210 protein-coding genes (1 of these 210 cut by a window edge) are annotated in these 230,686 nt (G+C 54.8%); 127 read left to right on the top strand and 83 right to left on the bottom strand.

Annotated elements, in window-relative coordinates; all coding sequences use genetic code 11:
* A protein-coding gene (locus OSH04_RS01055) for a universal stress protein (protein WP_009457090.1) crosses the window boundary here: on the bottom strand, positions 1-165 show its start. The gene continues 297 nt to the left of window position 1, outside the view; the window shows 165 of its 462 coding nt (coding positions 1-165); it begins with the start codon at positions 163-165; its stop codon lies off the left edge, out of view.
* 193 nt (positions 166-358) lie between these two features.
* Here OSH04_RS01055 and OSH04_RS01050 point away from each other — a divergent pair, with 193 nt between their 5' ends.
* From OSH04_RS01050 to OSH04_RS01000, 11 genes are all read left to right on the top strand, one after another.
* Positions 359-1,540 carry an acetyl-CoA C-acyltransferase family protein gene (locus tag OSH04_RS01050; protein ID WP_266107782.1) on the top strand — a complete coding sequence of 394 codons (1,182 nt, stop codon included), beginning with the start codon at positions 359-361 and terminating at the stop codon, positions 1,538-1,540.
* A 258-nt stretch (positions 1,541-1,798) separates the two neighbouring features.
* Positions 1,799-2,971 (top strand): beta-ketothiolase BktB, encoded by a 1,173-nt coding sequence (gene bktB / locus OSH04_RS01045; RefSeq protein ID WP_266107781.1) that lies wholly within the window; start codon positions 1,799-1,801, stop codon positions 2,969-2,971.
* Positions 2,972-3,157: 186 nt separating this feature from the next.
* Positions 3,158-3,919 (top strand): class I SAM-dependent methyltransferase, encoded by a 762-nt coding sequence (locus tag OSH04_RS01040; protein WP_035271766.1) that lies wholly within the window; start codon positions 3,158-3,160, stop codon positions 3,917-3,919.
* Positions 3,920-4,017: 98 nt separating this feature from the next.
* Positions 4,018-4,986 (top strand): ABC transporter substrate-binding protein, encoded by a 969-nt coding sequence (locus OSH04_RS01035; RefSeq protein WP_009457081.1) that lies wholly within the window; start codon positions 4,018-4,020, stop codon positions 4,984-4,986.
* A 79-nt stretch (positions 4,987-5,065) separates the two neighbouring features.
* Entirely contained in the window at positions 5,066-5,962 is an 897-nt protein-coding gene (locus OSH04_RS01030) for an ABC transporter permease (protein ID WP_009457079.1), read from the top strand.
* A complete protein-coding gene (locus tag OSH04_RS01025; protein WP_009457077.1) occupies positions 5,962-6,756 on the top strand; it encodes an ABC transporter ATP-binding protein in 795 nt (264 codons plus the stop codon). Before OSH04_RS01030 ends, OSH04_RS01025 begins: the two co-directional genes overlap by 1 nt.
* A 307-nt stretch (positions 6,757-7,063) precedes the next feature.
* Entirely contained in the window at positions 7,064-8,302 is a 1,239-nt protein-coding gene (locus tag OSH04_RS01020) for an efflux RND transporter periplasmic adaptor subunit (RefSeq protein WP_035271764.1), read from the top strand.
* Positions 8,303-8,307: 5 nt separating this feature from the next.
* Positions 8,308-11,502, top strand: coding sequence for an efflux RND transporter permease subunit (locus OSH04_RS01015; protein ID WP_266107780.1), 3,195 nt, complete (start codon positions 8,308-8,310; stop codon positions 11,500-11,502).
* Positions 11,502-12,965, top strand: a complete 1,464-nt coding sequence (locus OSH04_RS01010; RefSeq protein ID WP_266107779.1) for an efflux transporter outer membrane subunit — start codon at positions 11,502-11,504, stop codon at positions 12,963-12,965. Before OSH04_RS01015 ends, OSH04_RS01010 begins: the two co-directional genes overlap by 1 nt.
* Before the next feature lie 55 nt (positions 12,966-13,020).
* Positions 13,021-13,758: a pyridoxine 5'-phosphate synthase gene (gene pdxJ / locus OSH04_RS01005; RefSeq protein ID WP_009457072.1), complete on the top strand. Its 738-nt coding sequence runs from the start codon at positions 13,021-13,023 to the stop codon at positions 13,756-13,758.
* A 50-nt stretch (positions 13,759-13,808) separates the two neighbouring features.
* Positions 13,809-14,378, top strand: coding sequence for a nitroreductase family protein (locus tag OSH04_RS01000; protein WP_266107778.1), 570 nt, complete (start codon positions 13,809-13,811; stop codon positions 14,376-14,378).
* A 196-nt stretch (positions 14,379-14,574) separates the two neighbouring features.
* On the opposite strand, the gene OSH04_RS00995 is transcribed toward OSH04_RS01000, so the two are convergent.
* On the bottom strand, positions 14,575-15,036 hold the full coding sequence (locus OSH04_RS00995) for a MerR family transcriptional regulator (RefSeq protein WP_266107777.1): 462 nt from the start codon (positions 15,034-15,036) through the stop codon (positions 14,575-14,577).
* Positions 15,037-15,164: 128 nt separating this feature from the next.
* On the opposite strand from OSH04_RS00995, the gene OSH04_RS00990 reads away from it, so the two are divergent.
* The gene (locus OSH04_RS00990; RefSeq protein ID WP_266107776.1) at positions 15,165-16,550 is read left to right on the top strand and encodes a dihydrolipoyl dehydrogenase; all 1,386 of its coding nucleotides are present in this window, start codon (positions 15,165-15,167) and stop codon (positions 16,548-16,550) included.
* Positions 16,551-16,680: 130 nt separating this feature from the next.
* On the opposite strand, the gene OSH04_RS00985 is transcribed toward OSH04_RS00990, so the two are convergent.
* Positions 16,681-17,037 carry an ArsR/SmtB family transcription factor gene (locus tag OSH04_RS00985; RefSeq protein WP_266107775.1) on the bottom strand — a complete coding sequence of 119 codons (357 nt, stop codon included), beginning with the start codon at positions 17,035-17,037 and terminating at the stop codon, positions 16,681-16,683.
* A 204-nt stretch (positions 17,038-17,241) separates the two neighbouring features.
* Between OSH04_RS00985 and fusA the strand changes: the two genes are divergently transcribed.
* Positions 17,242-19,359: an elongation factor G gene (gene fusA, locus OSH04_RS00980; protein WP_254001887.1), complete on the top strand. Its 2,118-nt coding sequence runs from the start codon at positions 17,242-17,244 to the stop codon at positions 19,357-19,359.
* A 129-nt stretch (positions 19,360-19,488) separates the two neighbouring features.
* On the opposite strand, the gene OSH04_RS00975 is transcribed toward fusA, so the two are convergent.
* From OSH04_RS00975 to OSH04_RS00955, 5 genes are read right to left on the bottom strand one after another with little or no spacing between them, the layout of a single operon-like run.
* Positions 19,489-20,100: an SCO family protein gene (locus OSH04_RS00975; RefSeq protein ID WP_266107774.1), complete on the bottom strand. Its 612-nt coding sequence runs from the start codon at positions 20,098-20,100 to the stop codon at positions 19,489-19,491.
* Between the two features lie 15 nt (positions 20,101-20,115).
* The gene (locus OSH04_RS00970) at positions 20,116-22,188 is read right to left on the bottom strand and encodes a M3 family metallopeptidase (protein ID WP_266107773.1); all 2,073 of its coding nucleotides are present in this window, start codon (positions 22,186-22,188) and stop codon (positions 20,116-20,118) included.
* A gap of 15 nt (positions 22,189-22,203) precedes the next feature.
* A complete protein-coding gene (gene folD / locus OSH04_RS00965; RefSeq protein ID WP_026483301.1) occupies positions 22,204-23,067 on the bottom strand; it encodes a bifunctional methylenetetrahydrofolate dehydrogenase/methenyltetrahydrofolate cyclohydrolase FolD in 864 nt (287 codons plus the stop codon).
* Positions 23,068-23,691 carry a response regulator transcription factor gene (locus tag OSH04_RS00960; protein ID WP_042480818.1) on the bottom strand — a complete coding sequence of 208 codons (624 nt, stop codon included), beginning with the start codon at positions 23,689-23,691 and terminating at the stop codon, positions 23,068-23,070. It lies immediately after the preceding gene.
* Positions 23,688-25,445 (bottom strand): PAS domain-containing sensor histidine kinase, encoded by a 1,758-nt coding sequence (locus OSH04_RS00955; protein ID WP_035271741.1) that lies wholly within the window; start codon positions 25,443-25,445, stop codon positions 23,688-23,690. Before OSH04_RS00955 ends, OSH04_RS00960 begins: the two co-directional genes overlap by 4 nt.
* 267 nt (positions 25,446-25,712) lie before the next feature.
* Here OSH04_RS00955 and aceE point away from each other — a divergent pair, with 267 nt between their 5' ends.
* The 8 genes from aceE to OSH04_RS00915 all read left to right on the top strand — a co-directional run bounded on the left by aceE (position 25,713) and on the right by OSH04_RS00915 (position 37,762).
* On the top strand, positions 25,713-28,421 hold the full coding sequence (gene aceE / locus OSH04_RS00950) for a pyruvate dehydrogenase (acetyl-transferring), homodimeric type (RefSeq protein WP_035271739.1): 2,709 nt from the start codon (positions 25,713-25,715) through the stop codon (positions 28,419-28,421).
* An 11-nt stretch (positions 28,422-28,432) separates the two neighbouring features.
* Positions 28,433-30,133: a dihydrolipoyllysine-residue acetyltransferase gene (aceF, locus tag OSH04_RS00945; RefSeq protein WP_115633737.1), complete on the top strand. Its 1,701-nt coding sequence runs from the start codon at positions 28,433-28,435 to the stop codon at positions 30,131-30,133.
* A 9-nt stretch (positions 30,134-30,142) separates the two neighbouring features.
* Positions 30,143-31,921 (top strand): dihydrolipoyl dehydrogenase, encoded by a 1,779-nt coding sequence (gene lpdA / locus OSH04_RS00940; protein ID WP_009457034.1) that lies wholly within the window; start codon positions 30,143-30,145, stop codon positions 31,919-31,921.
* Positions 31,922-32,013: 92 nt separating this feature from the next.
* A complete protein-coding gene (gene folC / locus OSH04_RS00935) occupies positions 32,014-33,405 on the top strand; it encodes a bifunctional tetrahydrofolate synthase/dihydrofolate synthase (protein WP_088450091.1) in 1,392 nt (463 codons plus the stop codon).
* A 38-nt stretch (positions 33,406-33,443) separates the two neighbouring features.
* Complete coding sequence (locus tag OSH04_RS00930; RefSeq protein WP_035271734.1) at positions 33,444-34,289, top strand: SPOR domain-containing protein; 846 nt, start codon at positions 33,444-33,446, stop codon at positions 34,287-34,289.
* Entirely contained in the window at positions 34,286-34,774 is a 489-nt protein-coding gene (locus tag OSH04_RS00925; RefSeq protein ID WP_009457028.1) for a CvpA family protein, read from the top strand. The genes OSH04_RS00930 and OSH04_RS00925 overlap by 4 nt, the downstream gene beginning before the upstream one ends.
* 23 nt (positions 34,775-34,797) lie before the next feature.
* Positions 34,798-36,282: an amidophosphoribosyltransferase gene (gene purF / locus OSH04_RS00920; protein ID WP_009457026.1), complete on the top strand. Its 1,485-nt coding sequence runs from the start codon at positions 34,798-34,800 to the stop codon at positions 36,280-36,282.
* Positions 36,283-36,544: 262 nt separating this feature from the next.
* The gene (locus OSH04_RS00915; RefSeq protein ID WP_266107772.1) at positions 36,545-37,762 is read left to right on the top strand and encodes a serine hydrolase domain-containing protein; all 1,218 of its coding nucleotides are present in this window, start codon (positions 36,545-36,547) and stop codon (positions 37,760-37,762) included.
* A gap of 66 nt (positions 37,763-37,828) precedes the next feature.
* Here OSH04_RS00915 and OSH04_RS00910 read toward each other — a convergent pair whose 3' ends face one another.
* Genes OSH04_RS00910 through map form a run of 4 tightly spaced genes read right to left on the bottom strand, consistent with a single transcriptional unit; the run spans position 37,829 to position 42,433 of the window.
* On the bottom strand, positions 37,829-38,329 hold the full coding sequence (locus tag OSH04_RS00910) for a disulfide bond formation protein B (RefSeq protein WP_052159392.1): 501 nt from the start codon (positions 38,327-38,329) through the stop codon (positions 37,829-37,831).
* Positions 38,330-38,333: 4 nt separating this feature from the next.
* A complete protein-coding gene (locus OSH04_RS00905) occupies positions 38,334-39,047 on the bottom strand; it encodes a MarC family protein (RefSeq protein WP_035271732.1) in 714 nt (237 codons plus the stop codon).
* Positions 39,047-41,626 carry a [protein-PII] uridylyltransferase gene (locus OSH04_RS00900; protein WP_266107771.1) on the bottom strand — a complete coding sequence of 860 codons (2,580 nt, stop codon included), beginning with the start codon at positions 41,624-41,626 and terminating at the stop codon, positions 39,047-39,049. The genes OSH04_RS00905 and OSH04_RS00900 overlap by 1 nt, the downstream gene beginning before the upstream one ends.
* Positions 41,627-41,629: 3 nt before the next feature.
* Positions 41,630-42,433 carry a type I methionyl aminopeptidase gene (map, locus tag OSH04_RS00895; protein ID WP_009457018.1) on the bottom strand — a complete coding sequence of 268 codons (804 nt, stop codon included), beginning with the start codon at positions 42,431-42,433 and terminating at the stop codon, positions 41,630-41,632.
* A gap of 645 nt (positions 42,434-43,078) precedes the next feature.
* Here map and rpsB point away from each other — a divergent pair.
* The 17 genes from rpsB to OSH04_RS00810 all read left to right on the top strand — a co-directional run bounded on the left by rpsB (position 43,079) and on the right by OSH04_RS00810 (position 60,215).
* Positions 43,079-43,828 carry a 30S ribosomal protein S2 gene (gene rpsB / locus OSH04_RS00890; RefSeq protein WP_266107770.1) on the top strand — a complete coding sequence of 250 codons (750 nt, stop codon included), beginning with the start codon at positions 43,079-43,081 and terminating at the stop codon, positions 43,826-43,828.
* Between the two features lie 111 nt (positions 43,829-43,939).
* On the top strand, positions 43,940-44,818 hold the full coding sequence (tsf, locus tag OSH04_RS00885; protein ID WP_009457016.1) for a translation elongation factor Ts: 879 nt from the start codon (positions 43,940-43,942) through the stop codon (positions 44,816-44,818).
* 93 nt (positions 44,819-44,911) lie between these two features.
* A complete protein-coding gene (gene pyrH / locus OSH04_RS00880; RefSeq protein WP_003799741.1) occupies positions 44,912-45,628 on the top strand; it encodes a UMP kinase in 717 nt (238 codons plus the stop codon).
* Between the two features lie 19 nt (positions 45,629-45,647).
* Positions 45,648-46,208, top strand: a complete 561-nt coding sequence (gene frr, locus OSH04_RS00875; protein ID WP_009457015.1) for a ribosome recycling factor — start codon at positions 45,648-45,650, stop codon at positions 46,206-46,208.
* A 25-nt stretch (positions 46,209-46,233) separates the two neighbouring features.
* Positions 46,234-46,998: a polyprenyl diphosphate synthase gene (gene uppS / locus OSH04_RS00870; protein WP_115634039.1), complete on the top strand. Its 765-nt coding sequence runs from the start codon at positions 46,234-46,236 to the stop codon at positions 46,996-46,998.
* 13 nt (positions 46,999-47,011) lie between these two features.
* Positions 47,012-47,866, top strand: coding sequence for a phosphatidate cytidylyltransferase (locus OSH04_RS00865; protein WP_035271728.1), 855 nt, complete (start codon positions 47,012-47,014; stop codon positions 47,864-47,866).
* A 40-nt stretch (positions 47,867-47,906) separates the two neighbouring features.
* Positions 47,907-49,109, top strand: coding sequence for a 1-deoxy-D-xylulose-5-phosphate reductoisomerase (locus tag OSH04_RS00860; protein WP_083053483.1), 1,203 nt, complete (start codon positions 47,907-47,909; stop codon positions 49,107-49,109).
* 11 nt (positions 49,110-49,120) lie between these two features.
* The gene (gene rseP / locus OSH04_RS00855) at positions 49,121-50,443 is read left to right on the top strand and encodes an RIP metalloprotease RseP (RefSeq protein ID WP_115633732.1); all 1,323 of its coding nucleotides are present in this window, start codon (positions 49,121-49,123) and stop codon (positions 50,441-50,443) included.
* Between the two features lie 52 nt (positions 50,444-50,495).
* Positions 50,496-52,838, top strand: a complete 2,343-nt coding sequence (bamA, locus tag OSH04_RS00850; RefSeq protein WP_254001880.1) for an outer membrane protein assembly factor BamA — start codon at positions 50,496-50,498, stop codon at positions 52,836-52,838.
* A 61-nt stretch (positions 52,839-52,899) separates the two neighbouring features.
* Entirely contained in the window at positions 52,900-53,454 is a 555-nt protein-coding gene (locus tag OSH04_RS00845) for an OmpH family outer membrane protein (RefSeq protein ID WP_003799754.1), read from the top strand.
* Positions 53,455-53,460: 6 nt separating this feature from the next.
* The gene (gene lpxD, locus OSH04_RS00840; protein WP_266107769.1) at positions 53,461-54,594 is read left to right on the top strand and encodes a UDP-3-O-(3-hydroxymyristoyl)glucosamine N-acyltransferase; all 1,134 of its coding nucleotides are present in this window, start codon (positions 53,461-53,463) and stop codon (positions 54,592-54,594) included.
* Between the two features lie 12 nt (positions 54,595-54,606).
* Positions 54,607-55,062: a 3-hydroxyacyl-ACP dehydratase FabZ gene (gene fabZ / locus OSH04_RS00835; protein WP_003799758.1), complete on the top strand. Its 456-nt coding sequence runs from the start codon at positions 54,607-54,609 to the stop codon at positions 55,060-55,062.
* 3 nt (positions 55,063-55,065) lie between these two features.
* Positions 55,066-55,854 (top strand): acyl-ACP--UDP-N-acetylglucosamine O-acyltransferase, encoded by a 789-nt coding sequence (gene lpxA, locus OSH04_RS00830; protein ID WP_021446558.1) that lies wholly within the window; start codon positions 55,066-55,068, stop codon positions 55,852-55,854.
* Positions 55,855-55,931: 77 nt separating this feature from the next.
* Positions 55,932-57,113: a lipid-A-disaccharide synthase gene (gene lpxB, locus OSH04_RS00825; protein ID WP_266108046.1), complete on the top strand. Its 1,182-nt coding sequence runs from the start codon at positions 55,932-55,934 to the stop codon at positions 57,111-57,113.
* Positions 57,110-57,715, top strand: coding sequence for a ribonuclease HII (gene rnhB, locus OSH04_RS00820; RefSeq protein WP_035271720.1), 606 nt, complete (start codon positions 57,110-57,112; stop codon positions 57,713-57,715). Before lpxB ends, rnhB begins: the two co-directional genes overlap by 4 nt.
* A 10-nt stretch (positions 57,716-57,725) precedes the next feature.
* Complete coding sequence (locus OSH04_RS00815) at positions 57,726-58,508, top strand: TrmH family RNA methyltransferase (RefSeq protein ID WP_266107768.1); 783 nt, start codon at positions 57,726-57,728, stop codon at positions 58,506-58,508.
* Between the two features lie 258 nt (positions 58,509-58,766).
* On the top strand, positions 58,767-60,215 hold the full coding sequence (locus OSH04_RS00810; RefSeq protein WP_203144564.1) for an amidase: 1,449 nt from the start codon (positions 58,767-58,769) through the stop codon (positions 60,213-60,215).
* A 188-nt stretch (positions 60,216-60,403) separates the two neighbouring features.
* Here the strand turns inward: OSH04_RS00810 and ppsR are convergent, their stop codons facing one another.
* Positions 60,404-61,237 (bottom strand): posphoenolpyruvate synthetase regulatory kinase/phosphorylase PpsR, encoded by an 834-nt coding sequence (gene ppsR / locus OSH04_RS00805; protein ID WP_035271714.1) that lies wholly within the window; start codon positions 61,235-61,237, stop codon positions 60,404-60,406.
* A gap of 169 nt (positions 61,238-61,406) precedes the next feature.
* Here ppsR and ppsA point away from each other — a divergent pair, with 169 nt between their 5' ends.
* The gene (gene ppsA / locus OSH04_RS00800; protein WP_021446560.1) at positions 61,407-63,773 is read left to right on the top strand and encodes a phosphoenolpyruvate synthase; all 2,367 of its coding nucleotides are present in this window, start codon (positions 61,407-61,409) and stop codon (positions 63,771-63,773) included.
* Between the two features lie 490 nt (positions 63,774-64,263).
* Here ppsA and OSH04_RS00795 read toward each other — a convergent pair whose 3' ends face one another.
* Positions 64,264-64,905, bottom strand: coding sequence for a TetR/AcrR family transcriptional regulator (locus OSH04_RS00795; RefSeq protein WP_226349376.1), 642 nt, complete (start codon positions 64,903-64,905; stop codon positions 64,264-64,266).
* A gap of 341 nt (positions 64,906-65,246) precedes the next feature.
* On the opposite strand from OSH04_RS00795, the gene OSH04_RS00790 reads away from it, so the two are divergent.
* On the top strand, positions 65,247-66,557 hold the full coding sequence (locus OSH04_RS00790) for an NAD(P)/FAD-dependent oxidoreductase (protein WP_266107767.1): 1,311 nt from the start codon (positions 65,247-65,249) through the stop codon (positions 66,555-66,557).
* Positions 66,558-66,589: 32 nt separating this feature from the next.
* Here OSH04_RS00790 and smpB read toward each other — a convergent pair whose 3' ends face one another.
* Positions 66,590-67,054, bottom strand: a complete 465-nt coding sequence (smpB, locus tag OSH04_RS00785) for an SsrA-binding protein SmpB (RefSeq protein WP_266107766.1) — start codon at positions 67,052-67,054, stop codon at positions 66,590-66,592.
* Between the two features lie 59 nt (positions 67,055-67,113).
* Here smpB and OSH04_RS00780 point away from each other — a divergent pair, with 59 nt between their 5' ends.
* The 5 genes from OSH04_RS00780 (at position 67,114) to mmsB (ending at position 71,271) form a co-directional block, all read left to right on the top strand.
* Positions 67,114-67,548 carry a type II toxin-antitoxin system RatA family toxin gene (locus OSH04_RS00780; RefSeq protein WP_009454121.1) on the top strand — a complete coding sequence of 145 codons (435 nt, stop codon included), beginning with the start codon at positions 67,114-67,116 and terminating at the stop codon, positions 67,546-67,548.
* Positions 67,541-67,894 (top strand): RnfH family protein, encoded by a 354-nt coding sequence (locus tag OSH04_RS00775; protein WP_266107765.1) that lies wholly within the window; start codon positions 67,541-67,543, stop codon positions 67,892-67,894. Before OSH04_RS00780 ends, OSH04_RS00775 begins: the two co-directional genes overlap by 8 nt.
* A 149-nt stretch (positions 67,895-68,043) precedes the next feature.
* The gene (locus tag OSH04_RS00770) at positions 68,044-69,192 is read left to right on the top strand and encodes an acyl-CoA dehydrogenase family protein (RefSeq protein WP_021446562.1); all 1,149 of its coding nucleotides are present in this window, start codon (positions 68,044-68,046) and stop codon (positions 69,190-69,192) included.
* The gene (locus tag OSH04_RS00765) at positions 69,189-70,316 is read left to right on the top strand and encodes an enoyl-CoA hydratase/isomerase family protein (RefSeq protein ID WP_266107764.1); all 1,128 of its coding nucleotides are present in this window, start codon (positions 69,189-69,191) and stop codon (positions 70,314-70,316) included. Before OSH04_RS00770 ends, OSH04_RS00765 begins: the two co-directional genes overlap by 4 nt.
* 58 nt (positions 70,317-70,374) lie before the next feature.
* The gene (mmsB, locus tag OSH04_RS00760; protein ID WP_266107763.1) at positions 70,375-71,271 is read left to right on the top strand and encodes a 3-hydroxyisobutyrate dehydrogenase; all 897 of its coding nucleotides are present in this window, start codon (positions 70,375-70,377) and stop codon (positions 71,269-71,271) included.
* Here the strand turns inward: mmsB and ygfZ are convergent.
* On the bottom strand, positions 71,246-72,163 hold the full coding sequence (gene ygfZ, locus OSH04_RS00755; protein WP_266107762.1) for a CAF17-like 4Fe-4S cluster assembly/insertion protein YgfZ: 918 nt from the start codon (positions 72,161-72,163) through the stop codon (positions 71,246-71,248). The two genes, mmsB and ygfZ, sit on opposite strands and share 26 nt — an antisense overlap.
* Positions 72,164-72,365: 202 nt before the next feature.
* Here ygfZ and mltG point away from each other — a divergent pair, with 202 nt between their 5' ends.
* The gene (gene mltG / locus OSH04_RS00750; RefSeq protein WP_060185099.1) at positions 72,366-73,373 is read left to right on the top strand and encodes an endolytic transglycosylase MltG; all 1,008 of its coding nucleotides are present in this window, start codon (positions 72,366-72,368) and stop codon (positions 73,371-73,373) included.
* Between the two features lie 88 nt (positions 73,374-73,461).
* On the opposite strand, the gene OSH04_RS00745 is transcribed toward mltG, so the two are convergent.
* Positions 73,462-74,271, bottom strand: coding sequence for a deoxynucleotide monophosphate kinase family protein (locus OSH04_RS00745; RefSeq protein ID WP_035271701.1), 810 nt, complete (start codon positions 74,269-74,271; stop codon positions 73,462-73,464).
* A 136-nt stretch (positions 74,272-74,407) separates the two neighbouring features.
* On the opposite strand from OSH04_RS00745, the gene holB reads away from it, so the two are divergent.
* From holB to OSH04_RS00730, 3 genes are all read left to right on the top strand, one after another.
* Entirely contained in the window at positions 74,408-75,457 is a 1,050-nt protein-coding gene (holB, locus tag OSH04_RS00740) for a DNA polymerase III subunit delta' (protein WP_266107761.1), read from the top strand.
* Positions 75,458-75,474: 17 nt separating this feature from the next.
* A complete protein-coding gene (locus OSH04_RS00735) occupies positions 75,475-76,245 on the top strand; it encodes a TatD family hydrolase (protein WP_035271697.1) in 771 nt (256 codons plus the stop codon).
* A 349-nt stretch (positions 76,246-76,594) separates the two neighbouring features.
* Positions 76,595-77,491, top strand: a complete 897-nt coding sequence (locus OSH04_RS00730) for an ankyrin repeat domain-containing protein (RefSeq protein ID WP_266107760.1) — start codon at positions 76,595-76,597, stop codon at positions 77,489-77,491.
* A gap of 163 nt (positions 77,492-77,654) precedes the next feature.
* Here the strand turns inward: OSH04_RS00730 and OSH04_RS00725 are convergent, their stop codons facing one another.
* The 3 genes from OSH04_RS00725 to OSH04_RS00710 form a co-directional block, all read right to left on the bottom strand.
* Positions 77,655-78,494, bottom strand: a complete 840-nt coding sequence (locus tag OSH04_RS00725; RefSeq protein WP_080748047.1) for a DUF2789 family protein — start codon at positions 78,492-78,494, stop codon at positions 77,655-77,657.
* Between the two features lie 167 nt (positions 78,495-78,661).
* Positions 78,662-79,453 carry an RsiV family protein gene (locus tag OSH04_RS00715; protein WP_035271694.1) on the bottom strand — a complete coding sequence of 264 codons (792 nt, stop codon included), beginning with the start codon at positions 79,451-79,453 and terminating at the stop codon, positions 78,662-78,664.
* Between the two features lie 12 nt (positions 79,454-79,465).
* Positions 79,466-80,164 carry a glutathione S-transferase N-terminal domain-containing protein gene (locus tag OSH04_RS00710; RefSeq protein ID WP_266107759.1) on the bottom strand — a complete coding sequence of 233 codons (699 nt, stop codon included), beginning with the start codon at positions 80,162-80,164 and terminating at the stop codon, positions 79,466-79,468.
* Positions 80,165-80,286: 122 nt separating this feature from the next.
* Here OSH04_RS00710 and arsC point away from each other — a divergent pair, with 122 nt between their 5' ends.
* A complete protein-coding gene (gene arsC, locus OSH04_RS00705; protein WP_266107758.1) occupies positions 80,287-80,631 on the top strand; it encodes an arsenate reductase (glutaredoxin) in 345 nt (114 codons plus the stop codon).
* 31 nt (positions 80,632-80,662) lie between these two features.
* Here arsC and OSH04_RS00700 read toward each other — a convergent pair whose 3' ends face one another.
* Genes OSH04_RS00700 through OSH04_RS00690 form a run of 3 tightly spaced genes read right to left on the bottom strand, consistent with a single transcriptional unit; the run spans position 80,663 to position 82,418 of the window.
* The gene (locus tag OSH04_RS00700) at positions 80,663-81,235 is read right to left on the bottom strand and encodes a YceI family protein (protein WP_009454094.1); all 573 of its coding nucleotides are present in this window, start codon (positions 81,233-81,235) and stop codon (positions 80,663-80,665) included.
* A 53-nt stretch (positions 81,236-81,288) separates the two neighbouring features.
* Positions 81,289-81,852, bottom strand: a complete 564-nt coding sequence (locus tag OSH04_RS00695) for a YceI family protein (protein WP_266107757.1) — start codon at positions 81,850-81,852, stop codon at positions 81,289-81,291.
* Positions 81,849-82,418 carry a cytochrome b gene (locus OSH04_RS00690; RefSeq protein WP_060185093.1) on the bottom strand — a complete coding sequence of 190 codons (570 nt, stop codon included), beginning with the start codon at positions 82,416-82,418 and terminating at the stop codon, positions 81,849-81,851. Before OSH04_RS00690 ends, OSH04_RS00695 begins: the two co-directional genes overlap by 4 nt.
* Positions 82,419-82,633: 215 nt before the next feature.
* On the opposite strand from OSH04_RS00690, the gene OSH04_RS00685 reads away from it, so the two are divergent.
* Positions 82,634-83,218 carry a hypothetical protein gene (locus OSH04_RS00685; protein ID WP_035271683.1) on the top strand — a complete coding sequence of 195 codons (585 nt, stop codon included), beginning with the start codon at positions 82,634-82,636 and terminating at the stop codon, positions 83,216-83,218.
* Between the two features lie 156 nt (positions 83,219-83,374).
* Here OSH04_RS00685 and OSH04_RS00680 read toward each other — a convergent pair whose 3' ends face one another.
* Positions 83,375-83,740, bottom strand: coding sequence for an SH3 domain-containing protein (locus OSH04_RS00680; RefSeq protein ID WP_060185091.1), 366 nt, complete (start codon positions 83,738-83,740; stop codon positions 83,375-83,377).
* A 180-nt stretch (positions 83,741-83,920) separates the two neighbouring features.
* Between OSH04_RS00680 and OSH04_RS00675 the strand changes: the two genes are divergently transcribed.
* Positions 83,921-85,045 (top strand): site-specific integrase, encoded by a 1,125-nt coding sequence (locus OSH04_RS00675; RefSeq protein WP_266107756.1) that lies wholly within the window; start codon positions 83,921-83,923, stop codon positions 85,043-85,045.
* Between the two features lie 73 nt (positions 85,046-85,118).
* A complete protein-coding gene (locus tag OSH04_RS00670; protein WP_035271679.1) occupies positions 85,119-85,580 on the top strand; it encodes a GNAT family N-acetyltransferase in 462 nt (153 codons plus the stop codon).
* 154 nt (positions 85,581-85,734) lie between these two features.
* On the opposite strand, the gene OSH04_RS00665 is transcribed toward OSH04_RS00670, so the two are convergent.
* On the bottom strand, positions 85,735-87,846 hold the full coding sequence (locus tag OSH04_RS00665; RefSeq protein WP_266107755.1) for a hypothetical protein: 2,112 nt from the start codon (positions 87,844-87,846) through the stop codon (positions 85,735-85,737).
* Between the two features lie 11 nt (positions 87,847-87,857).
* Positions 87,858-88,298: an aegerolysin family protein gene (locus OSH04_RS00660; protein WP_052159390.1), complete on the bottom strand. Its 441-nt coding sequence runs from the start codon at positions 88,296-88,298 to the stop codon at positions 87,858-87,860.
* A 490-nt stretch (positions 88,299-88,788) separates the two neighbouring features.
* Here OSH04_RS00660 and OSH04_RS00655 point away from each other — a divergent pair, with 490 nt between their 5' ends.
* The 17 genes from OSH04_RS00655 (at position 88,789) to OSH04_RS00575 (ending at position 107,377) form a co-directional block, all read left to right on the top strand.
* Positions 88,789-88,968 carry an N-acetyltransferase gene (locus OSH04_RS00655; protein WP_256868576.1) on the top strand — a complete coding sequence of 60 codons (180 nt, stop codon included), beginning with the start codon at positions 88,789-88,791 and terminating at the stop codon, positions 88,966-88,968.
* 290 nt (positions 88,969-89,258) lie between these two features.
* The gene (locus OSH04_RS00650) at positions 89,259-90,020 is read left to right on the top strand and encodes a glucose 1-dehydrogenase (RefSeq protein WP_035271677.1); all 762 of its coding nucleotides are present in this window, start codon (positions 89,259-89,261) and stop codon (positions 90,018-90,020) included.
* A gap of 159 nt (positions 90,021-90,179) precedes the next feature.
* A complete protein-coding gene (locus tag OSH04_RS00645) occupies positions 90,180-91,124 on the top strand; it encodes a ParA family protein (protein ID WP_266107754.1) in 945 nt (314 codons plus the stop codon).
* A gap of 8 nt (positions 91,125-91,132) precedes the next feature.
* The gene (locus tag OSH04_RS00640; protein ID WP_266107753.1) at positions 91,133-92,866 is read left to right on the top strand and encodes a ParB family protein; all 1,734 of its coding nucleotides are present in this window, start codon (positions 91,133-91,135) and stop codon (positions 92,864-92,866) included.
* The gene (locus OSH04_RS00635; RefSeq protein ID WP_003799847.1) at positions 92,863-93,468 is read left to right on the top strand and encodes an STY4526/YPO1902 family pathogenicity island replication protein; all 606 of its coding nucleotides are present in this window, start codon (positions 92,863-92,865) and stop codon (positions 93,466-93,468) included. Before OSH04_RS00640 ends, OSH04_RS00635 begins: the two co-directional genes overlap by 4 nt.
* Before the next feature lie 6 nt (positions 93,469-93,474).
* Positions 93,475-94,071, top strand: a complete 597-nt coding sequence (locus OSH04_RS00630; protein WP_266107752.1) for a hypothetical protein — start codon at positions 93,475-93,477, stop codon at positions 94,069-94,071.
* 7 nt (positions 94,072-94,078) lie between these two features.
* A complete protein-coding gene (locus tag OSH04_RS00625; RefSeq protein WP_266107751.1) occupies positions 94,079-95,713 on the top strand; it encodes a hypothetical protein in 1,635 nt (544 codons plus the stop codon).
* Positions 95,714-95,897: 184 nt separating this feature from the next.
* Positions 95,898-96,287, top strand: coding sequence for a hypothetical protein (locus tag OSH04_RS00620; protein WP_266107750.1), 390 nt, complete (start codon positions 95,898-95,900; stop codon positions 96,285-96,287).
* A 47-nt stretch (positions 96,288-96,334) separates the two neighbouring features.
* Positions 96,335-97,249, top strand: coding sequence for a PFL_4669 family integrating conjugative element protein (locus tag OSH04_RS00615; RefSeq protein WP_266107749.1), 915 nt, complete (start codon positions 96,335-96,337; stop codon positions 97,247-97,249).
* Between the two features lie 12 nt (positions 97,250-97,261).
* Positions 97,262-97,453, top strand: coding sequence for a hypothetical protein (locus OSH04_RS00610; RefSeq protein WP_266107748.1), 192 nt, complete (start codon positions 97,262-97,264; stop codon positions 97,451-97,453).
* Between the two features lie 31 nt (positions 97,454-97,484).
* On the top strand, positions 97,485-97,979 hold the full coding sequence (locus OSH04_RS00605) for a hypothetical protein (protein ID WP_266107747.1): 495 nt from the start codon (positions 97,485-97,487) through the stop codon (positions 97,977-97,979).
* A gap of 66 nt (positions 97,980-98,045) precedes the next feature.
* A complete protein-coding gene (locus tag OSH04_RS00600; protein ID WP_266107746.1) occupies positions 98,046-98,483 on the top strand; it encodes a single-stranded DNA-binding protein in 438 nt (145 codons plus the stop codon).
* Between the two features lie 188 nt (positions 98,484-98,671).
* On the top strand, positions 98,672-100,546 hold the full coding sequence (locus OSH04_RS00595; RefSeq protein WP_266107745.1) for a DEAD/DEAH box helicase: 1,875 nt from the start codon (positions 98,672-98,674) through the stop codon (positions 100,544-100,546).
* Between the two features lie 120 nt (positions 100,547-100,666).
* A complete protein-coding gene (locus OSH04_RS00590) occupies positions 100,667-101,422 on the top strand; it encodes a hypothetical protein (RefSeq protein WP_266107744.1) in 756 nt (251 codons plus the stop codon).
* A gap of 248 nt (positions 101,423-101,670) precedes the next feature.
* Positions 101,671-103,008 (top strand): SH3 domain-containing protein, encoded by a 1,338-nt coding sequence (locus tag OSH04_RS00585; RefSeq protein ID WP_266107743.1) that lies wholly within the window; start codon positions 101,671-101,673, stop codon positions 103,006-103,008.
* 328 nt (positions 103,009-103,336) lie between these two features.
* Positions 103,337-104,068 (top strand): hypothetical protein, encoded by a 732-nt coding sequence (locus OSH04_RS00580; protein WP_266107742.1) that lies wholly within the window; start codon positions 103,337-103,339, stop codon positions 104,066-104,068.
* A gap of 18 nt (positions 104,069-104,086) precedes the next feature.
* Positions 104,087-107,377 (top strand): DEAD/DEAH box helicase, encoded by a 3,291-nt coding sequence (locus OSH04_RS00575; protein ID WP_266107741.1) that lies wholly within the window; start codon positions 104,087-104,089, stop codon positions 107,375-107,377.
* 627 nt (positions 107,378-108,004) lie between these two features.
* On the opposite strand, the gene OSH04_RS00570 is transcribed toward OSH04_RS00575, so the two are convergent.
* A complete protein-coding gene (locus OSH04_RS00570) occupies positions 108,005-108,550 on the bottom strand; it encodes a hypothetical protein (protein WP_266107740.1) in 546 nt (181 codons plus the stop codon).
* A 527-nt stretch (positions 108,551-109,077) separates the two neighbouring features.
* Between OSH04_RS00570 and OSH04_RS00565 the strand changes: the two genes are divergently transcribed.
* From OSH04_RS00565 to OSH04_RS00510, 12 genes are all read left to right on the top strand, one after another.
* Positions 109,078-109,776, top strand: a complete 699-nt coding sequence (locus tag OSH04_RS00565; RefSeq protein ID WP_266107739.1) for a DUF3577 domain-containing protein — start codon at positions 109,078-109,080, stop codon at positions 109,774-109,776.
* Between the two features lie 410 nt (positions 109,777-110,186).
* The gene (locus OSH04_RS00560) at positions 110,187-110,786 is read left to right on the top strand and encodes a DUF3275 family protein (RefSeq protein WP_266107738.1); all 600 of its coding nucleotides are present in this window, start codon (positions 110,187-110,189) and stop codon (positions 110,784-110,786) included.
* 530 nt (positions 110,787-111,316) lie between these two features.
* A complete protein-coding gene (locus tag OSH04_RS00555; RefSeq protein WP_003799870.1) occupies positions 111,317-111,592 on the top strand; it encodes a hypothetical protein in 276 nt (91 codons plus the stop codon).
* Positions 111,593-111,670: 78 nt separating this feature from the next.
* Positions 111,671-111,979, top strand: coding sequence for a hypothetical protein (locus OSH04_RS00550; protein WP_026484857.1), 309 nt, complete (start codon positions 111,671-111,673; stop codon positions 111,977-111,979).
* A gap of 189 nt (positions 111,980-112,168) precedes the next feature.
* Positions 112,169-112,504: a hypothetical protein gene (locus OSH04_RS00545; RefSeq protein WP_266107737.1), complete on the top strand. Its 336-nt coding sequence runs from the start codon at positions 112,169-112,171 to the stop codon at positions 112,502-112,504.
* 108 nt (positions 112,505-112,612) lie between these two features.
* Complete coding sequence (locus OSH04_RS00540; RefSeq protein ID WP_080584943.1) at positions 112,613-112,918, top strand: hypothetical protein; 306 nt, start codon at positions 112,613-112,615, stop codon at positions 112,916-112,918.
* 1 nt (position 112,919) lies between these two features.
* On the top strand, positions 112,920-114,035 hold the full coding sequence (locus OSH04_RS00535; RefSeq protein ID WP_266107736.1) for a DUF6094 domain-containing protein: 1,116 nt from the start codon (positions 112,920-112,922) through the stop codon (positions 114,033-114,035).
* A 280-nt stretch (positions 114,036-114,315) separates the two neighbouring features.
* Positions 114,316-114,873, top strand: a complete 558-nt coding sequence (gene radC / locus OSH04_RS00530) for a RadC family protein (protein ID WP_266107735.1) — start codon at positions 114,316-114,318, stop codon at positions 114,871-114,873.
* Between the two features lie 109 nt (positions 114,874-114,982).
* On the top strand, positions 114,983-115,324 hold the full coding sequence (locus OSH04_RS00525; RefSeq protein ID WP_045929860.1) for a hypothetical protein: 342 nt from the start codon (positions 114,983-114,985) through the stop codon (positions 115,322-115,324).
* Positions 115,325-115,405: 81 nt separating this feature from the next.
* Entirely contained in the window at positions 115,406-116,032 is a 627-nt protein-coding gene (locus tag OSH04_RS00520; RefSeq protein ID WP_266107734.1) for a hypothetical protein, read from the top strand.
* A gap of 110 nt (positions 116,033-116,142) precedes the next feature.
* Positions 116,143-118,440, top strand: coding sequence for a DEAD/DEAH box helicase (locus OSH04_RS00515; protein ID WP_266107733.1), 2,298 nt, complete (start codon positions 116,143-116,145; stop codon positions 118,438-118,440).
* Between the two features lie 166 nt (positions 118,441-118,606).
* Complete coding sequence (locus OSH04_RS00510; protein WP_266107732.1) at positions 118,607-119,002, top strand: hypothetical protein; 396 nt, start codon at positions 118,607-118,609, stop codon at positions 119,000-119,002.
* 247 nt (positions 119,003-119,249) lie between these two features.
* On the opposite strand, the gene OSH04_RS00505 is transcribed toward OSH04_RS00510, so the two are convergent.
* Both OSH04_RS00505 and OSH04_RS00500 read right to left on the bottom strand, forming a co-directional pair.
* Positions 119,250-120,320 carry a UvrD-helicase domain-containing protein gene (locus OSH04_RS00505; protein ID WP_266107731.1) on the bottom strand — a complete coding sequence of 357 codons (1,071 nt, stop codon included), beginning with the start codon at positions 120,318-120,320 and terminating at the stop codon, positions 119,250-119,252.
* Positions 120,313-121,914, bottom strand: a complete 1,602-nt coding sequence (locus OSH04_RS00500) for an ATP-dependent nuclease (RefSeq protein WP_266107730.1) — start codon at positions 121,912-121,914, stop codon at positions 120,313-120,315. The genes OSH04_RS00505 and OSH04_RS00500 overlap by 8 nt, the downstream gene beginning before the upstream one ends.
* Positions 121,915-122,336: 422 nt before the next feature.
* Here OSH04_RS00500 and OSH04_RS00495 point away from each other — a divergent pair, with 422 nt between their 5' ends.
* From OSH04_RS00495 to OSH04_RS00485, 3 genes are read left to right on the top strand one after another with little or no spacing between them, the layout of a single operon-like run.
* Entirely contained in the window at positions 122,337-123,428 is a 1,092-nt protein-coding gene (locus OSH04_RS00495; protein WP_266107729.1) for an ABC-three component system protein, read from the top strand.
* Positions 123,425-123,934 carry an ABC-three component system middle component 2 gene (locus tag OSH04_RS00490; protein ID WP_266107728.1) on the top strand — a complete coding sequence of 170 codons (510 nt, stop codon included), beginning with the start codon at positions 123,425-123,427 and terminating at the stop codon, positions 123,932-123,934. The genes OSH04_RS00495 and OSH04_RS00490 overlap by 4 nt, the downstream gene beginning before the upstream one ends.
* Entirely contained in the window at positions 123,931-125,769 is a 1,839-nt protein-coding gene (locus OSH04_RS00485; RefSeq protein ID WP_266107727.1) for an AAA family ATPase, read from the top strand. Before OSH04_RS00490 ends, OSH04_RS00485 begins: the two co-directional genes overlap by 4 nt.
* A gap of 461 nt (positions 125,770-126,230) precedes the next feature.
* Here the strand turns inward: OSH04_RS00485 and OSH04_RS00480 are convergent, their stop codons facing one another.
* The 8 genes from OSH04_RS00480 to OSH04_RS00445 form a co-directional block, all read right to left on the bottom strand.
* Complete coding sequence (locus OSH04_RS00480; RefSeq protein ID WP_266107726.1) at positions 126,231-126,551, bottom strand: H-NS histone family protein; 321 nt, start codon at positions 126,549-126,551, stop codon at positions 126,231-126,233.
* 103 nt (positions 126,552-126,654) lie between these two features.
* Entirely contained in the window at positions 126,655-127,548 is an 894-nt protein-coding gene (locus tag OSH04_RS00475) for a hypothetical protein (protein ID WP_266107725.1), read from the bottom strand.
* A gap of 11 nt (positions 127,549-127,559) precedes the next feature.
* Complete coding sequence (locus tag OSH04_RS00470; RefSeq protein ID WP_149721195.1) at positions 127,560-128,159, bottom strand: hypothetical protein; 600 nt, start codon at positions 128,157-128,159, stop codon at positions 127,560-127,562.
* Positions 128,160-128,171: 12 nt separating this feature from the next.
* Positions 128,172-128,930, bottom strand: coding sequence for a DsbC family protein (locus OSH04_RS00465; protein ID WP_266107724.1), 759 nt, complete (start codon positions 128,928-128,930; stop codon positions 128,172-128,174).
* A 21-nt stretch (positions 128,931-128,951) separates the two neighbouring features.
* Positions 128,952-129,440, bottom strand: a complete 489-nt coding sequence (locus OSH04_RS00460; protein WP_222668007.1) for a PH domain-containing protein — start codon at positions 129,438-129,440, stop codon at positions 128,952-128,954.
* A gap of 92 nt (positions 129,441-129,532) precedes the next feature.
* Entirely contained in the window at positions 129,533-130,339 is an 807-nt protein-coding gene (locus OSH04_RS00455) for a SprT-like domain-containing protein (RefSeq protein ID WP_266107723.1), read from the bottom strand.
* A 137-nt stretch (positions 130,340-130,476) separates the two neighbouring features.
* Positions 130,477-130,767: a DUF1330 domain-containing protein gene (locus OSH04_RS00450; RefSeq protein WP_266107722.1), complete on the bottom strand. Its 291-nt coding sequence runs from the start codon at positions 130,765-130,767 to the stop codon at positions 130,477-130,479.
* A gap of 86 nt (positions 130,768-130,853) precedes the next feature.
* Positions 130,854-131,276: a hypothetical protein gene (locus OSH04_RS00445; RefSeq protein ID WP_266107721.1), complete on the bottom strand. Its 423-nt coding sequence runs from the start codon at positions 131,274-131,276 to the stop codon at positions 130,854-130,856.
* A gap of 110 nt (positions 131,277-131,386) precedes the next feature.
* On the opposite strand from OSH04_RS00445, the gene OSH04_RS00440 reads away from it, so the two are divergent.
* The 3 genes from OSH04_RS00440 (at position 131,387) to OSH04_RS00430 (ending at position 132,541) form a co-directional block, all read left to right on the top strand.
* Entirely contained in the window at positions 131,387-131,839 is a 453-nt protein-coding gene (locus OSH04_RS00440) for an antitoxin PaaA2 family protein (RefSeq protein WP_266107720.1), read from the top strand.
* On the top strand, positions 131,836-132,144 hold the full coding sequence (locus OSH04_RS00435) for a type II toxin-antitoxin system RelE/ParE family toxin (protein ID WP_266107719.1): 309 nt from the start codon (positions 131,836-131,838) through the stop codon (positions 132,142-132,144). Before OSH04_RS00440 ends, OSH04_RS00435 begins: the two co-directional genes overlap by 4 nt.
* A gap of 169 nt (positions 132,145-132,313) precedes the next feature.
* On the top strand, positions 132,314-132,541 hold the full coding sequence (locus OSH04_RS00430; protein WP_266107718.1) for a hypothetical protein: 228 nt from the start codon (positions 132,314-132,316) through the stop codon (positions 132,539-132,541).
* A 73-nt stretch (positions 132,542-132,614) separates the two neighbouring features.
* Here OSH04_RS00430 and OSH04_RS00425 read toward each other — a convergent pair whose 3' ends face one another.
* From OSH04_RS00425 to OSH04_RS00410, 4 genes are read right to left on the bottom strand one after another with little or no spacing between them, the layout of a single operon-like run.
* Positions 132,615-134,243 carry a conjugal transfer protein TraG N-terminal domain-containing protein gene (locus OSH04_RS00425; protein WP_266107717.1) on the bottom strand — a complete coding sequence of 543 codons (1,629 nt, stop codon included), beginning with the start codon at positions 134,241-134,243 and terminating at the stop codon, positions 132,615-132,617.
* Between the two features lie 14 nt (positions 134,244-134,257).
* Positions 134,258-134,659 carry a hypothetical protein gene (locus OSH04_RS00420; protein ID WP_222668020.1) on the bottom strand — a complete coding sequence of 134 codons (402 nt, stop codon included), beginning with the start codon at positions 134,657-134,659 and terminating at the stop codon, positions 134,258-134,260.
* The gene (locus OSH04_RS00415) at positions 134,656-136,047 is read right to left on the bottom strand and encodes an integrating conjugative element protein (protein ID WP_266107716.1); all 1,392 of its coding nucleotides are present in this window, start codon (positions 136,045-136,047) and stop codon (positions 134,656-134,658) included. Before OSH04_RS00415 ends, OSH04_RS00420 begins: the two co-directional genes overlap by 4 nt.
* A 19-nt stretch (positions 136,048-136,066) precedes the next feature.
* Entirely contained in the window at positions 136,067-136,348 is a 282-nt protein-coding gene (locus tag OSH04_RS00410; protein WP_266108045.1) for a TraU family protein, read from the bottom strand.
* A 169-nt stretch (positions 136,349-136,517) separates the two neighbouring features.
* Between OSH04_RS00410 and pap the strand changes: the two genes are divergently transcribed.
* Complete coding sequence (gene pap / locus OSH04_RS00405; RefSeq protein ID WP_266107715.1) at positions 136,518-138,047, top strand: polyphosphate:AMP phosphotransferase; 1,530 nt, start codon at positions 136,518-136,520, stop codon at positions 138,045-138,047.
* 74 nt (positions 138,048-138,121) lie between these two features.
* Here the strand turns inward: pap and OSH04_RS00400 are convergent, their stop codons facing one another.
* From OSH04_RS00400 to OSH04_RS00385, 4 genes are all read right to left on the bottom strand, one after another.
* On the bottom strand, positions 138,122-138,580 hold the full coding sequence (locus tag OSH04_RS00400; protein ID WP_035271590.1) for a hypothetical protein: 459 nt from the start codon (positions 138,578-138,580) through the stop codon (positions 138,122-138,124).
* A gap of 17 nt (positions 138,581-138,597) precedes the next feature.
* On the bottom strand, positions 138,598-139,800 hold the full coding sequence (gene purT / locus OSH04_RS00395) for a formate-dependent phosphoribosylglycinamide formyltransferase (protein WP_060185305.1): 1,203 nt from the start codon (positions 139,798-139,800) through the stop codon (positions 138,598-138,600).
* A 150-nt stretch (positions 139,801-139,950) separates the two neighbouring features.
* On the bottom strand, positions 139,951-141,540 hold the full coding sequence (locus OSH04_RS00390; protein WP_266107714.1) for a multicopper oxidase family protein: 1,590 nt from the start codon (positions 141,538-141,540) through the stop codon (positions 139,951-139,953).
* 582 nt (positions 141,541-142,122) lie between these two features.
* A complete protein-coding gene (locus OSH04_RS00385) occupies positions 142,123-143,190 on the bottom strand; it encodes a DNA-binding protein (protein ID WP_266107713.1) in 1,068 nt (355 codons plus the stop codon).
* Between the two features lie 189 nt (positions 143,191-143,379).
* Here OSH04_RS00385 and OSH04_RS00380 point away from each other — a divergent pair, with 189 nt between their 5' ends.
* From OSH04_RS00380 to OSH04_RS00360, 5 genes are all read left to right on the top strand, one after another.
* Positions 143,380-144,579, top strand: a complete 1,200-nt coding sequence (locus OSH04_RS00380; protein ID WP_266107712.1) for a tyrosine-type recombinase/integrase — start codon at positions 143,380-143,382, stop codon at positions 144,577-144,579.
* A 147-nt stretch (positions 144,580-144,726) separates the two neighbouring features.
* Entirely contained in the window at positions 144,727-145,659 is a 933-nt protein-coding gene (locus tag OSH04_RS00375; RefSeq protein ID WP_266107711.1) for a LysR family transcriptional regulator, read from the top strand.
* 103 nt (positions 145,660-145,762) lie between these two features.
* A complete protein-coding gene (locus OSH04_RS00370) occupies positions 145,763-146,434 on the top strand; it encodes a DsbA family oxidoreductase (RefSeq protein WP_266107710.1) in 672 nt (223 codons plus the stop codon).
* Between the two features lie 103 nt (positions 146,435-146,537).
* Positions 146,538-147,506, top strand: a complete 969-nt coding sequence (locus OSH04_RS00365) for a cyclase family protein (protein ID WP_371477525.1) — start codon at positions 146,538-146,540, stop codon at positions 147,504-147,506.
* A gap of 170 nt (positions 147,507-147,676) precedes the next feature.
* Positions 147,677-148,117 carry a YtoQ family protein gene (locus OSH04_RS00360; RefSeq protein ID WP_060185080.1) on the top strand — a complete coding sequence of 147 codons (441 nt, stop codon included), beginning with the start codon at positions 147,677-147,679 and terminating at the stop codon, positions 148,115-148,117.
* Positions 148,118-148,265: 148 nt separating this feature from the next.
* Here the strand turns inward: OSH04_RS00360 and OSH04_RS00355 are convergent, their stop codons facing one another.
* Positions 148,266-150,674 carry a heavy metal translocating P-type ATPase gene (locus OSH04_RS00355; RefSeq protein WP_455423625.1) on the bottom strand — a complete coding sequence of 803 codons (2,409 nt, stop codon included), beginning with the start codon at positions 150,672-150,674 and terminating at the stop codon, positions 148,266-148,268.
* On the opposite strand from OSH04_RS00355, the gene OSH04_RS00350 reads away from it, so the two are divergent.
* The gene (locus OSH04_RS00350) at positions 150,673-150,852 is read left to right on the top strand and encodes a hypothetical protein (RefSeq protein ID WP_021446589.1); all 180 of its coding nucleotides are present in this window, start codon (positions 150,673-150,675) and stop codon (positions 150,850-150,852) included. The two genes, OSH04_RS00355 and OSH04_RS00350, sit on opposite strands and share 2 nt — an antisense overlap.
* 15 nt (positions 150,853-150,867) lie before the next feature.
* On the opposite strand, the gene OSH04_RS00345 is transcribed toward OSH04_RS00350, so the two are convergent.
* Positions 150,868-151,185 (bottom strand): DUF4148 domain-containing protein, encoded by a 318-nt coding sequence (locus tag OSH04_RS00345; protein WP_026482562.1) that lies wholly within the window; start codon positions 151,183-151,185, stop codon positions 150,868-150,870.
* A 139-nt stretch (positions 151,186-151,324) separates the two neighbouring features.
* Between OSH04_RS00345 and OSH04_RS00340 the strand changes: the two genes are divergently transcribed.
* The 8 genes from OSH04_RS00340 to OSH04_RS00305 all read left to right on the top strand — a co-directional run bounded on the left by OSH04_RS00340 (position 151,325) and on the right by OSH04_RS00305 (position 159,742).
* Positions 151,325-152,278: a LysR family transcriptional regulator gene (locus OSH04_RS00340; RefSeq protein ID WP_026482563.1), complete on the top strand. Its 954-nt coding sequence runs from the start codon at positions 151,325-151,327 to the stop codon at positions 152,276-152,278.
* Positions 152,279-152,381: 103 nt separating this feature from the next.
* Positions 152,382-153,056 carry an ankyrin repeat domain-containing protein gene (locus OSH04_RS00335; protein ID WP_081055306.1) on the top strand — a complete coding sequence of 225 codons (675 nt, stop codon included), beginning with the start codon at positions 152,382-152,384 and terminating at the stop codon, positions 153,054-153,056.
* A gap of 54 nt (positions 153,057-153,110) precedes the next feature.
* Positions 153,111-154,328, top strand: coding sequence for a cyanate transporter (locus OSH04_RS00330; RefSeq protein ID WP_266107708.1), 1,218 nt, complete (start codon positions 153,111-153,113; stop codon positions 154,326-154,328).
* A gap of 157 nt (positions 154,329-154,485) precedes the next feature.
* On the top strand, positions 154,486-156,009 hold the full coding sequence (locus OSH04_RS00325) for an FAD-dependent monooxygenase (RefSeq protein ID WP_081055305.1): 1,524 nt from the start codon (positions 154,486-154,488) through the stop codon (positions 156,007-156,009).
* Positions 156,002-157,480 (top strand): aldehyde dehydrogenase family protein, encoded by a 1,479-nt coding sequence (locus tag OSH04_RS00320; RefSeq protein WP_266107707.1) that lies wholly within the window; start codon positions 156,002-156,004, stop codon positions 157,478-157,480. The genes OSH04_RS00325 and OSH04_RS00320 overlap by 8 nt, the downstream gene beginning before the upstream one ends.
* The gene (locus OSH04_RS00315) at positions 157,458-157,859 is read left to right on the top strand and encodes a RidA family protein (RefSeq protein ID WP_035271572.1); all 402 of its coding nucleotides are present in this window, start codon (positions 157,458-157,460) and stop codon (positions 157,857-157,859) included. The genes OSH04_RS00320 and OSH04_RS00315 overlap by 23 nt, the downstream gene beginning before the upstream one ends.
* Positions 157,860-157,933: 74 nt before the next feature.
* Complete coding sequence (locus tag OSH04_RS00310) at positions 157,934-158,707, top strand: aldolase (protein WP_035271570.1); 774 nt, start codon at positions 157,934-157,936, stop codon at positions 158,705-158,707.
* Between the two features lie 147 nt (positions 158,708-158,854).
* The gene (locus OSH04_RS00305; RefSeq protein WP_060185075.1) at positions 158,855-159,742 is read left to right on the top strand and encodes an AraC family transcriptional regulator; all 888 of its coding nucleotides are present in this window, start codon (positions 158,855-158,857) and stop codon (positions 159,740-159,742) included.
* Positions 159,743-159,789: 47 nt separating this feature from the next.
* On the opposite strand, the gene OSH04_RS00300 is transcribed toward OSH04_RS00305, so the two are convergent.
* Complete coding sequence (locus OSH04_RS00300) at positions 159,790-160,128, bottom strand: c-type cytochrome (protein ID WP_052159378.1); 339 nt, start codon at positions 160,126-160,128, stop codon at positions 159,790-159,792.
* 250 nt (positions 160,129-160,378) lie between these two features.
* On the opposite strand from OSH04_RS00300, the gene OSH04_RS00295 reads away from it, so the two are divergent.
* A complete protein-coding gene (locus OSH04_RS00295) occupies positions 160,379-160,804 on the top strand; it encodes a universal stress protein (protein WP_026482567.1) in 426 nt (141 codons plus the stop codon).
* Positions 160,805-160,979: 175 nt separating this feature from the next.
* Positions 160,980-161,768, top strand: coding sequence for a class I SAM-dependent methyltransferase (locus OSH04_RS00290; RefSeq protein WP_083053520.1), 789 nt, complete (start codon positions 160,980-160,982; stop codon positions 161,766-161,768).
* A gap of 4 nt (positions 161,769-161,772) precedes the next feature.
* Here the strand turns inward: OSH04_RS00290 and OSH04_RS00285 are convergent, their stop codons facing one another.
* The 5 genes from OSH04_RS00285 to OSH04_RS00265 form a co-directional block, all read right to left on the bottom strand.
* Entirely contained in the window at positions 161,773-162,954 is a 1,182-nt protein-coding gene (locus OSH04_RS00285) for a PQQ-dependent sugar dehydrogenase (RefSeq protein WP_266107706.1), read from the bottom strand.
* A 128-nt stretch (positions 162,955-163,082) separates the two neighbouring features.
* Positions 163,083-164,480 carry a class II fumarate hydratase gene (fumC, locus tag OSH04_RS00280; protein WP_026482570.1) on the bottom strand — a complete coding sequence of 466 codons (1,398 nt, stop codon included), beginning with the start codon at positions 164,478-164,480 and terminating at the stop codon, positions 163,083-163,085.
* Positions 164,481-164,530: 50 nt separating this feature from the next.
* The gene (locus OSH04_RS00275; protein ID WP_060185072.1) at positions 164,531-165,574 is read right to left on the bottom strand and encodes a type I glyceraldehyde-3-phosphate dehydrogenase; all 1,044 of its coding nucleotides are present in this window, start codon (positions 165,572-165,574) and stop codon (positions 164,531-164,533) included.
* Positions 165,575-165,587: 13 nt separating this feature from the next.
* On the bottom strand, positions 165,588-166,376 hold the full coding sequence (locus tag OSH04_RS00270; RefSeq protein WP_266107705.1) for an SDR family oxidoreductase: 789 nt from the start codon (positions 166,374-166,376) through the stop codon (positions 165,588-165,590).
* A gap of 3 nt (positions 166,377-166,379) precedes the next feature.
* Positions 166,380-167,351, bottom strand: coding sequence for a D-2-hydroxyacid dehydrogenase (locus tag OSH04_RS00265; protein ID WP_247966809.1), 972 nt, complete (start codon positions 167,349-167,351; stop codon positions 166,380-166,382).
* 154 nt (positions 167,352-167,505) lie between these two features.
* Between OSH04_RS00265 and OSH04_RS00260 the strand changes: the two genes are divergently transcribed.
* Entirely contained in the window at positions 167,506-169,416 is a 1,911-nt protein-coding gene (locus OSH04_RS00260; RefSeq protein WP_009453968.1) for a S9 family peptidase, read from the top strand.
* Between the two features lie 60 nt (positions 169,417-169,476).
* Positions 169,477-170,091 (top strand): glutathione S-transferase family protein, encoded by a 615-nt coding sequence (locus tag OSH04_RS00255; RefSeq protein ID WP_266107704.1) that lies wholly within the window; start codon positions 169,477-169,479, stop codon positions 170,089-170,091.
* 246 nt (positions 170,092-170,337) lie between these two features.
* On the opposite strand, the gene OSH04_RS00250 is transcribed toward OSH04_RS00255, so the two are convergent.
* From OSH04_RS00250 to proC, 6 genes are all read right to left on the bottom strand, one after another.
* Positions 170,338-171,039, bottom strand: coding sequence for an ABC transporter ATP-binding protein (locus tag OSH04_RS00250; protein WP_009453966.1), 702 nt, complete (start codon positions 171,037-171,039; stop codon positions 170,338-170,340).
* Positions 171,040-171,804, bottom strand: a complete 765-nt coding sequence (livG, locus tag OSH04_RS00245; RefSeq protein WP_035271558.1) for a high-affinity branched-chain amino acid ABC transporter ATP-binding protein LivG — start codon at positions 171,802-171,804, stop codon at positions 171,040-171,042. It lies immediately after the preceding gene.
* Positions 171,801-173,024 carry a high-affinity branched-chain amino acid ABC transporter permease LivM gene (gene livM, locus OSH04_RS00240; RefSeq protein WP_226348658.1) on the bottom strand — a complete coding sequence of 408 codons (1,224 nt, stop codon included), beginning with the start codon at positions 173,022-173,024 and terminating at the stop codon, positions 171,801-171,803. Before livM ends, livG begins: the two co-directional genes overlap by 4 nt.
* Positions 173,024-173,953 carry a high-affinity branched-chain amino acid ABC transporter permease LivH gene (gene livH / locus OSH04_RS00235; RefSeq protein WP_266107703.1) on the bottom strand — a complete coding sequence of 310 codons (930 nt, stop codon included), beginning with the start codon at positions 173,951-173,953 and terminating at the stop codon, positions 173,024-173,026. The genes livM and livH overlap by 1 nt, the downstream gene beginning before the upstream one ends.
* 104 nt (positions 173,954-174,057) lie before the next feature.
* Entirely contained in the window at positions 174,058-175,179 is a 1,122-nt protein-coding gene (locus OSH04_RS00230) for a high-affinity branched-chain amino acid ABC transporter substrate-binding protein (protein WP_035271556.1), read from the bottom strand.
* Positions 175,180-175,513: 334 nt separating this feature from the next.
* On the bottom strand, positions 175,514-176,365 hold the full coding sequence (gene proC, locus OSH04_RS00225; protein WP_266107702.1) for a pyrroline-5-carboxylate reductase: 852 nt from the start codon (positions 176,363-176,365) through the stop codon (positions 175,514-175,516).
* 166 nt (positions 176,366-176,531) lie between these two features.
* On the opposite strand from proC, the gene ugpB reads away from it, so the two are divergent.
* The 4 genes from ugpB to OSH04_RS00205 all read left to right on the top strand — a co-directional run bounded on the left by ugpB (position 176,532) and on the right by OSH04_RS00205 (position 180,875).
* On the top strand, positions 176,532-177,839 hold the full coding sequence (gene ugpB, locus OSH04_RS00220) for a sn-glycerol-3-phosphate ABC transporter substrate-binding protein UgpB (protein WP_009453953.1): 1,308 nt from the start codon (positions 176,532-176,534) through the stop codon (positions 177,837-177,839).
* A gap of 181 nt (positions 177,840-178,020) precedes the next feature.
* A complete protein-coding gene (ugpA, locus tag OSH04_RS00215; protein WP_009453951.1) occupies positions 178,021-178,905 on the top strand; it encodes a sn-glycerol-3-phosphate ABC transporter permease UgpA in 885 nt (294 codons plus the stop codon).
* Positions 178,906-178,926: 21 nt separating this feature from the next.
* Positions 178,927-179,769 carry a sn-glycerol-3-phosphate ABC transporter permease UgpE gene (gene ugpE, locus OSH04_RS00210; RefSeq protein ID WP_021446597.1) on the top strand — a complete coding sequence of 281 codons (843 nt, stop codon included), beginning with the start codon at positions 178,927-178,929 and terminating at the stop codon, positions 179,767-179,769.
* Between the two features lie 20 nt (positions 179,770-179,789).
* Entirely contained in the window at positions 179,790-180,875 is a 1,086-nt protein-coding gene (locus OSH04_RS00205) for a sn-glycerol-3-phosphate import ATP-binding protein UgpC (RefSeq protein ID WP_266107701.1), read from the top strand.
* 88 nt (positions 180,876-180,963) lie between these two features.
* On the opposite strand, the gene OSH04_RS00200 is transcribed toward OSH04_RS00205, so the two are convergent.
* The 6 genes from OSH04_RS00200 to OSH04_RS00175 form a co-directional block, all read right to left on the bottom strand.
* Positions 180,964-182,088, bottom strand: a complete 1,125-nt coding sequence (locus tag OSH04_RS00200; RefSeq protein ID WP_026482583.1) for a branched-chain amino acid ABC transporter substrate-binding protein — start codon at positions 182,086-182,088, stop codon at positions 180,964-180,966.
* 156 nt (positions 182,089-182,244) lie between these two features.
* Positions 182,245-182,712, bottom strand: coding sequence for a Dps family protein (locus OSH04_RS00195; RefSeq protein ID WP_026482584.1), 468 nt, complete (start codon positions 182,710-182,712; stop codon positions 182,245-182,247).
* Between the two features lie 392 nt (positions 182,713-183,104).
* Positions 183,105-184,070, bottom strand: a complete 966-nt coding sequence (locus OSH04_RS00190; RefSeq protein WP_009453943.1) for a LysR substrate-binding domain-containing protein — start codon at positions 184,068-184,070, stop codon at positions 183,105-183,107.
* A gap of 37 nt (positions 184,071-184,107) precedes the next feature.
* Positions 184,108-186,189, bottom strand: coding sequence for an ATP-dependent DNA helicase RecG (recG, locus tag OSH04_RS00185; protein WP_060185065.1), 2,082 nt, complete (start codon positions 186,187-186,189; stop codon positions 184,108-184,110).
* Between the two features lie 12 nt (positions 186,190-186,201).
* Positions 186,202-186,588 (bottom strand): Rid family detoxifying hydrolase, encoded by a 387-nt coding sequence (locus OSH04_RS00180; protein WP_026482586.1) that lies wholly within the window; start codon positions 186,586-186,588, stop codon positions 186,202-186,204.
* Between the two features lie 73 nt (positions 186,589-186,661).
* On the bottom strand, positions 186,662-187,438 hold the full coding sequence (locus tag OSH04_RS00175; protein WP_042480593.1) for a ferredoxin--NADP reductase: 777 nt from the start codon (positions 187,436-187,438) through the stop codon (positions 186,662-186,664).
* A 308-nt stretch (positions 187,439-187,746) separates the two neighbouring features.
* Between OSH04_RS00175 and OSH04_RS00170 the strand changes: the two genes are divergently transcribed.
* The 3 genes from OSH04_RS00170 (at position 187,747) to OSH04_RS00160 (ending at position 191,328) form a co-directional block, all read left to right on the top strand.
* On the top strand, positions 187,747-188,790 hold the full coding sequence (locus OSH04_RS00170) for a Fe(3+) ABC transporter substrate-binding protein (protein WP_026482587.1): 1,044 nt from the start codon (positions 187,747-187,749) through the stop codon (positions 188,788-188,790).
* Positions 188,791-188,884: 94 nt separating this feature from the next.
* Complete coding sequence (locus tag OSH04_RS00165) at positions 188,885-190,549, top strand: ABC transporter permease (RefSeq protein WP_088452868.1); 1,665 nt, start codon at positions 188,885-188,887, stop codon at positions 190,547-190,549.
* Positions 190,546-191,328 (top strand): ABC transporter ATP-binding protein, encoded by a 783-nt coding sequence (locus tag OSH04_RS00160; RefSeq protein WP_035271544.1) that lies wholly within the window; start codon positions 190,546-190,548, stop codon positions 191,326-191,328. The genes OSH04_RS00165 and OSH04_RS00160 overlap by 4 nt, the downstream gene beginning before the upstream one ends.
* A 95-nt stretch (positions 191,329-191,423) precedes the next feature.
* On the opposite strand, the gene OSH04_RS00155 is transcribed toward OSH04_RS00160, so the two are convergent.
* Both OSH04_RS00155 and OSH04_RS00150 read right to left on the bottom strand, forming a co-directional pair.
* Positions 191,424-192,185 carry a MauE/DoxX family redox-associated membrane protein gene (locus OSH04_RS00155; RefSeq protein ID WP_266107700.1) on the bottom strand — a complete coding sequence of 254 codons (762 nt, stop codon included), beginning with the start codon at positions 192,183-192,185 and terminating at the stop codon, positions 191,424-191,426.
* Between the two features lie 126 nt (positions 192,186-192,311).
* Positions 192,312-193,505 (bottom strand): MFS transporter, encoded by a 1,194-nt coding sequence (locus OSH04_RS00150; protein ID WP_266107699.1) that lies wholly within the window; start codon positions 193,503-193,505, stop codon positions 192,312-192,314.
* A gap of 102 nt (positions 193,506-193,607) precedes the next feature.
* On the opposite strand from OSH04_RS00150, the gene OSH04_RS00145 reads away from it, so the two are divergent.
* Entirely contained in the window at positions 193,608-194,537 is a 930-nt protein-coding gene (locus tag OSH04_RS00145) for a LysR family transcriptional regulator (protein ID WP_239054254.1), read from the top strand.
* A gap of 56 nt (positions 194,538-194,593) precedes the next feature.
* Here the strand turns inward: OSH04_RS00145 and OSH04_RS00140 are convergent, their stop codons facing one another.
* From OSH04_RS00140 to OSH04_RS00110, 7 genes are all read right to left on the bottom strand, one after another.
* Complete coding sequence (locus tag OSH04_RS00140) at positions 194,594-195,052, bottom strand: GNAT family N-acetyltransferase (RefSeq protein WP_247966815.1); 459 nt, start codon at positions 195,050-195,052, stop codon at positions 194,594-194,596.
* 123 nt (positions 195,053-195,175) lie between these two features.
* Complete coding sequence (glnA, locus tag OSH04_RS00135; protein ID WP_021446603.1) at positions 195,176-196,588, bottom strand: type I glutamate--ammonia ligase; 1,413 nt, start codon at positions 196,586-196,588, stop codon at positions 195,176-195,178.
* A gap of 227 nt (positions 196,589-196,815) precedes the next feature.
* Positions 196,816-198,030: a radical SAM family heme chaperone HemW gene (gene hemW, locus OSH04_RS00130; protein ID WP_060185057.1), complete on the bottom strand. Its 1,215-nt coding sequence runs from the start codon at positions 198,028-198,030 to the stop codon at positions 196,816-196,818.
* 4 nt (positions 198,031-198,034) lie between these two features.
* On the bottom strand, positions 198,035-198,646 hold the full coding sequence (rdgB, locus tag OSH04_RS00125; RefSeq protein WP_009453909.1) for an RdgB/HAM1 family non-canonical purine NTP pyrophosphatase: 612 nt from the start codon (positions 198,644-198,646) through the stop codon (positions 198,035-198,037).
* A 153-nt stretch (positions 198,647-198,799) separates the two neighbouring features.
* Positions 198,800-199,537 carry a ribonuclease PH gene (rph, locus tag OSH04_RS00120; RefSeq protein WP_026482596.1) on the bottom strand — a complete coding sequence of 246 codons (738 nt, stop codon included), beginning with the start codon at positions 199,535-199,537 and terminating at the stop codon, positions 198,800-198,802.
* Positions 199,538-199,566: 29 nt separating this feature from the next.
* The gene (locus OSH04_RS00115) at positions 199,567-202,188 is read right to left on the bottom strand and encodes an AAA family ATPase (protein WP_266107698.1); all 2,622 of its coding nucleotides are present in this window, start codon (positions 202,186-202,188) and stop codon (positions 199,567-199,569) included.
* Positions 202,178-203,296, bottom strand: a complete 1,119-nt coding sequence (locus OSH04_RS00110; protein WP_083053531.1) for a metallophosphoesterase family protein — start codon at positions 203,294-203,296, stop codon at positions 202,178-202,180. Before OSH04_RS00110 ends, OSH04_RS00115 begins: the two co-directional genes overlap by 11 nt.
* Before the next feature lie 147 nt (positions 203,297-203,443).
* Between OSH04_RS00110 and OSH04_RS00105 the strand changes: the two genes are divergently transcribed.
* Together OSH04_RS00105 and nudC are read left to right on the top strand one after the other, a co-directional pair.
* A complete protein-coding gene (locus OSH04_RS00105) occupies positions 203,444-204,376 on the top strand; it encodes a YicC/YloC family endoribonuclease (RefSeq protein WP_035271528.1) in 933 nt (310 codons plus the stop codon).
* 608 nt (positions 204,377-204,984) lie between these two features.
* Positions 204,985-205,746, top strand: coding sequence for an NAD(+) diphosphatase (nudC, locus tag OSH04_RS00100; protein WP_266107697.1), 762 nt, complete (start codon positions 204,985-204,987; stop codon positions 205,744-205,746).
* 8 nt (positions 205,747-205,754) lie between these two features.
* On the opposite strand, the gene OSH04_RS00095 is transcribed toward nudC, so the two are convergent.
* The 6 genes from OSH04_RS00095 to OSH04_RS00070 all read right to left on the bottom strand — a co-directional run bounded on the left by OSH04_RS00095 (position 205,755) and on the right by OSH04_RS00070 (position 211,840).
* Positions 205,755-206,210, bottom strand: coding sequence for a MarR family winged helix-turn-helix transcriptional regulator (locus tag OSH04_RS00095; protein ID WP_009453901.1), 456 nt, complete (start codon positions 206,208-206,210; stop codon positions 205,755-205,757).
* 71 nt (positions 206,211-206,281) lie between these two features.
* Positions 206,282-207,439: an FAD-dependent oxidoreductase gene (locus OSH04_RS00090; RefSeq protein ID WP_266107696.1), complete on the bottom strand. Its 1,158-nt coding sequence runs from the start codon at positions 207,437-207,439 to the stop codon at positions 206,282-206,284.
* A 10-nt stretch (positions 207,440-207,449) separates the two neighbouring features.
* Positions 207,450-208,442, bottom strand: a complete 993-nt coding sequence (locus OSH04_RS00085; RefSeq protein ID WP_254003188.1) for a VOC family protein — start codon at positions 208,440-208,442, stop codon at positions 207,450-207,452.
* On the bottom strand, positions 208,439-209,302 hold the full coding sequence (locus OSH04_RS00080) for an alpha/beta hydrolase (RefSeq protein WP_083053536.1): 864 nt from the start codon (positions 209,300-209,302) through the stop codon (positions 208,439-208,441). Before OSH04_RS00080 ends, OSH04_RS00085 begins: the two co-directional genes overlap by 4 nt.
* A 4-nt stretch (positions 209,303-209,306) precedes the next feature.
* On the bottom strand, positions 209,307-210,545 hold the full coding sequence (locus tag OSH04_RS00075) for an MFS transporter (protein ID WP_035273719.1): 1,239 nt from the start codon (positions 210,543-210,545) through the stop codon (positions 209,307-209,309).
* Between the two features lie 170 nt (positions 210,546-210,715).
* Positions 210,716-211,840 (bottom strand): MFS transporter, encoded by a 1,125-nt coding sequence (locus OSH04_RS00070; protein WP_266107695.1) that lies wholly within the window; start codon positions 211,838-211,840, stop codon positions 210,716-210,718.
* Positions 211,841-211,938: 98 nt separating this feature from the next.
* On the opposite strand from OSH04_RS00070, the gene OSH04_RS00065 reads away from it, so the two are divergent.
* The 4 genes from OSH04_RS00065 to OSH04_RS00050 all read left to right on the top strand — a co-directional run bounded on the left by OSH04_RS00065 (position 211,939) and on the right by OSH04_RS00050 (position 216,921).
* Entirely contained in the window at positions 211,939-212,706 is a 768-nt protein-coding gene (locus OSH04_RS00065) for an AraC family transcriptional regulator (RefSeq protein WP_035273725.1), read from the top strand.
* Between the two features lie 83 nt (positions 212,707-212,789).
* The gene (locus OSH04_RS00060; RefSeq protein ID WP_266107694.1) at positions 212,790-214,106 is read left to right on the top strand and encodes a M20 metallopeptidase family protein; all 1,317 of its coding nucleotides are present in this window, start codon (positions 212,790-212,792) and stop codon (positions 214,104-214,106) included.
* Positions 214,107-214,436: 330 nt separating this feature from the next.
* Positions 214,437-215,762: a M20 metallopeptidase family protein gene (locus tag OSH04_RS00055; protein ID WP_266107693.1), complete on the top strand. Its 1,326-nt coding sequence runs from the start codon at positions 214,437-214,439 to the stop codon at positions 215,760-215,762.
* A 52-nt stretch (positions 215,763-215,814) separates the two neighbouring features.
* Positions 215,815-216,921 (top strand): methyltransferase, encoded by a 1,107-nt coding sequence (locus OSH04_RS00050; protein WP_266107692.1) that lies wholly within the window; start codon positions 215,815-215,817, stop codon positions 216,919-216,921.
* A gap of 72 nt (positions 216,922-216,993) precedes the next feature.
* Here the strand turns inward: OSH04_RS00050 and OSH04_RS00045 are convergent, their stop codons facing one another.
* From OSH04_RS00045 to OSH04_RS00035, 3 genes are all read right to left on the bottom strand, one after another.
* Positions 216,994-217,443: an Hsp20/alpha crystallin family protein gene (locus OSH04_RS00045; RefSeq protein WP_035273170.1), complete on the bottom strand. Its 450-nt coding sequence runs from the start codon at positions 217,441-217,443 to the stop codon at positions 216,994-216,996.
* 191 nt (positions 217,444-217,634) lie between these two features.
* On the bottom strand, positions 217,635-219,167 hold the full coding sequence (locus OSH04_RS00040) for a nucleobase:cation symporter-2 family protein (protein ID WP_060185047.1): 1,533 nt from the start codon (positions 219,165-219,167) through the stop codon (positions 217,635-217,637).
* 55 nt (positions 219,168-219,222) lie between these two features.
* Complete coding sequence (locus OSH04_RS00035; RefSeq protein WP_266107691.1) at positions 219,223-220,599, bottom strand: 8-oxoguanine deaminase; 1,377 nt, start codon at positions 220,597-220,599, stop codon at positions 219,223-219,225.
* A 453-nt stretch (positions 220,600-221,052) separates the two neighbouring features.
* Between OSH04_RS00035 and fmdA the strand changes: the two genes are divergently transcribed.
* From fmdA to OSH04_RS00005, 6 genes are all read left to right on the top strand, one after another.
* Positions 221,053-222,252: a formamidase gene (fmdA, locus tag OSH04_RS00030; protein ID WP_021446607.1), complete on the top strand. Its 1,200-nt coding sequence runs from the start codon at positions 221,053-221,055 to the stop codon at positions 222,250-222,252.
* Between the two features lie 57 nt (positions 222,253-222,309).
* Entirely contained in the window at positions 222,310-222,597 is a 288-nt protein-coding gene (locus OSH04_RS00025) for an FmdB family zinc ribbon protein (RefSeq protein WP_009453884.1), read from the top strand.
* Between the two features lie 241 nt (positions 222,598-222,838).
* Positions 222,839-225,085, top strand: a complete 2,247-nt coding sequence (locus OSH04_RS00020) for a TonB-dependent siderophore receptor (RefSeq protein ID WP_277614408.1) — start codon at positions 222,839-222,841, stop codon at positions 225,083-225,085.
* Positions 225,086-225,293: 208 nt separating this feature from the next.
* A complete protein-coding gene (gene dsrO / locus OSH04_RS00015; protein ID WP_035273177.1) occupies positions 225,294-226,052 on the top strand; it encodes a sulfate reduction electron transfer complex DsrMKJOP subunit DsrO in 759 nt (252 codons plus the stop codon).
* 9 nt (positions 226,053-226,061) lie between these two features.
* The gene (gene nrfD, locus OSH04_RS00010) at positions 226,062-227,093 is read left to right on the top strand and encodes an NrfD/PsrC family molybdoenzyme membrane anchor subunit (RefSeq protein WP_203144647.1); all 1,032 of its coding nucleotides are present in this window, start codon (positions 226,062-226,064) and stop codon (positions 227,091-227,093) included.
* Between the two features lie 37 nt (positions 227,094-227,130).
* Positions 227,131-230,256 carry a tetrathionate reductase subunit A gene (locus tag OSH04_RS00005; protein ID WP_266107690.1) on the top strand — a complete coding sequence of 1,042 codons (3,126 nt, stop codon included), beginning with the start codon at positions 227,131-227,133 and terminating at the stop codon, positions 230,254-230,256.
* The last annotated feature ends 430 nt before the right edge of the window (positions 230,257-230,686 follow it).

The following is a 230,686-nucleotide window of genomic DNA, read 5'->3' as shown; positions in this document are numbered from 1 at the left end:
CTGGTCGATAATGGGGCCGCCCTCCAGGTAGCTTTGGCGATAGCGCGGAATGACGCGCAGGGCCAGCAATTTGGCGCCGCTGGTCTTGGCCAGATTCAGGGCATGGGTGACAGCGTGGGCGGACAGTTCTGAGCCGTCGGTACATACCAGGATACGCTCGTACATGAGGGGGAATCCTATAAAAAGGGTTATCAAGAACGTGTCTTGTGGGTAAGGTATCAAACCATACTGCGAATTACGGTCTTTGTGTCTGCTTTATGGTTTTCCATGGCAGCCGTGTATATTCGAGTGGACGTTTTTGTCAGCTTGGCTTTTTTATGCTGGTCATCATATCCCAATGGGATTGAGGGAGATTCATATGAAAGAAGTGGTTGTAGTCCAGGCATGCCGTACCGCGATTGGTGATTTTGGTGGGGGACTGAAGAATGTGTCGCCAATCGAAATGGGAGCCACGGTATTGCGCGCGGTACTGGACAGAAGTGGCGTATCGGCGGCAGACGTTCAGCATGTAGTGATGGGGCAGGTTATTCAAACCGAGCCACGCGATATGTACTTGTCGCGTGTGGCTTCGGTGCAGGCGGGCGTGGGCCACGGAGCACCGGCCATGAACGTCAACCGTTTGTGCGGTTCTGGTCTGCAAGCCATTGTGTCGGCCGCGCAGGGCATTCTGGTCGGTGATGCCAAGGTGGCTTTGGCAGGCGGAGCAGAAAGCATGAGCCGTGCGCCCTATATGTCCAGTGCTCATCGCTGGGGCGCTCGCATGGGGGACTCGGTCATGATGGATATGATGACTGGTGCACTGACGGATCCTTTTGATCGCGTTCATATGGGCATTACGGCCGAAAATGTGGCCCGCCAATACGGCGTGACCCGAGCCGATCAGGACGAGCTGGCATTGGAATCGCACCAGCGTGCCCGTCGCGCGATCGAGCAGGGCTATTTTAAAGAGCAGATCGTGCCCATTATCCAGAAAAGCCGTAAGGGCGAGATCGTGTTTGATCAGGACGAGCACGTACGTCTGGACGCCACGATGGAAAACTTTACCGGCCTGAAACCTGTGTTCATGCCTGAAGGCGGCAGTGTTACGGCAGGTAATGCCTCGGGCCTGAATGACGGTGCAGCCGCTGTCTTGCTGATGTGCGCGGAAGAAGCTCGCCAGCGTGGGCTGAAGCCCTTGGCCAAGCTGGTGTCCTGGGGGCATGCCGGGGTGGATCCCAGCATTATGGGTATTGGGCCAGTGCCAGCCAGCCGTCTGGCACTGGAGCGCGCCGGTTTGAGCGTGTCGGATCTGGATGTGATCGAGTCCAACGAAGCTTTTGCCGCCCAAGCGTGCGCAGTTGTGCGTGAGCTGGGTCTGGATCCGGCACGTGTGAATCCCAATGGTAGTGGTATCAGCCTGGGCCACCCTATTGGCGCGACCGGCGCCGCTATTACAGTCAAGGCCTTGCATGAACTGCAGCGTGTCCAAGGTCGTTACGCGCTGGTCACCATGTGTATTGGTGGTGGGCAGGGGATTGCGGCGATTTTCGAGCGTCCTTGAACCTTGCTGATTATTTCTCTTTAAGCTTCGTTTAAAGCGCAGGAAAGCCGGAAGTGCTACGAGTCACTTTCCGGCTTTTTTTCGGCATATACAAGTAAATCTTATAAAAACGCCGACTTGATTATTTGTTTTTGTAGTGGACCCTCGTATCCAGCCAATTGCATTGAATTGTTTTAAAAGTAATGCATGGCTTGGGTGACTGAGCATGAAGCCCTTGTTTTTTCTCATCGGAATAAAACGGAATAAAAGGAGATTCATATGCAAGAAGTCGTTCTGGTTCAGGCTTGTCGAACCGCCTTTGGTAATTTTGGTGGCTCGTTACGGAATGTGCCCCCCATTGAGATGGGGGCGGCGGTCATGCAGGAAGTGTTGGGCAGAAGTGGAGTATCTGCCTCGGAGGTGGAGCAGGTAGTGATGGGGCAGGTGGTGCTGACCGAGCCCCAGGATGTCTATGTGGCGCGCGCAGCCTCCATGAAAGCAGGAGTGGCTCATGAGGCGGTTGCCATGAATGTGAACCGCTTATGTGCATCCGGTTTGCAGGCCATTATTTCGGCAGCGCAAGCGATTGTATTGGGTGAGGCTCGGGTGGCCTTGGCCGGCGGTGTTGAAAGTACCAGTCGAATGCCTTATCTGGCGCCAAGCCAGCGCTGGGGGAGTCGCATGGGCAGTGTGGTCTTGGTAGATGTCTTGTCGGAGATTTTCATCAGTCCTTTGACTCGGGAGCATGTGGGGGTGACGGGGGAGAATGTCGCCAGAAAATACGGTGTGTCCCGCTGTGAGCAAGATCAGTTGGCCCTGGAGTCGCACCGTAGAGCGGCTCGTGCCATTGAAAATGGGTACTTTAAGGAGCAGATCGTCCCGCTGGCGGCCCACGATGGGAGCATCTTCGAGCAGGATGAGCATGTTCGGCATGATGGCAGTCTGGAGCAGCTTGCCGCCTTGAAGCCTGTTTTCCAGAGCGACGGGGGGACGGTGACGGCCGGTAATATCTTGGGTCTGGCGGATGCGGCGGCGGTGGTGCTGATGATGGAAGAGGGGCAGGCACGCCGTCAAGGCTTGAAGCCCCTGGGCAAGCTGCGCTCATGGGCGCATGCGGGCGTGGACCCTCAATTTGCGGGAATGGGGCCGGTGCCATCGACTCGCTTGGCGCTCAAGCGGGCGGGACTGACGGTAGCCGATATTGATGTGATCGAGTCCAATGAGGCCTTTGCAGCACAGGTGTGCGCCGTTGCCAAAGAATTGGATTTTGATCCGGAGCGAGTCAATCCAAATGGCGGCAGCATTAGCATGGGGCATCCTTTGGGGGCGACAGGAGCGGCACTGGTAGTCAAGGCCTTGCATGAGTTGCAGCGCATCCAGGGGCGGTATGCTCTGGTCACCATGTGTCATGGTGGTAGCGAGGGAGTAGCCATGATTATCGAACGTCAGTGAGCCGTTCCCCATCAAGTGATCGCTGTTATGATGGCGCCTTGCTAAAAAACGCCGGAAGTGGCGCAATGCCGCCTTCCGGCGCTGTTTTCTCTGTCGTCAGGCCATATCCAGGTTCAGGATTATGTGGGGTGCCACGTTGCTCCCGTGTGAGCCGGGCCGCCTGACTGCTTTGCAAGGAAGAGTTTCATGGCTGGTGAGCAGGGGGACGATAGTCCTACGTTGTCGGAAAGCGAAGGGATCCGTTATCTGCACTTTGGAACGGAGTGGATTCAAGGTGCAATGCGTATTCGCAAGCCCGCTGAATTGGTCTTGGCCTACACACAACAAATGATGGCCTGGCTGCTATTTATGGAAGACCCCAAACCCGAGCACAAACTGGCTATTCTGGGGCTGGGGGCGGGTTCCCTGCTGCGTTTCTGCCTGAAGCAGACCAGCAGTCAGGTACAGACGGTGGAGTGGAATCCGTCGGTGATTGGCATGTGCAATGCTTTCTTCCGGCTGCCGCGCAGCCCACGGTCTCTGATTGATCAGGCTGACGCCGGTGTCTGGGTACAGGATAGCGATCAGCACAGTCAGTATCGCGCCTTGATGGTGGACTTGTACGACGCGCATGCCGAAGGCCCGGTACGTGACAGTCTGGAGTTCTATCAGGATTGCCGCGCGGTTCTGGATGATGAAGGCATCATGACGGTGAATCTTTTTGGTGCCCATCCCAGCTTCAAACATAATATTGACAACATTCGTGAAGCCTTTAATGGCAAAGTATTGCTCTTGCCTGAAATGGACGAGGGCAATCAGGTGGTTCTGGCCTTCAAAGGCAGCACACTGGAGATGACAGCCGGAGAGCTGCTGAGTCGGGCCGAACAAGTGCAGGCCGATTATGGTTTGCCGGCTACACGTTGGGCCAGGGAACTGCTCTCGTTCCGTCGCCAGATGCAGGACCAGTAGGGGAGCGGGGCAGGGATTACCTGAAGGGTCAAAGTCCTGTCGTTCGCGTTAGACTAAACACCTAAAATTTTCGTTTTTTTGCATCTAAGGAGTATTGGATGAAACTGATCAGATCGGTGCATCAGGTGGCGGCCGCTTTGGCTTGTGTAGGATTGATGTCGGGCGCTGCAGTTCATGCGCAATCTGTATCGGTATCGTCGATTGTGGAACATCCGGCTCTGGACGCCATTAAGGATGGAGTACACAAAGCGCTGACCGATGCTGGCTATAACGAAGCCTCCGGCTTCAAATGGCAGTTTCAGACCGCCCAGGGCAACCCTGCGATTGCGGCTCAGATCGCTCGTAAGTTCGTCGGTGACAAGGCTGACGTGATTGTGGCCATTTCCACTCCTTCGGCGCAGGCCGTGGTGTCGGCAACCAAGACTATCCCTGTGGTGTACTCGGCCGTGACCGATCCTGTGGTGGCACACCTGGTGCCCAGCATGGCACCGTCGGGCACCAACGTGACAGGCGTGTCCGATGCGCTGGCACTGGAAGCCCAGGTGGATCTGATCAAGAAAGTCGTGCCTGATGCCAAGCGCGTGGGTATGGTTTACAACCCTGGCGAAGCCAACTCCGCCGTGGTCGTTAAAGAAATGAAAGAATTGCTGCCCAAGCACGGCATGACGCTGGTGGAAGCCACCGCGCCTCGTACCGTGGACGTGGGGGCGGCTGCTCGTAGCCTGGTGGGCAAGGTCGATGTGATATACACCAATACCGACAATAACGTGGTGTCGGCCTACGAGTCCCTGGTAAAGGTGGGCGTGGACGCCAAAGTGCCTTTGATCGCTTCGGACACCGACAGTGTGGCCCGTGGTGCTATCGCAGCTCTGGGCGTGAACTACTACAACCTGGGTCTGCAGACCGGTCAACAGGTGATCCGTATTCTGAAGGGTGAAAAACCCGGTGATATGGCTTCTGAAACCAGCAGCAATCTGGAACTGTATGTCAATCCGGGCGCTGCCAAGCGCCAAGGCGTTTCGCTTAACGAGGACTTCGTGAAGTCCGCAACAAAAATCGTCGAATAAGCCTGATTTGACTGCTTCTTGCAGGTGGGTTGCCACAAGCTGCCCGCCTGTTTCTTTTGTATCCTAGACGTCCAACAATATGTCTATTTATTCAATGTGGGGGGCCCTGGAGATTGGTCTGATTTTCGGACTGGTTGCTCTGGGTGTTCTGATTTCTTTTCGCATCCTGCGATTTCCTGACCTGACGGTCGATGGTAGTTTTCCTTTGGGTGGGGCGGTTGCCGCCATCCTGATCAGCCAGGGCAATGATCCTTTCCTGGCGACTGTAGTGGCCACTTTTGCTGGTGCCATTGCCGGCACGATTACTGGCTGGTTGAACGTACGCCTGAAAATCATGGATCTGCTGGCCAGTATTCTGATGATGATCGCCTTGTATTCCATCAACCTGCGCATCATGGGCCGTCCCAATGTGCCCCTGATCATGGAGCCGACGGTCTTCACGATTCTGCAGCCCGAATCCATCGCTGACTATATTGCTCGTCCCTTGATGCTGATTGGGTTGGTAATCATTGCCAAACTGGCGCTGGATTGGTTCTTCGGTACGCAAACTGGCCTGGCCATGCGCGCTACCGGCGCCAATGCGCGTATGGCCCGTGCTCAAGGTGTGGCAACTGGCAATATGCTTTTGCTGGGCATGGCTATTTCCAATGCCTTGGTGGCCTTGGCCGGTGCCTTGTTTGCGCAATCGCAGGGTGGGGCGGATATCTCCATGGGCATCGGGACCATCGTGATTGGTCTGGCTGCCGTGATTGTGGGTGAAAGCATCTTGCCCGCACGCAAACTGTTCTACGCCACCTTGGCCGTGGTGCTGGGTGCGATTCTGTACCGCTTCTTTATTGCTTTGGCTCTGAATGCCGATGTGATCGGCCTGAAAGCGCAGGACTTGAACCTGGTCACCGCTTTGCTGGTTACCGTGGCACTGGTGATTCCATTGCTCAAGAAAAAGCGTGCTCGTAAACAGAAGGGGGCCCAGTAATGTTAGAAGCAAAAGATCTGTCCCTGACATTTAATCCGGGTACGCCCATTGAAACCCGTGCCTTGCGCGGTTTGTCCCTGACCATTCCCGAAGGGCAGTTCGTGACCGTGATCGGTTCCAACGGTGCGGGCAAGTCTACTTTTCTGAATGCGATCTCGGGCGACCAGTCTGTTGATGATGGCCAAATCATGATCGACAAGGTAGACGTGACTCGCCGCCCGGTCTGGGAGCGAGCCAATTGGGTAGCACGTGTGTTTCAGGATCCGATGGCCGGTACCTGTGAAGATCTGACCATTGAAGAAAATATGGCGCTGGCCACCTGCCGTGGCAGCCGCCGTGGGCTGAGCCGTGCCGTGCGTCACTCCATGCGCGCTGAATTTGCAGAGCGTCTGGAAACCTTGGGTCTGGGTCTGGAAAACCGTCTGACAGACCGCATCGGTTTGTTGTCCGGTGGCCAACGTCAGGCCGTCAGCCTGTTGATGGCGGCCTTGCGGCCTTCCAAGATCTTGCTGCTGGACGAGCATACGGCGGCGCTGGACCCGCGTACGGCTGACTTTGTTTTGCAACTGACCAATCGTATTGTGCGTGAAGGTGGCCTGACCACCATGATGGTCACGCACAGTATGCGTCAGGCTCTGGATGTGGGTGATCGTACGGTCATGTTGCACCAGGGCAAGGTGGTTCTGGATGTCAGTGGTGAACAGCGTCAAGGCCTGGATGTGCGAGATCTGCTGGAGATGTTCGAGCGGGTTCGGGGTGAGACTTTAGCCGACGATAGTTTATTGCTAGGTTAGAAAGCACTATCCCGGATTTGGAAAACCGCGTGAACTCTAGGGGTTAAACGCGGTTTTTTTATATTCAAAAAACCCTAGGTATATGATAATACGTGTTCTTTTGGCATAGGCAGACAGCGGAGCGGGTGCAAGGGGGTAGCTGGCTAATCGTAGTCGCCAAATAATGGCAGGATCGAAATGAGTCTCATCGCAAATTTTCCTGTTTGATTTGCGCTTTTTCGACATATACTTGCTGCTTGTCCAAACCATACAATCCAGTCAGTTTAAGCGTTAAACTCCCATGCAACGCTTAGCTCAGGAGTTCTTCATGTCATTTCAAAGCTTGTTGGGTCGGCAGACTTTTCGTATTGCTGCCTTCTCTTCCTTGGTTCTGCTCGCCGCTTGCGGCAACAAAGAGCCTCAAGCTCCGGCCGGCGGGATGAAGGTCCCGGTCAGTGTGATTACCGTCCAACCGACTTCTACCGAGTTGTTCTCCGAGCTGCCTGGACGAGTCGAAGCAATTAAAGATGCACAAATCCGCGCCCGTGTTTCCGGGATTGTGGAAGAGATCAACTTTGAGCAGGGCGCTGATGTCAAACAAGACCAGCTCTTGTTTACCATTGACCCGGCTCCGTACCGTGCAGTTCGTAATCAAGCTGCAGCCCAGCTGAAAAACGCCCAGGCTGACGCACAAAGTGCCAAGCAATTGGCGCAGCGTTACGAGCGTCTGATCAAGGAAAATGCGGTTTCCCGCCAGGATTACGACAACGCCAAGGCCCGCGCCATGCAGGCCGATGCCGCCATTGCCGCTGCACAGGCGACCCTGGACAGCGCCAATATTGATCTGGGCTACACCAAGATTGTGTCGCCCGTGTCGGGCCGTATCGGCAAGTCCCTGGTTACCGAAGGTGCTCTGGTTTCTGCCGCCAACGCCACCCATATGGCCACCGTGCAGCAACTGGACCGTGTCTATATAGATGTGACGCGTTCCACCGCTGAGCTGACGCAACTGCGTCGTGCCATGGCTGCTGGTACGTTGAAGTCGGCTGGTGAAGGCCAGGCCAAAGCCAAGGCCGTGCTGGAAGATGGCTCCCTGTACGATCAAGATGGCGTTTTGCTGTTTAGCGGTGTCAGCGTGGATCCTTCCACTTCGCAAGTAACCTTGCGTGCCGTGTTCCCGAACCCTGACGAAATCCTCTTGCCCGGTATGTACGTACGCGTTCGTCTGGAACAAGGTGTGATTCCGGATGCCTTGCTGGTGCCCGCGCAGGCTGTTCAGTACACCGCGGATGGTGCCTCTAATCTTTACATAGTTCGTGAAGACAAGGCTCAGTCTGTACCGGTTGTACTGGGGGCTGAGAACGATGGTCAGTACGTGGTGAACAAAGGCTTGCAAGCCGGCGATCAGATCATTGTCGAAGGCTTCCAGAAAATCCGCCCCGGTGCCCCCGTCCAGGCGATTCCTTGGAAGGGCAACAAACCCGATGCAGCACCTGCTCCTGACGCGGCCCCCGCACAGGAACCGGCCGCCGCTGCTGAGCCAAACGAAGCCAAGTCTAGCGAGTAAGCGACATGCCTCAGTTTTTTATTGAAAGGCCCATTTTTGCATGGGTCGTTGCCTTGGCGATCACGCTATTTGGCTTATTGGCTTTGCCCAATTTGCCAGTAGCGCAGTATCCCGATGTGGCACCCCCTTCGGTCACCATTCGGGCGACCTATCCAGGCGCAACGGCGGAAGACGTCGCCAGCACGGTAGCCAGTGTGATCGAAGATCAGTTGAACGGTGCCAAAGGCCTGCTGTATTACGAGTCCGTCAGTGACTCCTACGGCTCGACCGAAATCACCGCTACTTTCCGTCCTGGCACCAATCCTGACATGGCTCAGGTGGACGTCCAGAACCGGGTCAGCAACATTACCGCGTCCTTGCCGACGGCAGTTATGGAGCAAGGTCTGCATGTCGAACAGTCCAGTACCGGTTTTCTGCTGGTGGCTACCCTGTCGTCGACAGACGGCAGCATGGACCAGACTGCTTTAGCTGATTACATCGAGCGCAATATCAAGAACACGATTTCTCGTGTTCCTGGCGTGGCTCGATTCCAGCTATTTGCTTCGGGTCGGGCAATGCGCGTTTGGTTGGATCCTGCCAAGTTAGTGGGCTTCCAGATGAGCCCCTCAGACGTTACTACGGCGATTCGTCAGCAGAACATGCTGGTGTCGGCTGGTATTTTGGGCGGCCCTCCTAATCCGGACAGTCAACGAGTAGCTGCGCCTATTACGGTGAATGGTCAACTGCAAACGGTCGAAGAGTTTGAAAATATCATTCTGCGCTCGCAGTCTGATGGTTCGACCGTGCGCATTAAAGATGTCGCGCGTGTGGAAGTGGGGGCAGATAACTATCAGTTTGGCGCTCGTCTGAATAGTAAGCCTACGGCCGCTTTTGCTATTTCCTTATTGCCTGAGGCTAACGCCTTGGATACCGCAGCGGCTATTAAGGTCGAAATGGAAAAACTGTCGGAGTTTTTCCCCCAAAACGTACGTTACGATATTCCTTACGACACTTCGCCCTACGTGGATAAGTCCATTACACAGGTGGTGTACACCTTGCTGGAAGCCATGGTGCTGGTATTTATCGTGATGTACGTGTTTCTGCAGAACGTACGCTATACGGTAATTCCCGCATTGGTAGTGCCAGTGGCGATTTTGGGTGCGTTCGCGGTAATGCAGGTGTTAGGCATGTCTGTGAACGTGCTCACCATGTTTGCGATGGTGTTAGCCATTGGTATTTTGGTGGACGACGCGATCGTGGTGGTGGAGAACGTCGAACGTATCATGGTCGAGGAGGGGATCTCTCCTAAGGAAGCCACCAAGAAAGCTATGCCGCAGATTAGTGGCGCTATTGTCGGTATTACCTTGGTGTTGTCGGCGGTTTTCCTGCCCTTGGCATTTATGTCTGGCTCGGTGGGTGTGATCTACCGGCAGTTCTCGGTTGCCATGGCGGTGTCAATTGGCTTTTCCGGGCTTTTGGCATTGACATTTACTCCTGCCTTGTGCGCAACCTTGCTTAAACCGATTCCAAAGGGTCATCACGAAACCAAGCGCGGTTTCTTTGGCTGGTTTAATCGTGTTTTTACCAGCACCACCAACGGCTACGAGAGCTTTATCGGTAAGACTCTGCGTCGTGGTGGCCGGATGATGTTCATCTACCTGATCATGGTGCTGGTGTTGGGCTTCCTGTACATGCGCATGCCGACCGCGTTTTTGCCCGAAGAAGATCAGGGCTACGTGATTGCTAACATCGAGCTGCCAGCCGGTTCGACGGCCAACCGTACAATTGAAACCATCTCCGCGGTAGAGAACTACTTCAAGGAGCAGCCTCAGGTTGAAAATATCATTGCCGTTCAGGGCTTCAGCTTTAACGGTAGTGGTTTGAACTCGGCTATTGCCTTTGTGCCCTTGAAAGACTTCAACGAACGTAAAGGCAAGGAAAACTCGGCTCAAGCCATTTCAGGCAAGGCCATGGGCCAATTGCTGTTCGGTCTGCCTGATTCCATGGTGATTGCGATCGTGCCGCCCGCTATCTCTGCTCTGGGTAACTCCTCGGGTATTGATATGCGGTTGGAGGACCGTTCTGGCATGGGGCACGACGCTTTGATGGCAGCCGCCGACCAACTATTGAGTTTGGCCAAGCAAAGTCCTGTGTTTGACCCGCAAAGCGTGCGTATCACTGGCTTAGGACCTGGCAAGCAGATCCGTCTGGAAATTGATCGTGAAAAAGCGGCTGCTTTGGGTGTCAACTTCAATGAGGCATCTGCCTTGATTGCTGGCTCTTTAGGTTCGTCCTTTGTGGGCAAATTCACTAACCAAGGTCGTGTACAGAGTGTTTGGGTGCAAGCCGATGCGCCATATCGCATGACTATTGATGATGTGCTCAAGCTCAATGCTCGCAACAGCGAAGGCAAGATGGTCCCGCTTTCGGCTTTTGTCACTCAGACGACAGAGCAGGGGCCGGTACAGATTGTGCGCTATAACAGTTACGAATCCGTCCGCATCAGTGGTGGTCCTGCTCCTGGCTATACCTCGGGTCAAGCCATGGAGGAAATGGAAAATCTGATGAAGCAATTGCCCAATGGATTAGGGGTGGACTGGACTGGCTTGTCTTATCAAGAGCGTCAGGCTGCTGGTCAGTCAGGTATCTTGCTGAGCTTGGCTGTACTGGTTGTGTTCATGATCCTGGCCGCCTTGTATGAAAGCTGGGCTATCCCGCTATCAGTGATGCTGGCTGTGCCGTTGGGCATGTTGGGCTCAGTGCTGCTGGTCTCTGGTTTGGGAATGCCTAATGACGTGTATTTCCAGGTCAGTATCGTGACGGTGATCGGTCTATCAGCAAAGAACGCAATTCTGATCGTTGAGTTTGCCAAAGATGCTTACGCACGTGGTGCAACCTTGGTTGACGCAACGTTGGAGGCCGCCCGCTTACGTTTCCGGCCGATTTTGATGACTTCGTTCGCCTTTGTGTTGGGTGTGGCTCCTCTAGCTGTGTCTACAGGTGCTGGGGCGGCAGGTCAAAATGCCGTGGGTTTGGGTGTGCTAGGGGGCATGATCGCGGCCACACCTCTCTCGGTTCTTTTGGTGCCGACCTTCTTTGTCGTGATCCTTAAGCTCTTTAAAACCAAACCTCGTCTGTTTGGCGAAGCCGCCCGATTGCACGAGGAAGAACAGGCCAAACAAGCTGCACAGCCGGCCGGTTCGCAAGGAGGACAGCACTGATGTCTAGCATGTTTTTACGTAGCCCCTTGGTGCTGGCCGTGGCGTTTGCCTTGTCGGCTTGCTCCTTGGCACCGAAGTACGAGCGTCCTGATTCTCCCGTGCCCGCACAATTCCCTCTGGCCCAGCAGGGCCAGGCGGATGCGGCACAGGCTGCTGATCTGGGCTGGCGTGAATTCTTTACGGATCCGCGTCTGCATGCCCTGATCGAGCAGGCTCTGGAGAATAACCGCGATCTGCGTATTGCCACCCAGCGCATCGAGGAAGCTCGCGCGCAATACGGCGTGGCACGCAGTGACCAGTTGCCCAGCATTGGTGTGCAGGCGGCCGAGCAGGCCACCCACACACCGGCTGGACTGCGTCCAGGTGGCCCAACTTCGGCCCCCGTAACCCGTACGTTCCAGGCCGGTGTCGGTATCACTGCTTTCGAGCTGGACTTCTTTGGTCGAGTGCGTGATCTGGCTCGTGCTGCTCAAGAACAGTACTTTGCCACCGAGCAGGCCCAACGTACCGCCCATATCGCCCTGGTGGCGGGCACCGCCGAAGCCTACTTCAAGGTGCGTACGGCCGAAGAACTGCATGCTTTGATGAGCAATACCTTGCGCAGCCGTCAAGAGACATTGCGCCTGGTGCAGTCTTCTTACGATGCCGGTACGGTGTCGGCGCTGGACCTGAACCAGGCCAAGGTGCAATACAACACCGTGCGTTCCGATATGCAGGCTGTCGAGCGTGATCGTCAGCGTGCACTCAATGCCTTGCAGGTCTTGTTGGGCGGTGAAATACCGGCTGACTTGCCAGCAGGCTTGCCCTTTACCCGTGCTCAGCTGATGCCTAGCTTGCCTGTAGGGTTGTCGGCAGAATTGCTGGAGCGTCGTCCTGACATTCTGGCCGCCGAGCACGTCTTGCGTGGTTCCAACTACAGCATCGGGGCAGCACGCGCTGCTTTCTTCCCGCGTCTGAGCCTGACCGGTCTGCTGGGCTTCATGAGCCCCGAGCTGGGTGGTCTGTTCAGTTCGGGTAACCGTTACTGGCAATTCCAGCCGCAAATTACCATGCCGCTGCTCTCGGGCAGTACCTGGGCCAATCTGGATCTGGCCGAGGCTCGTCGTGACATTGCGATCAGCCAGTATGAAAAAACCATTCAGGAAGCCTTCCGCGAAGTGGCTGATGCTCTGGCGGGCGAAGCCACCTACGGTCAGCAGATCGACGCCTTGCAAGAGGTTGATCAGGCTGCCAGCGAAAGCTTGCGTCTGGCCAAGCTGCGTTACGAAGTGGGTATAGACAGCTTCCTGCAGGTGCAAACGGCGGAAGTCAGCCTGTACGGTACGCGTCAAGCCTATATTCAGACTGGCTTGGCATCCCTGATGAACCGGGTCGAGTTGTACAAGGCTTTGGGTGGCGGCTGGACAGCTGAAACCGTCAAGCCTGAAACAAAGACCCAGGCCACTGGGACAGCACCGGAGTAAACAGGCGATAATACGTCTGGTCATTCATCCCTGAAACTACGGAGGTCCTTGGGGAATGTTAGAACTGGGCGTCAATATCGATCATGTGGCGACGCTGCGCCAGCAGCGTCTGACCACATACCCTGATCCAATTCAGGCCGCTTTGCGAGCAGAAGAAGCCGGAGCGGACCTGATCACCTTACATCTGCGTGAAGACCGGCGTCATATTCAGGATGCCGACGTCGAGGCCCTGCGCCCCGTACTGCGTACCCGGATGAATCTGGAATGCGCCATCACCACCGAAATGCTGGACATTGCCTGCCGTATCAAACCGGACGATGTCTGCCTGGTTCCTGAACACCGTGCTGAACTGACGACCGAAGGTGGTCTGGATGTGGTCGGTCATCTGGACCAGGTCAAGGCTGCTGTGCAGCAATTGCAGGCTGCTGGCATTCGTGTCTCGCTGTTCATTGATGCCGACCCGGCGCAAATCCGAGCCGCCAGTGACGTGGGTGCCACTGTGATCGAACTGCACACTGGCACCTATGCGGATGCTCAAACGCCCGAGCAGGCCGCCAGCGAACTGGAGCGTATCCGTGCCGGTATTGCTCAAGGTGTGTCGCAAGGTCTGCGTGTGAATGCGGGTCATGGCCTGCACTACGGCAACGTACAAGCGATTGCCGCCTTGCCGGGGCTGACGGAGCTTAATATTGGTCACGCCATTGTTGCCCAGGCTGTCTTTGACGGTTGGGAAAAAGCCGTGCGCGACATGAAAGCCCTGCTGGTGCAAGCGGGCGCTCCTGCTCAAGCCTGACTGAGCCCTGCCATCTGGGCAGGGCACTCTTAACTGATTCTGGAAGCACTATGAGTACCATTGATTCCCTATTGTCCCGCCGCTCCGTCAAGCTGGTGCAAGGCCCCGGGCCGAACGAGCAAGAGCTGGACCTGATTTTGCGCGCTGCCATGGTCGCTCCTGACCATGGCCGTTTGCAGCCATGGCGCTTTTGCCTGATCCGCGGTGAAAACGTGCAGGCTCTGGGCGAACTGGCCATTGCCGCCAATGAGCGCGCCGGTAATCCCTTGACCGAGCAGAAAGCTGCCAGCGTCCGCGCCTGGCTGGCCAAAGTGCCCATGCTGATTGCTGTAGCCAGCCACATCGATCATGGTGAAGAAAAAATCCCTGAACTGGAGCGTGTTCTGGCAACGGGCGCAGCCGTCAGCAATATGCTGCATGCGGCTCACCAGTTGGGCTTTGGCGCTTTCTGGAGCACTGGCCTGGGCACCTATGGTGAAGAAGTTCCGGAAGCCCTGGGCTTCGATTCCCTGGATTACCAATTCCTGGGTTTTGTGTCGGTGGGTACGCCTATTCACAATCTGGGTCCTGCCCAGCGTCCCGAACCACAAAAGTTTGTGACGGAGTGGCAGTCTGCTTAAATTTGCGGGTAGCCTGCGCGAGCCAAGTTCGCGATTGTGAAGAAAAAGCCTGAGTTCGTCATTGAACTCAGGCTTTTTTGTCTTCTCCTGCTCAGTAAGTGATGCAGGCTGGAGGAGCAGTGGGAGGCGTTGGCTTCCTGTCCTGTTCCCCGCTCCCTTGTCTTGGTTCCTGCCTGTCTAAACCCGCTCTCAGGTCCTAAAGCTTGGCTGTATTGCTTTTCTGATGGGCAGGTTTATGCGATTGAGCCTTGGTCGAGCCATCTGTATGACAGCATGCTCCCTCCAAACCATCCAGAATCGGACAATCTGGATGTTGGTCCCCCTGGCATTGTTCAGCCAGCACACGCAGCTTGGCGGCCATGTCCAGCAGCAGGGCCGCGCGGCTTTCCAGATCCTTGATATGAGCCTGGGCCAGTTGCTTGACCTCGCTGCTGGGACGTTGCTGGTCGCGCCACAGGCTGGTCAGTTGCTGAATGTCCGCCAGATTGAAACCCAGGTCCTTGGCGCGAACAATAAAGTGCAAGGTATCCAGGTCCTGATCCTGGTAGACGCGGTAGCCATTGGGGGCACGGTCACTATTCAAGAGTCCCAGATCTTCATAGTGCCGGATCATTTTGGGTGTCAGGCCGGTTACGCGGGCCGCTTCACTAATCAGCATGGGCTTTCCTCGGGCAGTGCAAGGGGACTGCGTTATGATTGAAAGAGTCAATTCTGCACATTGTAGAACGGGTGGTCGGGCAGGTCATCAGGCCCCTGATTGCCTTAGTATGGACTCAAGGAGCGGTTATGAAAGAAATTCAGTGTGATGTTGCCGTGATTGGAGCGGGGACAGCAGGCATGACAGCGTATCGTACGGCCAAACGCGCCGGTAAACGAACGCTGATGATTGAATCAGGCCCCTATGGCACCATGTGCGCACGTGTTGGCTGCATGCCATCCAAATTGCTGATCGCAGCAGCGGACGCTGCCCATCATGCCCGCCATACCGCTCCTTTCGGTGTTCACGTAGACGGCAATATCCGCATTGAAGGCAAAGAGGTCATGGATCGCGTGCGTCGCGAGCGGGATCGCTTTGTGCAATTTGTGGTGGACGATGTGGAAGGCTTTGATGCCGAAGACAAAGTGCGTGGTCATGCCCGCTTTGTGTCCGAGCATGTGCTGGAAGTGGATGACCATACCCGTATCACCGCAGGGCACGTGATTATCGCCACTGGCTCTACACCCGTGCGCCCCAAGGAGCTGGAGCCGCTGGAGGCTTTGCTGATCAATAACGAGGATGTTTTTGACTGGACGGATTTGCCGGAAAGCGTGCTGGTTGTCGGTACGGGCGTGATTGGCCTGGAGTTGGGTCAGGCGCTGGCGCGTGTGGGCGTGAAGGTGTCCATTATCAACCGCAGCCAGAGCCTGGCTGGGCTTTCGGATCCCGAAGTGCGTGAAGCCGGACGAGCGATTTTCAATCAGGAACTGAACATTCGCGCTGACGTAACCGTGTTGGGCAGCGAAGTCGTCAATGGCAAGGCGCGCGTGCGCTTGCAGGTGGATGGCAAGGAACTGGTCGAGGATTACGACTACGTTCTCGGTGCCGCAGGCCGCAGACCACAGTTGGATAATTTGGGGCTGGACAATACCCCTGCACAGTGGGATAGCAAAGGACGAGTAGTGTATGACCCTGCCAGCCTGCAGCTGAAAGGCACTTCTATTTATCTGGCCGGTGATGTGAACCAGCGTGCGCCTATCTTGCACGAGGCAGCGGATGATGGTCGTCTGGCCGCTTTGCAGGCCGTCAGCAATGGCCAGGACAAGCCCATGGCGCGTCGTGCGCGCATGGCAGTGATGTTCACGGATCCACAGGTGGCCGTGGTTGGCACGCCCTTTAAATCCCTGCCAGAAGGCGCGGTGACAGGGAGTGTGAACTTCGGCAATCAGGGCCGTGCTCGCGTGATGCTGGTCAACCGTGGCTTGCTGCATGTGTATGCGGATAAGGAAGGCAAGTTCCTGGGAGCCGAGATGGTCGGGCCTCAAGCCGAACATATCGCCCATTTGTTGGCCTGGTCCTTGCAGATGGGGCTGACCCTGGATCAGATGCTGGCCATGCCGTTCTACCACCCCGTATTGGAAGAGGGCTTGCGTACGGCGCTGCGCGGTGCTCAATCAGCTTTGCGCGGCAAGTAAGCCCGTTTGAACGGGTCTGATTCCGTGCTTGGGTTCTTGTCCCGAGAATCCTGATCCTGTCTGTGAACTGCCCGCCAAAAGTTGGACATTGATCCGACCTTTGGCGGGCAGTTTGATTTTCAGGGTGCTTTTAGTATTTAGCGGCGTTTTGTAGATGCTGCGCGGTGGTCGCCTCGGTTACCGGGTCATTTTCCAGAGCGCCCAGCAAGGAATGCAGCAGGCCGGGAAAGCGGTCCTCCAGATCGTCCTTGCGCAGCGACAGCAGGTTCTCTCGTCCAGAAGGTCGCTGCCAGATTACGCCGCTATCACGCAGGACGCGCCAGTGATGCGTCATGGTGGATTTGGTTTGGCCTTGCAGTAGCGAGCCACAGGCGCGTTCGCCTTCAGAGGCCAAAGCACGCACAACGGCCAGACGCAAGGGATTGCCCAGGGCAGTCAGTACATTTTCCAAGCGAATCTGTGCGCGCTCGGGATGATTGGGAAGCATATCGAGTCCTGTCATTATTCGTCGCGGTGATTGTACCTGTGTCCACGTACCGTTTTCGCGCTGTGGTGTGGATGCACGACGCGTGGAAAAAATCTTGTTAATGGTACGATTGTAGGCGTACTATCTGATTGTTATCAACCACTGAAACAACAGGAGCCCAGGTGCCTTGCATTGCAAGGCAGGACGACTCCAAGGACAATCATCATGGCTCGCCATACACCCATCACTCGCTATCGGAACATTGGTATCTCGGCGCATATTGACGCTGGCAAAACCACCACGACCGAGCGCATTCTTTTCTACACCGGCGTCAGTCACAAGCTGGGGGAAGTGCATGACGGGGCGGCCACTATGGACTGGATGAGCCAGGAGCAGGAGCGTGGTATCACCATTACCTCGGCGGCCACCACCTGCTTTTGGCGAGGCATGGATGGCTCGCTGCCCGAGCACCGCATCAATATCATCGACACCCCCGGCCACGTGGATTTCACCATCGAGGTTGAACGCTCCATGCGCGTGCTGGACGGCGCGGTCATGGTGTATGACGCGGTCGGTGGGGTACAGCCGCAATCTGAAACGGTTTGGCGTCAGGCCAACAAGTACAAGGTTCCGCGCCTGGCCTTCGTCAACAAGATGGACCGCGTCGGGGCGGATTTCTTTCGCGTACGTCAGATGATGATGGACCGCCTCAAGGCCAATCCCGTGCCTGTGGTGATTCCTATGGGGGCTGAAGATGGCTTCAAGGGCGTGATCGACCTGCGTTTGATGAAAGCGATTGTGTGGGACGAGGCCTCTCAGGGCATGAAGTTCAGTTTTGAGGACATCCCTGCGGATTTGCTCGCTGCGGCCAGGCAATGGCGCGAGCGTATGCTGGAAGCGGCGGCCGAAGCCAATGAAGAGCTGATGAATCAGTACCTGGAAACGGGTGATCTGAGCGTGGCCCAGATTACGTTGGGCCTGCGCTTGCGCACTATTGCTGGGGAGATTCAGCCCATGCTGTGTGGCTCGGCCTTCAAGAACAAGGGTGTGCAACGCATGCTGGATGCGGTGGTGGAACTGCTGCCTTCTCCCGTAGATGTGCCTGCAGTGCAAGGCGTGGACGAGGCTGGCGAAATCGTCACTCGCCAATCTGACGACAATGAGAAGTTCTCGGCATTGGCCTTCAAGCTGATGACGGACCCGTATGTCGGCCAGTTAACCTTTGTGCGTGTGTATTCCGGTGTGCTGGCCAAGGGCGATAGCGTCTATATTCCCGGCCGTGGCAAGAAAGAGCGTATTGGCCGGATTGTGCAGATGCATGCCAATGACAGGCATGAAGTCGATGAACTGCACGCCGGTGATATTGCCGCCTGCGTTGGCCTGAAAGAGGTCAGCACAGGGGAAACCTTGTGTGATCCTTCGGCCATTATCACCCTGGAGCGCATGGAGTTTCCCGAGCCGGTGATTCGTCAGGCTGTGGAGCCCAAGACCAAATCCGATCAGGAAAAGATGGGGATTGCGCTCTCGCGCCTGGCTTCTGAAGATCCGTCCTTCCGTGTCAGCACGGACGAGGAGTCGGGCCAGACGATTATTGGCGGTATGGGCGAGCTGCATCTGGAGATCATTGTGGATCGCATGAAGCGCGAGTTCGGCGTGGAAGCGAATGTGGGCAAACCACAAGTGGCCTACCGCGAAACCATCAGCAAGACCGTGCGCGATGTCGAAGGCAAGTTTGTGCGTCAATCTGGCGGTAAAGGACAGTACGGCCATGTGGTCTTCACTCTGGAGCCGCAAGAGGCGGGCAAGGGCTTTGAGTTTGTCGACGCCATCAAGGGCGGGGTGGTTCCGCGTGAATACATTCCGGCGGTGGAAAAAGGCGTGCTGGAGGCCCTGAACAGTGGTGTGCTGGCGGGCTATCCCGTGGTGGATGTGAAAGTGACACTGACCTTCGGTTCTTACCACGACGTGGACTCGTCCGAGCAAGCCTTCAAGATGGCGGCGATCTTTGGTTTCAAGGAAGCGGCCAAACAGGCGTCACCCGTGATCCTGGAGCCCATGATGGCGGTGGAAGTGGAAACGCCTGAGGACTATGCTGGCAATGTGATGGGGGATCTGTCCAGCCGTCGTGGCATGGTGCAGGGTATGGATGACATGGTGGGAGCGGGCAAGCTGATCAAGGCGGAAGTGCCTTTGTCCGAGATGTTTGGCTATGCCACTACGCTGCGTTCCATGTCCCAGGGCCGTGCAACGTACAGCATGGAGTTCAAACGCTACGCGGAAGTGCCCAAGTCCATGGTGCAGGATCTGGTGGCTGAACGTCAGAGCACACGACACGGAGGCTGATACCAAAGGGGGCGGGTGTTCCTGTGTCTAACCAGGCACGGGAACACCCGCCCCGATGCTTTGCCTGTTGTTGTGTTGAGGGCGCTGTTGGCCAGTCTGATCTGAGGTTTGATTCAGGGCCAAGCTCGTTTAGTTCAGCAGACTGCGTACTCCATCCGCCAGAACCTGCACCGACTCGGTGTCCGGTGCCAGATATCGCGCTCTGCCTTGCTGATCGAAGATATATACGCCACGGCTGTGCGAGACCTCGTAGTTTTCGGGTGCTTTGGGATCGGGTTTTTCAATCTGGAAGGCCACTCGGTAACGACGGGCCAGATCGGCAATCTGCTTTTCAGAGCCTGTCAGGCCGGTGGTGTGCTTGCCATCAAAGGCGGCCACATAACGGGCCAGGGAGTCGGGCGTATCGCGGTGGGGGTCAACACTGACAAAGAGGATGCGCACCTGCTCGGCATCGTTCCCCAGCTCTTCCATGACCAGGCCCAGCTGGGCCAAGGTGGTAGGGCAAATATCCGGACAACTGGCATAGCCAAAAAACATCATGACGACTTTATCCTTGAAGTCATCCTGGGTGACGGTTTTGGGGCCAGCGGCTTGCAGGGAAAAACGCAGATCGGGCAGAAAGCCACGTACGGGATGCAGATTGGCAGCGGCAGCGCTGCCTAGCAGGAACAAGCCCAGCGCCAGTGTCAGGCCAAACTGTTTAAACAAGACAAGAATGGACTTTACTGGGCTGGGTGTCATGGACGTCCTCTGGGTTTAAGCAGGCTCTGGAGTGAGCCCGCTGTGACGGAGCAGGGCGGTAATGGAAGGATCGCGGCCACGGAATGCACGGAAGGAGTCGGCAGCCGGGCGTTCGCCCCCTACGGACAGAATCTCGCGCCAGAAGCGATGGCCCGTATTGCTGTCGAGGGTATCACGTGCCCCATCCGAGTGGGTATAGGCTTTTTCCTCAAAGGCCGAGTAGGCGTCGGCGGACAGGACTTCAGCCCATTTGTAGCTGTAGTAACCCGCGCCGTAGCCACCCGCAAACAAGTGCGAGAACTGATGCGGGAAACGGTGCCACTCAGGCGGGAACAGCACGGCGACTTCCTGGCGAACCTGATCCAGAATCTCCATGACGGCTTCAATGCTCAGGCCGCTGTCACGCGAGTGGATCAGCATGTCAAATAGGGAGAACTCCAGCTGGCGCACCATTTGCATGCCGCTTTGGAAGTTGCGGGCCAGATTGAGCTTGTTGTAGAGCGCACGGGGCAGGTGCTCGCCGGTTTCCACGTGGGCCGTCAGCATTTGCACCACAGGCCATTCCCAGCAGAAATTTTCCATGAACTGCGAAGGCAATTCGATGGCGTCCCATTCCACGGCGGAGAAGGCCGAGGCGGCTGGATCATCCACACGCGAGAGCAGAGTGTGCAGGGCGTGGCCGGACTCGTGGAACAGGGTGATCACATCGTCATGCGTGAGCAGGGCGGGGCGACCGGGCTGGGGTTCGGCAAAGTTGCATACCAGGTAGGCAATAGGCAGGCACAGCTGTTCACCCAGACGGCGACGGCTGCGTTCGCTATCGACCCAGGCACCGCCTTGCTTGCCTTGGCGGGCGTGCAGGTCCATGTACAGATAACCCAGAACTTTGCCGTCGGAAGCCATGACTTCAAAGGGGCGTACGGCAGGATGCCAGGCAGGCACGTCAGCGGCGCGCAGTGTCACGTCAAACAGGCGCTGAATGACTTTGAACAGGCCGTTCAGAACGGCGGGTTCCGTGAAGTACTGTTTGATCTCGTCTTCCGAGTAGGCGTAGCGCTGTTCACGCAGGCGTTCAGCGCTGAACGGCACATCCCAGGCTTGCAGGGTCTCCAGGCCCAGCTCCTTTTTGGCGAAGGCTTGCAGCTCGTCCAGGTCCTGGCGGGCGTAAGGGCGAGCCTTGGCAGCCAGATCGCGCAAGAAGCTCATCACCTGTTCCGGGGTGTCGGCCATGCGGGTTTCCAGACGCATATGGGCGTAGCTGGCAAAACCGAGCAGGCTGGCTTCCTGGGCGCGCAGGTCCAGCAGCGTTTCAATGGCCTGGGAGTTATCAAATTGGGCATCGCCTTGATCGGAGGCAATGGTGGTATAGGCCCGGTACATCAACTCGCGCAAGGTCTGGTTGCGTGCGTATTGCATGACAGGCAGGTAGCAAGGCATTTTCAGCGTCAGACGCCAGCCTTGCTGATCGTTTTCCTGAGCAGCGCGTTGAGCAGCGGCCAGCACATCGTCCGGGATGCCGTCCAGCTCGGCCTGGTCAGTGACCAGGTAATGCCACTGATCAATGGCATCCAGCACGTGCTCGGAGAATTGCTGCGAAGTCTGTGCCAGCTCTTCGGAAATACGGGCGTAGTCTTCACGCGCCTGACCCTCCAGTTGCACGCCGCTCAGGCGGAAATCGCGCAGGGCAAGGGTAATGATGCGTTGGCGCTGGGGCGTCAGGGTGGCAAAGGCCGGGCTGTCGGCCAGCGCCTGATAACGCAGGAACAAAGGACGGTTCAAGCCCACCCAGGTCGAGAACTCGCTCATGCGCGGCAGGCATTGGTTGTACACCGTGCGCAGTTCGGGCGTATTGATGACCGAGTTCAGGTGACCGGCCACCGACCAGGCGCGATACAAGGTTTCGGTGGCGTCGGTGATGGGCTCGACGATGTTGTCCCAACTGGGTTCGCTAGCGTCGTTGGAGACTGTGTCTACGGCTTGGCGGGCCAAGGCCAGCAGTTGGTCCACCGCCTGCTCGATGTGCTCGGGCTGGATGGCGGGATAGTCAATAAGGCTGTCGATAGGAACCAGTAAGGGATTTGTCGTCATAAACCGTTGATTAAATTAAAGACTGATGTTGGCCGAACGTTCGGCCGCTTCCAAGGTGTTGACCAGCAGCATGGCAATGGTCATGGGGCCGACGCCGCCGGGTACGGGCGTAATGGCCGAGGCCACTTCGCTGGCACTGGCAAAGTCCACGTCGCCGCACAGCTTGCCGTCTGCACCGCGGTTGATACCCACGTCGATCACGACGGCACCGGGCTTGACCATATCGCCGGTAATGATGCCTGGGCGGCCTACGGCAGCGACCAGCACATCGGCACGGCGTGTCTGGGCGGCCAGATCGCGCGTTTTGGAGTTACAGAGGGTGACGGTAGCGCCCGCAGCCAGCAAGAGCATGGCCATGGGTTTGCCCACGATATTGCTGGCGCCCACGACGACGGCTTCTGCACCGCGCAGTGCCACGTTTTCGGATTCCAGCATTTTCATGACGCCGTAGGGCGTGCAGGGGGCAAATAGCGGCTTGCCCGTCATGAGCATGCCGGCATTGCTGACGTGGAAACCATCCACGTCCTTGTGCGGTGCAATGGTTTCAATCACCTTGTGCTCGTCCAGATGGGCGGGCAGGGGCAACTGAACCAGAATGCCGTGCACCGAGCTGTCCTGATTCAAGCGAGTGATCAGGGCCAGCAGCTTGGTTTCGGTGGTGTCGGCAGGCAGACGGATGATTTCGGATTTCAGGCCGGCGGCTTCGCATGCCAGGCCCTTGTTGCGTACATAAACCTGGGAGGCCGGATCTTCACCGACCAGTACCACGGTCAAACCGGCTTGAATGCCGTGGGTTTGTTTCAGCTTGGCAACGCGTTCTGCAACGTCCGCCTTGATGGCGGTGGACAGCTTTTTTCCATCAATAATGCGAGCACTCATTTACGCATCCTCGGACTTGGTGAGGGCGATTTTCATGAGGTCGGCAACCGTAGTGACTTCCAGTTTTTCCATGATATTGGCGCGATGCGCTTCGACAGTTTTAATGCTGATGTTCAAGTCCCCAGCAATCTGCTTGTTCAGGCGACCGGCAACAATGCGTTCCAGCACTTGCTGTTCGCGCGCTGTCAGGCGGCCCAGGACTTCTTGTTGATCTTTTTGCGCCTGCGCTTGCGAGGCACGAGCCGTAGCCTGTTCGATCATGCGGCTGACAATAGTGCGCAGATCGGCTTCGTTAAAGGGTTTTTCCAGAAAGTCGATAGCGCCTTTCTTCATGGTGCTCACAGCCATGGGCACGTCACCGTGGCCGGTAATGAACACAATCGGGATGTTCGACTTGCGAGCGATCAGGGCTTCCTGCAGCTCCAGGCCGCTCATGCCGGGCATGCGCACGTCCACAATCAGGACGGCCACCTGGGCCGGGTCGTAGGCGCCCAGAAACTCTTCGCCCGATGCAAAGCAGCGGACCCGATAGCCGTTAGCTTCCAGGAGCCAGCGCAAGGAGTCCCGTACGGCTTCGTCGTCATCGACTACGTAAATGGTGCATGGCATTTGCGGGCTGGTCATTCGGGTATCTCCAGTTTGTTATCAAGGGTGTCCGTTACATCCGGTGCCGCACAAGGTAGACTGAAACGGAAAATCGTTCCACCCTCTGGATTGCCGACAGCCCACAGGCGGCCGTGATGCGATTCAATAATTGTGCGACAGATATTCAGGCCCATCCCAAGGCCTTCGGACTTGGTACTGTAAAACGGTTCAAAGAGGCGCTCCGGATCTTTCAAGCCATGACCGCGATCGATGACGGCCATCTCCAAAAGCGATTCTTGTTGGGTAATCACCAATTGAAGCACATGATGCTCGCTGTGTTCCATGGCTTCGATCCCATTTTTGAGCAGATTCAATAATACCTGTTCTATGAGAATGGGGTCGGCAATGACGTCAGGAACGGGGTCCGGAATGCTCAATTCAATCTCGATCTGGCGCTTGCGGGCGTCGATTTCGGCAAAGCCGACGGCATTTTCCACAATACGCATGACCTTGACGCGGACGCGGCGCGGTTCGCTACGTTTCACGAATTCACGAATACGGCTGATGATCTTGCCCGCGCGCTCGGCTTGCTGGGCCGCTTTTTCCAGCGCGGCCAGCAGGGTTTCAGGCTGGTAGCGACCAGATTTCAGCATGGCAACTGCGCCCATGCTGTAGTTATTGATGGCCGTCAGCGGCTGGTTCAATTCGTGCGCCAGCGAGGAAGCCATTTCGCCCATGGTGGTCAGGCGGCTGGTCAACTGCACCTTTTCTTGCTGAATGCGCGAGGCTTCTTCGTGCTTGCGGCGGTCGGTAATATCGCGCGCCACTTGCAGACGTACACGGCGGCCGTCTGTCCAGGCCAGCATGCGGTGATGAACTTCGAACCAGCGGGCCGCCGATTCGGAGTAGATCTCTACGGTTTCATCCGTAAAGCGACCCAGGCGGCCACCCAGCAATTCAGCGTGACCATTGGATTGGGCGCCAAAGAAGCGACGATAGGTGCGGTTGGCAAACAGCAGTTCCAGACCGTCCGATGTATCGGCCACCACGGAAATGGCATCATCCAGACCTTCCAGTACCGTCATGAAGCGTTCATGCGCGGCGGTCAGGGCTTCGCGAATACGCTTGGGTTCGGTAATGTCCGTCATGGAAGTCATCCAGCCGATCTGCTCTCCATTAGGGGCACGCAAGGGCGAGACATACATACGGGCCGTAAAGCGCGAGCCATCGCGGCGCTGAGCCTCCACTTCCAGACCACTGCTGGGCGTGCGGCCGGACAGCAAAAGATCCAGGGTTTCCTGGTGCTGTTGATGACGACCGGGTAACCAGTAAGGGAAAGGGGCGGTACGACCGACCAGATCGGCCTCGTTCCAGCCAATCATTCTGCAAAAAGCCGGATTCACATAAGCGATGCGGCCCTGCATGTCAAACACGCGCATCCCCGTGGACATGGAGTTTTCCATGGCACGCCGGAAACCCGTCTCGGCGGTTTGTGCTGCCTCGGCATGGGTGCGGAAGCGGGTATAGCGCCACAGGGCCAGCAAGCTGACCACAATCACCAGGGACAGGGCCAAAATCACCATCATCAGGCGTTGCTGGCGCGTTTCCTGATCGATGGTCACAAACATGACGCTATCGTTTTGCAAACGCTGCAGCCACAGGAATACCCCCATGACACAGAGGTAGAGAAACAGCACGACAACCGGTGTCAGCCAATAGAATCCACGCCGATTCTGCTTGGCCTGATCATAGAAGGTTGAAGGGATCAGAGACTTTTTGGGATGAGTAGCCATAACAGCAAGAAAAGAAGTATGGCTGGATTGTAATGTAGGGCTATTTTTTTTAGTGATATTTCGTATTATGAAAACACATACCATAAAATGAAATTTTGCTTGAGCGTTTCTGTGTTCTTTCCTAGAATGGTTTGGTGCAGGCGTACCCCGCCTTGAACGCTCACAGTCCGCAAAACCCGCTTCGGTCAGGATCGCTTTACTTCTTATTAGATGGGCGGCTCAGCGTCGAGCAAGACCGGACTACTACCACATATATGGAGACACTATATGTCCTCAACCCAAGACAATAGTTCGGCTCAGGTCAGTCAAGACCAAGCCCTAGAAACAAAAGAGTGGCTTGACGCCCTGGAAGCGGTGGTGGACCGTGAAGGCCCGGCCCGTGCTCATGATCTGATCGAAAAGCTGATCGATCTGGCCCGTCGCTCCGGTGCTCACATCCCGTTCTCGCCCAACACGGCTTACGAGAACACGATTCCTCCGGGTCTGGAACCTGCCCACCCTGGCAACCTGGTGCTCGAAGAGCGCATCCGTTCCTACATTCGCTGGAACGCCATGGCCATGGTGGTGCGCGCCAACCGCGAAACCCCTCCTGATGGTGGTGGTCTGGGCGGTCACATTGCCTCCTTTGCGTCGCTGGCCACCATGATTGGTTGCGGTCAGAACCACTTCTGGCACGCTGAAACCGAAGATCGCGGCGGCGACATGGTGTTCTTCCAGGGCCATTCCTCGCCCGGTATTTACGCCCGCGCCTTTATGGAAGGCCGTATCTCCGAAGATCAGCTGAACAACTTCCGTCAGGAAGTCGATGGCAAAGGCTTGCCATCCTACCCGCATCCCAAGTTGATGCCCGAATTCTGGCAGTTCCCCACCGTGTCCATGGGTCTGGGCCCATTGATGGCGATCTACCAGGCTCGTTTCCTGAAGTACCTGCATGCCCGTGGCATTGCTGATACCAGCGGCCGTAAAGTCTGGGTATTCCTGGGCGACGGCGAGATGGACGAACCCGAATCCCTGGGCGCCATCGGTCTGGCTGCACGTGAAAAACTGGACAACCTGATTTTCATCGTGAACTGTAACTTGCAGCGTCTGGACGGTCCTGTGCGCGGTAACGGCAAAATCATCCAGGAACTGGAAGGTACCTTCCGTGGTGCAGGCTGGAACGTGCTGAAACTGATCTGGGGCGGTTACTGGGATCCATTGCTGGCCCGTGACAAGGAAGGCATCCTGCGCAAGGTCATGGAAGAAACCGTGGACGGCGAATACCAGGCCTACAAGGCCAACGACGGTGCCTACGTTCGCGAGCACTTCTTTGGCAAGCACCCCAAGCTGCTGGAAATGGTCAGCCGCATGAGCGACGAGGACATCTGGCGTCTGAACCGTGGCGGTCACGATCCTCACAAGGTGTACGCTGCGTTTGACGCTGCCACCAAGCACGAAGGTCAGCCTACCGTTATTCTGGCCAAGACCATCAAGGGCTACGGCATGGGCCACGTGGGCCAGGCCAAGAACCCATCGCACCAACAAAAGAGCCTGGATCTGGACGCCGTGCGCGAATTCCGCGACCGTTTCAACATCCCGGTTCCTGATGACAAACTGGAAGAGCTGCCTTACTTCAAGCCAGCTGATGACTCTCCAGAAATGCAATACCTGCACGCCCGCCGTCAGGCATTGGGCGGCTACTTGCCCAAGCGTCGCACCAAGGCCGATGAACAGCTGACCGTGCCGACTCTGGACGCATTCAAGCCCATGCTGGAAGCCACTGCCGAAGGCCGTGAGATTTCCACGACGCAAGCGTTTGTGCGCTTTTTCAACACCTTGCTGCGTGATAAACAAGTCGGTCCTCGTGCCGTACCTATCCTGGCTGACGAATCCCGTACCTTTGGTATGGAAGGTCTGTTCCGTCAGATCGGTATTTACGCACCGGAAGGCCAGAAGTACACCCCGGTCGATAAAGACCAGGTCATGTACTACCGCGAAACGGCCAATGGTCAGTTGTTGCAGGAAGGTATTAACGAACAGGGTGCTTTCAGCTCCTGGATTGCGGCGGCCACGTCGTACTCCAACAGCAACCGCATCATGATTCCGTTCTTCATTTATTACTCCATGTTCGGCTTCCAGCGCTTTGGCGATCTGGCCTGGGCAGCGGGTGACATGAAGGCACGCGGTTTCGTGCTGGGCGGCACTGCCGGTCGGACCACCTTGAACGGTGAGGGTTTGCAGCACGAAGATGGCCACAGCCATATTCAGTCCTCGCTGATTCCTAACTGCGTATCCTACGACCCCACCTTCGCTCACGAAGTGGCTGTCATCATGCAGCATGGTTTGAAGCGCATGGTTCAGGACCAGGAAGACGTGTACTACTACGTCACCCTGATGAACGAGAACTACGCTCAGCCCGGTCTGGTCGAAGGCGACGAAGACGGTATCCTGCGCGGTATGTACAAGTTCAAGTCCGTTGCCAAGGACAGCAAGCTGCGCGTTCAGTTGATGGGTTCGGGCACGATTTTGCGCGAAGTGATCGCAGCACAAGAATTGCTGGAAAAAGACTGGGGCATTGGCTCCGACGTTTGGAGCGTGACCAGCTTTACCGAACTGCGTCGTGATGGTCTGGATTGTGAGCGCGCTGCGCTGCTGAATCCTGAAGGCAAGGATCTGCCCGTGCCTTACGTGACGACTCAACTGGCTAAAACGGATGGTCCTATCGTGGTCTCCACCGACTACGTCAAGGCCTTTGGCGACCAGATTCGTCCGTTCGTGCCTAAGGATCGCACCTTCAAAGTGTTGGGCACCGATGGTTTTGGCCGCTCCGACTACCGCTTCAAGCTGCGCGAGCACTTTGAGGTTGATCGTCACTTCGTGGTGCTGGCTGCTCTGCGCGCGCTGGCTGAAGACGGCAAGATTCCGTTCAGCAAAGCGTCCGAGGCGATTGCCAAATACGGCATCAATCCTTCCAAGGCCAACCCGCAGCACGCATAAGGGACTGAACCATGAGCAATATCATTCAAGTCAAAATCCCGGATATCGGTGCTGACGACGCTGTCGAAGTGATCGAAATCCTGGTCAAGGAAGGCGAGACCATTGAGGTCGAGCAAAGTCTGATTACTGTGGAGTCCGACAAGGCCTCCATGGAAATCCCCTCGTCCGATGCTGGCGTGGTCAAGTCGATCAAGGTCAAGCTGGGCGACAAGGTTAAGGAAGGCAGTCTGGTTCTGGAACTGGAAGCCGCCGAAGGCGCGCAGGCCGCGCCTGCCGCTGAGCCTGCCAAGGCCGAAGCTGCTCCCGCTCCTAAAGCTGAAGCTGCGCCCGCAGCGGCTCCTGCCGCCGCCGCGGCAGCCCCGGCCGGTGGTGAACAGCAAGTTACCGTCCAAGTGCCTGACATTGGCGACGCCCGCGATGTGGACGTTATCGAAATCATGGTGCAAGTGGGTGACACCATCGAAGTGGACCAAAGCCTGATCACCGTGGAATCGGACAAGGCTTCCATGGAAGTGCCGTCTTCCCACGCCGGTGTGGTGACGGCCATCAAAGTGAAACTGGGTGACAAGGTCAGCCAGGGTAGTGACATTCTGGAACTGACAGTGCAAGGAGCTGCTGCAGCCCCTGCACCCGCCAAGGCCGAGGCCGCTCCCGCTCCTAAAGCTGAACCTGCTCCCGCAGCAGCGGCCGCTCCTGCTGCCAGCTCCTCGGTGGTGGTCGGTGCTGGTGCGCCGGCTCCAGAGCGTGTTTCGCCCACTGCCGCTTTTGCGGAAACCGAAGGCTCCTTGCGCAATCTGCCGCATGCCTCGCCTAGCGTACGCAAGTTCGCTCGCGAGCTGGGTGTGGATCTGACCAAGGTTCATGGCTCGGGCGATAAAGGCCGTATTACGGCTGACGATGTGCGTGGCTTTGTGAAGCAAGTCATGGCGGGCGGCGCTGCTCCGGTTATTGCTGCCGGTACCGCTGCTCAAGTCGGTGGTCTGGATGTGTTGGCCTGGCCCAAGGTCGATTTTGCCAAGTTTGGCCCAGTCGAAACGCAGGCCCTGTCGCGCATCAAGAAGATTTCCGGTGCCAACCTGCATCGCAACTGGGTCATGATTCCTCATGTCACCAATAACGATGTGGCTGACATCACCTCTTTGGAAGCCCTGCGTAAAGAGCTGAACGAGGAATACAAGAAGTCCGGCGCTCGCGTCACCATGCTGGCTTTCGTCATCAAGGCTGCCGTGGCTGCCCTGAAGAAATTCCCCGAGTTCAACGCTTCGCTGGACGGCGACAATCTGGTGCTCAAGCAGTACTACCACATTGGTTTTGCAGCTGACACGCCTAACGGTCTGGTTGTGCCGGTTATCCGTGATGCCGACAAGAAAGGCATTCTGGACATCGCTCGCGAAACGGGCGAACTGGCTGCCGCTGCCCGTGATGGCAAGCTGAGTGCCGCTCAGATGCAAGGCGGTTGCTTCACCATTTCCTCGCTGGGCGGTATTGGCGGTACGGACTTCACACCCATTATCAATGCGCCAGAAGTGGCCATTCTGGGTCTGTCGCGTTCCTCCATGCAGCCAGTCTGGAATGGCAAGGAATTCGAGCCACGTCTGATGCTGCCTCTGTCCCTGTCCTACGACCACCGCGTTATCGATGGTGCCGCCGCCGCCCGTTTCAATGCCTTCCTGGCAACGATGCTGGCCGACTTCCGTCGCATCGCACTGTAAGGAGTTGTCATGAGTCTGATTGATCTGACGGTCCCGGATATCGGCGACTCCGGTGAAGTAGATGTCATCGAAGTGCTGGTGCAAGTCGGCGATACGGTCGAGGTCGAGCAAAGCCTGATCACCGTGGAGTCCGACAAGGCCTCCATGGAAATCCCTGCCGCTCAGGCAGGGGTGATCAAGGAGTTGCTGGTCAAAGTGGGTGACAAAGTCTCCCAGGGTTCGGCCATTGCCAAGATTGAAGCGTCGGAGAGCCAAGCCGCTCCCGCTGCAGCACCCGCTAAACAAGAAGAAGCGCCTAAAGCAGCGGCGGCTCCGGCCGCTGCCGCTCCGGCTGCGGCACCTGCTCCGCAGGCGGCCAGCCATCAGGGCGGCGCGGATGATTCCGTGGATGTGGTCGTTCTGGGCGCGGGCCCAGGCGGTTACAACGCGGCCTTCCGTGCGGCTGACCTGGGCCTGAAAGTGGCTCTGGTCGAGCGCTACAGCACTTTGGGTGGCGTGTGTTTGAACGTGGGTTGTATTCCTTCCAAGGCCTTGCTGCATACCGTAGCGGTCTACGAGGAAGCCAAGTCCCTGGCAACACACGGCATCAAGTTCGGTGAAGCGCAAATCGATATCGACGCGCTGCGCGATTACAAGAACAAGGTGATCGGCAAGTTGACCGGTGGCCTGGCTGGTATGGCCAAGGGCCGCAAGGTGCAGGTTGTGGTCGGTAACGGCCAATTCCTGGACCCCAACCACATCGAAGTGACCGCCAACGACGGCACCAAGAAAGTGATCAAGTTCGGCTCGGCCATTATTGCGGCCGGTAGCCAGTCGGTAAAACTGCCATTCCTGCCTGACGATCCACGCGTGGTGGACTCCACCGGCGCGCTGGAACTGAAGTCTGTGCCCAAGCGCATGCTGATCGTGGGTGGTGGCATCATCGGTCTGGAAATGGGTACGGTGTACTCGGCTCTGGGTGCCCGCCTGGACGTGGTGGAAATGCAGACCGGCCTGATGCCGGGCGCAGATCGCGACGTGGTCAAGGTGTGGGAGAAGATGAACAAGCACCGCTTTGATCACATGATGCTGGAAACCAGCACTGTGGCCGCCGAAGCGCGCGAAGATGGCATCTGGGTGACTTTCGAAGGCAAGAATGCTCCGGCCGAGCCGCAGCGTTACGACCTGGTTCTGCAAGCCGTGGGCCGTTCGCCCAATGGCAAGAAGATCGGTGCCGAGAAGGCCGGTGTGCAGGTGACAGATCGTGGCTTCATCCCGGTTGACAAGCAACAGCGCACCAACGTGCCGCACATCTATGCGATTGGCGACATCGTGGGTCAGCCCATGCTGGCACATAAGGCCGAGCACGAAGCGCACGTGGCTGCTGAAGTCATCGCTGGCGAGAAGTCTTTCTTTGATGCCCGCGTGATTCCTTCGGTGGCTTACACCGATCCGGAAATCGCCTGGGTGGGTCTGACAGAAGATCAGGCCAAGAAAGACGGCATCAAGGTCGAGAAGGGCGTGTTCCCCTGGGCTGCATCTGGTCGCGCGATTGCGAACAACCGTGATGAAGGCTTTACCAAGGTTCTGTTCGATGCTGAAACCCACCGTATCGTGGGTGGCGGTATCGTCGGTACCAATGCGGGCGAGCTGATTGGTGAGCTGGTTCTGGCTATCGAAATGGGTGTGGACCCGGTCGATCTGGCTAAATCCATCCATCCGCACCCCACCTTGTGCGAGTCGGTCAGCAAGGCTGCTGCCGTCGCAGAAGGGACGTGCACGGACTTGCCTCCAACGCGTCGCAAGTAATACCAGTATTCGCCTGATAGTTAAGGCGTATTGGATCACGGCAGGTGCTATCATCAGCGCCTGCCGTTTTTATTTTGTAATTGGTGTTGTCCATGACTCATCCTGTTCTGAAAGCCGACTCCTCGCTGAGTGACTGGCTGTCCTATCTGGAAACTTTGCATCCTTCGGCCATTGATCTGGGCCTGGGCCGGATTCGCGAGGTTGCCCAACGTCTGAACATCAAACTGGATTCTGTCGTCATTACGGTGGGGGGCACCAACGGCAAAGGCTCGACCTGCGCCATGCTGGAAGCGATTTTGCTGGCCGCCGCGTACAAGGTAGGCGTGTACGCCTCTCCGCATCTGGTGCGCTATAACGAACGCATTCGCTTGAATGGCGAGATGGCCGAAGATGCGCAGATCACGGCGCAATTTGCCCGTATCAACGAAGCTCGTGGCGATCTGACGCTGACTTATTTTGAATTTTCCACGCTGGCTGCCTTGTTGCTGTTCCAGGAGCAGCGTGTTGATGTCGCGGTGCTGGAAGTGGGCCTGGGTGGTCGCCTCGATGCCGTCAACATCATTGATGCGGACTGTTCCATCATTACCAGCATTGATATCGACCATGCTGAGTACCTGGGCAATACCCGTGAACAGGTGGCCTGGGAGAAAGCCCATATTTTCCGTGCCGATCGTCCTGCGATCTGTGCCGATCCCGTGCCGCCACAGACCATGCTGGATTACGCCCAGGAAATTGGTGCCCAATTGTGGCTGTTTGGCAAAGATTTCAACTATTCCGGCGACCGTCAGCAATGGGCTTACGGTGGCCGCAATCAGCGCCGCGCTGCCCTGGCTTACCCGGCCTTGCGTGGAGCGAATCAGCTGCTGAATGCTTCTGCGGCATTAGCTGCGCTGGAGTCGCTGCACCCACGTTTGGCTGTGCCTGCGCAAGCTGTACGTGCCGGCTTGCTGCGTGCTCACATGCCGGGCCGCTTCCAGATTCAACCTGGCCAGCCTTGTGTGATTTTTGACGTGGCTCACAACCCCCATGCGGCGGCTGCCTTGGCGCAGAACCTGGACAATATGCCGCCTTACCCCAAGACGATTGCCGTCGTGGGTATGTACAAGGACAAGGATGTGGACGGCGTGATCGCCCGCATGGCTACCCGTATCGACCACTGGATGTGTGCCAGTCTGGAAGGTCCACGCAGCATGTCGGGTGAAGAATTGGCCAATCATGTACGCGCGGTTCTGGCCAGTGGTCAGACGCCTGATGATGTGTTGGCACCCGAGGCCGAATCCGGCTCGCATCGCCCAGGTGTTCGGCCGGTTGCCCGCGCTTCGGTCAGTAAAGCGTCAGCGGTCGTATCCAGTTACAACAGTCCTCAGCTCGCTTACGAGGCGGCGTTAAAAGAGGCCAGTGACAATGATAGAATTGTCGTGTTTGGCTCGTTTGCGACAGTAGGACCAATACTTGAAGCCGCAAACGACCGTTCATCTTCCTGAATATCAGTAAGACTGCTTATTTCATAGGTCTAGGGCTCATGGGTTTATTTTCACGTAACGATACTTCCTCATCGTCGGGTCGCCGCGGCAGTGCTTCCAGCGATTCACAATTATCGGAACTGCGTGGACGGGCTCGCCGCCGTCTGATCGGTGCGCTGGCTCTGGTTCTGGCCGTCGTCGTGCTGGTGCCCATGCTGACCGCCGACAAGACCCCACCTGAGCCCGAGCAGTCTTTGGCCCTGGGTCCCATCGGTCAGACAACGGGGCAGGGCACAGTGCAGACTCGTCCCGGCGAGCTGGTGGTGCAAGAAGGCACGCCTGCTCCTGTCATCGAACAACCTGACGAGCCGCTGGTCACTGATCCTTCCACCAGTACCGACGGTGGTCTGGCCGTGGTCAATCCCGGTCTGGAAACCGATCCTGCTCCTGTCACGACACCTAGCACTCCCGCTGCGCCGCCGCCTGTGACCACACGTCCAGAGACGCCCAAGCCGGTTGAGAAGCCCAAGCCAGTCGAAAAACCCAAGCCAAGCCCAGCGCCTGCACAAAATGGCCGTACCGATGACGGCTCCTACGCGCTGGCCCTGCTGGAAGGCCGTGTCCCGAGTAAACCAGCCCCTGCTGCTGCCGCTAAACCGGCTACGCAACAAGGCAACTTCATTTTGCAGATTGTCGCCTATTCCAACCAGAACGATGCCCAGTCGCGTCGTGATCAGCTGGTATCGGCCGGTGTGACCAATGCCTATGTAGAGACGGCACAAAGCGGTGGCAAGCCAACCTATCGTTTGCGTGTGGGCCCATTCCCCACTCGTGAAGCGGCTCAGGCAGCCCAGGCCCGCTTGCGCTCGCTCGGTTACGAGAACAGTTTTATCTCGGCTAAGTGAGCAGCTTCGACTATATCGTCCTTGGAATTGTGGGTGTGTCAGGCCTTCTGGGCCTGATACGGGGATTGATCAAGGAAGTTCTTTCGCTCAGCGCCTATTTGCTGGCCTTCATGGCCGCAATCTGGTGGGGGCCACGCACATCAGGCTGGATACAAGTCTGGGTAGAAAACGGCTTATTACGTACGGCTTTGGCCTACGGAGCCGTTTTTTTTATGGTCTTGCTACTGGTGGGCCTGTTGAACATGCTGTTAGCCAGCTTGATCGAGCAAACGGGTTTGACGCCCGCCGATCATGGCTTGGGCGGCCTGTTCGGGCTGGCTCGCGGGGTGCTGCTGGTGCTGATTCTGGTCATCCTGGCCGGGCATACCGATTTACCTAAGGAACCGTGGTGGGAGCAGGCCAAGCTGGCCGAGCCTGCGATCCGCGCGGTGCAGTCGATTAAGGCCATGCTGCCGCCGTCTCTGGCAGAATGGCTGCCTTATTGAGAACACACTAACGGGAACCAATCATGTGTGGAGTTGTAGGGGTTGTTGCGCGCAGCCCTGTAAATCAGTTGATCTATGACAGTTTGCTCTTGCTGCAGCACCGCGGGCAGGATGCAGCGGGGCTGGCGACCTGGCACGACCAGTTCTTCAGCATGCACAAGGCATTTGGCCTGGTGCGGGACGTATTCCGTACCCGCAACATGCGCTCCTTGCCGGGCAATAGCGGTATTGGCCACGTGCGTTACCCCACGGCGGGCTCCAGCCAGAGCGTGGAGGAGGCGCAGCCGTTTTACGTCAACGCCCCCTTTGGTCTGAGCTTTGTGCACAACGGCAATCTGACCAATTGGCGTGAGCTGCGTGAAGAACTGTTCACCATTGATCGTCGCCACATCAACACCAACTCGGATTCCGAGGTTCTGCTGAATGTGTATGCCCACGAGTTGCAACGCGCTGCCACGGGTCCTGAGCTGACTCAGGACGAAGTGTTTGAGGCCGTCGCTGCTGTGCACCGCCGTGCGCGTGGGGCTTATGCGGTAGTCTCGCAAATCGCCAATTTCGGTCTGGTAGCTTTCCGTGATCCGAACGGGATTCGTCCTTTGTGCTTGGGTCGTAATGTGACGCCCAAGGGTGAAGAATGGATGATTGCTTCCGAGTCCGTTGCCTTGACCGGTTGCGGCTTCGAGCTGGTCCGCGACGTTGAGCCCGGCGAGGCCATCATTGTGGATCTGGACGGTAATCTCAGCAGCCGCCAGTGCGCCGAGAACCCGCGCCTGAATCCCTGTGTCTTTGAGTACGTGTACTTCGCCCGCCCCGATTCCACTGTTGATGGTGTGTCGGTTTACGACGCCCGTTTGCTAATGGGTGAGTACTTGGCCGAGAACGTCGCCAAGAACCTGCGTCTGGCCGATATCGATGTGGTCATGCCTATCCCTGACTCGGCCCGTCCTTCGGCCATGCAGTTGGCAGCACATTTGAACCTGAACTACCGCGAAGGCTTCATCAAGAACCGCTACGTGGGCCGCACCTTTATCATGCCCGGTCAGGAAGTGCGCAAGAAGTCGGTGCGTCAGAAACTGAGTGCTATTCCCATGGAATTCCGTGGCAAGAACGTGCTGCTGGTGGATGACTCTATCGTGCGTGGCACAACGAGCCGTCAGATTGTGGATATGGCCCGTGCCGCGGGTGCGAACAAGGTGTTCTTTGCTTCGGCAGCACCACCGGTCCGCTTTCCGAACGTGTACGGCATCGACATGCCTACGGTTTCCGAGCTGATCGCCACAGGTCGTGATGTGGATCAGGTTGCCAAGGAAATTGGTGTGGATGGTCTGGTTTATCAAGACCTGCACGATCTGGAACAATCCCTGCGTGACTTGAACCCACGCTTTGCCGGCTTTGAGTCCTCCTGCTTTAGCGGCGAGTACGTGACAGGGGATGTGGACGAGGCTTATCTGAATCTGTTGGCAGAAGGCCGCAAAAATGGTCGTGAAGTGCCTGACGTAACGGACTGATAACTTGATCTTGTGCTCGATTGGAAAAACCCGCTTTTATAGCGGGTTTTTTTTGAATTTATGATTGCTGGGTGGTTTTGGATATTTTATTTTCAGGCTTTAATTATTAGTCTCTTATATAAATTAAACCTATTATTTTTTAATTTTTGATGATTTTATAATCTACGGATTAATTTCATATTATTTAATAATCAGCTTATATTTTTCTTTGTTTCTTTCGATAAATCATGCGCCTTGGTGCGCATTCTATCTGGAATCAAAGATGAAAAACCCAAGCAAAGATATGGAATCTGATCAGGTATTAACTGATCCTGATCCCACAGAGCAGATTCCTGTCAGTATTCAATCTGGTATCGACTTTCCTGCCTTGCATCATTTGCTGGAGCAGGCCCTGGAGCAAAACCGGGTGATGGGTGCCGTGGTGCTGGTCGCTTACCAAGGTGAACTGATATTTCGTTTTAGTGGTGGCTGGGCGAATAAGGAGCTGGCTCAAGCCATGCATGAAGATACGGTCTTCAGTTTGGGCTCCTTGAGCAAGACAATCAGTTCCTGGCTGGCCTTGCGTTTGATTGAGCGGGGACTGCTTTCTTTGAAAGATAGAATCACGCGCTATCTTCCCCATTTCGGTCCCAGTTTCAATTCTATTTGCCCGCCTATTTCCATTCATCAATTGCTCACTCACACATCGGGGCTTAGTTATCGTTTTATTGATGGTGAGGAGAGTGCCTACGCTCAGGCTCAGGTCAGTGATGGGCTGGATGATCCAGAACTGAGCTGGCAAGAGAATTTTCGACGTATTTGCTCCGTACCACTACGTTTTGCACCGGGTACAGGCTGGCGTTACTCCTTGGGAGTGGATGTAGTGGGGCAGGCTTTGCAAATTGCTTCGGGACGGGGCTTGTCGGAGTTACTGGAGGACAGCATTAGTCGTCCCTTGGGCTTGAGACATTGTTCCTTTTACAAGCGCGATGATTTTCAGATGGCCGTGCCGTATCGAAATCATGAGGCTTGCTTGACGCGGGTGGATGGTGCGTTGGATCTGGGTATCGGCGTGCTGCGGTTTGATGAGCAGAGCCTGTCACAGCGCTCCAGGCCGATCTATGCGGGGGCATCCATGCTTGGGTCCGGGGCAGATTTGATGCGCATACTTCTGGCTTTGCGAAATGGGAGTTTGCTTTCCAAGCCGTATTGCGAAGCGCTGTTTACCGATCATGTGCCATATTCTGCCAAATGCATGTGGCCAAATTGGGGCTATACCTACGGGGCCGCCATTTCACGACAGCTGCCTGAGCGGACCATGCCGATGTCTGCTGGGAGCTTGCAGTGGGTCGGTGCATTCGGGCAGAAGTGGATGTTTGATCGACAGCAGGACCTCATCATTGTCAGCATGACCAATACCGCTCCAGAGGGCCTGTTTGGTGCATTTCCGGATCAGGTTCGTGACGCTGTTTATACCGATTTGGGTTTGATGCCTGATTGAGCAGGGTGGAACAAAAAAGCCCTGCTGGAAGGCAGGGCTTTATGGCTGTAGTGGCTGCCCAGGCGCTTAGGCCCCTCGTCGCTTGAACAGCGTCAGCAACAAACCCAGGCCCAGGATCACAAATAGCGCCAAGCTCCAGTAAGCGTATTCAATCCCCAGCAAAGGTTGGCGTGCATCCATGCAGGAGGCATAAATACCAAATAGCCAAGGCAAGCCGCTTTCCAGGCCGGACTGGGTAATGAAGCGATCGGCAAAGGTCTGGTCGCAGCTGAATAGGTGCTGCGCGACCGATACCTGATACCAGGCAGCCAGAATGCCACCTACTGAGGTAGCCAGACCCAGCAAGCTGGCAATGGTTGAACTGCGCTGATGCCCCAGTTGGCGCAACACACCAGCAACCAGGCTGAACACGCCCAACACAATGAAAATCAGGCGTTGCAGGACGCACCAGGCGCAAGGCGGGATGCTGAATACATGCTGGGAAAGCAGTGCAATGCCTACGCCGGAAAAGGCGAGCAGGGCGATCAGATAGTAGGGTGCAGCGGACTGGCGGGAGGATGCGGCCATGGTATCAAGAGGAACTTAAAGAATGAAAGGTAGATGCTTCGTGCAGCAAACCCAGGAAAAGTTCATGGAAACCGGCCCAGGTAATCTGCACGCCCAGGCATAAGAGAATAAAGGCGGACAGGCGCATCACGACAGCCGTGCCATTTTTACCCAGTTTGTACAGGAATTGCGATGCAAAACGTAAGGCCAGAAACACGATAAAACTGGCCGCAGCAATAGCAGGCAGCGCGCCAGCCAGCTTGCTCATGGTGCCGGTGACCGAGTTGTCATGCAAGGTCGCCCCTACCGTCAGTGCCGCAGACAAGGAGCCGGGGCCGCAGAGCATGGGGAAGGTCAGGGGGTAGAAGGCTTTGGAGCGGATCTGTTCCCAGGAGTAGGACTCGGCCATGTTCTGCGCATGGGCTGCGTCAAAGTCCGAGGCGTTGATCAGGCGCCAGGCTGTGGCAATCACCAGCAGGCCCCCGCCAATTCGGATGATGGGCAGGGAAATGCCAAAGAAATTCAGCACGATATTGCCCGCGACCATGGCAATGGCCAGCATGATGAAAATATTGATGGCAACTTTCTTGGCCAGGCGAGCGCGATCAGGCACGCTGGCGCCTTCGGTCAGGGTCAGAAAGATGGGGGCGGCCGCAGGCGGGTTCAGCATGGGCAAGAGTGTTGCCAACGCAAACAGGAAGCTGCGGCTGACATCAGCAAATACGGAGGAGAGTTCCATTAAGACGGGGTGGCTTGTTGAGAGAGGGCTAAACGTACATCGCGCTCCAGGCGCAATTGATTACGGTTCTGTTCCAGTGCGGCACCGCTCAGGATGAAGACGTCTTCCACGCGATCGCCCAGGGTCATGACTTTGGCCGAGCGCAGTCGCACGTCGTGGTGCTCGAATACTTGGGCGAGACTGTACAACAAACCGCGCCGGTCTGTGGCACTTAGCGTCAAAATCCAGTCCTGCCCTTGCTCTTCCTGACGCAGATCCACGGTGGGCTGAATGGGAAAGACTCGAGCCCGGCGGGAGCGGATGTCGCGGTAGTGGTCGTGCGGGGGCTCGCTAGGGAGCAGGTCTTGCTGGAGTGCCTGGCATAACTCGGTTTCGATCAGCAAAGGGTCGCGCCGCAGGGCGTGGTCGTAGGCGGGCAGCATGACGATGAAACTGTCCAGCGCCCAGCCGTGGCGAGTCGTGTAAATGCGAGCGTCCTGAATGCTGACGGCCTGGCTGTCAAAGTAGCGGCAGATACGTAAGAACAGGCCGCTGGCGTCTTGGGTGTAGACCAGCACCTGCAGGGCGTCGGATTGGCCGGCAGGGCGTATGCGTACGATGGGTGTCAGGCTGTGGGACTGGTGGTAGAGCTGGATGGTATGCCAGGCGATTTCACTGGCGTCGTGGCGCAGGAAATAGGGCTTGTCCAGCCATTGCCAGAAGTCCTCGCGGGCTTCATCCAGTAGGCCAGCCAGACGAATTTCGCCAGCGGCGTCACGCTTGCGTTGATCCAGTACGGACACGCCATCCTTGGCCTGCCGTCCTAAAGCTGCCAGTGACAGCTTGTACAGGTCTTCCAGCAGCTTGCCTTTCCAGGAGTTCCATACCGTTGGGCTGGTGGCCCGAATGTCGGCGACAGTCAGCAGGTACAGGGCAGTCAGGCGGCGTTCCGTACCTACGGTTTGCAGGAACTGGAAAATGACATTCGGGTCGCTCAAATCGCGTTTCTGAGCCACTTGCGACATGGTCAGGTGCTCGCGCACCAAAAACACCACCAGCTCTGCGTCCACCGGCATCAAGCCGTGATCCTGACAGAATGCCAAGGCGTCCTGCGCACCCAGCTCGGAGTGATTGCCGCCACGTCCTTTGGCAATGTCGTGAAAGAGGGCGGCGATATACAGCAGCCAGTGGCGATCAAAACCGCTCATCAGCTGATTGGCCATGGACAGCTCTTCGCTGTGCTCGGCCATGGTGAAGCGGCGTAGGTTGCGTATAACCTTTAGCGTGTGCTCGTCCACAGTGTAAGCGTGGAACAGGTCGTGCTGCATTTGTCCGACGACGCGTCGAAAGACTGGCAAATAGCGCGGCAGCAGGTTCAGCAGATTCATCAGCCGCAAGGTATGCACGATGCCTTTGTTCTGCTGCAGAATTTCCAGAAACAGACGTCGATTCCGGGGCTCGGCTCGGAACTTGGCATCGATCAGGCGGCGGGCATGCCAGAGGGCTCGCAAGGTATCGGCTTTCAGGCCACGCAGATTGGGCTGTTGCTGCAAATGCAGCATGGCCACAAAAATCAAAGAGGGGTCTTGCTCGAAGCCATCAGGCTGACGCAGTTCCAGCTGTCCATGATGAATCTGGAAGTGGCTGTCCAGAATCAGCGGTTCCTGATCGGTTTGCGGGAACAGGTGTTCCTCGATGCTGCGCATCAGGATCAGATTGAGCTGGCTGACAATCTTGGCGGCCCAGTAGTAACGCTGCATCAGCAGTTCGCTGGCGCGTCGGGTGGCCGTGGGTTGAAAACCGTAAATGTCAGCCAGACGTGGTTGCAGGTCAAACAGCAGTCTGTCTTCGGCGCGGCCGGTCAGTAGATGAAGCTCAATGCGCAGACGCTTGAAGGCTTCTTCCACGCGTTGCAGAGCTTTCAGCTCGGATTGCGTCAGTAGTTCGGATTGCGCGACATCCACCCAACTGCGACCCAAACCGGCTGCCCGTGCCATCCAGAGCAGCACCTGCAGGTCGCGCAAGGCGCCAGGAGACTCTTTGCAATTGGGTTCCAGGGAGTAGGGGGTGTCTTGCAGATGCGCATGACGCTGCTGCTGTTCGGCCTGTTTGGCCAGGAAGAAAGCCTGCGGGTCCATCTGGCTTTGCAGTTGCTGTTGGGCGTGGCGTAGCAGCAATCGGGAACCCGCCAGCCAGCGGCTTTCCAGCAAGGCGGTTTCGGTGGTGATGTCCTGGCTGGCTTGTTCCAGGCATTGGGTGGGCGTGGCCACATTATGGCTGGGAGCCAGACCTATATCCCACAAGGCGGCGACCAGTGCCTGAATCCGGTCTATATCCTCTGCATTGGGCTCGCGCTGCAACAGGATCAGCAAGTCCACATCCGAATGCGGATACAGCTCCCCGCGACCATACCCCCCCAAGGCCGCCAGGCTGGCTTGGCGGGGCAGGGGATAACGGACCAGAAGTTCACGCAGACCTTGGTCGCAAAGCTGGCACAGGCTTGTGAGCAGGCGATCGCAATGCAGGTCTTGCCTGAAGCGCTCGTAGGCCCTAGCCCGGCGGCAAGCAATTCTGTCGCGAAGCTGGGCCAGGAAAGACATGGTTCAGGCCTTGTTGATAATGGCTGGAGGGGCAGGCATGCCGGGCGAGACGGTCAGCACTTCGTAGCCGGTATCGGTTACCAGCACCGCGTGCTCCCATTGGGCCGACAGGCTGTGGTCGCGGGTCACCACGGTCCATTGGTCAGCCAGCGTGCGCAGTTCGCGACGACCGGCGTTGATCATGGGCTCGATGGTGAAAATCATGCCGGGTTCCAGTTTTACGCCGGTGCCGGGTTTGCCGTAGTGCAGCACTTGCGGATCCTGGTGAAACTTCTGGCCCACACCATGGCCGCAGTATTCGCGCACAACGGAAAAACCTTGTTTTTCAGCGTGTTGCTGAATGGCGTGGCCGACATCACCCAGGGTGGCGCCGGGTTTGACTTGATCAATACCCAGCCACATGCATTCGTAGGTGGTTTCAGTCAGGCGGCGGGCCAGGATGCTGGGCTCGCCCACGTAGTACATACGGCTGGTGTCGCCAAACCAGCCGTCTTGAATAATGGTGACGTCCATATTCAGAATGTCGCCATTTTTCAACACTTTGTCGCCGGGGATGCCGTGACAGATAACGTGGTTGACGGAGGTACAAATAGAGCCTGGAAAGGGTGGGTAGCCAGGAGGCGCGTAGCCTACGGTGGCAGATTTGACCCCCAGTTCATTGATGCGCTCCATGCACAGGCGATCCAGTTCGCCGGTCGTGACACCTGCTTTGACAAAGGGAGTCAGGTAATCAAGGATGGATGCCGCGGTCTGGCAAGCAGCGCGCATTTTTTCGAGATCAGTGGGGTCTGTGACGAGAATACTCATAGCAACTTGAACAGGTCTATTGAAAAATAGTAGAATTATAGGCTTTTGTGAATTTTGCAGTTACGCGCCGTCCCGTTTGGGGTGATCTGGCGGCTTCCAAGCAAGGCGGTGTCAGGCAGCGCAAGACGCTGTTTACCGCATTAAATCTAGGTTCTCCTGGGTTGGCCGGCTTTTCTCAGGCTTTCTGAATCTTCAGAACTGATGAGTCAAGCAAGGGGTCAGGACAGTCTGCTCCAAGATTGAAAAAAACGCCTCAGGGCGCTGCGAGCCAGCAAAAACACGCAAAATTCACAACGAATACAGGGTCAGCACGATCACAAGCGTTGCAAAAGCAACATGGGCAGCAGCCCGGTTCTTGTTCAAGTGATGCTGACCAAGCAATCCTCTAGGATACACCTGCGAACAGTGCCCTGTATGCAGGCGGTAGCCAGAAAAGTTTCAGGCTCGGGCCCGGATGGCAGATATCTTGTCTGCCTGCAGGCGTGAGTCCGTTGCAGTGCAGGCGTTCGCTCATGTTGGGCAACGTTTTTATGTTTTAAGTTGTAAATCGCGTGACTGTCCGTCTCGGGGTGTCTGGAATGCAGCACAGGCTGCGGCCCTTACCGGATACCGGGCAGTTACAAGACCAAACCCTTGGAGAACTTTATGTCTTTAATGCGTGAAATGCTGGAAGCTGGTGTGCACTTTGGCCACCAAACCCGTTACTGGAACCCCAAGATGGCTCCGTTCATCTTCGGTCAGCGTAACAACATCCACATCATCAACCTGGAAAAAACGGTTGTTCAGTACGAAGAAGCAACCAAATTCGTGCGTCAACTGGCTGCCCGTGGTGGCAACGTGCTGTTCGTAGGCACCAAGCGCGCTGCTCGCGAACTGGTGGCTGCTGAGGCCGAACGTTGCGGCATGCCTTACGTCGACAGCCGCTGGTTGGGTGGCATGATGACTAACTTCAAAACGGTCAAGACTTCCATCAAGCGTCTGAAGGAAATGGAAGCTCAGATGGCTGAAGGCCGTCTGGAAACCATGAGCAAGAAAGAAGCCTTGATGTTCGAACGCGAACTGGAAAAGCTGCACAAGGCCATCGGCGGTATCAAGGACATGAACAACCTGCCTGACGCCCTGTTCGTGATCGACGTTGGCTACCACAAGATTGCCGTGGCTGAAGCCCGCACTCTGGGTATCCCCGTGGTGGCCGTGGTTGATACCAACCACTCGCCAGAAGGTCTGGATTACGTGATCCCTGGTAACGATGACTCGGCCAAGGCTATCGCTCTGTACGCCCGTGGCATGGCTGACGCCGTGCTGGCTGGCCGCGAACAGAACCTGAATGGTCTGGTTGAAGAAATCGCCGCTGACGAAGAGTTCGTCGAAGTTCAGGCTGACACCCAGGAGTAACAGGCTCACCGCTGTCTGCCAGACACCATCAGTTGTCATGGCAGACAGCTACAGTGACCCTTCGTATCGCCCCGGCTTGCCGGGGCATGTTCTACAGAATTGGAGAAAACCGTGGCTCAAATCACCGCATCGATGGTTAAAGAATTGCGCGAGAAAACCGACGCGCCCATGATGGAATGCAAAAAAGCACTGACCGAAGCCGACGGCGATATGGCACGTGCTGAAGAAATCTTGCGCGTGAAGCTGGGCAGCAAGGCTAGCAAAGCAGCTACCCGCGTTACCGCTGAAGGCCTGGTTTCTGTTTACATCGCTGACGATGCCAAGACCGGCTCCGTAGTTGAAGTTAACTGCGAAACCGACTTTGTTGCCAAGAACGATGACTTCATCGGCTTTATCAACGACGTCGCCCAACTGGTCGCCAAGAACAACCCGGCAGATCTGGCCGCTTTGGCTGAACTGCCACTGGCCGACAGCAATGTCGAGACCGTGCGCGCTGCTCTGGTTGGCAAAATTGGTGAAAACATCTCGATCCGTCGCTTCCAGCGCTACGAAACAGCCGGCCAACTGGCCAGCTACGTTCACGGTGGCAAGATCGGCGTATTGGTTGATTTCGCCGGTGGCGACGAAGAAGTGGGTAAAGACCTGGCCATGCACATCGCCGCGACTCGTCCTAAAGCAATGGACGCTTCGGGTGTTGACGCTGCCGAGATCGAAGCCGAGCGCTCCGTGGCTGCTCAGAAAGCCGCTGAATCCGGCAAACCTGCTGACATCGTCACCAAAATGGTTGACGGCGCTGTTGCCAAGTTCCTGAAAGAAGTGACTCTGCTGAGCCAGCCTTTCGTCAAGAACGACAAGCAAAGCGTGCAGCAAATGCTGGACGAGAAAAAAGCATCGATCGCTGGCTTTACCCTGTACGTTGTGGGTGAAGGCATTGAGAAGCGTGTTGAAGATTTCGCCGCTGAGGTAGCTGCTGCTGCCGGCCAAGCCTAATCTAGCTTGTTTTTTCAGGGCAGGCACCGTAGTGGCGGTGCCTGCCCTGCTGCTTTACACTCTCTTCTGTCTTCGTCACTTGGAATCCCACCCATGACTACCCCTCATTACAAACGTGTTCTGTTGAAGCTCTCCGGCGAAGCGCTGATGGGCGAGGACTCGTTCGGTATTAATCGCAGCACAATCATTCGCATGACGGAGGAGATCGCCCAGGTTGCCCAGTTGGGGGTACAGCTGGCTATCGTGATTGGCGGGGGCAATATCTTTCGCGGCATCGCTCCAGGTGCCCAGGGCATGGATCGTGCGACAGCCGACTACATGGGCATGATGGCTACCGTCATGAATGCGCTGGCCTTGCAAGATGCCTTGAAGCACCGTGGCCTGGATGCCCGTGTGCAATCTGCCCTGAATATTGAGCAGGTCGTAGAGCCTTACATTCGTCCCAAGGCACTGCGTTACCTGGAAGAAAACAAAGTTGTTATTTTTGCAGCCGGTACGGGCAACCCGTTCTTTACTACCGATACGGCAGCAGCCTTGCGCGGCGCCGAAGTGGGTGCGGAAATCGTACTGAAAGCGACCAAAGTCGACGGCATCTACAGTGCCGATCCCAATAAAGATCCAGGTGCGACGCGTTACTCGCGTATCAGCTTTGATGAGGCTATCGTACGCCGTCTGGAAGTGATGGACGCGACCGCCTTTGCCTTGTGTCGCGATCAGAAACTGCCGATTAAAGTGTTCTCCATCAACAAGCCCGGCGCCTTGACGCGCGCGGTCTCTGGTGAAGATGAAGGCACCCTGGTTCACGTTTAAAGTTATAGGAATTTAGTCCATGAGTCTTTCCGAGATTAAAGCATCGACCGACAGCCGGATGGGTAAGTCCCTCGAGTCTCTCAAGACAGGCCTGGCCAAAATTCGCACTGGCCGTGCTACTGCAGGCTTGCTCGATCACATTCAGGTTGAGTACTACGGCTCCATGGTGCCGGTCAGCCAGGTGGGCAACATCACGGTGGTGGATGCTCGCACGCTGAACGTGCAAGTGTGGGAAAAGCATATGGCTGGCCCGATTGAAAAAGCCATTCGTGATAACGAGCTGGGTCTGAACCCCATCTCGATGGGCGAGAGCATTCGTGTGCCCATGCCTGCGCTGACCGAAGAGCGCCGTCGCGATCTGGCCAAAGTGGTGCGTGGCGAAGGCGAAGATGCCAAGGTCGCCATTCGCAACCTGCGTCGTGACGCCAATGACACGCTCAAAAAGCAAGTCAAGGACAAGGAAATCTCCGAGGACGACGAGCGTCGCGCCCAGGACGAAATCCAGAAGCTGACCGACAAGTATGTGGCTGAAGTCGACAAGCTGATCGCCCAGAAAGAAGCCGAGATCATGACGGTCTAACGGCTTTTGCACAGGTGGCTAGGTGATTTCTTTCAGTTCTACCCAAACTATTCCGGAACACGGTCAGGTTCCTGGCCACCTGGCGATTGTCATGGACGGCAATGGACGATGGGCAACCCGTCGTCTTTTGCCACGCACGGCAGGGCACTTGCGTGGTGTGCAAACCGTCCGGCGTATTGTCGAGGCCTGTGGCGAGCTCGGCGTGCGTTATTTGACCCTGTTTGCGTTCAGCTCCGAGAACTGGCGACGCCCTCCTGAAGAGGTGTCCCTGTTGATGGGGCTGTTCGTCAAGATGCTGCAAAAAGAAGTGGCAACACTGAAAAAAAACGGCGTCCGACTTCATATTATTGGTGAGCTATCCGCATTTAGCGAAGAATTGCGCGGGCTGATTGCCGACGCAGAAGAACAAACGCGTGATAACGACACCTTGCATTTGACGATTGCCGCCAATTACGGTGGTCGTTGGGATATTTTGCAGGCGACCCGAAAGGCCTTGGTTGCCAATCCCCATTTGGTCGATCATCCCGAACAACTGGATGAGGCCATGTTCAGTCCCTATTTGGCGATGTCTTACGCCCCCGAACCGGATTTGTTCATCCGCACGGGCGGAGAGCGCCGCATTTCCAATTTTTTGATCTGGCAGATGGCCTATACCGAACTGTACTTTACAGACGCGTACTGGCCGGATTTTGACCGGACGCAGCTGGAGCAGGCCTTCGAGTGGTATCGTGGGCGCGAGCGGCGCTTTGGGCGCACCAGTGCCCAGGTGCAGGGTAGCCCCGCGCCTTGACGGAGCCTTATCTATGTTGAAACAACGAGTCATCACCGCCCTGATCCTGCTGGTCATTCTGGGCGCGGCCATGCTTGCCCCCGTGCGCTGGCCATTGCTGGCTATTTTTGTCCTGATGAGTACGCTGGCTTGCTGGGAATGGGAGCGCCTGAGCCTGTCCCAGGAGCAGCAGCGTTGGGCCTGGCCCCTGGCCTTGCTCAACGGTGCCTTGATGCTGTGGCTAAGCGTGCACTGGTATCACACCGGCCCGCAAGGGCAGGCGGCTGATTTGGTCTACCGTGGTCTGGTGCCCCTGATGGCGGCCTTGTGGGTCGTAGGCGCTACCGGGCTGGTACTGCAAGGTCAGGCCACACAGCGTGCACAAGGCGTCTTGCTCAGCGTGATGGGTGTGCTCGCTCCTTTGGTCGCCTGGGCCAGCCTATATCTGTTTCTGCATACACAGGGCATTGTTTACGTGCTCTCCTTGCTGGTCCTGATCTGGGTGGCAGACATCGCTGCTTACTTCGCTGGACGTGCCTTCGGTAAAGCCAAACTGGCCCCGCGTGTCAGTCCGGGCAAGACCTGGGCTGGAGCGCTCGGTGGTATGGTTGCCGCTGCTGCATGGATGTTGATCAGCGCAAATTGGGCCGGCAGTTTCGGCGCCGACGTGCTGCAGCGCTGGGGCTGGGTGGCCACGGCTGCTTTGGGTGTTGCTCTGGCGGCCCTCTCTATCGTGGGTGATTTGTTTGAGTCCCTGCTCAAGCGCCGTGCCGCTGTTAAAGATTCCAGTCAATTATTGCCCGGCCATGGTGGGGTGTACGACCGTATCGACGCCTTGCTGCCGGTTGCTCCCGTGGCCTTGTTGCTAAGTGGGGCGTGGCTCTTTTAGTCCTGCGTGGATTCAAAGTGTTTGCGTCAAGGAAGAACTCATGAGTTTCCAGCATGTTTGTGTGTTAGGAGCCACTGGCTCTATTGGTATCAGCACACTGGATGTGATTGCTCGTCATCCCGATCGGATGGCGGTTTATGCCGTGAGCGGCCACACTCGTATGGAGCTGTTGGCCGAGCAAGCTCGTGACAGCGCAGCCCGTGTTGTCCTCGTGCCGGATGAAGCCGCGCGTAGCCGCTTTCTGGCCGCGTGGCAGGGCGGTGCCTTGCCAGAGATTCGGGTAGGTGCTCAGGCGCTGGCCGACACGGCTGCCGATCCGCAAGTCACTACCGTCATGGCCGCGATTATCGGCGCCGCAGGTTTGCCCTCGGCCCTGGCCGCTGCACGTGCCGGCAAGCGTGTGCTGCTGGCTAATAAAGAAGCGCTGGTTGCTGCGGGTCGTATCTTCATGCAAGCCGTGCAAGAGGGTGGGGCGCAGTTGATGCCCATTGACTCTGAGCACAGCGCCATCTATCAGTGCCTGGCGGGTGAGCTGCCGCCGGAACCTGGTCAGCCAGTTGCGGCTCTGCGCCGTCTTTTGGTAACCGCTTCCGGCGGACCTTTCCGCTCGCGCAATCTGTCCGAGCTGGAGGGAGTGACACCCGAGCAGGCCTGCGCGCATCCTAACTGGAGCATGGGCCGCAAAATTTCGGTGGACTCGGCCACCATGCTGAATAAAGGTCTGGAAGTCATCGAGGCGCATTGGCTGTTTTCAGTGCCTGTTGACCAGATTGATGTGGTGGTGCATCCGCAAAGCGTGATTCACTCCATGGTCGAGTACATAGACGGTTCCGTCATGGCGCAATTGGGTCAGCCTGACATGCGTACGGCGATTGCCTACGGTCTGGGCTTTCCGGAGCGTTTGTATAGCGGCGTAGGCTTGCTGGATCTGGCCACAATGGGACGTCTGGATTTTGAGCAGCCTGATTTTCTGCGTTTCCCCTGTCTGCGACTGGCCTATGATGCCTTGCGCAGCAGTCAGGCCGCCTGCGTGACCTTGAATGCCGCCAATGAAATCGCCGTAGACCGCTTCCTGGAACGGCAGATTGGCTATACTCAGATTCCGGCTGTGATCGAGCATTGCCTGGACAAGCTCAATGGTCGTGCCAGCCAGGCCTTGGATGCTCTGGACGGGGTCTTGGAGCTCGATAGCGAAACCCGTTCGCTGGCGCTGGATTACTGCCGAAGCTCTGCGCGTATTTAACAGGACTTAACATGCTCTTTACCGTGCTGGCTTTCTTGGTAGCGTTGGGCGTGCTGGTGACCTTTCACGAGCTGGGTCACTACTGGGTGGCCCGTCGTTGCGGGGTGCGGGTAGAGCGGTTTTCGATTGGTTTTGGCAAGGTGCTGTACCGCCGTTTTGACAAGAATGGTACCGAATGGGCCGTCTCGGCCTTGCCCTTGGGCGGCTACGTCGCCATGCAAAATGACCCGCCTGCTCATGCCACGCAGGCGCAGATCGACGAATCTTTCAACCATAAACCCCTGCGACAACGCGCCGCGATTGTGCTGGCCGGCCCGATGGCCAACCTGATTCTGGCCGTGGTGATCTATGCCTTTGTGGGTTTGTTGGGTACTCAAGAACCTATTGCGCAAATTGGCCCCGTTCCAGAAGGGACACCCGCCGCACAAGCTGGTTTCGAGGCTGGAGATCGCCTGATCTCTGTCGATGGCAAGCCGGTGGACTCCTGGTTGCAGGCGCGTTGGGCCTTTATGGACGCCTTGTCCTCGGGCGGTGAGCTGGAAGTGGGCGTCAAGGACACGCTTGGACAGGAACAAAATCGTTACTTGAGATTACCGGCGGGCGAGATTTTGCCAGACGGGCAGGACTTGATGGCCCAGGCAGGATTGGTACTGCGTCCGGCGCGATCCATCGTCCAAGAGGTGTTTAAAGATACGGCAGCCGAACAGGCAGGCCTGCGGGAGGATGACCTTATTGTCCGGCTGGATGATTTGATCGAGCCCGATATCACGGCTTTCGTTCAAAAGGTGCAACAATCCGCAGGCAAGACACTGGAGCTTGACGTGCTGCGGGACGGCGAAATTCAACGCCTGCTCCTCACTCCTGAAGGTGATGCCAATGCGCAGGGGCGTATCGGTGCAAAAGTGGCTATGGATATGCCCATGACACTGGTGCGTTATGGGCCGATCGAGAGCGTGGAACGCGGATTTACCCGTACCGGGCAGACCTTCTGGTTCTCTTTGAAGATGATCGGGCGCATGATTACGGGGGAAGTCTCTGTACGTAATGTCAGCGGGCCGGTTACTATTGCGGATTATGCGGGCCAGACAGCACGTATTGGCTTGATCGCCTACCTGAATTTCCTGGCCCTGATCAGTATTAGCATCGGTTTACTGAATTTGTTACCCGTACCTATGTTGGACGGGGGGCATCTACTGTACTATGCCATCGAAGCTGTGCGCGGCAAGCCCGCTTCGGAGCGTATGATGCTTATCGGTCAGCGCCTGGGCCTGGCCTTGTTGGCCCTGCTGATGAGTATTGCTTTTTTTAATGACATCACCCGCCTTTTCAGTTGAGGGCGGGTGGCATACAATTTCCAACCATTTGACCGACCAAGGATTGTCCAGGATGTCGTTTAGCCGGAAACCTACTTTTGCGTTGCGTGTTCTGCCCGTATTGGTGGCAAGTCTGCTTGCTCCCGCCTTGGCGAATGCATTTGCACCGTTTGTCGTGCGCGATATTCAAGTCAACGGCATCCAGCGGGTCGACCCCGGCGCCGTGTTCTCGTCCCTGCCTGTCAAGGTCGGTGAGTCCTTCTCGGAAGAGCAGGCCGCAGACGCGATTCAGCGTTTGTACGCCACGGGCTTTTTCAGCGACGTGCAAATTGACACCAGCACCAACGTGCTGATCGTCAACGTCAAAGAGCGTCCAACCATCGCGTCGGTGTCCTTTAATGGCATGCGCGAGTTCGATGCGAAGAATATTACCAACTCCCTGGCTCAGGTAGGCTTTGGAGAAGGCCGGGTTTTTGACCGTTCCATGCTGGAACGGGCCGAATTCGAGCTGAAACAACAATACTTGTCCAAGGGCAAGTACGGTGTGGAAATCACACCTATCATCACGCCTTTGCCACGTAACCGCGTCGGTGTCAGCTTTGACATTTTTGAAGGCGGTCTGGCCAAGATCAAGGAAATCCGCATCGTCGGTACGGAAGCCGTCTCGCAAGGTGACTTGCTCGATCAGATGGAGTTGACGACTTCGGGCATGATGACCTGGTACACCGGTACCGATAAATACTCCCGCGAGAAGCTGGAAGGCGATATGGAGCGCATCCGCTCCTACTACCTGAACCGCGGCTTTCTGGAGTACTCCGCCGAGGCACCTCAGGTTTCGATTTCCCCGGACCGCAAAGATATTTTCATCACCTTGACCATCCACGAAGGCCAGCCTTACAAGCTGAGCAGTGTCAAGCTGGCGGGTGATCTGCTGGGTCTGGAGGACAAGATCCAGCCTCTGGTCCAGCAGAAAGAAGGCGAGGTCTTCTCCTCGGACAAAACCAGCGCCACTGTGAAATCGATTACCGAGTACTTGGGCGGCCTGGGTTATGCGTTTGCCAATGCCAACCCGAATCCGGTTCTGGATCGCGAAAATCACACAGCTGACTTGACCTTCTACGTCGATCCCGGTCGTCGCGTGTATGTGCGTCGTATCGAGGTAGGCGGAAACGTCCGTACTCGTGATGAAGTGGTACGCCGTGAAATGCGTCAGCAAGAAGCGGCCTGGTATGACTCGGACGCCATCAAGTTCTCGCGTGACCGTATTGACCGTCTGGGCTACTTCAATGAAGTGGACGTGAACACCAAACCTGTGCCCGGTTCGCCTGACCAGGTCGACGTAAACGTGGACGTGAAAGAAAAGCCCACCGGCTTGGTTAACCTGGGTATTGGTTACGGCTCCACTGACAAGTTGATGTTGTCGGCAGGTATCAGCCAGGACAACATCTTCGGTAGTGGTAATAGTCTGTCCTTGCAGGTCAATACCAGTAAGGTGAACCGTGCGGCGGTGATCAGCCACACCAATCCTTTCTGGACTGGCGACGGCATCAGCAAAACCACCTCGATTTACTACCGTCGTACCACGCCTTACCAGTCCAATGATGGTTGGGGTGATTACCAGAACACGGCAATTGGTGCCGGCTTGAACTTCGGTGTGCCAATCTCCGAGTACGACCGTGTGTTCATGGGCGTGAACTTCGAGCACAACAAGCTCTCTCGCCTCAGCCCCCAGTACACGCCACGTGCCTACCAGGATTACGTGAATGAGTACGGTGAAGGCACAAATACCTTTATTTTCAACCTGGGTTGGTCTAAGGACACCCGTGACAGCGCAATTGCTCCCAACAAGGGCAGCTTGACCAGCCTGTCGGCGGATATGGGGACGATGGACCTGCGCTACTACATGCTGCGCGCCAGCCACCAGCATTACATTCCCTTGGGCCGTGCCTACACGCTGGCTCTGAATGGTGCCATTGATTATGGTCGCAGCATCGGTGGCAAGAGCTTCCCGGTTATCAAGAACGTCTATGCCGGTGGTATCGGTTCGGTACGTGGCTATGAAGGCGCGTCCTTGGGTGGTCGCGATACCTTGACGGGTGACTACCTGGGTGGTTCGCGTCGAATGATCGCCAACGCCCAGCTGTACCTGCCATTCCCCGGTGCCTCACGTGACCGCACGTTGCGTTGGTTCGTCTTTGCCGATGCCGGCAAAGTGGACAACACCAGCGGTGGTTGCCCAATGGGTCGCCCTGATCGTCTGTCGGAAGACCCATGCGGTTGGAAGTACGCTGCTGGTCTGGGCTTGTCGTGGGAATCCCCACTCGGTCCTCTGCAGTTGTCCTACGGTCGCGCCTTGCGCGCCAAGGAAGGTGACGACAAACAAGCCTTCCAGTTCCAGATTGGTACCGCTTTCTGATGTTCGTGTTTAGTGGCACAATTGCACTATTCTGCAGCCTAATTAGCAAGGTAGATTTTTCATGAAGTCAAACATCGCATTAAAACTTACAAACATCGCCCGCAGCTTGTCGCGTGGCAATAAAGCGCTCGTTCTGGCTGCCGCGCTGGGTGTCGGCGCCATGACCGCTGCACCTGTTGTTCAGGCACAGACCAAAATCGGTTTTGTCAGCACAGAGCGTATCTTGCGTGATTCCAAGCCCGCCAAAGCTGCCCAGACCAAAATCGAAGCAGAATTCAAGCGTCGCGACGAAGAACTGGAGCGCATGGCCAACAACCTGCGTTCGCAAGCTCAGAAGTTCGACAAGGACGCTCCTGTGCTGTCCGAGTCCGACCGTGTGAAGCGTCAGCGTCAGCTGGCTGATCTGGATTCCGATTTGCAGCGCAAGCGTCGCGAATTCCAGGAAGACTTCAACCGTCGCCGCAACGAAGAGTTCTCGGCCATTGTTGAGCAGGCTGATGCCGCCATCAAGCGTATTGCTGACTCCCAAGGCTACGACCTGATCATTCAGGACGCCGTTACGGTTAGCCCACGTGTGGACATCACCGAGGAAGTTCTGAAAGCACTGGGCGGTTGATGCACTATGCCGGTATTGCTGAACGTTGATCAGGCTGTACAGCTGTCTGAACTCATAGACGCCATCAACAAGACCGGACTGGATTGCAAGCTGCCAGAAGGCATTAAAGAGCCTATGCCCCGGATTCGGGGCCTAGGCTCTTTGCTTTCTGCGGGCCCGGAGGAAATCAGCTTTCTGTCCAATCCCAAGATGCAGGATCTGCTGGAGCAGACCTCTGCTGCGGTGGTGATTCTGACGCCACAAGCCTATGAAAGTCTGGGCTTTGCACCGTCCTTTATCCCGGTTTTGTGCTCGCAACCTTATCTGATGTACGCGCTGCTGGCGCAACGTTTTGATCAGGTACGCATGGCGGATTTGCCCCAGGGCATTCATCCCAGTGCGGTGATTGATGCCAGCGCTGAGTTGGGCGAAGGTGTGTCGGTCGGGCCATTCTGTGTGATCGAGGCCGGTGTCAAGATCGGACGGGGCACCCGTTTGGGCGCGCATTGCGTAATTGGCGCAGGCTCCACCTTGGGTCAGGACTGCTTGCTGCACGCACGCGTCACTCTTTACCATCAGGTGCATATTGGCGCACGCGCCATTCTGCATTCGGGTGTGGTGCTGGGCGCGGACGGTTTTGGTTTCGCACCGGATCCCGTGAAAGGAAAGGGAGCGTGGGCCAAGATCGCGCAGATCGGTCATGTACGTATTGGTGACGACGTTGAAATCGGTGCCAATACCACGGTGGACCGTGGCGCACTGGACGACACGGTGCTGGCCAACGGCGTCAAGCTGGATAACCAGATCATGATCGGTCATAACGTGCAGGTCGGTGAACATACCGCCATGGCGGCGTGTGTGGGGGTGGCCGGCTCTACCCAAATTGGGGCACGTTGTACGATTGCCGGGGCAGCCATGCTCTCGGGACACCTGGTTCTGGGGGATGACGTGCACGTCTCTGGCGGTACGGCTGTTACCTCCAACATCAGCCAGCCCGGACGTTATACCGGGGTTTATCCCTTTGCAGGACACCAGGACTGGCAGAAAAATGCTGCCGTATTGGGACAATTGAGCGGTTTGCGCCGTCGCCTGCGTTCTTTGGAACGTCAGCAGGCGGATGGGGCAAATGAATCATCTGAACATATCAATAAACAAAAATAAGCAGGACAGGACATGGAACTCGACATTCGACAAATTATGGATCGCCTTCCTCATCGTTACCCGATGCTGCTGGTCGATCGCGTCTTGGAACTGGTGCCCGGCAAGAGCATCGTCGCCATTAAAAACGTGTCGATGAATGAACCCTTTTTTACAGGTCACTTTCCGCACATGCCGGTGATGCCTGGGGTCTTGATCATTGAAGCCATGGCTCAGGCAGCCGCACTGTTCTCTTTTACCGATCCCGAGGATCCGTACGCCAAAGTGGACAACAAGCTGGCCTATTACCTGGTCGGTGTGGATGGCGCGCGTTTCCGCAAGCCCGTGATGCCAGGCGATCAGTTGCGTCTGGAAGTGACGGCTGACCGCATCAGCCGCGCTTTGTGCAAGTACACAGGCCGCGCCCTGGTCGATGGCCAAGTGGTTGCCGAAGCCAAAATTATGTGTGCTATCCGTCAATTGGAAGAATAGTTTATGCGTATTCATGAAACGGCCATCATCGAAGCAGGCGCTCAGCTTGCAGATGATGTCGAGGTCGGGCCTTACAGCATTATCGGGCCCAATGTCACGATAGGGGCGGGCACCAAAGTGGGCCCTCACTGCGTGATAGATGGCGTGACCACGATTGGTCGCAACAACCATTTCTACCGTTTCTGCTCCATCGGGGGCATGCCGCAGGACAAGAAGTACGCTGGAGAACCGACTCGTCTGGAAATCGGCGATGGCAATATGGTTCGTGAATACGTCACCATCAACACCGGCACGGTGCAGGATGTGGGCGTGACCCGTGTTGGCAATGACAACTGGATCATGGCTTACACCCACATTGCTCACGATTGCCAGATTGGCAATCACACGATTATTGCCAATAGCGTCCAGTTGGGCGGCCACGTACATATTGGCGATTGGGCCATTCTGGGCGGTTTGACTGCCGTGCACCAGTTCGGTCGTATCGGTGCGCACAGCATGATTGGTGGTACCAGTTCGGTGCGTCAGGATATTCCTCCTTACGTCATCGGTGCAGGCGATCCTTTCCGTCCTGTCGGTGTCAATAGTGAAGGCTTGGGCCGTCGCAACTTTTCGGCTGAAGCGATTTCGGCGGTGAAGGAAAGTTACAAGCTGCTGTATCGTCGCAAGCTGACGGTGGAGCAGGCGGTAGAGCAAATGCAAGCCTTGCAGGAAACGCAGCCTGACTGCCGTGCCGCGGTTCAGGTCATGATCGACTTCTTGAATGACTCCAGCCGGGGTATTTGCCGACCATGAGCAGCGCCTCCAGCCCATTAGCGGCACGTTCAGACGGGTCGGGGCAAACAGGGGCCAAGCGGGATCTGCGTATAGGAATGGTGTCCGGGGAGCCGTCTGGCGATTTGCTGGCGGCTCGCATCATTCAAGGGCTGCGCCAGGGCAATCCTGGCGTTCAGGTAGAAGGCATAGGTGGCCCCGAGATGGCCGCCCAGCAATTCCACCAATACTATCCCATGGACGCCTTGACGGTATTTGGTTACGTCGAGGCGCTCAAACGTATTCCGGGTCTGGTCTCCACCTATTTGGGTATGCGCAATCAATGGTTGCGGCAACGTCCCGATGTGTTTGTGGGCATTGACGCCCCGGACTTCAATCTGCGCCTGGAGCATCGTTTGCGTCAGGCTGGTGTGTCTACGGTGCACTTTGTGGGGCCCTCGATCTGGGCCTGGCGCTACGAGCGTATCCACAAAATCCGCGAAGCGGTTTCCCATATGCTGGTGCTGTTTCCTTTCGAGACGGAGATCTATGAAAAGGAAGGCATTCCGGTGACCTATGTGGGCCATCCTTTGGCAGCGAATATCCCTTTGCAGCCGGACAAGGCCGACGCTCGTCGTCGCCTGGGTTTGCCCGAGACGGGTCGTATTCTGGGCGTGTTGCCTGGCAGCCGCTCCTCCGAGGTCAAGATGCTGTCGCCGCGCTTCTTGCAGGCCGTACAGATTTTGCAGGACCAGGACCCGGATCTGATGATTCTGGTGCCCATGGTCAATCCCAAGCGCCGTCAGGAATTTGAAGAGGCTCTGGTTCAGCATCCTATCCGTAACTTGCACATTATTGATGCCAACACAGCGGGTATTCGTCAGCCGGATTCGGAAGGAGTGGTCCGTCCACCCGCCTGGACGGTGATGGAGGCCAGTGACGCGGTGCTGGTGGCCAGCGGTACCGCCAGCCTGGAAACGGCCTTGTACAAGCGTCCTATGGTTATTTCGTATGTGCTCAGCCCCATGATGGAGCGCATCATACGTTGGAAGTCCGGCCAGGACAGGCCGTATGTGCCTTGGGTGGGCTTGCCTAATGTGCTGGCTCGCGATTTTGTCGTGCCCGAGCTGCTGCAAGAAGATGCCGAACCTCAGAAGCTGGCGCAGGAGTGCTGGAAAGCCTTGAGCGATCAGGAGTATGTGGCTCATATCGAGCAGGTCTTTACCGAGATGCATTTAACCTTGCGTCGGGATACCCCCGCCTTGGCGGCCGAGGTCATTTTGAATATGGCGCGTGCATGAAGCAGCTGGATTTATTAGTCAGTGATGTCTCGGCAGGTTTGGTGGCGGGGCTGGATGAAGCAGGGCGTGGTCCCTTGGCCGGTCCCGTTTTTGCCGCTGCCGTTATTCTGGACCCGAACAATCCCATTGAAGGCCTGAACGACTCCAAGAAGCTGACCGCCAAGCGACGTGAAGCCCTGGCTGTGTTGATCAAGGAAAGAGCCTTAGCCTGGGAAATTGCCAGCGCTAGTGTGGCAGAAATTGATGACATCAATATCTTGCACGCGGCCATGTTGGCGATGCAACGAGCCTGTAATGGCCTGAGCGTCAAACCCGAACAAGCCTTGGTGGATGGCAATCGCATTCCAGGCGGCCTGTGTTGCCCCGCAGAAGCCATCATCAAGGGTGACGCCAGCCATGCCGCCATTGCGGCCGCATCGATTTTGGCCAAAACAGCGCGGGATGCGGTCTGCCTGGAATTGCACCGAGACTATCCCGAATACGGTTTCGATCAGCATAAAGGCTACGGGACGGCCTTGCATTTGGATCGTTTGTCCCAGCACGGGCCTTGTCCCGAGCATCGTCGAAGTTTCGCGCCGGTACGCGCATCTTTAGTTAGGTAAGTTCAAGACAATGAGGCTGATTGAATCCAAAGATAATGCGCTGTTCAAACGAGTACAGCGCTTGGCTCACGATAAACGTGAGCTGGACGGGGGCGATCAACTGATTTGGTTGGAAGGCATTCATCTGTGCCAAATGTGGCTGGAACGCCGCGGCTTGCCGGAACTGGCTGTTTTCGAGATGGACCGCCACTCCGACGAGTTGCTGGAGCTGGCGCGTTTCTTGCCAGGCCATAGCAGCGTCACCTTCAATGCGACTTTGATGAATGCAGTCTCCCAGGTCGGCCAGGGGCAGGGCATAGGCTTTATTGTCCGCGTGCCTCGTGGACAGACTTGGACGGCTCCCACGAAACGCGCCATCTTGCTGGATCAGGTGCAAGATCCGGGCAATGTAGGCACGGTACTGCGCACTGCCGTGGCGGTGGGCCTGGAAGCGGTGTATCTGACACCGGGCTGTGCCAGCGTCTGGTCGCAGAAAGTGCTGCGTAGTGCGCAGGGCGCTCATTTCTCCATTCAAATCCATGAGCAGGTCGATGGCGTAGCATTGCTTGAACAAGCGGCCTTGCCGGTGCTGGTGACCTCTCTGGGCCCGGATACCCAGGATCTGTACGAATCCAGCCTGCCAGACCAAGGGATTTGGGTTTTTGGTAATGAGGGCCAAGGTGTCTGCCCGGCCTTGCTGGCCAAGGCGAATCAACGCTTGTTCATTCCCCAGGCGCCCGGTGTTGAGTCCTTGAACGTGGCCATTGCCACCGCACTGTGCCTGTACGAGCAACGTCGTCAGCATAGCCGCTAGTTCCAGCGGCTTTATTGCACAGCATCACGCAGAGTTAGCCTGTATGCGCTAATTTTGTCTTGATCTAGCACTTGTCTCTATTTGTAAAATCAAGTAAATCATCTAGTAAGGCGCCTTCTTATCGGTACGCTAACACTGAGTGCCTGGCGCAGTAGGCGCTTGTCTGCTAGCGGCTCGTGCAGAGTCGTCTTTCCCTCCCTTTATCGCTGCATCGTTGTATCCGGCTGGATTCCTAATCTTTTTCAGATGAGGTCAACAATGAAACTTAGCGAATACGCGACCTATGATGCCCTGGCTCTGGCTGAGCTGGTCGCCAAGAAACAAATCAGTGTTCAAGAATTAAGCCAAGTTGGCAAAAAAGCCGTCGACACCTTGAACAGTAAAATCAATGCGGTTGTAGAGAGCTGGGACGGGGAAGTTGATCCCCATGCCGACCGGGACTCCGTACTCTACGGTGTCCCGTTTTTGATTAAAGATTTGGCGATCACCATGAAGGGCAAGCGCTACGAGTTGGGCAGCAAGCTGGCGCAAGATATGGTGATGGATGCAGACAGCACCTTGATGAGCCTCTACAAGGAGGCGGGACTGGTCACCCTGGGGCGAACGACCACCTCGGAGTTCGCCATCAGTACTACGACGGAAGCGCGCTGCGTAGGCCCTACGCTGAACCCCTGGAACCCGGCTTTTAATGCTGGCGGCTCTACAGGAGGTTCGGCCGCTGCAGTGGCGGCAGGTATGGTGCCAGTGGCGCATGCAACTGACGGCGGTGGCTCTATTCGTGTCCCTGCAGCAGTGAACGGCCTGTTTGGTTTGAAGCCCACTCGGGGGCGCGTCTCCAGCGGCCCTCAGCAAGATGAAGTGTGGAGTGGTCTGCTGGCCCACCTGGGTGTCAGCCGCAGTGTGCGAGACAGTGCGGCCTTGCTGGATGCGATTAGTCGTCCCGGTATCGGCGAGCCCTATTACACCGCAGCGCCCCCGCAGAGCTTTTTATCGGCCGTCAAGAAGAATCCGGGTTCCTTGCGTATCGGCTTGATGATGGACCCACCCAGCGGCGATAAAACCCAATCTGCCATAGCAGCCAAGGCGATTGATATGGCCTCGGTGTTGGAGTCCTTGGGCCATCAGGTGGAGCCCCTGGTGTTTGACTCCGGCGTCAGTTGGGAGGCTTTTGTGCACGCCAATGCTCAGTTCTGGAACGTGAATACGGCTGCATGGATAGACAGCATTGCCGCGGCGACAGGACGCCCGGTGAACGAGGAGTATCTGGAACAGGCCACGCTGGCGGCCTACGCCTACGGCAAGAAGATTAGCGGGATTGATATTCTGGGGGCAATTGCCGTGCGCAATACAGTCTCACGGAATTTAGGGGCGTATTTCCAGAAGTACGATGTGCTGATGACACCCACCGTACCTACGCTGCCCATGAAGGTGGGCGAGTACAACAAGGTACAGGATCAGGTGGATGGCCTGGGCTGGATTGCCCATGTCTTCCGGCAAGCGCCTTTTGCTGCTTTGGCCAATATCAGCGGTTCGCCCTCCATGTCCGTGCCTGCTGGGCAGGATGTGGCCACCTCTTTACCCATAGGGATGATGTTTACAGCCGGCTATGGCCAGGAATGCCTTTTGTTCGGGCTGGCTGGGCAATTGGAGCAAGCCTTGCCTTGGGCCGATCAGCACCCGCAGGTTTGGGTGGGCAAGCTGGACTAAGAGGGGGCAACAATAGTGGATGCAAACCGGTATAGGCAAACCGACACCCGTAGAGGCGCAAGCGGATGCGCAGCAGACCTGATACCGTACCCGCGGCAAACAAAAAGGCCTGAGCCAGGTATCACACCGGGTTCAGGCCTTGATGTTGAGGCTGTCCGAATACGCCCGAAGGGGTAGGGGTTCAATCCTTAGTAGGAGCGGCGGTCCAAACCGACATCATCCAGAATCTTGGTGGAGATTTCCTCAATGGATTTGGTGGTGGTGGACAGCCAAGGGATGCCTTCCATACGCATCAGGCGCTCGGCCTCGGCCACTTCCATGCGGCACTGTTCGATGGTGGCGTATTTGCTACCCGGACGGCGTTCATTACGCACTTCGGACAGACGGTCTGGATGAATGGACAGGCCAAAAATCTTTTTCCGGTAAGGAGCCAGCGTGGCGGGCAGGGTACCGCGCTGGAAGTCTTCGGGAATAATGGGGTAGTTGGCGGCCTTGACGGCATACTGCATTGCCAAGTACAAGCTGGTAGGCGTTTTTCCGCAGCGGGACACACCCACCAGAATCACGTCGGCTTGTTCCAGACCATTCACGTACTGACCATCGTCGTGCGCCAGACTGAAGTTGATGGCCTCGATGCGGCTGTTGTAGCGCTTGGACATGCCACCGGAGTGCGAACGGCCCACGGAACGGCTGGATTTCACCCCCAGGGCGCGTTCAATGTGTCGTACAAAGGCACCAAACAAGTCCAGGAAGGTGCAATTGGCTGCGCCAATGATGTGCGCCATCTTGGGGTCAACCAGGGTGCTGAAGACCAGAGGCTGCTGGCCCTGTTCCTGCGCGCATTGGTTAATGCGATCAGCGACAGACTGGGCTTTCTCGATGGTATCGATGAAGGGGATCCGGATGGCCTGAAATTCGAATTGAGCGAATTGCGACAGGACGGAGTTGCTGAAAGTTTCGGCGGTAATGCCCGTGCTGTCGGAAACGACAAAGACGGTACGCTCAATAGGAGAAGAAGACATGGAATAAGTCGTGCACAATGCTCGGGAAACGGTACAATTTGCAAGATTACCATTTACCGCTCGAATCGGGGGATGGAAAGGCAGGTTTGCTTAGGACAGATCACACAGACAGCGCTGCTGGGATCACTGCCTTAAGCAAACACGCTTTTTTTTCTATTCAAGGTGACTTATGTCTTACGTAATTGGTTTCGACAAGCTCCGCATGACGGACGTCGACACAGTGGGCGGTAAAAACGCTTCGCTGGGTGAAATGATCAGCCAGCTGGCTGATGCCGGTGTGCGCGTGCCAGGTGGTTTTGCCACAACAGCCGAAGCATTCCGCGTTTTCCTGAAAAACAAGGATCTGGACAAGCGCATTCAGCAGCGTCTGGACGCGCTGGACGCCGACGACGTGCGTGAACTGGCTGCTGCCGGTGCCGAAATCCGTCAGTGGATCATCGACACTCCGTTCCCAGCCGAGTTTGAACAAGCCGTACGTGACGCGTTTGCTGAGCTGGACGCCGATGGCAAAGGTTCCTTTGCCGTGCGTTCTTCCGCAACCGCCGAAGACTTGCCTGACGCTTCCTTTGCCGGTCAGCAAGAAACCTACCTGAACGTGGTGGGCATTGACGAGGTGCTGAGCAAGATTCACCACGTGTTTGCTTCCCTGTACAACGACCGCGCTATTTCCTACCGCGTGCACAAGGGCTACGCCCACGCTGAAGTGGCTCTGTCCGCTGGTATCCAGCGTATGGTGCGCTCCGACAAGGGCAGCGCCGGCGTGATGTTCACCCTGGACACCGAGTCGGGCTTCAAGGACGTGGTGTTCCTGACCTCCTCCTACGGCCTGGGCGAAACCGTGGTGCAAGGTTCGGTCAATCCGGACGAGTTCTACGTTTACAAGCCAACGCTGGCTTCCGGTCACTACCCCATCATCAGCCGCCGTATCGGCTCCAAGCTGATCAAGATGGAATTTGACGAAGGTCGTACCACCGATCACGCTGTACGTACCGTGGACGTGCCTGTGTCCGAGCGCAATCGTTACTCCCTGAGCGACGAAGAAGTGATCGAACTGGCTCGCTACGCCACCATTATTGAAAAACACTACCAGCGTCCCATGGACATTGAGTGGGGTCGTGATGGTATCGACGGCAAGATCTACATTCTGCAAGCCCGTCCTGAGACGGTTAAGTCCCAGCAAGGCAGCAACGATGTGCAAGAGCGTTACCGCCTGAAAGCCACCGGCGACGTGTTGGTTACAGGCCGCGCGATTGGCCAGAAGATCGGTTCGGGCAAAGTCCGTATTGTGGCGGATGCCTCCGAGATGGATCTGGTCAAACCCGGCGACGTGCTGGTGACCGACATGACGGACCCTAACTGGGAACCCATCATGAAGCTGGCTTCGGCTATTGTCACCAACCGTGGCGGCCGTACCTGCCACGCGGCGATTATTGCTCGCGAACTGGGCATCCCTGCTGTGGTCGGTTGCAACAACGCCACAGACGTGCTGAAAGAAGGCCAGGAAGTGACGGTATCGTGTGCTGAGGGCGACGAAGGCCGTATTTACGACGGTCTGCTGGAAACCGAGATCGAAGAAGTCAGCTGGGGCCAAATGCCCGAGATCGGCCTGAAAGTCATGATGAACGTGGGTAACCCACAGCTGGCTTTCGACTTCTCGCAAATCCCGAACGATGGTGTTGGTCTGGCTCGTCTGGAATTCATCATCAACAACAACATCGCGATTCACCCCAAAGCCGTTCTGGACTACCCCAATGTGGATAGCGACCTGAAAAAGGCGGTGGAATCGGCGGCTCGTGGCTACGCCAGCCCACGTGCTTTCTTCGTGGAAAAACTGGCTGAAGGTATTGCGACTCTGGCCGCTTCCTTCTATCCCAAGCCCGTCATTGTGCGTTTGTCGGACTTCAAGTCCAACGAATACCGCAAACTGGTGGGTGGTTCGCGTTACGAGCCCGAGGAAGAGAACCCAATGCTGGGCTTCCGCGGTGTGGCTCGCTACCTGTCCGAAGACTTCGCAGAATGCTTCAAGATGGAATGCGAAGCCCTGAAGAAAGTGCGCGACGAAATGGGTCTGACCAACGTCGAAATCATGGTGCCATTCGTGCGTACCCTGGGTCAGGCAGAGCGTGTGGTTGAGCTGCTGGCTTCCCACGGTCTGGCTCGTGGCGAAAACGGCCTGCGCCTGATCATGATGTGCGAAGTGCCTTCCAACGCTATTTTGGCTGAGAAGTTCCTGCAGTACTTTGACGGCTTCTCCATCGGTTCCAACGACATGACTCAGCTGACCCTGGGTCTGGATCGTGACTCCGGTATGGAACTGTTGGCTGCTGACTTCGACGAGCGCGACGAAGCCGTGAAGTTCATGTTGAGCCGTGCCATCAAGGCATGTCTGGCACAAAACAAGTACGTCGGTATTTGTGGCCAAGGCCCTAGCGACCACCCCGATCTGGCCAAGTGGCTGAGCGAAGAAGGCATTATTTCGCTGTCGCTGAACCCTGACACGGTTGTGGACACCTGGCAGCGTCTGGCCAAGGCCTAAGACTAAGACCTAAGCCACTGCCAGGGAAATGTCTCTGGCAGTACGCTGGTCAAGCCAGTCAAAACTCAACACCCCGACATGGAGCTTCCATGTCGGGGTGTTGTCGTTTTCGGGCGCATCTTTTGCCTGCGCTTCTGTTCTTGCTCTTGCCCGTGCTCAGGCGATTTCGTTTTGTGGTTCTTTTAGCCTGATAGTGCGTCTATGTTGCCGTATTGGCAGGCTGGAGTCGGTGTGCGAGCTTGTACAGGTATCGCCGAGTGCTCGTGGTGTAGGGCAGGGAGAAGCACAGGTTCAATCCTGACGACCGGCACCGATCAGGGGCAGGGCGCTGGTGAAAGGTAGTGATGGGGAAAAGGGAATCGTCGTCACCGCCCTGGATCGGGCGGCATGGATTCAGATTGTCTTGAAGGGTTCGCTGTCAGCTGTAGAGCATAAAAGCCGGGAACCGTAGGGAGATGGCAATCAGCGGTTGCCGCCGATTGATACAGCCTTAGTTTGCTGTGTCGTTTTGATAAACGTGCAAGAACATATCCAGAATATGTTCGGTTTCGCTTTGAATGTGTTCTTCGCTCCAGGGTTCCATAGCACCCATTAGCAGGAGAATAATTTCGCCTTCGCTCAGGCAGCGGAAGTGTTCCACCATCAATGCCGGGTCCAGCTTGCGCAAGGTCCCGCGTTCGATGTGGCGAGCAAAAAAGCACTTTACGCCGTCCCAGATCTGGTCATCCAGCATCTCCATGAAACGCTTGCCGATATCACTGTGGCCACCTACAGAGACGACGATACGTAACAGCTGGGCGGTTTGCTTGGAGTAAAGATTGCGCAGCATGGGCAGCAAAAAGCGCTTCAGTTCTTCGCGAATATCGCCTTCGCAGTCCAGCTTGGTCAAGACCTGTTCGGTAAATTCCTGGGCGCCTGTCAGCAGGACAGCCAGCAAGAGGTCTTCTTTGGAGGGGAAGTAGTTGTAGAGTGTGCCCTTGGAGCCGCCTGCCAATGCAGCGATTTGGGACATGGATGTGGCCTCAAAACCATTCTCGCGAAAAACCTCGGAAGCCACTTCCAGGATTTTGTCGCGGCGTTCGCGCCCTTTTCGAGTCGCGCGTTGGGATTTTCGGGGAACATCGTCGTGCATAATGGCAGGCAAAAAATAAGTGAATAGGACAAAGTCAGCATCATACCGTATCAATAGCTGCTGTGCTGCTGCTCTATTTCGATCGTTAAGGGCAAGCAAGATCAAACCCCTTGATTTTACGACATGCACTGCTGCTGGACCTATTTGTTTGCGCCGGTCTTTGATCTAAGGCCTATTAAAGCGCAAAAGAGCCACATATTCGGGTGGTAGCACAGGCCGGCGCTACTGGGCGCGCCTGGCGGCGTCTACAGATCGCTATAGTCCTTATCTGTTTTGATTTAAAGTATAAGGCGGCGGTTCTGATACTCTCTTTGCTCAAGACAAGTCCCAAGGAGTTCTGGATGTCTACTACGCAGTCGTATCAAGTGGTGATCGTGGGGGGCGGGGCAGGTGGCCTGGAGCTGGCTGCCAAGTTAGGACGTCAGTTCGGGCGTCAGCATATCTTTCTGGTCGACAAAGACAGTGACCATATCTGGAAACCGTCCTTGCACGAGGTTGCCGCCGGCACCTTGGATATTCACCGCGAAGGGCTGTCATATTTCATGCTGGCACGAGACTGTGGTTTCACCTTTATTCAAGGTGAAATGACCGGTATAGATCGCGAGCAGCGCAGCATTACGCTGGCCCCTGTCCTGGGGCCCGATCATGAAGAAGTCTTTCCGGAACGCAGCCTGTCCTATGGCACCCTGGTGATGGCCGTGGGTAGCAAATCCAATTTTTTCAATACGCCTGGCACCCATGAATACGCGCTGGCTTTGGACTCGACCCATCAGGCAGAGCGTTTTCGTTTGAAATTGCTCAATGAACTGATCAGTGTGACACGCCGCGCGCAGCGTGAACCGGGGGCACCGCTGTACATCAATATTGTCGGGGGCGGGGCGACGGGGGTGGAACTGGCTGCCGAGTTGCTGGAAGCCCGTGCTGATTTAAGCATTTACAGCATTCCGGGCAGCAGTTCGGACCGCGAAGTGCGCATTACCTTGCTGGAAGGCGCCGATCGCATTCTGTCTGCTCTGCCGCCCAAGCTGTCCGCTACCGCTCAAAGTCTGCTGGAGCAGCGTGGCGTAGCGGTACGGACCTCGGTGCGGGTCAGCCGTCTGGCGGCGGACCACATCGAGGATGCGAACGGTGGTCAATATCCCAACGATTTGTGCGTTTGGGCGGCGGGGATTGAAGCCCCTCCCTTTTTGGGCCAGTTGGGTTTGCCCGTCAACCGCATCAATCAGCTGGTGCTGGATTCCTGTCTGTCCACACCCGATCCCTATATCTGGGCCTTGGGCGACTGCGCACAAGTGCCCTGGGACAAGGAAGGTCAGTTCTTGCCTGCACGTGCCCAGGTCGCGCACCAGCAAGCCAGTTACTTGCGCAAACGTCTGGCCGCTCGCATCCAGGGCAAGCCTGTGGATGAAGCACCCTTTGTCTATAAGGATTACGGCTCGCTGGTTTCCGTGGGCCACAGCCGTGGGGTAGGGAGCCTGATGGGGGTCTTGTCCGGCAAGAGCTGGTTTGTGGAAGGTTTGCTGGCTCGCATCATGTACATGAGTCTGCACCTGATGCACCACATGGCGATTTTAGGGGTTGCGCGAACGGCAACCTTGGCTTTGGGCCGCTTGCTCAGCAAACGGGCCGCCCCTCGTGTTAAATTACATTGAGATTTGGAACAAAACGGGCTTTTTAGCCCGTTTTATTCATTCGTCTTACGGCGGGTGTCGTGTTTCATCAAGCGTTCTTGTTCGCGCTTCCAGTCTTTGTCGCGGGAAACATCACGTTTATCGTGCAGTTTTTTACCGCGTCCCAGACCTAAGTCCAGCTTGATACGACCTTTCTTGTAGTGGAGGTTCAGGGGAACCAGGGCGTAACCACGTTGTTCAACCTTGCCGATCAGCTTGCTGATTTCTTCGGCTTTGAGCAGCAGTTTACGTGTACGAGTGGCATCGGGCCGGATATGAGTGGACGCTGTCGGCAAAGCGCTGACGTGCATCCCTAAAATAAACAGCTCGCCCTCGCGTACGATGACATAGCTTTCTTTGAGCTGAACATGCCCAGCTCGGATCGCCTTGACCTCCCAACCCTCCAAGACCAGACCGGCCTCAAAGCGCTCTTCGATAAAATATTCGTGGGTAGCCTTGCGATTATCAACAATACTCATGAATTAATTGCCAACCATAGATTGTAAAATCAGAACATTCTATCTATTAACCAGACCTGATGCATACAGTAAAACGCTCCGTCCTCCTTCCTTATAGCTGCGAACAGATGTTTGACCTGGTTGCAGAGGTGGAAAAATACCCTGAATTCATGCCGTGGTGTGGTGGCGCCAGTGTCAACCAGCGTGACGAAAAGGGGATGGAAGCCTCGGTTACCATCAGCATTGCGGGTATTCGTCAAACCTTCACCACACGTAACGAACACGATTATCCCAATCGGATTGTCTTGCGCCTGGTCAAAGGGCCCTTCTCGGCCTTGACGGGGGATTGGCAGTTTACTCCTTTGGGCGAAGACGGTTGCAAGATCGTCTTCACCATGGAGTACGAGTTCTCCAGTCGCGCGCTGGAAATGGTGGTCGGTCCCATCTTTAACCGCGTTGCCAACAGCTTTATCGATTCCTTCACCCGCCGTGCCCAAGAGGTCTACGGTGACTGAATTATCCGTCAGCGTGATTGTCGCTACCCAGGCGCAGGTCTGGAAAGCCGCCCTGCGTTTGCCTGCGGGCAGTTGTGTACGTGATGCCCTGTTAAAAGCTGGCATTGCTGAAGGCCTGCGTGAATGCGGCTTGCCGCCGCTGGACGATGCACAGGGCCTGGACGGGCTGCACGTTGGTGTCTACGGCCAGCGCTGCCAGCTGGACCAACTCTTGCAGGATCAGGACCGGGTAGAAGTCTATCGCGAGCTGGTCTTTGACCCCATGGATTCCCGCCGTCGCCGTTATGCACACAAGCTGGCTGCCCGCGCTGCCGCCAGACCCCGGCGCAAACCCGCCCGCGCCTAGTTCGTCTGCGTCTGATCATCAGGCCGCTACTTTCAGCTAGACTGTCGCCTCCCGCCTTGCACTGCCCTCTATGAAACGGCTGATTGTCATCAGCACGACAACTAAAGGGGGCGGCACGCATTATGGTGGGTAAAAATAAGGAGACAGACATGATACTGACAGACGATCAGAACGCTTTTGCGCAAGCGGCTCGCGAGTTTGCACAAGGGGAACTGGCACCGCATGCGGCACGTTGGGATGAGGAACAGATTTTCCCGATCGAGGCGTTCCGTAAAGCCGGCGAGTTGGGTTTTTGCGGCTTGTATGCCCCGGAATCCATCGGCGGCCTGGGCCTGGGGCGTCTGGAGTCCAGCCTGGTGTTCGAAGAAATGGCGGCAGTTGATCCCTCGACCACCGCGTTTCTGACTATCCACAATATGGTTACCTGGATGGTCGGCACCTGGGGTACGGACGAAGTCAAATCCCAATGGGGCGAGCTGCTGAGCAGCGGCCAGAAACTAGGCTCTTACTGTTTGACCGAACCGGGTGCAGGCTCGGATGCCGCATCGCTGCGGACACGTGCCGAGCGTGATGGCGACGACTACCTGATCAGCGGCAGCAAAGCCTTTATTTCCGGTGCCGGGGACACGGACTTGTTGGTGGTTATGGCTCGTACCGGAGGGGATGGCGCAAAGGGGATTTCCGCTTTTGCCGTACCTGCCGATGCCGCCGGTATCACTTACGGTCGTAAAGAATTGAAGATGGGCTGGAATAGTCAGTCCACACGGGGCATTACCTTTGAGCGCGTACGCGTTCCTGCCTCGGCCATGCTGGGCCAGGAGGGCGAGGGCTTCAAACTGGCCATGAAGGGCCTGGACGGTGGGCGCATCAATATTGCCTGCTGCTCGGTAGGAGCCGCCCAGGGTGCTTATGATGCTGCCCGTCAATATATGCAGGAGCGCCGCCAGTTCGGCAAGCATCTGGACCAGTTCCAGGCTCTGCAATTCAAGTTGTCCGATATTCTGACCAGCGTGGTTGCCGCCCGCCAAATGGTGCGCCTGGCCGCTTCGCACCTGGACGCCGGTAGCAGTCAGGCCAGCACCTACTGCGCCATGGCAAAGCGTATGGCCACGGATCTGGGTTTTCAGGCCTGCGTGGATGCACAACAGCTCTTTGGCGGTTATGGTTACCTGAAGGATTATCCTGTTGAGCGACTGGTGCGCGATACTCGGGTGCACCAGATTCTGGAAGGCACAAACGAGATCATGCGTGTCATCATTGCACGACAAATCATAGATCTTGGAGCTGATATTCGATGACGGATTCTGTTTTGTTTGATCGCCTGCCCGGCCAGAACGGAAAGGCGATTGGTATTGCTACGCTGAACCGCCCTCAAGCCCTGAATGGGCTGAATTTGGAGATGTGCCAGCTGCTGTTCAAGCAGTTTCAGGAATGGGCGCAGGATTCCAGTATTGCCATGATCGTGTTGCATGGTGCCGGCGAAAAGGCCCTGTGTGCCGGGGGCGATCTGCATTCGCTGTATGCCTCCATGCAAAAGAACCAGGGTGGTTCGGCCTGGGATAACGAGTACGCCCGCGAATTCTTCGATGTGGAATACCGCCTGGATTATCTGATCCACACCTTCCCAAAACCTGTTCTGTGCTGGGGTGACGGGATTGTAATGGGTGGGGGCGTGGGCTTGTTCAACGGCGCCAGCCATCGTGTGGTGACCGATACCACGCGTTTTGCCATGCCCGAGATCTCCATTGGCCTGTTCCCCGATGTGGGTGGCACCTGGATGCTGTCACATCTGCCTGCGGGTATCGGCCATTTCCTGGCACTGAGCGGCGCGCAAATCAACGCCTCGGATTGCTTGTTCCTGGGCTTGGCCGATGCCTACTTGCCACGGGTGCATTTCGATGCCTTGCTCAAGGCCTTGCAAGCCACGACCTGGTCTGATGAACGCGCCGCTTGTGACAGCAGCCTGCATCAGGTCCTGCGTAGTCTGGCAGAGGGCGCTCGCCCCGATACCGGCCCGCTGGAGCAAAACTACGCCATGCTGCGTGATGTCTGCGCCAGTCGCGAGTTTGAACGCATTACACAGGCTCTGCAGCAGTGGCAGGACAGTGCCGACCCCTGGCTGTCCCGTGCCGCACAGACCTTCGCCAAAGGTGCTCCAGGTTCGGCTCGTTTGTCCTTTGAACTGCTGGAGCGTGTACACCACCTGTCTTTGGCTGATGTCTTCCGCTTGGAATACATTGTGTCTCTGCAGTGTGGCGTACAGGGTGACTTCCAGGAAGGCATACGTGCACTGCTGATTGATAAAGACAAACAGCCACGCTGGAATCCGGCCTCGCTGGAACAGGCTGATGCCCGCTGGGTGGAACGCTTTTTTGTTCCCGTCTGGCCTGCAGAAACGACTCATCCCTTGGTTGACCTGTGATCCAGGCAGACCGCTGCGGCGCCTGACGGCGCCGTTTTCATAATGACGAGGAGACAAAATGAGTAACACGATTGCATTTATCGGGCTGGGCCATATGGGCAAACCCATGGCGCTGAATCTGCTCAAAGCCGGCCATAGCCTGAAGGTCTTTGACCTGAATGCAGAGGCCATGAAGGAGCTGCAGGCAGCGGGGGCGCAAGTGGGCGAGTCGGCGGTGCAGATCGCCAAAGACGCGCAGATGGTCTTTACCATGCTGCCTGCTGGCCGCCACGTTCGTCAGGTTTACGAGGGCGAGAACGGCTTGTTGCAGGCCGTGGCCCCCGGCACAGTGCTGGTCGATTGCAGCACGATTGATGCTCAAACCAGCCAGGATCTGGCCGCCAAGGCAGCCAAGCTGGGCTTGTTGATGCTGGATGCACCTGTCTCCGGTGGTACGGGTGGCGCCATTGCCGGTACCTTGACCTTTATGGTTGGGGGCGAGGATCCGGCGCTGGAAAAGGCGCGTCCTTATCTGGATGCCATGGGCAAGAACATTTTCCACGCCGGTAAAGCCGGTGCGGGTCAGGTCGCCAAGATTTGCAACAATATGCTCTTGGGAATTTTGATGGCGGGTACCGCTGAAGCCTTGGCTCTGGGCGTTGCCCACGGTCTGGACCCTGCTGTGCTGTCGTCCATCATGGCGCGCAGCTCCGGCCGTAACTGGGCGACCGAACTGTACAACCCCTGGCCGGGCGTCATGCCGGATGTACCGGCTTCGCGTGATTATCAGGGTGGGTTTGCAACAGGTTTGATGCTGAAAGATCTGGGTTTGGCGGCCGATGCAGCCGTGAGCCAAAACAGTGCGACACCGTTAGGCGAACTGGCACGTAATCTGTTCGCCTTGCATGCCGCACAGGGTCAGAATGCCGGGCTGGATTTCTCCAGCATTCTTAATTTGTACCGTCAGAAGAGCTAAGTTCTGGCAGAGCGTAGGGCAGGGGCTGCAATTCCAGCGCCTGTCCTTGCTCCAGTTGAAACTGGCCTTGTTCCAGGTCCGCCAGTACCACTTCCATCAAGACATACAGACGCTGCTGCTCGGCTTGCCAGGCGCGGTTGATAATGCGCGCAGCCGCAACCGGCTCTGCACCTTGAGAGACCAGGAACACATCGGCGGCTTCTTGCACCTGTGGTGCCGTGTCCAGAATGGCGCTGCGGGCGGCCATCATGCGGCGCTTGATCGTGCCTCGATAGTGGCTGCGTGCCACCACTTCCTGGCCGGGGTAGCAGCCTTTCTTGAAGTTGATGCCGTCGATCAGGTCCAGGTTCAGAGTCTGGGGAATGAACAGATCTTGCGTGTCGGCGCTGATCCAGGGCAAGCCCGCCAAAATATCCGCCGTTTCCCAACGGCCCTCAGAAGCCTGAGCGTTCGTGTCCTGCTGGGGAGAAATCCGCCAGTAGCGATTCAAGCCATCCAGCTCGCCGGGGGCTTGGATTAAGGTGTCGTCACCATCGCGCTGCAAATTCCAGACCGCTTGGGCAGCGGATTGATCTGCCACACCGTAAACCTGCAACTCGGCCAGACTGATCGTCACTTTGCTGCGCAGCACGAACATGCGCAGGCGCTTGATCAGGGCCTCGCTCAGGTCACGGCGCACCAGGGCATAGACGGTCTCGTCCTGTTCGCGCCACAAGACCATGGTCGCCAAACTGCGACCTTTGGCGGTGCAATAGGCCGCGATGCAGGCGCGGTCGGCTGCCAGATGCTCCAAATCATTGCTGACTTGAGCATGGAGAAAGGACACGGCATCGGCTCCCTGAAACTGGAGGACGCACAAATCAGGCAGGGCGAAAGAGGAGGGGGCTGGCATTCCGGTCATGGCTGAGCGAAAAAATAAATTTAAACATCAATGATACCGTGTGTGAGGCCGGTTTCAGGGGCATATCCCCGCTGGGATCAGGGCATGAGCTGGATAGCGCAATCCGGTAGCGCGGGTCTGTCCCGGTTTCTGTGTTTGACTGTGACACATATTCAGGAATATGCAGCCTTATTCTGATTACAATAGCGCTCGCATGAAAAAAACTGTCAAGATCTTCTCTGCCCTGTTGGGCCTTCTGGTGGTCGTCGCCTGTGTGATAGCGGGTGGCGCCTGGTATTGGGCCAAGAAGCAGCCCGTGACGATGAGTGCTGAACGCATCGACTATGTGGTGCCTGCAGGCTCAGGCCCCCGTGCGATTGCACGCAGCATGCAGCAGGCCGGGATCGATATTCAGGAAGATGCTTTTGTCTGGATGGCGCGTCTCTCTGGCCTGGATACCTCCTTGCAAGCGGGGGCTTACGAGGCCGTGCGTGGTGATACGCCATGGATGGTGATGGAGCGCATGTCCAGCGGCAATATGCTGCAAACCCGCCTGACCATTCCTGAAGGCTGGACCTATCAACGCATTCGCGAGACGTTGGCGAGCAATCCCCAGGTTCGCCAAACCTTGAGTGATATCAGTGATGCAGACTTGCTGCAGCGTTTTGGCTTGGATGCTGTACATCCTGAAGGTCTGTTCTATCCCGATACCTACGTTTTTGTACCGGGTACGGCAGATGTGGATATCCTGCGGCGCGGGTTTCAGGCTCAGCAGGAACTGCTGGAACAGCTATGGGCGGACCGGGACGCGGATTTGCCCTTGAAGACGCCATACGAGGCCTTGATCATGGCCTCTATCGTGGAGCGTGAGACAGGCCACAGTCAGGATCGAGCGCGTGTAGCCGGGGTGTTCATGAACCGTTTGCGCGTAGGCATGCCATTGCAGACAGACCCGACTGTTATTTACGGCATGGGTTCAGCCTATGACGGCCGTATTCGCAAGCGCGATTTGACGACGGACACCCCCTGGAACACGTACACGCGCAATGGATTGCCTCCCACGCCGATAGCCAGTCCTGGCAAGGCTTCCTTGATGGCGACTTTGCATCCCGAAAAGCATAATTTCTATTATTTTGTATCGCGTGGCGATGGAACCAGCGAGTTCTCGACGAATCTGGCTGCACATAACCGAGCCGTCGCCAAATATATTCTGAAACGCTAAACCATTCAGGCCCTATCAGGGGCCTGAATGTTTTTTGGGGGCGGTTTGGTGACACTTGTATGGCTGAGCGCTATCCAAGGCCAGGGAGTCAAAGCTTCAAGCCGTGCCGTTGCGTGAAGCCCGTCCACAAATCATGGACCTTGCTGGCCAGTTCTTCCAAGCCTGCGTCATTGCGAATCAGATAGTCCTGGGGGGCGCGTTCTACACCCCATTCGGAAGAGTGCTGGCTGATCACTGGATTGCCAGGGCGTTCGATATGCCAGATCTCTCCACCATGTTCACGGATGAAATTGGCCTCGTTTTCGTAACGAATGTCTTTAATCAGCAGACAACGGGCCTGACTCATATCAGGAAGCTGGTGGCTGGGCAGGAACAGGGGCAAGGTTTGGCGACGCTGCTCGTAATCCGGGTATTCGGCCAGAACCTGATTGCGTAGATGTTCGGCCGCCTGACGCGGACTCAAACCCCAAAAGGCATCCACATGATCCGCCCGCTCATCATCCAGGTGCTCAGGCACCATGCCGTAAATCGCGGCCAGAGCCAGCGCCCAGACCGAGTAGTCCTGAATGCTCCTGGCAAGGGGGGAGCCCGGTCCAAACTCCAGCACATGTTGGGCGCGGCGTAGCCAATGATCGGGATCGCGCTGGCGCATCCAGTCTGTTCCCAGTAGCTGGAAACACTGTCTGGGGGAGCGCTGCCACAGGGCAATAGGCACTTCTTTCAGGCTGTCGTCAGTCCAGGCTTGAGCCGGACTTAGACCAAACAGCACTTCACAGCCCATTTTCACGGGGTCGGCCAAGGCATAGGCGGCCAATAAAGGGTTTTGTGCCAGTAGTAGATTGGCGACGGTATCTTTGCCTGAACGCGCTTTGGCGGCCAGCCCGATCAATAAGCTCACTTCATCATCCTTGGTAGTGGAGCAGGCATTTTACCGGTTCATATTACAATGTGCGCTGAGCTGTTCAAGCGGGGGCGATTGCCTGGTCTTTCCTGCGTGAATCAGGCCTTTTGATGTGCAACCTTGAGGCAATACGGTGTCTGATAGTTTGACTTTTCTACCTTGGCAAATCGCGACCGCCGAAAATTGGCTGGGCAATCAGGAGCGTTTTGCCCATGCCTGGCTGATCCACGGTCTGCCGGGCATCGGCAAGACGCAATTCGCCCGCGCGGCCGCCGCCAGTTTATTGTGCGACCAGCCGGTGCAGGGTCTGGCTTGTGGCCACTGTCAGGCCTGTCAGTGGGTGCGGGGGGGAAATCACCCGGACTTGCGCCTGCTGCGCCCGGATGCGGTTGCGCTGGAAGAGCAGGGGCCAGACACCCAGGAAGGGGACTTGGCCAAAGAGTCGGCTGCCCGCAAAAATCCTTCCCGGGAAATCCGGGTGGAGCAATTACGGCAGTTGCAGCACTGGTTCAATACGGCCACTCATAGAGGCGGGTGGCGAGTGGCGGTGCTCTATCCGGCTCAGGCTCTGAATCTGGTATCGGCCAATGCCTTGCTGAAGGTGCTGGAAGAACCTGCGGACCGCACGGTTTTTCTGCTGGTAGCCGATGCGCCAGATCGGCTGTTGCCTACACTGGTATCGCGTTGCCGCCGTTTGCCTTTGCCCGCACCTGATGCTCAGCAATCGGTGCAATGGCTGGAGCAACAAGGGGTGGATCAAGCCTCGGACTGGTTGGCTGCCTGGGGTGGTGCCCCACTAAAAGCGTTAAGCGCCAGCCAGGATATGAATGCGCCGTGCCCCGATTGGTTAAGCGTCTGGATGGATGGGGTATTGAAAGCAGGCCGTGAGGCGGATTTGTCCTTGGCCGATACGCTGGAAAAACTGCCTGCTCAAGAGTGGATTGACCATTGGCAACGCTTGTTTGTCGATATTCAGCTGGGTGGTTTTGCCCAACCGGCGCGTTACTATCCTTCCCTGCAAAAGCGCATTGATGCCTTGGCAGCCCAATCCAACACCACAGCGGTGACGGAAGCTCTGACGTGGCTGGTGCAGCAAAAGCGGCTGGGGAATCATCCGCTCAATGCTAAATTGTTTATTCATCATGCCTTGGACCGTTTGCACCAGGCATGTCGTCGTGTTTAAAAAAGTACCGTCTAATCATGTTTGTTGATTCGCATTGCCATCTTAATTTCCCTGAACTTGCTGAAAATCTGGACGACATCCTGGACAAGATGCGCCAGAACCAGGTGGGCTGTGCGCTGGTGGTCAGCGTGGATATGGACGACTGGCCCGGTTTGATGGAGCTGGTGCGTCCCCACGGCCATTTGTTTGCCTCGGTTGGCGTGCATCCGGATTATGAGAAAGTCACCGAGCCTACCGTCCAGGAGCTGATCAAACATGCTCAAGATCCCAAAGTGGTGGCTATTGGCGAAACGGGTCTGGACTATTACCGTTTGCAAGAGCCCCTGGATTGGCAGCGTGAGCGTTTCCGCACCCACATCCGCGCCAGTCGCGAGTCGGGCCTGCCTTTGATCATCCATACTCGCTCGGCCAGTGAGGACACCATTGCCATCATGCGTGAAGAGCAGGCGCAGATTGCCGGGGGCGTGATGCACTGTTTCACTGAAACCTGGGAAGTGGCACAAGCGGCCTTGGATCTGAATTTCTACATTTCCTTCTCCGGGATTGTGACCTTCAAGAACGCTACCCAGCTGCAGGATGTGGCGCAACGCGTGCCGCTGGATCGTCTGCTGATCGAAACGGACTCGCCGTTTTTGGCTCCTGTGCCATATCGAGGCAAAACCAATAATCCTTCCTTGGTCATTCATGTGGCTGAGAAGATTGCGGAGCTTCGTGGGATATCGGTAAAGGAAGTTGAAGAGGCTAGCGCAGAGAATTTCTTCAAATTATTCAGTAAGGTACAGCTTTAAGTTAATCTGGTTTAGAGGTTCTGGTAAGGCTTTTGTGACTGTTTGAGCCAATATTCAGGATCTTGCACAAGGGCGGTTTAAAGTTGATTTAAAACTTTAAGAAGATGATTTAACTATTTGATTTTAAGCGTAAAAATAGAATTTTATGGTATTTTCTCCGTCTTTCGGGCTTGGTTGGGATTCACTTAGAATATTCAATTTTTGTTAGTAATCAAAGATTTATTGATTATTCTTAAACCTGTTTATAGTTAAATGCTTCCTGCTTGTATAGAGAGAAGCAATTTCTGAAGCGGCATCTATCTGTATTTTCATAACCTGATAAAGCACTTTATGAAAAGGATTTAACAACATGATTTTTAAAAGAAAAATACCCAATAAAACCATCCTTTCCGTGGTGCTTCCTTTGGCTTTTCTGCTGTCAGCCCCTGTGTCGGCGCAGGAACCGGAGCTTGAGAGCCGAAATTGGTATTTGGCGCTGGAAAATGACCGACCCAACATCATCGAGCAGGAGTTCATCAAGGGGGCGAACCCCAACGCAGTCGATTCCAAGGGCAATCCTTCCTTGATGCTGGCGATCCGCAACAAGTCCTGGAAAGTGGTGGACACTTTGCTGGCTAACCGTCAAACCAATGTGAACATCGAGAACGATGCCCGCGAAACTCCCATGATGTATCTGGCCCTGATGGGGGAGACCGCTCGTTTGCGTGATCTGCAAGCACGAGGGGGGCAGGTGAATCGGGTGGGCTGGTCACCTTTGCACTATGCCGCTTCCAAAGGACATGAAGAGACGGTGCGCTATCTGCTGTCTCAGAAAGCGATTGTGAATGCACCTGCACCAGACGGAACCAGCCCCTTGATGATGGCGGCTTTGTCGGGCAAACGGGCGGTGGTGGATGTGCTATTGGCGGCCGGAGCGGATCCGAGTATGCAAAATGCCCAAGGTTTGAGTCCGGCAGACTGGGCGCGTTCAGCCAATCATGAACAATTGGCCAGTTATCTGGATCAAGCTGTCGCTCGTAAAGCGGCCGCTGCACCAGCCGCAGCGGGGACTTACTCCGGTGGAGCGGTACAGACTTATGGTGTGCCAGAGCGGGTAGAGCAGCCTGATTTGAATCGGGTGCAAACGGTGACGGTAGAGCCCGAGCCGGCTCCTGCAGCAGACAGTTCCAGTTCGAAACCTGCTTCGTCCAGCAGTACCAGTCGCTATTTTGACCTGGATCGTTTCGACAAGCCTGTACAGCCTTAAGTCTGGGGGCAGGATGTAAAAAGGAGCCTTGAGGGCTCCTTTTTTGTTATGGCAATAATCGGGAATGGTTGTAGTGATACTGACGTCCTGCACTGCGTTCGCAGCTGTGGTGACTCAGTATTTCTACAGGCAGGAAACCAAAACCCTTTTTATCCATTGCCGCTTAATTGCCCTTTTCTTGCGCCTTGGCCATATGGGAGGCATGCACAAAGGTCTGGAAACCTTGCAGGTAGTTGCTGAGCATTTTCTGGATATTCTCATCTTGCAGTTTGCCTTCCGCATCAAAGGAATTCTGCGCACGAGACACCAGCAACGAGCCGCCGCTGTACAGGGACACACCCAGCATTTTCAGCGTAGGTAACCAGGCTGCCTGGGAAGAGATCGTGCCAAAGCCCCCCATGGAAGCGCCAATCAGCCCGGTGATACGGCCCGAGAAGATGGCTTTCATGTCTGTGCGAGACAGCCAGTCGATTCCGTTCTTGAATACGCCGGGTACGCCATTGTTGTATTCCGGGGTAACCAGCAAGAGAGCATCGGCGTTCAGGATCTTTTCTTTCAAGGCCAGTACGGCTTCTGGAATGCCGTCCTTGCTTTCGAGATCGCCGTCATACAGGGGGATGCCGTGTAGGGTGGCGACTTCAATCTCCATGCCTTGGGGAGCCAGGGCTTGAGCGGCGTGTGCCAAAGCGGTGTTGAAGGAGCTTTGGCGCAGGCTGCCTGATAAAGCCAGAACGCGGCAAGGGCCGGACAGATTCACCACGCCAGTCGTTTGACGCAGGGCCTCGCTTAACTGGTCAATGATCTGGATCCATTCCGGGGAATCCTGGAGTCGTTTTTCCCGAATGAACTCGGCTTGAGACTCGTTCCAGAAGGGAGCGTCAGCCAGCAGCACGTCATTAGGCAAAGGGCGGTGTTTTTCCAGAAAGCTGGCAATCGCCTCGGGGGTGTTGGGCAGACCCAGTTGAGCAAACAGGTCGTGAAAGCGGAACAAGTTATCAGACATGGTGGTAGGGGAGCTTGGAAGAGGGGATGATCGGACGCTAAGGGTGGGCGCGGCTCCAGCATGTATGGCTAAAGGTTCCGGGCTTTGAGTAGCGTACAAAAAAATACTGTTTTTATTAACAGGCAGCCTGATATAGGCTGCCTGTCTATTTACGGTGACCCAAACGCTTAATTGGCGGGCAGGTAGTCAGGACGCAGAATGCCACGCAGTTCCGAGTAGGGCAGCAGTAGCTCTGGCTGACCGAAGGAATACGGGGCGACCTCGTACGGGTTGTACTTCACCAGCAAGCCCTGATCGGTCAGAGCAATGTTCTGGGCGGGCTGGAAGGGCCACATTCTGTCCCAACCGGCTCGGTCTTCACGTGCCTCACTCAGGCTGGAAACCCAGTTGTTGTGGGCCTGGCGTACCAGTTCCTGGAAAGGCTTGATCTTGCCGGGGGCAATAATGCGGTCCAGAGGCAAAGCGGTCTTCAGGCGATTGTCCCAGTTGATGAACTGGGTTGCTGTAATGCCGTGAGCCGCACCTGTCATGTAGATGCCCGAGCTTAGCTCTACGACCGTCAGATCCCGGTTCCGGTAGCGCGTACGGGCGGATAAATGCACTTCGTCACGATTATTGGCGGTAGCCCAGTAGTAGTTCTCGAATTCCTTCAAACCGCGATAGCCAGGATGGCGCTCAGAGATAACCGTCATATGAGCCAGGCTTTCATCGACCAGCTTGGTCAGCTCGGCGTTGCCGGGGAAAATCAGAGATTTCACTTCCAGGCGCGGGCATTCACCGGTACAGCCTGGCTTGACGTGCTTGTAGTCCAAGGGCTGGGTAAAAACGCCATCTTTTTCAGTCTGATCCTGGGTTTGCGTTGGAATCAGGGAGATATTGCTGGGCGTGCTGGAGCACGCAGACAGAGCCATGGCTGTCAGGCCAATAAGCAGCAGCTGATAGGGGCGCTGTAAGGTCATGGGATCGTAGTCCTATCGGATGGTTTTGGAATCTTGGCCAAAGAGGATTTGACGGGCCTTGTCGTCATGGACGGGCGAGCCGGGGTTGATCTGTTCGACCAAGGCATAGGCACGCTCAGTTGCGGGACGCGCGCCAATACGCTCAAACCAACGCTTCAGATGCGGGAAGTCGTCCAGATTCTGGCTTTGACGCTGGTGGGAGACAATCCAGGGGTAGCTGGCCATATCGGCAATGGAGTAGTCCCCAGCAATAAAGTCGCGCTGCTCCAGATGTTTGTTCAGCACGCCGTAGAGACGGCCAGTCTCACGCACATAGCGGTCGATGGCGTACTCGATTTTGACGGGGGCATAGACATTGAAATGGTGGTTCTGGCCTGCCATGGGGCCCAGGCCACCCATTTGCCAGTACAGCCACTGTAAGGTTTCGGTACGCACTCGCAAATCGGTCGACAGGAACTGGCCGGTTTTTTCTGCCAGATATTGCAGAATGGCGCCGGACTCGAACAGGGAGATAGGTTCGCCACCGTCTTGCGGAGCCTGGTCCACAATGGCGGGAATGCGATTATTGGGGGCGATACGCAGGAATTCAGGTTTGAATTGATCGCCTTGGCCAATATTGATGGGGTGGATGGTGTAAGGCAGACCGGACTCTTCCAGAAACATCGTGACTTTATGTCCGTTGGGAGTGGTCCAGTAATACAGGTCGATCATGTGTTCTCCTGGCTAAGTGAAGACGCTGGCCTGTCTGCAGCAAGCTACCCAGATGACGTATCCGGCGGCGCTGGGCTACTATTGTTCGCCTGAATACGGTTTATAGGAAGTCAAAGACTGTCATGAGCAAAATCTATCATAATCCGCGCTGCAGCACTTCGCGTAATGCCCTGGCCATGATGCGTGAAAAAGGTCTGGAACCCGAGATCATCGAGTACCTGAAAACACCCTTGTCGCGCAGCGAACTCAAAACTCTGATTGCGGCAACGGGCTTGACGGTACGCGAGGCCATGCGCAGCAAAGAGGCTGTTTACAGCGAGCTGAACCTGGGCAATCCCGATCTGAGCGACGAGGACTTGCTGACAGCGATTGAAGCCCATCCCATTTTGTTGAACCGTCCTATCGTGGTGACAGAAAAAGGGACGCGTCTGGCGCGTCCCCTGGAAGTGGTTCAGGAAATCCTTTAAACAGACTTCCTGAGTAGCGAGTGCTTCGCTATTACTGGGCAATGGCTTCCAGCGCAATACGGATAGTGACTTCATCACCGACGTAAGGCACGTTGGCGGCCATGCCAAACTCGCTACGCTTGATCTCGATCTTGCCGTCCGCGCCCAGGGCGGGTTTGTTCATCATGGGGTGCTTGGGCATGGTCAGGAAGGACTCAATGGTCATGGTCACGGGCTTGGTAATGCCCTTGATGGTCAGATCGCCCTTGGCGGACACAGGCTTGTCACCGTCGAACTGAATGTCCTTGGACACAAAAGTTGCTTCGGGGAACTGCTCGGTGTCGAAGTGATCCTTGCCCTGGATGTGTTCGTTGAACAGGGGAAAGCCGGTGCTGACCGAACGGGTGTCGACTTTCATGTCGATACTGCCGGTCTTGGCTTCCTGGTCCAGGGTAACGGTGCCTTGTGCTTTGTCAAAGCGCTGGCTTTGCGTGCTCAGGCCCAAGTGCTTGTAGCTGAAGTGCACGAAGGTGTGGCTGGGTTCAACCTGATAGGTCACCGGCGCTGCCTGAGCGGCAAAAGCAAACAGAAAACTGGCGGACAGGGCAATCACTGGCTTGATCATGAGGGTGTAATCCTTGTTGTGCAGGGAGAGGGAGGGGGCGCTGATGCGTCTGCTTACTTGGCATCAATCTTGAAGTTGACGGTGATCTCGTTGGCCACGATGTCGTAGCTGGACCAGGAGCCTTCACCGATAGAAAAATCGCCACGCTTGATTTCAAAGGCACCGCTAAAAGTGGCTTTGTCGCCTTCGGGAGCCATGGTCGCCATGACAGTGACGGGTTGCTCACGGCCTTTGATCTGCAGCGTGCCTTGCACTTCATATTGCTGGTCGCTGACAGCGCGGAAACTCTTGGAGCTGAAAACGGCCTGGGGATGCGCGTCAATATCGAACCAGCGCACGTCTTGCAATTCATCATCGGCTTCTTCTGAGCCGGTATCAACGCTATCCAGGGCGACCTTCAAGACCACCTTGGACTGATCCAGGGCGTCGGGGTTGAAGTTCAGTTCGCCTTCAAATTTACGGAACTGACCATCCAGCTTCACGCCCATCTGGGAATACTGAAAGCCGATTTCGCTATTTTGGGTGTCCAGAGCCTGGTAGTTTTTGGCGTTGGCCGACAGGCTGGTGCCCAGGCCCAGAGAGCCGATCAGCAGGGACACGAAGACAGATTTTTTCATGATTTGGCTTTGCCTAAAGTAAAGGTGATGCGGCCAAGCAAGCCGTCACGGTCTATGAACTGATGCTTCAAGGCCGCCAGAACATGCAGGCTGACCATGGCAATCAGGGCGTAATTCAAAAAGATGTGGACTTGGACCAGCAACTCGCCCAAAGGTTTATCTTTGGAAACCAGATCGGGCAGGGGGATCACGCCAAACCACACTGTCTGAAAGCCTTTGGCAGAACTCATCAGCCAGCCTGTCAGGGGAATACCAATCATCAGCAGGTATAAAGCGGCATGACCACAGTGGGCCAGAGCCCGGCTGAAAGCAGACATGCCAGGGGGTAGAGCAGGGGGGCGGTTGAACAAACGCCAGAGCAGGCGCAGGATCACCAGTACCAGCAGGGAAATACCGGCCCATTTGTGCCAGGAATAGACTTGCAGTTTCAAAGGGGACAGGGGCAAGGTTTTCATGGTGTAGCCCACGGTCACCAAGGCGGTCAGGGCCAGTGCCATCAGCCAATGCAAGATGCGTGCGACTCGGGTGTAGCGTTGGCGATTCACTGGAACAGGGGTGATGCTCATTGATAATGCCTTTCATTTACGAAGCCAAGAAACTTTAACCTGTTTGTAAGCATCGTAAAAGACCAGATTTTGCAATGCAGTAATGCAATATTGGGGGGTATTGGTCGTGCATCTCTTGCAAGATGACTATTTTCTTGCAGCGTGTGACAAGGCTTTCAGGGTGGGGTGGGGGCGGGCTAAACTCCTTTTTTCAGCTCGCACGCAAGGAAGTCTCTATGTGGAAAACAGCGTTGGTCGTCGTGGTAGCCGGTTTGTTGGCAGGATGCCAGGACTCGAAAAAGGCCAATGAGGAAAATTTCAGCACGGCAATCCAGAGCTATCTGGATACGCGAGACGGCTTGTGTGTAGGAGTGCCTGGACGTGTGTATCCCTATCAGGCCGAGCACGATTCCCCCTTGATTGTGGAAGATCGAGCTCGTCTGGCTGCCTTGGCCAAGGTAGGTTTGTTGCGTCAGGTAGGAAAGGAAGAGGCACCGCGCTACGAGCTGGATGCCAATGCAGACACCTATTTGCGTCGTTCCAGCTCCGAACAGTCGCAGGGCGAGCATGATGCATTTTGTACGGGCCGCCTGGTTCTGGACCGTATCAACTACTTTACCGAACCGGCCAGCGCAGGCGGGTTTACCGTCAGTCAGGTGAGTTATGTCTATCATCTGGCCGATGCGGCGGGCTGGATCAAAGATAGCGCGGTTCAGGATACCTACGAGGATCTGCGCGCGTTGACGGCCCAGGAAGTCGAGGGGCAGGCACGAATGATTCTGACCAATAAGGGCTGGGTTCATCAGAATCTGTACAGATAGCCCGGTTCAATAGTGCAGCTTTTCATGATTGAGAGCTTGGGACGCAAGCAGCGAACTGTGCTTGGCAAGTAGCCGTAACGATGCGGCCGTTGTCACTTGTATGGATGCCAAGCGTTGCCCTGGTGCTGCTGTTGCTGCCAGTCTCGCTGCCAGCAATCAGGTTTCAGCAAGCAGGGGAGAGAGGTGGCTGACAGGAACCCAGCCCAGGGCGCCATCCTGGGGGCGCTGGCACCAGCACCAGCCATTCAGGATTTTCTCTCCTTGAACCCGATCGCCTTCATCCACATTCATTTCCAGCGCGCTGTAGTCTTGCAGGGCGCGACCGGTCCCAGCATCGGGCAGGCGCTCGATAATTTGTTCGGGCACCCATCCTCCAGGGTGTTCCTGAGTAGAGCAGTAAATCCAGTTATCCCAGTCTTCCGGGCCTTGATACCGTTCCCCAACTACAAGAAAGTCGCCTTTTTTCAGGACTAAGGGATTTGGATACTCAGAGCGATGTGGGGTGGTGACCAGGTACTTCATCGTGGCGTAGCTCGCAAAGGTTGTCAGGCTGTAGCATTGTACGCATTAGCATGAGACGAACATGCTTTCCAAGAACCTTCCAGTTTCTCCTTTATTCGCTTCCCCTTAGCGCTGCGTCAGCCCTTGCCATACAGACTGATTCCCCAATAAAATGCAATTAACGGAAAAGATGGGTGCGAAATGAAAAAACGGTCTACAAGAGAAGAAGGGCAGTTTGATCTGCCTATTTTAGGCTCGCAGGCCGCCGACATTTCGGCGGAGGCCTTGTTTGATACCTGGTTGCAGCATCAACGCCCACCCATGGCACCCAGCACGCAGCGGGTGTATCGCACCTTGTGGCGGCGCTTCTTGCAGGCACTTCAGGATCATAAAAAGCAGTACACCCAGATCAAGCCTGTGGATATACGGAACTTTTTGAGCAATCTGGACGAAGTGCGCCGCCCGCAGCGTGAACGCTATCAACAAGTAATCGCCCGTGCTTATGAAGAACTATGTCGCCAGGATGGACGCTCCGAAAATCCTGCACTGGCCCCCGCTATCAACGACCCCTTCAAGGAAAGCTGGCGCCAGGCCCCTGACAACCAGGCCACCCAATTTCTTTCTGTAGATCAATGCTCTGCCACCATCAAGGCATTGCAAAATCGATGGCGTGTCCTGGAGTTGGCCAGTGATATGACCATTGCCGCCCGTTGGCGTGAATATCGAGATATGACGATTGTGGCTGTGATGCTGGGCACAGGCTTGCGGCCGGTGGAGTTGGGGCAGTTGCACCCTTCAGCTATCGGAGTGGCCCAACGCAGGGCCGACCCGGTGGAGTCGGACGAAGCAGATGAGGAGCACACCACGCAATGGCGCGATGGAACTATCCTGCTGAAATTGACTGGAGCGGCCAAGCGCGAGGTCGTAGCCCCCATCTGGTGCGAAACCATATTGCGTAGCTGGCTGATTTTCAGTGGTGCAGAGGACGCTTCAGCTTGGGCCAAGGACAGCCGCGTTTTCCCCGGCTCTCGTCAAATCAGCGCTGCCCGACCCCAGGCACAAATGAATCCGGCCACGCTGGCTCGCATTGTCAGCAAATGGGGCATCAAGCAGATGGATCTGTTGATGACGCCTCAGCGTCTGCGCAATACCTTTGGGGCGGGTTTGATCGAACGAGGTTTTTCCTTGCCTGAGATCGAAGAAATTATGGGTTATGCCCCCGGCGCAGCCAGTGCCTGGCGCCTTCAGGCGTCCTGGCTAGCATGGCTGGAAGCGCAAAAGACTCCGGCCGATCCCGCAATTACCGAGAATACGCAATCGGAATGAAGGGCTAGTCACGGTTTCGTCAGCTCCGGGAGGCATAATTTCAGATCCATTTCGCTTTATTAAGGAGTTTGAAGTGACGTCGACACCTGTTTTTCGTCGTGCTGTGGCAGCGGATCTGGAGGCCATCGTAGCCATGTTGGCCGACGATATTTTGGGCCAGAAACGGGAAAACACCAGCCTGCCTTTGGCTCAGTCCTATCTGGACGCTTTTGAGGCGATAGAAGCGGACCCCAATCAGTATCTGGCCGTTGTAGAGCTGGATGGCACGGTTGTGGGCACTTTGCAGATCACGTATATGCCAGGCCTGTCGCACCAGGGCGCGTGGCGCGGGGAGATTGAGTCTGTACGTATTGCCAGCGCTGCCCGTGGTACGGGTTTGGGGCGCTTGATGATTCAGTGGGCCATCGAACAATGCCGTGCACGCAATTGTCACCTTGTGCAGCTTACCTCGGATATGGCTCGTATCGATGCACATCGGTTTTATGAGCAACTGGGTTTCACGGCCAGCCACAAGGGTTTCAAGATGACGCTGTAGGATTCTTGCTTCAGGATGGATCTGGGCCAAGAGCGGTCATAGAACAAGAACTATAAGCACCGCATTAATGGAAAAGCTCCCCAGACATGATTGATGCCTGAAGAGCCTTTCATGGGAGAGACTGTTAAGGGGATTGCCTGAGTTTCAGGCCAAGTTATCCAAATATACTGTTGATTTTCTCAACGGTTCCGATATAGGTAGTGCTTATTTTTCTCAGAGTGTAGGGAACGGTATAAGTCCAATCCTTAGACCAGGAATCGCTGCTTAAGGTGCAAATGTTGAGATTGCCCAATTCTTTTTCCAAGGCGGCAAATTGATCTTGTAGAGATTGGCTTGACGCAAGACTCCGGCCCTGGCCTTGCCCCCGCCATTGAACTCCCTTGGCGGCAGAGTATGGAATAGGTATCAACCTGACACTGTCGTTAGTCAGAATCCCTTTGTCTTTATCAGCCGTTAGCTTCATTGCCATTTCGCCGCCTTTGGTGAAAATCATTTTTTCAGGCAAGGCTTTACGCAATAGCATCAGGGACGGCCCGAAGGCATAAATATCACCATTCGTATCAATGAATGGGAGCATTTTTATGAACGAGCTAAACGCAGTCGGATTGTTGCTCCCATAGCTGCAATAAGCAGCCTTGTAGGTCACCTCGGGATACGGTATCGGCTTAACGTCGATAATTTCACTGCTCACTGATTGATCCCCAATGAGCAGGCCCAGACCAAGCTCCGCATTACGCAAGAAACCAATTTCGTTCCAGGCGGTATAAATCTTCTTGGCTTCATCGCTTAAGGAGTTGAATGCGATTTCCACCGCATCGTCACTCTCTACGTTGTCGCTCAATACACCCTGTGCAATTTTGAACGAATCGGCTACTTGAGACGCTGAATTAAGATGGCAGAAATCCAGCTTGATATTGCAAGCGTTAAAGGTATTGTAAATAGTGTTCAAGGTGGACAAATCTTGCATCATGCAACGAATTTTCAGGATGTACTCGGCCACTTCAGCATCGTTGATTTCGTTCATGTATCCCATCGACATCCATGGGAAAATATCTGACCAGTTTGCTATCCAGGCGCCTAGAACGGCGTAGTCTGAGCTTGAATCCAAACTGCTTGCTCTGACCCCTTGAAGCGAGATGTTCTTCTTCCTTCTGGAGACGCTTCCTTCTGCTAACACGTCCAATGAGTTTTCCTGTACTTTGGAGGCCAGGTCGTTTAAGCCATCAATATTGTTCTTGTCCCGAACAGTTGATTTGAATTCTTCAAACGTTAAATTCGGGTTCGTTTTTTTGGCTTCTTCATATCCGGACGCGAGCGAGAAGTCTTCAGAATCGCCCAGTTTCTTAATGGTATCCAGCTTTTCCGTTACCTCTTCATTTTTTTCCGGTTTGAGAAAATCAGGGATTTTGGGAGGAGGGCTTACCGAACTTTGCATTGGCGCTTTATCCAGCAGGCTAATTCCTGAAATCTCGGCAAAGGATTTGTTGGCAACAACATCAAACCAGGAATTTACCTGGCTTTCAACGCAACCTCCACTGGCGAGTGCCTTGCACGATACCTCAACTTCAGAGCTTTGATCTTTTTGAGAGCCATTATAGGTTTGCGCTATGGATACGGAACTTCCTATCCCTGAATAGCTGAATTCAGCCGTTTCTCCATACTTCCAGCTGTCTTCTGATTTTTTGCTCGTCATCTCCGTAGAAACAGAGCCCATGCCACCCCAGATGGCTCCTACGACCAGGCCGTCTCCGTAAGATGAAATGAAGTTCTGTAGAGATTTAACCCATTCTTTCATGAGCTCGTCTTTTTCTGTAGAGGATCCAGTGCAGTCACGGGCAGCAATGAATTTCTCTAAAACTTTTAATGAAAGATTTTTAGGTCCGGCGCTTAATGAATTTAATACATCTTCCACTGTCAGGTTGTCGAAGTCTATATATTCGATTCCCGAGATCATGGAAATATTGTAGGAGACTTTTATGGATTTGTACTCCGAAGCAGTCGCATTGCTGACGGATACAGCAACTGCTGACGTAAACTTGGCGATCCCCGAGGGGCCATAGGCTCCTGAAAAGCCAATGGTCCCCTCGTTCAAGGAGTCCGTATAGACATATTGGCTTTTACCACTCATACCCATTTCAATTTCTTTTTGGGTAATCATTCTGGTAATTGGACTTATCAGAACCGAAGGTTTGAAATCATTCCCAAGAACAGTAGATCCAACTGTGATTCCCAGTAATGGGTTGATGGATTTAGCTTCTATGCCCATGATTTTCTTCCTTAGGATTTTTTTACGACAGTAATGAAGATATTGCCTGTTGCGCCACTTGGGCTACCGCCACCTTTTTTACTCACTGTGTAGTTTTCTTTATCCTTTACGGTGAGTTCATCGCTGTTGGACCCACTCCAGGGGCAATCCCAGTAATATTCAAAAACTAATTTATCACCGTCGTACAGGGAGAAACCTCCTTCAGTTCCTGACGAGGCGTTCTCGCGTCCGCAGGAGGCAATGGTGTATGAGTCTTCGTCTTTGATAATGGTGCCATTAATTTGGCTGGGAGTTATTTCCTTGTCTTTATCTCCTGGTACATGGAACTTTCCCCACTTCAGATAAGCTCCTTCTACTTTGAAGTTTGAGTTAACAACGAATATGGTAATTTCTATCCATTGTGCATAAGCCCGAACCTTGCTTTCTTCAGTTGCAATATCTTTAGCAGTCATGGTTAAGTCCTCAGCTTGTTAATTAAGTTGCGCCTAACTACATTGTTTTGCACTTATGTGCAAGCAGAGAATAGCAGTTGAATTGTTTTAATACAATTTAATTTAAATAAAAAAATAGCTGATTTTCTATCTCCTTTATTATTTGCAACCTAACTTAAATTAATATCGTAATTACGATGTTTTTATATGAATGAATTGCCTGAATTTTTCTTGATTAGTACGAAAACTGTTTTCTGCCCCTTTAGTCATGGTGTTGGCCCAATGCAGGTCCGACCTGGTTGAATGGGACAAAGTAGTGAAGAGCACGTCACGCATTGGTGCGATCGGACCAAGCAGCTGAGCAAGCCATCGTAGCCATGCTGGCCGACGATAATCTGGGCGAGAAGCTGGTGAACATCGGCCTGCCTTTGGCCCAGTCCTCTCTGGAAGCCTTTGCGGCGATAGAGGTAACCACAATCAGTATCTGGCGGTTGTTGAGCTTGATGGTGCGGTGGCAGATGCTTTGCAGATCACGTATATGCCAGATTTGTCGCACCCGGAGGAGGGGTGTGGAGAGATTGAGTCTGTGCATATTGTCAGCGCAGCTCGTGGTAGGCAATTGGCCCGCTTGATGATTCAGTGGACTATCGAACAATGCCGTGTGCGCGCAAGTGCCACCTTGTGCAGCTAAGCTCGGATACGGCTCGTATCAATGCCAAGCTGGCTATTTCTTTGGTCAATTTGCCGTCCTTCAAACTCAAAGGGCATTTGCCGATAGGCAACCCTGTACTGAATCCGGCGCTTGGAATCACAAACTCGAATACTTTCATGAAGACTAGACCGGCTTTGCCCCTGGCATCTTGCAGCATAAAGGTCGGGATTGCCTCGATCGTTATGCATTCTGGAAAAATGAACAGCGAGCCCTGAGCTTGGTTTTTAGCCTTATGATGCTTTCTCAAACTGTATGGTGGAGATAGGCAGATGGGTGTAGCGTCAAATTATCCAGTCATATTGATTACCGGCGGGAGTCGAGGGATAGGTGCTGCGACGGCGCGTCTGGCGGCGAAGCAGGGCTATAACGTTGTTCTTAGCTATGTCGCCAGTGAATCTGATGCCTTGTCAGTGGTCGCTGAAGTAGAGGCGACAGGTCGTCAAGCTGTTGCTTTCAAGGCGGATTGCGCGGACCCGGAGCAGATTACTCAGCTCTTTGAGCAGGTTGACCAAAGGTTTGGGCGGATTGATGTTTTGGTAAATAACGCAGGCGTGTTGTTTCAGCAGTCTCGTCTGGAAGATCTCAGCTTCGAGCGTATACAACACACTTTTGCGGTCAACACGATTGGTCCCATGCTTTGTGCGCAACAGGCGGCCAAACGCATGGCTTATCGCCATGGTGGGAAAGGCGGTTCTGTCATCAATGTTTCCTCTATAGCGGCCAAGCTTGGTAGTCCAAACGAATATGTGGATTACGCCGCTTCGAAAGGAGCTCTGGAGACTTTCACAACGGGTTTCGCTAAAGAGGTGGCCCGAGAAGGGATTCGTGTTAATTGTGTTCGGCCTGGGCATATTTATACCGAGATGCATGCCAGTGGCGGCGAGCCAGACCGTGTAGACCGATTAAAGGACAGCATCCCGATGGGCCGTGGTGGCCAAGCAGAGGAAGTGGCGCGTGCAATTTTATGGCTAGCCAGCTCTGAGGCGTCCTTTATCACGGGAACATTCCTGGATGCGAGCGGTGGCAAGTAGCCATTGAGGGTGACGAGGTTTTGGGCCTTGAAATACGATGTTCTGGATAATTATAAAAATCGCATAATGTCGCTTTATGTTAAGCCCACCTGTTTATTAGTATTTTTTATACAGTAATTTAAGCAGAAAACTCGTTGCTTTTTCAACGAGGTTTTTAAAATGCTTACGTTCACAACTGTCGCCACTAAGGGTGGTGTTGGCAAAACCACTTTAACTGCCAATTTAGGTGGATTGCTTGCTGATTTCGGATATCGCGTTCTTTTAATTGATGCGGATATTCAGCCATCTCTGACTCGCTATTACAAACTGGCTCATCAAGCCCCTTATGGCTTAACGCAAATGGTGATGTCGGGAGCACTCACCACGGACTGCATTAGTCACGTCGAGTTTCCTCCTGCTGAATTTGAGAGTGATCGTTCAAGTTTGAATGTGCAGGGCGGTTTCTTGCATATTGTGTGCTCCGACACTCAGCGCGATGACAGCCCCCTTCAAATCTGGTTGTCCAATCAGCTTGATCGCCTGGTACGTATTCGGATGGCCCTGAGTAACCCGGATATCCGTGCTCAGTACGACGTCTGCATCATCGATACCCAAGGGGCAGTAGGCCACCTACAAGACGCCGCCGTCAATGCGGCGGATGTGCTTCTCGCTCCTGTAGCCCCCGATGTTCTGTCGGCCCGTGAGTTTGTTGACGGTACGATCAAGCTTGTGGCCCGCCACGAATCTGCCTCCAACCTGGGCTACAAAGTGCCCGCCATTCAGTGCGTGATTAACCGTAGCGAGAACACGGTTGATAGCCGCACTATGTCCAGCCTAATCCGCAATCAGTTCATTGAAATGAGCGGGCGTGTGACCGTGCTGGCCACCCAGATTCCCCAAGCGGTCGCCTACAAAAAAGCCGCTACTGCTCAAGTCCCTGCTCACTGGGTTGATCCGGTCAGAGCGGGCGATCACATGCACAGTTTGCTGTGGGAATTAATCCCCAACCTGAGCAATAAATTCACTCCCAATCACCGCAATGAGTTAGCTCCCGCGCTAGCGGCATTGCATGTCCCTATCTCCGCGTCAGACGAGCCAGACAGCCCGCTCACGGCTAATTCGTAGAGCGTGCCATGTCTAAAACTCCGGAATTGCTGACCGCTAGTCAGCGTGCCGCGCAGTTGCGCATGAACGCTGAGTTGAGCTCAACACTAAGAGAGACAAGTCCCGTGTCCTCAAAAAAATCGAATTACGAAGATATCGCCAAACGTTCCCTGATGGGCACGCCGCCACCGCTGAACGCCATGGGTGCGATGACGCCCATGGATGTGGTCGATGGCAGCATTTCAAATTTAGCGGTTACCGATATTGATCGGTACGAATTTGACCCGCGTACCGAAATCAACCCACTCTATGACGAGATCAAGGCGTCGATTCGGGCCAATGGGATCCTGAACCATATTAGCGTTACCAGGCGTCCTGGTCAGCCGCGTTATATGGTCTACGGTGGCGGGAATACACGGCTGCGTATTGCGAAAGAGCTGTACGAAGAGGGTGACCAACGCTTTGCGCGGCTGACGGTCATCGTCAAGGTCTGGAAAGGGGACGCGCCGACCATTGCGGCGCACCTGGCTGAAAACGAGCAGCGTGGCGAGATTTCGTTTTGGGAGAAAGCTCAGGGAGTGCTGTCGTTTAAGGAGCATTTCGAGAAAGAATCGGGCAAATCGCTTTCAACCACGGAATTGAACCGGGAGTTGCGCCAGGCCAGCGGCCTGAATTTCGGCATGAGCATGCTGCAAAACTTCCTTTTTGCGGTTGAGTATCTGGCCCCGATCGGGCGCTGGCTACAAACGCGTGATGTGAACCTGCTATTGAAACCGCAGATCTCGCAGTGGCTAAAACTAGCTGACAAGTTCAGCCAGCAAGCAGTTGCTGAAACTGCGCTACAGACAATCCTGCACAAGTACGCCGCTGTGATGAGTCAACAATCTGTCACGGCAGATCAGAGTGCTCAGCAGGTTTTAGACGTCTCGCAGTTGCTTGATGAGGTTAACGCAGCCATCGCTGACACCTTGGGTGTAGCCCCTGAGAAACTGCTGGCCATGGCCCAGGCTCTAGAGGCGAACCCGCGCCTGGAGGTTGAGACCCTGAAGCTGATCGAAGCCACTCCTACGGCGCCAGTGGACCCCAAGCCGTTAGCAATTCAACCACCTACTCAGCCTCCACTCGGTCGAATGTTGGCCAGTGTGCCTACGCCTAAGAGTAAGCCTGACAGTTCTGGCGGTGCCTTTTTGCCAGCTTCCCCATCGGTCTCCCAGAACGTGGTCTTGAGCGGAGAGGGGGAAGGGTTCGATCCACAGCCGATATTTACGGTGTTAGGCGAGTTTCAGAGCCTGATCGACATGTCGGATGTGCTTTTTAAAAGCGATCAGCCACACCACATCTTTGGCTTTTACCTGGACTTTCCTTCACAAGGTATTGGGTATGTCGATGGGATTGAGCTGGAACCAGAATTGGTTATTTACCGCAGAGCCTTGTGGAAGATCCTGGTCAGCCTCACCGGTCAGCTTGATCGTCGATTTACGCAGCTCATTCCACACGAAGCCGATGGCTTCACCATTGCGTGGAAACAGCTTTGGGAGCAGGGCGAGGAACAGTTTCAGGAAGGAGCACAGGAATTACTGGGCGAGGCATTTGACCATGTCTCGCTCCAAACCGTGAGCCTGGTATTGCGGCATGAGCAATTGGGGCCGTTGGTCACGCGTCTTCTCTCAGAAATGGAACGGGTTCGGGCCCGTTACCCAGAGCGTCAACTGGACGGATTTGTGCCCTTGTTCATGCCGGCTGTGACGGAGGAGATTTCATGAACAAAATTCCCATTCAATGTCCTGTTCTACGGCGCATGTTGCTGGCCCACATTATTGAGCAAATCGATGGCGGGCACATGGACTCTCTACTGCGTGCGGGCTACTCACCTGAGTTTCTCGATGATTTGCGTTACCGAACCACTCGGGACATCACGAATCTGGCCAACTCTCCGCAGGAAATGTGGTTCTCACTGTCTGAACAAGTCATCAGCAAGGGGTTACATCTGCTCGATATGCGGCGTGAGCACGCCAAGTTACGCGAATACTTTGTGATTCATGGCGCTTCGCGTCGGATGGTGTGTGCGTATTTCAAGCTGTCCCACGAGGAGTATCGGGACTTGCGCGCACAGCTCAGGCCGGGAGGGGAGCCGGGCGGCCGTACGGCCCTGCCTCCAGTCGCTGTGCGTGATGCTATCCATCGAGCCTGGTTCGATATTCAGCAATCGATGTCTGAGCAACCCTGCCGAGACCGAATCTACGCCTTACACCAACAGTTTCCTGAGCTGCGAATCAGTGTCCTCCAGCAAACCATTGTCGAGTTTGCTGAAGATGATGAGCTTGGTTTGGAAATAAAACCGACGACACCACCACTGCAAGGATAAAGCCACATGGACGAAATTATGACTATGCCAAGCACTTCTACAACTGCGCCGCATCCTTCGACTCTGCCTCCGTCAGAACGTGATTGTGATGGCCAGACACAGGGCGGATGGGCCTTACCGTCCTCTCATGCCGATGGCTCCCAGAACAGTAAAGAAGCGCCAAGGGAAGACTTTTTAGCGCAGGCGGCGCTGTTGAATTTGATGGGGCAAACGCCAATCAGCTTCCATCGCCTATATGTCGATATCACGGGCAATGTCATCACGGGATTATGGCTTTCTTCTGCGCTGGAACGCGTTGCTCAAGCCAAGCCCGAGGAGTTCCAGGATGATGATTATGTGTTTCGCCTATCGGCGACTCAATGTCATCAGGTCACCGGGATTACTGCCTCTCAGCAGCGGACATGCCGACGCGACTTGATTGCACTGGGCATGTTAAGTGAACAGTCGGGGCCAGGACGTGTGCCGGAATACCGCTTGCATCTGAATGTTGTTGCGGATGCCATTCTCCAAGCATCTGCTTCATTGGCTAACTCGCTCGAAGAGGTTCATCAACAACAAGGCTCATCGTCGTCACAACCCGTTCTTTCCAAGCGCTACGGATGAGATGGCTATGGGTGCCGCATTAAACACCGATACAACGACGGCGTCTCTAATTGATGAGGCTATGCAGTTGCTCACCAGCCAAGGGTTTGTGCAGTACTACCCCAACCTGGCTGAAACGCTGGGTAATTTCAAAGCTGCTTTGTTTTTGGGGCACGCGCTCTATTGGGCTCGGCATACTGCCGTTCACTATAAAAATCGTGACGGCTGGTTCTTTCTGACGGCAAAACAGTGTACGCAAGCAACGGGATTAAGTACCCGAGAGCAGGAGAGTGCTCGTCTCTTACTTGTTCAACACTCGCTGATCCAAGAAAAGCTGGCTGGTAGACCGGCCAAGCTCCATTACCGTATCAACCTGGATCGTCTCGCTTCTTGCCTGGGGATCTCGGTTGTTGATCAGAAAGCAAACTGGGCGCAGCTCGCCCCATTGCTGAAACGCTACGTGAGCTTCTATCGGCCCCTGGCGGATATCGCGGGCAATGTGGCCTCTGGCTTGTACCTCTCGTATCTGCTGATTCAGCAACGGCATGTTCTCACTTACAGCCGAAGCATTGAAGGTGAGTTCACGTTGTCTCAACAGGCGATTCGTAACGCTCTATGCTTGACCAGCAAAACACAACGCAATGCCCGTGATCGCCTGAAACAGATGGGTTTACTCCAGGAAGCAGGCAATCGCATACGCATTAACCTGCTGGCTTTATGCCCTTTGTTGCACGGTCAGGAGCAGTATCCGCTTAAGTCTGAGTCTACCGATCAGCCCGCCATTGCTGATGCACCGAAACTGACATCGGTATCCAAACCTGTCCCTGTGAATGGGCAGAAGCCTGCGTCATCCCGATCAAGCAAATTATTTGGAGCTGGCGCACAGTCACAACGGCCGCTGTTTGATTTGGATAGTGCTGGCGCAGCACGGGCGAACGCAACCGTCCAGCACGCGTTGCGTGACCCTGCCCGCATGAATCCTGGGCGTCTCTTTGCTCAGACCTCAGTGAGTCCTGGCGCAGCTTGTGGACAACTCACTAAAGCAAGCGACCTCACAACTCGCCCAGCTGCCCAAAACGCGAAACTTGATGCCCAAACCGCAAAACTAACTTGCCCAAAACGCGAAACTAAGCTGCCCAAACCGCGAAACAACAATACAACAATATCTCTTCAAACAACTACAAGACCCGCCATCACCACGGCGTCTGCAGGGGATAAGTCCCAGGCACTGGCCGAGATAGCGGGTTGTCGTCGTGATGATTTGAATTTTCAAAACGACGAGGTTGATATCAGCTTACCCAGTGTGCTTGGCAAGCAATGGCATGAGGCTGTGCGCAAGGTGCTGTCCATTGCCAAGCCAGAGCATCGTCAGAGTTTGCTTGATGAGTTGGAAGGTCAGTTGCGCAATCCAGGCAAGCAAATCACGAATCCTCCAGGCTATTTGCATTCGCTGCGTGTCGGCTTGGAATCCGGTCGTGTGCAACTGGCATATGCGCAAAGCATTGCGAGCCAGCGTGAACAAAATCGACATGCTCAAGATGCCGTCCAAGAGCACATCAAGGCTCTCAATACAAACCTGACGACAACTCTGCCTCCAATGACGAAAGAGGAGGCCTTTGCTCAGTTGCGTCAGCAGGTGCAGACCATGAGGAAGCTGCCATGACGGCCTGGTTTACCCGTGCTTCATTCGGTAACGCGTATTGCGTTAATCCCCAACGGTTGGGAGGTAGCGCATTTTGCGTCAATCCCCACCCGGTGGGAGGTGACGCGTTTTGCGTCAATACCCAACGGTTGGGAGGTAACGCATATTGCGTCAATTCTCAAAACAGATTCAGGAGATCGTCTCTATGACTAATGAACAATTGTTTGTCCATCTTTTACATAGGCTACGCAAATACAGTGATGCGCTGGTCCTGCATGTAATCCTCCAGGACCACGGAGACAAACGGCAGGTAAAAACCTCGGCAGTCAAGATGGCTCTGGATTCATTACGCGGCCAAATTCAGCGTTGGCAAGTGCAACGCTCTTTGGAACGACTGGAGTCCTTGGGGCTAATAAATGTCATGCCTCAGCCTAACTATCGAACCTTGGTGACTGTCAACGAAGAGGCGCTGGTGGCCTTTCTTAACCAGGAGAGCTTAAGCAACATGTTGCCTGGGTTCCGTGCCAACACGTTTCCGTTTCTGGATGCTGTCAACGCAACAGCGCTGGCAGATTTCAAGGGGTCGACGATCTGATGATGTCCGTCACCTTCTATTCATTTTCCTCTTCTCAGTGACTACCTATGCCTACTTCGACTGATAAGCACCTACGACTCAAATCTAGTGACAAGCCCGCTGTCGTTCCCGCACCCAAGTCTCTTATTGGGTTCTCTACGGAGGAGAAATCCCCCTTCACCGATGGATACTCGATCACTGGTGAGGAAGCCTTGCTGGCCGCGTATATGGCAGGGCCGATGCGTGAGGATGATCCACTTTATGAGCGGTATATCGAACTGGAAGATCGTAAAGATCAACTGGCACGTATGCAGGCCAAGTTCCAGACGCGCAAGGGTTCGGACCCTGACGTCAAACCAGCCGAGTTCTTCGCTATGGATGACTTGGGCTCTCTGGTCGATTCGGAAGACGATCTGATGACCCTGCATACCAAGGAGGCATTCAGGCTGTTTATGGGGCGTGTTCGTGAGCCTGGCTCGGATGTGGCCCCTATCGTAGGTGGTCGTCGTGTCGCCAGTTCTTTGCGCAGCTTATGGCTGTTGACGGGTAATGACAATCCCTATGCCGATTGGTCTTTGCTGCGTCATGAACAATCCATGGAAGAAGTGAATGAGCGGCTGCAAGAGGAGATCAAGGCTGCCGAGACTTTGCTGTCCAGCCAGCAGCAACGTGGGTTGAGTTATTCCGTGTTGAAGTCTGCTCAACCGCAGTCTTTGCAGCTAGGGTTCCGATCCCCCTACGGATACAGCATCAGTCGCTTGATTGTTGATTACGACTACTTCATCCGTTTGCAAAAGACCCTGGGTCGCAAAACGCTCTTAAGCGACCAGCAGATGCGTCGCTCAATCACGGAAATGACACGCTTTATCCGTCGCGTGTTCAATGAAGTTGCCAGGTTCTCACGTTGGCTCATGCAGCCAGACATCAATGCGCTGTCCCGACTGGACTTCATTACGGAGCATGCTTCAGAAGAAGGTAAGTAGCGTGTGGAGTTCGTGCGCGAAGTATTCGGCATGGTGCCTGCCGATGTGTTTACCGCCAAGCTGCAACCACGCCATTCTCGGCGACGGTACACATTAACTGAGAAGGAAAGGGGCCTGTTGCAGTCAGTAGGTGTGCAACTGTCCGAAGCTGAAGCACAGCGCGAAGCCAATCAGTTTCAAGATGCCGATTCGGATTTGGTGTGAAGGAAGGATTTTGTGAAGAAAGGGCGAAAGGATGACGAAGCTAACTCGAAGTCTACGTGTCAATGTGGTTGAGTGGGCAAGAAAGACCTTGGAGAACGAAACGTGTCAGAGCGTGATTGACACAAAGCCCTTTACGGGTAGGGGCACCGCCCAGTCGCTGCGCCACCATCTCATGCAAGTTGACCAGGTTGAAGCAGATATGGTCGCTCTCTGTGCTGCCACAAAGAAAGTGGCTGGCTATTTCATGTATCTGGCCGAGCACCGTCGTAAAGCGGACGGCTATATGGCGCTGCGTTGGCGAGAGATTGGCACAAGAAAGCATCTGTCATGGGAAGAGGCACACGCAAGATATTCAGTCTTACCTACCGTGCTGCGGCAGTGGTACGAACACGCCAATGCCCAAGCTCAAGAATTCAATTCACAACACCTCAAATTACGCGGATTCGTACGTGAGCTGAAGTTACTGAGTCAGCAACGCAAAGTCCCCACTTTTGCCAGGCCAATTCCGAGCAGAAGTGGGACCTGATCCAGTTAATGCAGGGCGGTCTGACCATACGGTCAAGTCGATTGTTTTTCACCGAAAGGAGTTGATATGCAGAACTTGTTTATTGGTAAGGGCAACCTGGGCGACTCACCCACCTTGAAACGTATACCTCGTAAGAACAATTCGGGCGAAGAGTTTAGTGTGTGCAGTATGCGTGTGTACTTTGGGCGCTATGGGGTGGACCAGGCCTCCGGCGAAGTTGGGCAGATTGGGGGCTTCTGGCGTGAGGTTGAGATCTACGGCAGCAAGGCCGAGGCGTGCGCACAGTTTTTGCGCAAGGGAGCTCGCGTGCTGGTCATCGGTGAGGAGCGGGATTTCTTTGCCAAAGATGAGACCACGAATGCCGAGGTACAAGTGATCAAGATCGTTGCTGAGGATGTAGCCCTGCAGCTCACTCGCATTGAGTCGATCACCTACAAACAAGCAAACCGGCCTACGGCAGCTCGTGATCAAGACATTCCATCGGATGAGGATGTTCCAGCGTAATCGACAAGATAGGGGCAATGTTCATAGATATGGAGGTGTTATGAAAGTAAGGTGCTGCCGTTGAATATTGTCCCAATCTCGCTTAAGGCCCCTGAGTTACTTATTCAAGCTGTTTTTGATGGGCGCAGGCTTGGGCTACAACTGTTCAATATTTCAGGAATGGCCGCCCGGTTGTCTAAAGCTGGGGCATGGTGGTGTCCTGGACGGCGGATGTGGTATTGGAGCAGGGCAGTGCTGACCATGCCTTAGCTTGGTTGCAGGCGCTCTATCTGCGTGAGCATGTTGATTTTGACGGGGCTGCTGCGCTATTAAAGGCGGCTATAAGGGCCCCCGAGCCTGATTACTTTACCCAACTGCTCGACGTCCAAATTTTTGCGCTGGCCAGATGCGAGCTCAACCATGGCCAACATGCCATCAGCTTTTCTTACGATGCGCTGTGCGTGCGTGCCATGCGCGCGCTACAGGGGAGATTTCATAAGCCCGCTGCGGCGTGGCAAGTACGCGGTGACGTAGTTCACATTCAGCATGTGCTCCGTCACCTAGCAGGCGTGGCGGCTGAGTTTTCGTTCGTGCATGAGCAGCCCGTCGTACTCGAAGAGCTGGTATCACCAAGCGCGGACGAATCGCCCATCCAGGTGCCTGCTGCGACTCCTGAGCAAGGGGAAAGCGGCCCCGCCCAAGATGTGGATGGAGCGGTTTTTTTGTCTGCCGACCTGGAGCAAAGCAACGCGGTCGACATCGATGAAGCTGTGCTGGCTGCGATCGCTGTGGGCGCAGGTTTACGGGACTATCAAGTCGATGGTGTCCGTCACCTAGCAGGTCAGACAGGAGCGTGCTTGGGCGACGATATGGGCCTGGGTAAGACCCGCCAGACAGTTGTGGGTGCTCGCCTGGCAGCAGGGCAGGGAAGAGTGCTGATTGTCTGTCCCGCCTCTCTGCGTATCAACTGGGAGCGTGAGATCCATGCCGTGTACCCCGACGCTATCGTCGGCTTTGCAGGGGATGACCGGATCTCGACGTTATACGGCTGTCAGTGGGTCATTGCGAACTACGAACGATTGGGTGGCCTAGTGCGAGAGGTCGAGCTTGAGTTCGGGGCCATGGCTATTGATGAAGCGCATTATTTGAAGGAGCACAAATCCGGGCGTACACGCAATGCCTTTGTGATGGCCACACGGATTCCAAAACGATATGTGGTGACCGGCACGCCGCTGCTGAATCGTGAAATTGAGTTGCACACGCTCTTGCGTCTGACGGGCCACTCGCTCGGCCGTATGGAGCTCAAGGAGTTCCGCAAGACCTTTACGGGTTCGCGAGAACGTCGTGCCGCTTTAGCCCGCGCCTTGGGCGGGTGGATGCTACGCAGGCGTAAGGATGTACTCGACCTTGGTGCTAAAACGCATTCTGTTCGCTATATCTCGCCCAGCGAAGGCTTGGCGGCTTACAAAGAGATTTACGATGACATGAGCCTGATGGCCATGCCCAAGATCACCAGGCTACGCCAATGCCTGGAAACGCTCAAGACACCGTTCCTGATCGAAACAGTGGAAGGTCTACAGGCTGAAGACAAGATCATCATCTTTTGCGAGTACATGAGCACGGTCAATGCCATGCATGATGCCTTTGCGGCCGCTGGTATCAAGGCTGTCCGTCTGGTCGGAGCTGACTCTGCTATCAAGCGGCAAAAGGCCATCGACACATTCCAGGATGACCCCGAGGCCCGGGTGTTTATCGGCACTACGATGGCAGCTGGTGTCGGTATTACACTCACAGCCGCTAACTATGTGGCCTTTGCATCGATGCCCTGGACCCCTGCGCTCATGCGCCAAGCCGAGGATAGGGCATACCGACTGGGCCAACAGCGCGACGTGATGGTCATTGTACCGCTGATACCTGGCACAATTGATGAGGCTGTATGGAAGATCCTGGAGGGGAAACGTGAGACAGAGATTGATGTTGTGGAGGCGGTCACGGTGACTCAGACTAATGAAGCGGCGGCGATAATGAATGCCACCTTACAGAGATGGTTCCAAGGTGAGGCAGCCGGGCTGAAGCACGCTTGAGCTTGGTGGTTTTGATGTGTTTGAGTGATGAAAATAAATTGAGAGGGTTGCTTATACACTGAATAAAAAATAGTCAGACAATCAATTTATTTTCAATGTTTTAGGTTCTATATTTTTATTATGATGAATTTCATTCCTAGTTGCGATAGCAGAGAGGATGCGATCAGATCTCTGTCGTTAATATATTGTGTTTCTATTGAGAAAATCGAAGAAACTCTTCAAGATGAAGAGATTTTTCAGTTCAATGAGCCCTACAGAGACTGTAACTCGGACGCTTTCCAGTTTCTGCTGAGTCGCAAGTTGACAGCTCGTAACGATATTAAAAATGCATGTTTTTACCATTCGACAAGTTACGATGGTAACTCTTCATGGTTTGATGATGGGCTGCTTGGTTCGTCGCAAGGTGTAAACACTTTCATAGAAAAAATTAGTCATTTGCTCTCACAAGAAAAGCTAAAACTTGCTAAGCAACAGGCTCAGAGAGTCGTCATGATGCGTAGTGAGGACGAGGGCTTCACGGCCGCCACTACTGGTCCTTACGCGTGGAGTACTTATTCGGCGGCAAGCAAGAGTGAGGATGGAATTCGCTATCGAGTTCCAGAGGCTATTAGTGATTTATGGTATGGCTCCGAATATGTGGCTGGTGGACTTGTTAATCTAACGGATGTTATTGAGCGTAACCTAAAACCCGTCGTGGTTAAATTCAAAGGAAAAATTTCTAATTTTGATAGCCACTGCGCGATGCTCTGGGCCTACGTGTACTCTGGGAGCGATGAGTGTGAAATTGCTCAAACTTTTCATGGCAATGGAAGTGCTATACCTAGAGAGGATATTCTTGAGTTGATGGACGTTTCATATGCTCCAAACCTACGTTAGGATACTAGACTTAAATTGTCGCAATTTAGACTTGGTTTTTTAAAAACTGTCGGACTCATAGGATAGAAAATGATCCATTGTAGAATTCACTCATTGCCTTCCCAGAACTCTTTGGATTGATACCTTCTAAAGCCGTCGCGTCAAAGGAATAGACCACCACACGGTGAACTATGAACCTCGTATGAAATGTCTGCGATAATATCGTTCGCGGCATTTTCCACCCACGCACAGCCTGTGATCCTATAGACATGCCTAGTTCCTTCGACTTGCAACTCTCAGAGCTTGCCCACATTAACTCGCTGGTCAAGGTGCATCGCATCGCGGGGCTTAATCCATCCGCCGCTTCGATACTTCATGACATGAGTGCGTTGAGGACTGCCCAGGGCGGTTTGTTGAGGCTTCGCCAGCAGACCGAGACTATCTTGGGAATGAAGAGCCACTTCCACCGAGAAGCTAAGCAGATCACTGGCGTGATTGAGGGCATCGAGCGGGTTCGGATGTGGAACGCAAGGATTTTTTCTAACACATACGCGGATGTGGAGCGATATCGTCGCATGGTGAGTACCGCTATTGGGCCCTTATCCGCGCTGCGCTCTGCTTCACTATATGAGAGCGAAGCGGCGCGACTAGGCTTGCGTTCACACGGGCTCTTAAGCGCAGCTGGTATCAAGAGCTATACGAACGGCTTCACCGCCGCAGAACAGGTCCGTAAACAACAGGAATTGCTCGCGACGACCTTTGGCGAGTCGTTGGCTGAGCGCTGGCTGTCATCGGCTCGCGTTATCGCTAAACAGTTCGCGAGCGTAACGGACATTATTCCTCAACAATTAAAAGCATGGCGCAGTACCACTGTTTTCGATCCTGCTTGGCTTGCTAGAGGCATCGGCATGCCGGTGATGGATGCGGCTTCATTTGAGACGATTGCAAGGACCTCCGGTGTTAACGGCTTACTCGCTCAGTTGAAGTCGTTTGGCATTGATGAAACGACACTTCAAGCTGTTGCATCAACGATGGCAGAGGACGAGGGCGATGTCGAAGACCTGCTTTGTGACTCAAATAAAACGGATGGAGCATCCCATCGGCAACTCACAAGGGCACAACTCCTAAGGCTGTGGAACATTGTCTTCATCGTTTATTCTGTGCTGTTCCCGCTCTATACTTGGTGGGACTCCAACCAAGTTGAAGCTCGGCGCCTGGGCGATATTAAGGCAGCAGAGGCGCGCACGTCCGCTGAGATTAGGGCCTCTGAACACCGCACCGGTGAGAAAGTTGTGGCTATGATCAAGCTGATGGAACAGGTCGTGGAACTCGCAGAACAACAGGTGATTGCCGAGAGGGACATGGTTGTTCGTGAGCGCGTGGCCATTATCATGGCTGAGCCACGTTCCGGCGCTGCCGTGATCGCAGAGGCCTTCCCGAACCAGGTTGTTACACTTCTGGAAGAACGTGGCAAGTGGATCAAGGTGGTTTACTACGACTGGCTCGCTCATGATGAGCGCATAGGTTGGTCGTTGAAGAAGTATTTTGTCAGAGTGAAGCTTGACGTATGCAATCCTCGCAGAGACAGTCAGGTTCGAGCTGAGTAATTAGCGTCAGATTGCATGCAGCGAGAATGGGGAATCTCTTGCAACCGAACGGTAAAGGGCATTGAGTAAGCTTCGCTAACAAAAGGATGTTCACGTCCTGTGGCTTGCATTCAACATGTAATTTGCAATGTCCCAATTGCTAACGGTCGACTAAGGAATCCGCTTCTCCCAAGTCACACATTACGATGAAAGGGCGACGCGCGAGTTAAAGCCGCTCCCTCCGTCCCCCTTCTTATTCCAGGCATATAATAGAATTGCTTACAAAATAAAATGCAATCTGGGAGGTCGTGTGCCAATCAATCTAACTCCGTTCGGGGAGACGGACGCGTTGTGGATCGGTAATACTTGGGAAGTGCCTGATGACGATGTCTTAGCAAGCTGGATTGCTTGGGTTGCAATAGGCCAAGCGCTCCATGTCGCTGAGATTCTTCATGCGGTAAACCCCCAAGATACAGCACCCTTGGGGGCCGTGGCGAAAACAGACGCTATTGAGCTTCTAACCCAGAAGGGTACAGATCCTTGGCACCGAGACGGATGGATGTTTCAAGTTATGTCATGGCTCGCGGCTCATGTGAACAGGCCAGGTGCCCTAATTGCGCTCCCGCATTTGATTCATGCCGAGAAGGGTTTCGACGGCCTCGAAATACTACTCGATGAGTCACAAGACGTTGTTGCTATCATAATTTTCGAAGATAAGGCGACCGAAAATCCGAGAGCCACCATTCGAGACTCGGTTTGGCCAGAGTTTGAAAAATTTGAGTTAGGGCATGGGATGAACAGACTGACGCAACAAGCCTCAGGAATTTTGGCAGCCGCGCATCATCCGAACCCGACAGCAGCCGTCAATAAGATTTCGTGGAATACGACTAGGCGCTATCGCATCAGTATTACCTCAAGCGAAAGCACGCCAACTTCTCGTAAGGCTCTTTTCAAGGACTACGAGACTAAGGTGCTGGGGAGGATCGACCGTCGGAAGGCGGAGGTGTTCGCGGTCGATGACGTTAGGGTGTGGATGGCGAATCTAGCCGCTAAAGCAATCATCCACGTGAACTCGTTCTGAGTTCAGGAGAACTTTGCCATGTTTGATCCTTCAACCGAAGAACTGATTCGGCATGCCCCCACTCTTGATGGGCTCGACAACAACCAGCTATCGAAAGAGTTCACCCGGATATACACGACCATTGTGGCAGCTCGTATGAGGCTGCGTGATTTGGCCTCCCAAGTCGAACAAACGAGCATGTCGAGTAAAGAGGTGCTCGAAGTCGTTGCCAAAGAGATGAAGTTTCTCAGAGAGCTTGCAAGCACGCAAGAAGCTCTCATTTCTGTAAGTCCTTCTCGCGACGACCGCCGCTCAGCAGCATTCGTCGCCGGAACTGCGCATTATGTCCTTCTTCAAGCTGAGCGTATCGTCGGAGACAAGTTACCTTCCCGCCTTGAAATGGATTATGTGTCGCCTGAGGTATCTGCGACAGTGTTGTTCATGATTGCGGGAGCGAGTGCCGATGCGGCCGAGATGGCCAGAGAGATTGAAGAAGACTTCTCTCAGCAGAGGCCCCATCGGGCGTTACTCATGGGTGCTATCCGAAAATTTGCTAGGGGTGAGCTCCTAGAGATCCAGCCTCACTCAGAGTTCACAAACGCTGAGAGTTCCGATCATCCAAGAATCGAGCAGGCAATTGATGCTTTATACCATCTGATTTATAACGGGCTGGCCTCACTAGCAGCCGAGATGCTAGGTGATGCGGATTCGGGTAGTGAGAGGCAATTCGCGCAAGTAGAGGCCCTGTGCAGCCGTACAGTTGAAAGTCAAGTTATTGATCTTCCAATAGTTCGTGTTTTTGCTGGGCCTCGGCACTTGGCAGTATTGCTCAGGATTCTCGCAGGCGATTTCCCTGGGGCTAGTGTTGCCAACCTGAGGCCACCTAACGGCAGCGACCCAACTCGGTGGAGGCGGGGAATTCATCATATTTCGCGCGGTCGCCCGTACCTTTGGCCAAATCATCTCGAAGCTATTCAAAGCGGCTATCTAGAACTCGGAACATCTGCTGCAATCAGCTTCCCAACCGGCGCTGGGAAGTCAACGTTGTCCGAGCTAAAAATACTTGCCACGCTCAGCAAGCAGCTGGATGTTGTGTTTCTGGCTCCGACGTTGTCACTCGTTGATCAAACGGCGAGAGTCTTAGATGCAGCATTTCCTGATGCGGCTGTCGAACGCGAGCACGCCAGTGATGATCCATTTGGGTTCGACGCTACACGCCTTCCCCCAATCACAGTTATGACGCCGGAACGCTGCCTCGCCTTAATGGGCTTTGAAGCAGAACTATTCGAGAACGTTGGCCTCATCGTCTTCGACGAATGCCACTTACTGCATGCTATCGACACTGAGCGGGGCAAACGTGCCGTTGACTCCATGCTCTGTGTGCTCAATGCGGTGGATCTTGCTCCAAAGGCCGACATGTTGATGCTTTCCGCTATGATGAGCAATGCAACCCAAATAGCAGGGTGGCTCCAGAGCGTCATGAATCGGCCGTGCCTTGCACTGTCTATGAGTTGGAAGCCGACTCGACAAGTGCGCGGCTGTCTTGTGTACCCGCGCTCAGAGGTTGATGCGCTGAAAATCCTCGCGAGGTCATTGAAAGCTTCCGCGACGACCGACGCACCTCCAGAGGCAGCAAAACGGCAAATGCGGGCACGACCACAAGGCTTTTTCGGACTGAAGCAGACTTGGGATACAACGAACCGAGTTGATTATGCACTGCTTCCCTTGTTGAATCGTTCGGTACAGTTGGCACTCAGTCGGTACTGGAAACTGACGCCCAATGCTAATAACGTTGCAGCGGCTGTTGGGGCTGCAGCCGTTGATGGGAGTTCATCGCGAGTGCTCAAGACCCTTATCTTCTGTCAAACTACAGTTAACGCGAACAGCACAGCCGAATACACGAGGAGGCGGCTTGGACAGAACGCAATCCAGTTGAGCGCTGAGGAGGATCAGCTCTTTGAACTTGCCTTGCAAGAGATTGGAAGCATTGATTGCTTATACGTTGAGGTCTCATTAAAGAAGGAGGTAACTTCATCGGCGCTACCGCATCACGCCCGGCTACTACCAGCTGAGCGGCACCTACACGAGTCTCTATATCGCCGTGAAGATGGTGTTCATGTTTTGGCCGCCACGTCGACGCTTTCTCAGGGAATGAATCTGCCAAGTCAGATTGTTTTGATTGCTGGCGACAGTCGCTTTGACGCCGCGAGCAACCAGCTCGAACGTCTACAGGCACACGAACTATTGAATGCGGCAGGTAGAGCAGGTCGGGCCGGCGAGAGTTCCTATGGATTCGTTCTTGTCATTCCTAGCAAAGTTGTTTACTTCGATGATTCTGTTGGCCTTATCCATGAGCATTGGACTAGCCTTAAAGAGATTTTTTCTCAATCAGACCAATGCCTCGCAATTGAGGACCCTCTTGCGCCTATTCTTGACTCGATACATTTGCATGAAGAGAATCATGCCGTAGCAGAGTACCTACTCCGACGCCTTCCTGTGGGCGACTCGGATGAAGAGACCGAAAAAAAGTCTCGCGTCATGTTATCTCGTACCTTTAATGCATACCTAAAGGGTCTGTCCGGGGATCAGGATTGGCTTGAATCTCGCGTAGTCGCGGCTATCTCGGCCAAAATGAAGCTTGCTGACTCGGATGAAGACTCTGATTGGTCGAACGTGTTAGCAGCGAAGTTCGGCATTCAGGCTTCCACGCTGCGCTCATTAGAAGAACACCTGCAGTCGCCACCAAGTGACACTTCAATAAATGGTTGGATCGGATGGCTCTTTGATTGGTTGAGATCAGAGCCAAGGGCCTTCATTGAAATGACTCGTCAAGAAGGCCTTGAAACCTTATTCGGCGGCAAGTTTACTGCACTGACCACTCCGGAGGAGCGGGGTGAGTATGCTATCGCGAGACTTCTTCCGCTCGTTGAGGCATGGATAGCAGGGCAGCCGTTTACTGCCATTGAGAAGGTGTTTTCCCCGTCTAAAAAGAAACTAAATAAGTGCGAGAGTAGTCGGGATTTTGTGCTCCGTGTTCTGCCCGATATTGCCTATATAGCATCACTTCCCGAGTTGATACGCCGTTCCAGTGGAACAATCAATGAGTCATGGTTGACTCTTGAGCGCTTAAGTGGATGTGTTCGTGACGGGCTAGACTCCCTAGAGAAACTCGCACTTTATCAAATCATCAGCAGGCCAGGCGCTCGCATCGCATCGCACGAAGCTTGGAATGTCTGTGAGTTCTGGACTGAAACGGCAAACCTCGGTGAGGACTGGAAGACATTGCGAAACCGCGTCAGGAAGGGTTGGGCAATGTGCAACACCCTATAATTTTATGGCATCGGAACGTGTTAGTTTCAGTTGCGGTAAAGCGTAGCAAGTAGGGGCTTCGGTTACCTGTCGTTCGGGTCAAAGTTCTTGTCGAGAGCCTAGCTAGATGTGCTACGACATTGCCCTTGAACGCGCTGCTGGTATTGAAAGTCTGTAAAGCTGTAATTCGTGAGTCTAGTAATCAGCTCGAATCAGGTATCCAGTCAAACTTTCCAGATGACCTCTTTTAGCTGCGAGCGGAAACTTTAAGTGTACTGAGATTTGATTCGACAAAAACAATAGAACGAAGAGTAAGGCAGAAAACGCTTCATAGTTGTCTTTAGCTCTGAGTAGTGGTCGACTAGAAACAACTATTCTTTCGTAGCGGTTTTTGGCCCATCACAGATAGCCGAGGGGGCAATGAAGTTTAGGGCGAGCCGGGCCTCACTCTAGAACCCTGGATAGGTGCCTCTAGATGGTGAGGCGTTTAACGCTGGCAATGATAGTGTCTAAACGCATCGGCAAGTAGGTATGACCTAGTGTGAAGTCCCAGCCTGAAGGGGGCAAAGCCTCACACAGGGCTGCATCAGCAATAGCTGCTAACGCTGATACAACCCCAAGCGAGGCTCTCATACTCGTTGCCGAAAACTACTCGAAGTAAGACTCATCGTCCCAATTTGATTTGGAGCTGATAATCTCTAAGCCATAATCCTCATGAAGCTTCCAGACTTTAGAACGATATACCAGGGTTATCATGGCATCGATGTTGAACGCGTTGCCTGACCAGGGGCGCTCCTCATCCTGGTCTCCTTCCCAGTCAAAATTCAAGGTCAGCGTCAAATGACCACTACTTGCATCATAGTTCGCATCCGTCGGATCAAGATTCTCCATGGTAAAAAATATAGCATTGGTTTCCGCCATTGCTCCGGACATTTCATCCTCAAGCTGAAGTTCCAATTCAGAGAGAATTTCGTCTTCGTAGATCGCGTCTTCAAGTTTTTCCAAGCCGAACGCAAGTCTCATGAGCCTGATATCTAATGGATTAGATTTTGAGACCTGGCTTAGGTCATGATAGCTGGTAAAGCCAACACTTTTAGCCGCTTTTTCAAGGGCGACGTTGAGTGGTATTTGATTTTCACGTGCATAGTCTTTGCATCGTGATTTGATGATGTTGGTATAGCTAAATTTGGACATGGCACTCTCCAGACTTGGCACGACGATAGCTTGCTAACCGTGTGCGCCGTTGGGAAAGATGCTCACACAGAAGGGATTTATGTAATGGTGCTGAGCTTCGCCAATGCAAGCGGCAGGCGTCCATCCACGCCTATCGCTAGTATAATCTACTTCAACGTTTAAGGCAACTTTTGCAGTCAGTCTATCAACCTCGCTGGGCTGGCTCGCCCTGACTTTCCGAAAAAATTTTCCGAGGCCGTTGAGACTCGCAGAGCCACGGCCTGTCATATTAAGTCTGAGTTAGCGCATATAAATTGCATTCTTGACTTTATCATTACTCATTGATAACTTAACTCCGTGAACCGCCATAAGGCACCCCACAGCGGCGTCTCAACTCTTGAAAGACGCACGTACTGATCCTCTAAGACAGTACCAGAGTACCTCTTCTTCTTTACTACCCGGACAGGGAACCCGCTTTCCCTGTCCAAGCCATTCGGCTTTTGGGTGGGTGCGTGTTCCTCCAGTCCATTTTTCTGGAGTTCACCATCATGACGACCGCTTCCGCTCAAACTTCCAACCACTTCAATCTTCACGTTAACGGTCTCGGTTATCTGAACCGTGTCCGCTGGGTTGAAACCAAAGGTCCTGGCCGCAAGGCCCAACCCTTTCTTGCTTGCTCGATTTCCGCCGTGCGTGGAAATACTGATGAACCTGACTACACCTACTTTGACCTTCGGGTCTCTGGGAGCGAAGCCATCGAAATGGTGGAGAAGCTCATGGGTGATGTTGAGGCGAAACGTAAGGTTTTCGTATCGTTTCGTGTGGGTGATATCTACACACACGTTTACATGCGCAACCTTCGAGATGAGAAGGGACGTACAACTGGCGAGCAAGAGCCTGCCGCACTTATCAAGGGACGTCTGTTGTTGATCAACAGTGTCACTGTTGATGGCGTTAATATTTTCCGACGTGAATTGCAAGAAGGGTCCAGCATGGATAACATTCCTTTTCAGGAGGATGCTCCTTTGCAGAACTCCTCGACCGATGATGAATCTTCTCAGGATGTGCCTGAGCAAGACCAGTCTGAAAATAAAGCACCACAGGAAAACGCTCAAGGTCCAGCAGCTCCAAAGTTCAACAGCACTCCAGTGCCCGTGAACCAAGGCGCTGCGGCATATCAAGCAGGATATGGAGCAAGTAGTGCGCTGCAATACGCTGCAAGCTATGCCCATCAGAGCGTCGCTTAACTTTTAATGCCTCATCAAAACCCTCGTTACTGTTCCCACTGGGGGCTGTGCGAGGGTTTTCTTCTCCTTGATGCTGCAAAAATTAGCGACTAAACTAATTCGGTTTTGCGAGTGTTTTCAGGTGTCACTTGAATAACCTGGTCGCCTTCGGGCACGACACGTCAACCCCTGAAACGTGAACGCTCTGTATAGAGTTGGGGTACATCTCACACGAGTACGTCCGTTGAATTGCACGTTCAAACTGGAACCTCACGTGCTCTAAAGTACTATCCGATCGCAAGTTGGGTGGCCACCATTTAAGCCCCCTGTACCCGTCCGGCGTAAGCTGCACGGGTACTTTCATTTCACACCCCACCGGGAGATCTCTTCCGGCTGGATGTGGTCTCCCTGTCTTTCTAAAGGAGATCACGATGATCCGTATAGATGGAGCGCAGCTGCGTGTAAAGCGGATTCGACAAAGTCGAAATGGTGCATTCTGCGTTGCAGACCTCTCAACTGCTTTTGGTGAGTTCAAGGTCAAAGACCCGCTCCTGGATCAGTTTGAAGAAGGTGAGTACCAGGCAACTGTGTGGATTAGTGAAATCTATCTGTCGCAATACATCGCGTTTGGCAAAGGTGTGACAGAGATTCGTGCGCGTTTGCACGATTTACAAGTGGAGAGCCAGGCCGAATTATCGACTGCTCATGAGCAAGCTGAGCCTGACCCTATTGACGAGCAACGGCCTGTACGGGTTGCAGCATCTAAAAAGTCAGTACCCCCGCCATCTACCGCAAAAGACTTCAGCCACTTTAATAAGGGTGGGAAGCCTCAGTCAGAGTCTCTGGATTCTACGCAGGGAGAGCACGATGGGTTGCTTGACGCAGAAATGCTCCATGCCATTGCCAATCGCGATCCCATCAAACTTGATGCGACTGTAGAACGTGCGCTGCTACGACGGCAAGCAGCTGAACTTGGCCAACGTCATGGCTACCGTTTCGATGCGAAGCAACAAATCTGGTTTGCCCAGTAAACCCTCATTTCTAAACCGCCCAAAGGTGGCGGTTTGACTTATGTTCTTGATGTGATCGAGACCATGAGCCAGACCGCACAGTGCATTGGTGCATCGTTGAATCTGGGAGGCGGCGTCCCCATGCGCCCGCAGCTTTTGCGCTAAGCCGGAGCTGGTGATAGCAAAACCAGCCACGTACCTTGCGCGCCGTTTCATTTGTCACCAGGACCTCCATTTCGGTGACGCACACCTTGGATCCACCAAGGGGAGTGAGGGGGTATGAATTTTAATTTGTTATGTAAGCCCGGAACCTAGATGGGTTCCCTTGCGAGCCAGGACAATCAGGCCCGGCCTGCAAGGGAAATCATCTAAGCAAACCAACGATGGTTTCAATCAGGTGCGTTCAACCCTGTAAACGCGCCAAGGCAGTAAGTGCTGCCTGGGTAACTCGCTTTATTCATTCACGCAGATTTAACCTGCGCTTCTTACTAACCCCGTGGGGACACCGTGTCCCCTGGGGCTTGGTCGTCCCCATTTTTTGGAAGACGATCATGGCTCAACTGCATTTTTTCCCTATCACGACGGCTCAGCGCAAGAGTCTGCATTCCCTCTTTAATGACTGGCTTTCCCAGGCCAATGAAGAGGGATTTGAGCAGTTTCTGGCTGTTCGACATGAGTTGGCACCCGCACAGGTGTGCTCGTTCGTACGTCTGGTCCAAGGTTGCTCTGTTCGACAAGATTTGGCCCAGCGCTTGCCAGGTGATCTCAAGCAGCGTCTGCAAGCACTTCATTGGCTGCGATTCGGCGCTACAGCGGTAGCCGCTTGATTCTTTAACTGACCCTTGGGGGCTTTGACCCTCGCGGGTTGATAGCCCTCTTGATTTTTTAAGGGGTACTATATGTCAATGAGTCCATCTGACTTGTTCCTGCTGCGGCAGGGCCTGGTTGATGCCGGTATGAAGCAAGAGGTTGCCGAAAAGGTGGCCATCGCAATGGAGGGTGCTATGGCACTCACACTTGATCAAGTGCTGGAGAAGTGGACAGCCAAGGTTGAACACGACATTGCCGCGCTTCGCACTGAGCTGAAGCACGACATTGAGGTGACCAGAAAAGACATCGAGGTGACCAAGCGGGATATGACCATCCGTCTTGGCTTGATGCTGGCTGGTTTTGCCGGTCTGATCTTAAGCGGCATGAAGATGTTCATGCCTTAGCGTTTAGCACGCGACCATTTCAGCACACCTCGGTATGCCCTATGAGGAGTGCGCTCCTCCAAATTAGCGAATGTATGCCACGTCTTTCATAGGCTTGGTGACATTCGCTTTTCTTTTGTCTTTCCATTTTTACCCCTGCGGGCACAGACCCGCATGGGTATGGCCTGCGCATTTTTAGTGAGGCCGACTATGACTGAACAGACTCAACCTGTGTGCAGAGATTCCTTCGATCTCTCGCCTCTTGCCAATGTGCTGCCGCGCTTTGAGCTCGGTGTGGTTGTGGCTACGCCAGGTGTTACCAAGCTGGATCAAGAAGGCACGATCAACGCTTGTCAGTACCTGGCTCGTCACGCTGTTGGTGATTGGGGGGATCTGTGCCACGAAGATTGGCGATTTAACCAGCGGTCTCTGGCGTGTGGAGGGCGACTGATGTCGTCGTATCGCGTCAACGACCAACTCAAAATCTGGATCGTTACAGAATGGGATCGATCCAGTACCACACTGACGTTGCCATCGGAGTACTGATCCTCTAACCCATGCAAACCCATCAGGATGGGTTTGCATTTTCCTCTTTCACTTTCCCGACGGGACGATCCGTCTGGGTCTCTCGTCGTTTATTTTTCGGAGACCTACATGATCGTTGTCCGCTATTTCACCTTACCGCTGTACACAACTGACAGAAACCGTACCGATGATCGACTGATCTGGACCGGGCCAGAACCTGTTCCAGCCATTGGCGAAACTGTGATGGTCAGGTTTAACAATATTGGTAAATGCAGAATCGTTTGCTTTGCCTCACAAGGTCCATACCTTGGCCTGCTTGTTTACCCCCTTCAACCACCCAGTTGGTGGATATCTCAGAATGGCGAGCCATCGCCTGAAACAGCAGGTTTGGTGTTTGGCCGCGAGATCTCACTCATTGATGCTCAGGAGGCGTGACATGGCTCTTTTGTTCACTCGCTTGGCACGTAACTTCGTCAAAGCCGGGTACTACCCGACCGATGATGAGACTTTGCAGCGGATTCAACACTTCCTCATGCCAGCATCAAAACCTATGCGATTGCTTGACCCATGTTGCGGGGAAGGTGCGGCGCTGGCTGACATTCGTCTTGGCCTACAGGAGCGGGCTGGTGAGGTTTCAGTAAGCATTGAGGCTCTGGGTGTTGAGTTTGATAAAGAACGTGCCTGGCACGCGAAAACCCTCTTGGATAGGGTTATTCACGCGGACCTTCATGACGTTGTGGTTAAGGCTCGTAGTATTGGCCTACTGTTTCTGAATCCTCCTTACGGGTTTGGAATCAGTGATGCGGCGAACATGGCCAACGCCGACTCTGACAAAGCCGAACGTCTGGAGCGTACGTTCTTAAAGAAAACGGCATCATTCCTGGTTGAGGGCGGGGTACTTATCTACATCATTCCGTACTACGCCTTAGATGCTGAGATTCGGACATTTTTGGCCCGTAATTTCGACAATTTACGGTTCTTTATGGCCCCTGAGCAGCAATTCAAACAATGTGTCATTTTCGGGACCAAAATCCGAAGCACACATCCACGTAAAAGCGTTCTTGACTGGCTTGCGCAGGCTCAGGCCGGAGAGTTCGTAGATCAAGTATTGCCAGAGGTCTGGGATGATGAACCCTACCAGGTGCCAGCAGCTGATGCGGAGCTTGACTTTCATGCTGTGCGAATCGATGCCGCTCAATTGAAAGACGAGCTCAATACATGGAAGGCGAGTCTATTGTGGCAAGGCTTTGATGTTCATTTCTCTCAGGTGCGGACCAGTCACAGAAGACCGCTTCGTACGATGACTCAATGGCACCTGGCGCTTGCGCTGGCGGCCGGCCAGGTGACTGGCTGCATTGAATCGAAAGACGGCCGGATTGTTCTGATAAAGGGGGATACCTTTAAGAAGAAAGAACGTATCCAGAACCTGGAGGTGGATGAGAAAGGGAATGTCTCAGAGACCATCACGATGCTGGATAAGTTTGTGCCTACGATCAATGCGATTGAATTTACTGCCGATCATCGGCTTGGTCAGATAGTTAAGATCAGCTGATGCTTTACCCCTCAGTGCCAATGGTTGGCGCTATTCACCCTTCATTAGAAGGGTTCCTCAAGGGGCCTGGTCCAGGTCATTTGGGGAAACCTTCTCATCAAACCTAAAGGGGTTTCTTTAGGTGCGTTTAACCCTGTAAACGCATCAAGGTGGTCTTTTACTGCCTGGGTAGTTTTTCTTATCTGCTGCAGTCATGCATAGCATGTCAGTAGCCTCGCCTTATCCCTTGGGGACATCCGTCCTCAAGGGGCCGGATGTCTCCAGATTTTTGGAGATACCCATGTCTTCTTTCAATACGTCGATTTTACCCATAGCGCCGTCTGTATACGCTCAGGCAGCGCCTGAACCCGCGCAATTGCATGTTGCTGATGCGCATGGGCACTACGTGTTGGCGACTCCAGGGCAGATATTGGAGGCCGCACGTGAGGCGATTGTGTCTCTAGTGCCTTCGGGAACTCCCATGTCAATGCCGAGCATTGCAGAACGCTATGCCGTTGCTCGTTTGGCTGGCCTAGAACACGAGGTTTTCGCTGTCTTCTTTTTAGACAACCAGCTTCGCCTGATCCAGTATCGGGAATTGTTCCAAGGCACCCTGAATCAAACGGCTGTCTATCCTCGTGAGGTCGTTAAAGAGGTGCTCAAAAACAATGCTGGCGCGGTCATTTTGGCTCACAACCATCCAAGCGGAAAGTTAGAGCCTAGCCAGGTAGACCGCCAACTTACTGAGCGGCTTAAAAAAGCATTGGAGCTGATCGATGTAAGGGTTCTGGACCATTTGATCGTCGGGCCTTCAGCCGACAACACTAGCTATTCGTTCGCTGAGCACGGCGACCTGTAACTTGAGTCATTTCTTGTTTGTTTAGCCCGCATTTGGGCGTTTTTAACCTGTACCCATAGGGTCGCTGCGGCCCTTATGGGGCGTTGCGACTCATTTTCTGGAGTTTGTCATGAGTCGTCATTACTTTGAAACCACGTACAAAGATCATCCCGTCACTGTGCTCTTGGGCTGGGATAGGCCTTTGGGTCATTATTTTCTGGTCATCGAAAAGCAGGTGGATTTTGTGGATCCGGATGTGACCGGGTTCGATGATCAATATCTGTATAGCAATCTTTATGAGTCCAACCCATTTGGTTTGAGCCTGGAGCATTTTAAAGCGGTGTTGCACCGGCTCAAAATCACTGTGCCAGCAAATATGTTCACTGAGGTCCAACGCGACTCCTGGAACAACGTGGGGAATCGAGACATCACCCATCAAGTTGACGGCTCATTTGCCGTGCGCTCGGCTTGACCATCTCTCTAAACGGCGCGGCCTGGCCTCATCCTCCTTTTTGCGAGGAAGGGGCCAGTCGCTTAACTATGGAGCTCGGTGATGTACCAAGTAGAGGAGTTTCCTGAAGTCTGGGCAGATGCCTGCATCCGAGAGTCGGACGGTCGCTTTTTGTTCGTTTCGCTGTATGGACGCGATGGATCGCTGATGCAATTCATGGCTGCGATGCAGTTGGGCAATAAGGAAGGCGGTATACAACGCTTTCACTTGCGCGGCGATGATGGCCAACGCCACTTAGTGGAGGTTGGCGGTGTGGATCGCTTAGGCAAACACACCGGCAGGTTGCCTAAGCAAAACCTGTTTGGTCCTCTGGGGCAACTGTGGGTATTTGACAAGAATCTACAGGAGCCAGACCGTGCGAATCGAATCGGTTGGGCTCTTCACTACTCAGCAATGAGCGACCTGGGCAGCCTTAACGAGGCTCAGGAGCATGATCTTGATGATCGTGCCTGGCAACTGATTAAAAGCTTGTCGCCGGTGGCTCTTTTAGACCATTGGCGTGCTGAAGTTTTGGCTTGGTGCCGTGATAAGCAAGCTGTGCAGATAATGGGCAGCGATTTGTATCCCACGCTTGGCCCTGTCAAGGCAGTTCGGGTGAGCCTAAGTGAGCATTTTCTTGATTTCATCTCTGATGGGGTCAGGGAAGGGCGCCTACGTTTGCAGTTGTAATTTTCTAAGCTGATTGGCTGATTTCCGGATCCAGCCTTTCCTAATTTTTTTCCAACCCATGCGGGGAGCAGCCTCGCTGGCTCCCCGTATTCCTTTTGTGGAGAGCCAGTATGGGCGCTATACATCCTCAGCTAGATACCCCAGAGCAAGATGCCGATGATCGGCATATGCCTCTGGCCACTTTTATTGATCAGTTTGGTGAGGGCTTGTTAGAGCAGGTCCGACGCCAGAACCCGCCTATTTACGATCCGGACCTGGACACTCAAACTCCCGTTTGGCGTACGCGGCAACACGTTCTGGACAATCTGACCCGTCAGCCATTTGAAGCCCAGGCCCATGCTGTACACGCCGTTGTGAAGCTATTGTTAGATCACAATGAACCGGCAGCGGTACTCAATGCGGATATGGGCACGGGCAAAACCATGATGGCCATATGTGTTGCGGCTTTAATGCAGAGTACGCATCCACGTACCCTGATCGTTTCGCCGCCTCACCTGGTCTATAAGTGGCGACGTGAGATCCTGGCCACCGTCCCTGGTGCTAAGGTTTGGATTCTGAATGGGCCAGATACGCTACGCAAACTGTTGGCGCTACGAAATGCCCTCGGTTTGAAAACCAGCAAGCCAGAGTTCTTTGTGCTTGGGCGTGTGCGTATGCGCATGGGGTTTCACTGGAAACCGGCATTTTTGACTCGCCAGGTATTGCAAGATGGTCAACGGTTTAGGTTTGCTTGCTGCCCTGATTGCATGGAACCCATCGAACGTGAGAATGCGGATGGTGAAATGATGCCGCTCTCGGCTGAGGCGGCCTCACTCATGCTTGCAGACAGACGTTGTAAATGCGGCCACTGCGATAGCACCTTGTGGACGTTGATTCGTGCAGGTAAGCGTATCGACTCCATGCACGATCTAGTATTGGGTGCCTTGAAGCAAATGCCGACGATCGGAGATAAAACCGCTCGCAAGTTGCTCTCGATCTTTGGGGAGGATCTGCTTGGGGGAATGCTCGACGATAACGTCTATGAGTTTCTCAACCTCATGGATGAGTCTGGCGAGCTTGTTTTCTCCGATCGGCAGGCCATGCGTATGGAGCGATCCCTCGCGTCCTTTGAGTTCAGTATAGGGGAGGGGGGCTATCAAGCCACTGAGTTCATCAAACGCTACTTGCCTCGTGGGTATTTCGGTCTTTTGGTTGTAGATGAAGGCCATGAATACAAAAATGAGGGCTCAGCCCAAGGCCAGGCCATGGGCGTGCTGGCCAGCCAATGCCAAAAAACACTGCTGCTCACTGGGACACTGATGGGGGGCTATGCCGATGACTTGTTTCATCTTTTGTGGAGAATAAATCCGACACAGATGATTCAAGATGGCTTCAAACCTGCTCGTAATGGGTCAATGGGAAGCGCAGCTATGGCGTTCATGCGTGAGCATGGCGTGCTCAAAGACGTGTACAAGGAAAGCACTGGCCCATCGCATCGCACCGCTAAAGGTAAGCAGATGACGGTACGGACCAGTAAAGCTCCTGGCTTTGGTCCGGTTGGCATTATGCGGTATGTAGTGCCGATCACCGTTTTCCTGAAGTTGCGCGACATTGGCCAGAACGTCTTGCCTGACTATGACGAGCACTTCATTAACGTACCAATGAGCCAGGCGCAGGATGAGGCCTATCAGCGCATGGCAAAGCACCTGGTGTACGAGCTCAAGAAGGCGTTGGCCCAAAAGGACAATAGCTTGCTTGGGGTTGTGATGAATACGCTACTGGCTTGGCCAGAGTGCTGCTTTCGCCCAGAAACCGTCCGGCACCCTCGAAGTAAGGCAGTCTTGTTTTCGCAAGGGCCTGTTTTTCAGGAGGCTGAACTTACCCCCAAAGAGCAACAGCTCTTGGATCTGTGCAAACAGGAGAAGGCCCAAGGAAGAAAGGTGTTGGTGTACTCGATTTACTCGGGTACACGTGACACCACCGCTCGGCTCAAAAGCCACCTTGAGATGAACGGCTTCAAAGTTGCTGTGTTGCGTGCTTCTGTTGACGCAGCTCGACGCGAGGACTGGGTTGCTGACCAGGTGGAGCGGGGTATTGACGTCCTTGTCACCAATCCTGAGCTGGTCAAGACTGGCCTGGATCTGCTGGAGTTTCCTACGATTGCGTTCATGCAGTCTGGTTTTAACGTCTATACGTTAATGCAGGCGGCCAGGCGATCTTGGCGGATTGGCCAGCAGCATCCAGTCAAGGTCGTGTTCTTGGGCTACTCAGGTTCCAGCCAGGTGGAGTGTTTAAGGCTGATGGCCAAGAAGATCGCTGTTACGCAGTCAACGTCAGGGGATATGCCTGATTGTGGTTTGGATGTTCTGAATGATGCTGGTGACAGCATTGAGGTCCAGTTGGCCAAGCAGTTGTTGGCTAACGCTTAACCTTGCTATACCTCCTACTTTGCCCCTCTACATGAGGGGCATTTTTTTGGTCGACAGATGATACTTATCCTTAGAGGGGACATTGGCTATAGTGGATAGCGGTGGGAAAGCGTTTTGTTCGACCAATCAATTGTTTGTCGGTTTATTGAAAAGTGGAGAGGTTTGAATGTCGTTTAACAAAGAGGCGGACCAGGTGCAGGAACTCGTGAAGGCTCTGGCCGAGATCCAGAAGCCATTGAGAATTTTTGCCATACTTAAACTCACTGATGAGTTTTACACAAAGGAAGAGAGAGAAAAGCTCTTAGCTAAATACGAATCTTTGATAGAAGCTGATCAGGCTGCATGCGAAGTTTTACAAGCCGCTAAACCACAGGATGGTCTTGGATACGAAGAGCGAGTGGCTAAGTATGGTGAGCAGAAGGCGAAAGACCTATTCGAGCCGGTTGCAGATGCATTGAACTCACGAAAGGAAACAATGCGGCGGGTTGGAGAATTTGAATCTGAACACCCTCTAATTACTCAGCTTTTCGGAGTGCGTGGTGGATTCAGAAGTTATTCTTGATCGGAATTTGTCTATGCATGTGCCAACTCCTTTGCCTGAAGGGGCTGATTGCGAGCTTGTGTTATAGACTGGGCGTATCGAAAATACTGGATTTTTCTGAAGGCGTGTTCCCATCTGGAAGCTATTACATATTATGCATGCGAAGTCGAGTTTGTCGCTTACACCCATCCTGTTACAGGAATTTGTTCGCATTCATAACGGCTCGTATTAGAAAAACTAGAGGCATCTAGAGAGCAACTAGGGAATGCTAAGGTATCCAGTATTGTAGAGTAGAGTTGCCGGGGTCTTCTAAAACGATTCCTACGCTTTGCGAGGCACGGGTGACTGCGACATAGAAGCTCGCAGCCGCTCGTGGCTCTAAGTTTATGCCTCTGCGTATGAAATTTTCAATGGAAGCAGTTGGGATAATGAGTACACGTTGGTACGTTGCACCTTTTGCAACATTGAAGTTTAAAAAATCAAGGTTGAATCGCCTACCAGATGAGGCAGTGCTTCGTAGGCTTTGCGGGGAAAATCGTTCTATGTAAGCAGGAACATGGGAGGGATGAACTAAAAAAACGCCATCATGGTCTGTTCTTTCCGTATTCTCTGAGCGAGTTGGCGGAAACCCCCAGTCGGCATTGAATATAGAGTCGGAGAAGGAGGCGATTTCTTGCCGACAGCGCCAAGTAGTAGTGCGCTCAGTGAGGGAAAGGCGACCTTGTTCTTGACGTGATCTAAACCAATGTATCGCCTCGGCATAGGCGTAGCCGCGATTTCTTTGGCCTCTTGGGTTGGTGGACAATACGGACTGCCGGATATCGCCAACCATGGACACCCTAATTGAAGTGTCTAAGAGTGCGTCGAGAATATCCCAGTCATAGCCTGCAAGGTCTTGGATCTCATCGATTAGGATTTCATCATATATTGCTGTTAGGCGCTGGATTAAGGCACCTTGAGTGTCCACAATTAGCTCTGTAGCTAGACGCGCCAGTTCACAGGCATATACATGATTGTTTGAGTCAAGAAAACGTCTTAGTCCCGAGGCATAGTGGTCTGGCCTTCCGTCAAAGTTAAAGCCCAAAATACGCCTGGAGGGGAACTTAAAGGGCAAAAAGGGTTTGCAAAAGTGGCGTAGCAGCAGCGTATACCATCCCGCTACTTCAATACCAAGATGGTTGCCAGCGTGCAGGGCTAATCTATGCTTCAGCTCACTTTGGTTTTTCTGAGTAAAGGTAACGATTAGTGCCCGTCGGGTTGTTGGCAGTTCAGCACAGTAATCCACGATGCCTTGCGTTTTTCGTGACCCTGCTACTGCTAATGTTACAGAGTTATCCATGGATGAAATCCGCTGCATCTCGCATGTAGTCAGGGGGTGTTAGAGAGGTGGGTGAGCTAGCAATTTGGAGTGCAGCCTCTGTTTTTTCGCGAGTCAACCAGGTATAAAGATCAGCAGCAGCCGTGATGGTTAAAATGTCTCGCAATGATTGCTCACCGTTAGCGTAGATAAGTTGTGGCTCAAGAGTTCGGCCGTGAGCTACTTCGCCGATGAATACCTCACGCACATTCGGTGACAACCAGGCAGCGACTCGTTCACGTAACTCGTGTGGCTCCACTCCATCGTTATCCCGCATTGCCGCTACAGGTTTATTAAGGGCACTACAGAACTCGAGGCAGCGCTTTAGTGAAAGGCCTCGCATGCTAATAACGTCGACGCCTACCTCCATGGGGAGACTGCTGAATCGGTCTTTGAAGAATCGTTCAAATACGATTTCATCTGATGGGCCCTCAACTAGGACTACTTTTTTGGCTAACGCCATACGCAATGTATCGTAGCCCGGCAGACGTTGGAAATATGAAACGGTAGACGGCTCAAGCTCTGTGATTCTCGAGGCGTGTCCATCAGAGAGCAGGACGATAGAATCTAAACCTAAACGGTTTAGTACATATGTACTATGCGTGGTGATAAAAACCTGCTGTTCATCATTGGTCAGTCGATCAATACGTGCAAGAAGGGTGGTTAGACTCGTGTGCGAGAGGTGGTTCTCTGGCTCTTCAATCATAACGAAAGTGGCATGGCCTGCCGTACGATTCAAAGCGAGGGAAATTTTAATAGCAGCTTGTTGGCCTTGCCCAGACATGGAGAAGGGGATGGCATTGACGTGTGGTGTCACCGCGCCTTCCCATGCACTACGAGCACTTTGATCCATTGCGAGCGAGAGCGGTTGGTCGTGAAGGGTAGCGTGAGTTGCGCGGATTCGTTCGTTGATTGCCCCGAGGGCTGTGTGGGACATCGAGGCTTTAATTTCACGATATGCGAGTGAAACAGAGGCTTTCTCTGCTGCATCCAGGTGATCACCTAAAATTTGTTTCAGATGATAGTCGACACCACTAGACGAGCGTACTGTCCGTGAGTCGATGACAGCTGTGGCTAGAAGTTTGGGGCGGTTAATGATGCGCTCATCTGCGAATGAGCGCCAGTCAACTTGATAATACTCAACGGGCAAAAGTTGGGATGGGTTAGCGATCCAATGCTCTAGTTCTGTAATGTAATCTGGGTTTGGAACGATATGAATCGATATGCCGGGACAAGCACGCGTAGGAAGTTCGGAGTTGTGTGCGCCGCATAGCTGTTGAAGTGACGCCACATCATCTAGAAATAGTTCGATATGTATTTCGGGCAATGGTAATCGACCGCCATTTTGGATACCAACTAAGAACTCATCTACCATGGCAGTATTAAACCAATATGGGTTTAGTTCTTCAGCCGCACTGCGCCCACCCAACCGACCAGTCAATGCCAATGTAATAGCCTCCATCAGAGTCGACTTACCGGCTTCATTTGCTCCAACAATTACATTGAGTTTTGGATTGGGTTCGAGTATAAAGTCTCGATATTTTCGATAGCCTTGAATTCTGATTTTTTTGATCAATGGTTGCCCCTTTGCTCTTGCAATCCCTGTCTATAAAAGAAGTATTAGGGAGTTTTTATACAGTTCTAAGTTGGATAATAACTAAATCCCTACACTTCTGCCTTGCATGCGTACACAAACTATAGGGCGAGCGGAGGGCTTCTAGATAGTCTTAATCAATCTAAATTAGATGGCACAATCTCAGCCTCAGTATCCAATTTGCTAACGTGCTGGAAATGGCGGAGCAGACAGATGAGTGAGATATGCTTACAATCGTCCGATACAGTAGCGTAAATGGTTGTTCTCTAGTTAGAGATCGTCAAATAAAAATAGCAATATCTGACTCGAGGCAGCTATTTTTAAAAACGTTTTAAAAGTGGTTTAGCTTGGTTTTTGACACTAAAACTCAAGTCTATTAGAGCTTACATCTGCAAAATTCCCCAATGATAAAAAAGGTTCCCTCGCCCGTCCCAGTCACGCAGCCCGCAAAATCGTCGCCAGGACTAGCAGTTGATTTCGTGGCGTCGGGGCCGCCAGTACATCCTGAGGACCGCATTAAGCTGTTCAGCGATAAACAATGGGAGTTATTTATCCAAGAGTGGGTGGACTCGCTGCGTGATCAATATGATTTTGTCGAACGCTGTGGTGGGGCTGGTGACATGGGCCGTGACATTATCGCGACAGTGAAGGGTGGGAATGGCGCATGGGACAACTACCAGTGCAAGCATTATGGCCACGCATTGGCACCGAGTGATATCTGGGTCGAGCTGGGTAAACTCGCGTTCTATACGAAGCGTGGAGATTACGAGTGTCCTCGCCGTTACTATTTTGTAGCCCCAAGGGGGGTAGGTACGAAGCTATCGAACCTCCTGAGGAAGCCAAAGGAGCTTAGGAAAGAGCTACTGAAACAGTGGGATACTTACTGCTTGAAAGGTATCACGACCACAGAGCAGGTCATATGCGATGCTGAGATGAAGACTCACATCGATAGCCTCGATTTTTCGATTTTCCAAGCGATGCCGGTTCTTCGTATTATCGAAGCACACGCTAAGACGTGCTGGTATGTGGCGCGGTTTGGGGGAGGGCTTCCCCAGCGCCCGGATCCAGTGGCTCCACCTGACTTACCTGCTGACAATGAGGCCGTATTCGTAGGAGAACTTCGGCACGCCTACGCACAACATCTCAAACAGGACTTGAAGGATCTCGACGCAGAGCTCGTGGCTCACGAAAGTCTCCGTGAGCACTTTCAGGATGCCCGTGTTGAGTTCTACAGTGCTGAAGGGTTACGTACTTTTTCTCGCGATACGCTGCCGCCAGGAGAGTTCGAGAAGTTACAAGATGAGGTTTACTCGGGCATCAAGGACGATGTGCGTAGCGAACACGACGATGGTTATCGTCGTGTTCTAGCAGTGGTGAAGACTGCCCGAGCTTTACAGCTGACGAGCAACTCACTCACCACACGTATTCACATCCGCGATCGTGGTGGCATTTGCCACCAGCTAGCTAATGACAGAAAGTTTCGGTGGGTCAAGTGACAACTAATATTCTTACCCATTTTGTTTCTCCGTTTAACGGACCAGTTGAGATCGGTCTACGCGCATTGTGTGTGTTGACTGCCGCTTTCCCGGCTGAATATGCACTTCAAAGGCTGGTCATTTTCGATTATTTCCTCGTGCACTCCGACGATATTGACGGTGGTCCCGAGGGGATGCATCCAAGAACCCCTCATCGTGGCGGTGAAATCCTAGTTCGGCGCGGCGTAATCCAAGATGGCCTCAAGCTCTACGAGAGCCGTGGTCTTATCGAGCGAGTTTATAAAAACGGCGGTATCTTTTTCGTGGCGACCGACAAGTCTGCTGATTTTCTCAACACACTTAGCACTGAATACTTAACTGGTCTGCGCGAGCGCGCAGACTGGGTCGTTGAGAGCTTCCAATCTCTCGACGATACGGATCTCGACATGGTAGTTCGTGAGCGCATCGGTACGTGGGGCGCCGAGTTCTCGATGGAGTCCGTTCTTTGGACTGAGGAGGTATCATGAAATTTGGCTTCATCCTTCGGCGTATCTCTCTTATTGGGCCGGGGAAGGCACCCGCTGAGGTTACATTTGGGCGTGGCCTGAACGTAATCGCTGGGCCTTCAGATTCTGGCAAGAGCTTCATCGCGCAGTGTTTGGACTACGCGCTTGGTGCTGGTACCCCACCTAAGGAGATTCCTCAAGCGGATGGGTACAGCACCGTTGTTATCGACATTGAGGCTAACAGCGATGGACGGGTCTATTCTCTAGAGAGGGGCCTGCGTGGGGGGGAAGTGCTCTGCAAGACCGATGGGCAGCCAGATCGTGTGCTTGCAGTGAAACATCAGGCTGGTAAAGAGGATACCGTTTCACAGTTCCTCCTCAATCTGTCGGGTTTAGGTGCAAAGAAGATCCGCACTAACGAACAAGGCAAAACGCGCCCATTAAGTTTTCGCGACCTTGCTCGACTCGTTATTATCGACGAAGAGGCAATCATTAAGGAGGGCTCGCCAGTCCTCAGTGGGCAGTTCACGTCGAAAACAGTTGAGAGCGGTGTGTTCCGGCTCTTACTCACGGGTACCGATGACTCATCCATCGTTGCGGCTGAAGATCCTAAAATTGTGAAGGGGCGGCAAACTGGCAGAGTCGAGCTGCTCGAGTCTTTGTTGACGGCGACTCGAAAGCGATTGGTCGAGCTTGGTGAGGCAACCACACTAACTGAGGAGCATAGCCGACTGAGCCGCATCGAGTCTTCGATTCTGATTGCTCTCGATGAACGAAACCTTGCGCAGGCAAGTGTAGTACCACTTCAGGCGAAACGTAGTGCTGCGTGGATGGAATTGAAGGGAGTCGAGTCTAAACTCATAGTTCAGTCAGAGTTGCAGACGCGGTTCGATTTGTTGGGGCAGCAATACGAGTCCGATCTGCGACGGTTGGAAACGATTGCTGAGGCTGGTACTCGGCTTGATCAGCTCAGAGAGGAGCGGTGCCCCATGTGTGGTGCACTCGCGGAACATCAGCATCACGAGCACCCGAAGGCGAGTCCCGTACTTTCAGACGTCTCCCAGGCATGTAGGGCAGAGGCGGCTAAGACTTCAAAGCTGTTGCATGAACTTCAAAGGACGAGTGCTGCTAATGTTGCCAATATCGAGCAGTTGCAAACAGATCGAACCACTGGCCAGATGGAGTTCAACGCGATATCGTCGGAACTGAAAGGTTTGATGGAGAGTCGTGTCGACGTTGCTGCCAAGAAGGTAGATGAGCTTCGCACTCAAGCGGAGGTGTCACGTAAGGTGATCGAGCTCCTTGAACGAATTCAGGAGCTCGAAGAACTGTTAGAAGATGCCAATAAACCGCAAAGGAAACGGAAGATGGATACCGGCGGGACTGTGGTGAGTACAGCGCAGGCCGATCCGTTCTGTAGAGAGGTTGAGATGCTCTTGAAGGCATGGCGCTTCCCAAGCATTGACCGTGTTTCTTTCAGTGAGAACGACCAGGATATTGTGATTTCTGGTCGCGCCCGCAAGAGCCATGGAAAGGGCGTACGGGCCATTACAAGGGCTGCATTTAACCTCGCGCTCCTTCGCTTCTGTATTGAGGAAGAGCGCCCGTTTCCGAACTTTGTTTTTATCGACTCTCCGCTGCTCGTTTATGAGGAGCCCGACGCCGACGAGTCGGCGTTCCCGCGTGATATAAAAAAGCACTTTTGGGAAAGTGTAAAGACGTCCTTTATCGACGCGCAAGTCATTGTCATTGAGAATGGCCACCAGCTCCCAAGCGACGGAACGCTCGACGGGGTGAAGATCGAGTTGTTCACAGGTAACGAACAAGGACGTAAAGGTTTTATTCCTACAGAGTGAGTTTTGGTCTGCCGCGCCCCTTTTCGTTTATCTAGTATCGGCAAGTGTAATGCTGAACACGGCTGTGTGATACATCTTCTGCTCCGAATCCAAAACCAGACTCGTTACCATAAGCAGTTGTCGTCATCGGCTGCTTTAGTGGGAACATCAGCCTTTGTTGTTGGGGAGAACGTTTTTGTTTTAGATGCCGGGCCAACAGTCGTTTGATGGCTTGGCTACCTTAAAGTATCTGGGACCCAGACTCGTGAAAACATTCAAATTTGGAGTCCCTACAGCTACGATAATAATCCGAGTAAAACGTTAGTTCCTGATATTGAATTTGGTATAGGTCTATTATTGAGAGGTCTCAGTGAATTTGCATCCAGTCTGCTACGTACATCGAAAAGGGGGCTTCCGGCCACAGATGTAGCGAACTACTGGTGCCGTTGAATATCTCGCCACTCTTAAGGAAAGGAGTAGGTTCAATCATTGCTAACAGTAAAGTCTTCACGGGAACGACCTTCCGATTCGATCTGCTTAATCCACGTGGGCATGCGTCCTCTACCAGTCCAGGTGTGTCCATCTGGATGCTGATATCTGACTTTTGATTCCGTTTTGGTTCGTGAAGGCTTGTGATAAAACGCCTGGGCAATATCTTCAGGTGTTAGGTCGTGCTCTTTCATTGAACGAAGAATATCGCTAATTACTTTAGATCTTGTTTTTTGTTTTAATTTATCGGCATCACGTTTCAAACGAGAAATTTCTTTTTTGATTTCGGTGATGGAGTTAAGTTCTTTTCTCATGCGTTCCTCTTGATTGTCTCTCAGCCGGCTAAACGGAGAGGTGGCCTTTCTAATGCGGATATTGGCCAGGCATCAACGGCCTGACCAACCTTAGTTTATTGAGTTAGAACAACGACATCACAACAATGAATGACATTCCGATCATGATGGTTTTCTGTACGCCATTTACAAGCTCGACCTTTTCGATTGAGCCCGTTGAGTAGTTACGAAAAAGCGCCGTAATAAACGACATCAAGATAAGGATAACAAACGCAGTGGATGTCGCAAAAATGATCGCTCTTAAATTGCCCATGCTGACGCCAGATCCAGATGCAAATCCTTGCTCCAGGCTTTCGGTTAAAGGCAGGCAGCCTTCACCTTCACGGATGCACGGATCGACGGGTGGCCTGTAGGAGCCACCTTGATCAGGGTTGGGTCGAATGAGGTCATCAACTGGATCGCCGTTATTGCCCGTAGGCGGGCCATTACGTATTCGGTCAGCCATTTTGCAGATGGTCGTCCCATTGATATCTGCAAAACCGTTACAACTGCCTGAGTTGATCATTTTCTGGCAATTTCCGATCCCGAGCTGCACGCACGCCAGCACCATATCACCATCGACTTCTCGGCCATCGAAGGTTCCCAGCCCAGCAAGAGTCTTGGGTGCCCGTGCTTGCATAGCTTCAGTGGTGAGCTTGGACCAGGCATCAACTTGACTTTGCAGATCCCAGGTTTTGAAGTCCTCCGGCGATGTTTCTGCATATTTTCGGATGTTTTTCTTATTCATCTGCAGGATTCCAGTGCAGCAGGACCCATTGTAGACATCAAGCTGGCCGCTGGACTCAAACATGGCCAAGCGGCCAACGGCATCTGCATTTGCCTTAAGCCATGGGCTCGCATTTGGCGAGTTGCGAATAGCATCAGCCACTTGTGTTGCAGTGACAAGTGCGGCTGCAATTGCCACTGCCGAGACCGCATTTACAAGCCAGGCTGGTAACAACTGCTTGAAGATCCTCATTGATGCCCCCGTTATTGGATACGCAGAGTTCGATCGCAGGCAGCCACATGTTTACCGTACTGAATAGTGCGGAAGTACGCAGTCATAGTGTTGGCATCAAAGGCGATCTGAGACTGATTGATTTCACCTGGTTTTTCTGCTGGCTCGGGGTATAGGTGGCAGTATTCGGGGAAGTCTTGTGACGCGGATTGGGTGGTATTCATCTGAGTCACTCGCATAGGGCAAATCGAGTACATATCCTCGATGCCACGGCCATTGGCCGGTGGGATGCAGCCGTTGGAGAAGCCTGAGTCAAAAATCGAAAAAACAAATTGCTCATTTCCTGCTGAAAAGGCTTTCAGTAAGATAAAAGATGGGCTTTTGGTGTTCGGTTTAATGCCGGGTCCTGTGGATTCTATTTCCTTGTCCCAAATTGAGCGGGCCAGGCTGATTTCCGCACGTGAAGCGTGGGGCATTTCCATGTTTCCAGTATTGAACCCAACTAGTGTCATAGGGGACCATTTGAGATTGGCTGGAAAAGATACTGGTTTTCCTGCTGATTGCGCATTTGCAATACCAGCAAAGGATAGCGATACAAAAAAAGATAAGCCCGCTAGTTTTAAAAACTTCATTTTGTATATCCCTTAATGTGTAGTTATTCCAGAAGCATCTAATTCTGCAATAAATTGCTCGGGAGGTGTTGCGCCAACTAACCGCTTTCCGTTGCCCAATATAACTGTAGGTGTGTTAGCAATATTGTTTGCTTCTCCAAACTTTAAAATCTCCACCAGACCAGAAATGTCACAGTCCTCACGGCCATCAATATTTCGACCATTCATGACCATGTTCCAAGCGGTGTTTCGGTCTGGTGAACACCAGGCTTTGCGGGCGATGGGGGCTGATTGCGGGTCAATAACGGGAAAGACAAATCGATAGACCGTTACGTTTTCCAGTTGATCGACGAATTTTGTGAACACGCGGCAGATGGGGCAGAGCGGATCCTCAAACACGGCCATCTTGCGTTGTCCGTTGCCATGGACTTGCACAATGGCTTGACTCAGCGGTAGTGATTCCCATGGGATTGTGTTGAGCTTTTCAAGGGCTGGTGCGGTCACATCGCGGCGGTCTTTCATGTCCATGAGGGCGCCGCCGACAAATGCGTACCGCCCGGTCGAGTCGCTGTAGAAAATCTCGTTGCCACTGGTGACCTGGTAGATGCCGGCAATAGGCGTGGTTGAGATGCTATCGATGGGGACAGAACCTTGAGTGTGTTCCTCAATAGCTGCTTGCACGTCAGACGGTACGCCTTGAGCCCAGGACGCTGTGGCCAGTCCCAGGCTAAGGCTTGCACTGGCTGCCAGGCGAATCAGCAAAGAAGAATGGGAATAGGTTGAGGTAAGCATTGTTCGGAAGAGTCCTGGTTGTCAGTAATCAAAGGCGCGAACGCCTCGGGCGACACGGCATTGTTCGACCGCGTCACGAATAAGTTGGGAGACGTGCTGAGGGCTAGCGATCGCGCTGATGTGCACGGTCGGCGTCGAGGCGTCAGTGGTTTGCAAAACGACACGGCCACGGCCGAACAGGGCTTGAAAGAGGGTGCCGGAAACGGCGATGTCTTTTACCCGGTATAACTCCAGGGTTTCGACACGTTTGACGAGGATCCCGCTGTACTCCAGTAGGCGTTGGTTCGTCAGTTCATAGCGATGATTGGCAACCTTAAGGTATCGGTAGATCGCCCACAGGACAGGAATGACTGTCCAGCAGAACAGGATAGCGACAATGAACCAGCCCGCATTGATGAGCTGGCCTTCTGTGCCTACCCAGATAAGTTCTGTCTCTCGCGTGGATGCAGGAGGCGCAATGTGGCTGGCAGCTGCCTGTGATAGTGGAGTAGGAGTGTCGAATGGGTCCATGTGGCCACTGTAGGGCCGCATGAAGTGTGTGTCTGTTCAAACCCTTGGGCACATAACCAAGGGTTTCGACTTGACAAGCCTTTAAATCAATTCTAGGCCGATTCGCTGTTGGTGCTTAGTCGAGCTGCGTCCGGCGATGTGAATGGGCTTTCACAGGATCCGCAGATAATCTTCAACTTTGGTTTACCCCAAACGCTTGTGCCGCATGGGCAGACGTACTTCCATCGGTTTGAATTGCCGGTGGGTTTTACCGGCAGGCTCTCGTCGCCCTGGGCGGCGTTGCTTGTGGAGGTGGCACAGGATGCCAAAGCTTGAGTGAGTGCTGGAAGTGCAATGTATGGAGGAGCTCCACCTCCTACTGAGATGTCCAAGCGCTCAGCGGCGCTACGAGGTGCGTCGGCATGTGAGAAGCGATCGTACCAGGTCAGACAGAATGACTGGGTGAGCAGATCGGCGCACGCTTTCACAAATTTGCCATCCTCAATCGCATAATCAGCCATGAGTTGGCCAGTGCGAGCGCCACCAGGTTGGCCAGTCGAAGAGGGCATCAGTCCAATCGCTTCCATCTTCGAGGCCCACTCTTCATTGTGATACCTGCCACGCCCAGGCTTGCCGAAATGGAATTGCCAGAGATGGCACATTTCATGTACCAAAGTTTGCATGGTTTCGATCAAGGGCACGACGGCAAAGTAGGCCGGGTTCATCGCTATTTCGTCTGTATAGGTGCCTTGAGCGTCTACAAATCGCTGGCTTGAGAAATAGCCCATTGAGCGTTTCTCACGCTGCAAGGTAATCAGGCAGTTAGGCAGCTTGCCGTCGAACAGGGCGTCATTGAAATGATCGTAGGCCTGCTGCAGCTCGGTATAAGTTTGATGAGTCGGTACTTTTCTGATGCTCATGGCGGCTTTAAAAGAAAGATTTGTATTGCACAATACACTAATCTTACTTTGCTTGGCTGTGGCTTCGTTGTGGCGCTAGAGCTTCACAACGAAATCAGTGAGAGGCTGTGCGCTTTGTTGGGAGCAAGCAGTTGGATTTATGCAGTTTCCACAATGAACATTTGGGCTTGTTGAGCCTCTCTTCGTTCAGCTTTAATCGGTGCATATTTCTCAGAGTTGTAAAAATCCAATGCCTGGGCCAGTGTTGGAAACTCAAATACGCCTGCTAATGGGTATTGGGGGGCCTCGCCTTCTAAAACTTGCGCAACGGGTCCAAAGTGCAGAATTCGCCCTCCCGCCTCTTGGAGAGCCAGCTGGAAGCGGGGCGCGAGCGCAGCCTGCTTAGAAGGATCTATCACTCGAAGATTTATATGCACGTATGCAGGCATAACCTGATCAGCTCCTTTTATTTGTGATTAACAAGTCTTAGATACTCTGAATCCACAACTGCACTGTGGAGGGGGGAATAAATTTATTAATTTGAATACAGGTTTTTTTTCTCTACGAGAGTGGAGATCATAGGGGCATACGCAGGCCTTACCTGGACGGTCACATGAGTGTACCCAGCATCCAGCAGGGCGTAGAGTCGGTGGCGACCATCCATTATTCTTGTGCGGCCTTTGTCGAAGTACAACCTAGGCATATAGATTGCTTCTTTATTTGAGATGGAGGCGACAGCCTGTTTATATTTCAAAGGGTTATAGGATTCACCTGGTCTTCGGTCTACCTGACTTGCGCACCAGCTGCTGTCCCCAGCTAGTGCATGAGTAAGAAGACTCATGTCGATGGTGAGTGCCAGGAACGATTCATGTTCCGGAATGGGATGATAGCTTTCGTATTCACGACGGGGAGGAGGAGGCGAAGGAATGAAATCTTCCAAGGAAAAAGTTCGACTCATACACGGATTCCTTAAGGTCCTTTGGGGATGGTAAGAGAGGTGTGCATGATTTCTATCAAATATGCGCAGAATTGGTGTAAAATGGTTTCTCCTTGATAGGAGGGCATGCTATGCGTTTTATCACACTTGAACAGCTACGAGCCACCGCAGATGCGGGAGGAGTGACTGGCGTAACACTCAAAGGTCAAGGTGGTGGTTTCTTCGTTGAGATTGCCACTCGAAGCGGCCAGGACGCTGTCTTGACCAAAGCAAGAAGTAAGGAGCCACGCCGTTTTGGCAATCCGACATCTGCGTTGGTGATGCTGCGTGATTTAGGGCTCGCTAAAGCCGAGCTAGATGTGACGAACTGGGACCCTTCGCAAAAGGATATGACGCGTAGCCGACAAAGTCGGTCGGCGGCGTTACGTGATGCACACGAAGCGGCCGCTTATAACAGTTGGCTTGCTGCTGAAATTGCCGACTCTTTGGAAGATGAGCGACCAAGCGTGCCACATGAGGAAGTGATGGCCAGGATGGGATCCCGCATTCAACAGATTAAAACGGCAACAGTGCGTGATAAATGATTCAAGCTGCGCGTTTCTACCAAATAGTTTGGAGGCCAAAGGCTGAGGAAGATCTGGTTAAGATCATTGACTACATCGCTTTGGATAGCCCAGTACGTGCGGAGACCTTTGGTCATGAGCTGCGAGACAAAATACACCCTTTGTCTAAGCATCCAGAGATGGGTAGGGTAGGACGACCAGGCCTTCCTGCATATGTGCGGGAGCTGGCTATCCATCGAAACTATATTGTGTTCTATCGAGTGCGAGAGTCGGAGGCAACTGTAGAAATTCTACGTCTGAAGCACGTAGCACAGCGGATGCCGTAGGGTTTTGAGCAAATAGGCAGAAATTGTCTTTGTAAGGCTTTGTACGTTCAAACTGACAGGGTAGGTCAGACCTTTAAAAAAGGTGCTGATACACTATAGAAATTGAAGTGTCCCCAACTGTTTTCGTGATCTGGTTAAATAATACTGGGTGTGAGGAGGGTTAGAGCATATGAAATATGCCCTGAAACTAGCACGACATGGAAGTGTTTTTCTTGCGCGAGTGGTATGGATAGGAGTGGTGCTCGCGTTTGATTTCATTCTATTGTTAATTAACTCTAGTGATCGTAAAGGTTGGGATAACTTGGCTGCCCCTGAAGTGCCTGATCCGTTTGATCGAACGCATATCAACTGGGACTTATACTATGGCTGGCAGGAAAGCGACCAGGATGAAAAATGAACTCCAGGAACCCCATTAAGTTCCTGGAGAGGTGAAAGGAACATGTCATTTTTTCTTAGTGTGCAATAAGCATTTATTTTTTACCTCCAAACATCTTCCCTAGCAGCGGGGGTCGGCCTGAACTAGCTGCAGCATTACCTCCTTTACCCATCAACTGGTCCATACCACCCGCAACTTTAAATCCAGCCCAAGCCATCATTGCTGACCAAATAATTGGTAAACCGACATACAACGACAATAAAATCGTGTTCAGTACCATTCGTTTGTAGCCCGCTGGAATGGCCCCTTTGCCTATCATCATGGCTTCTTGAACAAATATATTTCCCAGGGCACCGGGGTACATAGCGTTGATTAGGTGGCCATCGATCCAAGTGGCGATGTACCACATCGACGCCCACATCTTGATAGTAAGAATGGCCATGGCACCTAAGAACAATACCCGGAGACTGAAACCGCTGACCAAGGTGGCCAAGGGGAGAAAAGCGTAGATACCCATGAGGACCAATGCTTGAATCATGGGTAACGAGGTCACTAATGGCATCCATGCCATGCTGGCCATGAAAGCTGCCCCACCAACACCGATTGTGCTGCCAGCCCCCGTTATTGTTCGACCTGCGATTGTGGCCGCGTCATAAGGGGAGCCCATTACCTGGTCGAAATCAACAAAGACTGGATTGGCGGCGGTTGACGCCAAACGAGCCACTTCATCCTTTTGTTTGTCGAACGACGTAAAGGTGAGAACGTTCGCCGCTCTGGATGCGAACGCTCGAACACCTGGGCTGCCATCGATCAGCTTTTCTCTTAGCTGATCCTCCCACCATTGCTTGCAGGTTGGGCGTCCAAACTCTGGGTTTACGGCACTGGTAACTTGTGGGTCCACGTCGCTCGATGGGTCGTAGTACTCAGTATCGCGGGAGTAATCGATCGCAAAACCGGTGACCGGAGCACGGCTGCGCATGGAGGCGTAATACCCAGGCTCAGTTCTGAAAAACTGGCTGCCCATCCAATCCACATCGGTAGGCCCATAGTCGGTATTGGATTCTGCCAAGATCGAGGCACCTGATGCACTGATTCTGCTGCGATCGCTGCACAAATACTGACTGCGTGCCGGGATAAAGCATTCGCTATAGAAGCGTTGCACATCACCGAGCAAGGCGGGGTCTTCGATTGTGGCATTCTTGGCCATATCCTCCAGAACCCGCATATCAGATCCAGAATTGTTCATGCCATTGCGAAAGGCATTGTTGATCCCAGAGCTGATGGACATGATGGAATACCACCATAGGGGCACGTTACTCAGCCCGCTGGCCTGGCTCATGCTTCCATCAATAGCATCGCGTAGTGCCGTATCGTAGGTGCTGCCACTGGCTCCAGGCGTTGCCTCTACAAGGTTCGGGTTGTCAATCGAAGGAGGGGGCATGTACGACAAGCGCGCATACGTTAGGCTTGTGATGGGCGATGTGAAAAAGCAAACAGACATCACAAACAGCATGACGATGAGCTGCGTCTGTACGCTTTTGATGACACCCATAACGCCGATGTCTTGCATTCCCCGCTGGCCAGCTTCGCGCCAGGCATTGATGATTACCACCAGAAAAGGGATGACGACCAAGCCGATGCCGGTCACGATCTCGCCAAAGATATTGGCAAACGCCCATCCGTAGAAAGTGGTGAAGAGCTCCAGATAACTGTCTAGTTGCATGGCGTATTCCCCAGCTAAGCCGCAATGAGCGCTGTCACCCAGCGCCAGATGCGGTCAAGGCCAATCGGAATCAAAACTAAGTACAGCGTGGCAAATGCCGCCACCTTCCGGCGGCTGGCCAGCACGGCGTCATATTCGAATCCTTGAACAATATGTCTGGCCTGGAGCCAGCGCACGACGGCTGGCCAGCGCCAAATAATGAGTAGTGCTGCCAGACATTGCGCGATTGCTCCAATATCTCGTACTGACGATGTCCTCTCAAGAAGGCTCAGAAGTCTATGTTCCTGTCCGATAAACGACTGCGCTAGTGCGCCGAGCAGCCCAATGAGCAGGAGAAATCCGGCCAAACCGATGGCGAGCCATATCAGTGCTCGCCACAGCCAGCTGCGTTTTTTGGTGAGAGAGACTTGTGTCATAGTCCAGGCACCCGTCCACCCACTACTGGGGCAGGATCAACAGGGTTGCCACCCGGTACGTTCAGTGATTGTGTGTCAATGGCGGACTGGGTGTTGATGATCGACAATGCCGTCTGGGACGTCAGATCCTTGCGGATCCGAGCCTCATACATCAAGTCGTCAATGTAGCCACTTAAGCGATCGACCGAAGCCTGGGTGTTTTGGATGGCATCTCCTGCGGCCGTAACCTCCGGTAAGGTCAGACCTGTCATCAACACGCTACGCGCCACCAGTGCTTTATTGATCACCCGGTGCATCGCCATTTCCTGAGCAATGCGGTTAACAGCGATGCTGCGGGTGTCAGGCGGCATTGCTCGTAAGGAGTCAAGCAACTGAGGAGACACGGCAAAGCCAGGAGCTGAGATTTCTGCGAGGTCGGCATAAGTGGCCGAGTTCGATGGGTTTGCCATTGCCTCAAGCTTAGGCTGGACGAAATCGACTTCGGCTTCATATTTGGGCCCCAGGCCGCTGGAGGTCACGACCGTGGTTGGGGCAGGGCAGTGATGTTGCCCGCAGGTATAGACCTTCTGATCCCCAAGGACTTCGGTTGTCCATTGGGCAAGTTCTGCCGGTGATTTAAACGCACGAACCAGGCGAGAGTTTTTCTCGGCAGGTGAGTTACTGTAGTCCGTGGTCTCTGATGCGGTGATTGGTTTGTTGAGGGTAGCGTTATAGCCTGCCACAGAGAGATCTCGCACCGGCTCAATAGGTCGGCCTCCTACACCCCCGGCATTTTGGCCAAAGACCCATGGCACCCCGGCTTTATTGGCCTCTTCATTCTTCTCAATGTCGATTTTTGCCTGGTAAATATCACCTTGCGCGGAGGCCTTGATCTTCCAGCCTTCACCTTTGGCCATCTTGATCCAATCCTCATAGGGGTTCTGCCCCGCTTTGACCATGGCCTCCATCTCTTCGCAGGATTTAAGGCTGGCCCCGAGCAGGAGATCCACCTTTTGCGAATAGTTTTGAAAAATCTGATACAGGCCTGGCTGTGCGCGTTGCAAGACGTACAAGGGGAGGGCAGCGATACCAGATTGAATCGCCCCAGTCACCGTCTGGCCCAGGTTGTTGAGGTTGTTCATGATGTTGGCCCAAGATAAGCCTATATCAAACTTGCCACATGAATAGTTCAGTCGAGCATTTCCTCCAAAGCCTAAGTTGTGAGCGACCTGGCCGCGATAATTTGCAGAGCCGCCGGGCGAGCCGCCTCCCATTCGGTAATACAGCGAAGAGCCGCGTACGGGTTGCGCGTAGGCGTCGGGTATCACGCTCATGGAGGTCAACGCAAGAGCCAGCATCATGGCGGCTGGTTTCAAGCGCAGTGTGAACGGGCGTTGTGGTTGTTGCATAGATATTCTCGTCCTTCGCTTAAGGGATGCTGTATAAAAACTCACCACGGATGCGGCAGCAGTCATAGTGGTTCCACATATTCCACATATAGCCATCGGCACCATCGGTTTTGTAATCGCCAAAGCTGGCCAGGCTCATCGAGTCATCTGCACCAAAGGTCATGCAGGACCGCTGAGCGCTCGGATAGATCCTCTGCCAGGTAGTGGGCTTGGAGGTGGGGAAGTACTTGTAGCCACTACCGGGTTGCAGACGCTTGTAAATGTGGGGCTGTGTCGACCTTAAATATAAATCGCATAAGATATATTATGTAAAGTCAGTAATCGATAGACTTTAGCCCCATTCCCTTAAGCACCTGTTTTTATCGCTTTTCACTCCTCTCTCTTCTTCCGGATTATTTTTGCTCTGAAGGTAGTTAAGTACTCCTTTGCATGGTTATAGTGAGCAGCTATCTAAATCGGAGCAAAGCACCATGGGCCATGTACTACAGTTTGCCGAACGCGATCCCAGCTTGAGTGATGATTTGGCCAAAGCGCAGATTGAAATCCTGCGTGAAGCCTTGCTGTCCAAGCAGTATGAACGTCTGGATAAGGCAGATCAAACCCTGCTGATCGTGGTGGCAGGTATGGACGGTGTGGGTAAAGGCTCTGCTATCAATACCTTGAACACGTGGCTGGATCCGCGCCATGTGCACACTCTGGCGTTCGGCAAGTTAAGTGAAGAGGAAGCCATGCGCCCTTTGATGTGGCGTTATTGGAATAGCTTGCCCGCTCGTGGTCAGACGGGTTTGGTGTTTGGTTCCTGGTACGCGCCTTTGATGAAAGAACTGGGCCGTAAAGAACCGGATCCGGCCAAGATTGCTTTGTATACCCATCTGATTAATCGTTTTGAAGCGCAGTTGGCTTATCAAGGCGTGCAGGTTTTGAAGCTGTGGTTCCATCTTTCTGCGCAGGCTCAATTGGATCGATGCGCTACCTTGATGTCTGATCCTAGTACTGCCTGGCGTGTCAGCAAGGCTGACCTGAAAGTTCACAAGCAATTCAATCGCTTGCGCAATGCCGCGACGCAAACTATCAATTTGACTCATCGGAATTACGCCCCTTGGGTTGTTATCCCTAGCGCAGATAAGAACCTGCGTGATGTGTCTTTGGCCAAGGTGGTGTTGCAGGCCATGGACAAGCCTATTGTCCCGCGTCAGGTGAAAGAGCCGCATGCCTTCCCGTTTCGCTTGAACGTCCCGACTGCTTCGCTGCAGTCCCCTCCTCCTGAAGAATCTGTGCAGGATTACGACGCCGAGCTTTTGCATTGGCAGGGCCGTTTATCCTGCGCGGTACGTAGCAAAGCTTTCCGCAAGCACTCTTTGGTACTGGTGTTTGAGGGGCGGGATGCAGCGGGTAAAGGCGGCACTATCCGCCGTTTGACCGAAGCCCTGGACGTGCGCACTTACGATATCCACCCTATTTCTGCCCCTAATGCTGTGGAGCTGGCACGCCCTTATCTATGGCGTTTCTGGCGCAAACTGCCGCGTCTGGGGGAAATTTCGATTTTTGATCGATCCTGGTATGGCCGTGTGCTGGTGGAGCGAGTGGAAAAATTGATTTCCCGCGCCGCTTGGCATCGCTCTTACGAGGAAATCAACGAATTTGAGGCACAGTTGCTGGCCAACGGTACGGCTGTGATCAAGTTCTGGCTGGATATTGATAAGGACGAGCAGCTCAAACGATTCAAGGCCCGCGAGGAAACGCCCTTCAAGAATTACAAGATTACGGAAGACGATTGGCGTAACCGGGAGAAATGGTCGGCGTATCAACGCGCTGCAGAGGAAATGTTCGCCCAGACCGATACTCACATGGCACCTTGGCATATTGTGCCCAGCAAGGACAAAAAAGCCGCTCGTATTCAGGTTCTGCGTACGGTCGTCGAGACGCTGGAGTCTTTGGATGAGCACATGATCAGCCTGAATGAGCCGGCCTTGTCTGATCAGGTCAGTGAGCAGGTATAAGGATGCACGTGCTTTTTTACCGACAAGGCTTTACTTCGGTTAGGCGTATTGCCGATTTGCTTTGACGATGAGCCTTATAAATCCTGCCGTGCTGCCAGGCTAAGGATTTTGCGCCAACGTTTGGCTTCTGCGGTATGGGCAGGCTGGATTTCCCAACTTTGCGTTGGGTTACGCAAAGTCAGCGTCAATCCCCTGCCCTGCAGCTCGACTGAGTCTATATCCGCAAAAATAAACGCTCGTGTTCCCTGCCCCGTTTGAATCTGACCGCGTTTTTGCAGGGCATCCAGGCGTATTGAACCGTCGGGTAAAGCCAGTTCCAGAATACGCTGGCCTTGCTGCTTTTTGCCGTGAATGGCCAGATAACGGCGTCGCCATACGATGAAGGGGGCCACCAGAATGGCCGCTGCGATCAGCAGGCTCAAGATCGCGGCAATAACTCCGGCACTGGCACTGACCAAACTAAAGAGCTGCATTCCACCATACACAAGCGCCGCAATAATCCCCAGGAAAAGCAGGACGACGATGATGGGCATGGTGGAAACTCCTTGTTTTAGCGGGCTTGGACTTTTACGGTGGCCGCGGCCTGGCGGGCGTTTGCACGGGCCGTTTCCAGATCAGCGTCTGCGGCCAATGCGACACCCATGCGGCGCTTTTCAAAGCTCTCGGGTTTGCCGAACAGACGGATATCGGTTTGCGGGATGCGCAAGGCTTCAGCCACATTCAGGAAATTCACGTCTTTTGCATCTACACCGCCGTAGATCACGGCGCTGGCGCCGGGCATACGCAAGGCGGTATTCACAGGCAGGCCCAGAATGGCGCGTGCATGCAGTTCAAATTCTGACTGCCATTGGGTGGCCATGGTGACCATGCCGGTGTCGTGTGGACGGGGGCTGACTTCACTGAACCAGACCTGATCGCCCTTCACGAACAGCTCAACGCCAAACAAGCCCTGGCCGCCCAGGTTCTGGGTAACGGCTTGGGCAATATCGCGTGCGCTTTGCAGAGCCGCGGGACTCATGGGCTGGGGCTGCCAGCTTTCTACGTAGTCGCCATCTACCTGCTTGTGGCCGATGGGATCGCAGAACTGGGTTTCGATCTGGCCGTCTGCTCCTACGGCACGGACAGTCAATAAGGTGATTTCGTAGTCGAAGTCGATAAAGCCTTCAACAATGACGCGGCATTGGCTGACGCGGCCACCTGCCATGGCGTAGTCCCAGGCTTTGGCAACATCATCCGGGCCGCTGATCTTGCTTTGACCCTTGCCCGAGCTGCTCATCAAGGGTTTGACGACGCAAGGATAGCCAATCTTGTCGTCGATAGCGGCTTGAAGCTCTTCCAGCGATTCGCAGAACTGGTAGGGGCTGGTGGGAACACCCAGGGTTTCAGCGGCCAGGCGGCGGATGCCTTCGCGGTCCATGGTCAGGCGAGCCGCACGGGCCGTCGGAATGACGCGTACCTTGCCTTGGGCTTCCAGCTCTTCCAGCACGCCGGTGGCAATGGCTTCAATCTCGGGCACAACCAGGGTGGGCTTTTCTTCTTCGATCAGGGCGCGCAATTGTTCGGCATCACTCATGGTGATGGTGCGCGAGTGATGGGCGACCTGCTGGCCAGGTGCGTTCTCGTAGCGGTCCACCGCTATGGTTTCTACCCCCAGGCGTTGCAGCGCAATCAGTACTTCTTTGCCCAGCTCTCCCGAGCCCAAGAGCATGATTTTGTCCGACGACGACGATAAAGGGGTGCCCAACAGGCTCATGGCGCGTGCTCCGCTGAAAATGAGAAATTCAAAAGCGGTATTGTAATGCAGGCGACGCCGGGTTTTTTTCAGGCAGGACTGCTTTGTCCGCCCTGCTGGCACACAGGCTTGCAGGGCGGATGTTTTCAAGGCTCTACATCAGCGGTCAGGCTACTCCACCATTAGCTGCGCCATCATGCCCAGGTCCTCGTGCTCCAGAATGTGGCAGTGGAACATGCGCAGGCCGGGCAATTCCTGGCGGAATGCTAGCCGGACCGTCTCATTGGGCCGCAGATTGACCGTGTCGCGCCAGGCCCGGAACGCCTCCGGTACGGACTGCATCCCGGTTTGGCGCGCCAATACCTGAAACTGTGTGCCGTGCAGATGGAAAGGATGGTCCATATGGGAATCGTTGATCACATCCCAGTACTGCCACTGCCCTGTTGGGCAACGCAGGTCGATGCGGTCCATGTCGTAGACCTGATTGTTGATACGGAACATGGAACGCATGGCAGCCATGCCGGGCATCATATCGTTGTCCATGCCTGCCATACCCTGGTGGTTCATCCCGGATGAGTTTGTCATACCAGCGCCGTGCCCAGACTGCATGTCATGGTTCATGGGCATGACTTCGCTGAATACGACTTTTGCGGTACTGGCGGCTGCTGGAATGGCAGGGATTGTGCGTAATTGCTTGGGCAGTTCGATTTCCTGATGGCGGATTTTCAGTGTTGCCAGCGTCAGGGTTTCGGGACTTTCCTGCACCATCATTTTTTGCCGATCGTAATACAGTGCTTGCAAGCTGCTATCCAGATCTTTATCCGCCTGGATAAAGAACTCCACCCGTTCGGCCGGGGCCAACAAAATTGACTCGGTGGCGGCCAAGGCTTGCTCTAACAGTCCGCCATCTGTACCGACTTGAACCAGACGGGCACCGGGGATATGCAGCTTCAAATAACGGGCAGAACACGAGTTCCAGACACGGATGCGTTCTGCTGTGCTGGCCTGGATAAGGGGTTGGCGTTGACCATTCAGTAGAACGAACTGCCCTTCCCTGCCGTTCATCCAGTCAGGACCTGTGTTGGCCGGAATATGGCCATTAATGTCCAACCGCAGATCGCTAATGGCCCAGTGTTGCTCCGTATAGTCTTTCAATGGGTCTTTGGGAGAGCGCACAATAATTGTCCCGCCCAATCCGTGGGCGACTTGCTCACCGCTTTTGCCATGAGGGTGTGGGTGATACCAGTACGTACCGGCGCAGCCTTCGGGCAAGGTAAAGCGGTAGTAGCGGCTTTGTCCTGGCATCACCGCGTCTTGTGGGTTGCCGTCCTGATCAGAGGGAACCGGCAAACCGTGCCAGTGGATGGTAGTGGCCTGATCCAGCTGGTTTTCAAACTCGATTTCTACTTGGTCGCCCTCATATAGTTCGATCAGCGGGCCGGGAGCTTGGCCGTTGTAAAGCCAGAGTTCGGTGCTTTTTCCATCTGCCAGAACGCGTTGATGGGCAGCAGCAGTAATTTTGGCCTGGAAAAGCCCTTTTTTCTGACTACTGTTTTTAAGTACAGGTAGAGCTTGCAGAGCCTGGCCAGCCGGCATTTTTTCTATGGGCATCAGGCCTGGGCGGGTGCTCATGCCGTGACCGGGCATACCTTCAGACATGGAGCCGTGGTGCCCCATCATGCCCTGCCCCCAGCTTCGCGTAGGCAGGCTACTCAAGAGGCTGGCACCCAAAGTCAGTTTAAAAAAATCGCGTCGTTTCATGGGTTTATCCCTATCAATCATCAATACACACGTACCACCCAGGCTGGATCAGCACAGGCTTTTAGCGCTGGGGCGGCAATTAAAACGAGATGATCAGGACGAGCGCGGAGGTGGCTGGGCGGGGCCAATCAGCCGGGAGACGTAGTTTTGATGCAGGGGGACGGGAGGGAAAACGGGCTGTAATGCCACCGCTTTAGGTGGTGGAGCCTGCGTCGCCAGACAAGCGCAGCAACCACTTTTCATTGGAGTGCTGCAATGGTTGGGAGCACTATGGTGAGATTGCCCCGACGAGGCATGTTGCGCTTGAACAGTGCTGCGATCCGTATTTTGAATCGTGGCGTGTGCGGCAAAGCTGCTACTCACACTCATGCTGGCAAAAAAAACAAGCAGGCCGACTAATAAAAGCCAGCCTATTGTTTTGCGAGATGAAATGGGTGCGCGCAGCATGGGCAAAAGCTTAGCATAAGCCTTCTGTGCATCGTTTACGCTAAAACAGACCGTTACACGCAGTGGTCTATCCAGGCGATTGAAAGTGCAGCAAATCAACCTTACGGATGGCTGGCATAGGCTGCTAAATAGATTTTATTGTTCAGGATCGTTCTTGATCAGGCGTCGCTTCAACCGTAGGGGGCGTACAGGCTGGCTTTGGGCTTGTTCCAGTTCCTGGCTGAGTCGTTGGGCTGTTTTGCGCGCCTCTTCATTCTCCCGCTCCAGCAAAGCAGCGCGAGTACGCAACATTTGCAATTGCCCCTGCATCTCTTGGGCCAAGTTATGGCTGATATCCATAGCCGCTTGCATCGCGCGGCGCTCGCCCTGCTCTTGCCCCAACTCCTGGCGCAGTTTCTGCATTTGATCCTGCTGTTTGTTCAGCTCCTGTTCGTGAGCTTGACGCTGGGTCTTGTTTGCTTGCTCGGCCTCTTCTATTTGCTGACGCAGTCGCGTTTGAATGGAGCGTTCCTTGTCGATTTCCAGTAAAGCACGGCGCTCGTTGGCCTGGGCGCGTTCTTCGGTCAGCTTAATAGCCTTTTGCAGCCGCTCCAAGTCCTGGGTGAATTGCTCACCTTGGCGGCGCAGTTCTTGTTGAACCAATTGTTTTTCGGTTTCCAGCTCGTTTTGACGTTGTTTGGCGTGCAGCAAGTCTTGTTTCAGAGCTGCTTGTACCTGACTGGCTGCCTGTAGTTCTTCTTTCAGCTTTTCTATATGGGCTTGGGCATTTTTCAAGGCGCCCTGCTCTACTTCCAGTGCCTGTTGGGCCTCCAGGGTTTGGGCTTGAGCCTGTGCGACGCGTTCATCAGCCTGAGTCTGGTAATGCAGCATCTGCTGTTTCGAATGCCCCATCGCTTCTTGCCAGATACGACCCAGCAGATCCCCCGTCAGGGCTTGTAGCTCTTCGGGCATGTCGGCCACATCCAGCCGAACTCGACTTTTATCCCGCAAATCTTCCCAGAACGTCTGTAGTGCCTGAGCCGGAGCACTCATGCTGCCTTTGCGCACCAATTGGTACAGCTTGTTGGCCGTAGGTGTGACGCCATAGCGGAAAAACAGGAGTGCGGCCACTTCTTTGTACAAAGTCTGCGTATGGCTGAAGCGATCACGTAATTGGGCAACATCGGCCAGGATTTGCCCCTCGTTTGGCTGGTTTTGCTCCATTTTTCCACCTTTGTTGATAATTTAATTAATAATACAACGTAATATATAAAATTATCAACAAATCGGATTCTATAATTTGACATTATCTCTATAATGTCAAATATATGACCCTAAACAGGCTGATTGGCACAGGCACGGGTTTGAAAACCCTTCTCTGCTCTCTTATCGCCTTCGTTTTTCTGCTTATTCATGGAAATAGCCAACACTTCGCCCTCAACCGACCTGGGATCGGACGATATTGCTCAATTGCTGGCTCGTTTTGACGGGCGGCAAGGGGCCAACCGGTCTATCAGCGGACGTGCACAGATTGAGGCGCAAACAGATATAGAGGCGTTGCGGGCCTGGTTGGCGCGCTATATAGATAGTCCACGCACCTATGCGAACTACCGCAAGGAGGCGGAGCGCCTCTTGTTATGGGCGGTATTGGAGCGTCGTAAGGACTTGTCCTCGCTTAGCCTGGAAGACATCCTGGCCTATCGTTTGTTTCTGGCGGACCCTCAACCCGCTCATCGCTGGGTGGTTCAAGGGCGCTCCCGCCCTGCCCGTCACCATGTGGCATGGCGGCCATTTGCGGGGCCTTTGTCTGAAAGCAGCCGGAATCAGGCGTTATTGATTCTGAACTCTTTATTTAGCTGGCTGGTGCAGGCGGGGTATTTGGCGGGCAATCCTTTGGCCTTGTCTCATCAGGGCCGACGTCAAAAGAAAACCACCGCCCCCCAGCAACGGTACTTGACCCGGTTGCAATGGCGTTGGGTACAGGATTACATCCAGGCCCTTCCTGAAGATACGCAGAGCGAGTTGCGCTACAAAGCCCGCGTACGTTGGCTCTTTTCTATTCTTTATGGCGGCGCCCTGCGCATTTCCGAACTGGTTCAGGCGCGTATGGCCGATGTTCAGGAACGTGTTGATGCGGGAACGACGGCTCAATGGTGGCTGCATATCCACGGCAAGGGCGACAAATGGCGTCGTGTGCCTTTAACGCAAGAGCTGTACGGCGAATTGATGCGCTACCGACAAGCGCATGGGCTGGAAGGACCGCCCCAGGCTTTGGAGCCCTATCCTTTATTAATGTCCGCCGGCGCCAGCGACAAGCATTTGACGCGGGCCATGGCGCATGTTCTGGTCAAACAGGTTTTTCAAGGTAGTGCGGATCGTTTACGGAGTCTGCATCCCGATCAGGAGTCCCAGGCCCGTATTCTGGAGCAGGCCTCGGCTCACTGGCTGCGTCACTCGGCAGGTTCTCACCTGGCTGATCAAGGAGTGGATTTACGTATCATCCGTGACACTTTGGGCCATGAGTCTATCGCTACGACCAATATCTATCTGCATGCGGATGATGATCAGCGTCACCAGGCTCTGGAGCAATCCCACAGCCTGGGTTGGAAATAAAGCACCCGCTTCGAGACAAGAAAATCAGACGCAGACAGCCCGCGGCAATGCGGTAGGATACGGTTCCTGAGGGGGCTGCGTTCCTGTTTTCAGGCATGCTCCCCGCCCAAGCCTTGCTATAGCTGATTGTTGGAGTACCTATCCCTTATGGATACTTTTAATGTCATGCGCACCTTCCGGCGCATTGTGGAGCTGGGCGGACTTGCCAAAGCCGCGGAGGATCTGGGGATATCCGCAGCGGGTTTGAGCAAGCAACTGCGTACCCTGGAAGCGCATCTGGATACGGTGCTGATCCAGCGCACTACGCGCAGCATGAGTCTGACGGAGACTGGCCGCAGCTACTATGCCGAATGCTGTCGGATACTGGATGAGCTGGACGCTTTGGAGCGCTCGGTCAAACAGCAGTCCCAGCGCGTGACGGGGACCTTGCGCGTGAATGCCCCCTTGTCGTTTGCACTTAGCGTCCTATCGCCATTGATGACGGATTTTCTACACAAGTATCCGGAACTGAAGCTGGAGCTGGTGATGGAAGACCGGATCGTGGATGCCGTGGCTCACGGTTTTGATGTCTCGGTGCGTTTGCGTAGCAGCCTGGATGATTCCAGCCTGATTGCTCGTCGCCTCGCCACCATCGAGCAAAAATTATGCGCTGCCCCCACCTATTTGAAGCAGCATGGCCTGCCTCAGACCTTGCAGGATCTGCGCAATCACAAAATGATCAGCTATAGCCTGGCACATACTCAGGGCCTTGCTTTTGATAGTGATTTCGACAGCAATCCTCAACAGCACACCCCCAGTGGTACGGCTTTGCTGTTCTCAGGTGAGCATAGTCAAGTGAATAACAGCCTGATGCTGCGCGACTTTCTGATTGCCGGTTTGGGGATTGGCGCCTTGCCTTCCTTTCTGGCAGATCCAGCAATTGCATGCGGGCAGTTGCAACGCGTTTTGCCCGAATTGGTGAATGAGCCCCGCCATATCTACGCCGTGTATCCAACTAATCGACACCTGCAACCCAAGGTCAAAGCTTTCGTGGATTATCTGGCCGACCAATTGCCTCATGCCATGTCCAACGCCCTGTAAACAGACCTTTATGAACTCGAAGTAAAAACTGTCTGCACCGCCACGTGCTTATTCTCCGCTCCGGGGAACGCTATTGTGATGACCATCTTACAAGGACATCACAATGCACGATCAAACACACCCGACCCAGCCGCTTGTCTCCCCCCTGATTATTGATTTCTTCCATGACGCCGTCTGCGGATGGTGTTATGTCATGTCGCCACGTTTGCGGCAAGTTGCCGCCGAACAGGGCATCCAGGTCCGCCACCATACCTTTGTTCTGCAAGACAGCCGCGAGCAGATGCTGCAAGCCTTCGGCTCCATGGAGCGCGCCAAACGTGAAATCCTGGGCCACTGGGCCGCCTGCGCCCAACACGACGATACGCAGTCCATCAATATCGAGGGCATGCGAGCACAGAACTTCGACTATCCCCATGGAATGTTGTCCGCTCGGGCGTGTCAGGCGGCGCAGCTACTTTCTGGCGATAACGCCCATTGGGATTACTTCGATGCGGTGCAGCGTGCGCATCTGGCAGAAAGTCGCAATATCGGCGATATGGGCACGCTACTGGAGGTCGCCATTGCGCAAGGCTTTGATGGTGAGGCCTTTCTGAATGCTATGGATAGCGATATCGCGCAGCAGCGAGTTCAAGCCGATCGCGCCGAAGCGGTACGGCTAGGGATCCAGTCCATCCCCACTTTATTAGTCTCCTCACGCGAGACCGGTCAAGTGTTGGCCCGTTTGCAGACCCAATCCGCCGAAATGCTCAAAAGCCGTTTGCGCGCTTTGCTGTAAGCGCTGCCCCTTTCTTTCTTATCTACGCTTCATAAAAGGACATCCCATGTCGATTCGTTTTTCTCACCGTCTTCTCGGTTTACTGCTGGTTGGTGCAAGCAGCATGAGCGTCTCTCTGGCTCATTCCACTCACCCAGCGAGCAACCCTTTGCCCCTTAGTGCTCAGGAAGTGGGCATCAGTCCCTGGGGGCCGGACGATGAAATTGGTCGCTTGAACCTGATCACCCCTGCTTCCCGGGCCGCCATCTTGTCCCGTCTGGATGGCAGCAAAGTGTATGACCTGGCAACCGACTACTACCTGGGCATGCCCAGTTGGCAGGATGCGGGAGACCCGCACTATCAGTTTTGGATGACCCATACCCCTCGTGGTACCGCAGTGGATGACCCGATGGGAGTTGGCGATGAAATGAACGCGGTTCGTAGCTACACAGGCACGGCTTTTTCCATGTACAGCCATACAGGCACCCATATTGATGCCCTGAATCACTTCGGGATTCATGGAAAGATCTGGAATGGTTTCAAGGCTGATGAGCATCTGGGTGACCGTGGCTGGAACCGTACTGGCATCGAGAAATTCCCGCCCTTGATCGCCCGTGGCGTCTTGATTGATGTGGCCGCCGCCAAAGGCGTAGACATGCTGCCCGATCAATACCGCATCACACGCCAGGACTTGAAGGATGCACTGGCCCGTCAGAAAACGGTGCTGAAAGAAGGCGATATTGTCCTGATCCGTACGGGCCGCATGAAGCTCTTTAATGATCCCAAAGCCTATATGAATGCGCCACCTGGCATGGGTCTGGATGCTGCTCGCTATCTGGTGGAAGAAGGCGGTGCGATGATTGTGGGTGCGGACAATTTGAGCTTTGAAACCTTCCCTTCCGAGGTGCCTGATGACTACGTCCCCTTGCATACCTATCTGTTGGCCCAACAAGGCGCACCGATCATTGAGTTGATTGCTCTGGATGAATTGTCCAAGGACAAGGTCTATGAGTTTGCCTTTATTGGCGGTCCGCTCAAGATCCGGGGCGGTGATGCGGCTCCGCTGCGTCCGGTTGCCATCCCGATTCGCTGATCCACAGGCTTCATAAAGAAACCCGTTTCTTTAGCCCTTGATGCGTTTGCGAATAAGGGCTATCGCGTTTGCCTGCTGTTAGGTGCCGCTCAATATGCTAATGTTGGGTGGGTTTGAATGCGCCGGGCGCCTGTTAAAGAGGCGTCCGGCTTTTCTTTATGGAGTATGTAATGACTTACACCGTTTATCTGTCCGGCGAAATTCACACGGATTGGCGCGAGCAGATTGCTCAAGGTGCAAAGGCCGCTGGATTGGATATTACCTTTACCAGCCCTGTTACCGATCACGATGCCAGCGATGCCGCCGGCGATCACCTGGGACCGGCCAGCGAAGGTTTCTGGCGTGATCACAAATCCTCCAAAATCAATGCCATCCGTACCAGAACCCTGATTGAACAGGCGGATCTGGTCGTGGTGCGTTTTGGAGACAAGTACAAACAGTGGAATGCTGCCTTTGATGCCGGTTTCTGTGCCGCCCTGGGCAAACCGTACGTGACGTTGCACGCCGAAGACATTATCCACCCCTTGAAAGAAGTGGATGCCAGTGCGCAGGCCTGGGCAACTAGCCCCGAGCAAATCGTGGAGATTTTGCGCTATACGCTGAAAGCCTGATCGGTGAAGTCTGGATCATGAGTTTGGCAATATCGCTTTGCTAAAAAATGCCGCCCCAGTTGGGCGGCATTTTTCTCTCTGCTTGAAAGAGCCCCTTGGTTTACACCGGGTTCTACTGCGCTGTAGTGAAACGTGTTGTGCGGGTACCTTAGTTCAGCTTCACCCGCCGCAAACGCAAGGCATTGCTGACCACAAAGACACTGGACAAGGCCATGGCGCCAGCGGCAAACATGGGCGAGAGTAAAGTGCCGTTAAAGGGATAGAGCACGCCTGCTGCTACCGGAATCAGTGCCACGTTATAGGCAAAGGCCCAGAACAGGTTTTGACGGATATTGCGCATGGTGGCGTGGGACAAGGCTATCGCGGTGACCACGCCTTGCATATCGCCCGACATCAAGACTACATCAGCCGCTTCAATGGCAATGTCCGTTCCGGTGCCAATCGCAATCCCCACGTCTGCTACAGCCAGAGCGGGTGCATCGTTGATGCCATCGCCGACATAGGCCAGATGCTGATGGGTATCGCGCAAGGCCTGAACCGCTTGCACCTTGCCTTCAGGCATGACTTCCGCCACCACTTCATCAATATTGAGACGGCGGGCAATGGCATTGGCTGTGTGGCGATTATCGCCGGTAATCATGACGACCTTGATGCCACGGGCATGCAACTGCTCGATGGCGCGCGGCGTGGTTTCCTTGATGGGGTCAGCCACGGCCAGCAAGGCAATGACCTGCTTGTTGCGGGCGGCGTACATGGGGGTTTTGCCGTCCTGCGCCAGCGTCTGGGCTTGCTCGGTAAAGGCTGACAGGTCCGCCCCTAATTGCGTCATCAGGCGATCTGCACCCACATGCCATTGGTCAGCTCCGATTTGGGCGGTGACACCCAGGCCTGTCAGGGACTCAAACTGCTCAGCCTTGGGCAAGGTGATTTGCTTTTCCTTGGCGGCGCTGACAATGGCTTGGGCAATCGGATGCTCGGAGTAGTTTTCCAGAGCGGCAATCGCTGCCAAAGCCTGATCCTGGTTCTCACCGGGTGCGCAGACAAAATCGGTCAGTTCGGGCGCGCCCTTGGTCAGGGTGCCTGTTTTATCCACGGCCACGACTTTTACATCGCGCAGTGCTTGCAGAGAGTCCCCTTTACGGAACAGCACGCCAGCCTGTGCGGCTCGGCCCGTCCCCACCATGATGGAGGTTGGCGTGGCCAGACCCATGGCACATGGGCAAGCAATAATCAGCACAGCGACGGCATTGACCAGTGCAAAGCTCAATGCGGGCGATGGTCCAAAAATCAGCCAGACAATGGCGGTCAAGACGGCCAGTGTCATGACGGCGGGCACAAACCACAGCGTGATTTTGTCGACCACGGCTTGAATAGGCAGCTTGGAGCCTTGGGCCTGCTCAACCATGGACACAATATTGGCCAGTACGGTGTCCTGCCCCACGGCGGTAGCCTCAAATTCCAGCGAACCTTTTTGGTTTACTGTGCCACCAATGACTTTATCGCCCTGAGATTTGGACACGGCAATGGATTCGCCTGTCACCATGGACTCATCCACATAGCTCTGACCGGCAAGAACATCACCATCAACCGGGATACGCTCGCCGGGACGAACCAGCACGACATCGCCCGTATGCAGATCTGCCAGGGGCAGCTCAATTTCCTGACCGTCGCGACGTACACGAGCGGTAGGCGGCTGCAGGCTGAGCAGGCGTTGAATGGCTTCAGACGTGCGACCTTTGGCGCGCGCTTCCATGACACGGCCCAGCAAAATCAGGGCGACGATGACTGCGGCAGCTTCAAAGTACACGTAGACGGATTCGGAAGGCAGCCATTGCGGCGCAAAGGTAGCCACCAGCGAGAAGCTGTAAGCTGCCAGGGTGCCCACAGCGACCAGCGAGTTCATGTCCGGGCCACCACGCAAGAGAACAGGAATCCCTTTGGTGTAGAACTCGCGGCCTGGGAACAGCAAAACCAGCGTGGTCAGCACGAACTGGATCAGCCAGCTGTTCTGTGTACCTATGGTGCTGGCTACCCAATGATGGAAAGCAGGCACCATATGGCCGCCCATTTCCAGAATGAAAACGGGCAAGGCCAGCACCGTCGCCAGCCAGAAACGCTTGCGCAGCGTTTCGTAGGTTTGTTCTGCACGCTCGAACTGGTCATTCGTAACAGCCGTTTCGGCAAGGCTGGCAGGATAGCCGGCTTTGCTCACCGCCTGAATCAGCTCAGGAGCTTTCACACCCTGCGCCACTTGCACATGCGCTTTGGCGGTTGCCAGATTGACCGAGGCTTTTTGTACGCCCGGTACCTTCAGCAAGGCCTTTTCAACACGGCCCACGCAGGAGGCGCAGGTCATGTCCTGCACGTCCAGCACAATGTCTTGCTGGGAAATTTTGTAACCACCCTTTTCCACTGCCTGCATAATGGCGTCGACCGGGGCGGCACCCTCAAATTCCACGGTGGCCTTGTTGGTGGCCAGATTTACCTGGGCCGATTGCACACCGGGGACTTTGCCAATAATCTTTTCAACCCGACTGACGCAGGAAGCACATGTCATGCCTTCCACATCTAAAGTCAGGCGTGAGCCCTTGTTTGAAGCGCTACTTGTCATCGAAATCACCCTTCAATGGATCGTCAATGAAGCCACTTTAGGGCTTGACCCGATGGGAAGGTCAACAGCTGATAAAAAAAACGCCTCCGAAGAGGCGTTTCAAGGGGGAACTACGACTAATTAGGGATCAATCAGCAGCTTAGTAAGCAACAAAGGTGCCGTTGTTGTTATTCCAGTCTTTGGCTTCTGCGGCAACCTGATCACGGCTCAGCTCGGAGCGGGTATCGATACGTGGGTAGTCGCCCATGGAACCCGTGCTAATGTAGCCTTGCTCTTGAGCAGCAGCCAGTTCTTGAACGACTTGCTGACGGCTCAAAGGAGCGTCGGTCGATTCAATGGCTGGGTAGTTCAGGTTTTCGCCGGTAGCGACATTGTTGGTAGCTGCCATGGCAGTGCCGCTCAAAGCGGTGGCACCAAGAATCAGGCTGGCGATAGTTGCGCGTGCGATGTTTTTCATTATTTACTCCAAATCTACGGTGTGTTTTTCGGTGGTTCGCTGTTGTGTTTAGCGAATCGTTAGATGGAGTATGAGCCTTTCTAAACCTAGTAAAAACCCTTAATATTGCAAACGTATTTCCATTCATGGAACAATTCAAATGAGTACCATTATCGCCGGTCCCCTGCTCAACGACATCGCGATCTTCGTGGAAGTGGCTCGTGCCCGCCACTTTAGCCGTGCTGCCCAAGCCCTGGGAATGCCGGTTTCCACCGTGTCACGCCGTATCCGCGAATTGGAAAAAGAAGTGGGTGTGGCCTTGCTCAAACGCAGCACGCGCAATGTAGATGTGACCGACGCGGGACAAGTGTATTTCGAGCGCTGCCTGGCTGTCGTCGAACAGGCTCGTCTGGCTCATGAACAATTGCTGGATGTGGCTCAGACCCCCAAAGGACGTTTGCGGGTTTCCATGCCTGCCAGTTTCAGCATTGTGCTGATGCCCGCCATTATCCGGGGCTTTAATCAACAGTACCCGGATATTGAGCTGGAGTTTGACCTGACCATACGGCCTATTGATTTGCAGGCCGACAACTACGATTGCGTCATCCGTGTGGGTGCCCAGCCTGACTCCAGCGCGGTGGCCACCATGTTAGGACAGATTCGTCTGGGGCTGTATGCCACCCGCAACTATCTGGACCGCAAAGGGCGACCCAAGCATCCTTCTGAACTGGCAGGCCATACTTGTATCTGTGCCCGCCCCGCCAGCTCGGATCGAGTCTGGTCCTTGCGTGGGCCGAATCAGGAGCGCTATGACGCGATTGTGGAAGGTTCCATTACCGTCAATAACGCCATCATGATGCGCAAACTGGCCGTGCATGACCTGGGTATTACCGCCTCTTCCTTGCTGGAGCGAAAATTGGATCCGGATTGCGCGCACCTGGAGCGTGTCTTACCGGATTGGGAGTTTGCGCCTTTCCCTATTCTGGCTTTGCTCCCCTCGCGTCTGATGCCGCAAAAGACGCGCGTGTTCCTTAATTATCTGCGTAGCGAGCTGGATAGATTGATGTCTCAGCCCGAATTGGATGTGGCCGCAGCCGGTCAAGCTTATCCGTAAGAAAATAAGCAGTATGCTTATGAATCGGTGTTGCCCAAGGCCTATCTATGCTATTTATAAACGTTTGGTCCTGTGGGGCCAATGCCATGACGGGGGGAAGCGCATGAAAGTAGTACTGCAAAGCTTGCTGGCTGGAATGGTGATGAGTTTGGCCTTGGGGAGTGGCAGTGTGTGGTCACAAACAGTATTGCTGGAAGCGGTAGAGCAAGGCGATAGCGCCAAAGTGCGCGAGATTCTTTCAGAAAAGCGGGCTCGCGCCAGCGTCAGTGTCAGCGACGATCAAGGGCAAAGCCCCTTGTTACGTGCAACCTGGTTAAACCATATTGATATTGCCCGGCAGTTGATACGTGCCGGTGCGGATGTAAATCAGGCCGACTCCATTCACGACAGCCCTTACTTGGTCGCGGGTGCACAAGGTCGTTTGGAAATCCTGCGCATGACTCTGGAGAACGGAGCCGATCTGCGTAGCGTGAACCGCTATGGTGGTACGGCGCTGATTCCAGCGGCTGAGCACGGTTATGTCGATGTTGTGCGCCTTTTACTGGCGGCGGGGGTCGACCCTAACCATGTGAATTACTTGGGCTGGACTGCCTTGCATGAGGCGATTGTGCTCTCTGATGGCGGGCCGGACCACCAGGAAGTGCTGCGTTTGCTGATCAAGGCCGGAGCGGATGTGAACCTGCCGGATCGTCAGGGAGTGCGTCCCTTGAGCCTGGCTCGCCAGCGTAGCCAGACTGAGATGGCCGAGATTCTGGAACAGGCTGGCGCGAACCCTTAAACGTCGCCGACTCGGCGGCTGCATTTTTCTTCCAATCACAACAATAACGATTTTATGTCTTCTACTCAGACTGCCCCGTCGTCGACGGGTGCTCAAGCCAGCCCAGCTTTGTGGCTGGCTTTCGTCATTCTGGTCGGCTTGAACCTGCGTCCTTTTCTGACTTCCAGCGGCACCTTGGCACGACAGGTGGCCCAAGGGTTGAACATGCCCTTGAGCAGCCTGGCCTGGCTGACTTTGCTGCCCATGATGGTGATGGGACTGGGCGCTTTCTGCATGCCCTCTTTGCGGCGCGTCCTGGCACTGCGCCATGTCTTGATTACATCCTTGCTCTTGCTGTGCCTGGGCTGTGTGCTGCGCTGGTTTGTGCCTAATGGGGCCAGCCTGATTGCAACAGCGCTGATCTGTGGTTTGGGCGTGTCCTTGCTGCAAGCGGGGATGCCCGGTTTGATCAAGGAACAGTTTCCGCGCCATATCGCTCAGGTCACCGGGGTGTACTCCGCGACCTTGATGGGCGGGGGGGCTTTGGGTGCACAGATTACGCCGTGGGTCAGCTCCTTGACGGATAGCTGGCGTATCGCTCTGGCTTTCTGGGCCTTGCCGATTAGCGTGGCCTTGTGGATTGCCTGGAAAGTGGTGCCGCGTGAAGCTCCGGGCGCGAATTTGTCGCCTCCGTCCTTGTCCTTGCTGGCTCGTCCTCGCACCTGGACCTTGATTGTGTGTTTTGGCCTGATCAATGGCGGCTATGCCTCTTTGGTGACCTGGCTGGCGACGTTCTATCAAGACCGGGGCTGGACGGCTGAAGCCAGCGGTAGCCTGGTGGCGGTCCTGTCGGTGGCACAAGCCATTGCCGCCTTTGGCTTGCCTACCTTGGCGGCCAAGAATAAAGATCGCCGCATGTGGGTATGGCTGGCGCTGGCGTGTCAGTTCGTGGGCTTTCTGGCCTTTGCCTATATTCCCGATATGGCCCCCTATCTGTGGGCGATTATTATCGGCATCGGCTTGGGGGGCTGCTTTTCCTTGCTGCTGTTGGTGGCTCTGGACCACTTTCCGGATGCAGCCCGTGCCGGGACCTTGAGTGCCTTGATGCAAGGCGGTGGCTTTCCGATTGCCGCCCTCTTTCCCATGATCAGCGTACAGTTGCGTGAAATGAGTAATGGCTTTCAGGCAGGCTGGATGTTGCATGCGGCAATGGCGGTATTAGTGGCCATCATGGCCTGGAGCTTTCAGCCTGCGCGATACGCCCAAAAGATGAAGCGAAATGACGCATCCTGAGTAGCAGCTCGTATCGGTAGAAATAGCCTGGCTTTGTGGCAAGCCAGGTTTTCTTTGGCCGTTTCAGGCTAGAACTCGTCCGTTATGCGCATCCCGACGGACAGCCTTTCCTCAACAATGATGTCTCCACGATTACATAAAAGACGAGGAGACATCAGTGGAACATCAAGTCATTATTTCGGGCGCCGGCCCGGTTGGCTGCTGGCTGGCCTGCGAGTTACAGCTTGCGGGTGTGCAGACCTTGCTGATTGAACAAACGGCCACTATCAGCCCTCAATCTCGGGCTTTGACGATTCATCCGCGAACCATTGAAGTCTTTGCCATGCGTGGCGCACACCACGAGATGCTGGCGCAGGCGGTGCGTATTCCTAGCGGACATTTTGCCGTCTTTGAGCATCGTCTGGACTTCAAGCAGTTGGACACTCGCTTTGACTATACGCTGGCTATTCCCCAGGCGCGCATTACCGCTATCTTGCAGGAGCGTGCGCGCTCCTTGGGTGCGGATATCCGCCGGTCTGAGAAAGTATGCCGCTTTGAACAGAACCCGGAGGGGGTCTCGGTTTGGATTGAAAACAGCCAGCTAGAGCAGTATGTCGCTACAGCGCAATGGCTGGTGGGCTGCGACGGGACGCGCAGCACAGTGCGTCAACAGGCCGGGATTGCGTTTCCTGGAACAGATGCCACGGTCTTGGGCTGGCTGGGAGACGCCATGCTGACCGACCCGCCCGAGGGCGTCATGATTGGTGAGTGGGGGCTGAATGGGACGGCCATGGTGGCGAAGTTGCCGGACGGCCAGCATCGTTTGGTTGGGCTGTCGCCGGACGACGTGAATCGTCCATGGCCGGGTGATTTGCCTTTGGAAGAGCTACGCGAAAAAGTCCGGGCCGTCTTTGGAACCGATTTTGGATTGCACAGCCCATCCTGGCTGTCTCGCTATAGCAATACCAGCCGCCAGGCCGAGAGCTATCGTAAAAATCGGGTTTTCTTGGCGGGTGACGCCGCCCACCAGCATATGCCAGCCGGGGGTGTGGGGCTGAATATCGGGATTCAGGATGCCATGAATCTGGGCTGGAAGCTGGCTGCCGTGATCAATGGGTGGATGCCGCACTCTTTGCTTGATAGCTACCATCAGGAGCGTTACCCCGTTGGCCAGGATTTGCTGGAGCACACCCAGGCACAGACTGCCTTGATGAGCTGTTTCTCTGTTGAGGGTATGGAATTACGTTCCTTTTTGAACAAGCTCATCAAGCAGTCCCCTGCCTTGGAGAAAACATTGGCCGAGAGGCTGTCTGGCCTGAGTGTGCTGTATCCATCAACCGTGCCGGGTGACCATGCCTTGGTGGGACGGCGTGCAGCGGATCAGGATCTGGTTGGTGGACAAAGTCTTTTTGGTCTCCTGGAACAGGGGCACTACGTGATGCTGGAGGTGAGTGGGCATGACAACGATGAGCTGGAATGCCCGGAGGGCCTGAAGGCTGTGTTGTATCGGAGCTCACTGGCCGTTCGCAGTGAGGGGTGGGAGCACGTGACTGCTGTGCTGATTCGGCCTGATGGCTATATCGCCTGGGCCAGCAATGAGCAAGACGCCACTCGCCTGCGTTTGGCAATGCGACACGCTTTAACGCCTTTTCAGACTGCGTCTCATGCGCTGGAAACCACCGAGAGGCTGGCCGATGAATAGTCAAACATCCACGTTCAGAATGTTGATTGACGGTGCCTTGGTGGATGGCGAGCAAACCATGGCTGTCATCAACCCCAGTACGGGGCAGCCTTTTGCTCATAGTCCACGTGCCTCGCTCCGGCAAATGGAACAGGCGATCAACGCGGCCAGCCGCAGTTTTCCTGCTTGGTCCCGAACCACGATGCAGACACGGCGCGCCCTGATTTTGAGGATTGCCGATCTTGTTGAGGAACACTGCCTGGAATTGGCGCATCTCCTGACCCAGGAGCAAGGCAAACCCTTGCGGGATGCTCAGGCTGAAGTGCAAGGCACTGTCGCGTTTTTTCGGTATGTCGCTCAGTGCCGCATAGAGACGCAGACCTTGGAAGAGAGCACGATCAGACACGCTTATCTGCAACGCCAGCCTTTGGGCGTAGTGGCCGTGATTACGCCCTGGAATTTCCCCTTGATGCTGTTGGCCTTCAAAGTGCCTCACGCCTTGTTGGCGGGTAATACGGTGGTTATCAAACCGGCGGCGACCACGCCGCTGACCACCTTGAAACTGGGTGAGCTTATTGTCGATGCCTTGCCTGCGGGGGTTGTGAACATCGTCACGGATCATAACGATCTGGGTGATGCGCTGAGCAGCCACCCTCAGGTCGCCAAAATTTCTTTTACCGGCTCTACCGCAACTGGTTACAAGGTCATGGCTAATGCAGCCAAATCCTTGAAACGCTTGACGTTGGAACTAGGAGGCAATGACCCCGGGATTGTGCTTGATGATGCGGACCCCAAGCAGATCGCCCCCGGTATTGTGCGAGCCGCTTTCTTTAACAGTGGGCAGGCCTGCATCGCCTTGAAACGTCTCTATGTTCCTGATTCGCTCTACGAGGCCTTGAGTCATGAGCTATGGAGTCATTGTCAGCGCCTGGTACTGGGAGATGGTCTGGATTCACAGACAACGCTGGGACCCTTGCAGAACCAGCAGCAGTTTCAGAAAGTGAAGTCCCTCCTGGAGGACGCCCGACAGCATGGGCGGGTTCTAAGTGCGGGTACGGTGCCGGAGGGGGCCGGTTATTTTCTGCCCCCTACTCTGGTGCTGGACATTGAAGACGGTACTCGTCTGGTGGATGAGGAGCAGTTTGGCCCGGTCTTGCCTGTTATTCGCTACAGCAACGTGGAGCAAGCGATTGCCATGGCTAATCGCAGCCCTTATGGCCTGGGTGCCTCGGTATGGGCGTCCGATCTGGAGCGAGCCAGAGGAGTGGCCGATCAGTTGCAGGCGGGTACGGTTTGGATCAATCAGCACATTGACTTGGGGCCGCATATCCCTCAGTGCGGCAGTAAGCAGTCAGGCTTTGGCATTGAATTGGGCGCGGAGGGGCTGCTGGAGTTTACCCAGGCCAAGGTTATCAATATCAATCCGGGCCTGGGCATAGCAGCCCAAGACCCGCAAAAGGAGCATATGAATGCAGAACAAACAAGCAATTAACCCTGACAATTTGCCCAAGCTGCCTGGGGTGGTGTCTCACGGCATTGTTCTGAATAAGGCTGGTTTGGTCTATACCTCGGGACAGCTATCCTGGGATGAAAATGGCCATTTGGTAGCCGGTGATCTCTTTGCCCAGTTCGAGCGTGCCTACAGCAATATCGATATCGTGCTCCAGGCTGCAGGTACCTGCCGTTCCGAGGTGATCAGCGAGACGATCTATATCGTTGGTGATTGCACTGAACATACAGCGCAGCTGGTTCAAGCCTTGACTCAGGCAAGGCCGGCAGGCTCCATCCCGCCAACCAGTACGCTTGTGGGCGTGCAGTCGCTGTTTGCCGAGGGGTTTTTGGTGGAAGTTCAGGTGGTGGCAACGATTTAAGGTGCATGGTTTGACCGGCTGCCTGTCACGGGTAGCCGTCCTGCTATTTTGGCCTGTACAACAAGATATGGACTATGAAAATTCAAGAGAAAAATCAGATTGCCGCCCAGGTGAACCAGGAAATGGGAGAGTTGAATACCGGCTCATGGACTCAGCGGGAGAAGTTGGCCCTGGCGTGTCGCATTCTTTTTGATGAGGGGCATTGGCGCGGTTTGGCGGGGCAAATTACGGCTCGCTTGTCACCGGATAGCACGGATATGTTGACGCTGGGTTTTGGGATTGGCTTTGACGAAGCTTGTGCCAGTTCCTTGGTGCAGGTCGATCAACAGCTACAGCCTCGGGGACGGAGCGCCATGCCCAATCCTGGGGTACGTTTTCATGCCTGGATTTATGCCAATCGCCCTGATGTTCAAGCGATTGTCCATACACATCCGCCGGCATGTGCTGCTTTATCCATGACGGGAGAGCCATTGGCCGTGGCTCATATGGACGCCACTCCTCTTTTCGAAAACTGTGCGTTTCTTCCGGATTGGCCTGGCTTGCCCATTGGGGATGAAGAGGGGCAGATCATTTCGCAAGCAATGGGCAACCGACATGCCATTTTGCTGGCCCATCATGGTTTGTTGACGGCTGGACGCAGTATTGAGGAAGCGTGCCTGTTAGCGGTGTGGATGGAGCACGCGGCACAAATGCAATTGAACGCCAGGGCCATGGGTACCATCAGGCACATTAAGCCAGAGCTGGCACGAGAGTCTCGGGATTTCTTGCTTAAACCCAAGGTATTGGCGCTGAGCTTTGCAAATTTTGCGCGGCGCGTGCTACGGGCAGACGGCGGCGTGCTCTTGTAGGCACAGGATTCGACTTTATTTTGGCCGGAATGCGATAGAAACTGGCTGTTAGCCGCAATTTTGCAGCCCAGCGCTGTGTTACGGTATTTTTTTCGGCTTTTTTAAGGGCGTAGCTTCAGCTGTTTCAAGCACGCCTGCGACCCTTGAATGAAAGATGCCATTGTTACTGTCCAGGCCTATCTGGATCAGGTCGCTTTACCTGTGACGGGGTTACAGGTAGAGCTGGCCTTTGTGGGAGACACTGAGCCTCACAAGCATCGCAAACACCAGCTACTGTACGTTCTGAAAGGATTCATGTCTGTACAGACCGAACAAGGGGTGTGGGCGGTGCCCCCTCAGTGCGCGATCTGGATACCGGCTGATGTGATGCATTTTGCTCGAGCTACCCAGCAAGCCAGTATCGCGAATCTGTACATTGAGGCTCAGCCCCCTGCCCATCTGGAGGCATGTGGGATTCTGTTCACCCGTCCCTTGTTGCGGGAGTTGATTCTGAGACTGGTACAGTCTGGCGAGCACCTGCCGGGGAGCGAGCTGCGCCATGCTCGTTTGATCGCGGTGCTGATGGATGAATTGGCCCTGAGTCCTCAAAAATCCCTGCATTTACCCATGCCTGGGGACCGTCGTTTGAAAAGGCTGATCGATCATTTGGCACAAAACCCCGGCCTGAAGTTGAGCATGGAGCAATGGGGGGCATTGATTGGAGTCAGTACGCGTACCTTGGGACGGCTATTTTTACGCGAAACAGGCATGTCTTTTGGGCGCTGGCTGCAACAATGGGATAGTTCCATTGCCCTGCAGAAACTGGCGAACGGAACATCGGTGACCGCAACCGCTCAAGATTTGGGCTATGAAAGCTTGAGTGCCTTTATCACCATGTTTCGTCGTACGGTGGGCACCACCCCTGCCCGCTTTTTTGCTCAGACCCAAACCTTGCCTGTCGAGTCGAACGAGCAGCCGTGCATTCATATGGATGGGCGTGTTGAAGATGTTTTTTCTAAAATTCATGTCCCGATGGCACAGATGAGCAGCCAATAAAAACGGCCATCCCTGGATGACCGTTTCCCATTGTGTAAACATACTGCTTACTGTTTTGGCGCACCCGCCATGATCCAATCCACCACCGCCTTGATGTCGGCATCAGAAATGGCTGCATTCGCAGGCATGGGCAGCGGTCCATAGACGCCCTTGCTGCCTTGACGGATATGCTGGGCAATGACTTCAGCGTTGGCTGGATCGTCCTTGCGCATGTTGGCTATGTCCTTATAGGCGGGACCGACCACTTTTCTGTCTACCGTATGACAGGACAAACAAGCATTTCTGGTCAGCACATCCTTGACCGAGTCAAAGCCGGCTTCGGCTGCCTGGGCGCTGAAACCGGCACTGAACAAGGCCGTACAGACCAGTAGCTGCTTCAAGCTCATGAGGGATATCTCCTAAGAAAAACGGGCACAAGGAATGGTGGGACGACGGGATGTGGCGCTTGTTTTTTTCCGCACATAAACGGGGTGATGTGGCATCCACACCGAGATCATACGGTTATGATAGAACAGCCTTTAGCAAATAGCGGTGGGGCTTGATACTGATCAAGCTGGTCTGCGCGCTTATTCTGTAATGTCCTAGTAGAAGTTATTGCTTCATACTTAAACAGTTCACACACTACAAGAGGTCTTCATGCTTAATGTTCTCGTTCCTGTCGATGGGTCTGATGCTTCCACTCGTGCTTTGAAAACCGCCGTGGACATCCTAACGGGCAAACCAGAAGCCACTTTGCACGTGCTGGCTGTTCCTACTCCGATCGTGTCGGGTAACGTCAAACGCTTTTTCTCGGAAGATGTGCTGCAGGCTTACTACCAGGACGAAGGCAGCAATGCGCTCCTGCCTGCTCGTTCCGTGCTCGCCGGCTCTCCCCTGAAAATCAAGGAAAGCATTATTGCCGGTAATGCCGCCCAAACGATCAAAGACTATGTAGAGAAGAACCAGATCGATCACATTGTGATGGGTACGCGCGGCCTGAGCGCCCTGCCCGGCCTGGTTCTGGGTTCGGTCACGACCAAGGTGCTGAGCCTGGTTAATGTGCCAGTAACCTTGATCAAGTAATTGAGCTGACTGTTCAGTCTGTACAGGCCGTCCTTGAGACGGCCTTTTTTATAGTCTTGAACCGAGTATTGGCGTTTTCTTTAGAGCTTGAGGGTATAAAAAAATCGCCAGTTCGCCGCCGGGCAAGATAGGACTGTGTTTCAATACAGTGATAGTGACTATAAAAGAACTACTTATGTCAGATCCCTCTTTACTCGATCACAATGCCCGCGCCTGGGACAAACAAGCGCAAACAGAAAGCCCCTGGTCCTTGCCTGTCAGCAGCGAGCAGGTTGAACAAGCCCGTCGCGGGCAATGGCAAGTGCATTTGCTGCCCTCGCCTGTTCCTGCGGATTGGTTAGGTGATGTTCAAGGCAAATCCGTTCTGTGCCTGGCCAGTGCGGGCGGGCAGCAAGCCCCCATTCTGGCCGCTGCCGGGGCCTCGGTAACGGTGTTTGATCTGTCGGCCGGACAGCTGGATAAAGACCGTATGGTGGCCGAGCGTGATGGCTTGTCCTTGCAGATCGAACAAGGTGATATGTGCGATTTGTCGCGCTTTGGGACCGAGAGTTTTGATCTGATCCTGCACCCGGTCTCTAACCAGTATGTGCCTGATATCAGCCTGGTCTGGAAAGAATGCGCTCGTGTTCTGCGTCCGGGTGGGCATTTGCTGTCCAGCTTCTTTAATCCGGCTGTGTTTATTGCGGATCGAGATCCTAGTTACGCCCAGCAAGGTTTGATTCGCCCCAAATTCACGGTGCCTTACTCGGATTTGAGCAGCCTGGACGCCGAAGCACGGCAAGCCAAGCAGGCACGCATGGAGCCTTTGATTTTTGGGCACTCCTTGGCGCAGCAGATTGGCGGGCAGCTGGAAGCGGGTTTGTATCTGGTCGATTACATCGAAGAAATGCACCCCGCCCCACGCTTTGAGATCGAGAAATACCTGCCCAGTTTTATTGCGACGCGCAGTCGCAAACCCGTTTAAAGCTTCAGGACTTGGGCTGAATGCGCAGTAGCTGGCCGTTGCTTTCGTCGGTCAGCACATAAACATCGCCATCCGGCCCGACACGCACATCTCGGATACGCTGCTTCAAGTCTTGCAGCAAGCGCTCTTCACCGACGATGTGGCCGTCCTCTTCGTCAAATTCCAGACGAATCAAGGCTTGTTCTTTCAAGGCACCTACAAACAGGCTGTGCTGCCAGTCCGGGACGCGTTCATTGTTATAGAAAGCCATGCCGCTGATGGCGGGCGAGACTGACCAGTAGTGGAAAGGCTCGGTCAGCCCCTCAAGCGGTGTGGGGCTGGCGTTGGGAATGGGTTTGCCGTCATAGCCTTGCCCTTCGGTACGCAAGGGCCAGCCATAGTTGGCACCGGCTTGAATCCGATTCAGTTCATCGCCGCCTTGCGGGCCATGTTCAGCTACCCACAACTCGTTTGTCCAGGGGTTCCAGGCCATGCCTTGCGGGTTACGGTGGCCGTAGCTCCAGATTTCTGCTCGAGCACCACGTTGACTGCGGAAAGGATTGTCGCGCGGCACAATGCCATCCGGGCGGATACGCACGACTTTACCTTGCAGGTGATCCAGTTGCTGAGCGGTGGCTGGCTGATTGTTCTCGCCCAGGGCGATATACAGGTCTCGTCCACCGGGATCAAAGGCCATGCGCACACCATAGTGCTGCCCCGTGGACAAAGCCGGTTCCTGACGGAAAATCGGGCGGAAGGCGTCGATACGTTTCAGGTCCGACGACAGCACGCCATAACCGACGGTGGTGGCCGAGTTCTGTTTGTCGCGGCGCTCGGCATAAGCCAGATAAATACGGCGGCTACGGAAAAAATCCGGGGCCAGAGCGACATCCAGCAAGCCCCCCTGGGATTGCGCATGGACTTTAGGCACACCGGCAATCGGTTCGGACAAGCCGTTTTCTTGAGTCCAAACACGCAGGCGGCCTGGGCGCTCGGTAATCAGAATGCCAGCATTATTGGGCAAAAAAGCCATGGCCCAAGGGTGTTCCAGCCCACTGACCAGGGTCTCAACCGAGACAGCCGGTCCGCTGATGGCAGGAACAGGTTCAGATTGTGCCTGGGCCGATACTGAGGCCGTGGCTACGGCCAGGCCCAGCACGGTGGCTGCAAATGCAGAAGACAAACTGAAGGTTTTCTTTATACGCATAAGGCAGTGAAAGGCAGATAGGTGGGATGGAACACTCCCCTACTCTTTCATAGGGACAAATGGCTACGCTGTTTACGTATTCGCCCCATTGAAGGGGCGAATACGCTCAAGCACAAGCGAGGCTGAATTTAGCCTGGGTGGGTCATATCCAGTGGCACAATCCACTGATCGTACTGCTCGTTAGTCAGATAGCCGGATTTCAGGGCGGACTCACGCAGGGTCAGGCCTTCCTTGTGGGCTGTCTTGGCGATGTAGGCGGCCTTGTCGTAGCCGATGTGACGGTTCAGGGCGGTGACCAGCATCAGGTTCTGGTCCAGATTGTGCTGGATCTTTTCCATGACAGGCTCCAGACCTTGAGCGCAATGCTCGTCAAAAGCCAGGCATGCGTCGCTGATCAGGGCAATGCTTTCCAGCACATTGTGCACCATCACAGGTTTGTAGACGTTCAACTGGAAATTGCCCTGGCTGCCGGCAAAGCCCACCGCCGCGTCGTTACCGTACACCTGCACGGCCACCATGGTCAGCGCTTCGCACTGAGTGGGGTTGACCTTGCCGGGCATGATGGAGGAACCGGGCTCGTTCTCGGGAATTTGCAGCTCGCCAATCCCGCAGCGAGGGCCGCTGGCCAGCCAGCGCACGTCGTTAGCCATCTTCATCAAGGCACCGGCCAGGGTACGCAGGGAGGCGGACAGGTTCACCAGCGCGTCGTGAGCCGACAGCGCAAAGAACTTGTTTTCAGCCGCCTGGAATGGCAGGCCTGTGATCTTGGCAATATGGGCTGCTGTGCGTTCGCCAAACTGGGGATGGGCGTTCAGACCCGTACCCACGGCGGTGCCACCAATCGCCAGTTGGTAGATACCGTCCAGAGCCTTGTCCACGGTTTGCAGGCCGAAATCAATCTGCGCCACCCAGGCACCAATTTCCTGGCCCAGCGTGATGGGCGTGGCATCTTGCAAGTGGGTACGGCCGGTTTTCACAATGCTGTTGAATTGTTTGGCTTTGGCGGCCAGAGTGTCGCGCAACTGGCCTACGTCTTTGCGCAGGCGGCGCTGACATTCCAGACCCACGGCAATGTACATGGCGGTGGGGAAAGTATCGTTGGAGGATTGGCCGCGGTTCACGTGGTCATTCGGGTGGACGGGCTTTTTGCTGCCCTTCTCGCCACCAGCCAGCTCAATGGCGCGGTTGGAGATCACCTCGTTCACGTTCATATTGCTTTGCGTACCAGAACCGGTCTGGAACACGACCAAGGGAAACTCGGTATCCCACTGGCCCGCAATCACTTCATCAGCCGCTTTTACAATCAGCTGGGCCAGTTCGTCGGGCAATTCGCCCAGTTCCTGGTTGGCCAAGGCTGTGGATTTTTTCAGGATGCCCAGCGACTCGATCATGCTGCGGCCCCACTGGAAGCGATCACGGCCAATTGGGAAGTTCTGGATCGAGCGCTGTGTCTGCGCGCCCCAATAGTGGTCGGCGGGAACCTCAATGGTTCCCATGGAATCCTGTTCAATACGTGTCGTACTCATCATGGCTCCTGTAAGAATTCGGAAGACAGTTCAGTTTGAAGATGGGGTGTTCACGGCTGGCGCAAGAAGCGCGCAGCCCACACACAGGCAATATCAAGCATGCGGTTGGAAAACCCCCATTCGTTGTCAAACCAGACCAGCATATTGACCAGCCCATCCCCATTGGTTCGGGTTTGCGAGCCGTCCACCACACCGGAGTGCGGGTTGTGATTGAAGTCGATCGAGGCATGGGCCTGATCGGAGTAGTCCAGAATACCAGGCCATTGCTGCGCCGCTTTCTGGAACAACTGGTTGATTTCATCCCGGCTGGTGTCGCGTTCCAGGTTGACCATCAGATCAATGGCCGACACGTTCAAGATAGGGACGCGTATGGATTTGGCCTGAACTTTGCCTTTTAGTTGCGGTAACAGCCGCTCTACGCCAGTTGCCAGCCCGGTAGAGACTGGAATCATGGATTGCAAGGCGGAACGGGTGCGGGCCAGATCGCTGCTGTGGTAGCCGTCGATCATGGGTTGATCGTTCATGACCGAGTGCAGCGTGCTTAAAAAGGCGTGGCGTATGCCGAAAGTCTTATCCAGTTCAGCCAGAACCGGGATGATGGCATTGGTGGTGCAGGAGGCGTTGGAGACAATCCGTTCGTCGCCTTGCAACTGTTCATGGTTAATACCCAGCACAGCGGTGAAATCCACGTCCTGGGCACTATTGCCGGGATTGGATACCAGCACACGCGGGCAACCGGCGTCCAGAAATTGCTGCAGCTGGGCTCGACTGCCAAAGGCACCACTGCATTCGATCAGCATGTCCAGATCCAGCGCCGCCCAGTCTATGGATTTCGGGTCGGTTTCATGCAGCACCCGGATGGCCTTATCCCCCACAATCAGCTCGTGTTCGTTGTGCTCTACCTGGGCCGGAAATACGCCGTGGGTCGAATCAAAGCGCGTCAGATACGCCATGGTGGCTATGGTGGCGGGCTCGTTAATGACCACGACATCAAATTCCTGGCGTCGTGGGGATTCGTAAATGGCGCGCAGCAGGCAACGGCCTATGCGGCCATAGCCATTGATCGCGATGCGGATGGGACGAGGTAGCGGCATGGTCAGGGAACAATCAGAAAGTAATGGAGAAACCGCCGTCTACAACCACGATATGGCCATTGACATAGGAAGCAGCCGGAGAGGCCAGAAACACAGCGGCAGCGCGGATTTCGTCCGGCTTGGCCCAGCGTCCCAAGGGGTTGCGGCCAACCACTAAAGGACCTTTGACGGGGTCTTGAGCCAGAGTGGCATTGGTTTCCGTGGCAAAGGTGCCGGGGGCGATGCCATTGCTGGTAATGCCCTGCCCGCCAAATTCTACGGCCAGTGCTCGTACCATGCCGGCCAGACCCTGCTTGGCAACCGGGTAAATAGCGTCGCCTGGGCGAGCCAGTGGGCCTGCAATGGAGGTCAAGGTCACAATACGGCCGTGCCGGGTCTGAGCCTCGAGCATGGCTTGGGCCGCGTACTTGGACAGTTTCAGCGTAGCCAGCAGGTCTACATTCAGCAAATGCTCCACATCGTCCCAATCGGCATCCTGCAAGCGGCTGCGTAGTCGCACGCCCACATTGTTCACCAGAATATCGGGAGTGCCGACGCGCTGGCATAGGGCTTGATAGGAGTCTGGCAAGGAGTCCAGATCGGCCAGATCATGTTCCCAGGTATCCACCTGGGCACCGCCAGCTGCAAGCTCGTTGGCAAGAGGCAGGAGTTTACTGGCCTTACGACCATGCAAAATCACATGGGCGCCATGGGCGGCGTAGGCACGGGCGATTTCCAGGCCCAGACCGGCGGACGAGCCGGTCACCAGCGCACAGCGACCAGCGAGGGAGAAATTGGCTTGGTAGAAGCTTAAATCAGTCATTATTTACAGCGTATGGCGTGCTTGGCCGCGGTGGAAAGCAACAATGTTTTCGATCAACTGGTTTGCCAGGGCCTGCATGGCCTCCTGACTGGCCCAGCCTATATGCGGCGTCAAAATGTAATTGGGTAAGTCTAACAAGCGCATCAGGATATGGTCAGCGGGTGGCGGCTCGGGCGTGCAAACATCAATGCCTGCACCACCCAGCCAGCCCTGCCGCAAGGCGTGCTCCAGTGCCTGATTGTCGATCAGCCCGCCACGGGCGGTATTGATCAGCAAGGGGCGGCGTGCGGCCATACGCTCGAACTCGGCCATGCCCAGCATGTTTTGTGTTTCAGCAGTCAGGGGGCAATGCAGGGAGAGGACGTCGGCTTGCTCCAGCACTTGCTCAAAGGGCAAGCGGTCATCCGCATTGCTGACGATGGTCTGGCCACGGCGTTGAGCAAAGATGACTTTCATGCCCAGGGCTCGCCCCATGGTGGCGACGGCCTGCCCCAGAGAGCCAGAGCCAATCAGCCCTAAGGTGGAGCCTGCCAGATCACGGATGGGATAGTCGAAATAACAGAACTGCTGGGCTTCTTGCCAGCGGCCTTCCTTGACGGACTGGCGGTAGGCGCAGATATTGCGGCGTAGGGCAAAGATCAGCGCAAAAACGTGCTCCGGAACACTGCGCACGGCATAGTCGCGGATATTGCTGACCACAATGCCGCGTTCACGGGCGGCATCCAGATCAATATTGTCGCTACCCGTGGCGGCCAATGCGATCATTTTCAAGTTGGGCGCGGCCTGCAAATGCTCGCGGCGGAGTGCCACTTTATTGCTGATGACAATGTCGGCATCGGCAATACGTTCGGCCACTTGATCGGGAGCGGTACGTCCGTAAACTTGCAGTTCATGCTTAAAGGGAACCTGCGGCAGCTCTACGCTGTCTGACAGTGTTTCCCTATCCAGAAAAACGATACGAGTCAAAGAAGTCATGCCTGTCCTTGTCCTTGAGCTGCCCCTGGCATTCTGGCCCTATTTTCAGAGGGTTCTTGCCTTTGCTTGGGACCATCATCCGATATAGTAATGGGATTGATACAGGCTTGTCCCTGGTCTCACCCTCATAACCCTGTTTTATAGGTTATTGCTTATGCTCTTGTCCCTCTTGCTCTCTTTGGGCGCCCACGCCCTGATACCGGATAACGTCGCGAGCACCACTCCCCCACTGTACGACATTCGGGACTTCTTTCAGAATCCCAAGCGTAGCGGTTTCCGGATTTCGGATCAGGGGCGCATGATCGGCTTTATGGAGCCCGTCAAGATCGACGGTCACCCCGCCCGTCAGAATATCTTTGTGCAAGAGTTAAAAGGCAGTGAGCCTGTGGGCGAGGCTCGCCGCGTCACCGCCGAACATCAGCGCGATATTGCCGAGTACTTCTGGAAAGGCGATGAAACCGTTATTTATGCCAAGGACGTCAATGGCGATGAGAACTATCACGTTCTGGCGGTGAACGTGCTGACTGGCAAAGTCACGGACCTGACGCCGCTGGAAGGCGTACGTGCCGGGGTGCAGGACGATTTGCCGGACGACCCGGAGCATATTCTGGTGTCGCACAACGGCCGTAATCCGGAAGTATTCGACGTCTACAAGGTCAATGTCCTGACCGGTGAAAGCACATTGGCGGCCGAGAACCCCGGTGATGTACTGGGCTGGAGCACAGACCACCAAGGTCGGGTGCGCATGGCGATTTCGATCTCGGGCGTGGATTCCGAACTGCGTTATCGCGACAGCGATTCCGAGCCGTTCCGCAGCATTTTGCAAACGGACTTCCGCACGGAAGTCAGCCCTCTATTTTTTCATGCCGACAATCAGCGCTTCTACGCCTTGAGCAACCGTGGTCGTGACACCTTGGCCTTGGTCTTGATTGACCCTGCCAAGCCGGATGAAGAAGAAAAAATCTACGAATTACCTGATCACGATCTGATGGGAGCTGGCTATTCTCGCCTGCGTCAGGTGTTGACTTCAGTGGATTATTACACCGACAAACCCGGTCAGCATTTCTTTGACGAGCACAGCGAGAAAATCCACGCCGCCATCGCCCGCCAATTGCCGGGCTACGAGATCAGCATTCAGTCCATCACACGCGATGAAAAGAAAATGATTGTGGCCAGCTACAGTGATCGCAATCCAGGTTCACGCTACCTTTACGATGTGGACAGCAATAGCTTGCACAAACTGGCTGTAATCAACAGTGCCTTGCCTGAAAGCGATATGGCGGTCATGCACCCTATCGAATTTACGGCACGTGACGGCATGAAGATTCACGGCTACCTGAGCCTGCCTTTGGGTGTCCCCAGCCGTAATCTGCCTGTGGTCATCAACCCGCACGGCGGCCCGTGGGCGCGTGATTACTGGGGCTTTAACCCCGAGGTGCAGTTCCTGGCCAACCGTGGCTACGCTGTCTTGCAAATCAACTTCCGCAGTTCGACCGGTTATGGACGCAAGTTCTGGGAAGCGGGTTTCAAGCAATGGGGCCTGAGCATGCAGGACGACATTACCGATGGCGTTCAGTGGCTGATCGATCAAAAGATTGCTGACCCCAAGCGCATCGCCATTTACGGCGCCAGCTACGGTGGATATGCGACCTTGGCCGGTATCGTCAAAACCCCGGACTTGTACGCTGCGGCGGTGGACTATGTGGGCGTGTCCAACTTGCTGACCTTCATGAATACCATCCCGCCGTACTGGAAGCCTTTGCTGGTGAAAATGCATGCCATGGTAGGTGATCCGGAAAAGGATAAAGAGCTGCTGGAAGCCAACTCCCCCGTTTTACATGCCGACAAGATCCGCACTCCCTTATTTATCGCCCAGGGCGCACACGACCCACGGGTGAACAAGGCAGAAAGTGACCAGATGGTTGCCGCTTTGAAAGCGCGTGGTGTGGATGTGGAGTACATGGTCAAGGATAACGAAGGCCACGGCTTCCATAACGACGAGAACAAGTTCGAGTTTTACGAGCGTATGGAGCGCTTCCTGGCTCGCCACCTGCAGCCTCGATGATTTTGGAGTGGCGCGACATGCTCGCGCCATTTGTTTATCGCACTTTTGGAAAGAGAACTTATGAAACTGTATTACATGACTGGTGCTTGTCCTTTGGTGACCCGCATTGCATTGGAGTGGATAGGCAAGCCGTTTGAATCCCAGCGCGTCAGCCGCGACGAGCTGCAGCAAGAAGAATTCCTGAAACTGAACCCCAACGGCGCTGTGCCTGTTCTGGTCGATGGTGATCTGGTTCTGACACAAAGCATCGCCATTCTGGAATACCTGAACGAGAAGAACCCGCAAGCCAATTTGATTGGCAGCACCATCGAACAACGCTTTGAAGCCCGCCGTTGGCTGGCCTTCCTGAACGCCGAAATCCACCGCAACGTGGGTGTGGTGTTCGGTACGCATCGCTACGCGGATCAGGAAGCGACCCAGGCCGAAGTCAAGGCCAAGACCGCTGCCTTGCTGACCAAGCAACTGGGCGTGATCGACAAGCACCTGGAAGGCAAAGAAACCTTGTCGGGCTCCTTGTCCGTGGCTGATGCTTACCTGTACGTGGTACTGCGCTGGGCTGGTCTGATGAAGCTGGACCTGTCGGGCATGAAGAACCTGAACGCTTTCTTTGCTCGCATGGAGCAAAATGAAGGCGTGAAGGCGGCGTTGCGCGGCGAAGGCTTGTTGAAGGATTAAGTCGTTTCGCAGCTAGCGATATAAGTTTTCAGGGGATGCTGTCGTGTTCTGCTCCCCTGAAGCGTCCGGCAAGCATATCGACAGCTTTTAGTTCTGGTGCGAACGGCCTTGTTCTGACTTGTCACCCGAATAAAAAAAACCTGAATCCAGCAAAAGCTGAGATTCAGGTTTTTTTCAAGCACGTAAATTAAAGCGTGCCTTAAATCGATGACGCTCTACCGCTTTGAGACTGCATTCGCTGGCTGTCTAAGCCCCCAAATACGCCTTCCGAATATCCGGATTCGCCAGCAGATTGGCGCCGGTATCCTGCATCACTACCTTGCCGGTTTCCAGCACATAGCCACGGTCTGCGACTTGCAGGGCCTTATTGGCATTCTGCTCTACCAGAAACACCGTCACGCCTTCATCCCGAATGGTACGGATGATGTCAAAGATCTGGGCGATGATCAGCGGGGCCAGGCCCAAGGTAGGTTCGTCCAGCAGCAGCAAGGACGGTTTGCTCATCAGTGCGCGACCGATGGCCAGCATTTGCTGCTCACCACCTGACATGGTTCCTGCTCGTTGCGCAGCGCGTTCTTTCAGGCGGGGGAACAGTTTGTAGACGTGCTCCTCTCCTTCGTCGATCTCGCTGCGGTTCAGAAAGAAACCGCCCATCTTCAGGTTTTCCGACACGGTCAGGTCTGGAAAGACGCGACGGCCTTCAGGAGAGATGGCGATGCCTTTGCGCATGATGCGGTGCGTGTCGGCGTGGGTGATGTCTTCGCCCATGAAGCTGATGCTGCCCGAGCTGGCTCGGGGCGAGCCGCAAACGGTCATGAGCAAGGTGGTTTTGCCAGCGCCATTCGCGCCAATCAGGGTGACGATCTCGCCCTGATTCACGTCCACGCTAACTTGATCCAGCGCCTGAATAGCGCCGTAATGGGTAGATACGGAGTCCAGCTTCAGCACTTATTCTTCCCCCAGATAGGCTTTGATGACGCGCGGATCATTGCGCACTTCTTCAGGCAGGCCGGTGGCAATGGGTTTGCCATATTCCATAACCAGGATCCGGTCTGATACGCCCATAACCAGGCTCATATCGTGCTCGATCAGCAGGACGGCCACGCCAAATTCGCGGCGCAGTTGGTCGATCAGGGCTTGCAGATCGCGTTTTTCTTGGGGATTCAGGCCCGCCGCAGGTTCGTCCAGCATCAGCAAGCGCGGCTGGGTGATCATGCAACGTGCAATTTCCAGGCGGCGCTGGTGGCCGTAGGCCAGGTTGCCCGCTTCACGGTTGGCCATATCGGTCAGGCCCATGAAGTCCAGCCATGTCACCGCACGCTCTTTAGCTTCCTTTTCGGACTGCTTGTAGCGTGACAGGTTCAGCAGACCGGACAAAAAGCCGGCCTTGAGCTGGCTGTGCTGGGCAACCAGCAGGTTCTCCAGCACCGTCAGCTTCTTGAACAGACGCACGTTCTGGAAAGTACGTACCAGGCCTTTTTGTGCCACCTTGTGGCTGGACAGGCCGTGAATGGGCTGGTCTTCCAGGGTGACGGAACCGGAAGTGGGCTTGTAAAAGCCGCCTACGCAGTTAAATACCGTGGTTTTACCGGCGCCGTTGGGGCCGATGATGGCAAACACTTCGTCTTTAGCCACATCGAAGCTGACGGAATCCACCGCCAGCAAGCCACCAAAACGCATCGACAGATCGGATACTCGGAGTAATGGGCTCACGTACGCAACTCCACATGAGGACGTTGCACAGGCAGCAGGCCCTGTGGACGCCAAACCATCATGGCCACCATGACCAGACCAAAAATCAACATCCGATACTCCGCAAACTCTCGGGCCAGTTCAGGGACCACAGTCAGCACAATGGCCGCCAGAATAACGCCGATTTGTGAACCCATACCACCCAGCACCACGATGGCCAGGATCAGGGCGGATTCAATAAAGGTGAAGGACTCTGGGTTGACCAGACCTTGACGGGCGGCAAAGAAAGCACCACCAAAACCGGCAAACATGGCACCCATGGTAAAGGCGGACAGTTTGATGGTGGTGGGGTTCAGACCCAGCGAGCGGCAAGCAATCTCGTCTTCGCGCAGGGCTTCCCAGGCACGGCCAATAGGCATGCGCACCACACGGCTGGAAACCAGCAGGGTGATCAGGGCCAGCGCCAGGGCCATCAAGTACAGATACACCACCACGTCCTGGTTACTGAAGGTCCAGCCCATCAGGTCATGGAAGGTGGTCTGCCCTTCTGGCGCACGGCGTGCCATGGGGAAACCGAATACGGTTGGCTTGGGGATACCGGAGATGCCATCCGGGCCGCCGGTCAGGTCATACATATTGATGAGCAAGAGGCGAATGATTTCACCAAAACCCAGGGTGACGATAGCCAGATAGTCGCCACGCAAGCGCAGCACGGGGAAACCCAGCAGAAAGCCGAACAGGGCCGCCATACCACCCGCTAATGGCAGTGCTTCCCAGAAGCCCCAGCCTGCGTAGTGATAGAGCAAGGCGTAAGTGTAGGCACCCACGGCGTAAAAGCCCACAAAACCCAGGTCCAGCAGGCCAGCAAAGCCCACCACGATATTCAGCCCCAGGCCCAGCATGATGTAGATCAGCACCAGGGTGGCAATATCCACCTGGGCACGCCCACCAAAAAAGGGCCAGACCACGGCACAAGCGATCACGATGTACAGCAGGATCTTCTTGTGCTGCATGCTCAGTTTGGGCAGCGTCCAGCGGCTTTCACGTATCTTGGTGCGATTGACGTTAGGACGGATCAGCTGGACCACAAAGACCAGTGCCATACCGATCAGAATGATCTGCCAATCGCTTTCCAGATGGGTGTTCATCCCGGCGCGCACAATTTGCAGGCCAAAGACGGGAGCCACAATAATGCCTGCCAAGACAGCGGCGATAAATGCATTGCTAAAGCGGTTCATCATCAGACTTTCTCCACCTCGGGTTTACCCAGCAGGCCCGTTGGGCGGAACAGCAGGATAAAGACCAACAGTAAAAAGGCCACGATGTCCTTGTACTGCGACGAAATAAAGGCAGCGGCAAAGGTTTCTGCCAGACCCAGCAGGACACCGCCCAGCATGGCGCCCGGGATGCTGCCAATACCGCCCAGCACGGCTGCCGTAAAGGCCTTGATACCGGCAATAAAGCCGATGAAGGGGTTCAGCTTGCCAATGGCGGTGGCAATCAGCACGCCGCCCACGGCAGCCAGCATGGCGCCGATGACAAAGGTAAAGGAGATGATTTTATTGGTGTCGATACCCAGCAGGTTGGCCATGCGCAAGTCTTGTGAACATGCACGCGAGGCGCGACCCAGACGCGAGTACTTGATGTAGAGGCTGAGCATGATCATCAGCACCACGGTCACGACAATGATCATGACGCGTGAGTATGGCGCCGTGACGGTAAAGCCGTCTGCGCCCAGGCTGAACTGAAAGGAGCCGGACAGCAAGGTGGGCACTGCCATATCGCGTGCGCCCTGGCCCAGGGCAACCCAGTTCTGCAAGAAAATGGACATACCAATGGCCGAGATCAGCGGGACCAGCCGAGGGCTGCCACGCAGCGGTGCATAGGCAACTTTTTCAATCGCATAGCCGTAAACCGCGGTTGCCAGGATGGCAACCAGCAACATGATAAGAATGATCAGCCAGATGGGCAGACCCGAGCCTACGCCAATCGCAGTCAGGGTTACCAGCCCGACATAGGCGCCGATCATGTAGATCTCGCCGTGGGCAAAGTTAATCATTCCGATAATGCCATAGACCATTGTGTAGCCGATGGCGATCAGTGCATAAATAGCGCCCAAGGATAATCCATTGAACAGCTGCTGCACGATCTGAGGGAGTAAATCAGACATGCTTGTTTTTTTCCGTTGAGTCCGTCGTTTTGTTCTGAGGCTTTGTGGGCATCCAAAAGCAATGCCCCCGTTCTTCGTAAAGAGCGGGGGCACATAATCCAGTCTTATTTCTCAACTAGATCAAAGTTACCTTCTTTATCCCACTTGAAAACGGCAAATTCGAAATGCTTCAAATCACCCTTGGCGTCGTATTCTACCTTGCCAATGGCGGTATTGAACGCATTAGCGTGCATGTAGTCGGCTCCCTTGGCCGAATCTTCGCCTACCGCATTGATTGTATCGGCAATAATTTGCACGGCCGCGTAGGCCGGGAAGGTAAAGGCCCCGTTAGGATTGCGCTTGTATTTGCTGAAGTTTTCCATCACATCCTTGTTGGCCGGCATCTTGGTGAAGTCGGTTGGCAAGGTCACCAGCAAACCTTCCACTGCCGGACCGGCAATGGCGACCAGGTCGCGGTTGGCAACGCCTTCCGGACCCATGAAGGTGTTGGTCATGCCTTGTTCACGCGCCTGACGCAGCAGCAGGCCCAGCTCGGCATGGTAACCACCGAAATAAATCAGATCGGGGTTCACGCCCTTGAGCTTGGTGATCACGGCCGAGTAATCGCTGTCACCGACGTTAATGCCCTCGTACATGACAATGTTCATGTTCTTTTTCTTGAGCGCGTCACGCACTTGCGTGGCAACCCCGGAGCCGTAAGTCTGCTTGTCGTGCAGGACGGCAATGCTCTTGGGCTTGAGGACGTCAGCAATGTAGTCGGCCGCAAAGGGGCCTTGCTGGTCGTCACGACCAATGGTGCGGAAAAAGTAATGGGGCTTGATGGTGTCGGTGACCAGAGGCGAGGTCGCACCGGGAGTAATCGCCACAATGCCTTCCTGCTCGTAAATGTTCACGGCGGGCACCGTGGTTCCCGAGCACGCGTGGGCCACGGCGAATTTCGCGCCGGAGTTGACCACACGGTTGGCTGCAGGCACAGCCTGTTTGGGTTCGCACGCATCGTCAATCAGGACGGCTTCCAGCTTTTTGCCTTTGACACCCCCTGCTGCGTTAATCGCGTCAATTGCGGTCAATGCACCGGCCTGGATTTGGTCACCATATTGGGTGGAGGGACCAGTCATGGGTTGAGGGATACCAATTTTGATGGTGTCCGCCGCATAGGCGGTGCCCATGGCCAGTACGGTGGCCAAGGCGGTCAGAGCGGGGGTAAAGCGTCGAGTAAGGGTCATAGCAGCTGTCTCCCGAGGCCGGGGGTTCCCGGCATTGCTTTTTAGAAAGTGCTTATTCTGGGGTCTGGATAGGCATTGTTATGCTCCAGGGGAACCCATTTTGGGGGAGCCGCCTAAAACTTGTCACTTCGTATAAGCCCTAGCGCCCTGCTTATTTATTTTGAAAATAACGAGGCATTGTTAACAGGGTGTTTCCAAAACCCGCTCGCATACTAAAAGCCTTGTTTATAAAAGAAAAGAGGAGCTCCCTTGAGAACTCCCCTGCTCTTTGTTTTACTGCTTTTTTATTGCGCTATATCAATTTTTGACGATGCTATAGGGAGTAATCCGGGGATCAGGAAAACTCTTGGGCCAGCTCTCCGGCACGCACTTTGGCAGCATTGACTGCTTTTTGGACCAGGGGTGTAAAGCCGCCTTCGTTAAAGATATTCAGGGCGGCTGCCGTAGTCCCCCCTTTGGAGGTGACGCGCTCGCGCAAGATCGAGGGTTCTTCCGGCGACAAGGTGGCCAACTGGGTGGCGCCGTGCAGCGTTGCCAGGGACAGCTGGCGGGCCTGTTCTGGCGACAAACCTTGCTCGATACCGGCTTTGATCAAAGCTTCGATGAACAAAAACACGTAAGCTGGACCACTGCCTGAAACCGCCGTGACGGCATCAATGGCTGCATCATTTTCAACCCAGACCACTTCCCCCACGGATTTCAACAATTGCTGCGCAATGGCTTTATCGCTTTCATCCACTTGTTCCAGGGCCATCAGGCCAGTAATGCCACAACCAATAAAGGCCGGGGTATTGGGCATACAGCGGATTACACGCTGGTACGGCAGGCCGGGTTCGCCCAGCCATTGGGCCAGAGCGGTTGCCGGAATGCCAGCGGCCACGCTGATCACCAGGGTGTCCTCTTGCAGATAGGGTTTGCAGGCCAGTACGGTCTCTTTCATGACCTGGGGCTTGACGGCAAAAACCCAGATACGCTGCTTGGACAAGGCTGGGCCGGGTTCATACGCGGTTTGTACTCCCTGCTGGGCCCAGGACTCCAGGGCGGGCGGGTAAATATCAATCGCCAAAACGTCCGAGCCGCCGCAGCGTTTCCCAATTAAACCAGCCGCCAAGGCACTGGCCATATTGCCCGCGCCGATAAACGCCAGCTTAAAAGAGGTATCGTGTGGATTCATCATCGCTCCCATTAAAAATCTGTCCTCTGACACGTTTTCTTAGCGTTTGAGGGTAATTAGTCATTGCTTATATAACGCTGTCATGGATACATTCACGAGAGCGTCATAAACAAGTCATAAGCTTGAGTTTTAAAACCTGCTACACCTTAGCGGCACCTTTTATACAGGAGAAAGCCTGATGCGAACAAAACTATTTGCTCTGTCTCTAGCCGGTCTGATTGCTTCTATCGGCACTGCGCAAGCGGCCACAGAAATTCAGTTCTGGCATTCAATGGAAGGAGCCTTGGGCGAACGGGTTAATGCATTAGTCAAAGACTTTAACGCATCTCAGTCGGACTACCAGGTTAAAGCCTCGTATAAAGGCAACTATGGCGAGTCCATGAACGCCGGTGTCGCCGCTTTCCGTGCCGGTAATGCCCCCGATATTTTGCAAGTATTCGAGGTGGGGACTGCCACCATGATGGCTGCCAAGGGCGCCATTCAGCCAGTTCAGGAAATGTCGGAAAAAGCGGGCAAACCTATCAACCCGGATGACTTTCTGGGTGCGGTTGCCGGCTACTACTCCTCCAACGAAGGCAAGCTGATTTCCATGCCTTTTAACAGCTCCACCCCGGTGCTGTACTACAACAAGGACGCCTTCAAGAAAGCTGGCCTGGATGCCGAGAAGCCGCCCAAGACCTGGCAGGAGCTGCACGAAGCCGCCAAGAAACTGCGTGAGTCCGGTCAGGAGTGTGGCTACACCTCTTCCTGGCCCTCCTGGATTCTGCTGGAGAACTTTGCCGCCTGGCACAACATCCCCTTTGCCAGCGAGAACAACGGCTTTGGCGGCCCCAGCGCTCGCCTGCAGCTGGATAACCCACTGTTCCTGAAGCACATGACTTTCCTGGCAAATATGTCCAAGGATGGTTCCTTCTCCTACGGCGGTCGTGGTGATACGGCCAACGCCCTGTTTACCAGCGGCAAGTGCGGCATGTTTACCGGCTCCAGCGGTAACCGCGCCAACATCATCAAAACCGGCGAATTTGAATTTGGCACCAGCAGCCTGCCCTATTACAGCGATGTACAGGGCGCGCCTCAGAACTCCATTATTGGTGGCGCTTCCCTGTGGGTTTTTGCCAAGAAGTCCGATGATGTCTACAAGGGCGTGACTGAATTCTTCCACTTCATCTCCAGCCCTGAGCAAGCCGCCGCCTGGCACCAGGACACCGGTTATGTGCCTGTGACCAAAGCGGGCTTTGAAAAGACCAAGGACTCCGATTTCTACGCCAAGAACGTGGGTGCAGATGTTGCCGTCAAACAGCTGGACGCCAGCACCACCGAGAACTCGCGTGGTATTCGTCTGGGTTCCTTGCCACAGATTCGTGACATCGAAGACGGTGTGATGGAACAGATTTTTGCCGGCAAAGTCACCCCTGAAGAAGGTTTGAAAGCCATGCAAAGCCGTGGCAATGAACTGTTGGAGCGCTTTGAAAAGAGCGTGAAGTAAGCCCGACCCGCCTTGGGCGGGTGGTTTACAATCCAGCGTATGAGTGTGTGCGGACGGTGTCCTGTCTTGGCTTCAAGCCAGTAAGCTGTCACCCTATCGTCCAAGCCACTCATACGCTTTTCGTTTCACTTGAAGTCTGTCACCCTGATGGTGGCGCTCCCTTCCCATTGCGCGCAAACCTATGGAAAAACGTGTCGTCTTTCGTCATAAGACACTGCCCTATTTGCTACTTGCTCCGCAGCTAGCCATTACTCTGATCTTCTTTTTTCTGCCTGCCGGTCAAGCGCTGTGGCAGGCTTTTCATTTGGAAGACCCCTTTGGCCTGTCTTCGCAGTTTGTAGGCTTGGATAACTTTGCCGAGCTGTTCAATAGTGCAGAATATATGGCCTCGTTCAAGACGACGGCGGTATTTTCGCTTGCCGTGTCAGTGTTGGGCCTGGTCGTGGCTTTGGTTCTGGCCGTGATGGCGAATAGAGTGATACGAGGCGCGCTGCTGTATCGCAGCTTGCTGATCTGGCCTTATGCCGTGGCAACGGCGGTGGCCGGGGTGTTGTGGTTGTTCCTGTTCTCCCCCTCTGTAGGGATTGTGGCCGTGTTCCTGCTGGAGCATGGCATTCAGTGGAATCCACGCTTGAATGGCAATGACGCCATGTTGCTGGTGGTGATTGCTTCGGTCTGGAAGCAGATCTCCTACAACTTTCTGTTTTTCCTGGCTGGCCTGCAAGCCATCCCGCGCTCCCTGATTGAAGCGGCCGCCATGGATGGTGCCGGTCCCATGCGCCGTTTCTGGGGCATTGTGTTTCCTTTGCTGGCCCCGACGACTTTCTTCCTGCTGGTCGTGAACATTATTTATGCCTTCTTTGACACCTTCGCCATTATTGACGTGGTCAGTCAGGGCGGGCCGGGTGAAGCCACCTCGATTCTGGTTTACCGGGTCTACAACACGGGTTTCCGTGGCCTGGATATTGGTTCTTCGGCAGCCCAGTCTGTGGTGCTGATGGCGGTGGTTGTGGCGCTGACGGTGATTCAGTTCCGCTATATTGATCGCAAAGTGACGTACAGCTGATGCGCAGCAAGGAACATAGTCATGGTTGAACGACGCCCTATTCTTGATTTTTTCACGCATCTGACCCTGATTCTGGGTGTGATCGTGATTGCCCTGCCCTTGTACATCACCTTTGTAGCTTCCACTCAGACCAGTGCGGAAGTGGCCCGTGCGCCCATGTCGCTCTGGCCGGGCTCGCACATGGTAGAGAACTACATCACCGCTTTGCAGGGGACGGCGACCAACTCCCCACCAGTGGGACGCATGTTGCTGGTCAGCATGGTAATGGCGCTGGGCATCGCGGTTGGCAAGATCATTATTTCCATGCTCTCGGCCTTTGCCGTGGTGTATTTTCGCTTCCCGTTCCGCATGCTGTTTTTCTGGATGATTTTCGTCACCCTGATGCTGCCGGTGGAAGTGCGCATTATGCCCACGTACAAGGTCGTGGCGGACCTGCAGTTGCTGGACAGCTATGGGGGCCTGATCCTGCCCTTGATCGCTTCAGCAACCGCGACCTTCCTGTTTCGCCAGTTCTTTTTGACGGTGCCCGATGAATTGATCGAGGCCGCCCGTATTGATGGTGCCGGCCCGATGCGGTTTTTTAAAGATGTTCTGCTGCCCTTGTCCAAGACCAGCATTGCCGCTTTGTTTGTGATTCAGTTTATCTACGGCTGGAACCAGTATTTGTGGCCGCTGATCATTACCACCAAAGAGGATATGTACCCGATCGTGGTTGGTATCCGGCGCATGATTTCCGGTGGTGACAGCGTGACCGAGTGGAACGTGGTGATGGCCACGGCCCTTTTGGCCATGATCCCGCCAGCCCTGGTGGTGATGCTGATGCAAAAGTGGTTCGTCAAAGGTCTCATCGACTCTGAAAAGTAATTCTCTACAGGCTTTATTGAATGGCTAGCTTACGATTTGAAGGCGTCAAGAAAACCTACCCGAACGGGACGGTCGTTATTCACGGCATTGATGTGGACGTGAAGGATGGCGAGTTCGTGGTGATTGTGGGCCCCTCTGGATGCGGTAAATCGACCTTGATGCGTATGGTGGCGGGGCTGGAATCTGTCACGGCAGGTCAGGTGCTGATCGACGGCAAGGTCGTCAATGATCTGGAACCGGCTGAACGTGACATTGCCATGGTGTTCCAGAACTACGCGCTCTACCCCCATATGTCAGTCTTTGACAATATGGCGTATGGCTTGAAAATCCGTAAGTTTTCCAAGGATGAAATCAAGCAAAGGGTCAATGCCGCCGCTGCGATCTTGGAATTGGGTGCCCTGCTGGAACGTCGTCCTGGGCAACTGTCAGGGGGCCAGCGTCAGCGTGTTGCGATGGGCCGTGCGATTGTGCGTGAACCCAAGGTGTTTCTGTTTGACGAGCCCCTGTCCAATCTGGATGCCAAGCTGCGAGTGCAGATGCGTCTGGAAATTCAGAAACTGCATCGTCGCCTGAAAACCACCAGCCTGTATGTGACTCACGATCAAATTGAAGCCATGACCTTGGCCGAGCGCATGATTGTGATGAATCAGGGCATACCTGAGCAAATCGGGACACCCGCCGAGGTATTTGAAAAGCCTGCTTCCGTCTTTGTGGCCACTTTCATTGGCTCACCGCCCATGAACCTGTTGCCAGTAGAGGTGGATGCACAAGGTCAGATCACGCAAGACAATGGCCAGCCTGTGCAGTTTGGCCCGGAAATGGTGCCCGCTGCGGTGCGTGGCCGCAAGGTGTTCCTGGGCATACGACCAGAACACATCCAGCTGCATGTGCCCGGTGTGACTACGCAGGTGGAAATGGTGGAAATTCTGGGTTCCGAGCAGTTGCTGCATCTGGGTTGTGGCGACTATCGCATCATTGTGCGCTGCCCGATTGAGCAGACTCGCGAATATCCAATTCAAATTGGCGAGGCCATCCAGATTGGCTACATGCCACCCCACCCTTTGCATTGGTTCGACCGCGATACGGGTTTGCGTATCGAGGCCTGAGCAGCCTGCCTGAAGCAAGGTGCGCCAAGGCGATACATAATAAAAAACCGGCCCGAAGGCCGGTTTTTTTACGAGCAAGAATCAGGAATTACTTGCCGTAGACGGTTTTGGAGCCGTCAGCGTGCCAGCTGAAGACGTCAAATTTGAAGTCGTTCAGGTCGCCCTGCTTGTTCCAGCTGATTTGACCGATAGGCGTTTTCACGCTGTTGGCGTGCAGGTAGTCGGCCACTTTGACTGGATCGTCCTCGCCAGCGCCCTTGATGCCTTCGGCAATCGCAATAGTTGCGGCGTAAGCAGACAGCTGGAACGCACCGCTAGGATCGCGCTTCTTGTCCTTGAAAGCCTGGACGATGGCCTGGTTGTCCGGATCTTGCGAGAAGTCCGCAGGCAAGGTCAGCAGCATGCCTTCAACGGCTTTGCCGGCAATGGCGTTAATGTCGGGGTTACCCACGCCTTCCGGTCCCATGAAGTGGACTTTCACGCCTTGCTCAGCGGCTTGACGCAGCAGCAGGCCCATTTCAGGGTGGTAGCCACCAAAGTACACGAAGTCCACGCCGGTGGATTTCAGCTTGGTGATGACGGCGGAGTAATCGCTGTCCCCCGCGTTAATGCCTTCAAACAGGGCAACTTCGGTACCGGCTTTTTGCAGTTCGGAACGAACCGAAGCGGCAATACCTTGGCCGTAGGACTGTTTATCGTGCAGGACGGCAACTTTAGTGGGCTTGATCTGTTCCAGGATGAACTTGGCAGCGGCTGGACCTTGCTGATCGTCGCGACCAATGGTGCGCAGGATCATTTCGTAGCCTTTGCCGTCGGTAACAGCAGGTGCTGTTGCCGATGGAGTCACCATCAACACGCCTTCGTTGTTGTAGATATCGGTGGCCGCGATGGTAGCGCCCGAACAAACGTGACCGACAACATAGTGGATCTTGTCATTCACGATACGGTTGGCTGCGACGGGACCTTGCTTGGGTTCGCAGGCATCGTCAACAGTGACCAGTTCGAGCTGTTTGCCCAGAACGCCACCGGCAGCGTTGATCTGTTCGATGGCCGTATCGACGCCTTGTTTGACCATGTCACCGTATTGGGTAACCGAGCCTGTGAAAGGACCGGCCAGTGCAATACGGATGTTGTCAGCGTGAGCAGCACCGGACAAGAGCAGACCCGTTGCCAGGCTCATGGCCGCTGCAACAGGAGTGAAACGAATTTTCATAGAAAACACCTCCGTGAATATGCAGGAAAGCATACACCGATAACAGGGCTTTATGCCTGCCTGACGCCTGAATTCAGGGTTTTCTATAGGGGGAATAGGAAAGGCCACCGTTTGGTGGCCTTTTTTTATCGCTATTTGAGGGCGATAAGATGGAAATTACTGCAGCAGGCTACGCAGCATCCATGCATTTTTCTCGTGTACGTCCAGACGCTGGGTCAACAAGTCAGCGGTAGGCTGGTCGTCGGCCGAGTCGGCACGGTCAAAAGCGGTGCGTGCAGTACGAGCCAGCGCTTCGTTACCTTTGACCAGCAGCTCGATCATGGTGGTAGCATCCGGCACGGAAGCGGGCTGGGTGATGGAGGACAGCTTCTGGAATTCGGCATAGGTACCAGGGGCGTAGTGACCCAGGGCGCGGATACGCTCGGCGATGTCATCCAGGGCTTGCCACAGTTCGGTGTACTGCGTCATGAACAGCTCATGCAGTGTCTTGAACATGGGGCCGGTGACGTTCCAGTGGAAGTTGTGCGTCATCAGGTACACGGTGTAGGAGTCGGCCAGTACCTTGGACAACTCTTTAACCACAGCAGCACGGTCTGCCGTCGAAATACCGATATCAATTTTCAGAGCGCTGCTGGCGGCGCTGGCAGGAGCAGCGGGTTTGGCGGCGGCAACCGGCTTGGCCGCGGCAGGCTTGCGAGCAGCGGCTGGTTTGGCAGCTGGCTTGGCCGCAGGTTTAGCAGCCGCCTTGGCGGGAGCTTTGGCTGCGGTGGCAGGCTTTTTGGCGACGGCCTTTTTAGCGGTCACTTTTTTGGCGGGGGCCTTGGCGGCTGCCGGTTTTGGTTCAGCCTTTACATCGGCTGCAACTGCGACCTTGGTATCAGTGTTTGGGGCTTCTTCGGCCTTGCTGACCTTGGCGGTTTTACTGACTGCTTTCACGGCTTTTGCCATAGTGGACTCCTGTTGAACAGAGGGCTAAATAGGTACTGAAGCAGAATAACACGCAGTAGGTGTGCGATTTACGCTAGTTCAGGATACGGGAAATTGCTGTTGTATTCGACTTTTAAGTAGTTGACCCCAGCCAAGCCGCTTTCCATGATCCCACGGGTCAAGGCGTCAATGGCCGACGTACGTGGAAAACTTTTGCGCCAGACCAAGGCAATGCGACGATCTGGAATGGGTTTTTTGAAGGGGACATAGGCCAGCAGTTCGTTGGCCTGGCCGGGGGCTGTCAAAGAGCTGGCTGGCAGGACAGTCAGACCGATGCCAGTGGCCACCATATGACGGATGGTTTCCAGCGAAGAGCCTTCAAAGGTGCGCTGTATGCCTTCACTGGACGCTGAAAAGCGCGATAGCTCCGGGCAAACATCCAGCACCTGGTCGCGGAAACAATGGCCGGCACCCAGCAGCAGCATGGTCTGATCTTTCAGCTGTTCGGGATCAATTTCCTTGCGCTTGGCCCAGGCGTGTTCATGGGGCATCGCCACCACAAAAGGCTCGTCGTACAGCTCGCGGATAACCAAGCCTGTTTCAGGCAAAGGCAGGGCCACAATGGCGCAATCAATCTCACCTTGGCGCAGCAATTCCAGCAGACGCACGGTAAAGTTTTCTTGCAATAAAAGTGGCATTTGCGGGGTCAGCTCAATCTGCTTGGGAACGAGCTTGGGCAGCAGGTACGGTGCCACGGTGTAAATAATGCCAACGCGCAAAGGGCCAGCCAAAGGATCGTGGCCCTGGCGGGCAATCTCGCGCAGGTTGGCGCCCTCTTCCAGCACTTTCTGTGCTTGGGTGACGATGCGCAGCCCAATGGGGGTAATAGCCACCTCGGGCCCGCCACGCTCGAAGATGACCACGCCTAATTCGTCTTCCAACTTCTTGATGGCCACCGACAGCGTCGGTTGGCTCACAAAGCAGGCTTCGGCAGCACGTCCAAAATGACGCTCGCGTGCTACGGCAACGATGTATTTCAGCTCGGTCAATGTCATGACAATTCCTTGTGCAAAACAGCATTAAGACCTTGGGTTAACTACGGAGTAATTCTTCCCGGCCCTTCATCCAGCGCTGTAAATGGTGGTGAGCGTGGTCTGGATAATCACGGCGAAAGGTGCTGGCCAATGTTTGGGCCTGCTCGATCAAATCTTCATCGGACTCCAGGCTGGCAAAACGCAAGCCTGCCTGCCCGGATTGGCGCATGCCCATGAACTCGCCCGGGCCGCGTTGTTCCAGGTCGCGGCGGGCAATTTCAAAGCCATCGGTGGTTTCATACATGGCGCGCAAACGCAGGCGGGCAATGGCCGACAACGGTGCCTGGTACAGCAAGACGCAAACGGATTGAATCTGTCCCCGCCCTACCCGGCCGCGTAGTTGGTGCAGTTGGGCCAGGCCGAAGCGCTCGGCGTGTTCAATAATCATTAAAGAAGCATTGGGCACGTCTACACCGACTTCAATCACGGTGGTTGCGACCAGCACGTCCAGATTGCCGCTACGGAACGCTTCCATGACGTCCGCTTTTTCCGTTGAGGACAAGCGGCCATGAATCAGGCCTACTCGCAAGGGGGCCAAGGCTTGTTCCAGAGCCGCATGGGTATCGACGGCGGTTTGCAATTGCAGGGCTTCACTTTCCTCGACCAAGGGGCAGACCCAATAGGCTTGTCTACCTTGGGCAACTTCAGCCCGGACGCGCGCCATGATTTCATCACGGCGATTATCGGCGGCCAGCTTGGTAATGATGGGACTGCGGCCTGGGGGCAGCTCGTCAATCGCGGAAACATCCAGATCGGCAAAAAAAGCCATGGCCAAGGTACGCGGGATAGGTGTGGCACTCATATTGAGCTGATGCGGCAAGTAGGCCTGACCTTTCTTGTCCTGCGCATCCCCTTTGCGGTTCAGTTCCAGACGCTGGCCAACACCAAAGCGGTGTTGTTCATCCAGAATCACCAAGCCCAATTGCTGGAACTGCACATTGTCCTGAATCAGGGCCTGGGTGCCGATGGCCAGTCTGGCTTGTCCGGAGCTGATGGCTTCATAAGCCAGACGTTTGGCTTTGACGCCCAAGCTGCCGCTTAACCAGGCCAGCTCGACGCCCAAAGGCTCCAGCCAGGCACGCATTTTCAGATAGTGCTGCTCGGCCAGAATTTCAGTCGGTGCCATCAAGGCTACTTGAAAACCGCTGGCAATGGCTTGCACGGCGGCAATGGCCGACACAATGGTTTTGCCGCTGCCTACATCTCCCTGCAACAGCCGGTGCATGGGATACGAACGCTTCATGTCCGCGCTGATTTCCTTGACGCAGCGTTTCTGAGCGGCCGTTAACTTGAAGGGCAACGAAGCCAGCAAGGCTTTAGCCAGATCACTATTGCCTTCACGCATAGGCTTGGCACGTTGAGCCTGACGCGCAGCACGGGCCTGCGCCAGGGACAACTGCTGCGCCAGCAATTCATCAAACTTGATGCGGCTCCAGGCCGGATGGCCGTGTTCGAACAAATCGTCGTAGCTGAGCTCGGGCGGTGGGTAATGCAAAAGCCGGATAGCCTCGTTAAAGGGCATCAGGCCATATTCGCTACGAACTTCTTCAGGCAGGGTGTCGCGCAGGTCCGCATTATTGAGCGCATCGGCAATGGCTTTGCGCAGCTGTACCTGGCTCAAGCCATCTGTCGTGGGGTAAACAGGGGTCAAGGCGCGGGCCAGGGGTTGGCCGGCTTTGGTGACTTTGGGGTGCACCATTTCCAGGCCATGAAAGCCCTGGCGCACTTCGCCGCGTACTCGCAGGGGCAAATCCCCTTGCAGCTGCTTGAGCTGGCTGGGGTAAAAGTGCAGCCAGCGCAAGGCCAGCTCGCCACTTTCGTCGGCAATACGGGCATGGAGCTGCGCACGGGGACGAGCCTGAACATCCGTACTAAGAATACGACCTTCAATTTGCGCCATCTTGCCAGGGTAGAGATGGGCGATGGGCTCGACCTGAGTCTCGTCCTCGTAGCGCAAAGGAAGATGGACCACGAAGTCGGCAGGCTCTCGTAGGCCGAGCTTTTCAAACTTCTGGTCCAGACTGAGCGCCTTGCGTGGCGCAGCCCGTTTGGCCTGAGGCGCAGGCCGACCTGCGGTCATGGCAATACGTCTTTAGAAATTGAGGATAGCCTCGACCTCAAACTGAGCGCCTTTGGGCAAGCTGGCCACACCGATGGTGGAGCGTGCGGGGAAAGGCTGGGGAATCAGTTCGGCCATGATGGCGTTGGCGCTGGCAAAACGGGACAGATCTGTCAAAAACAACGTCAGTTTGACGATGTCGCTCAGGTTGGCGCCAGCTTCTTTGACCACAGCTTCCAGGTTGGCAAATGCCTGACGTACCTGACCTTCAAAATTTTCAGATACCAGTTCGCCTGTGGCAGGCTCCAGACCGATTTGGCCAGACAGAAATACTGTCTTGCCGCCCGAAGCAATAATGGCCTGAGAGTATGGGCCTACGGCAGCCGGAGCGGCATCGGTGAAGACAACTTGCTTAGTCATAAGAAACCTCTGATGAGTGTTGTACTATCAGAGTTTAAGCGCCTATAGCTAAAATTAACAGATCTTGGCGTGATTATTTTTCCACGAAGGCGCGTTCAATCACGTAGTCACCGGGTTGACCTACACCGGGCGACACCTCAAAACCGCGTTTATCGAGCATGGCGCTGATATCGGCCAGCATGGCGGGGCTGCCGCACAACATGGCGCGATCCTGAGCGGGATCCAGTTGAGGAATGCCCAGGTCTTCGCACAGCTTGCCGGTCTCGATCAGGTCGGTAATGCGGCCGGTATTGCGGAACTCTTCGCGGGTGACAGTGGGGTAATACAGCAGTTTTTCGCGTACCACTTCACCAAAGTATTCGTTCTGCGGCAATTCATTCTGGATGAAATCCGAGTACGCCAGTTCGCTGACAAAACGCACGCCGTGAACCAGTACCACCTTTTCAAAACGCTCGTAGGTGTCGGGGTCCTTGATGATGCTCATGAACGGAGCCAGACCGGTGCCAGTGCCAAACAGGAACAGATTGCGGCCTGCGCGCAGGTCGTCAATTACCAGCGTACCAACGGGTTTGCGGCTGACCAGAATGGTGTCGCCTTCTTTCAGGTGTTGCAGGCGCGAGGTCAATGGACCGTCCTGTACCTTGATGCTGAGAAATTCCAGATTTTCTTCGTAGTTGGCGCTGGCGATACTGTAAGCGCGCATCAGCGGCTTGCCATCGACTTCCAGACCGATCATTACAAAGTGCCCATTATGAAAACGCAGGGCGGCGTCGCGGGTGGTGGTAAATGAGAACAGGGTGTCGTTCCAGTGGTGGACGCTGAGCACTTGTTCGGTATTGAAAGCTGCCATGTTAGTTGTCGTATAGAGGGGCAACATTGCCCGGATCAGTAAGCAAATATTTGTCCATTGTACCGAGTTCCCCAGGTAAATCCATGCTCATTCAGCAATACGATTTGATCGCAATCAGGACTTACCATTAAGTTCCATGAGCCGCCATTCTCCTGCTTTGGCACAGGCAGTATGGCGATTTCCAGCCTGGAAACGGGCCTACATTCAAATAGCTCTTGCCTAGTTTCTGCATACGTTTGATAATCATTCACATTTTCTGGCTTCCAGCCGGTTTTTACGCTATTTACGCCTGTTTTGGAGTGTTGATAATGCGCTTTACTCTTCGTAGCCGTGCCCTGACCCAAGCTTTGCTTCTGTCCGCTATGGGTACTATGTCGATGGCGGCTTTTGCCTCTGGCGAAGTCAACCTCTACACCACTCGCGAACCTGGCCTGATTACTCCTCTGCTGGAAACCTTCAGCAAAGACACAGGCGTAAAGGTCAATACCGTGTTTGTGAAAGATGGCCTGATCGAGCGCGTGAAAACCGAAGGCGACAAGTCCCCTGCCGACATTCTGATGACGGTGGACATCGGTAATCTGCTGGATCTGGTGGAAGCCGGAATTACTCAGCCCGTTGAGTCCGCCACTCTGGACGGCGCCATTCCCGCCAATCTGCGCGGTGCCGACAAACAGTGGTACTCCCTGTCCTTGCGCGATCGCGTGGCCTATGTGGCTAAAGACGTGGATGTGAAGAGCATTCACTACGAAGATTTCGCCGATCCAAAATGGAAAGGCAAGGTGTGTATTCGCTCCGGCCAGCACCCCTACAACACAGCCTTGGTCGCCGCCATGATTGCGCATAACGGTGCAGAAGCGACGGAACAGTGGCTGCGTGGCGTGAAAGACAACCTGGGCCGCAAGGCTGCCGGTGGTGACCGTGACGTAGCGCGCGACATTCTGGGCGGCATTTGTGATGTAGGTATTGCCAACGCCTACTACGTGGGCCGCATGAAAAACTCCGAGCCTGGTAGCGATGCCTACAAATGGGGCGAAGCCATCAATGTGGTGCGTCCAACCTTTGCTGATACCAAGGGCGGTGGCACACACGTGAATATTTCCGGTGCCGCTGTGGCCAAGCACGCTCCTAATAAGGACAACGCTGTCAAACTGCTGGAGTACCTGGTTTCCGAGAAAGCCCAGAGCCTGTACGCCAAGGCCAACTACGAATACCCCGTGCGCGCCGGTGTTGAGCTGGACCCCGTGGTTGCCAGCTTCGGCCCCATGACGATTGATCCTTTGCCATTGACTGAAATCGCCAAACATCGCAAACAAGCCAGCGAGTTGGTAGATAAAGTTGGCTTCGACAACTAAAATCGCCCTACTCTTTTTCTACGACCGCCAGCTTTGAGAAATCAGAGCGGCGGTCGTCGCGCATTTAAGCGCCTGTAATACCTAGCCTTTCATAATGCCCTTTTTTCGTCGTCTGCCCTTTTGGTCCCTGGCTGCCGCTGTGATTGCCCTGATCGTGGCAGCGCCTGTGATTACCCTGCTGACCCACGCCTTAGGCGGCTCGACTGAGCACTGGTCGCATTTGTTCCAGTTCGTTCTGCCTCAAGCCATGAGCAATACCTTGCTGCTGCTCCTGGGAGTCGGCGTGGTGGTGAGCTGTCTGGGAGTGGGGTCGGCCTGGCTGATTACCGCCTACGAGTTTCCCGGACGACGGATCTTGCAATGGGCTTTGTTGCTGCCGCTGGCAGTGCCGACCTATATCGTGGCCTTTGCATATCTGGATTTGCTGCATCCGATTGGCCCGATTCAGTCTGCCATTCGCTATGTCTTGGGCTATAGCAGCCCGCGTGAATTCCGTTTGCCAGATCTGCGCTCTTTGGGTGGCGCAATTTTTCTGCTGGGTTCAGTGCTCTACCCCTATGTATACCTGAGCACGCGCGCCATGTTTGCGACACAATCGGCCAGCTTGCTGGAGGCTGCCCGCATTATGGGTGAATCGGGCCGCAGCGTATTTTTCCGGGTCGTGTTGCCTATGGCCCGCCCTGCGATTGCAGTGGGTGTCAGCCTGGCTTTGCTGGAAACCCTGAACGATATTGGTGCTTCCGAGTTTCTGGGCGTGCAGACCCTGACGGTGTCTATTTACACCACCTGGGTAACGCGCTCGGATTTGGCGGGTGCCGCGCAAATTGCTGTTTCCATGCTCTGTCTGGTGGCGGCGTTGATCAGCATCGAGCGTTATGGTCGCCGCCGCCAAGCCTATTCCAGTAATCAGCGTTCCGAACCCATTCGACCTACCCGGTTGAAAGGCTCCGCTGCCTGTATCGCCATTGCTTTGGGTGTAGCGCCCGTGCTGGTGGGCTTTGTGGCCCCATCCCTGTATTTGTTGAATGAGACCATCAAGCATGTGAGCTTGGCGGGCGGTGTGTCGGCGCAATTGCTGAGTAGCGCCTGGAACACCTTGTATATCGCAGCGCTGGCCACTATCGCGACCCTATCTTGTGGCTTGGTCGTCGCCTGGGCTGCTCGGGCAGTACGTTCGGGACGCAAACCGCGTCTGGCCCGTTTTCTGGCAGGTGTCAGCAGTCTGGGATACGCCATTCCGGGAACCGTATTGGCGATTGGGCTGTTGACGCCCCTCGTCATGTTTGACTCTTTCTACAATCAAGTCATGTCCTGGTTTGGTGTTTCGGCGACGGGTTTGTTGTTGATGGGTTCAACGCTGGCTTTGGTGTTGGCCTATACCCTGCGCTTTCTGGCGATCTCGGTTGGCGGTATTGAAGCCGGGCTGGCTCGAATCCCGGCATCGCTGGAGCAGGCTTCCCGTTTATTGGGTGAAACCCCGGCGGGGACGCTGAAACGTGTGCACTTGCCCTTGCTGCGCCCCGCCATGGGCGCGGCTGCCTTGCTGATTTTTGTTGATGCCATGAAGGAGCTGCCTGCGACCTTGTTGCTGCGTCCGATGAATTTCGAGACCTTGGCAACCTGGCTGTATGCGGAAGCGGCTCGTGGGACTTATGAGGAAGGCGCGGTTGCCGCCTTGGCCATTGTGCTGGCCGGTTTGATCCCCGTTATTTTATTGGCACGTACTCAATTGATGGCCTCTGGCCCACGCGCATCATGAACGATTTTCTGGATTTGCAGGCGATTACCCTGTCCTACGAAACGTCTGAAGGTTTTCGGCCGGTTGTTGACCAGCTCAGCCTGCATTTGCCCCAAGGGGAAATCGGCTGTCTGCTGGGGGCCTCGGGCTGTGGCAAGACCACGGTCTTGCGGGCCATTGCCGGTTTCGAGCCTTTGCGTGCCGGACATATTCTGTTGAATGGCCGTGTCTTGTCGGCTGTGTCTCAGCAAGTGCCGCCGGAAGACCGCCATGTGGGCATGATGTTCCAGGATTACGCCCTCTTTCCTCACCTGACGGTAGAAAAAAACGTGGCCTTTGGTCTGCGCAAATGGGATAAAGCCCAGCGTCAGGCCCGAGTACTGGAAATGCTGGAACTGGTCGATCTGGCCCGTTTGGCGCAGCGCTATCCGCATGAATTGTCGGGTGGCCAGCAGCAGCGTGTGGCTTTGGCACGCGCCTTGGCTCCCAAACCCTCTCTGCTGTTGCTGGATGAACCGTTTTCCAATCTGGATGTGGATACCCGCGAGCGCTTGGCGTTTGAGGTGCGCGACATTCTGAAAAGCGCAGGCATTACCGCGATTCTGGTCACCCACAATCAGGCTGAAGCCTTTGCGATTGCCGATCGTATTGGTGTGATGCAGGCTGGCAAGATCATCCAGTGGGATACGCCTTACAGCCTGCATCATCGTCCTGTGAATGACTTTGTGGCGGACTTCATCCGCCGCGAAGCCATCATGGCGCAACGGGCCCAGGCCTTTTTGCGTGGCGAGCCTGCGTAGTAGTTGCAAGTACGGCAGCTCTAGTGTGCCCCATGCTGCCATATTGGACTGATAGCTCTCGCTTTCTTCCGGGTGGACGGTGAACTGAGTGTCCTCTAAGCGCTGATGATGGAGGGCTTGATCAGCATCCAGACTGCCATCGCTACCATCATCAGGTTTTCAGTTAGAGAGACAAAGCCCAAGGGCACCTTGCTGTCGCCACCCACGCAAGCGCATTTCAGTTCGCGCTTGTCGATATAGACCGCCTTGAACACTGACCAGGCACCGATGCTGCCAATAAATAAGGCGATGGGCACAGACAGCCACATCAGGGCACCGGCCAGCATCAACACGCCTGCCACTGCTTCTCCAAAGGGGTACAGATAGGCGTAGCGCACCCATCGTTGGGCCAGCAAGTCGTAGTTCAGGAACATGGTGGCAAAGCCGTCCACATCTTTGAGCTTCTGCACGGCCAGCAAACACATGGCAATGGCAATAAACCATTCCAGCGCCTGGAGCAGGACAATCTGTCCGAATGCCGCCCAGGAAACAGCTAGTGCCATCAAGCCAGCCATCACAAACAAGGCGATCACGGGCGTGTAGCTGACGGCATCCTTGTCCTTGACCTTCCCACCGAAATACTCGACCAGTTCGTCATAGCCCCCTATCCGTTTTCCATTGATAAAGGTCTGGGGGGTTGTGCTGACTTGATGCTTGGCCTTGAAAGCGTCAATCTCTTCGCGATTCCTAAGCCAGTGATCGTCCAGCTCGTAGCCTTTACGTTTGAGCAGTGCGCGTGCCTTAAGTCCGAAGGGGCAGATATGTTCTGCCGTCACCATGCGGTAAAGCTCAGCGTGTTTGGCGTTATGTGTAGCCATATGCGACTCCTTTGACGTGATGCTGTTTGTCGGAAGCCCTCCCCTGACGCTCATGCAAGCGTTTATCTGACACCCTAAACCAGGTGTCATGAAGTGTGAGTAAGCAGGTGTAGTGATTTAGTAGTGTTAGTGATCGATTGTTTTTGCCTGATCGTAAGGTCTCAGGGGCTGGGTGGCAGCACATCGCATGAAAATGGGCAGAACAAGGGCAACAAACGCTGTCAGGAGCAGCAAGACATGAAGTTCTGGCACGGATACATCCAGGGTGCGGAGCAGTAGGGAGGGAATAGCCAGAGCAATGAAGCTGCCGATGTGGTTGCCTGTGGTTTGCAAAGCCATGAAGCGGCCCCGCTGAGCTTGAGTGGGGTAGCTGGTACTGCGGGCGCTGGCGCAGACTAGACGGGTGTAGCTGCCCGTCATGAACAGAATCATGAATACGTGAGCTGTTCCCCACCCCAGGGCTAGCATGATCAAGGACAAGAGCAAGATCAACGTACCCAGATCAGAGATACGGGTCTCGCCCCATTTTTTGATGCCCGTAGCGGATAGGCGGGAGGCGATCAAGGCGGCGACACCGCCCAACATGAAGATCACAGGCATTTGCTGTGCTTGAGTGTCGTAGCGTAGCGCCAAAACGGGGATCAGGACCGGGATCAGTAATAGTGAGCCTGCCTGCGCAATAGCCGGCAGGCTTAGCCAGCGCCAGGCCTCTTTACCTAGAGCCAGTTGTGAGGGTTGCGCTGCAACGAAAGGGTTGGAAGACAGATAGCAATGAGCAATAGCGGCGGCAAGCAGGCAGAGCACGGCCAGAGTCATCAGGGTGATACGCCAGCCCAGTTCTACGGCGATGAACAAGGTGACGGGCATTCCGGCGATACTGACCAAGGCAAAGGCGCTGACCACAATGGCAATCGCGTCGGTACGCTGCTCGGCATTCATGCCATGCAGCAGTAAAGTCGTTGCGGCGCTCATCAAAAAACCACCTAGCAAACCAGCTCCCAGACGCAGCAAGATAAATAGCCCGAATTCGGAGCTGATGGCCCCCAAAGCGGTTAATACGGCCAAGAGAATCAGTGCCAGGAGCAGTAAAGGCTTTAGTGCCGCGCGGTGCATCCAGCGTGCAGCCAGGACGCCCGATAAAGCGGCGCCGCCCATATAGGCGGAAGCGGCATAGCCGGCGTAGGTGGCAGGAACATCAAAGTCCACTGCCATCCAGACAAACAAAGGCGTCAAGGCCATGAATTCCAGAGCATGAACAAACTGGATAAAAGACACGGCACGGGCACGCAGCCGGGGACGAAACACTTCAGAATCAGACATGGCGATACGCATAAAGAAAGAGGCCTCTAGCCTAATTCTTCGCTGTTTTGATATGTAGTCTCTATAATTCGAATATTAAATTATCAAAACCGGGATAACCTCATGACTCCCCAGCTGAATTTGAATGCCTTGCGGGTTTTTATCCAGGTAGCTGAAAGTGGCAGTTTTACGGCTGCAGCTCAGGTGCTGGATTTGCCGACCTCCAATGTCAGCCGTTATGTGGCGCAACTGGAGCGGCAGATTGGTCAGCGCTTGCTGGAGCGCAGTTCCCGGCAACTGCGTTTGACCAGTGTGGGCCAGGGCTTGTTTGATACCGTTCAGCCCTGGTGGGGAGCCTTAAAGCAGGCTGAACAGGATTTGCTGGATCAACGCACCCGTTTGTCGGGACGCTTGCGGATTTGTATTCCATCCGAGGTGGGGCCGTTTCTATTGGCGGGTGTCCTGGCAGATTTTGCGGCCCAGCATCCGGATCTGGAACTGCATTGTCAAACCAACCTGGAAGGCCCTGGTGTGCTGGCGCAGGATTTTGACCTGGCCTTATTGATGTGTCGGGGTGCTCTGCCAGACAGCAGTCTGGTGGTGCAGGAATTGTGTTCTTTTGATTGCCAGGTCGTGGCGGCACCTGCCTTGATCGAGCAATACGGTATGCCCAGCAGCCTGGAAGAGTTGGAACAGTTGCCCTGCATTACGACCGATACGGCTTTGGATGGCCAAGCCTGGCAGTTTGTCTTGCCCGATGGTCGCTTTCAGATTTTGAACGTCCCCAGCCGCTTTCGTGTGAATAGCGGTTTGCTGGCGGGAGCTGGCGCCGTCAAAGGGCTGGGTTTTGCGATTCTGGTGCGGCAGGGATGTGAGAAAGAGATCGCCCAAGGGCGTCTGATTGCCGTTCCCCTGCCCTTGCCGCCTGCCCCTTTGCGTCTGGTACTGGCGTATACGCATCGACGACACTTGTCGAACTCGGCACGTGCCTTGATTGAGTATCTGAAGGCCCAAGCTGATATCGGCACCTTGCCTGGATTAAACACCCATTAACTTGGGGGCCTTGTAGGGTTTGAGCTTGGGTCGTCGTTGCAGCAACCGACGCTATATCAAGCAATGACAGCTGCTTTGACCATATCAATATGAGGAATGCCGTCCTCGTCGTAGATCTCGCCCACAGGCTCAAAACCTAAAGAGCCGTAGAACTTCTGCAAATGCGCCTGTGCGCCAATGCGTATGCCTGCGCCAGGGTAGTGAGCTTCCGTAAAGCGGATCGCTTCAGCCACTAGCGCGTAGCCGATTTTCAGGCTACGGAACTTGGCCAAGGTCAGGACACGGCCAATGGAAGGCTCATCATATTTCAGGCCCGGTTCGACAACGCGAGCATAAGCAGCCAGCTCGCCGTCCTTGAGCACGGACAAATGCCAGGAATCCAGGTCCAGGCCGTCCACGTCCTGGTAGGCACACTCCTGCTCCACCACAAACACCGCCTCGCGAGCCTGGATGATTGAGTACATTTCCCGCGTGGACAGATCGTCCAACCGTTTCCATTGAAAAACCAGGTCCATCTTTACTTCCATGACGATAAGGTTTGGGTGACTGCGTATGGTAATCGTCCAAGGGCAGAATAAAAAGAGCGGCCCGAAAGCCGCTCTTTTTGATCGTACTGGCCAAAACCAGTGCCTTCGATCTTACAGGCTGTAGTACATGTCGAATTCGACCGGGTGCGGAACCATACGCAGACGGGTGATTTCGGCTTGTTTCAGCTCGATGAAGGCGTCCAGCATTTCATTGCTGAACACACCGCCACGGGTCAGGAATTCGCGATCTTTGTCCAGGGACTCGATCGCCTGTTCCAGCGACACACAAACGGTTGGGATTTTTGCATCTTCTTCGGGGGGCAGATCGTACAAGTTCTTGTCGGCTGCATCGCCGGGGTGAATCTTGTTCTGCACACCGTCCAGACCGGCCATCATCAGGGCCGAGAAGGCCAGGTATGGGTTGGCCATTGGATCGGGGAAGCGGGCTTCCACACGACGCGCCTTGGGGTTGCTGACGTAAGGAATGCGGATCGAGGCCGAGCGGTTACGGGCGGAGTAAGCCAGTTTCACTGGGGCTTCAAAGTGCGGAACCAGACGCTTGTAGGAGTTGGTCGTGGGGTTGGTGATGGCGTTCAGGGCACGGGCGTGCTTGATGATGCCGCCAATGTAGAACAGCGCGAACTCGGACAGACCAGCGTACTCGTTACCGGCAAACAGGTTCTGGCCGTCTTTCCAGATGGACTGGTGCACGTGCATGCCGGAACCGTTGTCGCCGACCACGGGCTTGGGCATGAATGTCGCCGTTTTGCCATAAACGTGAGCCACGTTATGGATGGTGTACTTCATGATCTGGTTCCAGTCCGCACGCTCGACCAGAGTCGAGAAGCGCGTACCGATTTCCAGCTGGCCGGGAGCGGCCACTTCGTGGTGGTGGATTTCAACAGGAACGCCCTGCTGTTCCAGCAGCAAACACATTTCAGCGCGCAGATCGGCAAAGGAGTCTGTAGGCGAAACAGGAACGTAGCCGCCTTTGACGCCAGGACGGTGACCCAGGTTATTGCCATTGAGCTCCAGACCACGCGACCAGGGAGCTTCTTCAGAGCGAATCTTCACGAAGCTGCCCGACATGTCGTCGTTCCAGGTAATACCGTCGAACACGAAGAATTCCGGCTCGGGACCAAAGTACGCGGTATCGCCCAAACCGCTGGAGCGCAGGTAGGCTTCAGCACGCTTGGCCAGCGAACGTGGGTCGCGGTCGTAACCTTTCAGATCGGAAGGCTCGACCACATCGCAGGTCAGAATCAGGGTGGGCTCTTCACGGAACGGGTCCATACGGGCGGTTTTTGCGTCCGGGATGAGCAACATGTCCGAGGCTTCGATTCCTTTCCAGCCAGGCAAGGAAGAGCCGTCAAAGGCGACACCAGACTCAAAGCGATCCTCGTCCACCGCGTGTGCGGGGGTGGTCAAGTGGTGCTCACGGCCCAGGGTATCGGTAAAGCGGAAATCGACAAACGTGATTTCGCGTTCGGCGATGATCTTCAGAACATCTTCGGGGGAGGACATGGTTACTCCAGCGTCAATGACGTTAACAAAAAGTGAGGAGGAGTGGCGCGGATCATTGTGTAACCCACTAAGGCAGGTCTTAATTACGTTTATCGGGATTGCCGCTGAATCTGATCCAAACAGCGCAATACCGATAAAGTAGTTATGGCATAGGACTTACCAGAAATTAATTGTAGAGCAATTGTGCAGATGCACAATAAAAAATGTCTTAAATAAACAATTAAATGTCAGGAACCTTCATCAGGAAGGAATGCTTCCTGTAAATCATTTAAGAATCGCCAGCCTAAATCGGTGGTTCGAATACGAACCGGATCGGAAGCCAGCAAACCTTTCTCGATATTGCGCTTGATCACGGGCAGGATGTTCGCAAGGGGCACACCCGTGCGTTCCTGGAAGTACTGGGCGGGTACGCCCTCTTTCAGGCGCAACACGTTCAGCATGAACTCAAAGGGCAAGTCTTTGGGTGTGACACGGGCATTGTGCGCATAGTGGCTGCCGTCGCGCTTGATGGCGTTCTGCATCCATTGCGCCGGGCTGCGGGTGGTAGCAGTACGGATAATGCGGTCGTGAAAGGACAGCTTGCCGTGGGCTCCCGGACCTATGCCGATATAGTCGCCAAATTCCCAGTAATTCAGATTGTGGCGGCTATGGCCACCGCGCTTGCTGTAGGCCGAGATCTCGTACTGGTTCCAGCCACGGCTGGCGGTCAGCTCGATCAGGCGGTCCTGCATGGCGGCGCTGTCGTCGTCATTGGGCAAGACCGGCGGGTATTTCGCGAAGACGGTATTGGGTTCCAAGGTCAAATGGTAGAGCGACAAGTGCTCGGTCTCATAAGACATGGCCTGCAAAATGTCCTGCTCGGATTGCGCTGGGGTCTGGCCCGGCAAGGCATACATGACATCCAGATTCACGCGGTCCACGGCTTTCATGGCGGCTTCAATGGCCTGCCGTGCTTGTTGGCTGTCGTGGATACGGCCCAGCGCTTTCAGGGCCTCATCGTTAAAGCTCTGAATGCCCAAAGAAATCCGGTTCACGCCACTGTGTGCAAAATCCATGAAGCGCGAGGCTTCCGAGGCACCGGGATTGGCTTCCAGCGTAATTTCTGCGTCGGGCAGCAAGTTCAGGTGGGAGCGCAGCAAGGCCAGCATGCGGTCCAGCGCCTGGGCTGACAGCAGACTGGGCGTGCCACCACCGATAAATACGGAAATTACCTGCCTGCCCCAGACCAGCGGCAGGGTTTGTTCCAGATCGGCCTGCAAAGCGTCCAGATACTCGTTTTCGGGCAGTTCAGCGGGTGCTTCGTGTGAGTTGAAGTCACAGTATGGACATTTGCGCACGCACCAGGGCACGTGCACGTAGACGGACAAGGGCGGCAGGCTGGGCAGCAAGGTGGCCGGGCCGGAGCCAGGCCGGATGCGTACCTCGGGAGAGAAAACAGTCATGGTGTTACTCGGCGGCCAGACGGGCCAACAAGGCTTGCATGGCTTGCGCCCGGTGGCTGTATTTGTTCTTCACTTCAGGAGAGAGCTGCGCCGCAGTTTGCTTGAGCTCTGGCAGATAAAAGTGAGGATCATAGCCAAAGCCGTGCTCGCCAGCGGGTTGATCCTGAATCTCCCCCTCCCAGACGCCTTCAATCACGATGGGCCGTGGGTCCTGGGCATGGCGCACATACACCAGAACAGCCACATAACAGGCGCGACGGTCGCTTTGTCCTTGCAGACGCTGGACCAGCAAGGCGTTATTGGCTGCATCGGACTTTTCACCGCCCAGTTCGCGAGCGGCAAAACGGGCGGAATATACGCCGGGGGCTTCGTCCAGGGCGCGCACACAGAGGCCGGAGTCATCGGCCAAGGCGGGCAAGCCGCTTAATTGGCTGGCATGACGGGCCTTGGCCAGCGCATTCTCGATAAAAGTGGCAAAGGGTTCCTCGGCCTCGGGAATGTTCAATTGGCCTTGAGGAACCATGCTGATACCGGCCTGAGCCAGGATGGCGGAAAACTCCTTGAGTTTGCCGGCATTGTTGGAGGCCAGGACGACACGCTTGGATTCAGTGTTCATAAGTCGCAGCAGGCGGCAAAGCGCCCTGTTCAGTAAAAATGGCAAGGCGCCGTGCCAGGCAGTGTGTGCTGCATGGGACGGCGTCCCAATAGCGGTTTGTCCCGCTACCTGGCGGTGTCGCGCAGGGAGCAGGACAGACCCGTTTCATCGCGATCAGCCCTGCAAGGCTTGTTTCTGGGCTTGCATCAGCTCGGCAATGCCCTGCTCGGCCAGATCCAGCAAGCGGTTCAAGGTGGGGCGTGCAAAGGTCTGGCCTTCGGCGGTGCCCTGCACTTCCACCAGATTACCGCTGCCTGTCATGACGATATTCATGTCCACGCCGCAGGCGGAGTCTTCCAGGTAGTCCAGGTCCAGGACGGGGTTGGATTCGAACACGCCGACCGAGACGGCCGCCAGTTGATCCAGAATGGGCGAGGCTTGCAGCTTGCCCTGCTCTTGCAGGCTGCGTACGGCCAGGCTGGCTGCGACCCAGGCCCCAGTGATGCTGGCGCAGCGGGTGCCGCCGTCGGCTTGCAGAACATCACAGTCAATGTGAATGGTGCGCTCGCCCAGGGCTTTCAGATCAAAGACAGCGCGCAGGCTGCGGCCGATCAGACGCTGGATTTCCTGGGTACGGCCATTTTGCTTGCCACGGGCCGCTTCACGGTCCGAGCGCGTGTGCGTGGAGCGAGGCAGCATGCCGTATTCCGCCGTTACCCAGCCCTGCTCCTTGCCTTTCAGAAAGGGAGGGACTTTGTCGAGCACGCTGGCATTGCACAGAACATGGGTTTCACCCAGACGGATCAGTACCGAGCCTTCGGCGTGACGGGTAAAACCGGTCACCAGTTCGATAGGACGGCATTGTGCAGCAGATCGACCCGAGGGACGTGCAATCGTAGCGTTTTCAGACAAGGCTAGGCTCCGGACAAAATTCAAAACGCCTATTGTACGCCTTGCGGGACGGGCCGTAGCGCAACACCCATGTCCATCCACTTATCGGCCTGGCAGGTGAAAAGCAGGATCTGATGGCGTTGGGCGGCGTCGTGAATAATGCGCTTCATGGCCCCCAGGCGATCGTTGTCGCTGTGGACCAGCACGTCATCCAGAATCAGCAAGGTGGGACGGCCTGCCTGTTGCAGCAAATCTGCATAGGCAAGACGGGCGATCAGGCCGATTTGCTCGCGTGCACCAAAGCTCAAGCCGTCAATGTCGTCGGCCAGCCCTTGTCCGCTATCGCGTTGCAGCCAGCGTGGGGCCAGGTATTCGTCCAGTTCCACCCGTGCCTTGCCCAAAAGCAGACGCAGATAGTGGTTGATGTGCTTTTGCAAAGGCTCGTGCAATTGCTGGGTCAAGGCATTGCGCTGCTCTCGCAGGACAGACAGCAACAGGCGCAAGGCCGCGACACGGCGCTCGTAGGTGGCGCAACGGCGCTGGCAGTCGTGCAGACGTAGCGAGGTCTGGTCGATCTGCTCTTCCAGGCCTTGAGCACCATGGGTCTCCAGCTTGGTTTGGACCAATTGCGCGGCCAGTCGGGCCTCGTTATAGCTTTGCTCCTGTTGTTGAGCGCTGCGCTCCAGACGTTGCAGGTCCTGCTCCAGAACCGAGACGGGCAAGGCGGCCAGCTCGGCTTCCAGAGCTTTTTGATCGGCCAGTTGCTGCTCGCGTTGCAAGCGCAGTTGTCCCCATTGCTGCTCGCGCTCCTGCTGCGCTTGCTGGCGTTGCGGGTCAGCCCATTGTTGTTCCAGGCTATTGGCTTCAGCCTGGGCCTGCTCCAGACGAGCCTGGGTGCGGGCAAGGGCTTCGCGGGCATCATGCCAGTCGCTTTCCAGTGCGCGGTACTGCTGCTCGGCCATGGAGGCGGCTTGGGCGATACGGCCCAATTCCGAGGCCTCAATGGCCTCGCCTTGCGGGCGTTGCGGGGCGATGCGTTGTTGAGCCGCCTGAACCAGACCTTGCAAGTGTGCTTTGCCTTGCGGGGCCAGCGCTTTCATGGAGCTGCGTAACAGCCGGTCCTGCTGCTCTTGTTCCCGATATTGTTCGCGGCGGCGTTCCAGTTCTTCCAGGCTTTTCCCACCCAGTTGGCCAAGCGCCTGTGCATATTCCTGCTGGGTTTGCGCCAATTGCTGCTCCACCTTGCCCAGATCGCGGCCGCCGGGAATGATGCGCAACTGGCCCATTCCGGGAAGCTCAATCAGGGTGCTGGCGCTAAGGTGGGCGCGGTGCTGGCCCTGAATGGATGCCCCATCCAGCAACAGGCTGGCGCCGTCTTGCAGTTCGATCTGCAATTCGGTGGAAATCGTCTCAAGTTGGTGTTGCAAACGCTGAATAAGCTGGTGCTGCTGGCGTAATTGGTCCAGGGCCTCGTCGCTGATTTTCAGCTGTACCAAGGCAGCCCCGCATTGCGCCAGTTGGGTTTCCAGTTTGCTCAGTTCTTCCAGTTGCCCTTGCACCTGCTGCAATTGCTGCTGCGTGCCTTCAAAGCTGGCTTGATCTTGAAACCATTGCTGCCAGGTACGGGCGCGTTCCTGCTCCTGCAGGCTGGCGTCTTTATGGCTGCGCGCCTGCTCCAGACGCTGGTTCAAGCTGTTGAGCGTGCCCTGCTCTTGCTCCAGCTTGGTACTCAAGGATTTGACCTGCTCGGCGCGCTGGCTGCGTTGGCGAGCCCACTCCAGGTCGCGTTCCCCAGCTTGTTGGTAGAGCTTTTCTCGCTCGGCCAACATGTTCAGCGCCTGTTGCAGTTCCTTGGCCCGTTCCTGCAATTGGCGGGCTTGAAGTAACTGAACCTGCACTTGTTTGGCTTGCTCACGTAGCTGCTCCCACGGGCGCTTAGCCTCGGCATGGGCAATTTGCCTACGGGCCTGCGCCAGTTCGTCCACCCATTGCTGGTACTGCTGCAAGGCGGCTTGCTGGCTCTGTAACTGCTCTTCCAGCTCCTTGGCTTCTTTCTGCGCTGCCAGCCAGACGCCGCGTGGCTGTCCTTGAGCCTGGGTCACATATTGGTCCAGCTGTTGCTGGGCCTGTGCGATCAGATAATCCCCGTCTGCACTAGTCAAATCGGCGATTTCGCTACCCAAAGCCTGCTGCAAGGTGCCGCTGGCGTGCTCAACGGAGCTGCGCAGGTCCTGGCCCTGCCCTTGTTCAATCCACAAAAGGCCCGGCACGCCCCAGTTACGGGCCTGGCTGCTGCCTTTAGCGGCATACTCAAAGCCCATTTGCTGGGCCAGGTATTGTTCGGCCTCGTCATTGTCCAGATGCTGATTGCCAATGTATAAATCGCAGCGTTTGCGCTTCAGGAAACGCTTGCTCAGTCGCATGTCCTGGCCGTTCAGGCTGAAATCCAGCTCGATTTCCGGTGCGGCCGAGGAATCGCCCCAAGGCAGGATTTTTGTCAGACTACCTGTGCCATAGCGCTCGAAAAACACCGTGCGTAAGGCTTCGGCCAAGGTGCTTTTACCGGCCTCGTTCGGGGCGCTGATAATGTTCAGGCCCGGCTCCAGCTGGTCCAGTGAGACGGGCTGGCGAAAGCGCTTGAACTGCTCGACGCGCAGGGACTTAATGTGCATGACCACCTTCCTTATCGCGCAGCAAACCGGCCAGAATCAGCAAGGCATCTTCAGCGGCTTGCTGCTGGCTGCCGTGACGCAGTTCCTGCAACTGTTTCAACGCGGCCTGCAAGTAGCCATCGGCTTGCAAGGCGTCCAGATCCTCTTCAGAAGGTGCCAGACGCAAGGCCTCGCGCTGGCAGTCCCAGGCGCGGCAACGGGCTTGGGATTGCCCCAAAATACTTTCCAGACGCTCAAAACCGCTCAGGCTTAACTGACCTGATAGCTCCAGTTCCACCACGCTCTGATCCGCTAAGGCGTTCAGTTCCCGCTCCAGCAGGTCCAGATCCGTGTCGTCATTCAAATGGTGCTGGATACTGCGCCAAGGGTGCTGGGCAACCGGCAAGGCTTGAACCACAGGTGTTGCGCCCGGTTCGCTGATTTCCACCAGCAGAGCCTGGCCAGAGTCGTTATCCCGAAAGCGGTCCGGCTCGGGCGTGCCGCTGTAGTAACAGCGCTCGTTAATTTTGACGGTGCCGTGCCAGTCCCCCAGTGCCAGATAGTCCAGTTTGGCGCGTTGTACGCGGTTTTGATCGATCAGGTTATGGCTGTCCAAATGCTCCAGCACCCCACTGACGCTGCCATGCGCCAAGCCCAGACGCCAGTAACCCGCCGGACTTTCGGCCTGATCGAACCAGTCGCTCAAGTCCTGATAAGTCTGGCGTTGTGTCAACGGCGCTGGCAGGACCGCAAGCTTGAGCTCGTCCAGCAGAAAAAGCTCCGGTGTATCAAGCACATGCACATAATCTGGAATGCAGTTCAAGCGGCGCGCGCGTGTCCAGACACTTTCGCTCAAGGCCGCGTCATGGTTGCCGGGCAGGAGCAGCCAGGGGCCGGTGAAACCCGCCATGGCATTGAAACTGCGGCGCAGATTGCGATCGCTCAGGGTTTGCGAATCAAAGACATCGCCCGCTACCACAAGCAGATCGGCGCGATGTTCGGTAGCCAGCGTTGCCAGCTTCTCAATGGCCTTGAAACGTGCCTCAGCCAGGGCGGCCGCGTCCTCCAGCTCGAAACGCGAGTACTGGCGACCTATTTGCCAATCGGCTGTATGCAGGATTCGTAGCATGACTGCCCTTAGATTTGGTAAAAAAATCGGCCCTTACAGGCCTTGAATGCCTAAAGTATAGAGCTTTGTCGCGGCAAGAGGCGCGGCCAAAGCCGGGACCTGAGAGTACAATTGGCGGCTTTATTCCATTCTTAAAGTGACCCACCCATGATCCGTAGCATGACCGCGTTTGGCAGCGCCAAGGCCGAGTCCGAAGCAGGCACCATCAATATCGAGATGCGCAGCGTCAACAACCGCTTTCTGGACCTGAATCTGCGCTTGCCCGAGGAACTGCGTTTTGCGGAGAATCTGCTGCGCGAGCTGGCCGCCCAGGGCGTACAGCGTGGCAAGCTGGAATTGCGGGTCAACTTTGCCCGTAGCGGCACGGATCAGCAACGCAGCCTGGATATGGAGGCGGTGGAACGCACAGCACAGATGCTGCAAGTGGCACGCGTGGCCATTCCCGATCTGCCTGCACCCGAGCTTCATACCTTGCTGAGCAATCAAAGCGGCAATAATTCGGGCATGGATCCCGAAATCTGGCTGCCCATGATCAGCCAGGCTTTCGAGGCGGCCTTGCAGGATTTTCAGGCGACCCGAGAGCGCGAAGGCCAGCGGCTGGCACAAGCCATGCTGGATATTCGCCAGGACATGAGCGTCATTGTGGACGAGGTCGAGCAGCACCTGCCCTCGATCCTGACGGAGCAGAAGAACAAGATTGCTACTCGCTTGCATGACGCCTTGTTGCAAGCCAGTCCGGACGGTTTCGCCCTGATTTCGGGCGAAGAACTGTCTGCCCGCGTCGCGCAGGAAGCGGCTGTTTTCTCCCTGCGCATTGATGTGGCTGAGGAAATCGCCCGCTTGCGTTCGCATTTGACCGAGCTGGAACTGATTCTGAACGGCGATACCAGCGTGGCGTCCAACAAGAAAAGCACGCGCCAAGGCAGCACTGGCAAGCGTTTGGACTTCCTGTTCCAGGAGATGAACCGTGAGGCCAATACCTTGGGTTCCAAGGCAGGCAGCATGGACATGACGCGCGCCTCTATCGACTTGAAGCTGTGTATTGAGCAACTGCGCGAACAGACCCAAAACATCGAGTAAACCAGCCAGTTCCTTATTTTCTGCCTGCCAGTATTTTTTTCAGCAGGTGCTGTCTGCTTAAACCGCGTGAAACCTCAGGTTTTATGCGGTTTTTTCAAGAAAACCGTCTTGCTCAGGCCAGGCGGTTTTTTTGTGGACTTTTCTGATCATCCTCAAACTCCCTAGGGCTATTTTTTCTGAAAGTGGTCTAGTGAAGCCAGGAATAAATACAGACGCTTTATAAGCCGCCTTAATATATAAAAATAAAATAGCGATTTTTAAAATAAAAAAATAAAACAAAAATAAGAAATGGTTTTTATAAATAATTAATCCGGTTTTAAAAGTTTAAAAACGAATCACTAGTTTTAAATAAATTCATGCTTAATTATCTGTCTGCTAATTAGGTGGCTTGCCGGTTTTGTCCTGGGATTTTCTCGACAAGACCAGGTAACACGTCACCTTTTTGACAGTTGTGTTTCTGGTTTTAAAACGGCGGTTTTTTCTGGCCGCTGTCTGAATGCCCTGCTCGGCCCCTTGGGTTTTTCTCCGCTTTTTTCTGCCTCCGTCCTTCCCGTACAATAGCCAGCGCTGTGCTGCTCTTAGGCGGCTTATTAAAGGACAGAAAACACATGAATTTCATTTTTCGTGGAAATGAAATATTGGTCAGCAGCCAGGAAGGACAAGCCTTGATTCCTGCCAAACCCGCACTGGATTTAGCGCCAGCGCAATGGCATGCTCTTTTTCCAGGTGACGATTGTCAGGATTTTGCCTGCCACGTAGCGGCCGAGACCCCGGCTCCGGATGGCTTTACCTTCCGTCACTTGCGCGGTGTGCTGTCGCAATTGGGCGATCAAGCCAGTATGGTGAATCGGGCTTTTCAAGTCTCGGAATGGGCGCGCAGCCATCGTTACTGTGGTGTGTGCGGTTCGGCCATGGAGCGAGTGAAGCATGAACTGTGCTTTCGCTGCACCTCTTGTGGTTTCTCGGCCTATCCCCGAATCTCCCCGGCCATGATGGTACTGATCCGCGACAAGGACCGTATCTTGTTGGCCAGTCACTCCACTTACGCGACGGCGCGCTACACGGCTCTGGCCGGGTTTGTGGAAGCCGGTGAAAACCTGGAAGAAGCCATTCACCGTGAGGTTATGGAGGAAGTGGGGCTGCGCGTGGACAATATTCAGTATTTCGGCAGTCAGTCCTGGCCTTTCCCACATTCTTTAATGGTGGCTTATACCGCCGAGTACGCCGGGGGTGATTTGCGCATTCAAGCTGACGAAATCAATGACGCGCGCTGGTTTGGCCCAGGTGACGCCCTGCCCGATCTGCCCCATACCGACTCCATTGCGGGCCGTTTGATTCGGGCCAATTTAACGGGCCAGGCCAAGACTTAAAGCGCGACTCAGGTCGCCAGATGGGCGGCGACATTGCGTAGCATACGGCCCAAATCCTCGCGCTCATTCGGATTGAGCACCGACAGAGCATCATCAATCATTTCTTTGGCGGCGGGCCAGACTTGCGCATAGCGCTCACGGCCCGTTTCGCTCAGGTACACACGCATATAGCGGCTGTCGTTTTCGTCCGTGCGGCGCTGCACCAATTCGCGTTCTTCCATTTGGTCAATCACCCGGCTCAAGACCGGCTGATGTACCACGATGGCCTTGGCAATTTCCCCGATGCTGCGCCCGTCCTTATCCCACAGGTACTGCAAGACCCGAAAGTGCACATAGGTCATATTGTGTTCACGCAGGGTGGTCGATCTTAGCGTTTGGTCCAACTTGTAGATAATGTTGGCCATCTGGAAGGCCAGATTGGTTTCTACGCTGCTGTCAGGGATGGAGACGGGAGTTTTGCTCATAATGCCTTGGGAGAGTCAATCCTGCGCTTGTCGCTCCATGAAATCGGAGCGACAAGCGGACCGTCAGTATACTAGCAGAGCTCTGCCTGGACGGTTCCCGTAGGCGTGTGACTGGCAGCGCGGAAAATCTGCGCGTAGCTCCAGGGATTGGCCATGGCAGAACGCACGACCTGAGTACGCACGGCATCGGGCAAGGCGCTGATCTCACCATATAGACAGGACCACTTCTGGCAGTGCTCTACAATCTCGCGCTCGTTGTTTTCCCAGGCTTCCAGGGCTTCGGGGATATCGCGAGCATCCTGCACCTTTTCCAGGAACGTGGCCAAAGCCAGGCCATTTTGCATGGCCATGCCCCCACCCTGCCCCAGGTTCGGCGGTTGAGCGTGGGCGGCGTCGCCCAAAATCGCGGCACGGCCACTGGACCAGGTTTTGCAGCGCGTCACACTGTAACGACCCCAACTGACCGGGCCATCTGCGCGTTCAATCAAGTGTGCCCAGTGTGGGAATAAGGCAGACCAGTATTCCTTGTCGATCTGGACATTGCTGGCACGCACATCGTCGTACGGGCACGTTAAGGCCAGATAGGTTTGGGTTTCGCTGACGGGCGTAATCAGCAAGCGATGCAGACCGTTCCAGTTCTCGATGTATTTTTGAGCGTCTTGCTCCGGAGTGTCGTCTGGCTTGCGGGTGATCATGGTACGCAAGGCCCCTTCGCGGGTTTGCTCGTGCACCAGTTCCAGACCGAGAGATTGGCGGATACGGGACCAGATGCCATCAGCACCCACGACCAGATCGGCACGTAAACGCTCGCCCGAGGCCAGTTGAACTTCGCCGCGTGCGCTGGCGGCGATGACTTCCACATTCGTGCGTACCTTTACGCCGGCGCGTTTGCCCGCTTGCTCCAGGGATTTCAGCAGTTGCGAGCGCATCACGGTAATCAGACGGCGATCGGGCGGTGTGGGGCCGCAATCAATGACCTCGTTATTCAGATCGCGCTGCTCAAAGTGACTACCGTAGAAAGCGCCTTCAATCGCTTGTTCGTACGCTCCCAAGGCTTTGAGAACGCGCAGGCCGTTTTCCCAGATATAAATACCGGAGCCATTGGCGCGCAATTCAGACTGGCGCTCCAGCACAGTGACATCCCAGCCGCGTTGAGCCAAAGCGGCGGCGGTTGCCAAACCACCCAGGCCACCGCCTGCGATCAAGGCACTTAATTTTTTATCGGACATGCTGGTTTCCTTAAACTTGCGCCCACAAAGGCAAAGAGTGATTGCTATCCAGAACACGTTCGCCAGCCAGAGTTACGTACCACTCGCTGAGCAGACCATCCGGGTCACGCAAGAAGAAAGCGCGCTTCCAGGGCAGGTTCACGTTGTGAACGGGGGTGATGTTCTGGGCTTTCAGGCGCTCCAGTGTGTGTTCCAGATCCTGGACGCCGGCCAGCTCGAAACTGCCATGCGAGAAGGAGGCTTCTTCATCACGTACCAGGATCAGGCTGTAATCATAATTGGCCAGACCGGCACGCAAGTAGACAACCTGCTCGTTTTCATAAACCACTTCCAGACCACCGACCTCGGTATAGAAGCGGCGCATGGCATCCAACTGAGCGGTACGCAGCACGGCATGGGTGACTCGACGTGGTTGTACCGGGGCGTCGGCGACTGTTTCCAGAACTGGGTCGGAGTCGTAACGGCCTTCGGTAAAAGGCTCCTGGCCTTCGGGGTCCCAGCGGCTGGTCAGTAATTCCATAGGGCCACCCAGTACGCTGCGCCAGTCTTTAATGGTGTCGCAGTAGAACTCGTTGTAGTTGCCATCGGGGTCAAACATATAGACGCTATGGGCCACTTGGTGATCCACCGTCATGTCAATGTCGCGCCCCTGCTCTTTTGCGCGCTTCCAGCCTGCAACCAGTTCAGCTTCATTTTCCAGCTCCCAGGCCAGGTGATTCAGACCGGGCTTCAAGCCAATTGTGCCGGGCAGTTGCAGCAGACCGTCACGGCCATACCGGTTCACGCCTTTGGTCGTTTCCATCATGCCCAGATCATGGGGCGTGTGGCCGGTGCCCAAAAAGGTCGCCACCAGATCCGGTTCGGTAAATTCCACTTTCAGGCCGCAGACCTGGCTGTAAAAATCTTCACCGCGTTGCAGTTCGTCAACCCACAGGTTGACGTGGCCCAGACGGCGGGGCTCAAAGCACGCGGTTTGGATGGAGTGGGAAGTTGCTTGTGTCATAGTTTCTCCTCCTGGGTATGACGATTCATGGTCTGCAACACGGCTAGCGTCAATGCGCTGTCGCTCTGCTCCAGATCCATCAAGACGTTGAAATGATTACGGTTTGGCACGGCCATGCTTTGCACCACGCAGCCCGCCAGCTCGCATTGGCGGGCGTAGTGACGGCTTTGTTCTTGCATGACGGCAGGTTCCAGTGCCCCCCAGGCCACCAGCACGGGCGTTCCCCTTGCTGGTGGGTGCAAGGCCGGGCTATAGCGTTGGGCTTGTTCTTCGTTCAGCTGCAGCCAGTCATTCACGGCGGTCTGCAAGAGGGGATGCAAATCCATGACGCCACTGATAATGCTGGCGCTGTGGATCAGACGTTGTTCACGTCGGGTATCGGCCGCCAGCAACATGCCGCTTAAATGGCCCCCTGCCGAGCTGCCACTAATATGAATACGCTGCGGGTCGCCATTAAATTGCGTCGCGTGCGCGTGGACCCACTGCAAGGCGCGTTCGCATTGCGCCACGATCTGCGGCAGGCGGTAAGCCGGAGCCAAGCCATAGTCCAGGCAAATCACCGTGGCACCGGCGGCATGCAGGCTTTGCGCCATCATGGCCGAGTCATCCTTGGACAACATGCGCCAGTAGCCCCCATGAATGAACAGGTAAACCGGGGCGCCAGCCTGGCTGGCGGCATAGATATCCAGTTTTTCTGTCGGGTCATCGCCATAGGCGTGGGTGCTGAAACAGGCTTCCAGGGCTGCACGGGCCCGTTCACTGGCCTGCTTGTAGGCGGCCATCTCAGCGTCAAAATCAGCCACCGAAGCCTGGAGCCGGTATTGCTCCAGGTCTGCCGGATCGAAAACAAGTTTGTTCATTGCTTTATTCCGCCTGCGCCGAAGGCAAGCGATTCAATAGGAGGAAACCGATGAAAACCAGCACTTCCACCGCCAGGAAGCTGCCAAAGGCCCAGATGTAAGAACCGGTCAGGCTCAGCAACAGGCCCAGCAGGGACGGGGCGACAAAGGTGGCGAACACACCGCCCATTTCGGCATAGCCGGCGGCACTAGGGCCCAGGTTCACGCCATAGCGCTCCCCCACGTAGCTGAAAATGGCGCCACCATGAAAGACCCCTACGCCGCAAAGAATGGCCACGATCAGCAGGCCGCTGTAGGGCAATGCCTGCCAGGCAACCAGAACACAGGCGCTGGCCGCCAGAATGGTCAACCACATGCCCACACGCATTACCCCAACACGGGTGAAGCGATCGCTGACATAACCGCCCAGAATCAGGAAGAAGACTTGGGACAAGCCCATGATGGTGCCGAACAAGGGAGCCTGTTCGGGGGCCATTTTCTGCACATCAATCAGCGCTGGAATCAGCCAGGTCGCGGTTGCCGCAACCGAGAACAAAGCCCCAAAAATGGCCAGAATGCCTACCCAGATCCAGGGGCGTGCGGCGATGGAGCGCAACACACCGGCATCGGTTTTGATCTTGTCGTGTGGATCTTGATAAGGACCGGCGCGTACCACCAGCTGCGTGATTAAACAGGCACTTAAGGTCAGCCCGCCCAGGACCAGGAAGAAAGCACGCCAGCCATGGGCCATGGCGTAAGGCAAACCCAAGGCAAAGTCCAGGGTAATGGCCAGCGAATAGGCGGCCAGAATAATGCCCAGCACCAGACCCTGGCGGCGTGGCGCAAACCACTGCATGACGATTTTCATGGACCCGACCCAGACTGCAGAGTCAAAAAAGCCCACAACCAGACGCAGTAAAAATAGCTGCGTGAAATCCTGTGCCTGAGTCTGCAGCAGCATCAGCAAGCCGCTGCCACCCAAGCCAATCAGGTACAAACGGGCCGAGCTCATGGAGCGACCACGTGGTGCCCAGAACAACATGCCCAGTGCAAACGAGACACCGAAAGCACCCTGCACCAGCCCGGCTTGCGCGGGGCTCAGTGACAGGTCTGCCGAGACAATTTTGATAACAGCTGCAAAGCCGTAAAAGTCGGCCGCCAGGCACATTTCGCCCATCACGGCCATCAACAGCATGAGCAAGGCCACTGTGCCGCGTGGCTTGGCCTTGTCGAGCGGATTGCCCATAACCCCCTGTTCCACCATGTCATCCTCTCCTTTTGGATAAATGTTCAAGCTGAGTGTTTGTCAGGCACACTCTTCAATTGCTTTAAACATGAAGGATTATGGTGATTTGGTTTAATCTATGTCAATACATATGTATTGGTATATACCCTATGATGAGGCGGCTTACGAATGGCGTATCAGGATTTTTCTCAAGCCTTTTTCAGGGGCAAGGCCAGACAAATAGCGGCCAGCACAGCACAAACAACAGTCACGTCAGCCAGATTTCCCCACCAGGCCGACAAGGCCAAACCGATGCCTAGCAACAGGCTGTACATCAAGCCAAAGACAGCACCTGCCTTCCCTGCCACCGAGCGATAGTCCTGCAAGGCAGCCGACAAAAGATTGGGGATGGCGATGGCGTAGGCCAATGCCAGCAACATGGCCGGCAGCAGGAAAATCAGATGTGTTCCCGCCAACTCCAGGCCGGTAGCCGCCACGGCCAAAATCAAAATCCCCCGCCACACCAAATGCCGGGCACGGTGTCCTGCCGCCAGCCAGCGGCGATTCAGAAAAGCGCCCATAAAGGTTCCGGCAGCCAGTAAAAGGCCGGCCACCATCATGGGACGGTTATCGGAGCCCAGGCCTTCCAGCAGGAAAGGTGCCCATTGGTAAAAGGAAAAAATCGTGACGTTGAACAGAGCCACCAGCATGGCGGACTGCCAAATTGCCGGGTCACGCAGCAAGCGGAACAGCACATTCACCATGCTGGCCTGGTTGTGTTGAAGCGGGCGGGTTTCAGGAAGCTGAAACAGGCAAGCGGCAAACAAGATCAAGGCCAACACGAACAGTCCCAGAAAGACGGGCATGAGGCTTGCGCTTGTTGTCAGAGCGACGCCCATTGCCAGACCTAACAAGGGGCTTAATGCCAGAGCGGCACCTATGGTGCCAAAGATTCTGGCCAGATCTTCTGCCTGGTAGCGATCGCGCAACATGGTTTGTACACCGATCGAGCCGACCGCCGCTCCAAATGCACTGATCATGCGGGCAGCGAGCAAAACACCGAAGCTGGGGCTGAACACAGCCAGCAGGCAGCCCAGGCCATAAACCGTCAAACCGGCCAGAACAGCGGGCCGACGCCCGGCCTTGTCGCATAGCCAGCCCCAGAACAGCACGCCTGCGGCAAAGGCTATGAAGTAGACCGATAAGGTCTGCCCGGCGCGGCTGGCCGACACGGAGTAACTGTCGGCGATCAGGGGTAAAGCCGGGCTATAGGCGGTTTCCACCACCTGCGGAAACATGATCAAGGCGATCATCAAGAATAGAAAACGAGACATGCAAACCACACTGAATTGGGAAAAAAGAATCAGCGTAAGTCTGGCTGGATTTTTCTATTACAAGTATTCTGATAAAAAACCCATGAAATCGGACAATCATGCCTTTTTTAGATGCTAATGATCCTTTTCCGGATCTGACGGGACGTCATGCCCTGGGTATTGCGGCGCAACTGGCGCAACACGATTCCGGTCTGCACCAACATCCTTGGGGGCAGATTTTGTACACCCGTAGTGGCTGCATCAGCGTAACGCTGGATCAGCAACTGTGCTTGCTGCCACCGGGGCGTTTGATCTGGATTCCAGCCTTGCTTCCACATCAGGCCCGCATGAGCGAACAGGTGGAGTACCGCTCTGTCTATCTGGACCCGGAGCATTACCCGGGCCTGCCCGAACAGGTGCAGATTCTGGCAGCGAATGATCTGTTGACAGCCGTGCTGGACCGCATAGCCAAGGCGGATCTGGATGAGGATTGGGACCGGCCTCCCGGCCTGCATATGATGCAACTTTTATTGAATGAGCTGCACCGTGCGCCGGATCAAGCCCTGTTTTTGCCCTTGCCGCAAGATACGCGCTTAAAGCGCATACCTATCGATACTTTGCCGCCCGCCTTGCATGTGCTGGCGGAATATCTGGGGGCAGGAGAAAAGACGATCAGCCGCTTGTTCAAGCGTGACACTGGCATGAGTTATCAGCAGTGGCGACAGCAATGGCGGCTGCTCAAATCCATTGAGCAGTTGTCTACGGGTGATGCCGTGACCAAGATTGCGTTTGATCTTGGGTTTGCCAGCGACAGTGCTTTTATAGCTTTCTTCAAGGATCAGATGGGAGAGACGCCAGGCCACTACGCCAGACAGCCGGTTACATAAGGCAGGATAAACACTACTTTGGATACTGATTGTTTAGGCACTATGATCGGCCCTCTACGACTACAAAAAGAGAGAGGAGCACAATGACATTTTCATTTCGCCTGAGTCTGCTTGCGGCCAGTTGTTTGATGGCTGGCACCGCCATGGCTCAAGCCAGTTCGGGACTTGTAGATCAAGCCTTGAGCAAAGCGGATGCCCTTGAACAGCAAGTCATCGAATGGCGCCGCCATATTCACCAGAATCCGGAGTTGTCCTATCAGGAACACAACACAGCGGCCTATATCAAGGCTGCTCTGGAGACCATGCCCGGTTATGAAATTCAAACCGGCATTGCTCAAACCGGGATCAAGGCCGTTTTGAAAGGCGGCAAGCCGGGCCCGGTTGTCGCCTTGCGGGCAGATATGGATGCCCTGCCTGTGCTGGAACGGAATGACTTGCCTTTCAAGTCCACCGCCAAGGGGCAATGGCAAGGTAAAGAGGTGCCTGTATCCCATGCTTGCGGCCATGACACCCATGTCGCCATGTTGCTGGGAGCGGCAAAAGTCTTTTCCGATATGCGTGACCAGTTGCCGGGCACAGTGGTCCTGTTGTTCCAGCCTGCCGAGGAGCAAGGCCCTGGTACGCCGCTTAGCGGCGCCAACGCCATGATGAAAGAAGGAGTGCTGGACAAGCCCAAGGTGGATGTGATCATGGGTCAACATATTGGTCCGGCTTTCCCGGCAGGTAGCATAGGCTATCGTCAGGGCAGCATTATGGCCAGTGGTGATGTGTTTACCATTACGCTGGACGGTAAAGGCGGTCATGGCTCTTCTCCCTGGAGTGCTAGTTCCCCCGTAGTCGCCGCGGCGGAAACCGTAACAGCCTTGAATAACATCATCGCTCAGCGCACCAACCCTCTGGATGGGACGACTGTCGTCACTGTGGGGTCCTTGCAAAGCGGCAATCGCCCTAACGTGCTGCCTGAAAGTGCTCATATTTCCGGCACGGTCCGCTCCTTGTCCAAGATGAACCAGGCCACGGCCCATGATTTGATCAAGCTTTATGCGCAGAACATTGCCAATAGCCATGGTTTGAAATCCACGGTGAAAATCGATACAGGCTATGAAGTTCTGATCAGCGATCCTGCGGTGACTCAGCTTGTCAGCCCTGCCCTGAATCAGGCTACTGATGGTGTAGGTGCCAAGGAAGTGCCGCCAGGCATGGGTTCGGAAGACTTTGGGGCCTTCTCCAAGAACGTTCCGCTGGTGTTCTGGCGCTTGAATGCCTCGCCTTATGCGGACAAGCCTGGCGCTCCCAACCATTCACCCGAGTTCATGATTGACGAGAAAGCACTGCGTATCGGTACGCGTGCCTTGGTGGCCAGCTCGCTGACCTACATGATCGACAACAAGAAACCTTGATGCCTTTTGGGGCTTGAGATGGGCATGCCTTGCCCATCCTGCTCCGATACGTTGCCCAAAAAAACCGGCTCACTGTTGCAGTGGCCGGTTTTTTCTTGCTGGAGCATAGCGAACTCATTCTTGAAATCTGAACACGATTTCATTTTTTTTTGATTGTTAATGAATTCTTTTTTGGAATAAATCCATTTTTCGGGATTCTTATTTTAAATTAGATGGTTAATCATTAAAAATAAAATTTATTTATTTTCCTGTTTTATTTTTCCTTGAAATTAAATTTTTTATAGAGGTGCTATTATCGGCAGACCTTTAACCATGAAAGGAAGAAGTCTTATGACGCATCCATTTCGCTTAGGTTTGCTTGCTGTCAGTTGTTTCGTTTCAGGTCTTGCCATCGCTCAGCCCACTACCCCTACTCTGATTGATCAGGCTTTGCAGAAAGCAGATTTGCTGGAGCCGCAGATCATCAGCTGGCGCCGCCATCTTCACCAGAATCCCGAGTTGTCCTTTCAGGAACACAACACGGCCGCCTACATCAAGGCAGCACTGGACACCATGCCTGGCTATGTCATTCAGACCGGAGTGGGTCAGACAGCAGGCATCAAGGCCGTATTGACGGGTGGGCAGCCCGGTCCGGTCGTCGCCTTGCGGGCGGATATGGATGCCTTGCCAGTCGAAGAAATCAACGATCTACCCTTCAAATCCACTGCCAGAGGGTCATGGCAAGGCCAGGATGTTCCCATTTCTCATGCCTGCGGTCACGATACTCACATGGCCATGCTATTGGGGGCTGCCCAGGTGTTGTCCGACATACGTGCCGATTTACCCGGCACGATTGTCCTGATCTTTCAACCCGCCGAGGAAGGCAATCCGACACCTGGAGGGCCCACAGGTGCGCGCGTCATGATGGATGCAGGTGTCATGGAGTCGCCCAAGGTGGATGTGATCATGGCCCAGCATATTGGCGCCGGTTTTCCCTCCAAGGAGATTGGCTACCGCGAAGGAGTCATGCTGGCTAGCGGCGATGGTTTCAATATCTCTTTGCAAGGTGAAGGGGGACATGGTTCCGCTCCTTGGAGAGCCACCTCGCCTTTGACGGCTGCAGCCGAAATTGTGGTTTCTTTAAATAACATCATTGCGCAGCGTACCAATCCGGGTACCGGTACAACCGTTGTTTCTGTAGGCAAGCTGCAAAGCGGCTTTAAAGGCAATGTCTTGCCAGATACCGCGGTTCTTGAAGGTACTATCCGCTCCTACTCACCCAGCAACCAGCTTATCGCCAAGGATCTGGTCAAGCGCTATGCCGAGAACATTGCGGCCAACCACGATGTCAGCGCGACAGTGAAGATCAACAGCGGGTATCCCATTACCATCAGTGATCCTGCTACGACGGCGATGCTGTTACCTGCTTTCGAGCTAGCCGCTGACGGTGCCGGAGTACGCGAAACATCTCCAGCTATGGCGTCTGAGGATGTAGGTGTTTTTGCCAAAGACATCCCTCTGGTTTTTTGGCGTCTTAACGCTACGCCGTATGCCGATAAACCTGGAGCGGCAAATCATTCGCCCGAATTCCTGATTGACGAGAATTCATTGAGAATTGGAACCCGTGCATTATTGGCAAGCTCTTTAACTTATATGATTCAAAGCAACAATCCTTAAGTTTCCCTTAGATTCATCTTTCAGAATGCATTCATAGTAAACATTCATTCTGATGAATGACTTTCGTTTCTTAATTGGCCGGTTCACTGTTGCAGTAACCGGTATTTTTTTAAAAGGGATGAGGATGGCAAATTTTTCTTATGCAAACACCCAAGAGCAAGAGCCAAAACAAGATAGTTCCATTGCGTTACTGGGTTTGATTATGGCTTTTTCTGTTTCTGCTGCCTTGCGGGCTGCTGCGCAATTGAATGTAGCGGATCACTTGCAAAGTGGCCGACTTACCATAGAGGAGTTGGCCCGTTTGACGCGGACAAAAGCCTCCCATCTGCAACGCATTATGCGGGTGTTATGTGCCTACCGTGTTTTCTATGAGCACCCGGCCAATACGTACCAGTTAGCGGAGCTAGGACAACACTTGTGTTCTGATGCCTCAGCTCGTTTGAAAGGCGCCACCTTGATGTTGACGGATCCCGCTCTGCTTTATGGTGCAAGTGATCTGGCACGAGCGGCTGCGGGTACGCCAATTTTCCGCGAACGGTTTGGCCATGGATTCTTTGAACATTGGGAGGATCCGGCTATCCACCCCATTTTCCACCAAGGTATTTCAGAAAAATCGATGTCTTCTAATCGTTTATTAGTAGAAAAAATCGATATCCCGCCGGGGGCAACGGTGGTAGATGTAGGCGGTGGTATTGGGCGCTTGTTGTTGATGACTTTGCAGCGGCATCCCAGTACTTATGGGGTTCTATATGACCAGGAGCAGGTTCTGGAAAATGCCGTGTTGCCTGATTTGAATCAGCCGGATCGTTGGGAGCTGGTAGCAGGAGATTTTTTCGAGTCCTGCCCTACCGGAGACGTGTATTTATTGCAGAACGTTCTCCATGATTGGAGTGATGAGCAATGCGTCAAAATTTTACGCAACTGCACACAAGCGATGTCTGAAAATGGCCGTATTTTGATCTTTGAGGCCGTGATCAAGCCAGATAACAAGCCTCATGGTGGCAAGCTGCTGGATTTAGTTGTAATGGGCGTATTGGAAGAAAGCCGGGAGCGCACCCAGGAAGAGTTTGAGTCCTTGTTTGAACAGGCGGGCTTACGGCTGCAACAGCAGATTGACTGTGGTGGGCTATGTGCCATTCTGGATGTACGTCACCAATAAACAAGGGCCTGGCACCCTCTTTAAGCAGCAAAACCGCGCCTATCTGGCGCGGTTTTGCTTTACCGGTCTGCTTTAACGGATTTCCAGCTTCTTGGCCCCCGCCCCACTCTTTTTCTTGGGCAGAATCAACTCCAGAACGCCGTTTTCACATTTTGCGCTCGCCTGGGCTTCATCAATGTCCTGAGCCAGGCTGAAACGACGTGTCTGCACCCCGTAATAGCGTTCACTGCGCAAGACCGTATCGCCGTCCTTTTCTTCCTGAGTCCGACGGCTTTCCACTCGGATAGAAACCACATTGCCTTCAACGCTGACATGCACGTCTTCCTTGTTGATACCTGGCACTTCCGCGCTGACTTGATAGGCCTCTTCGCTCTCGCTGACATCCAGACGAATGGCGGGCGGTGTATTTCCGGCCAGGGAGCCGACAACAGGAACGCGTCGGAAGATGTCTTCAATATCTCGCCACGTGTCCAGGCCCGCCAGATCACCAAAGGGATTAAAACGTGTCAAATTATTTGCCATGCTTGATCTCCATTTTTCCTTTGCTGAGCCCTGCTGCAATGGAAGGCGTGGGCTCGGTCGCCTACATAAGAGGAGATGAGGCTAGTTCCCGATATTTCAAGTGCTTAGCTAAAAAAAACCGCCTTGCTCCCTAAAGAGACAAGGCGGCCAAAGGTACGATCTTATGTTCTTTTAGCAGTGTTTCTACTTGTTCAGGTACTGCTTAAACTCGGTTTCGTGTGCAGCACAGGGGACTGTTCCGGTGCGGGGTGCTCATCAGCAATAATCGGGATCTCCTTGCCGTCCTTGTCCATGACCTTGCCGTTTTCAACATAGTCCCCTTCGTTCAGATTGGCCACGTCCGAGACCCGCAGATAGCGGCCTCCACCCGCAGCAAACACAGAGGGCTGATCCGGATTGCCCAAGGTGAAATGGTTGAACAGCAGGTTCAGCACAATCGCCACCAGGGCAGCCGAGCTGATGCCGGAGTGGAAAATCGTCGCAAACCAGGTTGGGAAGTGCTCGTAGAACTTGGGAGCCACGATAGGAATCATGCCGGCGCCGATAGCGGTGGCGACGATGATCAGGTTCATATTGTTTTCGTAGTTCACCTTGGCCAGCGTACGGATACCGCTGGCCGCGACGGTGCCAAACAGGACCATACCCGCGCCACCCAGTACCGCGGGTGGGACAGCGGCAACCAGACGGCCCATGATGGGCAGCAAGCCCAGTGCGATCAGAATCAGGCCACCAAAGGCTACGACGTAACGGCTTTTCACGCCGGTGACCGCCACCAGACCGACGTTCTGGGCAAAGGCACTTTGTGTGAAAGAGCCAAATACAGGGGCGATCAGGCTGGAGAGCATATCGGCACGCAGGCCATCACCCAGACGACGAGCATCCACTTTGGTTTCGATAATGTCGCCCACGGCCAGAATGTCGGCCGAAGTTTCAACCAGCGTCACGATGATCACAATGAACATGGAGATAATCGCGGCAGTCTGGAAAGTGGGCATGCCAAAGTGGAACAGGCTGGGCAAGGCAAAGACCTCGCCTTCGCTGACGGCAGAGAAATCTGCATGGCCCATGGCGACGGCAATGACGGTGCCGATAATAATAGCCAGCAAGATAGACAGGCGGGAGATCGTGGCGCTGCCCAGCTTGCTGAGCAAGAGCACGATCAGCAAGGTCATGGCGGCCAGGGAAATATTACCTACGCTGCCAAAGTCCGGTGCGGAAGGATTACCGCCCATGGCCCAGAATGCGGCCACTGGCATCAAGGTCAGACCAATAGTCGTAATCACGCAGCCCGTGACTAAAGGCGGGAAGAACCGGATCACCCGTGAAAAGACCGGCGTAATCAGCAGCCCAAGCAGGGACGCGACAATGACTGCGCCGAATACCGCTGGCAAACCGCCGCCCGTACCCAAAATGGCGATCATGGTGGCTACGCCAGAAAATGATACCCCTTGAACCAGCGGCAGACGGCAGCCAAAAAACGGCACGCCCAGCGTTTGCAGCAAGGTCGCCAGGCCGCCCATGAACAAGCAGGCGGTAATCAGCAAGCCGGTTTCATTGGCAGGCAGGCCAGCGGCCTCGCCAATGATCAGGGGTACGGCAATAATGCCGCCATACATGGTCAATACGTGTTGAAAACCGTAGGCAAGATTCGCGCCCAGGCCCAGATTCTCGTCTTCGGGGCGCTGCGCAGTCGCTGCATCCGTCGCCCTAGTAGGTGTTGTCATTGTTTGTCTCCGAAAATAAATAGGCAGGGCTCTAGAGGCCCTGTCACTACCGAACTCAAGCTGTCGCTACGGTATCCAGCACCTTGTCGCGCAAACGACGCGCAGCGGCTTGATGGCGTTGCATCAGGTCTTGCAAGTCAATGCCGCAGGGTTGGCCGTCAATCACGCGCCACTGGCCGGCGACCATCACGCGGTCGGCCCGGTCTGCGCCGCAGAGCAGCAAGGCCGCCAAGGGGTTCTCAGCGCCGGAAAAGCGCAATGCATCCAGGGTGAACAAGGCCAGATCGGCCTGCTGCCCGACGTTCAGGCCACCAATATCCTCGCGACCCAAACAACGGGCCGAGCCTTGAGTCGCCCAACGGATAACGGCTTGATGGGTAACCTGGCCCGGCTCGTAGCGCAGCCGGCCCAGCAAGAGTGCCTGTCGCATCTCTTGAGCCAGATTGGAGTGATCATTGGAGGCCGAGCCATCTACGGCCAGCCCCACGGGTGCACCAGCGGCTTCCAGCTCGATGGTGCGGCACAGGCCGCTGCCCAAGACCATATTGGACGAGGGACAATGGGCAATACCTGTGCCTGCCCGGCCCAGACGCTGGATTTCTTCGTCGTTGAAGTGAATGCCGTGTGCCAGCCAGGTGCGATTGCTTAACCAGCCCTGCTGATCCAGATAGTCCAGTGGACGCATACCAAAGAGGCGCTCGCAGTAGGCAGTTTCGTCGTCTGTTTCAGCCAGATGCGTATGCAGGCGTACGTCCTCGCGTTCAGCCAGCTTGGCGCTTTCGCTCATCAACTCGCGGCTGACAGAGAAAGGCGAACACGGAGCCAGGGCCAGCGTGATCATCGCCCCATCCTCGCGTTGGTGATATTGACGAATCAGGCGCAGGCTGTCGTCCAGAATGGTTTGCTCGTCCTGTACGACGTTTTGCGGGGGCAAGCCTCCCTGATCCCGCCCCACACTCATGGAACCACGGGTCAATGCGGCGCGTACACCCAGGCGTTGAGCGGTTTCAGCCTGGCAATCAATGGCATGTTGCAAGGCGCCCGAAAACACATAGTGGTGATCGGCCACCGTCGTACAGCCCGACTGCAACAGTTCCACCATGGCCAGCTCGCTGGCCACCTGCATTTGTTCGTCGTCCAGCCCGGCCCACACGTCATACAAGGTGGTCAGCCAGGGGAACAAGGGTTTGTTCAGCGCTGGGGTATAGGCCCGTGTCAGGGTTTGGTAAAAGTGATGATGCGTATTCACCAAACCGGGCAGCAAAACGTGCCGGGAGGCATCCCAGGTTTGGTCGTAAGCCTGCTTGGGCTGCTGACCGGCGGCCACTTTTTCGATAATGCGGCTATCTTGCACCAGTACGCCACCGGCAGCTTGTGCATCTGAACAGGCCAGTGGATTGCGAATCCACAGGATCGGGGAACGGCTAGTCATTATTGTGTCTCCTGCGTTTTATTGCTTTTTATTGTTGTCAGTTCGACTAGCCGACCTATATACCTGCTGTGATAAGGGTTATTTGGAGCCTAGCCTTAGCTGTACCCTTTTTCGCTCTAAGCCTTGAGTCCTGCTAGGCCATTCAGGAACTCTTATGCCTTCTATAAGGTTTGTCGTATAGAGAGCAGCCCGTTTTTTTACGGTATTCCGGGACATAAAAAATTTGCTCAAAATCAGGATTTATCCTCTGGACAAAAACCTGGGACTATTGTCCTTTAATCACTTAAAGCCTAAATCATTGACTCGCTTAGGAATTTATTTATTGGCATAAAAAAACATATAAATCCGCATATCCACACATTTTGACCGTGCCTGTTCAGTCGTGTTAATTGTGTCGCCAAGCGCATTAAAAGCGCCGTTGTGCTGACCTCGCACACATTATTCGGAGAACACATGCAGCATATAAAAATCAAACCCGGCGCACCCCTGGCCGAACAAGCTGAAATCGGGCACAACCGATGGCACCCTGATATTCCAGACCTGACCAGCGTGAAGCCTGGCGAGGAAATGATTCTGGAATGCATGGACTTTCTGGACGCCCAGATCAAGAACACGGACAGCGCCAACGACGTACGCGACGTTGACCTGACCCGCGCCCACCCATTGACTGGCCCCATCCACGTAGAGGGCGCTGAGCCAGGCGATATTCTGGTGGTGGATCTGCTGGATATTCGCGCCATTACTCCTGTCGGTTTCTCCGGCATTTTTGCCAAGGAAAATGGCGGTGGCTTTTTGGCCGAGCATTTTCCCGAAGCCGACAAGGCCATCTGGGACCTGCATGGTGTTTACGCCACCTCGCGTCACATCCCTGGCGTACGCATTGCGGCCATGATGCACCCCGGCCTGATCGGCACCCTGCCCTCGCACGAACTGCTGCGCGAGTGGAACCGCCGTGAAGCCCTGCTGGTGCCCAAGGGCCACGCCAATCCGCCTGATGCCAAAACCGCTGTATTGCGCGGCGTTAAAGGGGCCGAGTTTGACCGCATGGCGGCTGAAGCTGCCCGTACCGTGCCTCCACGTGAGCATGGCGGCAACCTGGACATCAAGAACCTGACCATTGGCTCGCGGATTTACTTCCCCGTCTATGTGAAGGGTGCTGGCCTGTCCATGGGCGACTTGCACTTCTCCCAGGGCGATGGCGAAATCTCCTTCTGTGGTGCTATTGAAATGGACGGCGCAGCCCACCTTGGCTTTGATCTGATCAAAGGTGGCATGGCCAAATACAATCTGACCGCGCCTATCTATGTTCCAGGTCGTCATGATCCCAAGTACGATCAGTGGATGCACTTCACGGGCATCAGCGTGGAAGAAGGCGTCAACTACTACCTGGATTCTACGGTTGCATACCGTCAGGCCTGTTTGGCGGCGATTGATTACATCAGCCGCACAACAGACCTGTCGCGTGCGCAGGCCTACATGCTGCTGACAGCGGCGCCGGTTGAAGGCCGTTACGGCGGCGTGGTGGATCTGCCCAACAGCTCTGCTTCCCTGGCATTGCCTACCGGTATTTTTGATACCGATATCCTGCCTAAAGGTGCCTTGAATGACGCGGCCCGTTTTGGCCGTCCGGGCACACGCTGTAACTTGACCTGATCAGTCTCTGGCCCTGGCTTCGTCTCGGAGTCAGGGCTTGCTTTACTCGGATTTGCCATGCCTTTGTACGACTATCTTTGTAATCATTGCCTGCAACGCAGCAGCCATTTGCGCAGCATTGCCACCCGCAACGATCCCCAGACCTGCCCTGCTTGTGAAAAAGGCAGCCTCTTGCTGCAACTGAGCGCGCCACGACGCCTGTTCAGCAAAGCCAGCCCCACGCGCGGTCTGACTCCTCAACAAGCTTTGGCGGGCAATAATGTGACCGGGCCCGGCACTCGTTCCAGCACCCGGAATTCTGTCATCCATACCTGTATGGGCCCTGGCTGCAGCGTTTGCGCCTAAATACAATCAGCCCCTTTGCAGCGCAAGCTGTCAGCCTTGACAGGCCGCAGCTTTAACGTCGGCGGACGTAGTTCTGGCTGAATTTGCCCAGACGGATGTGTTGGTTTTACGAGATTCACGCTCGGTAACATGAAACATTCTGTTTATAATCAAGAATCAATCTCATTATTACTGGGTGTTCATTATGTCGGTGTCCTCGTCTCTCGCCGCTAAGCGCCAGGTGCCTAGCGGCGTATCTTTTATGCCTTTAAGCAGTCTGGCAGTGGCTTTATTGTTGGCCTTTCCCTATCAGACGCAAGCGCAAGAGGTCGAGGAGCTGGACCGCATCGTGGTCAAGGCCGAGCAGGAGCTCAAGCAGACCTTGGGCTCTTCCATCATTACCGCCGAAGACATCCAGAAGTCCCCTCCCGCCAACGATATCTCCGAAGTTCTGCGCACCATGCCGGGCGTGAACCTGACGGGTAACTCGGCCAGCGGCCAGCGCGGTAATAATCGCCAGATCGATATTCGCGGCATGGGCCCGGAAAACACCATGATTCTGATTGACGGCAAACCCGTCAGTTCACGTTCTGCTGTGCGTTTCGGCTGGCGTGGCGAACGTGATTCGCGTGGGGATACCAACTGGGTACCTGCCGAGCAGATCGAACGCGTGGAAGTGCTGCGCGGCCCGGCGGCCGCTCGCTACGGCAACGGGGCTGCGGGCGGTGTGGTCAACATCATCACCAAGCCTACGACAGACAAATTCCAGGGCACCTACTCCTTGTATGGCAACTTGCCCGAACATAGCGATGAAGGCGCCACGCGACGCATGAGCTTTGGCTTGAGCGGCCCGATCAGCGAATCTTTGTCCTTCCGTTTGTACGGAAACCTGAACAAGACGGATTCGGACGATCCGGAGATCAATAAAGGACACCAGACCGAGCGTGGTGGTGCCAATGCGAACAGCTTGCCTGCTGGACGTGAAGGCGTACGTAACAAGGACATCAATGGCTTGCTGTCCTGGCGTCCTGATAGCCGCCAAACGGTGGATCTGGAGGCTTCCTATAGCCGCCAAGGCAATATTTACACGGGTGATACCCAGAATACGAATACCAATGACGAGGTCAAACGTCAGCTGGGCGACGAGACCAACAAGATGTATCGCCAAAGCTACTCGCTGACGCATCGTGGCGACTGGAATGATAAGACGAATACACTGAGTTATTTCCAATACGAAAAGACGCGTAACTACCGTATTTTGGAAGGTCTGGCTGGTGGCACAGAAGGCGCTTTCAATGATCCTCTGCGCGTGAAAGATGGTGGTTTTGGGACTATTGACCTGACCACGATGACGGCGCATACCGAATTGAGCCATCAGTTCAAAACAGGAAGTATCGAGCAGTACGCCACATTTGGTCTGGAGTGGGTCGGGCAGGAATTGAACGATAAATCTTCTGATTTGGCCGCACGCAATCCAGAAAAGGTTCCGAGCAGCCCTAGAAGTTATAAACCCAAGGCACGTGCGAATATTTATTCGGTTTTTGTCGAGGACAATATTTATGCCACAGACAAGACAACTGTGACCCCAGGGCTGCGGTTTGACTACCACGATATACATGGTAGTAATTGGAGCCCTTCCTTGAACTTGTCACATGCCGTGACCGATAACTGGCTATTCAAAGCAGGTATCGCACGAGCCTACAAGGCACCCAACTTGTATCAAAGTAACGATGGCTACACTTTGTATAGCGCAGGCAATGGGTGTTGGGGAAATACAGGTGCGCCTAATGTTGTAGAGGCTGGGTGTTTTCTCCAGGGTAATTCGAACCTGAAAGCAGAAACCAGTCTTAATAAAGAGCTTGGTGTTGAGTATGTGGGTGATGATGGCTTGGGAGCTAGCCTGACTTACTTCCACAACGATTACCGCAACAAAGTGGAAGCGGGGCGTTTTGCACAGTCCAGTTTCTGGGATATGAACAGGGATCAATTGGTCCTGCAATGGGAAAACATTCCCAAAGCCGTGGTATCCGGTCTGGAAGGTAACCTGACATTGCCATTAGCCGAGAACTGGCTGTGGTCCACCAACTTTACCTACATGATCGAGTCCAAAAACAAGACCACAGGTGAAGCGCTATCGACCATTCCCAAGTACACCATCAACACAACGCTGGACTGGAACGTGAACGCCGATTGGTCTTTACGCGCCAAAGCAACCTTCTATGGCGAGCAAAAACCGCCTAAATATGATTTCTACGGTCAGCCTCTGACAGGTTCTGCTACCGACAAGGTCTCCCCTTACGCCTTGTTTGGCTTGAGCACGCAGTACAAGATCAACAAGCATTTCCGCATCAATGCAGGGGTTGATAACCTCTTTGACAAACGCCTGTTCCGTCGCGGTAATGCGATCGGTGTGAACCTGACTAACGCCAACTATATTTACGGCGCCGGAGCTCGGACGTTCAACCAACCCGGTCGCACTTTCTTCCTGGGCTTAAGCGGAACGTTCTAAGCGGTTTTATCCACAACTCAGGTATATAACGCCCCTCCCTTTCCTGGAGGGGCTTTTTTTGTGCCTGAAAAATACAGCCGAGCGTCAACATTTCAACCTTTAAATGTTCTTTTTGACCTTCATCAAGACCGGAACTTTGTATTCTTCATATGCTTATAACTACAAATAATGTAAATGGGTTCAACCCAAGCATAGAAAAGGAAAACACATGATTCCAAGCGCCGAGCCCAAAAAGGGCAAGCGACGTTTTCTTAAGGAATTGCTGGGCCTTAGTGCCGGGGCTACGATTATTCCTATTCAGCCTGTTCAAGCTGCCATGAACAGCCAGCCTCCACGACGTAGCGGTGGGAAAGATGGGGCCCGCTACGGCATGGTGGTTGATCTAAGAAAATGTATCGGTTGCCAGGCCTGTACGGTCAGTTGTTCTATTGAAAATGCACCGCCTATCGGGCAGTTCCGTACCACGGTTCTGCAATACGAGGTGCTCGATGAACAGCAGCAGGCGGCCATGCTGAGCCTGCCACGCCTCTGTAACCACTGCGACAACCCGCCCTGTGTGCCGGTCTGTCCTGTGCAGGCGACGTTCCAGCGCGAAGACGGGGTGGTGCTGGTCGACAACGAACGATGTGTCGGCTGTGCCTACTGTGTTCAAGCCTGTCCTTACGATGCCCGTTTCATTAACCATGAAACCCAGACCGCCGATAAATGCACCTTCTGTGAGCACCGCCTGGAAGTGGGTCTGCTGCCCGCCTGCGTGGAAAGCTGCGTGGGTGGCGCACGCGTCATTGGCGATATGAACGATGAAACCAGCACGATTTCCCAGTTGCTCAAAGAGCACAAAGAGGAAATCCGCGTACTCAAACCCGGCATGAATACCAACCCGCATGTGTTCTACATCGGTTTGCCGGACGAGTTCGTCGATGGTGTGGATGGTCAGGCCAGTGTGCGTCTGACCAATCAGTTCTAAGGGGCCGCTATGTCTATTATCGAAATTCTGACCCCCGCCTATGAAGTTGCCTGGTTACCTTGGGCGGTCCAATATTTTTTCCTGGTCGGTATGGCTGCCACCAGCACCGTCTGGGTATGGCGTTGCGCCTGGTCCAGCGACAGCGCTTTGCGTCGTCTGGAGCCTGCGCTGATGATTGTGCTTCTGTGCAGCAGCATTGCCGCTCCCGTGTCCTTGCTGGCTGACTTGCACCAACCCGGCCGTTTCTGGCATTTTTATGCCCACTTCACTCCTTGGTCCTGGATGTCGCTGGGTGCTGTGCTGCTGCCCCTGTTCGTCGGCCTGTCCATGGCTAACGTGCTGGCCTGGTGGTTGAACAAACGTGTCCTGTGGCGCTGGTTGAGCCTGGCTTTACTGGTTTCGGCCTTGTCGATTCTGGTTTACAGCGGTTTTGAAGTCATGGTGCTGCGTTCACGCCCCTTGTGGAATACCGCGTTCTTGCCCATCAACTTCGCGTTGACAGCTGCTTTGGCCAGTCTGGGCGCTATTTTGCTGGTTGCTCGCTTCTTGCCCGGTGGTGTGGCCAATCTGCCGCTGGAGTACGTACGCCGCTGGTCTTTGGGGGTGGTTCTGACCTTGATCGTCGTGGCCCTGTTCTGGGTCGGCTCCGGTCTGATGGGTTACAGCCATTCTTTCGGTTCGGCCTGGGAACTGTTCCAGAGTTACCCCGTATGGCGTTTGGGCTTCCTGGGTTCTTCCGCGTTTGGCTTGCTGTTGCTGTATATGCTCAGCCGTCCAATCGGCACCCTGCAAGGCAATCTTTATAGCTTGTTCTGTGCGGCTTTCATGCTCGGCTCGGCCTGGGTGTTTCGCTGGATTATTTTCATGGCGGTACAGGGTGTGCCCAAATACGGCGCCGGTTTGTACCTCTACACCATGCCCTTAGGCAGCGATGGTCTGCTGGGGATGCTGGGTGTGCTGGGCTTGTGTATTGCCTTGCTCGCCGCCAGCACCACCCTGCTCTCTCTGTTCCCGGCCCGCCGTTCGTCTTTGACGGCTTAGGCCCTACAGACTCACTAGCTTTCAGGTACTTATCGTCATGAGCAAGAAAAAAGAAACCCCTAACCTGTCGCGTCGACAGGTATTGACCCGCGGCGGTGCTGCTGTGGGTGGTCTGGCTGCCTTTGCGGCTGGTTACAGCGACACGGTAGTCAAGGCGGTCCAAGGTCTGGGCCAAGGTACAGCCGGTGTGCCAACCGCACACGCAACCCGTGGCAACTCCTTGCAGGCTGAATTCCGTATTGATCCGATCACGGGTCTGCTGGATACGCAGCCCGGCCAGATTGTGAGCCCGTCCAGTTGCCTGGGCTGCTGGACGCAGTGTGGTGTGCGCGTACGTATTGATACGGAGAACAACAAGATTCTGCGTATCGCCGGTAATCCTTACCATCCTTTGGCAACCACGCAGTCTGCTCCCATGGAACAGCCCGTACGCGAGGTTTACGCCATGCTGGGTGGTGAGAATGGCTTGGAAGGCCGTGCCAGCGCCTGTGCTCGCGGTGCCTCCATGCTGGAACAGCACAGCAGCCCTTACCGGGTTCTGTCGCCGTTGAAACGCGTCGGCCCCCGTGGGTCAGGCCAATGGGAGCGCATCAGTTTTGAACAATTGATTGAAGAGGTCTGCGAAGGCGGCGATCTGTTCAAAGAAGGTCATGTCGATGGTTTGCGTGCGATTTGGGATCACGAAACCCTGATTGACCCGCAAAACCCCGAGTTCGGTCCATTGGCCAACCAGTTGTTGTTCACGGATGCCGCGAACGAAGGCCGTACGCCACTGGTCAAACGCTTTGCCGAGCAGGCTTTTGGCACGATCAACGTCAGCAACCACGGTTCTTACTGTGGTCAAAGCTTCCGTGTCGGTACAGGCGCTGCCATGGGTGACATCAAAGGTATGCCTCATGGCAAACCTGACTGGAAAAACGCCCGTTTTGGCCTGTTTATTGGTGCAGCACCGGCTCAATCCGGTAATCCCTTCCAGCGTCAAGGCCGTGAGCTGGCAGAAGCCCGTTCACGTCCTGAAAACACCTTCAAGTACGTGGTTGTTTCCCCGATCTTGCCAACGTCGTCCAGCCTGGCCTCGGGTAGTGGCAACCGCTGGCAGCCTGTTCTGCCCGGCACTGACTTGTCCCTGGTCATGGGCATGTTACGCTGGATTCTGGAACAAGAGCGTTTTGATGCAGAACACTTGTCCCTGCCCCATGCGCCTGCGGAGCAGGACGAAAATACCGCTTCCTGGACGAACGCCAGCCATTTGTTGATTGCGGATCCTGAGCATCCAGGTTTTGGCCGCTATTTGCGCGGTACAGACCTTGGTTGGGAGGTGGCTGAAGGCACTGAATCGCCCTTTATCGTTCAGGACGAACAAGGCGAGCTGCGCGCCCATACCGATCTGGATCGCGCGACGTTATTTGTCGACCGTACCGTTGAGCTGGAAGGCAAGGATGTACGTGTCTGTACTGCGCTGAACATGCTGCGCGAGCGCAGTCAGGAAAAATCCATTGCCGAATACGCCAAGGGCTGCGGCATGGACGAAGAAACCCTGATCGAACTGGCCCGTGAATTTACCAGCTACGGTCGCCAAGCCGTGGCTGACGCACACGGCGGCACCATGAACGGTTCCGGTTTCTACACGGCTTACGCGATTGCCATGTTGAATACCTTGGTGGGTAACCTGAACCTGAAAGGCGGTTTGGTGCTGGATGCGGGCCCATTTGGTCCTTTTGGCCCCGGCCCACGCTACAACTTTGCTCAATTCCCCGGAAAAGTGGCGGCTAAAGGCGTGTCTTTGTCGCGACATCGCTTCGCTTACGAAAAATCCAGCGAATTCAAGCGCCGCCAAGCGAATGGGGAAGCGTTGTACCCCGCTCCTGCTCCTTGGTACCCCGCTGTAGGTGCCTTGAGCAGTGAAATGATTGCATCAGGCCTGAATGGCTATCCATACACCAGCAAAGTGTGGATCAACCACATGAGCAACCCGGTCTATGCGATTGCTGGCTTTAAAAATGCCTTGCTGCACAAACTGAAAGACCCTGCGGTTCTGCCCTTGTCGATTTCGGTTAATCCCTTTATCAACGAAACCAATGCCTACGCAGACTACATCGTGCCAGACACGGTGACTTACGAAAGCTGGGGTGTTTCGGCACCTTGGGCTGACGTGATCGCCAAGTCCTCGACCTTGCGCTGGCCTGTGGTAGAGCCACGAGTGGATCGCACGGCTGACGGTCAACCTATCAACCTGGAAAGTTTCCTGTTTGCAGTAGCTTTGCGTTTGGGATTGCCAGGTTTTGGTAAAGGCGTTCTGAAAGACAAGGCAGGCAATGCCCACGACTTGCTGCGCGCCGAGGATTTCTATCTGCGGGGCATGGCCAATATTGCCTTTGGTGCTGGCCGCCCGGTTGGCGACGCATCCGACGACGATATGCGCATCACCGGTGTGGATCGTCTCTTCCCTGACCTTCAAGCGCGTTTGCATCCTGAAGAGCAGCGCAAAGTGGCGATGTTGTTGACACGCGGTGGCCGATTCGACCGAATCGAAAACGCCTGGAAAGGAAATCAGCTGAAAAATCGCTACAGCAATGCTTTGCAGATCTGGAATGAAGACCTGTCCAAAATGCGTCACACCATGACGGGTGAACGTCTTAGCGGTTGCCCTACTTGGTACCCCACTCGTTTGGCTGACGGCAGCCCAATGCGCAAGCATTTCTCGGAACAAGAGTGGCCATTGCTGATGAGCTCCTACAAATCCAATTTGATGAGCTCCATGTCCATCGGGATGTCCCGCCTGCGCCAGGTCCACCCGCACAATCCGATTTCCTTGAATCTGGATGATGCGAAGAACATGGGCATCCGTAACGGCGATCGTATTCGTGTCAGCACACCAGGTGGTGCGGTTGAAGGTGTTGCTTTGGTGCGTGGCGGTATTATGCGCGGGGCCATTGCAATCGAACACGGTTTTGGGCATACCGAACTGGGTGCGCGTTCGCACCAGATTGATGGTGAGGCCATGCCTCACTTGAACGATCTGGCTGCAGGTGTGAACCTGAACGAATTGGGTTTTGCTGATCCAACCCGTGGCAATGGCCAGGACAACGTCTGGATTGACTGGGTTTCTGGCGCGGCCGTGCGCCAAGGCCTGCCAGCCAAGGTAGAAAAGTTGTCGGCTTAAAAGCGCCCCCTCTTTCAAGAGGTTTTTGAAAGATAAGAACGCCGATTGTCCTTTGGATGATCGGCGTTTTTCTTTGCTTGCTTATGGTTGTATGGAGGCTTGTTTGTTCAAAGCTCCGATTTTGTTTTGAAGCAAGCCCTTGGTGTGAATGCGTGGGAACAAGAGTATGAGAACAGGAATGCTCCCTATCGCTGTGCTTCCCTCTGATGTCGCATCAATAAGCAAGCCGATGGTAAGTAAATTCGCCCTCTTCTTGTTGAAGACCTTCTTTTCAATGATAAAAACTCTTTTCCGTTAATTGCATTTTATTATTTTCAAGTCGATCTGGTCACTAGCTGGCTGGGTATGGGGTATGGGGTATGGGGTATGGGAAATGCAGAAATACGCTAAACTTGCACAATCTTCGCGGGTATCTGCTCCAGACTTCCCC

The sequence above is a fragment of the Alcaligenes nematophilus genome (assembly GCF_026344155.1).
GTDB lineage: Bacteria > Pseudomonadota > Gammaproteobacteria > Burkholderiales > Burkholderiaceae_B > Alcaligenes > Alcaligenes phenolicus.
Note: the sequence above shows the minus strand (reverse complement) of the source record. Positions and strands in the feature narration are given on the sequence as shown.

What these genes read in the sequence shown, in the direction of transcription:
- OSH04_RS01050 (WP_266107782.1), top strand. Translation starts at nt 359, where the DNA reads ATGAAAGAAGTGGTTGTAGTCCAGGCATGCCGTACCGCGATTGGTGAT.
- bktB (WP_266107781.1), top strand. Translation starts at nt 1,799, where the DNA reads ATGCAAGAAGTCGTTCTGGTTCAGGCTTGTCGAACCGCCTTTGGTAAT.
- OSH04_RS01040 (WP_035271766.1), top strand. Translation starts at nt 3,158, where the DNA reads ATGGCTGGTGAGCAGGGGGACGATAGTCCTACGTTGTCGGAAAGCGAA.
- OSH04_RS01035 (WP_009457081.1), top strand. Translation starts at nt 4,018, where the DNA reads ATGAAACTGATCAGATCGGTGCATCAGGTGGCGGCCGCTTTGGCTTGT.
- OSH04_RS01030 (WP_009457079.1), top strand. Translation starts at nt 5,066, where the DNA reads ATGTCTATTTATTCAATGTGGGGGGCCCTGGAGATTGGTCTGATTTTC.
- OSH04_RS01025 (WP_009457077.1), top strand. Translation starts at nt 5,962, where the DNA reads ATGTTAGAAGCAAAAGATCTGTCCCTGACATTTAATCCGGGTACGCCC.
- OSH04_RS01020 (WP_035271764.1), top strand. Translation starts at nt 7,064, where the DNA reads ATGTCATTTCAAAGCTTGTTGGGTCGGCAGACTTTTCGTATTGCTGCC.
- OSH04_RS01015 (WP_266107780.1), top strand. Translation starts at nt 8,308, where the DNA reads ATGCCTCAGTTTTTTATTGAAAGGCCCATTTTTGCATGGGTCGTTGCC.
- OSH04_RS01010 (WP_266107779.1), top strand. Translation starts at nt 11,502, where the DNA reads ATGTCTAGCATGTTTTTACGTAGCCCCTTGGTGCTGGCCGTGGCGTTT.
- pdxJ (WP_009457072.1), top strand. Translation starts at nt 13,021, where the DNA reads ATGTTAGAACTGGGCGTCAATATCGATCATGTGGCGACGCTGCGCCAG.
- OSH04_RS01000 (WP_266107778.1), top strand. Translation starts at nt 13,809, where the DNA reads ATGAGTACCATTGATTCCCTATTGTCCCGCCGCTCCGTCAAGCTGGTG.
- OSH04_RS00995 (WP_266107777.1), bottom strand. Translation starts at nt 15,036, where the DNA reads ATGCTGATTAGTGAAGCGGCCCGCGTAACCGGCCTGACACCCAAAATG.
- OSH04_RS00990 (WP_266107776.1), top strand. Translation starts at nt 15,165, where the DNA reads ATGAAAGAAATTCAGTGTGATGTTGCCGTGATTGGAGCGGGGACAGCA.
- OSH04_RS00985 (WP_266107775.1), bottom strand. Translation starts at nt 17,037, where the DNA reads ATGCTTCCCAATCATCCCGAGCGCGCACAGATTCGCTTGGAAAATGTA.
- fusA (WP_254001887.1), top strand. Translation starts at nt 17,242, where the DNA reads ATGGCTCGCCATACACCCATCACTCGCTATCGGAACATTGGTATCTCG.
- OSH04_RS00975 (WP_266107774.1), bottom strand. Translation starts at nt 20,100, where the DNA reads ATGACACCCAGCCCAGTAAAGTCCATTCTTGTCTTGTTTAAACAGTTT.
- OSH04_RS00970 (WP_266107773.1), bottom strand. Translation starts at nt 22,188, where the DNA reads ATGACGACAAATCCCTTACTGGTTCCTATCGACAGCCTTATTGACTAT.
- folD (WP_026483301.1), bottom strand. Translation starts at nt 23,067, where the DNA reads ATGAGTGCTCGCATTATTGATGGAAAAAAGCTGTCCACCGCCATCAAG.
- OSH04_RS00960 (WP_042480818.1), bottom strand. Translation starts at nt 23,691, where the DNA reads ATGACCAGCCCGCAAATGCCATGCACCATTTACGTAGTCGATGACGAC.
- OSH04_RS00955 (WP_035271741.1), bottom strand. Translation starts at nt 25,445, where the DNA reads ATGGCTACTCATCCCAAAAAGTCTCTGATCCCTTCAACCTTCTATGAT.
- aceE (WP_035271739.1), top strand. Translation starts at nt 25,713, where the DNA reads ATGTCCTCAACCCAAGACAATAGTTCGGCTCAGGTCAGTCAAGACCAA.
- aceF (WP_115633737.1), top strand. Translation starts at nt 28,433, where the DNA reads ATGAGCAATATCATTCAAGTCAAAATCCCGGATATCGGTGCTGACGAC.
- lpdA (WP_009457034.1), top strand. Translation starts at nt 30,143, where the DNA reads ATGAGTCTGATTGATCTGACGGTCCCGGATATCGGCGACTCCGGTGAA.
- folC (WP_088450091.1), top strand. Translation starts at nt 32,014, where the DNA reads ATGACTCATCCTGTTCTGAAAGCCGACTCCTCGCTGAGTGACTGGCTG.
- OSH04_RS00930 (WP_035271734.1), top strand. Translation starts at nt 33,444, where the DNA reads ATGGGTTTATTTTCACGTAACGATACTTCCTCATCGTCGGGTCGCCGC.
- purF (WP_009457026.1), top strand. Translation starts at nt 34,798, where the DNA reads ATGTGTGGAGTTGTAGGGGTTGTTGCGCGCAGCCCTGTAAATCAGTTG.
- OSH04_RS00915 (WP_266107772.1), top strand. Translation starts at nt 36,545, where the DNA reads ATGAAAAACCCAAGCAAAGATATGGAATCTGATCAGGTATTAACTGAT.
- OSH04_RS00910 (WP_052159392.1), bottom strand. Translation starts at nt 38,329, where the DNA reads ATGGCCGCATCCTCCCGCCAGTCCGCTGCACCCTACTATCTGATCGCC.
- OSH04_RS00905 (WP_035271732.1), bottom strand. Translation starts at nt 39,047, where the DNA reads ATGGAACTCTCCTCCGTATTTGCTGATGTCAGCCGCAGCTTCCTGTTT.
- OSH04_RS00900 (WP_266107771.1), bottom strand. Translation starts at nt 41,626, where the DNA reads ATGTCTTTCCTGGCCCAGCTTCGCGACAGAATTGCTTGCCGCCGGGCT.
- map (WP_009457018.1), bottom strand. Translation starts at nt 42,433, where the DNA reads ATGAGTATTCTCGTCACAGACCCCACTGATCTCGAAAAAATGCGCGCT.
- rpsB (WP_266107770.1), top strand. Translation starts at nt 43,079, where the DNA reads ATGTCTTTAATGCGTGAAATGCTGGAAGCTGGTGTGCACTTTGGCCAC.
- pyrH (WP_003799741.1), top strand. Translation starts at nt 44,912, where the DNA reads ATGACTACCCCTCATTACAAACGTGTTCTGTTGAAGCTCTCCGGCGAA.
- frr (WP_009457015.1), top strand. Translation starts at nt 45,648, where the DNA reads ATGAGTCTTTCCGAGATTAAAGCATCGACCGACAGCCGGATGGGTAAG.
- OSH04_RS00865 (WP_035271728.1), top strand. Translation starts at nt 47,012, where the DNA reads ATGTTGAAACAACGAGTCATCACCGCCCTGATCCTGCTGGTCATTCTG.
- OSH04_RS00860 (WP_083053483.1), top strand. Translation starts at nt 47,907, where the DNA reads ATGAGTTTCCAGCATGTTTGTGTGTTAGGAGCCACTGGCTCTATTGGT.
- rseP (WP_115633732.1), top strand. Translation starts at nt 49,121, where the DNA reads ATGCTCTTTACCGTGCTGGCTTTCTTGGTAGCGTTGGGCGTGCTGGTG.
- bamA (WP_254001880.1), top strand. Translation starts at nt 50,496, where the DNA reads ATGTCGTTTAGCCGGAAACCTACTTTTGCGTTGCGTGTTCTGCCCGTA.
- OSH04_RS00845 (WP_003799754.1), top strand. Translation starts at nt 52,900, where the DNA reads ATGAAGTCAAACATCGCATTAAAACTTACAAACATCGCCCGCAGCTTG.
- lpxD (WP_266107769.1), top strand. Translation starts at nt 53,461, where the DNA reads ATGCCGGTATTGCTGAACGTTGATCAGGCTGTACAGCTGTCTGAACTC.
- fabZ (WP_003799758.1), top strand. Translation starts at nt 54,607, where the DNA reads ATGGAACTCGACATTCGACAAATTATGGATCGCCTTCCTCATCGTTAC.
- lpxA (WP_021446558.1), top strand. Translation starts at nt 55,066, where the DNA reads ATGCGTATTCATGAAACGGCCATCATCGAAGCAGGCGCTCAGCTTGCA.
- lpxB (WP_266108046.1), top strand. Translation starts at nt 55,932, where the DNA reads ATGGTGTCCGGGGAGCCGTCTGGCGATTTGCTGGCGGCTCGCATCATT.
- rnhB (WP_035271720.1), top strand. Translation starts at nt 57,110, where the DNA reads ATGAAGCAGCTGGATTTATTAGTCAGTGATGTCTCGGCAGGTTTGGTG.
- OSH04_RS00815 (WP_266107768.1), top strand. Translation starts at nt 57,726, where the DNA reads ATGAGGCTGATTGAATCCAAAGATAATGCGCTGTTCAAACGAGTACAG.
- OSH04_RS00810 (WP_203144564.1), top strand. Translation starts at nt 58,767, where the DNA reads ATGAAACTTAGCGAATACGCGACCTATGATGCCCTGGCTCTGGCTGAG.
- ppsR (WP_035271714.1), bottom strand. Translation starts at nt 61,237, where the DNA reads ATGTCTTCTTCTCCTATTGAGCGTACCGTCTTTGTCGTTTCCGACAGC.
- ppsA (WP_021446560.1), top strand. Translation starts at nt 61,407, where the DNA reads ATGTCTTACGTAATTGGTTTCGACAAGCTCCGCATGACGGACGTCGAC.
- OSH04_RS00795 (WP_226349376.1), bottom strand. Translation starts at nt 64,905, where the DNA reads ATGCACGACGATGTTCCCCGAAAATCCCAACGCGCGACTCGAAAAGGG.
- OSH04_RS00790 (WP_266107767.1), top strand. Translation starts at nt 65,247, where the DNA reads ATGTCTACTACGCAGTCGTATCAAGTGGTGATCGTGGGGGGCGGGGCA.
- smpB (WP_266107766.1), bottom strand. Translation starts at nt 67,054, where the DNA reads ATGAGTATTGTTGATAATCGCAAGGCTACCCACGAATATTTTATCGAA.
- OSH04_RS00780 (WP_009454121.1), top strand. Translation starts at nt 67,114, where the DNA reads ATGCATACAGTAAAACGCTCCGTCCTCCTTCCTTATAGCTGCGAACAG.
- OSH04_RS00770 (WP_021446562.1), top strand. Translation starts at nt 68,044, where the DNA reads ATGATACTGACAGACGATCAGAACGCTTTTGCGCAAGCGGCTCGCGAG.
- OSH04_RS00765 (WP_266107764.1), top strand. Translation starts at nt 69,189, where the DNA reads ATGACGGATTCTGTTTTGTTTGATCGCCTGCCCGGCCAGAACGGAAAG.
- mmsB (WP_266107763.1), top strand. Translation starts at nt 70,375, where the DNA reads ATGAGTAACACGATTGCATTTATCGGGCTGGGCCATATGGGCAAACCC.
- ygfZ (WP_266107762.1), bottom strand. Translation starts at nt 72,163, where the DNA reads ATGCCAGCCCCCTCCTCTTTCGCCCTGCCTGATTTGTGCGTCCTCCAG.
- mltG (WP_060185099.1), top strand. Translation starts at nt 72,366, where the DNA reads ATGAAAAAAACTGTCAAGATCTTCTCTGCCCTGTTGGGCCTTCTGGTG.
- OSH04_RS00735 (WP_035271697.1), top strand. Translation starts at nt 75,475, where the DNA reads ATGTTTGTTGATTCGCATTGCCATCTTAATTTCCCTGAACTTGCTGAA.
- OSH04_RS00730 (WP_266107760.1), top strand. Translation starts at nt 76,595, where the DNA reads ATGATTTTTAAAAGAAAAATACCCAATAAAACCATCCTTTCCGTGGTG.
- OSH04_RS00725 (WP_080748047.1), bottom strand. Translation starts at nt 78,494, where the DNA reads ATGTCTGATAACTTGTTCCGCTTTCACGACCTGTTTGCTCAACTGGGT.
- OSH04_RS00715 (WP_035271694.1), bottom strand. Translation starts at nt 79,453, where the DNA reads ATGACCTTACAGCGCCCCTATCAGCTGCTGCTTATTGGCCTGACAGCC.
- OSH04_RS00710 (WP_266107759.1), bottom strand. Translation starts at nt 80,164, where the DNA reads ATGATCGACCTGTATTACTGGACCACTCCCAACGGACATAAAGTCACG.
- arsC (WP_266107758.1), top strand. Translation starts at nt 80,287, where the DNA reads ATGAGCAAAATCTATCATAATCCGCGCTGCAGCACTTCGCGTAATGCC.
- OSH04_RS00700 (WP_009454094.1), bottom strand. Translation starts at nt 81,235, where the DNA reads ATGATCAAGCCAGTGATTGCCCTGTCCGCCAGTTTTCTGTTTGCTTTT.
- OSH04_RS00695 (WP_266107757.1), bottom strand. Translation starts at nt 81,852, where the DNA reads ATGAAAAAATCTGTCTTCGTGTCCCTGCTGATCGGCTCTCTGGGCCTG.
- OSH04_RS00690 (WP_060185093.1), bottom strand. Translation starts at nt 82,418, where the DNA reads ATGAGCATCACCCCTGTTCCAGTGAATCGCCAACGCTACACCCGAGTC.
- OSH04_RS00685 (WP_035271683.1), top strand. Translation starts at nt 82,634, where the DNA reads ATGTGGAAAACAGCGTTGGTCGTCGTGGTAGCCGGTTTGTTGGCAGGA.
- OSH04_RS00680 (WP_060185091.1), bottom strand. Translation starts at nt 83,740, where the DNA reads ATGAAGTACCTGGTCACCACCCCACATCGCTCTGAGTATCCAAATCCC.
- OSH04_RS00675 (WP_266107756.1), top strand. Translation starts at nt 83,921, where the DNA reads ATGAAAAAACGGTCTACAAGAGAAGAAGGGCAGTTTGATCTGCCTATT.
- OSH04_RS00665 (WP_266107755.1), bottom strand. Translation starts at nt 87,846, where the DNA reads ATGGGCATAGAAGCTAAATCCATCAACCCATTACTGGGAATCACAGTT.
- OSH04_RS00660 (WP_052159390.1), bottom strand. Translation starts at nt 88,298, where the DNA reads ATGACTGCTAAAGATATTGCAACTGAAGAAAGCAAGGTTCGGGCTTAT.
- OSH04_RS00650 (WP_035271677.1), top strand. Translation starts at nt 89,259, where the DNA reads ATGGGTGTAGCGTCAAATTATCCAGTCATATTGATTACCGGCGGGAGT.
- OSH04_RS00645 (WP_266107754.1), top strand. Translation starts at nt 90,180, where the DNA reads ATGCTTACGTTCACAACTGTCGCCACTAAGGGTGGTGTTGGCAAAACC.
- OSH04_RS00640 (WP_266107753.1), top strand. Translation starts at nt 91,133, where the DNA reads ATGTCTAAAACTCCGGAATTGCTGACCGCTAGTCAGCGTGCCGCGCAG.
- OSH04_RS00635 (WP_003799847.1), top strand. Translation starts at nt 92,863, where the DNA reads ATGAACAAAATTCCCATTCAATGTCCTGTTCTACGGCGCATGTTGCTG.
- OSH04_RS00630 (WP_266107752.1), top strand. Translation starts at nt 93,475, where the DNA reads ATGGACGAAATTATGACTATGCCAAGCACTTCTACAACTGCGCCGCAT.
- OSH04_RS00625 (WP_266107751.1), top strand. Translation starts at nt 94,079, where the DNA reads ATGGGTGCCGCATTAAACACCGATACAACGACGGCGTCTCTAATTGAT.
- OSH04_RS00620 (WP_266107750.1), top strand. Translation starts at nt 95,898, where the DNA reads ATGACTAATGAACAATTGTTTGTCCATCTTTTACATAGGCTACGCAAA.
- OSH04_RS00615 (WP_266107749.1), top strand. Translation starts at nt 96,335, where the DNA reads ATGCCTACTTCGACTGATAAGCACCTACGACTCAAATCTAGTGACAAG.
- OSH04_RS00605 (WP_266107747.1), top strand. Translation starts at nt 97,485, where the DNA reads ATGACGAAGCTAACTCGAAGTCTACGTGTCAATGTGGTTGAGTGGGCA.
- OSH04_RS00600 (WP_266107746.1), top strand. Translation starts at nt 98,046, where the DNA reads ATGCAGAACTTGTTTATTGGTAAGGGCAACCTGGGCGACTCACCCACC.
- OSH04_RS00595 (WP_266107745.1), top strand. Translation starts at nt 98,672, where the DNA reads ATGGTGGTGTCCTGGACGGCGGATGTGGTATTGGAGCAGGGCAGTGCT.
- OSH04_RS00590 (WP_266107744.1), top strand. Translation starts at nt 100,667, where the DNA reads ATGATGAATTTCATTCCTAGTTGCGATAGCAGAGAGGATGCGATCAGA.
- OSH04_RS00585 (WP_266107743.1), top strand. Translation starts at nt 101,671, where the DNA reads ATGCCTAGTTCCTTCGACTTGCAACTCTCAGAGCTTGCCCACATTAAC.
- OSH04_RS00575 (WP_266107741.1), top strand. Translation starts at nt 104,087, where the DNA reads ATGTTTGATCCTTCAACCGAAGAACTGATTCGGCATGCCCCCACTCTT.
- OSH04_RS00570 (WP_266107740.1), bottom strand. Translation starts at nt 108,550, where the DNA reads ATGTCCAAATTTAGCTATACCAACATCATCAAATCACGATGCAAAGAC.
- OSH04_RS00565 (WP_266107739.1), top strand. Translation starts at nt 109,078, where the DNA reads ATGACGACCGCTTCCGCTCAAACTTCCAACCACTTCAATCTTCACGTT.
- OSH04_RS00560 (WP_266107738.1), top strand. Translation starts at nt 110,187, where the DNA reads ATGATCCGTATAGATGGAGCGCAGCTGCGTGTAAAGCGGATTCGACAA.
- OSH04_RS00555 (WP_003799870.1), top strand. Translation starts at nt 111,317, where the DNA reads ATGGCTCAACTGCATTTTTTCCCTATCACGACGGCTCAGCGCAAGAGT.
- OSH04_RS00550 (WP_026484857.1), top strand. Translation starts at nt 111,671, where the DNA reads ATGAGTCCATCTGACTTGTTCCTGCTGCGGCAGGGCCTGGTTGATGCC.
- OSH04_RS00545 (WP_266107737.1), top strand. Translation starts at nt 112,169, where the DNA reads ATGACTGAACAGACTCAACCTGTGTGCAGAGATTCCTTCGATCTCTCG.
- OSH04_RS00540 (WP_080584943.1), top strand. Translation starts at nt 112,613, where the DNA reads ATGATCGTTGTCCGCTATTTCACCTTACCGCTGTACACAACTGACAGA.
- OSH04_RS00535 (WP_266107736.1), top strand. Translation starts at nt 112,920, where the DNA reads ATGGCTCTTTTGTTCACTCGCTTGGCACGTAACTTCGTCAAAGCCGGG.
- radC (WP_266107735.1), top strand. Translation starts at nt 114,316, where the DNA reads ATGTCTTCTTTCAATACGTCGATTTTACCCATAGCGCCGTCTGTATAC.
- OSH04_RS00525 (WP_045929860.1), top strand. Translation starts at nt 114,983, where the DNA reads ATGAGTCGTCATTACTTTGAAACCACGTACAAAGATCATCCCGTCACT.
- OSH04_RS00520 (WP_266107734.1), top strand. Translation starts at nt 115,406, where the DNA reads ATGTACCAAGTAGAGGAGTTTCCTGAAGTCTGGGCAGATGCCTGCATC.
- OSH04_RS00515 (WP_266107733.1), top strand. Translation starts at nt 116,143, where the DNA reads ATGGGCGCTATACATCCTCAGCTAGATACCCCAGAGCAAGATGCCGAT.
- OSH04_RS00510 (WP_266107732.1), top strand. Translation starts at nt 118,607, where the DNA reads ATGTCGTTTAACAAAGAGGCGGACCAGGTGCAGGAACTCGTGAAGGCT.
- OSH04_RS00505 (WP_266107731.1), bottom strand. Translation starts at nt 120,320, where the DNA reads ATGGATAACTCTGTAACATTAGCAGTAGCAGGGTCACGAAAAACGCAA.
- OSH04_RS00495 (WP_266107729.1), top strand. Translation starts at nt 122,337, where the DNA reads ATGATAAAAAAGGTTCCCTCGCCCGTCCCAGTCACGCAGCCCGCAAAA.
- OSH04_RS00485 (WP_266107727.1), top strand. Translation starts at nt 123,931, where the DNA reads ATGAAATTTGGCTTCATCCTTCGGCGTATCTCTCTTATTGGGCCGGGG.
- OSH04_RS00480 (WP_266107726.1), bottom strand. Translation starts at nt 126,551, where the DNA reads ATGAGAAAAGAACTTAACTCCATCACCGAAATCAAAAAAGAAATTTCT.
- OSH04_RS00475 (WP_266107725.1), bottom strand. Translation starts at nt 127,548, where the DNA reads ATGAGGATCTTCAAGCAGTTGTTACCAGCCTGGCTTGTAAATGCGGTC.
- OSH04_RS00470 (WP_149721195.1), bottom strand. Translation starts at nt 128,159, where the DNA reads ATGAAGTTTTTAAAACTAGCGGGCTTATCTTTTTTTGTATCGCTATCC.
- OSH04_RS00465 (WP_266107724.1), bottom strand. Translation starts at nt 128,930, where the DNA reads ATGCTTACCTCAACCTATTCCCATTCTTCTTTGCTGATTCGCCTGGCA.
- OSH04_RS00460 (WP_222668007.1), bottom strand. Translation starts at nt 129,440, where the DNA reads ATGGACCCATTCGACACTCCTACTCCACTATCACAGGCAGCTGCCAGC.
- OSH04_RS00455 (WP_266107723.1), bottom strand. Translation starts at nt 130,339, where the DNA reads ATGAGCATCAGAAAAGTACCGACTCATCAAACTTATACCGAGCTGCAG.
- OSH04_RS00450 (WP_266107722.1), bottom strand. Translation starts at nt 130,767, where the DNA reads ATGCCTGCATACGTGCATATAAATCTTCGAGTGATAGATCCTTCTAAG.
- OSH04_RS00445 (WP_266107721.1), bottom strand. Translation starts at nt 131,276, where the DNA reads ATGAGTCGAACTTTTTCCTTGGAAGATTTCATTCCTTCGCCTCCTCCT.
- OSH04_RS00440 (WP_266107720.1), top strand. Translation starts at nt 131,387, where the DNA reads ATGCGTTTTATCACACTTGAACAGCTACGAGCCACCGCAGATGCGGGA.
- OSH04_RS00435 (WP_266107719.1), top strand. Translation starts at nt 131,836, where the DNA reads ATGATTCAAGCTGCGCGTTTCTACCAAATAGTTTGGAGGCCAAAGGCT.
- OSH04_RS00430 (WP_266107718.1), top strand. Translation starts at nt 132,314, where the DNA reads ATGAAATATGCCCTGAAACTAGCACGACATGGAAGTGTTTTTCTTGCG.
- OSH04_RS00425 (WP_266107717.1), bottom strand. Translation starts at nt 134,243, where the DNA reads ATGCAACTAGACAGTTATCTGGAGCTCTTCACCACTTTCTACGGATGG.
- OSH04_RS00420 (WP_222668020.1), bottom strand. Translation starts at nt 134,659, where the DNA reads ATGACACAAGTCTCTCTCACCAAAAAACGCAGCTGGCTGTGGCGAGCA.
- OSH04_RS00415 (WP_266107716.1), bottom strand. Translation starts at nt 136,047, where the DNA reads ATGCAACAACCACAACGCCCGTTCACACTGCGCTTGAAACCAGCCGCC.
- pap (WP_266107715.1), top strand. Translation starts at nt 136,518, where the DNA reads ATGGGCCATGTACTACAGTTTGCCGAACGCGATCCCAGCTTGAGTGAT.
- OSH04_RS00400 (WP_035271590.1), bottom strand. Translation starts at nt 138,580, where the DNA reads ATGCCCATCATCGTCGTCCTGCTTTTCCTGGGGATTATTGCGGCGCTT.
- purT (WP_060185305.1), bottom strand. Translation starts at nt 139,800, where the DNA reads ATGAGCCTGTTGGGCACCCCTTTATCGTCGTCGTCGGACAAAATCATG.
- OSH04_RS00390 (WP_266107714.1), bottom strand. Translation starts at nt 141,540, where the DNA reads ATGAAACGACGCGATTTTTTTAAACTGACTTTGGGTGCCAGCCTCTTG.
- OSH04_RS00385 (WP_266107713.1), bottom strand. Translation starts at nt 143,190, where the DNA reads ATGGAGCAAAACCAGCCAAACGAGGGGCAAATCCTGGCCGATGTTGCC.
- OSH04_RS00380 (WP_266107712.1), top strand. Translation starts at nt 143,380, where the DNA reads ATGGAAATAGCCAACACTTCGCCCTCAACCGACCTGGGATCGGACGAT.
- OSH04_RS00375 (WP_266107711.1), top strand. Translation starts at nt 144,727, where the DNA reads ATGGATACTTTTAATGTCATGCGCACCTTCCGGCGCATTGTGGAGCTG.
- OSH04_RS00370 (WP_266107710.1), top strand. Translation starts at nt 145,763, where the DNA reads ATGCACGATCAAACACACCCGACCCAGCCGCTTGTCTCCCCCCTGATT.
- OSH04_RS00365 (WP_371477525.1), top strand. Translation starts at nt 146,538, where the DNA reads ATGAGCGTCTCTCTGGCTCATTCCACTCACCCAGCGAGCAACCCTTTG.
- OSH04_RS00360 (WP_060185080.1), top strand. Translation starts at nt 147,677, where the DNA reads ATGACTTACACCGTTTATCTGTCCGGCGAAATTCACACGGATTGGCGC.
- OSH04_RS00350 (WP_021446589.1), top strand. Translation starts at nt 150,673, where the DNA reads ATGCCTTCCACATCTAAAGTCAGGCGTGAGCCCTTGTTTGAAGCGCTA.
- OSH04_RS00355 (WP_455423625.1), bottom strand. Translation starts at nt 150,674, where the DNA reads ATGACATGTGCTTCCTGCGTCAGTCGGGTTGAAAAGATTATTGGCAAA.
- OSH04_RS00345 (WP_026482562.1), bottom strand. Translation starts at nt 151,185, where the DNA reads ATGAAAAACATCGCACGCGCAACTATCGCCAGCCTGATTCTTGGTGCC.
- OSH04_RS00340 (WP_026482563.1), top strand. Translation starts at nt 151,325, where the DNA reads ATGAGTACCATTATCGCCGGTCCCCTGCTCAACGACATCGCGATCTTC.
- OSH04_RS00335 (WP_081055306.1), top strand. Translation starts at nt 152,382, where the DNA reads ATGAAAGTAGTACTGCAAAGCTTGCTGGCTGGAATGGTGATGAGTTTG.
- OSH04_RS00330 (WP_266107708.1), top strand. Translation starts at nt 153,111, where the DNA reads ATGTCTTCTACTCAGACTGCCCCGTCGTCGACGGGTGCTCAAGCCAGC.
- OSH04_RS00320 (WP_266107707.1), top strand. Translation starts at nt 156,002, where the DNA reads ATGAATAGTCAAACATCCACGTTCAGAATGTTGATTGACGGTGCCTTG.
- OSH04_RS00315 (WP_035271572.1), top strand. Translation starts at nt 157,458, where the DNA reads ATGCAGAACAAACAAGCAATTAACCCTGACAATTTGCCCAAGCTGCCT.
- OSH04_RS00310 (WP_035271570.1), top strand. Translation starts at nt 157,934, where the DNA reads ATGAAAATTCAAGAGAAAAATCAGATTGCCGCCCAGGTGAACCAGGAA.
- OSH04_RS00305 (WP_060185075.1), top strand. Translation starts at nt 158,855, where the DNA reads ATGAAAGATGCCATTGTTACTGTCCAGGCCTATCTGGATCAGGTCGCT.
- OSH04_RS00300 (WP_052159378.1), bottom strand. Translation starts at nt 160,128, where the DNA reads ATGAGCTTGAAGCAGCTACTGGTCTGTACGGCCTTGTTCAGTGCCGGT.
- OSH04_RS00295 (WP_026482567.1), top strand. Translation starts at nt 160,379, where the DNA reads ATGCTTAATGTTCTCGTTCCTGTCGATGGGTCTGATGCTTCCACTCGT.
- OSH04_RS00290 (WP_083053520.1), top strand. Translation starts at nt 160,980, where the DNA reads ATGTCAGATCCCTCTTTACTCGATCACAATGCCCGCGCCTGGGACAAA.
- OSH04_RS00285 (WP_266107706.1), bottom strand. Translation starts at nt 162,954, where the DNA reads ATGCGTATAAAGAAAACCTTCAGTTTGTCTTCTGCATTTGCAGCCACC.
- fumC (WP_026482570.1), bottom strand. Translation starts at nt 164,480, where the DNA reads ATGAGTACGACACGTATTGAACAGGATTCCATGGGAACCATTGAGGTT.
- OSH04_RS00275 (WP_060185072.1), bottom strand. Translation starts at nt 165,574, where the DNA reads ATGCCGCTACCTCGTCCCATCCGCATCGCGATCAATGGCTATGGCCGC.
- OSH04_RS00270 (WP_266107705.1), bottom strand. Translation starts at nt 166,376, where the DNA reads ATGACTGATTTAAGCTTCTACCAAGCCAATTTCTCCCTCGCTGGTCGC.
- OSH04_RS00265 (WP_247966809.1), bottom strand. Translation starts at nt 167,351, where the DNA reads ATGACTTCTTTGACTCGTATCGTTTTTCTGGATAGGGAAACACTGTCA.
- OSH04_RS00260 (WP_009453968.1), top strand. Translation starts at nt 167,506, where the DNA reads ATGCTCTTGTCCCTCTTGCTCTCTTTGGGCGCCCACGCCCTGATACCG.
- OSH04_RS00255 (WP_266107704.1), top strand. Translation starts at nt 169,477, where the DNA reads ATGAAACTGTATTACATGACTGGTGCTTGTCCTTTGGTGACCCGCATT.
- livM (WP_226348658.1), bottom strand. Translation starts at nt 173,024, where the DNA reads ATGATGAACCGCTTTAGCAATGCATTTATCGCCGCTGTCTTGGCAGGC.
- livH (WP_266107703.1), bottom strand. Translation starts at nt 173,953, where the DNA reads ATGTCTGATTTACTCCCTCAGATCGTGCAGCAGCTGTTCAATGGATTA.
- OSH04_RS00230 (WP_035271556.1), bottom strand. Translation starts at nt 175,179, where the DNA reads ATGACCCTTACTCGACGCTTTACCCCCGCTCTGACCGCCTTGGCCACC.
- proC (WP_266107702.1), bottom strand. Translation starts at nt 176,365, where the DNA reads ATGGGAGCGATGATGAATCCACACGATACCTCTTTTAAGCTGGCGTTT.
- ugpB (WP_009453953.1), top strand. Translation starts at nt 176,532, where the DNA reads ATGCGAACAAAACTATTTGCTCTGTCTCTAGCCGGTCTGATTGCTTCT.
- ugpA (WP_009453951.1), top strand. Translation starts at nt 178,021, where the DNA reads ATGGAAAAACGTGTCGTCTTTCGTCATAAGACACTGCCCTATTTGCTA.
- ugpE (WP_021446597.1), top strand. Translation starts at nt 178,927, where the DNA reads ATGGTTGAACGACGCCCTATTCTTGATTTTTTCACGCATCTGACCCTG.
- OSH04_RS00205 (WP_266107701.1), top strand. Translation starts at nt 179,790, where the DNA reads ATGGCTAGCTTACGATTTGAAGGCGTCAAGAAAACCTACCCGAACGGG.
- OSH04_RS00200 (WP_026482583.1), bottom strand. Translation starts at nt 182,088, where the DNA reads ATGAAAATTCGTTTCACTCCTGTTGCAGCGGCCATGAGCCTGGCAACG.
- OSH04_RS00190 (WP_009453943.1), bottom strand. Translation starts at nt 184,070, where the DNA reads ATGACATTGACCGAGCTGAAATACATCGTTGCCGTAGCACGCGAGCGT.
- recG (WP_060185065.1), bottom strand. Translation starts at nt 186,189, where the DNA reads ATGACCGCAGGTCGGCCTGCGCCTCAGGCCAAACGGGCTGCGCCACGC.
- OSH04_RS00180 (WP_026482586.1), bottom strand. Translation starts at nt 186,588, where the DNA reads ATGACTAAGCAAGTTGTCTTCACCGATGCCGCTCCGGCTGCCGTAGGC.
- OSH04_RS00175 (WP_042480593.1), bottom strand. Translation starts at nt 187,438, where the DNA reads ATGGCAGCTTTCAATACCGAACAAGTGCTCAGCGTCCACCACTGGAAC.
- OSH04_RS00170 (WP_026482587.1), top strand. Translation starts at nt 187,747, where the DNA reads ATGCGCTTTACTCTTCGTAGCCGTGCCCTGACCCAAGCTTTGCTTCTG.
- OSH04_RS00165 (WP_088452868.1), top strand. Translation starts at nt 188,885, where the DNA reads ATGCCCTTTTTTCGTCGTCTGCCCTTTTGGTCCCTGGCTGCCGCTGTG.
- OSH04_RS00160 (WP_035271544.1), top strand. Translation starts at nt 190,546, where the DNA reads ATGAACGATTTTCTGGATTTGCAGGCGATTACCCTGTCCTACGAAACG.
- OSH04_RS00155 (WP_266107700.1), bottom strand. Translation starts at nt 192,185, where the DNA reads ATGGCTACACATAACGCCAAACACGCTGAGCTTTACCGCATGGTGACG.
- OSH04_RS00150 (WP_266107699.1), bottom strand. Translation starts at nt 193,505, where the DNA reads ATGTCTGATTCTGAAGTGTTTCGTCCCCGGCTGCGTGCCCGTGCCGTG.
- OSH04_RS00145 (WP_239054254.1), top strand. Translation starts at nt 193,608, where the DNA reads ATGACTCCCCAGCTGAATTTGAATGCCTTGCGGGTTTTTATCCAGGTA.
- OSH04_RS00140 (WP_247966815.1), bottom strand. Translation starts at nt 195,052, where the DNA reads ATGGACCTGGTTTTTCAATGGAAACGGTTGGACGATCTGTCCACGCGG.
- glnA (WP_021446603.1), bottom strand. Translation starts at nt 196,588, where the DNA reads ATGTCCTCCCCCGAAGATGTTCTGAAGATCATCGCCGAACGCGAAATC.
- hemW (WP_060185057.1), bottom strand. Translation starts at nt 198,030, where the DNA reads ATGACTGTTTTCTCTCCCGAGGTACGCATCCGGCCTGGCTCCGGCCCG.
- rdgB (WP_009453909.1), bottom strand. Translation starts at nt 198,646, where the DNA reads ATGAACACTGAATCCAAGCGTGTCGTCCTGGCCTCCAACAATGCCGGC.
- OSH04_RS00115 (WP_266107698.1), bottom strand. Translation starts at nt 202,188, where the DNA reads ATGCACATTAAGTCCCTGCGCGTCGAGCAGTTCAAGCGCTTTCGCCAG.
- OSH04_RS00110 (WP_083053531.1), bottom strand. Translation starts at nt 203,296, where the DNA reads ATGCTACGAATCCTGCATACAGCCGATTGGCAAATAGGTCGCCAGTAC.
- OSH04_RS00105 (WP_035271528.1), top strand. Translation starts at nt 203,444, where the DNA reads ATGATCCGTAGCATGACCGCGTTTGGCAGCGCCAAGGCCGAGTCCGAA.
- nudC (WP_266107697.1), top strand. Translation starts at nt 204,985, where the DNA reads ATGAATTTCATTTTTCGTGGAAATGAAATATTGGTCAGCAGCCAGGAA.
- OSH04_RS00095 (WP_009453901.1), bottom strand. Translation starts at nt 206,210, where the DNA reads ATGAGCAAAACTCCCGTCTCCATCCCTGACAGCAGCGTAGAAACCAAT.
- OSH04_RS00090 (WP_266107696.1), bottom strand. Translation starts at nt 207,439, where the DNA reads ATGTCCGATAAAAAATTAAGTGCCTTGATCGCAGGCGGTGGCCTGGGT.
- OSH04_RS00085 (WP_254003188.1), bottom strand. Translation starts at nt 208,442, where the DNA reads ATGACACAAGCAACTTCCCACTCCATCCAAACCGCGTGCTTTGAGCCC.
- OSH04_RS00080 (WP_083053536.1), bottom strand. Translation starts at nt 209,302, where the DNA reads ATGAACAAACTTGTTTTCGATCCGGCAGACCTGGAGCAATACCGGCTC.
- OSH04_RS00075 (WP_035273719.1), bottom strand. Translation starts at nt 210,545, where the DNA reads ATGGTGGAACAGGGGGTTATGGGCAATCCGCTCGACAAGGCCAAGCCA.
- OSH04_RS00070 (WP_266107695.1), bottom strand. Translation starts at nt 211,840, where the DNA reads ATGTCTCGTTTTCTATTCTTGATGATCGCCTTGATCATGTTTCCGCAG.
- OSH04_RS00065 (WP_035273725.1), top strand. Translation starts at nt 211,939, where the DNA reads ATGCCTTTTTTAGATGCTAATGATCCTTTTCCGGATCTGACGGGACGT.
- OSH04_RS00060 (WP_266107694.1), top strand. Translation starts at nt 212,790, where the DNA reads ATGACATTTTCATTTCGCCTGAGTCTGCTTGCGGCCAGTTGTTTGATG.
- OSH04_RS00055 (WP_266107693.1), top strand. Translation starts at nt 214,437, where the DNA reads ATGACGCATCCATTTCGCTTAGGTTTGCTTGCTGTCAGTTGTTTCGTT.
- OSH04_RS00050 (WP_266107692.1), top strand. Translation starts at nt 215,815, where the DNA reads ATGAATGACTTTCGTTTCTTAATTGGCCGGTTCACTGTTGCAGTAACC.
- OSH04_RS00045 (WP_035273170.1), bottom strand. Translation starts at nt 217,443, where the DNA reads ATGGCAAATAATTTGACACGTTTTAATCCCTTTGGTGATCTGGCGGGC.
- OSH04_RS00040 (WP_060185047.1), bottom strand. Translation starts at nt 219,167, where the DNA reads ATGACAACACCTACTAGGGCGACGGATGCAGCGACTGCGCAGCGCCCC.
- OSH04_RS00035 (WP_266107691.1), bottom strand. Translation starts at nt 220,599, where the DNA reads ATGACTAGCCGTTCCCCGATCCTGTGGATTCGCAATCCACTGGCCTGT.
- fmdA (WP_021446607.1), top strand. Translation starts at nt 221,053, where the DNA reads ATGCAGCATATAAAAATCAAACCCGGCGCACCCCTGGCCGAACAAGCT.
- OSH04_RS00025 (WP_009453884.1), top strand. Translation starts at nt 222,310, where the DNA reads ATGCCTTTGTACGACTATCTTTGTAATCATTGCCTGCAACGCAGCAGC.
- OSH04_RS00020 (WP_277614408.1), top strand. Translation starts at nt 222,839, where the DNA reads ATGCCTTTAAGCAGTCTGGCAGTGGCTTTATTGTTGGCCTTTCCCTAT.
- dsrO (WP_035273177.1), top strand. Translation starts at nt 225,294, where the DNA reads ATGATTCCAAGCGCCGAGCCCAAAAAGGGCAAGCGACGTTTTCTTAAG.
- nrfD (WP_203144647.1), top strand. Translation starts at nt 226,062, where the DNA reads ATGTCTATTATCGAAATTCTGACCCCCGCCTATGAAGTTGCCTGGTTA.
- OSH04_RS00005 (WP_266107690.1), top strand. Translation starts at nt 227,131, where the DNA reads ATGAGCAAGAAAAAAGAAACCCCTAACCTGTCGCGTCGACAGGTATTG.